Below are 230161 nucleotides of genomic sequence, written 5' to 3'. Positions count from 1 at the left end.
AGATCAGCCGGGTCCGGCGCGCGGGCCCCACCTTGCGGCGCAGCGCCTCCTCCATGGCCGTCTTGTCCCGGTCGGCGAGGACGGCGACCGCGGCCCGGCGCCGGCCGGCGCCGGCGGCGACCAGTTCGCCCACCACCGTGTAACTCTGCTCCGACCACCCGAGCACCACCGCGTGCCCCCGCTCCAGCACCGTGGAACGGCCCCGCCGCAGGTCGGTGAGCCGCTCGGTGAGTCCGGTCGTGATGAGGCCGACCAGGGTGGACACGTAGATCAGCGCGACCAGGGCGAGCAGCACGGACAGCGCCACCCGCAGCGGTGTGCCCGTGACCCCGCCCAGCCGCAGTGTGTCGCCGGTGCGCCGCCAGACCGCCGCCAGCTTCGCGGAGAGCGAGGCGGGCGCGCCGGGGTCCGTCCACACCAGCACCGCGCTGACCGGTACGACGACGGCCAGGCACATGGCGGCCAGCCAGCCGACGAGAGCGGCGGTGCCCCGGGCCAGCGTGCTGTCGAACCAGTACCGGAACCTGTCCGCCGACCGAGGACGCCGCTGCGCCAACGCTTCCCCCCTCCCCCCCCCACCATCCGCCCGGCAGCCGGGTGAGCCCGCGGTCGCCGTCGCCCCGCCGCCCGGAACCACCGGGCTACCGGGCTACGGGGCAGTGTGCTGGCCCGCCCCCCCGCGGGCCGCTGACTTCGGGCGCCGATTCATCCCTTCGGGGAATCGGGGGACCGGGGAATCGGAGGACCGGCGGGCGCCGGGGTCCCTGCTGCTCTCACGGTCGGCGGATTGAGGCGCTGTCACCGGGGCACGTGCTCTGCGACACGGCGGACGCCTCGACGGGCCGCCGCGTCGGCAGGCGAGGACGAGGACGAGGGAGGGCCGGACAGGCATGGGCGAGGTACGGACCACGGCGCCGGGGAAGCAGCCGGCGGCCGACGGCGGGGACACGGTGCGGACCCCGCCGCTGCTGCCCGGCGGATACGATCCGGCCGACTACGCGGGGCCGGTCGTGCGCGCCGCCCGGGACGCCGGCGTCTCGCCGGTGCTGCTGATGGCCGTCCTCCACAACGAGGCGTACAAGCCGCACCACCCGATTCTCGAACGGCTGTGGCAGTGGTGGAAGCCCGGCGCGTCGTTCGGCGTCGTCAACATGCACCGGGCGACGTTCGAGCGGGTGCGGCGGGCGCACGGCCTGCCGGGCCGGTGGGAGGACCTGCGCGACCCCGAGTTCGCCGTCCGCGCGGCGGCGCTGCACCTCCAGGACCTCGACCGGAGCCTGCCGCAGCGGTACACGCGCCGCTACCGCCGGGACGAACTGCTCGCCCTGGGCTACAACACCGGTGAGCGCAACATGCGGGCCTTCGCCCGGGGCGTTCCGCCGGGCCCCATGGCGCGCTCCTACCTCCGCCGTCTGCGCGACCACTGGCACCGGGCGGCCAGGGCCGTGGGGGCGGGGGAGGAGGCGGGCGGCCCGGCGCCGGCCGACCGGTCCGTCCGGTCCGGACAGTGAGGCGCGGCAGACGGCGTCCCGCCCGGCGGTGACACCCGCGGACCGCTTCCGGCCACCTTCGATCGTGCGGTGTCGTGCGGTGTCGTGTGGTGTCGTGCGGCGGCGAGTCGCCCGAGCGCCGCGTGCGGGGGAGCGTACGGCGGCCTGACGCGGCCGCTGGTTCGCGGTTGGGAACCCCGGTCGGTCTCGGCCCTCATCGGCCGGTCTCGCCCTTGACCGGTCGGCATCGGTCGGCGTTCCGGCCCGGGCCGCTCGTGGCGTCCTGCGAACGGCCGCACTGGTGCCCGGAGCGGCCGGTGGCCGGTGCGGCCGGCGTCCGAGGCGGGGCGGCAGGTGTGCGCCGTACGCCGTGGAGCGCGACGGCCGGTCCGGAGGGCCGGTGCCCGCGGCGTGGCCGAATAGCGGCGGCGCACCCCGCGGACCCGTTGACGCCCCGGACCCGGCCCATATAGTTGCCTTGAGCACCTAACGCCGTGAGGGGCGTCGGGTGACGTCCTCTGCCGAGGAGGCAGTCATGACCGAGACACTGGCGGACACACAGGCAGAGCTTCCCGAGCACCCGATGCCCCGGGCCGCCGGATGCCCCTTCGACCCGCCGCCCTCCCTACGGGACCTCCAGTCCGGCCGGCCCGTCTCCCGGGTGCGCATCTGGGACGGCAGCAGCCCCTGGCTCGTCACCCGCCACGACGATCTGCGCGCCCTGCTCGGCGACCAGCGCATCAGCGCCGACCCGTCCCTGCCCGGCTATCCGCACCGCACCCCCGGCACGAAGGTCCGCGACCAGGCCCGCCGCACCTTCATCACCATGGACGACCCGGACCACGCCCGGCTGCGCCGGATGGTGACCGCCCCCTTCGCGATCAAGAAGGTCGAGGCACTGCGCCCCTCGATCCAGAAGATCGTCGACGATCTGATCGACACCCTGCTCGCCGGACCGAAACCGGTCGACCTCGTCGAGGCGTTCGCCCTGCCGGTCCCCAGCCTCGTCATCTGCGAGCTGCTCGGCGTGCCCTACGAGAAGCACGACTTCTTCCAGAGCAACACCAAGGTCATCGTCCGCCGCACCTCGACAGCGGACGAACTGCTCGCGGCGTCCGAGGCGCTCACGGACTACCTGGACGACCTGCTGGCCGTCAAGCTCGCCGAACCCGGCGACGACCTCCTCTCCCACCTCGCCACCCAGCGGGTGGCCACCGGCGAGATGACGCGGCGTCAGGCCGCCGAGACGGGCGTCCTGCTGCTCGGGGCGGGCCATGAGACCACCGCCAACATGATCGCCCTGGGCACCCTGGCCCTGCTGCGCCACCCCGACCAGCTCGCCCTGCTCCGGGACGGCGACGACCCCCGCACGGTCGCCGCGGCCGTCGAGGAACTGCTGCGCTACCTGAACATCACCCACTCCGGCCGCCGCCGGGTCGCGCTCGCGGACATCGAGATCGGCGGCCAGGTCATCCGCGCCGGCGACGGCGTCATCCTCGCCAACGAGATCGCCAACCGCGATCCGCTGGCCTTCCCCGACCCCGACCGGCTCGACCTCACCCGCGACGCCCGCCGCCACGTCGCCTTCGGGTACGGCGTGCACCAGTGCCTGGGCCAGCCACTGGCCCGCGTCGAACTCCAGGTCGTCTACAGCACCCTGTACCGCCGCATCCCCACCCTGGCCCTGGCCACCGGCCCCGACCAGCTGGAGTTCAAGCACGACGGCCTCGTCTACGGCGTCTACAGCCTCCCCGTCACCTGGTAGCGGGCAGCGCCCCGCCCCTGCGAACGACCCGGCAGCCCCTCCCGCAGACCCTCCCGAGCGGAAACGAGAACCGACATGCGCGTGGAAGTCGACCAGCCCAAGTGCGTGGCGTCCGGACAGTGCGTCTGGATGGCCCCCGAGGTCTTCGACCAGGACGACGACGGAATCGTCCAGGTGCTCAACGACACCCCCGGCCCCGCCGACGAGGACGGGGTGCGGGAGTCGGCGGCGGTGTGCCCGGCCGCGGCGATCCGGCTGGTGGAGGAGTGACCGACGCTCCGGTGCGGCGCGTCGTCGTCGTGGGAGCCTCGGCGGCCGGGCTGTCGGCCGCCGAGACCCTGCGCCGCGCGGGATTCGACGGCGACCTGACGGTCGTCGGACAGGAACGTCACCTGCCTTATGACCGGCCGCCGCTGTCCAAGCAGATCCTCACCGGCGCCTGGGAACCCGAGCGCGCGATGCTGCGCCGGCCCGCCGACCTGGACGCCCTCCGGCTGGACCTGCGGCTGGGCGTCCGCGCGGCCGCCCTGGCACCGGCCGCCCGCACCGTGACGCTCGACGACGGCGCCGAACTCCCCTACGACGGCCTGGTCGTCGCCACGGGCGTACGGCCGCGCCGGCTGCCCGGCTGCGGCACCCCCGGCGTCCATGTCCTGCGCGACCTGCCGGACGCCCTCGCCCTGCGCGACCGGCTGACCGCCGGTGGCCGGCTGGTCGTGGTGGGCGCCGGGTTCCTCGGCGCCGAGGCCGCCTCTGCCGCCCGTTCGCTGGGCGTGTCCGTCACCCTGGTCGAACCGGCGGCCGTGCCCCTGGCCCACGCGGTGGGGGAGCGGGTCGGCACGTTTCTCGCGCGGGTCCACCGCGACCACGGGGTGGACCTGCGGGTGCGGGCGAAGGTCGTCGAGATCGTCACGGGCGCGGGACGGGCCACCGGGGTGCGGCTGGCCGACGGGACGGTGATCCCGGCCGACGACGTGCTCGTCGCCGTCGGCTCCCGGCCCAACACCGAGTGGCTGCACGGCAGCGGCCTGGACCTGGCCGACGGCGTGGTGTGCGACCGGTACAGCGCCGCGGGCCCCGGCGTCTACGCCGCCGGGGACGTCGCCCGCTGGTACCACCCGCTGTTCGGCACGACCCTGCGCGTCGAGCACCGCACCAACGCCGCCGAGCAGGCCATGACCGCCGCCCGCAACCTCCTCGACCCCGCACACGCCAAGCCCTTCGCGCCCGTCCCGTACTTCTGGTCCGACCAGTACGGCCTGCGGCTCCAGGCCTTCGGCCACCTGCGCGGACACGACGAGGCCCAGGTGGTGGACGGCGACCTCGCGGACGGCCGCTTCCTCGTCGCCTACGGCAGGGCCGGGAAGCTCACCGGCGCGCTGGCCGTGGGCATGCCGCCCAAGGCCCTGCACCAGTGGCGCGCGGCGATCGCCGCCCGCACCGGGTGGCGGGCGCCGAGCACGGACTCCCTGCCCGCCTGACCGGGGCGCCCCGCGGCGGGCGGCGGCTGGTTGGGCTGTCGGTCATGGACCCGGCCATGACCAGCGGCGACACAGACGAGTTCGTGCTCCTCGACGCCACGGACCTGGCGTCCGAACCGGGCCCGCACGCCGGGTTCGGACGGTCGGCCCACCGCGTCCTCGCGGATCTGGTCGAGCAGGGCGCCGCGCTGGGCTGGGTCGCACCACCGTCGCCGGACGAGGTGACGGACCTCCTCGGGGACGTCCTGGCCGCGACACGCTCTGGCTGCCGGAGTCCGGACCCCACCGCCCGGGCGAACTGCGCCGGCGCCTGCCGGGCCTCAGTGAGAAGGTGCCGACTCAGGCCCTGCGGGAGATGGAGGCCGATGGCCTCGTCCACCGCGAGGTGCATGATGTGCTTCCGCTGAAGACGGTGTACTCCCTGACCGAATTCGGCCGGGAACTCTCCGAGATGCTGGCTCCGCTCTCGGAGTGGGGCCACCGCCGCCTGGAGAAGCTCGCCGAGGCCCAGCCGGCCCCCTGAACCCAGCCGGCCCCCTGAACCCTCATCTCGCCCCCCCGCGGTCGTCCCTGGAACCGACGGCCCCCGGCCGCCCGACACAAGATTCGCCGCGCCGCGGACGCCCCGCAAGTACCCACAAAAAGGTGGACACCGAGGCCACCGGGGCCAGGATGCTGTGCTGTCAAGGCGTGTGCTGTCACGGCGCGCCGCAGGGGCATGCATAGCGGGCGGAATGAACGGTTCCGGGCCGAAGTGATCATGGGTGATTGGTTTTCGGTCAGGATCGAAGTGGTCACGCACCGTAGGCGGCCCTCGTCGGCCCCTCCTCGTTCCTCCCGTGGACCCGCGTACGTGCCTGCGCCGCGATGTGTGTCAGGTGGCGGGCATTCATGCGGATGTACCCCAGGTCCGCCGTAAGTTTTCCCGACTTGCTGTCAGTCGGGCGCAAGAAACGACCGAAAGTGGCCGGGCTCTTTTGACTGCTGATCGGTCGTTCAGTGAAGGTCTTCACATGTCCGTCACATCCCGAGCCGCCACCGGTGGCCCGATGCGCTTACGGGACTTCCGGCTGCTGCTCGCGGGAGCTGCCGCCGGGCAGCTCGGCGCCCAGGTCACCCTGGTGGCGCTGCCCCTCGTCGCCGTTCTCGAACTCGACGCCTCCGCCTTCCAGGTGGGCCTGCTCACCGCGGCGGAGACCGCCGCCTTCCTGCTCGTCGGGCTGCCCGCCGGAGCGCTCACCGACCGGATGCGCAAGCGTCCCCTGATGATCCGCGCGGACCTGGTGCGCGCCGCGGCCATGGCGAGCATCCCCGCCGCCGCGCTCGCCCACGCCCTGACCATGACCCAGCTCTACGCCGTCGCGCTCGTCACCGGCGTGGCCACCGTGTTCTTCGACGTCGCCCACCAGAGCTACCTGCCGCAGATCCTGCCCCGCGAGCAGCTCGTGGCGGGCAACGGGGGCCTGGAGACGGTCCGTTCCACCGCCCAGGTGACCGGCCCCGGCCTCGGCGGCGGCCTGGTCCAGCTCGTCGGAGCGCACCTCGCCGTCGTCGCCGACGCCATCGGCTACGTCCTCTCCGCCGTTTTCCTGCTGCGCGTCGAACAGACCGAGGCCGTACCCGAGGCCACCGCCGGCGGTTCCCTGCGCCGGGAGATCGGCGAGGGCGTCCGCTTCGTCCTCGGGCATCCGCTGCTCCGCGTCATCGCCGTCACCACCGGACTCGCCAACCTCTGCACGGCCGTCCTGATGGCGACGCAGACCGTCCACCTGGTCCGTGTCGTCGGCCTGAAGCCGGGCGCGCTCGGGCTGGTGCTGTCCGCCTCGGCCGTCGGCGGGCTGCTGGGCGCGGTGTGCGCCGGGCGGCTCGCGGCCCGGCTGGGGCAGGCCCGGGTCATCCTCCTGTCCGTTCTCGCGACCGGGCCGTTCGCCGTGCTGTGGCCCCTGTCCGGGCGCGGGGCTCCGGGCGCGGCGCTGTTCGCCACCGGCTCGGCGGTCGTCTCCTTCGGCGCCGTCGTCTACAACGTCGCCCAGGTCAGCTTCCGCCAGGGACTGTGCCCGCCGCGGCTGCTCGGCCGGATGAACGCCACCCTGCGCTTCCTCATGTGGGGCACCCTGCCGCTCGGCGCGCTCATCGGCGGCGCCCTCGCCCAGTCCTTCGGGCCGCGCACGGCGCTCGCCTGCTGCGCCGCCGGCTTCCTCGTCGTACCGCTGCCGCTGCTGCTCTCCCCGCTGCGCCGGATGCGCGACCTGCCCGGACCGGACGCCTTCCCCGCGGACGAGGTCCAGGAGGCGCCGGGGAGCGTCCCCGCGGACGACGCCCGGGGGACATCGCGGGCGAGCACCGCGACGGACGGCGACGAGCGACCCGCCCCCACTCCGGCCCGCTGAACCCCGTACGCCTCTGATGAAACGTTTCGTCCTGCCCGTGCGGGCAGGGCCCCGCCCCGCCCCGCGCTCCCGCGGCCACCACCGAGAGGACCACGTGCTCAGCATCACGAGCCAGTACCTGGACCGCTACCGGCGACTGACCGGCGACGACCGGACCGGCGACCTGCTGCCGGTCACCGGGGCGCAGCGCCGCTTCGTCCTGGTGCGCTCGCTGGACCCGTCGGGACGCCCCGATCTGGTGCCGATGTTCTTCGCCTTCCCGCACGGCACCGTCGACCCCGACCGCTTACGGGCAGCCGCCCACCGGCTCGCCGCGCGGCACACCGCCCTGCGCGCACGGCCCGGTGTGGTGCGCGGGACCCCGGTCCTGCGCGAGGGCGCACCGGACGCCCACGTGACCTGCCCGGCCCCCGCCCCCGGTGAGCGGCCCGCCGACACGCTCCGCCGGGCGCTGGCCGCGTGGCAGCCGCAGGGCCCGCCCCTGCGACTCTTCCTCGCCCGCGACGACGAGAACCGCGGGGACGACCTCCTCGCCGTCGTCCTGGACCACGCCGCCTGCGACGGCCGTTCGCTGACCCGGATCGTCGGGGAACTCGGCGCCGCGTACACCACCGACGCGCCCCCCGCGCCCGAGGACACGGAAGCCGAGCGCGCCGCCTACCGGGAGGCCGTCCTCCTCCAACTCGCCGCCGAGGAACGGGCGGAGACCCCCGAGGCCGCCGCGTACTGGGCGGACCGGCTGCACACCGTACGCGCCCGAGCCCCGCAGCCCCGCCCGGCACGCGTGCCCGACGGCACCGAGCCGAGCGGGACGGCGCACGCCCGGCTGCCCGCGCCCGAGGACGGCGTGCCCTTCCCCGGACTGCTCGACGCCTGCCGCTCCGCCGCCCGCGCGCTGTACGGACCGGACCTGGCCGTGCCGCTCGGCTACCCGTGGGGCGGCCGGCCCACCGGTGCCGAGCCGGTCCTCGGCTGCTTCCTCAACACCGTCGTCTTCCCGGCCGGCACCGGCGACGGACCCGGATCGGAGGTGACGGCCGACGCCTGGTGGGACGACCTCGACCGGGCCGACGTGCCCTTCGACGCCGTCGTGGCCGCCGTACGGGCCGCCGGCCCGGGCTGGTCCGGGAAGCTCGACGGACTGCTGACCGTGGACGACGACAGCCGCCGCCCGCCCCTCGTCCTGGGCGGCGTCCAGGGACAGGAGGTCCACATCGACGGCAGGCCGGTCCGCGCCCCCTTCGCCGTCTCCGTCACCCAGGGAGCGGAGATCCGGCTGCGGATGGTGTGGGACCGCGCCGTCCTCGACGACGACACCGCGCACCGGGCGTTCGACGCGCTCACCCACGCACTGCGTACGCCGGTGCGCACCCCGCACTGACCCGGCGCCGTGCGCCCCCCCGCCCTGACCCGGCGCCGGAGCGCACCGCGCACCGACCCCGCGCCGGAGCGTGAAGGCACACGGGGCGCGGGACGAGGGACGAGGGACGCGGAGCGACCGGCGACGCGCCGTCACGCTCCGCCCCCCCCGACCCCGACCTCGCCCCTTTCCTCGCCCCCGAGCCCCTGAACGCCCCGGAACCCCGTGGCGCCGACCACCCCCCGCCCCACCCGAAGGCGGCACCGCGCGACCCGCGGCGCCGCCCATACCACCACCGCCGGACACGACCGTGACCGGCACCGGAGAACCGACCCGACGACCCCAGGGATCGCCCATGCTTCCGCTCTCCTCCTCGCAGGAGATCGTCTGGCTGCACGAGCAGATGCAGCCCGGCAGCCGCGCCTACAACTTCACCGCCGCACTCGACCTGTGGGGCACCCTCGACACCGCCGCACTGCGCCGCGGACTCGACGCCACCCTGGCCCGCCACGCCGGCCTGCGCCTCGAACTCGTCGCCGCCGAGGGGTCCGTACCGGGGCAGCGGGTCGCGCGGGAGTGCCGCCCGAGGCTGCGCACCGTCGACCTCGCCGGGGAGGACGACCCGGAGGCGGCCTTCGCGCGGCTGCTGCGCACCGAGGCCGAGACCCCGCTCGACACCTTCGAGGCACCCCTGATCCGCTGGACGCTGGTACGGCTCGCCGAGCGCCACCACCGGCTGGTCCACGTGGAGCACCACCTGATCCACGACGGGCACTCCTTCGCGATCCTGCTCGACGACGTCTTCCGCGTCTACCGCGCCCATGTCCTCGGCGAATCCCTGGAGCTGCCGCCCGCGTCCTCGTACGCGCACCACGTCCTGACCCGTACGAAGGCCCCCTACGCACCCGAGTCCCTCGACTTCTGGCGGACCGAACTGCGCGACCAGCCCCACGACCTGCCGCTGCCCGGCCTGGCCCGCCCCGGCGCCCGCCGCCGGCACCACGGCGGCCAGCTCCGGCAGACGATCGGCGCCGACCTCGCCGAGCGGCTGCGCGCCCACGCCCGCTCCCGCGGCCTCACCCCGTTCGCCACCCTCCTCGGCCTGTTCGCCGAACTCCTGCGCCGGCACAGCGGACGCTCCCGGATGACCATCGGCACCGCCGTCGGCAACCGCCCCCTCGGCTACGAGGACGCCGTCGGCATGTTCGTCAACACCATCCCGCTGCCGCTCGCCCTGGACGCCGCCGCCCCCGCCCAGGACACCATGGACGAGGTCACCGACACCCTCATCCGCGCCCTGCCGCACCAGGACGTCCCGGTCCAGGAGCTGACCCGGGCCCTGGGCATGCACACCTCCGGCGCCGACAACCCGCTGTTCTCCGTCATGTTCAGCGCCCACGACGCGCCACTGCCCGAGATCGACGTACCCGGCCTCGACATCACGCTCTTCGAGGGCTTCAACACCGGCACCACCCGCTTCGACCTCGACGTGGTGCTGCTGCCCGACGACCGGCGCGGGGTCACCCCCCGCCACGGCGCGCCCGGCATGACCCTGGTCTGGGACTACGACGCCGACCTCTTCGGCGAGGACACCGCCCGGTTGCTCGCCGGCCGCTTCCTGGACCTGCTGCGCGCCTACCTCGACCGTCCCGAGGCCGCGCTGGCCGACCTGGCGCCCGCCGCGGTGCTGCCGCCCGCCGAGGCCGTGCCCGTCCCGGCCGACCGCGACCCGCTGGACCCGGTGGCCGCCCACCACCCCTCCCTGCCCGCCCTGCTGTGCGGCGCCCGCCGCCTCACCTACGGCGAGCTGGACGAGCGTGTCGGCGCGCTCGCCGAGCGCCTCGGCGCCGCGGGAGTGCGGCCCGGGCAGCCGGTGGCCGCCGTCCTGCCCCGGGGCACCGAGTCGGTCGTCGCCCTGCTGGCGTGCCTGCGGACCGGCGCCGTCTACTGCCCGCTGTCCCCGTCCGACCCGCCGTCCCGGCTCGCCCTGCTCCTCGAACGGCTCGCCCCGGCGCTGGTCCTCACCGGCGACGCCACCCCGGCGCTGCCCGGGACACTGCCGGCCGCCCGGATCGACGCCCCGGTACTGCCCCCCGCCCACGAGGCCGCCGTACTGCCCGGCACCACCTACGTCATCCACACCTCCGGCTCCACCGGCACACCGAAGCCGGTCGCCGTCGGCCGCGCGGCCCTCGAACACCATCTGACCGCGGCCGCCGACCGGTTCGGCCTCACCCCCGCCGACCGGGTACTGATGTTCGCCCAGCCGTCCTTCGACGTGGCGCTGGAGGAGGTGCTGCCGACCCTGCACGCCGGCGCCTGCCTGGTGCTGCCCGAGCACGAGGTGCCCACCGGCCCCGAACTCGCCGGCCTGCTCGCCGCCGCCCGCGTCACCGTCGCCAACCTGCCCACCAGCTACTTCCTCGCCACCCGCGAGGACCTGCGCGCCGTGCTGCGCGACGAGACCTGGGCCCCCAGGCTCCTGGTCCTCGGCGGCGAGCGCCTGCCCGCCGAGGCCCTGCGCGGCGTCCTCGCCGACACCGACGCCACCGTCCTCAACGTGTACGGCGTCACGGAGGCGGCCATCAGCTCCACCGTCCACGAGATCTCCCGCGACGCCCTCGCCGAGGGCGCCGAGATCCCGCTCGGCACCGAACTGCCGGGTGAACGCGTCCACGTCCTGGACGACCACCACCGGCCGCTGCCCTCCGGCGCGGTCGGTGAACTCGCCATCGCCGGGCCCGGCCTCGCCGAGGGGTACGCGGGCAACGCGGAGGCGACGGCCGCCCGGTTCGTCACCGTGGACGCGCTCGGCGGCGAGCGCGTCTACCTCACCGGCGACCTCGGCTACCGCGGCCCGGACGGCCTGCTGTACTTCCTGGGGCGGCGCGACAACCAGATCAAGCTGCGCGGCCACCGCATCGAGCTGGAGGAGATCGAGGCGGCCGCGTCCGCGGCGCTCGGCGGCCGCTCCTGCGCCGTGGTGCTGGACCGGGAGAGCCCCGGCGGGCCCCGGCTGGTCGGCTTCCTCGAAGACGGCGCCGACCGCGCCGACCTCGACGAGCGGGTGCTGCACGCCGAGCTGAGCCGCCGGCTGCCCGGCCCGCTCGTGCCCGCCCGCTGGGCACGGCTGGCGGCGATGCCGACCCTCGCCGGCGGCAAGCCCGACCGCACGGCCCTGGCCCGCCGCGCGGCGGCCCTCGACCCGGTGACCGGCATGGAGCCCGGGACCGGCACGAAGGCGGGGACCGGCGCGCGGACCGGAATCGGCACGGCAACCGGTGCCGAGGCCGCTGCCGCCTCCGATGAGGCGCCGGAGGCCGCCGCCGTGCCCGCCGCCGCCGTGCGCGACGACCCGATGACGGCCCTGCTCACCGAGGGCTGGCGCACGGTGCTCGGCCACAGCGGCTTCGACACCCGCTCGCACTTCTTCCGCAGCGGCGGCCATTCCCTGCTGGCCGCCGAACTGGCGGCCTGGCTGGAACCGCGGCTGGGCACGCGCCCGCCGCTGAAGGTGCTCTTCCGCAACCCCGTCCTCGCCGACCAGGCCGAAGCCCTCGCCGCCACCGCCACCCCCGCCACGGAGTCGTGATGACCATGACCCAGCCCCCGGCCGCCGCCACCACGGCCCCCGACCCCGCGACCGACACCGCCACGGCCGCTGCCACCGCGCTGAGCATCGCCCACGGCCCCGCCGCCGAACCGACCTGCGTGCTCGCCCGCTTCGAGGACTGGGCCCGGCGCACCCCGCAGGCCCCCGCCGTCATCGACGGCGCACGCGAGTGGACGTACCAGGAACTCGACACCGCCGCCGCACGGACCGCCGCCGCCCTGCGCGACCGCGTACGCCCCGGCGATCTGGTCGGGGTCTGCCTGGACCGTTCCACCGCCCTCGTGGTGACCGCCGTGGCGCTGGCCCGGATCGGCGCCGTCTACCTGCCGCTCGGCCCCCGCCCCGGCGAGCGCCGCACCCAGGCCGTCACCGAGGACCTCGACGTGGCCTGCCTCATCGGCGAACCCGGCACCCTGCCCGCCGGCCACCGCGGCGGGGAGCACACCCCGCTGCCCCTGCCCACCGACGGGGTGAACGCCCCCGCCACCGCGGTGGCGGCCTTCGCCGCCGACGGCCGCGGCACGCGGCGCGCCCCCGACGGCGCCCTGTACGCCGTCCTCACCTCCGGGTCCACCGGCCGCCCCAAGGCCGTCGCGGTGGCCGAGGACTCGCTGTCCGTCACCCTCGACTGGTACCGCGCCGAGACCGGCCTGGCACCCGGCGACCGGCAGTCCCTGCTCATCGGGGTCGCGTTCGACCCGCACCTGCTGGAGCTGTGGGCCGCGCTGACCTCCGGTGCCGCCCTCGTCCCGGCCCCCGACGACACCCGCTGGGACCCGCAGGTGCTCACCGACTGGTGGCGCGACACGGCCCTCACCGTGGCCGTGACCGCCACGCCCACCGTGGAACCCCTGCTGGACCGGCCGTGGCCGCGGGGCCTGAAGCTGCGGCACCTCGTCGTCGGCGGCGACCGCATGCGCCGCCGCCCGGGGCCCGACGTCACCGCCACCGTCCACAACGCCTACGGCCCCGCCGAAGCCACCGTCGTCACCACCACCTGCGCCCTGCGCGGCGACGACCCGCGGGCGGGCGAGGAGACCCCGCCGCCCATCGGCACCCCGCTGCCGGGCGTCACCGTCGTCGTCACCGACGGCGAGGGCCGGCCCGTCGCCCGCGGGCAGGACGGTGAACTGCGCATCGGCGGCCACGGCCTGGCCCTCGGCTACCTCGACCCGCAGCTCACCGCACAGCGGTTCACGGCCCCGCCGCAGGACCTGGCGCTGCCCGTGGGCGACCGCCTCTACCGCACCGGCGACCGGGTCCGGATGGACGCCGACGGCACCCTGGAGTTCCTCGGCCGCCTCGACGACCAGGTCAAGATCAGCGGGGTGCGGATCGAACCGGCCGAGGTGGAGGCCGCCTTCGAGCAGGACCCCCGGGTGCGCAGCGCCGTCGTCACCGTGCTGCGCGACGACTCCGGTCACGCCCGCCTCGTCGCGCACGTCCGGCCCGCCGACGCCGCCGAACCCGAGGCCGCCGACCTGCTCGCCGGGGTCCGCGCCTGGCTGCCCGAGCAGGCCGTACCCGGCGCCGTGCGGATCGTCGACGGCTACCCCCTCGACGCCAACGGCAAGGTCGACCGGGCCGCTCTCGCCGCCCAGGCCACTGCCGCCGCCGAGCCGGCCGCCACGGACGGCCTCGCCGGGGCCACCGCCACCGAACGGTTCGTCCTGACCACCGTGCGCGACCTGCTCGGCCGGCCCGGCATCACGCTCGGCGACCACTTCACCGACGCCGGCGGCACCTCCGTCGCCGCCGCCCGGCTGCTCGCGGCCGTCGAGCGCGAGACCGGCGTACGCCCGCGCGCCCACGAACTGCTGCGCAGCACCGACCTGCGCGCCTTCGCCGCCCTCCTCGACCAGCGCCGCACCCCGCGACCGGAAGGAGCCTGACATGACCCGCACGACCCCGCAGCCGGACGGCACGGCCGACCACGCCACCCCCACGGCCCCGCCCGCCGCGCCCGCCCCGTCGCCCGCGCGGGCGACGACCCTGCCGGCGCTCGTCGCGCGGCGCGCCGAACGCACCCCGGACGCCCTGGCCGTCGTCGACGGCGACACCGCCCTCACCTACGGCCGGCTCGTCCAGGCGGGCCGCGCCCTCGCCGCACACCTGCGCGAGCACGACGTGACCCCGGGCGACCGGGTCGCGCTGCTCACGGCCCGGTCGGCCCGTACGGTCGTCGCGCAGCTCGCGCTGTGGCTGGCCGGAGCCGTGTGCGTGCCGCTCGACCCCGCCCAGCCCCGGCCCCGCACCGAGGCGATGATCACCGACGCGGAGGTGACGCTCACCGTCGGCGACGCGAAGCTGCTGGACGCGGCCGCACCCGCCGGCCCCGTCCTCGCCCTGCCCGAGGAGCCGCTGACCAGCGGCTCGGCCGAGGACGCGGCCGACCCGGACAGCGCGGCGTTCATCATGTTCACCTCCGGCTCCACCGGCCGCCCCAAGGGCGTCGCCGTGCCGCACGGCGCCATCGCGGAGCTGGTCACCGCACCGGAGTGGGTCACCCTCACGGACCGCGACCGGGTGCTGTTCCACTCGCCCATGACCTTCGACGCCTCGACGTTCGAGGTGTGGGGCGCGCTCGCGGGCGGCGCCGCGGTCGTCGTCTGCACCGAGCAGCGGCCCTCCCTGGAGGACCTGGCCCGGCACGTCGAACGCCACGGTGTGACGGTGGCGTTCTTCACCACGGCCCTCTTCCACCAGCTCGCCGCCCGCCGCTCCCGTGTCTTCGCCCAGCTCCGCTCGGTCGTGGTGGGCGGCGAGGCGCTGGCCGCCGCCCCGGCCTGCGAGGTGCTGACCGCCTTCCCGTGGCTGGAACTGGTCAACGGGTACGGGCCGACCGAGACGACCACCTTCGCCACCGCCCACCGGGTCACGCAGCGCGACTGCGACGCGCCGGTGCCGATCGGCCGGCCCATCGCCGGGGCCACCGCGCACGTCCTGGACGACGAGGGACGCCCGGTTGCGGACGGCGAGCGGGGCGAACTGTGGATCGGCGGCAGCCGGCTCGCCCTCGGCTACACGGGCCTGCCCGGACTCACCGCCGAACGGTTCGTCGACCACCCCGCCGCCGGCCGGCTCTACCGCACCGGCGACATCGTCTCCGTCCGGCCCGACGGCATCCTCGACTACCACGGCCGCAACGACGACCAGGTCAAGGTCCGCGGCTTCCGCATCGAGCCCGGCGAGGTCGAGCACGCGCTGCGCCGGCAGCCGGACGTCGACGACGCCGCCGTGACCGTCGACCGTCCGGGCACCCCCGAGGCGCGGCTGGTCGCGTGCGTCGTGGCCGCGCCCGGACCCGTGCCGCCCGCCGGCGCGCTGCGCGAGCGGCTGGCCGCCGAACTGCCCGCCCATCTGGTGCCCGACGCCGTCACCGTGGTGGAGCACCTGCCCCTCACCCCGTCCGGCAAGGTCGACCGGCGCGCGCTGACCGGACTGGCCCCGGCCGCCGGGGACGGCCCCGCCGACTCGCCCGCGGCGCCGATGACACCGCTGGAACAGGCCGTCGCCGAAGTGTGGAGCCGGGCCCTGGGCAGCGAGGTCACCCGCGCCGACGCCGACTTCCTCGCCCTGGGCGGCCACTCCCTGCTCGCCCTCGCCGTCACCGACGACCTGCGCGAGGAACTCGGCGTCGAACTGGCCCTCGCCGACTTCTTCGGCGCCCCGACCGTCGCCGCACAGGCCACCCTGGTCGAAAGCGCCCTGCTGGCCGCGCACAGCGACCTCCACCCCGAGACCCGGGAGCACAGCGATGCCCACTGACGCCGACCCCTCGGCGCGGACCGAGCAGCAGCGACTCCAGCGGGAACTGCTGCGCCGGGCCCGCGCCGGAGCCGCCCGGCCCACGACGGCCGCCGCCGCTCCCGGCGCATCCCCGGCCGGCCCCGGCACGGACACCGCCCCGGCGGACATGGCCGCGTCGGACACCCTCGCGCCGGGCACCGCCCGGCCGCACGCCCGCTTCCCGCTCTCCCGCGCCCAGCGCCGCATGTGGCTGATGGAACGGCTCGGCGGCGCGGGCGACTCCTACCACGTACCCTTCGCCACCCGGGTGCGCGGCCCCTTCGACCCGGCAGCGTTCGCCACCGCCCTGACCGCGCTGGTGGCCCGGCACGGCATCCTGCGCACCCGCTACGCGGACCAGGACGGCGAGCCCTGCCAGGAAGTGCTTCCGGCACCGGCGTCCGTCCCCGTCCCCGTCGCCGACACCGCCGCGCCGGACCTCGCGGCGGCGCTGCGCCGAGAGGCGGCCCGGACGTTCGACCTCGCGGCGGGCGAGGCCGTACGGGCCCTCGTCCTGCGCCACGGCCCGCAGGACCACACCGTCGTCCTGACGTTCCACCACATCGCCATCGACGGCGGCTCACTGGAGACGGTGGCCGCCGAACTCGCCGCGCTGTACACCGCGGCCACAGGCGGCACCGGCCGCCCGGAACTCGCCGCGCCGCCGCAGTACGCCGACCACGCCTGCCGCGAGCACGACGGCATCGCCGGCCTCGGGGCGGCGCTGGAGCGCTGGAGCGGCCTGCTGGCCGACGCCGCCCCGCCCCGCCTGCCCCACCGCCAGGGGGCACCCGCGCCGCACACCGCCGAGCGGCCGGCGGCCGTGCACACCGTCCCCCTCGCACCCGCCCTGCCCGACGCCCTGCGGGCGCTGGGCGCCGAGCGGCGCGCCACGCTCTTCGCGGTGGCGCTCACCGCCGCCTTCGCCGCACTGCACCGCCTCACCGGCGACGACGACCTCGTCATCGGCGTGGCGGGCACCCACCGCAGCGGGACCGCCATGCGCGGACTGGTCGGCCTGTGCGTCAACACCCTGCCGGTACGGGTCGACGCCTCCGGCGACCCGTCCTTCGCCGAGCTGCTGCGACGGGTGCGTGACGCGCTCCTGGAGGCCCAGTGCCACCGGCACATCCCCTTCGACCTCGTCCTGGAACGGCTCGGTGCCGCGGCGCGCGGCACCGACGGCACCGCACTGGTCCGCGTCACCTGTGACGTCCTCGGCGAGCCCACGGTGCTGCGGCTGCCCGGCACGACGGCCGAGTACGTCGACGTCACCACCGGCGGCGCGAAGTTCACCCTGTCCTACGGCCTCGGACTGGGGGACCCCGCACAGCCCGAGGCGCTGGTCCAGTACGACCGCGGCGCGCTGGACGACGCCGTGGCGGAGGCGACCGCACGGGACTACGCGGCCCTGCTCGCCGCGGCGGCGGCCGACCCGCGGCGCGCGCTGAGCGAGCTGCCCGGGCCCGCGGCCGGTGCCCACGCCGGTCCCGAGGCCGCGCCCGGGACCGACCCGGCTCCCCGCACGCGGCCCGAGAAGGCCACGGACCCCGAGAAGGTCCCGCACCCCGACAAGGCCAAGCAGCCCGCCCCCGCGGCGAAGGAGGCTCCCGGCACCGGCCATCCCGCGGAAGAGGCACTGCGCGCCCATCCGCGGGTCGCCGACGCCACGGTGGTCAGCGCCGCCCAGGGCCCGGCCCTGGCCTACGCCGTCCTGCACGACAGCGTCGGCCCGTCCGGTCAGGAACTGCTGGGGCTGCTGCGCCGGTCACTGCCGCCCGAGACCGTACCCGCCACGGTCACGGTGCTCGACGCGCTGCCGCGCACGGCCGACGGCGCGCTCGACCGCACCCGGCTGCCCGGGGTGCCGCAGCCGCCCGTCCCGGCCGGCCCCCGGGCGGAGGCCGTCACCGAGACCTTCGCCGCGCTCCTGGGCCACCACCCGTCCCCCGACGACGACTTCTTCGCCCTCGGCGGCCACTCCCTGATCGCCGTGCAGCTCGCCGAACGGCTGCGTACGCGGCTCGCGCTGCCGCTCACCGGCCTCGACGTGCTCCAGGCCCGTACGCCCCGGGCGCTCACCGCGCTCCTGGAGGAACGCGCGGCGCGGCAGAGCGCGGCGAAGGCCGTGAGCGGGGCGGCCGGCCGGGCCCGGTCCGGGGCCGTCCGCCCGGGAACGGTGCTGGTCACCGGAGCGACGGGCGGAGTGGGCGCGTTCGTCGTGCGCGAACTGGCCGCCCGGGGCCGCCCCGTGCTGGCCCTGGCCCGGCCCGAGTCCGCCCACCTGATCGCCGCCGAGGGCGTCGACGTGGTCGAGGGCGACCTCACCGACCTGGCCGGTCTGCGCGACGCCGTCGCGAGCGCGGACGCGATCGTCCACGCCGCCTGCACCTTCACCCGGCACGAGATCGACGTGGCGGCCATGGCGACGATGGCCGATGCCTGGCGGCGCGGCCCGTTCGTGTTCGTGAGCAGCGTCGACGCCTACGGGCACCCGCGGGCCGCACAGGTCGCCGAGGAGTCGCCGCCCTGCGAGCCGGTCAGCCCGTACGGGCGGGCCAAACTCGACTGCGAGGCCATGGTGCTGCGCGCCGCCGGGACCGAGGGGCGCGGGGGAGCGAGCGCCGTGCGCTCACCGATCGTCTGGGGCGCGCACGACCGGCTGCGCGAACAGCTGCGCTGGGGCGCCCTCGGCGGGCTCTACCAGGCGGCCCGGCAGGGCGGACCGCTCGCCCTGCCCCGCCCCGGCACCGGCGGGCACCCCTGGTACGGGGTCGCCTGGGTGCACGCGGCCGCCCTGGCCCGCGCGGTGGCCGAGTGCCTGGACCGCCCCGTGCACGGCGTCGCCAACGCCTGCAGCGGCCACGTCTCCTGGCGCGACCTGGCCCACGACCTCACGGAACTGCTCGGCTCCCGCGCCGAGTTCGAGGAGACCGACGAAGTCCCCCAGGACCTCGACCACCGCTGGCACTACGCCGGCGCCCGCCTGGCCCGCCCGCTGCGCGCCCGCCCGGGGGAGGACCGCCGGACCGTGCTGGCCGAGATGCTCGACGGCATGCGGCACGGCGACGGCTGACACACGGACGTACCCCGCACGAGAGACCGGCGTTCTCGTGCGGAGTACGCCTGTTCCGGCGGGGGACATGGCGCCCCCACGGGGGCCCACCCGGTGCTCGCCGCGCCCGAGGGCCCGCCTACGATCGCCCCATGACCACCTGGAGCCGGTGCCTGGACGCGGCGGGGATCGCGGAGCCGGAGCTGCGCGGTGACTACGGCGCCCAGCGGCGGCTGGTGTCGAGCGCCCGCCGTACCTCCTACCTGGCGGCGAGGACGTTGCTGCCCCCGGCGCTGCTGCCGCACGTGGTGGTGGCGACGGCGGTGATGCACCAGGGCGACGACCTGCTGGACACGGGCCCGAAACCGCGGCGGGCCGCGGCCTGGGCGGCCTGGGAGCAGGAGATCCGGGACGGCCTGGACACCGGGCGGAGCACCCTTCCGGCGGTCCGCGCGCTGCTGCGCACGATCACCGCGCACCCCCGGCTGCGCGGCGTGGTCGAGACGTACCTGTCCACCGCCACCGCCGAGTTGGAGTTCAGCGGCTTCGCCGACGAGGCCGGGTTCCAGGCGTACGTGGACGCGTACTCACTGCCCGCCTTCCTGCTGATCGGTGTGCTGCTGGCCCCGCCGGCGGACGACGGAGGCTACCGGGACGCCTGCCGCGCCGTCATCGAGGCGAGCCAGCGGCTCGACTTCGTCAACGACCTGGCCGAGGACGTGCGAGAGGGCCGACTGGGCGTCCCCGCGCGGACGTTGGAGCGCCACGGGGTCACCGCGGCGGACATCGCGGCCGGCCGCACCCCGCCGGGCCTCGCCGCCCTGGTGGAGGAGCAGGTCGGCGCCGCCCGGGCCGCCCTGCTGGCGGCCCGCACGCTCCCCGCCCTGACCACGTCCCCGTACGCCCCGCTGATCGGCGCGATCGTCGAGACCGAACTGCTGACCGCGGACGCCGCGCTCGCCCGCGGCCCCCGACTGGTGCACGGCTCGGCGAGCCCGCCCCTGCCGGGCGCGCTGCGGGTCCTGCTGCGCGCCCGCCGCAAGGCCCGCGGCCACCGCGGGGCCTGAACGGCGGACGGCCGTCCCGGTGGCGGCCGTCGTACCGGCTACGGCGGGCCGGCTACGCCGGGCTGGGCGTCCGCCCGTCCATCTCGGTGGCGGAGGCCGCGGGGGAGTGGCTGGACCGCACCTGGAAGAGGCGGGGCTGGACGTCCGTCGCGATCTTCGCCGCCTGGTCCATGTGGACCCGGGCCTCCGGGTCGGCGAGCATCGCCCGGTAGTGCTCCTCCGTCTCCCACTGCGCGTAGTTGATCACCCGCCGGCCGTCGAGCGAGGCGTGGAAGTTGGCGCAGAGGAAGCCGAGCCGGTGCTTCATCGTCTCCTCGGTGGCCCGGGCGAGCAGCTCGATCAGCTCGTCCTGACGGTCGGGGGAGACCGTGAACACATTGATGAGGGTGGCCACGGGACGGGTCGCGTCGACCCGGACGGTAACGGTCATGGGGTTATTTCTCCCCTTACCTCCGGTGGAGTTGTCGTACGCCGGTGCTCTTTCGCCCGTTCGGAGGTGCCCGCGTGAACGCGGAGGCTGCCCTAGAGCGGCTGGGCGGCCAGGGTCCGGGCGGGGTGGCGGGGGCCGAGGAAGACCGCGCAGCCGTGGCCGTCCGGGGACGGGTGGGTGGCCTGGGTCCAGCCCCGGTGGCGGTAGAAGGCCGTGGCCCGGACCGACCGGAGGGACGTGAGCAGCCAGGCCCGGCCGCCGGGGGCGTCCCCGGTCACCGCCTCCAGGAGGGCCGCGCCGATCCCGTGACCGCGGGCGGCGGTGCGGACGGCGAGTTCGTCGACCTCCCGGGCACCGCACAGCCACTCCTCGGCGCGGTCCCGGCCGAGAGCGGCGGCCGCCTGCGGCCGGCAGCGGTCCGCCGGGAAGGGCCGCGGCGTGGTCCAGGCGGTGGCGAAGCCCATGACGTCCGGCCCCTCCAGAGCGAGCGCGGCGATGAACCCGGGGCGGCCCACGTCCGTCGCGAGCCGCGCGGCGAAGGCGTCCGCCCCGGCCTCGTCCTCGTGCCAGGGCGGTGCGCCGAACGCGTCCGCGTGGACCGAGCGCAGGGCCGCGCGGTGCGGGAGGAGGGCGTCGTACCGGACGATCCGGATGTCCATCAGGCCACCGCGGCCGCCGCCCGGGCCGCCACCGGACGCAGGGCGGCGTACTCCAGGGGCGCCGACGGGTCGACCGACACGTCCAGCGGGGCCGGGTCCGCCCCGGCCCGGACGAGCAGGTCGCCGACGGCGGCGATCATCGCGCCGTTGTCCGTGCACAGCCGCAGCGGCGGTACCCGCAGGGCCACGCCGGCCGCGCGGCAGCGCTCCTCGGCCAGCGACCGCACCCGGGAGTTCGCGGCGACCCCGCCGACCACGACCAGCGTGCCGACCCCGTGCTCGGCGCAGGCGGCGACGGCCTTGCGGGTCAGGACGTCGGCGACCGCCTCCTGGAGCGAGGCGGCCCCGTCGTGCACGGGCAGCTCGCGCCCGGCGTACGACTCGGCCCAGCGGGCGGCCGCCGTCTTCAGCCCGGAGAAGGAGAAGTCGTACGAGCCGGGCAGCGGCCGGGGAAGGGGGACAGCGCGCGGATCCCCCGCGCGCGCTGTCCGGTCGATGGCCGGACCACCGGGATACGGCAGCCCGAAGACCCGCGCGACCTTGTCGAAGCACTCCCCGGCGGCGTCGTCGAGGGTGTCACCGAGATGCATGACCGGGTCGCGGGCCAGATCGCGGACGAGCAGGAGCGAGGTATGGCCGCCGGAGACGATCAGCACCACACAGGGATCGGGGAGCGGGCCGTGCTCCAGCGTGTCGGCGGCCACATGACCGGCCAGGTGGTGGACGCCGTACAGCGGGACACCCAGCGCGTAGGCGATGCCCTTCGCCCCGGCCAGGCCCACCTGGAGCGCGCCGGACAGGCCCGGGCCGGTGGTCACGGCGACGGCCCCGATGTCGGACAGCCGCAGCCCCGCCCCGTCCAGGGCCTGGCGCACCACCGGGCGCAGCGCGTGCAGATGGGCGCGGGAGGCGATCTCCGGGACCACACCGCCGTAGCGGGCGTGCTCGTCCATGCTCGACGCCACGGCGTGCCCGAGCAGCCGCCCGTCCCGGACGAGGCCCGCGCCGGTCTCGTCGCACGACGACTCGATCCCGAGCACGATCGGAGAGCCCATGCGATCCCCGTCCCTTTCTGCACAGCACTGGCTATTGCGCATAGTGTGCAATAAGTGCGCCCCGGATGGGAACCCGGGCTCGGACACGCCGCTGATCGCTTAGTAGAGTGCGCCTCTGTCGCCCCCGCCGAAGACCGAGGTAGCCAGCAGTGACCCCCGCCCGACCAGGCCCGCACCCCGCCGTCACCGTCGTCGGGATCGGAGCCGACGGCTGGCCGGGCCTCACCGACCCCGCCCGCGCCGCACTGGCCGAGGCCGAGATCCTCATCGGCGGCCCGCGCCAGCTGGAGCTGCTGCCGCCCGGATGCGCCGGGGAACGCGTCGCCTGGCCCTCGCCGCTGCGCCCCGCCGTCCCCCGCCTGCTCGCCGCCCACGCCGGCCGCCGCATCGCGGTCCTGGCCAGCGGCGACCCGATGTTCTACGGCATCGGACGCGCGCTCGCCGAGGAGAGGGGCGCCGCCCTGCGCGTCCTTCCGCACCCCTCCTCCGTGTCCTACGCCGCCGGCCGGCTCGGCTGGCCGCTGGAGGACGTCGAGGTCGTCACGCTCGTCGGCCGCCCCGCCGCCCGGCTCGCCGCGGCCCTCCACGAGGGCCGGCGCCTGCTCGTGCTCAGCGCCGACGCCACCACTCCCGCGCAGGTCGCCGCGCTCCTGCGGGACCGCGGCTTCGGACCGAGCCGGCTGCGCGTCCTGGAACAGCTCGGCGGCGACCGGGAACGTACGGCCCCGCCGGTCACCGCCGACGACTGGGCGCCGGACCGGCCGCCCGGCGACCCGCTCAACATCGTGGCCGTCGAATGCCGCCGGGCACCGGACGCGCTGCGGCTCGGGGCCGTGCCGGGACTGCCGGACGCGGCCTACGAGCACGACGGTCAGCTCACCAAGCGGCACATCCGGGCCGCCACGCTCGCCACGCTCGCCCCCGCGCCCGGCGAGCTGCTGTGGGACATCGGCGGCGGATCGGGCTCGATCGCCGTCGAGTGGCTGCGCACCCACCCCTCCTGCCGGGCGGTCACCGTCGAACGCGACCCGGAGCGTGCCGCGCGCATCCTCCGCAACGCCGAACGGCTCGGCGTGCCCGGACTGCGGATCGTCACCGGCGCCGCCCCCGCCGCCCTTGCCGGACTCCCCGCGCCCGACGCCGTGTTCATCGGCGGCGGACTCACCGCGCCCGGCCTCCTCGACGCCTGCTGGGCGGCGCTGCCCCCCGGCGGGCGGCTGGTCGCCAACACCGTCACGCTGGAGTCCGAGGCCCTGCTCGCCGGCGCCCGCCGCCGCCACGGCGGCGAGCTGGTGCGGCTCGCCGTGGCGCACGCCGTCCCCGTGGGCGGCTTCACCGGCTGGCGCCAGGCCATGCCGGTCACCCAGTGGTCCGCACACAAGACCGCCGACACCCTTCCAGGAGCAGACAGATGACCGTGTACTTCATCGGAGCCGGCCCCGGCGCCGCCGACCTGATCACGGTGCGCGGCGCCCGCACGCTCGCCGCCTGCCGGGTCTGCCTGTACGCGGGCAGCCTGGTCCCGCGCGAACTGCTGGCCGAATGCCCGCCGGACGCCCGCCTGGTGGACACCGCGAACCTCGACCTGGACGAGATCACCGCGGAGCTGGTCCGCGCCCACGAGGAGGGCCACGACGTGGCCCGGCTGCACTCCGGCGACCCCTCCGTATTCAGCGCGATCGCCGAGCAGATGCGGCGCCTGGACGCGGCCGGAGTGGACTACGAGGTCGTCCCCGGCGTGCCCGCCTTCGCCGCCGCGGCGGCCGCCCTGAAGCGGGAGCTGACCGTGCCGACGGTCGGCCAGACCGTCATCCTCACCCGGGTCGCCCAGCGCGCCACCGCCATGCCCGAGGGCGAGGACCTGGCCACCCTCGGCCGCAGCGGCGCGCTGATCGTGCTGCACCTGGCCGCCAGGTACGCGGACCGCGTGGTCGAGGAACTCCTCCCGCACTACGGCGCCGACTGCCCCGCCGCGGTCGTCGCCTACGCCTCCCGCCCGGACGAACTGATCATCCGGGGCACCCTGGACGAGATCGCGCGGAAGGTGAAGGACGCGGGCGTGCTGCGCACCGCCGTGATCATGGTGGGGCGGACGCTGGGGGCGGAGCAGTTCGGCGACAGCCACCTGTACTCGCCCGAGCGTGAGCGGCACACCTGCTGACCCACCGCAACACCCGGGGAGCCCGCGTTTGTTAGGCTCCCCTTGCCTCCCGCGGGGGAAGTCCGGTGAGAGTCCGGCGCTGACCCGCAACGGTATGTACGGCGACCCCTGAGGGTCCCGCGCGAGCCCGATCGCCCGCGGAGGCCCGACCCGTTGACTGCTCGCCGTGGACTGCGAGAGGGGGCCGGGCGGCCGGCCGGGCCGCCTGGGCTGTCTCCTGCTCGACGTCCAGCAGGCGGCCCGTGCGAAAGACGGCCCCCTCCGTGCGCCGAAGTACGACCCCCAGCCGGATACCCGTGCTGCCGCTCAGCCTCGCCCTCGGGCTGCTGCTCCTGCTGTCGCTCGTGTGCGGCACCGCGCTCGGCGCCGCCGGGATCGGCTGGGCGCGGGTGCCGGGCTTCCTGTGGGCCGGACTCACCGGCGGGACCGTGCGCGCGCGGGACGCGGCCGCCTACACCATCGTCTGGGAGATCCGGCTGCCCCGGGTCCTGCTCGGCGCCGTGGTCGGGGCCGGGCTCGCGGCCGTCGGCGTGGCCGTGCAGGCCATGGTCCGCAACGCGCTCGCCGACCCGTTCGTCCTGGGCATCTCCTCCGGGGCGGCGGTCGGCGCCAACGCCGTCATCCTCCTCGGCGCGTTCGCCGGACTCGGCGTATGGGCGCTGTCCGCCTCCGCGTTCGCCTCGGCCCTCGCCGCCATGGCCCTCGTCTACGCCGTCGCCCGCTCGCCCCGGGGACTGACCCCGCTGCGGCTCATCCTGACCGGCACGGCACTGGCGTACGGCTTCGAGGCCGTCACCACCGTCATGGTGTTCGGCGCCACCCGCGGCGAGGCCGCACGCTCGGCGATGATGTGGCTGCTGGGCAGCCTGGGCGGCGCGACCTGGACCCAGGTGCCGCTCGCCGCCGGCACCGTGCTGGCCGGCTGGGCCTGGCTGCGCCGGCGGGCCGAGCCCCTCAACGCGCTCGCCATGGGCGACGAGACCGCGGCCGCGCTCGGCGTCCGGCCCGAACGGCTGCGCCGGGAACTGTTCCTGGTCACCGCCGCCGTCACCGGCACCGTCGTCGCCGTCAGCGGGGCCATCGGGTTCGTCGGGCTGATGGTGCCGCACGTGGTGCGCATGCTGGTCGGCGCCGACCACCGCCGGGTCCTCGCCGTCGCCCCGCTCGCCGGAGCGGTACTGCTGGTGTGGGCGGACGTGCTGTCCCGGCTGCTGCTGGCCCCCGCCGAACTGCCGGTCGGCGTCATCACCGCGGTGGTCGGGGTGCCCGCGTTCCTGCTGCTGATGCGGCGCGGCGGCTACGCGTTCGGAGGGCGATGAGCATGCGGCTCGACATCGACGGCGTCACCATCGAGACCGCCGGGGCCCGGCTCGCCGAGGACATCCGGCTCACCGCGGACAGCGGGACCCTGGCCGGACTCGTCGGACCCAACGGCAGCGGCAAGTCCACCCTGTTGCGCAGCGTGTACCGGGCACTGCGGCCCACCCGCGGAACGATCCGGCTGGACGGCGACGACCTGCACGCCATGGACCCGAGGGCCGCCGCCCGCGTACTGGCCGCGCTGCCGCAGGAGTCCTCGGCCGAGTTCGACTTCACCGTGGCCGAGGTGGTCGCCATGGGACGGCTGCCGCACCGGGACCGCACGGCCGCCGCGGACCGGGAGATCTGCGCCGGGGCCATGGCGCGCACGGGCGTCGCCCACCTCGCCGGCCGGGGCTTCCTCGCCCTGTCCGGCGGCGAGAAGCAGCGCGTCCTCATCGCCCGGGCCCTCGCCCAGCAGCCCCGGGTCCTGGTCCTGGACGAACCCACCAACCACCTCGACATCGCCCACCAGCTGGACGTCCTGTCCCTGGTCCGCGACAGCGGCCTGACCACCCTGGCCGCCCTGCACGACCTCAACCTCGCCGCCGCCCACTGCGACGTCCTGTACGTCATCGACGGCGGCCGCATCGTCACCTCCGGACCACCCCGGGACGTGCTGCGCCCGGAGCTGCTGGCCGAGGTGTTCGGCGTCCGGGCCCACCCCGTCCCGCACCCCGTGACCGGCGCCGTCCAGCTCCTGTTCGACCTGCTCCCGACCACCACCTGAAGGACCCCCATGCGCAAGTTCCTCGCCGCGGCCCTCTGCCTCGCCGCGACCGCCACCGCCACCGGGTGCGGCGCCACGGTCGAGTCGTCCCGGGACACCGCGTCCCCGGCGGTCACCCTCACCAACTGCGGCCGTACGGTCACCTACGACAAGGTCCCCGAGCGGGTGGTCACCAACGACGTCGGCATCACGGAGCTGATGTTCGCCCTCGGCCTGGAGGACCGCATGGCCGGCTTCGCCATGCCCGACGACAAGGGCGACCTGGACGGCGTGCCGTGGAAGGACGGCTACGACAAGGTCAAGTGGCTGTCCAAGGACCAGCTCACCAAGGAGAACGTCCTCGACGCCCGCGCCGACCTCGTCTTCGCCGGCTGGAACTACGGCTTCCGCGAGGACGGCGGCCTCACCCCGGACGCCCTGAAGAAGCTCGGCATCCCCTCGTACGTCCTCACCGAGTCCTGCCACAACGGCCGTTCGAAGTCCGCGCGCGGCATCATGCCGCCCCTGGACGCCCTGTACACCGACCTCACCAACCTCGGCGAGCTGTTCGGCGTCCAGCAGCGGGCCGCCGCGCTGATCGCCGGCTTCAAGCAGCAGATCGCCGCCGTGCGGGCCAAGGCCCCGCAGGGCAGCGCCCGCCCGTCGGTCTTCCTCTACGACAGCGGCCAGGACACCCCCTTCACCGCCGGCCGCTACGCCGCCCCGGAGCAGATCATCACCGAGGCCGGCGGCACCAACGTCATGCATGACATGGCGGACTCCTGGACCACGGTCGGCTGGGAGAGCGTCGTCGAGCGCGACCCCGACGTCATCGTCATCTGCGACTACGGGGACGTCAGCGCCGAGCAGAAGAAGAAGTTCCTCCTCTCCTACGCCCCGCTGCGCGGCGTCTCCGCCGTCAAGCACCGGCGGATCGTCTCCCTCGACTACGCCGACCTCGTCGAGAGCCCCCGCAACCCGTCGGCGATCGCCCGGCTCGGCGCCTACCTGCGGACCGTACCGGGCGGTGACAGGGGCTGACGGACCGCGCCGCGCCCCACGACGGCACCGGCCCGGTCGACACAGACGACGTCCACGGCGACCGGCGCCCCGCGCAGCACCGCCAGCGCCTCGTCGCGGGCCGTGCGCGCCACCAGGTCACCGAGCGGCACCCCGGCGGCCCGGCAGAGCTGGAGCGCGGCCAGCCCGGTGTTGGCGGCGGTCACCTCGGCGGCGAGCGCCGCGTCCGCGCCGCCCTGCCGGGCCAGCCCGGCCAGGAAGCCCTTGTCGACCTGGAAACGGCCGGAGTGCAGGTCCAGATGGCCCGCGGCGAGCTTGGAGAGCTTGGCGAAACCACCGCAGATCGTCAGCCGGTCCACCGGGTGCCGGCGCAGGTACTTCAGGACGGCGCCCGCGAAGTCGCCCATGTCGAGCAGCGCGTCCTCGGGCAGCCCGTACTCGGCGACGACCGTCTTCTCGGACGTCGACCCGGTGCACCCGGCGACATGGGTGCGCCCGGCCGCCCGGGCCACGTCGACGCCCCGCCGGATGGAGTCGATCCAGGCCGAGCAGGAGTACGGCACCACGATGCCCGTGGTGCCGAGGATGGAGAGGCCGCCCAGGATGCCCAGGCGCGGGTTCCAGGTGGAGCGGGCGATCTCCTCGCCGTGGTCGACGGAGACGGTGATCTCCACGTCGGCTCCGGCGCCGTACCGCGCGGCGACCTCGGTGACGTGCTCGCGCATCAGCTGCCGGGGCACCGGGTTGACGGCCGCCTCGCCGACGGCCAGCGGGAGGCCGGGCCGGGTGACGGTGCCCACCCCGGGACCCGCCCGGAACACGACGCCGCCGCCCGCCGGGAGCCGCCGGACCGTGGCGCGGACCAGCGCGCCGTGCGTGACGTCCGGATCGTCCCCGGCGTCCTTGACGATCCCCGCCGTCGCGCACCCCGCGGCCAGCTCCTCGGCGGCCAGCGCGAAGGACGGCGTCTGCCCCTTGGGTAGCCTGATCGTCACCGGGTCGGGGAACTCCCCGGTCAGCAGGGCGGTGTACGCGGCCGTGGCGGCCGCCGTCGCGCACGCGCCGGTGGTCCAGCCGGCCCGCAGACCGGTGTGCTCCAGCTGGGCGCCCCGGCCGCCCTTGGCCCGGCCGGACCCCTGGGCACCGCCCGCACCGTCCGACTCACCCACGGCTCGACCCTCGCTGCTCTTCATGAACGGAACCGGACTCCCATGCACGTACTGATCCTCGGCGGTACCACGGAGGCCCGCCGGCTGGCCGAACTGCTCCACGGCACCCCCGGTCTCGAACTGACCAGCTCACTGGCCGGCCGGGTCGCCGGTCCCCGGCTGCCCCCGGGACGGACGCGGGTGGGCGGCTTCGGCGGGACGCCGGGACTGGCGGCGTGGCTGCGCGAGCACCGGGTGGACGCGCTCGTCGACGCCACCCACCCCTTCGCCGGGACGATGAGCTTCCACGCGGTCCGGGCCGCCGCCGACGCCCAGGTCCCCCTGCTCGCCCTGCGCCGGCCCGGCTGGACCCCCGTGGAGGGCGACCGGTGGCATCCGGTGGGGTCGCTGGAGGAGGCGGCCGGGGCGCTGCCCGCGCTCGGCCGCAGGGTCTTTCTCACCACCGGACGCATGGGTCTTGCCGCCTTCGCCGGCCTGGACGACCTGTGGTTCCTGGTCCGGTCCGTGGACGCCCCCGAGCCGCCGTACCCGGCCCGGATGGAGGTGCTGCTCGACCGCGGCCCCTTCACCCTGGACGGGGAGCGCGAGCTGCTGCGGCGCCACCGCGTGGACGTCGTCGTCACCAAGGACAGCGGCGGGGCGGCGACCGCCCCGAAACTGGCCGCCGCCCGCGAGGCCCGGCTCCCCGTCGTCGTGGTCCGCAGGCCCCCGGTGCCCGAGGGCGTCCCCGCGGTGCCCGACGCCGAGAGCGCGGCCCGCTGGGTCACCGGGCGCCGGTAGCCGGGACCCGTGCCACGGCGGCGCGGGTCGCGGTGCCGCCCGTACGCCGGCGCGGCACCGCTCATCCTCACGCCTCCGGGTAGCGGCGCGGGGTCCAGGCGATCTCCTCGCCGTCCCCCCGCCGCACCACCCGGGTCTGCGAGGAACCGACCAGCAGGATCGTCCGCATGTCGACCTCGGCCGGGTCCAGCTCGCCCAGCCGCACGATCCGCACCCGCTCCTGCGGACCGCCCACGTCCCGGGCGACCACCACCGGGGTCTCCGGCGCCCGGTGATCGAGGAGCAACTCCTGCGCCCGGCCCACCTGCCAGGTACGGGAGCGCGAGCCGGGGTTGTACAGGGCCAGCACCAGATCCGCCGAGGCCGCCGCGCGCAGCCGCTCCGCGATGACCTCCCAGGGCTTGAGCCGGTCGGAGAGGGAGAGGACGGCGTAGTCGTGCCCCAGCGGGGCGCCGGCCCGGGCGGCGGCCGCGTTCGCGGCGGTCACCCCGGGCAGCACCCGCACCGGCACGTCGTGGTGCTCCGGCCGGGAGGCCGCCTCCAGGACGGCGGTGGCCATCGCGAAGACGCCCGGGTCACCACCGGAGACCACGGCCACCCGCCGCCCCTCGCGGGCCAGTCGCAGCGCGAACTCGGCGCGCTCGGCCTCCACCCGGTTGTCCGAGCCGTGCCGGACCTGGCCCGGCCGCTCGGGAACCCGGTCCAGGTACGTCGTGTAGCCGACGAGGTCGTCGGCGGCGGCCAGCGCGCCCCGCGTCTCGGGCGTCAGCCACAGCGGCCCGGCGGGACCCGTCCCCACCACGACCACCTCGCCCCGCGCGCGCTCCGGCCGCTCCGCGTCCACCCGGCTGGGCAGCACGGCCACCGAGAAGTACGGCACCGAGGAGGCGTCCACGTCCGCCAGTGCGGCGACGCGCTCCTGGCTCATGGTGGCCCGCTCCACGTACCGGGCCTCCGCCAGCCGCCCCGAACGCTCCAGTGCCCGGCGGACCTTGGGGAAGGTGCGGCCCAGCTTCATCACCACCGCCGAGTCCGTCGCGGCCAGCCGCGCGGTCAGCTCCTCCTCGGGCAGCGTGCCCGGCAGGACGGTCAGCACCTCCTCGCCCTCGGCGAGCGGCGCGCCCAGCCGGGCGGCGGCCGCCGACACCGAGGTGACCCCGGGGACGACCTCGGTGTCGTAGCGGCCGGCGAGCCGCTTGTGCATGTGCATGTACGAGCCGTAGAACAGCGGATCGCCCTCGGCGAGCACGGCCACCGTCCGGCCGGCGTCGAGATGGACCGCCAGCCTGGCGGCCGACTCGGCGTAGAACTCCTCCATCGCGCCCTGGTAGCCGCCCGGATGGTCGGTGGTCTCCGTGGTGAGGGGGTAGACCAGCCGTTCCTCGATGTGGTCGGCGCGCAGGTGCCGGGCCGCGATCGAGCGGGCGATGGACCGGCCGTGCCGGGCGCTGTGGTAGGCGACCACGTCGGCCTCGGTGATGGCCTCGACCGCCCGCAGGGTCATCAGGGAGGGGTCGCCGGGTCCCAGCCCGACGCCGTACAGCTTGCCGCTCACTCTTCCTCGCTCGCGATCGCGTTGAGCGCGGCGGCCGCGAGGGCGCTGCCGCCGCGCCGGCCGCGCACCACCAGGTGCTCCAGGCCGCAGGGGTGCGCGGCCAGCGCGTCCTTGGACTCGGCCGCGCCGATGAAACCGACCGGGACCCCGATGACGGCGGCGGGCCGCGCAGCGCCCTCCTCGATCATCTCCAGGAGGCGGAACAGGGCGGTGGGGGCGTTGCCGACGGCGACCACCGCGCCCTCCAGACGGTCGCGCCACAGTTCGAGGGCCGCCGCGCTGCGCGTGGTGCCCAGCTTCGCGGCCAGCTCAGGGACGGCCGGGTCGGACAGCGTGCACAGCACGTCGTTGCCAGCCGGCAGCCGCTTGCGTGTCACACCACTGGCCACCATCTGCACATCGCACAGGATCGGAGCCCCCGAGCGCAGGGCCTCGCGGGCCCGGGCCACCACCGCGGGCGTGTAGGACAGGTCCTGGACGAGGTCGACCATCCCGCAGGCGTGGATCATGCGCACCGCGACCTGGCTGACATCGGCGGGCAGCCCCGCGAGGTCCGCTTCGGCGCGGATGGTGGCGAAGGACTGGCGGTAGATCGCCGCTCCGTCCTTCTCGTAGACGTGGCTGGTCACGGTGGTCTTCTCGCTGCTTTCGGTCGGTATGCGGCTCATGAGGTGATCGCCGCCAGGGCGGCGGGTATCCGGGAGGGGTCCGGCGCGCGGACGGCACGCGCACGGCCACCGGCCGCGGTGACCGACAGGCGGTAACCGCCGTCCGCGCCGGCCACCACGTCGACATGGTCGCCGCCGGGGTGCCCGCAGCGCCGTTCGCACCCGGACCAGTACAGAGGGAGGCCGGGGCGCCCGGCCGCGTCGAGGGACCGGGCCGCGTCCGCCCGTACGTCGGCGTGGGCCTTGGCACACCCGGGCCGGCCGATGCAGGCGCCCACGCGCAGCCACGGGGACGCGGGGTCGGTGACCAGGCCGGCCTCCGCCAGCCGTGCCAGTGCCCCGGCGGTCCGGGCCGCGGTCATGGCCCCGGTGGGGACGACGACCCCTCGCCAGGGGGTCAGCCGCAGCTCGGTCGCGCCGAGCAGGGTCAGCTCCTCCCACTGACGGGCCGAGAACCGGCCCAGCGGGACGTGCACGGACAGGGCACCGCCGACGATCCCCGGGGGCGGGCCGCCGCCGTGCGTGCCGCCGGCCGGGCCGGGACCGTCCTCGTACGTGATGCCCTCGGCCGTCAGCCGGTCACGGACCAGACGGTCCAGTTCCCCTGCGGGCAGCGGGAGTTCGGACACCCGCCAGGCCCGGGTGCCGTGCGAGCGCGCGGCGTCCAGGAAGGCGATGGCGGTCAGCAAGGCCGTGCGGGGCGCGTCGGCGGCGGGCACCCGGACCGACCCGGGGACGAGCCACGCGCCGCCGTCCGGGTCCGCGCGCACGGTCACGTCCGCGCCGAGACCGGCCACGTCCCCGCGCCCGTCGTCCAGGGCGAACAGGAACCGTCCCGACAGCTCCCGGGCGGGCCCGCTCGCGCACAGGGCTTCGTCCAGGGCCGTCAGCCACGGCCGTACGTCCCGCGCGCCGGCGCCGTCGAGCCCGGACAGCGGCGAGGCGACGATGTTGCGCACCCGCTCGTGCTCCCGGGAGGGCAGCAGCCCGGCCGCGTCCAGCGCCCGCGCCAGCTCCGCTCCGCAGCCGTCGCCCAGCCCGCGCAGCTGCACGTTGCCGCGCGAGGTCAGATGCAGATCGCCGTCGCCGAGCCGCCGGGCCGCACGCCCCAGTGCCCGCGCCCGGTCCGCGCTCAGGACGCCGCCGGGCAGCCGGACGCGGGCCAGCGCCCCGTCGTCCGCCGCGTGCAGGCGCAGCGTTCCGGGGCAGGCGTCACCGCGCTCCCGTGCGGCCGGTGCGGCCTGGGGCGATGGAGGTAGGTCTGCCGTGGGCATGGCGGTGAGCATACCTACGACCAGGACCGGTGCACGCGGCGCGTTCCTCCCCCCGGCCTTTACTATGCTCGGCAGTGGATCACCCGGTCCACGAACCGCCACCACGGCGACAGGGGGAGGAAGCCGGTGCGAATCCGGCGCGGTCCCGCCACTGTGTGCCCGGCCCCGGGGGCTGGGCGAGTCAGGAACTCCCTTTCTCCCGCGTTCGGCTCCGGCCGAGGGGGAGACACATCCCACACCGCCCGGGGCGCGGACCCCGAGGAAGGCCAGGCGCCGCATGCCCACTCCGTCCGGGGAACGAGCCCCGCACGCCCGCGAGATCCTGCTCCTGTCGACCTCCGACACCGACCTGCTCAGCGCTCGCGCGGCCGGCGGACCGGTCACCTACCGCTTCGCCAACCCCTCCCGTCTCGCCCTGGACGACCTGCCCGCCCTCCTCGACGGCGTCGGCCTGGTGGTCGTACGCCTCCTCGGCGGCATCCGCGCCTGGCAGGACGGCATCGACCTGCTGCTCGCGGACGGCCGCCCGGTGGTCGTCCTCACCGGCGAACAGGCCCCCGACGCCCAGCTGATGGCGGCCTCCACCGTCCCCGTCGGCATCGCCGCCGAGGCACACGCCTACCTCGCCCACGGCGGCCCCGGCAACCTCGAACAGCTCGCCCGGTTCCTCTCGGACACCGTCCTGCTCACCGGCCACGGCTTCGACGCCCCCGCGCCCGCCCCCACCTGGGGCCCGCTGGCACGCCCGGACTCCCCGGCGGCTCCGGCCGGCGGCCCGGTCATCGCCGTGCTCTACTACCGCGCCCACCACATGAGCGGCAACACGGCCTTCGTGCACGCCCTGTGCGACGCCGTCGAGGCGGCGGGCGGCCGGCCGCTGCCCCGCTATGTCGCCTCGCTGCGCGCCCCCGAGCCCGAGCTGATCGACGAACTGCGCGCCGCCGACGCCATCGTCACCACCGTCCTGGCGGCCGGCGGCACCCGGCCCGCCGAGGCGTCGGCCGGCGGCGACGACGAGTCCTGGGACGCGGGCGCGCTCACCGGCCTGGACGTGCCGATCCTCCAGGCGCTGTGCCTGACCGGCTCCCGCGCCGACTGGGAGGACAACGACGAGGGCGTCTCCCCGCTGGACGCGGCCAGCCAGATCGCGGTCCCCGAGTTCGACGGCCGCCTGATCACCGTGCCGTTCTCCTTCAAGGAGATCGACGCCGACGGCCTGCCCGCCTACGTGGCCGACGCCGAGCGCGCGGCCCGCGTCGCCGGCATCGCCGTACGCCACGCGAAGCTGCGCCATGTCGCGCCCGCCGACAAGCGCGTCGCCCTCGTCCTGTCCGCCTACCCGACCAAGCACTCCCGCATCGGCAACGCGGTCGGCCTCGACACCCCCGCCAGCGCCGTCGCCCTGCTGCGGCGGCTGCGCGCGGAGGGCTACGACTTCGGCGGCCAGGACGTGCCCGGCCTGGCCTCCGGCGACGGCGACGAACTGATCCGCGCGCTCATCGAGGCCGGCGGCCACGACCAGGACTGGCTGACCGAGGAACAGCTCGCCCGCAACCCGGTGCGCATCCCGGCGGCCCACTACCGCCGCTGGTTCGCGACCCTGCCCGAGTCGCTGCGCACGGCGGTGGAGCGGCACTGGGGCCCGGCGCCGGGCGAGATGTTCGTGGACCGCAGCCGCGACGAGGACGGCGACATCGTCCTGGCGGCCCTGCGCTTCGGCAACCTGCTCGTCCTCATCCAGCCGCCGCGCGGCTTCGGCGAGAACCCCATCGCCATCTACCACGACCCGGACCTGCCGCCCTCCCACCACTACCTGGCCGCCTACCGCTGGATCGCCGCGGCCCGGGACGAGGGCGGCTTCGGGGCGGACGCCGTGATCCACCTCGGCAAGCACGGCAACCTGGAATGGCTGCCCGGCAAGAACGCCGGACTGTCCGCCGCCTGCGGCCCCGACGCCGCCCTCGGTGACCTCCCGCTGATCTACCCCTTCCTGGTCAACGACCCCGGCGAGGGCACCCAGGCCAAGCGCCGCGTGCACGCCACCCTGGTCGACCACCTCGTCCCGCCCATGGCGCGCGCCGACTCCTACGGGGACATCGCGCGCCTGGAGCAGCTCCTCGACGAGTACGCGCAGATCTCCGCCATGGACCCGGCCAAGCTGCCCGCCATCCGCGCCCAGATCTGGACCCTCATCCAGGCCGCCCGCCTCGACCACGACCTCGGACTTGACGACCGCCCCGACGACGACGGCTTCGACGACTTCCTGCTGCACGTCGACGGCTGGCTGTGCGAGGTCAAGGACGCCCAGATCCGGGACGGCCTGCACGTCCTGGGCGCGCCGCCGGCCGGCGCGGACCGCGTCAACCTCGTCCTCGCCATCCTGCGCGCCCGGCAGATCTGGGGCGGCGCCCAGGCCCTGCCCGGGCTGCGCGAGGCGCTCGGCCTCGACGAGTCCGCCGCCACCCGCACGAGCGCCGACGCCGCCGAGGAACAGGCCCGCGCCCTGGTGCAGGCGATGGAGGACGCGGACTGGGACCCGGCCGCCGTCCCCGCCGGGCACGGCGAACAGGTCCGCGCCATCCTGGAGTTCGCCGCCCGCGAGGTGGTCCCGCGCCTCGCCGCCACCACCGACGAACTCGACCACACCGTCCACGCGCTGGCCGGCGGGTTCGTCCCCGCGGGTCCCTCGGGCTCGCCACTGCGCGGCCTGGTCAACGTGCTGCCGACGGGACGCAACTTCTACTCCGTCGACCCCAAGGCCGTCCCCTCCCGCCTCGCCTGGGAGACCGGCCAGGCCCTCGCCGACTCCCTGCTGGAGCGCTACCGCACGGACAACGGCGACTGGCCCACCTCCGTGGGGCTGTCGCTGTGGGGGACGAGCGCCATGCGCACCGCGGGCGACGACGTGGCCGAGGCCCTCGCCCTGCTCGGCGTCCGCCCGGTCTGGGACGACGCCTCCCGCCGCGTGACCGGCCTGGAGCCCATCCCGCCGCAGGAGCTGGGCCGCCCGCGCATCGACGTCACCCTGCGCATCTCCGGCTTCTTCCGCGACGCCTTCCCGCACACCATCGGCCTGCTCGACGACGCGGTGCGCCTGGCCGCCTCGCTGGACGAGCCGGCCGAGACCAACCACGTCCGCGCCCACGTCCAGGCTGACCTGGCCGCCCACGGTGACGAACGCCGCGCCACCACCCGTATCTTCGGCTCCCGCCCCGGCACCTACGGCGCCGGCCTGCTCCAGCTCATCGACTCCCGCGACTGGCGCACCGACGCCGACCTCGCGGAGGTCTACACGGTGTGGGGCGGCTACGCCTACGGCCGGGAACTCGACGGCCGCCCGGCCCGCGAGGAGATGGAGACGGCCTACCGGCGGATCGCGGTCGCGGCGAAGAACACCGACACCCGCGAGCACGACATCGCCGACTCCGACGACTACTTCCAGTACCACGGCGGCATGGTGGCCACCGTCCGCGCCCTGCGCGGCACCGCCCCCGAGGCGTACATCGGGGACTCCACCCGCCCGGAGACGGTCCGCACCCGCACGCTCGTCGAGGAGACCTCGCGCGTCTTCCGCGCCCGCGTCGTCAACCCCAAGTGGATCGAGGCGATGCGCCGCCACGGCTACAAGGGCGCCTTCGAACTCGCCGCCACGGTGGACTACCTGTTCGGCTACGACGCCACGACCGGCGTGGTCGCCGACTGGATGTACGACAAGCTCACCGAGACATACGTCCTCGACCCGGCGAACCGGGAGTTCCTCCAGCAGGCCAACCCCTGGGCCCTGCACGGCATCGCGGAACGGCTGCTGGAGGCCGAGTCGCGGGGCATGTGGGCGAAGCCGGACCCGGCGGTCCTGGAACAGCTGCGCCAGGTGTACCTGGAGACCGAGGGCGACCTGGAGGGCGGCGACGACAGCGGTTCCTGACCGGTAAGCCCGCACCACCACACACTCGCGAAGGGCTCCCCGGGGGCGAACCACCCGGGGAGCCCTTCCGCGCGCCCGCTCCCGCCGCCCCGCCCCCCTCGGACACGTGTCAGACCGCCAGGACCTCCACCCCGGCCTCCCGGAACCGTGCGGCCGTCGCCGACGGGACCGCTGTGTCGGTGACCAGGGTGTTCACCTGGGCCGTCGGGCAGATGCGGGCGAAGGCGCGGGTGCCCAGCTTGGTGGAGTCGGCGGCCACCACGACCCGGTCGGCGCGTTCGCACAGCAGACGGTTGATGCCGGCCTCCTCCTCGTCGTGGGTGGTGGCGCCGTGCTCGGTGTCGAAGGCGCCGACGCCGAGGACCGCCACGTCCAGGGCGATCTGGCCCAGCACGCTGCCGGCCAGCGGTCCCGTCAGCTCGTACGAGCGGGGGCGGGCGACCCCTCCCGCCAGCACGATCTTGAACTGGGGGCGTACGGCGAGTTCGGTGGCGATGTTGAGGGCGTTGGTGACGAGGGTCGTCACCGGTGTGCCGCCGGCCAGTGCGGGGGAGAGGACGAGCGCGCGGGCCACCTCGGTGGTCGTGGTGCCGCCGGTCAGGCCCACCACCTCGCCGGGTGCGACCAGAGCGGCCACCGCCCGCGCGATGCGCCGCTTGTGCGGCGTCCGCCCCGCGGTGGCCGGCGAGCGCAGCGGCAGTTCGTGGGAGACCCCGCTGGCCAACGCGCCGCCCCGGGTGCGGACCAGCAGCTGCTGGGCGGCGAGCCGGTCGAAGTCGCGGCGGATGGTCGCGGCCGAGACCCCCATGACCGCGGCCGCCTCCTCGACGTCCAGGCGCCCTTCCCGGGCGAGCAGTTCGAGCAGCGCCCGCCGGCGGGCGTCATGTGCCATCCGTTCCGCCCCCCCCGGGTCCTGACGGCCGCCGGGCACCGCCGCCGGGGCCGACCCTAGCCCACCAGCCCGCGTACGAGCCCGCTCGGCAGCCAATTCGCTGCTCGATTCTGCTTGTTTACCGGGTTTCGTGCGCAGAATCGAGCACCTGTGGTGCTCGAACCCTTGACATGGCTGGTTGTGGCCGATTGACTCCGGTCAACGCCGAAGCCACGTATTCGGCGGAAGAGGTACGCCCAGCCGGTAGCTGGCCGCTGCGCCAGAAGCCCGGACTGAGTCGCCAGGATCGCCGGAGGCGTCCGAGGCGGGGACGTGCCCACCACCGTCTGGACCCGTCATGAGTCACCTGCGTGCGCCCGCCCGGAGACACCTGGGCGCGGCCGTTCTGTGCACCGCCGCCCTGGCCCTCACCCTGTCGGCTCCCGCCACCGCGTCCGCGGCGGCGAAACCGGTCTCGCCGCCCCCCGCCCACGCCGGCTTCGACTACCAGATCGGCGGCGCCTACACGCCGCCGGCCGGCGTGAAGGTCGTCAGCCGCGACCACGAGGCGTCTCCCGCGCCCGGCCTGTACAACATCTGCTACATCAACGCCTTCCAGGCGCAGCCCTCCGCCACCGGCGAGTGGGACGCCGACCTCCTGCTGCGGGACTCGGCCGGCAAGGTCGTCTACGACAAGCAGTGGGGCGAGGCGATGCTCGACGTCCGCACCGACGCCAAGCGCCGCCGTATCGCCGACAAGGTGGGCGGCTGGATCGACCAGTGCGCGACCAAGGGCTTCCAGGCCGTCGAACCGGACAACTACGACAGCTACACCCGGTCCGGCAAGCTCATCAACGCCACCCAGGCGCAGGAGTTCATCAAGCTGCTGTCCGCGCGGGCGCACAACGACGGCCTGGCGATCGCCCAGAAGAACACCGTCGACCTGGCCCCCGCCCGCCGCGCCAACGGCCTCGACTTCGCCATCACCGAGGAGTGCGGGCGCTACGACGAGTGCGACCAGTACACCGCCGCCTTCGGCGACGCGGTCATCGTCATCGAGTACTCCGCCGAAGGCATGAAGAAGGCCTGCTCCGCCTTCGGCGACGAACTCAGCATCGTCCGGCGTGACGTCGACGTCGCCCCGGCCGGCAGCAGCGGATACGTCCGCAAGACCTGCTGAGACCGGCCCCACCGTGCGGCCGGTGCGCCGCCCCGGCCCGCCGGCCGCACGGCACCACCTCCCCTTCCCCTTGCGCGTTCCCCTCGCCCTTTCGCCCCCCCCTTCCGCTGGAGGTACCCATGGATGCGGTCCCACGCCTCTCACGCCGCGGCCTGCTGCGCCTCGGCGGAGGTCTCGCGACGGTGGCGGCCACCGGGGCGGCCCTGTCCGGCTGCGGCGGCGCCCAGGACGGCGTCGCCGCCGACGGCACGGTCACCATCGAGATCTGGCACGGCCAGACCGACATCGGCAAGAAGGCCCTGACCGACCTCGTGGCCGTCTTCGAACGCGGCCACCCCGGCATCCGGGTCAAGCTCGGCGGCGGAGTGCTGGCCGACGCGATGCTGCAGAAGGTGACCGCCGCGCTGGCCGCCGGCACCTACCCCGACATCGCCTACGTCTTCGGCTCGGACCTGGCGAGCGTCGCCCGCAGCCCCCAGATCGCCGACCTCACCGACCTGGTCCGCTCCGGACCCACCCCGTGGAGCGACTACTGGGCCCCGGCCCGCGCCGCCGTCACCGTCAACGGCAAGGTCCGCGCCGCCCCCGCGCTGCTGGACTCGCTCGCCGTCGTCTGCAACCGGAAACTGTTCCGCGAGGCCGGCCTGCCGCTGCCGAAGGCCGGCTGGAGCTGGGACGACTTCCGCGCCACCGCCCGCGCCCTCACCGACACCCGGCGCGGCCGGTTCGGGACCGGCTGGCCCGGCGTCGGCGACGAGGACACCGTCTGGCGGCTGTGGCCGATGATCTGGGACCTCGGCGGCGACGTCATCGCCGCCGACGGCAAGCGGATTGGCTTCGCCGACAGCGGGGCGCGCGCCCTGGAGGTGGTCGCGGGCCTCGCCCACGACAGAAGCGTCTACGTCGACCCCAAGCCCGGCACCGAGCAGATGTACCAGGTCTTCCTGTCCGGCCGGATGGGCATGACGCTCACCGGACCCTGGCAGCTGCCCGACATCCGGCAGGCGAAGGTCGACTACCACGTCGTCCCGCTGCCCAGCTTCTCCGGACGGCCCGTCTCCGTCTCGGGCCCCGACACCTGGACCGTGTTCGACAACGGCACCGCACGGGTGCGGGCCGCCCGCACCTTCGTCAGCTGGCTGATGCAGCCGCAGCAGGACGTCCGCTGGGACGCGGCGGCCGGCAGCCTCCCGCTCAGCCGCCGCGCCCAGGCGCTGCCCGCCTGGCAGCACCAGAGCAGCGCCACCGAGGGCCTGGCGGTGTTCACCAAGGCCCTGGAGACGGCCCGGGTACGCCCCGTGCACGCCGCCTACCCGCAGGTCTCGCAGGCGCTCGGGCAGGCCGTGGTCGGAGTGCTGCTGGGACGCCGCACCCCGGCGCAGGCACTGCGCGACTGCGCCTCCGACGCCAACGCCGCCCTGCGCATCCCCCGTTGAGGAGCCGCCCGATGTCGCGTCTGCCCACCCCGCTCACCGTCGCGGCCGCGCCCCCGCACCGCCGCGCCCTGCGCCGCAAACAGCGCGGCGAAGCGGCCACCGCCTGGGCGTTCGTCTCGCCCGCCGTGCTGATCATCCTCGGGCTGAGCGTGGTGCCCGTCATCTGGTCGCTGCTGCTGTCCTTCCAGGCCGACGACCTGGTCACCCCCAGCCGCTGGGTGGGCCTGGACAACTACCGCGCTCTCGCCCAGGACCCGCACTTCCGCCAGGCCATCGGCAACACCCTCCTGTTCACCGTGCTGTACGTGCCGCTCAGCCTGGCGGGCGGCCTGCTGCTCGCCATGGCCCTCAACCGCCGCATCCGCTTCGTCGGCCTGTACCGCACCCTGTTCTTCGTGCCGTTCGTGGTCTCCGCGACCGCCCAGGGCGTGCTGTTCTCCTTCATCCTGGACCCCGAGTTCGGCGCCGCCAACGCGGTCCTGCACCACCTCGGCCTGTCCCCGCAGGGCTTCCTGACCGACCCCTCCCAAGCACTGTTCGTCCTGGTCGCCATCACCCTGTGGAGCGGCACGGGCTTCTGCCTGGTGGTCTACCTCGCCGCCCTCCAGGACGTACCGCAGACCCTGGTGGAGGCGGCCCGGCTCGACGGCGCCGGCCGCTGGCACCTGCTGCGCCACGTCACCCTGCCCACCCTCACCCCGGTCACCGTCTTCCTCGTGCTGTGGCAGACCATCAACGCCCTCCAGGTCTTCGACCTCGTCTACGTCACCACCAAGGGCGGCCCGCTCGGCTCCACCAGCGTGATCGTCTACTTCATCTGGGAGCAGGCGTTCAAGAACGCCACCGCCGGATACGGGGCCGCCGCCGCGTACGCCCTGGCCGTGGCCCTCGGCCTGATCGCCGTCGTCCTGCGCGTCGTCCGCCGGCGCGAGCGCCACCGCACCCAAGGAGCCACCGCATGACGGCGACCTCGGCACCACCCGCCACCGCCCACGCCACCACCGCACCCGCCGCGCCCCCGCCCCGGCGCCGCCGGCGGCTGCCGTTCAGCCCCTGGCACCTGCTGCTCGCCCCGCTCGCCCTCGCCTTCGCCGTGCCCCTGATCTGGCTGCTGCTCAGCTCGGTGATGCGCAACGAGGAGATCAACCGGTTCCCGCCGGCGCTGTGGCCCTCCGGCATCCACCTCGGCGGCTACCGCTATGTGCTGGGCAACGCGATGTTCCCGCGCTGGTTCGCCAACTCCCTGATCGTCTCGGCCGTGACCGTCACCGCCAACCTCGTCTTCGGCACCCTGGGCGGCTACGCCTTCGCCCGGATGCGGTTCGCCGGCTCCCGGCTGCTGCTCGCGCTGATGATGGCCACCATGGCGATCCCCTTCCAGCTCACCATGATCCCGACGTTCCTGGTGATGAAGTGGCTCGGCCTCATCGACACGCTCGGCGCGCTGATCGTGCCGTCCCTGGTCACCCCGTTCGCGGTCTTCCTGCTCCGGCAGTTCTTCGTCTCGCTGCCCCGCGAACTGGAGGAGGCCGCCTGGATCGACGGCTGCTCGCGGCTGCGGGTGCTGTGGCAGATCGTGCTGCCGCTGTCCCGGCCCGCGCTGAGCACCGTCGCCGTGCTCACCTTCCTGTCCACGTGGAACGACCTCACCTGGCCGCTGATCGCCATCAACCACGACACCCAGTACACCCTGCAACTGGGCCTGACCACCTTCCAGGGCCAGCACCACACCCAGTGGGCCGCCGTGATGGCCGGGAACGTGATCACCGTCCTGCCCGTGCTGCTCGCCTTCCTCGGCGCCCAGCGGGCCTTCATCCAGTCCATCACGTCGAGCGGCCTCAAGGGCTGACCGCTCCGCTCGCCTCCTCCACCCACGGGAAGACCGTATGCCGCACGCCTTCGACCTGCTCGTCGTCGGGGACGCCAACCCCGATGTCATCGTCGGCCCCCTCGACACCCCGCTCGCCTTCGGCCAGCGCGAACAACTCGTGCCCCACGGCGCGTTCACCATCGGCGGCTCCGCCGCCATCATGGCCTGCGGCGCCGCCCGCCTCGGCCTGCGCGTCGCGTTCGCCGGCCGGGTCGGTGACGACGAGGCCGGCCGCTACCTGCGCGACCGGCTCGCCGCGCACGGCGTCGACACCCGGGCCCTGTGCACGGACCCGCACCTGCCGACCCCGCTCACCGTGGTGCTCACCCAGGGCGAGGACCGCGCCATCGTCACCTCGCCCGGCACCCTGGCCGCCACCACCGCCGCCGACGTACCGCCGAGCCTGCTCGCCGACACCCGCCACCTCCACGCCGCCTCCTACTTCCTGATGCCCGAACTCGCCGCCGGCCTCCCCGACCTGCTGCGCACCGCCCGCGCCCACGGGGCGACCACCTCCCTGGACACCAACGACGACCCCTCCGGCCGCTGGGACCCCGCCGGCCTGGACGCCGTCCTCGCCCACACCGACTACCTGCTGCCCAACGCGCAGGAGGCCCGGCGGCTGGCCGGTCTCGGACCGCGCACCGAGCCCGCCGCGGCGGCCGAGATCCTCGCCGCCCGGGGCCCGGTGACCGTCGTCAAGAACGGCGCCGACGGGGCCCTGTGCCACGACGGCCGCACCCTGGCCAGCACCCGCGGCCCGCGGGTCGTCCCGGTCGACGCGGTGGGCGCCGGCGACAGCTTCGACGCGGGCTTCGTCGCCGGCGTCCTCGCCGGACTGCCCCTGCCGCGGGCCCTCGAACTCGCCGCCGCCTGCGGCGCGCTGTCCACCCGCGCCGCGGGCGGCACCCCCGCCCAGCCCACCTGGGACGAGGCGCTCTCCCATGTCACCCGCGACCATGTCACCCGCGACGGAAAGAACCCCGCATGAGCACCCCGCGCCCCACCAGCCCCAAGGTCGTCTTCGTCGGAGCCGGCAGTGTCGTCTTCACCCAGGGCCTGCTGGCCGACCTCTTCGCCTTCGACGAGCTGAGGTCCGCGCACATCGCGCTGCACGACATCGACCCCGAACGGCTGGCCACCGCCGAGGCCGCCGCCCGCTACATCGCCGACGAGCGCCGCGCCCAGCCCCGTATCACCGCGCACGCGGACCGACGCGAGGCCCTGGCCGGCGCCGACTTCGTCATCAACATCGTGCAGATCGGCATGAACGAGGCCACCCGCACCGACTTCGACGTCCCCGCCCGCCACGGAGTGCGCCAGACCATCGGTGACACCCTCGGCATCGGCGGCGTCTTCCGCGCCCTGCGCACCTTCCCCTTCCTGAAGGAACTCGGCCGGGACATCGCCGAGGTCTGCCCCGACGCCTGGCTGCTCAACTACACCAACCCCATGGCGATGAACGTCCAGTACCTGACCGAGGCCACCGGCCTGACGAAGGTCGTGGGCCTGTGCCACTCGGTGTACTGGACGATGCAGGGCCTGTGCGAACTGGTGGGCGTGCCCTACGAGGAGGTCACCTACCTGTCCGCCGGCGTCAACCACCAGGCATGGGTGCTGCGCTTCGAGCACCGGGGCACCGACCTGTACCGGCGCCTGGACGAACTGATCGCCGGGGACGAGCAGCTGCGCCGCCGCGTCCGGGTCGACATGTACCGGCGCCTGGGCCACTACCCGACCGAGACCAGCGAGCACTCCGCCGAGTACGTGCCCTGGTACCTGCACCACGACAGCGAGATCGACCGGCTGCGCCTGCCGGTGGGCGCCTACCTCGGCATCGTCGAGGAGAACACGGCGGTCTACGAGCGGACCCGCGAGGCCCTGTCCTGCGGGGCGCCCCTCACCGTCGAGGGCACCATGGAGTACGCCCCCCAGATCATCCACAGCCTCGTCACCGGCACCCCGCGCACCGTCTACGGCAACGTCCCCAACCGCGGCCTGATCGACAATCTCCCCGCGCACGGTGTCGTGGAGGTGCCCTGCCTGGTCGACTCCGCCGGCGTCCAGCCGACCCGGATCGGCGCCCTGCCGCCGCAGCTTGCCGCGCTCAACCGCACCTACCTGAGCGCCAACGACCTCGTGGTGCGGGCCGCGATCGAGGACGACCCGCGCAAGATCAGGCAGGCCGCGATGGTCGACCCGGCGACCGCCGCCGCCCTGCCCGTCGAGCGGATCTGGCAGCTGTGCGACGACATGGTCCGCGCCCACGGCGACGCCCTCCAGCCCGGCCTGCGCGCCCTGCTCGGAACCTGACACGGCACCCGGGCCCGGACCAGGGCCGGGCCCGGGCACTCAGGCCGGCGGAGCGTCCGTCGCGGCGCGCCACTCGTTCTCGTACTCCTGGAAGACGGTCCGCAGCTGGTGGCCGATCCTGAGATAGTCGAGGTCGTCGAGATTGGCCAGGGAGACCCGCACCGACCATTCCGGGCCGTCGAAACCGCCGCCGTTCAGCAGCACGACACCGGTCTGCCGGGCGAGGCGGAACAGCGGGTCGATCGGCTCGTAGGTGTCGCGCAGGAACGCGGCGAAGCCGTCCCCGTGCCGGCGGGCGGCCTCGGCGAGCAGGTCGAGTTCGACGTAGTAGGCGGCGCGCCCCGGATCGTGGGCGATCTTCATCCGGGCGCCTTCGAGCAGCAGGGCCAGCCGCCGCCGGACGATCGCGCGGACGCGCCGCTTGTACGCCTGGCCCTCGTCGAGCAGGCCGAAGAGGGAGAGCAGGCTCATCATCACCTGCTGCGGCAGGGACAGACCGGCGGTGTGGTTCAGGGCGACCTGCCGTGAGTCGGCCACCAGGCGGTCGATGAACCGCATCCGGTCGGGCTCCAGGCTGAGCGAGCCGTAGCGCTCGCGCAGCCGCTGCTTCTGCGCCTCGGGCAGCCGCGCCAGCTGGTCGTCGACGACATTGTCGTCGTGCAGGCCGATGACGCCCAGGCGCCAGCCGGTGCAGCCGTAGTGCTTGGAGTACGAGTAGACGAGCAGGGTGTTGCGCGGCAGCTCCGCCGCGAGCGAGCGGAAGTCCTCGACGAAGGTGCCGTACACGTCGTCGGTGACGATCAGCAGCTCCGGGTTGTCCTGCGCGACGATGCCCTTGATCTGCTCGGTGACGTCCGCGCCCAGCGCCAGCGAGGGCGGATTGGACGGGTTGACGAGGCAGACCAGCTTGACGGACGGGTCCGCGAGCTTGGCCATCTCCTCCGGCGGATAGCGCCACTCGCGCACCCCCGTCTCCGCGCACAGGCGCGCCTCGACGGTGACGACGTCGAAGGCGTAGGTGTCGAGGGCGGGGATCTCGATGTACGGGGTGAAGACCGGGACCATCAGGGCGATCCGGTCGCCCTTGTTCAGGATCGCGTTCTTCAGCAGCGAGTCGAAGACGTAGCACATCGCCGCCGTCCCGCCCTCGGTGGCGAACAGGCTCAGCCCGTCCTCGGGCGCCGCGCCGCCGAACAGCTCCTGGCGGAGGTGGTCCCGGACGATGTGCTCGGTGTGCGGGAGGATCCGGTCCGGCACGGGATAGTTGTCGCCCACCGCGCTGTCGGTGAGTTCGTGCACGAAGGCGTCCTTGTCGAAACCGAACCGGTCGACGGCCAGGTCCACGCACCGGGTGAGCAGTTCCACGCCGGGCAGCCCGGGATGGCGGCGCACGAAGGACTCGAAGCGCCCGCCCGCGCCCCGCCGCTCCGGCATGCCGCCGAGGTCGTCGGCGGTCCACACCCGCTTCGACTCCTCCAGCGCGAAGTAACCGAGGGCGTGGAACGCCTCGCGGGGACCGGTGGCGACCCAGTTGGGGTTGCCCCGCCCGGCGTTGAGCAGCTGGACGGACGACTTGTCCTTCTGGCCGGGCCGGTCGGCCTGGGCCTGGCGGGCCAGGTCGATGAAGACGTTCTTCAGCTCGAACGGGGAGAGCCGCGCGTACTCCTCGACCTGCTCGCGGGTGAAGCCGATCTCGGGCATCAGGGGGTCTCCTCGCGGGCGGGGGCGGGGGGCTGCCGGCGCGGGCAGCGCGGTCGCGGGGGCCGGCGTCGGCGGTCCGTCACGGCTCACGCTCCCAGGAGGCCGACGAGGACCGGCCCGGTCAGCGGCAGCAGGAAGTTGGAGAGCGCGTAGGTGATCGTGTAGCCGAGCATCGGCACCGTGCTGCCGGCCGCCTGTGTCACCGAGGTGATCGCCGGTGTGGAGCACTGCTGGCCCGCGATCGCGCCGATCAGCAGGGGCGCGTCGATGCGGAGCAGCCGGCTGCCGACGATCAGGGACACGGTGGCGGGGATCAGCACCATGACGATCCCGGCGACCGGCAGCAGCAGGCCGTACTGCTTGAGCAGCGGCCACGCCTGCGGTCCGGCCTGCAGGCCGGTGCAGGCGATGAACACGGCCAGGCCCATGTCCTTGAGGGTGGTGGCGGCCTGGGGAGGGAAGGCGCCGAAGGTCTGCCGCCGGGAGCGGAACCAGCCGAACAGCAGCCCGGAGACCAGGCAGCCGCCCCCGGTCCCCAGCGACATCGGCACAGCGCCGAAACGGACCACGGCCTGGCCGAGCAGGGAGCCCGCCGCGATACCGAGGCCGAGGTAGACGAAGTCGGTGGCGCTGTTCTTCGCGAGCGTGCCGATCTTGGCGGTGACCTCGGCGATCCCGGACCGGGCGCCGGTCACGGTGAGGACGTCGCCGCGGCGGACCACGGTGTCGGCGGTCGCCGGGAAGTCCTGGTCGCCCCGGACGACGTCGGTGACGTAGACCCCGTTGTCCGTGAACTCCGGGTGCGTCCGGCGCAGCGCGCCCAGGGTGTGCCCGTCGGTCTCCTTGCGGGTGACCACCAACTGCGCGGTCTCCAGCGGGCCGTCCAGCTCGGGGACGCCCGCGGTCTCCGGCCCGATGGAGCGGCCCGCGGTGATGACGTCGGCGCGCCGTCCGACGACCAGGACGATGTCGGAGGAGCCGAGCACCAGGCCGTCCGGCGGCGGGGAGACCACCTTGGTGCCGTGTTTGACGCTCTCCACGGTGGCCAGGGAGCCGATCAGCCGCCGCACCTCGGCGACCGTACGCCCCTTGCTGCCGTCCACCAGATACGTCCGCCCCACCAGCCCGGGCAGCGCCTCGCGCTCCCCTTCCTCCAGGCCCCCGCCGTCGCCGCGCATCCGCTGCCACAACTCCCGCGACGCGTCCCGCAGGTCGATGCGCAGCAGCATCGGCATGATCTGGCTGGTGTAGATCACCACGGTGATCAGGCCGAAGAGGTAGCAGACCGTGTACGCGGTGGCCACATGACCCTGGTACTGGGAGATCTGCGCGGGGCTCAGGCCGCCCAGCTCGGCGATGGACTCGCCGGCGGTGCCCACCACGGCCGACTCGGTGGCCGCGCCGGCCAGGATGCCCGAGGCGGTGCCCACGTCCAGGCCGAACAGGCGGGCCGCCGCGAACGCGATCCCCAGGGCGCAGACCAGCTCGATCCCGCACAGCACGAAGAAGCGCAGACTCCCGCGGTTGAGGTTGTTGAAGAACTGCGGTCCGGCCAGGTACCCGAGGGCGAAGATGAAGACCGCGAAGAACACGGTCTTCACGTCGTCCGCCACCTCGACCCCGGTCCAGGCCCCGATCAGCAGCGACACGATCAGCGTGCCGCAGATCCCGCCCAGCGTGAGGGGCCCCGCACGCAGCTTCCCGAGCAGGTGGCCGAGCGCCAGGCACAGGAACAGCACCAGCTCCGGATGGTCTCGCAGCACACCCATCGACGGCTCACCGACGGGCACGGCAGATAGGCGACATACAGGCGAAGCTAACGGCGGCACGGGCCGGCGGCCCGCCCAGGCAGCCGTCCGGGGGACCCTCGAAAGGGGCCGATCGGCCCTGGCCCGCAGGCCCCGGCCCGCGCCACGCCCACGCCGGGCACACCGGGATCGTGCTGGAGACCGACGGCGGGACCGTACGCCTCACGGTCACCGACGACGGCGTGGGCATCCCGGCCGACGGCCGCCGCAGCGGCCTGGCCAACCTGGCCGAGCGGGCCCGGAAGCTGGGCGGCGGCCTCGACCTGTCCGCCCCGGAGGGCGGGGGCACCACGCTGGTGTGGCACGCGCCGGTGGGGCACGCCCCGGTGGGCGGCGTGCGGGGACCGTCCGGGGACGACTGACCGGAACCTCTGGATGAGAAGGGCCGGACGGGTCAGGACCAGGGTCAGGCCATGTCAGGCCGGTGTGCCCGGTGGTCGTAATCCTGCCGGACCACGACCACCGGGCAGGCCGCGTGCTGCGCGCAGCGCCGGCTGACCGAGCCCAGCATCGCCCGGGCGAAGCCGCCACGCCCACGACTGCCGACGCCGAGGATCTCCGCCCCCCTGCGAGGCACGGATCAGGATCAGCACCTCGGACGGGTCGCCCTCCACGAGATGCTCGCGCAGGCCCGCCGGACGCCCGTCCGCGAAGACGGCGCGCAGTTCGCCCGCGAACCGTTCCCGGGCCTGCTCCAGACAGATCGCACTCGGGGTCGATCGCCGGTCCCGTCCAGCCGATGTCCGACGGCGTGTCCCAGGCGTGGATCGTCTCCACGACCCCGCCGGCCATCCCCGCGTACCGGACCGCCCGGCGCAGCGCGGCGTACGACGACGGCGAACCGTCCACACCCACGACCACCCGCGGCCGCGGTTCCAAGGGCTGCATGGCCACCTCACTCGCTCGTCCTCGTCCCTCTCTCTACGCTGCCGGGCCGGACGCGACCCTGCCGACCGGGCGCTCACGCTCCGACGCGGGGAGCGCACGGCACCGACGCGTTCTGGGCCGGCGGCGCGGGCGGTGGGGCGGGCAGCGGCCGGGCCGCCGGGGCCTCGGGCGGCGCGGGCAGCAGGTGGAAGACGCCGGTCAGGCCGGTGCAGCCGAGGATCCGCCGGAACCACGCGCTGTCCGTGATCAGTCGCAGCCGGCCGTCCCGGGCCGCCACTCGGTTGCGCACCCGGCACAGCAGGCCCAGCCCCGCGCAGTCGATGAAGGACACGGACCGCAGATCGAGCGTGAGGTCGGGGCGGGGTCCCGCGGTGAGCCGGTCGAGGTGCGCGGTGAGGGAGAGCCGCGCCTCCATGTCGATCGCGCCGGTCGGCGTCACCACCGTCGTCCCGCCGACCGTGCGAGTGGTGTGACGCGCCATCGGCCTGCTCCCGTTCTCGGACATGGCACGAGCAAAGCCTTCCCGCGCGGCCCGCGGGAAGGGCCGTTCGGTCCCGTCCGCGCGGGCCCGGAGAACGCACCGGCCGGCGCACCCGAGAGGGCCGACCGGCCCAAGCGCCGCCCGGGCCCACCCGGCACCCTGGACGTGCCGGACGTCTCCGACCCGGGGACGCGACCCCAAGACGCGTCCACGGGACAGGACCCCGGGACGGGACCCCGGGACCCGGCGACGGGACCTGACGTAGAGACCCGACAACGAAACCCGATGACGAAACCCGACAACGAAACCCGATGGCGAGACCCGGTGACGAGGAGAAAGACGGACTGGCTGATGGATCGCAACGACGGCTTCCGTGAGCTGGGACGGCAGGAATGCCTGCGCCTGCTGGCCACGGCCCCCGTGGGCCGGGTCGTCTACACGCGCCAGGCACTGCCCGCGGTGCTCCCGGTGAACTTCGGCCTGGACGACGAGGGCGCGGTGCTGCTGCGTACCTCGGCCGCCTCCGAGCTGGCCCGCGCGATCGACGGCGCGGTCGTCGCCTTCGAGGCCGACGCGGTCGACGCGGCCGCCCGTTCCGGCTGGAGCGTCGTCGTCACGGGGGCCGCCGCCGTGGTGGCCGACCCGGCCCAGCACCGGCGGCTGGTCCAGGACGGGCCGCGGTCCTGGGTCTCCTCGCCCGCGGAGGTCTTCCTCCGCATCGAACCGGCCCTGGTCACCGGCCGCGAACTCGTCGGCGGGCGCAGCCTGTACGGCCTCGGTTCGTTCCCGGTTCGTTCTTCTGACGATTCCGCCTGTCCGACGACGGCGACGGGCAGGCCGGTGCTCAGTAGCCGCCCAGAAGAGCCCGCACCTTGAGCAGGGCCTCCGGTCCGGCAGAGCTGTGCCAGCGCGAGGGGTCGGCGGGGCGTCGGCCCCACAGCAGCAGGAGGCGTACGGCCGCGTCGCTCTCGATCGTGGCGGGGCCCTCGGGCGCGGCGAGGCGGATGCTGGTGCCGTCGGCGTCGGCGGTCACCACGACGTCGTCCGTGCCCGGGGTGCGCAGCCGGCCCTCGACCCGCTCCCCGGCCCCCAGGTCCAGGCCGGCGCTGCCCTTCGCCAGCAGTGGCCGGCCGACCGAGACCACGCTGTGCTCGGTCATCCACGGTTCGTTGAGTGAGCGGAGCGCCGTCCGGTCGTCACCGGTGAGGTCCCAGCGGTGCAGGATGAGTTCCTCGCGCATGTGTTCGATAAAGAAGGGGACGGTGACGGTCCGGCCGGTCCACCGCACCTCCGTGTCCGGCGACAGGTCCCCGGCGGCGGCCGCGGCCACCTCGGTGAGGTGTTCGCAGCGGCTGAGGAACGCCGCCCACAGCTCCGCGTCGGACATCCGCCGGTAGGGAGCCTCGCGCTCGAAGCTCCGGGTCTCCACCGGCGACCCCGCGAGGAACGCCTGCAGGACCCGGGCCATCTCCTCGGCGTTGCCCGTCTGGTGGACCAGCACGTCGCGCACCGACCACGCCTCGCACCACGTCCCGTCATCGGGCCGCCGCGCCTGGACGGCACGCACGAAGGGGACCAGTTCGGGCAAGGCGTCTTCGACCTGAGAGGGGATCATGCGCCATGAGTAGCCGCGAAGGGGTGCCCCCCAAACCGGCGGATCGCGGGGAAGCCCCGGAGCTGCGGCGCGGGCCCGGCACCCGCACGCTGGAAGAGCACAGTCCCGTAGGCCGCGAGAAGGAGTGCCGGTATGGCGAAGAGCCGTGGTGGGGGCAAGAAGCTGGGCAAGGGCGACAAGGTGGCCTGGAAGAGCCACGGCGGCCAGGCCGAGGGCGAGGTGGAGAAGAAGATCACCGAACGCACCGAGGCCGCGGGCCGCACGGTGGACGCCTCACTGGACGAGCCGCAGTATCAGGTCCGCAGCGAGAAGTCCGGCAGGTCGGCGGTGCACAAGCCGTCCGCGCTGAAGAAGAAGTGAGGGAGGGCGTGCCTCCGTCAGCCGCCGGGGCACGCCCGCGTCAGTCGCCGGGCCACGCCCGCGTCAGCCGCCGCCTCCGCCGCCCATGCCGCCCTGGGCGGCGATCATGGTCATCGGCAGGGTGCGTACGGCCGGCTCCAGGCCGGGTGTGACGGCCGCGCGCCGACCGGTGCAGGCATCGACACGGTCCCGGAAGGCCCGCTGGTCCCCTCGTGACACGACCGAGCGGATGCCGCCCGCCGCGGCCGGCGCGAGCAGCGCGGCGCCGGCGACCGGGACCTCGTGCGCGGGACCGCCGCCGCGCAGGGCCGCGGACACGCGGCCGCGGAGCGCGTCGAGCACGACGGGCGCCGCCACCCGCACCCGGCGGCTGCCCAGAGGGGCGCGGGACCCCTCGACGGTGAGCACACCCGCCGCCACGAGCCGGCGCTCCACCTCCGCCAGGGTGCGCTTGCGGTGGTGCCCACGCGTTCGCGCCCAGCACGGCGACCGGGCCGCGCAGCACCCACCGCAGCGCGCAGACCTGCGGCACGATCAGGACCAGCGCCACAGGCAGCCGCGGTCCCGCCCCCGCACCGGCGGCGACCACCGACGTCCCGACGACCGCGAGCACCAGCCCGGCCGACCCCCACCGCAGCCCCCGCGCCGCCCGGGGCGACAGGTCATCGCGCACCGCCTTCGCGGACGCGTCCTCCGGCCATCCCGTGCTCCGGTTCACGCTCCGACCATAGGGCGCCGTGTGCACAAGGGGCGGCGTGGGGAGGAGTGGTCGGCGCCGAGGGCGGGAGCGGTGGCCGACCGGTTCCTGACGCGGACCGGCAGGATCGTCGGCTACCTCACCACCCGGCCGGTCGGCACCTGGCTGATCCGCTCCGGTGCCGAAGAAGCCATAGGGCGTCGGCCGCGCGGGGGCGCCCGCCGCCCGCGATTCGGCACCGGGCTCCGGGGTAGTCAGCAGGCATGAGGCTTACCTGCGGAAAGTCACCTGTGCGCGGCTCCGTCCGGGAATCGGCCACGACGATCGGTCTCAGTGTCGCCGCCGGTGCCGCGGCCGTCGCCGGGCTGATGTTCGGCCGCAAGGCGGCGACCGTCGCCAAGGTCGGCAAGGGGCATCCCCTCAAGCACCGCGCGCTCGATCTGGCGGCCGGTGCCATGCAGCCGAAGTACCCGCTGGCCGCCATGACCACCTACCTCAACGGCTTCCACATGTACGCCGACGAGATGGGACGACAGGTCGAGGCGTCGCACTTCTGCATCCACCTGCGGCACGACCTGCACCAGTGCGTGATCTTCGACCGCAACGCGCCCGACGCCCGGCTGATCGGGATCGAGTACATCATCAGCGAGGAGCGCTTCCGCGGCCTGCCGGAGGACGAGAAGCGGCTGTGGCACAGCCACCACTACGAGGTGAAGTCCGGCATCCTGACCGCCCCGGGCATCCCCGACATGGCCGAGCACGCCTACTTCGAAGACCTCGTGACGACCTACGGCAAGACCTTCCACACCTGGCAGTACGACCGCGACGACTTCCCCTACGGCATCCCGCAGTTGATGATGGGCCTGACCGAGGACGGCCAGGCCGACGAAGCGCTGCTCCACTCCCGGGACCACCGGCTCGGTGTCTCGACCCCGCACAAGCGGCAGAACCGCGCGGACATCCCGATGCCGGACGTGGCTCCCGGTGCCAACTCGTGGGAGAGCGGCCGGACCGTGCGGACCCGCCTGGAGGAGACGGACTTCAAGCGGTAGAAGCACCGCGACCGCTGACCGAGCCCTCCTCGGCGTACGGTTCCGGCACGATTCAATTCGGCCAGGATATGGCCGCCGTTCATTCAAGTACGTACAACTACACGGCAAAAACGCCCGGATAGCGGGCACCTGTGACCGGAAAACGCTCTTGACCGCGGTGTCGGCACGCCAGGACCATCGGGCCGCCCGGTCCCCACCCGGGAACCGGGACCCACCGGACCCTGGAGCCCCCCACATGACTCCGCACAGGCCCCTGCCCCCCGCCCGGCGGCGCAGAACCGCCGGTACCGCAGCCCTGCTCACCGCCGCGGTGCTCGCGCTCACCGGCGCCACCACCGCGTCCGGCGCCCCCACTGCCTCCGGCGCGGCCCCCGTCTCCGCCGCGCCGGACATCTCGGTGGCCAACGTCAAGGCGCACCTCGCGCAGTTCCAGTCCATAGCCAACGCCAACGGCGGCAACCGCGCGCACGGCCGCGCCGGTTACCAGGCGTCCCTCAGCTACGTGAAGGGCAAGCTGGACGCGGCCGGATTCACCACCACCGTCCAGCAGTTCACCGCCTCCGGCCGTACCGGATACAACCTGATCGCCGACTGGCCCGGCGGCGACACCGGCAAGGTCGTCATGGCGGGCGCCCACCTGGACAGCGTCACCGCGGGACCCGGCATCAACGACGACGGCTCCGGCTCCGCCGCCCTCCTGGAGAACGCGCTCGCCGTCTCCCGGGCACCGGCCAAGCCCGCCAAGCACCTGCGCTTCGCCTGGTGGGGCGCCGAGGAACTGGGCATGGTCGGCTCGCGGAACTACATCAGCAAGCTCGCGTCCGCCGACCGCGCCAGGATCACCGGGTACCTCAACTTCGACATGGTCGGCTCGCCCAACCCCGGCTACTTCGTGTACGACGACGACGCGGCCCTGGAGCAGGTGTTCAAGGACTACTTCGCCACCCTGAACATCCCCACCGAGAGAGAGACCGAGGGCGACGGCCGCTCCGACCACGCCCCGTTCAAGAACGCGGGCATCCCGGTCGGCGGCCTCTTCAGCGGCGCCGACTACACCAAGACCAGCGCACAGGCCCGCAAGTGGGGCGGCACCGCGGGCAAGGCGTTCGACGCCTGCTACCACGCGTCGTGCGACACCTCGTCGAACATCGACACCACCGCCCTCGACCACAACAGCGACGCCATTGCCTACGCGCTCTGGCAGCTGTCGGGCGCGTAGCACGACGGACAGCGGGGAGGCGGTGGCCGCCGTACGAGCCGTACGAGAGGAATGGCCGGCGACCACCGCCGTGGCGCGTCGGGGGAACCCTCGGGGAGAATGGACGGATGCCCCTTGCAGCACACCCTGTCGACGACGACCTCGTACAGCGTCTGATCGCCCGTCAGTTCCCTCAGTGGGCGGCCCTGCCGCTGCGGCGGTTCCCGTCCGGCGGCACGGTCAACGCCGTGTACCGCCTGGGCGACGACATGGCCGTACGGCTGCCGCTGGGGCGGAGCGGGGCCGACGACGTGGCCAAGGAGCGGACGTGGCTGCCCCGGCTGGCGCCCCACCTCCCCACGCCCGTCCCCGAGGTGCTCGGGGACGGGGAGCCCGCCGAGGGATATCCGTGGCCGTGGTCGGTGAACCGGTGGCTGGCGGGGGAGAACCCCCGGGAGGGGGCCCTGAGCGATCCGGTGCCGCTGGCCCGGGAACTGGCCGCGTTCGTGGCGGCGATGGGGAGCGTCGACCTGCCGGGCGCCCCGCGGGCCCACGCCCCGCAGGCCCACCGCGGCGGACCGCTCACCGTACTCGACGCGGAGACCCGGGCGGCGATCGGGGAACTGCGCCGGATTCCGGACGAGGCCGTCGACTGCGATGCCGCCGAGGCCGTATGGGAGGAGGCACTGCGGGCCCCGGAGTGGGCCGGGCCGCCGGTGTGGCTGCACGCGGATCTCATGCCGGGCAATCTCCTGGTGGACGCCGACGGCAGACTGGCGGCGGTCATCGACTTCGGGTGCCTGGGAGTGGGCGATCCGGCCTGCGACCTGTTCCCCGCGTGGAATCTGCTGCCGTCCGGTGCGAGAGAGGTGTTCGGCGAGGCACTGGGCGTGGACGACGCGACCTGGACCCGGGGCCGGGGACGAACACTCTCCCAGGCGCTGATCGCCCTGCCGTACTACCGCCGGACCAGCCCCGCCATGGCGCGCAACGCCCGCCATGTCATCCGTACGGTGCTGGGGCAGAGCTGAGAGCACCGTGGCAGCGCCCCTCTATGGCCCCACGCCCCCAGCACTTTTCCACTGATCATGGTTGATAGCCTCGTGAAATGACTGCGACGTTCGACGAAGCCGTCCGCGCTCGGCTCCAAGCCCCCCACATCTGGTACGTCGGCACCGTGTTCGCCGACGGAGCACCACAGGTCAGCCCGATGTGGGTGGACCTGGAGGGGGAGGGGGAGCTGACGTTCAACACCTCCGTGGGGCGGGTGAAGGAGGAGAACCTGCGCCGGGACCCCCGCGTCTATCTCTCGCACGCGGACGCCGCCGACCCCTTCGACCGCGTGCAGATCAGCGGCGAGGTGGCCCGGTTCATCGAGGGCCAGGAAGCACACGAGCGGATGGACCGGCTGGCCCGCAAGTACCTGGGCAGCGAGCGCTTCGAGTGGATCATGCCGGGAGAGCGGCGGGTCGCGGTGGTCGTGCGCCCGCTCAAGGTGCGGCACATCGTCGGAGTGGAGCGTTTCCGCCCCGGCGGACCCCTCCCCGCTGCCTGACCTCCATAGGGGAGACAGGTAAGCTCGCCCCGCCTCCGCCCGCTGGAGGGCTTTTGACGGGGTATCCGCAGCAGGCACACGTCCGTTCAGCGGGCCCCGACGCGGATCGCGAGGAGGCAAGCGCCATGCACGCTCTGAAGCGTCTGCTCGACCGGAGTCTGGTCGCGCAGGCGGTCCTGCTCTTCGTGCTGGGAGTGGGCATCGCTGCCGTGTTCCGCAGGGACGGGTCCCCGCTGCGGTGGGTGGTCCAAGGCGCGCTCTACGCGGCTGTCGCGGTCGTCATCGGGATCGTGCAGCACCGCAGGGCGGGCCGCGCGGAGGGCACCGATCCGCGGCGGCTCACCGAGCTGAACCGCAGGGTCCGGCACCGCGACGTACCCCAGGACCCGGAGGAACGGGCGGTCATGCGACGGCTGGTCGCCGCGAACCTGCGGCAGACGGAACGCGCGGCCCGCTGGCTGCCGTACTGGCTCGGCGCCATGGGACTGCTCACGGCCGCTTTGCTCGTCCTGGGGGTGGTCACCGGCTCCTACACGTTCCCGGTGGTCTTCACGGTCGCCGTGATCGGGTTGTGCTTCGCGGCCCTCCGGGCTCGTCGCCGCTCGCTGGACGACTGCCACTACATGCGGGCGGCCCTGGACGACCCGAATCCGGGGGAGCGGGCACCGGTGTCCTGACCAGGACCGGCGCCTTCCTCGCTCCTCCCCCCTCCCTCCCCCCCTCCACACCCTCCCCCGCGTCCAAGTCGCCGCCGTGCACGCACCGTTGTGTTCGGCGGGGCAGCTGTATAGCCTGCCCGATGGCATGTGACATTGCACAGAGGAGGGGTCGATGACCCTGAAGGTCGTCGTCGTGGGCGCGGGGATCATCGGTGCCGCCTGTGCCTTCCACACCGCCTCGGCGGGCATGGACGTCACGGTCGTCGACCGCGGCCCCGTCGGCGGCGGCACGACGAGCCGCGGAGAGGGCAACGTCCTGCTGTCCGACAAGGAACCGGGCCCCGAACTCGACCTGGCCCGCCTGAGCCGCGAGCTGTGGGACCAGGCCGGCGAGGAACTCGGGCGGGACTCCTTCGAGTGGGAGGCCAAGGGCGGCCTGGTCGTCGCGAGTACCGCCGAAGGACTCACGGCGCTCGGTGAGTTCGCCGCGCGGCAGGCGGCGGCCGGTGTCGACAGCGAGCCGGTCGACCGCGTCCAGGAACTGGAACCCCATATCGCCCCCGGCCTCCCCGGCGGCGTCCACTACCCGCAGGACGCCCAGGTGCAGCCCGTCCTCGCGGCGGCGGCACTGCTGCGCGCGGCCGAGCGGCGCGGCGCGCGGCCGCACCCGGGCGAGGTGGCCGCCGCGGTGACCGGCCGGGGCGGCAGGGTCACCGGCGTCCGGACGGCGGCCGGGGACGTGCTGCCCGCCGACGCCGTCGTCAACGCCGCCGGTACCTGGGGCGCCGAGGTCGGCCGCCGGCTCGGCGCCCCCGTCGAGGTGCTGCCGCGGCGGGGTTTCGTGCTCGTCACCGAACCGCTGCCGCCGATGGTCCGGCACAAGGTCTACTCGGCGGACTACGTCGCCAACGTCGCGTCCTCCGGGGCGGCCCTGGAGACCTCGTGCGTCGTCGAGGGCACCCGCGGCGGCACGATCCTCGTCGGAGCCAGCCGGGAACGCGTCGGCTTCGACCCCACGACGAACCCGGCCCTGATCGCCCGCCTCGCCGCACAGGCCTGCCGGCTCTTCCCCTTCCTGCGCGCCGCCCACCTGATCCGGGCCTACCGCGGGTTCCGCCCGTACTGCCCCGATCACCTCCCGGTCGTCGGACCGGACCCGCGGGCTCCCGGGATCGTCCACGCCTGCGGTCACGAGGGCGCGGGCATCGGACTCGCCCCCGCCACCGGCGCCCTCGTGACGGCCCACCTGCTCGGCCGGCCCTGGCGGGGAGCCGATCCGGCGGCGCACACCGCACTCCTGCCCGACCGCCTCCTCGCCCCGGAAGGCGCGTCCCGGTGAGCCGGATCGTCGTCGACGGTGAGCCGGTGGAGTTCGTCGAGGGGCAGACCGTCGCGGCGGCCCTGGTGGCGGCCGGCCGGGTCGCCTGGCGCACCACCCGCGTCGGGCACCGTCCACGAGGCGTCTTCTGCGGCATCGGCGTCTGCTTCGACTGCCTGGTGACGATCGACGCGACCGCGGGCCGGCGCGCCTGCCTGATCCTGGCCCGGACCGGCATGACCGTCCTGACACGGGAGGACGACGACGATGACTGAACCCGCGGACCTCCTCGTGGTGGGAGCCGGCCCGGCCGGTCTGGCCGCGGCGGCCACGGCCCTGGCCGGCGGGCTGCGCGTCGCGCTCGTCGACTCGGGCGCCGCCGTCGGCGGCCAGTACTGGCGGCACCCGCCGGAGCACGCCCGGTCCGCGATCCCGACCGGGGACCTCCACCACGGACTGCGCGCGTACCGCTCCCTCCGGGCGGCCTTGTCGGCGGGCCGGGCCCGGGGCCGGCTTGACCTGCGGCTGACGCATCACGTGTGGTCCGTGACCCGGGACGACGACGGCTTCACCGTGCACGCCGCCGACCGTCGCGAGGCGCCCGCGGAGACCGCGGTGCCCCTGGGCGAGGCGCGCGCGGAGACCGCGGTGACCCTGCGCGCGGCACGGCTCCTCGTGGCGACCGGGGCGTACGACCGCCCCCTGCCCTTCCCCGGCTGGGACCTGCCCGGCGTCCTCACCGTCGGAGGTCTGCAGGCGCTCCTCAAGGGCGGGGGAGTGGTGGCGGGCAGCCGGGTCGCGCTGGGCGGGACCGGCCCCTTCCTGCTGCCGGTCGCCGCCGCTCTGGCGCGCCGCAGGGCCGAGGTCGTCGCGGTGTGCGAGGCCGCCCACCCGCTGGCCTGGCTGCGGCATCCCGGCGCGCTGCTGCGCAACCCCGCCAAGTGGGCCGAGGGGGCACGGTACGGCTTCGCGCTCGCCCGCCACGGCGTACGGGTCCGCCCGCGCACGGCGATCGTCGGCGCCGAAGGAGGCGAGCGGGTGACGTCCGTCCGGATCGCCTCGCTGGCGCCCGACGGCAGCCCCCGCCCGGGCGGGGAACGACGGCTGGAGGTGGACGCGGTGGGGATCGGCTGGGGCTTCGCACCCCAGCTCGACCTGCTGATCCCGCTCGGCTGCCGGCTCACCACCGCCGAGGACGGCAACGCGGTCGTCGCCGTCGACGCCGGACAGCGCACCACCGTACCCGGGCTCTACGCGGCCGGTGAGGTGTGTGGCGTGGGCGGAGCCCGACTCGCCCTCGCCGAAGGGGTGTTGGCCGCCGAAGCGGTCCTCGCCGACGGCCAGGCGCCTCCCGCGCGGGCGGGACAGCACCTGGCCGCGGTACGGGCCACGGTCGCCCGGCAGCGCGCCTTCGCGCGGGCCATGCACCTCGCCCATCCCCTCCCGCCCGCGTGGGCCTCCTGGCTGACCGACGACACCGTGCTGTGCCGGTGCGAGGAGGTCACCGCCGGTACGGTCCTGGCCGCCCGTACCGAAGGCGGGGCCCGCGACCACCGGCAGGTCAAGCAGCTGACCCGGGCCGGTATGGGCTGGTGCCAGGGCCGGATCTGCGGCCCCGCCGTCCACGCCCTCACCGCGCCCCACCGGGCCTACACACCCGCGGAGCGGCTCATCGCGACGCCCGTCACCCTCGGCGCGCTCGCCGACCTCGACGCACAACAGCCGCCCCACAAGGACGAACAGCGGCTGCCGCCCCACAAGGACGCACAGCGGCCGACGACCCACAAGGAGGAAGCGTGAGCGAGCACCGCACACCCTGGCACGGTGTCATCGTCGCCACGACCCTGCCCTTCAACGCCGATCTCACGGTCGACTTCGCGGCCTACGGGCACCACGTCGCCTGGCTCGCCGCCCAGGGGATGCACGGCGTCGCCCCGAACGGATCGCTGGGCGAGTACCAGACGCTGACGTACGAGGAGCGTGACCGGGTCGTCGAGACGGCCGTCGCCCACGCCCCGGACGGCTTCACCGTCATGCCGGGCGTGGGCGCCTACGGCGGCCTGGAGGCCAAGCGGCACGCCGAGTCCGCCCGGGACGCCGGCTGCCACGCCGTCATGTGCCTGCCGCCCAACACCTACCGCGCCGACGACCGCGCGGTCCTCGCCCACTTCGAACTGGTCGCCTCGGCCGGCCTTCCCGTCACCGCGTACAACAACCCCGTCGACACCAAGGTCGACCTGCGCCCGGATCTGCTCGCCAAGCTGCACGCCGAAGGGTTCATCGTCGGCGTCAAGGAGTTCTCCGGTGACGTCAGGCGCTGCTACGAGATCTCCGAGCTGGCCCCCGGCCTCGACCTGATGGTGGGCACCGACGACACCGTGCTGGAGGTCGGCGTCGCCGGCGCCAAGGGCTGGGTCGCCGGCTATCCGCAGGTCTTCCCCCGCGCCTGCCTCGCGCTGTACCGGGCCGCGGTCGCCGGAGACCTGGAGACGGCCCTGCCGCTGTACCGCCGGCTGCATCCCGTCCTGCGCTGGGACAGCAGGACGGAGTTCGTCCAGGCCATCAAGCTCGGCCAGGACCTGACCGGCCGGCGCGGCGGCCCCTGCCGCCCGCCCCGGCAGCCGCTCGGCCCGGAGACGGAGGCCGCCGTGCGCGCCGCCACCCGGTCCCTCATCGACGCCGGAATCGACTGACGATGCGTTCGACCGTCTGCTACCACGCCGTCGACTCGCACACCGAGGGCATGCCGACCCGCGTGATCACGGGCGGCGTCGGCGTCCTGCCCGGCGCGACCATGTTCGAACGACGGCAGCGCTTCGTCGCGGAACGCGACCACCTGCGCACCCTGCTCATATGCGAACCGCGCGGCCACGCCGCCATGTCCGGCGCGATCCTCCAGCCCCCGACCCGGCCGGACGCCGACTACGGGGTGCTCTACATCGAGGTCTCGGGCTGCCTGCCGATGTGCGGGCACGGGACGATCGGCGTCGCCACCGTCCTCGTCGAGACCGGGATGGTCGAGGCCGTCGAACCGGAGACCGTGATACGCCTGGACACTCCGGCGGGCCTCGTCACGGCCCGGGTGCGGGTGCGTGACGGCCGCGCCGAGGCGGTGACCCTGGAGAACGTCCCCTCGTACTGCCACGCGCTCGACCAGATCGTGGACGTCGAGGGGTACGGGCCGGTGCGGTACGACCTCGCCTACGGCGGCAACTTCTACGCCTTCGTCCGGCTGGACGACCTCAAGATCCCCTTCGAACGGGCACACAAGCAGCGGATGCTCGACGCCGGACTGGCCGTCATGGACGCGATCAACACCCAGCGGCCGGCGGCCCACCCGGAGAACCCCGCGATCGACGTGTGCCACCACGTCTACCTGGAGGCGCCCGGCTCCACCGCCGGACACTCCCGGCACGCGATGGCGATCCATCCCGGCTGGTTCGACCGCTCGCCCTGCGGCACCGGCACCAGCGCCCGGATGGCGCAGCTGCACGCCCGCGGGCTGCTGCCGGTCGGCCGGGACTTCCTCAACGAGTCGTTCATCGGCTCCCGGTTCACCGGACGCCTCCTCGGCGAGACCATGGTCGGCGACCGCCCCGCCGTTCTGCCGTCCGTCACCGGGCGGGCCTGGATCACCGGGACCGCGCAGTACCTGCTGGACCCCTCGGACCCGTACCCGGCGGGCTTCACCCTCTGAGCACCGCGGTGCCGCAGACCCGGCCCGGGTGTGCGGCACCGCGCCCGCGCGCGGCCCGTCAGTAGTGGGCGGTGACGGACACTCCGGAGAAGCTGCCCGCCCCGTGCAGGGTGACGTAGTTGTACCCGGCCGGGGGCCGGACGACGGTCAGGGTGTGGTCGTTGCCCGCGCCGGTCGAGCGGCTGGTGTAGCTGGTGGCGGTGGCCCAGCCGCTGCCGCTGTAGTACAGGTCGGCGTCACCGGTACCGCCCGATGTGGTGAGGGTCAACCGGTCCACGCCGGAAGGCAGATCGAGGTAGAGGTAGTCGTCGTCGCCGGCAGCCGCGGACCGGCCGCCGCGCAGGCAGTCGCGGCCCAGCGCCCGGACGTCCGGGTCGGCGCACTCGGGGACGGTGCCGCCGGGCGGTTCGGTGCCCCCGGTTCCGCAGTCCCCGGCCGCGCACGCGGCCAGCCAGATGCGCCAGTCGCTGTCGTAGCGGGTGCCGATGGTGCCGGTCAGATAGGCGCGGGCCGCGTTCCAGTCGCCGGTACGGTAGAAGCCGAGCACCGTGTCCATGTCGGCGGGGTGCTTCTCCAGCATGTACCGGACGGCGAGGTAGCCCCAACGGTACACGCGGGTCGTGTCGTTGGCGTAGGTCGTGTCGAAGAGCGCGCTCAGCGCGTACGTCCCGCGGCCCGCCTCGGCCATCGCCTCCGGGTAGGCGACACCGCGGTAGGAGTACGACACGTACTCGGCGAATCCCTCGATCCACCAGACGGTGGGCGTGGCGACACCGGCGTCGAAGTCGCCGTACAGGTCGAAGCGGCCGTCGAGGTAGTGGGTGTACTCGTGGTTGAGGTTCCAGATCTGGAAGTCCGGGCGCAGCCATTCGGCCTCGTAGGCGATGAAGCGGGGCTGGTTGCCGGCGGCCGCCGGGTCGCCCTCCAGGTACATGCCGCCGTTGTCGGTGTCGATGCCGTACAGGGCGCCCGCGTACGTCTGGTAGTCGGTGCTGGAGTCGAAGACCACGACCTCGATCGTGCTGTTGCCGTCGTTCGCGACGGGGCCCTTGTCCCGGACGAGGCGGTGGAAGTAGGCGTCCTGGTCACGCAGACCGGTGCAGGTGGACGCCAGCTCGGCGGAGGTCATCTGCTGGGCCTTGATGGTGATGCTCGCGCTGCACGGGTAGTCGGCCGTCAGCACCGCGCGGGCCAACTGGCCCTGGAGATCGCAGGTTCCGTAGAACGAGCAGTCGTCCTTGTCGTAGGAGTCGGCCATCGCGGCCACCCCCACCCACAGCGGAGCGGTGGCCCCCGTGATCGCGCTCGACTTCAGCAGGGCGGCGGCGAGCGGGCGTACCTTGTCCCGCAGCGCCGGGTGCTGGAGGAACCTGCCGAGTTCACGGCCCGCGTTGGACGTGAGGTAGGACTGCTCGGTCCCCAGGAGCGCGAGATGACCGGAGGCGAAGGCGTACAGCGCGTCGATCAGGGAGGGGTCCGCCTGGACGGCCGTCACGAACTCGGGCACCTGATGGCCGCGGAACGTCACGGTGTAGACGTTGTTGACCGCGTTGAGCATCCACCACGAGCTGTTCCACGACGTGTCGTAGGCCGCGAGCAGCCGCTTGAGGACGTAGAGGTAGCGGGCGTTCTCCCCGGCGCTGTCGATGAGGGTGACCGCCTCGGAGAGCGTCTCGCCGTTGGCGTCGCTGACGTCCCCCGCGTGGGCACTGGCGAAGAAGGCGTCCAGGCCGGAGCGGATCGCGGTCCGCAGGGCGCTGCCGTAGGGGCCCACGGTGCCCGGGGCGTAGTACTGGACGTAGTAACCGGCCCGCAGGTAGAGCACGAGCTGCGGCATGCCGGTGCTGGAGTCACCGGGGTAGGCCGCCGAACCGTCGCGCAGCGCGTACGCGACGGAGACCATCTGGGATTCCCGGAAGGCGCCGGACGCGTCGCTCCCGGTAAGGTTGAACAGCGTGTTGACGCAGTCGGTGGTGGACGCCTCGATCTGCCGCACCAGCGCGCTGCCGGTCCGGCCGGTGAAATCGGAGGCGGCGCAGTCCATGGTGGCGGACCGCTTCCCCTTCCCCGTCCGGTACGACGCGGAGGGCCGGGGCGGTGGTGACGCGGTGTGGCCGTAGGGCTGCTTGAGCGGGGCGGTGCTCGCCGCCGTCGGGGGTATGCGGGAGGCGGTCGGACGTCCTGTCGCCACGTGCGCGGTGTCGGTGGCGGCGGTCTGTGCTGTGGGCGGCGGGGCCGGGTCGGCGGCCGTTCCGCTCCGGGCTGTGGTGTGCGCGGTGGTCGCCGTGGACCGGGGCAGGGCTCCGGCCGGTCGCGCGAGCATGCCCGCGCCTAACGTCCATGCCAGGGCCAGCGGCAGCACCGCGCCCAGACTTCGCCGGACGAGTGGGGTTCTCACTACGCCTCCCATGGGGGATCGGGCCACGCGGCGGAGCGTGGAGCGACGGGACGGGCAGGTCGAAGCCGGGGGAGGATGAGGCCGCGCCGCCGACGTGGCGATGGTTTGGCCTGGTTTGGCATGCTTTGAAATGGCCTGCTTGATTTGACATGACCACGAGCTACCCTGTGACATGTACCATTGCACAGGTGACATGACTCAGGGAAGGCATGCGGTGCAACGGAAGGTTTCCGTCGGCTGCCGGAGGCTCCAGTCGGCTCTGGTCGGCTGATCGGGTCTACCGTTCGCCGATCCGAAGCGCCCTGTCCCCGCCGTCCCTGGCGACCGCCGAACCGTCCGCCCACAGCGTGCGGATATGGGCGAGGTGGCGGCGCATGCACTCCTCCGCCTCCCGCGCCCGGCCCGCCACGATCAGTTCCAGGAGTTCGATGTGCTCCTGCGCGGAGGCCACCAGGCGCCCGGACTCGTTCAGATGGCCCAGCCCGTACAGCCGCGACCGCTTGCGCAGGTCGGCCACCACCTCGACGAGGTGCCGGTTCCCGGCCAGCGACAGCAGTTCGAGGTGGAAACGGTGATCGGCTTCCAGGTACTTGAGCACATCGTGCTCCTGAGCCGCCGTCACGATCTGCCGCGCCAGCGGACGCAGGGCCGCCAACTGCTCGGCGGACGCCGTCCTGGCGACCCGTCCCACGGTGGGCACCTCGATGAGGGTACGGATCTCGGTGAACTCGTCGAGGTCCCCGTCGGTCATCTCGGTGATGCGGAACCCCTTGTTGCGGACGGCTTCGACCAGGCCCTCCCGGGCCAGATCGAGCATCGCCTCCCGCACCGGGGTCGCGGAGACGCCCAACTCCGACGCCAGGGCGGGGGCCGAGTAGACGACACCGGGGCGGAGTTCGCCGGCGATGAGCGCGGCCCGCAGCGCGTCGGCCACCTGATCGCGCAGATGTGTCTGGACCGAGATCACCTGCGACGTGAGATGAGGCATCCCCGCTCCTTCGAGCCCTCGGTCCGATCAACCGCCACTATACAATGTCACGTTGCCGCACCCGGGGCCGCTGCACCGCCCCGGGAAGCCGGACCCGGCGCTCGCGCGACCGGCCGACACGATGCTGAGAGCGCCGCTCGACGATCCGGGACGAGCCGCTGGCGCTCCCGAGCGCTCCCGCGCCCACGGCCGCAGCTTCTCCGGATTGCGCACCGCCCAGATCCGGGTGACACGCCCCTCGGAGAGGTCGAACGCGGCCACGGTCACGACGACACCGTCCCGCTGGGCCACCAGCCCCGGTACACCGTTGACCGAGCACTCCACGAGTGCGAGCCCCGGAGCCTTGTCGGCGATGGCGACCATGTGCTGGGCGATGCGCGCGCCGCCCTCCACCGGACGCAGGACGGCGCCGGCCATGCTGCCGCCGTCGGCGGTCATCACGGCGGCCGGGTCGAGGAGCCCGACGAGGGCCGCGATGTTCTTCGTCTCCCACGCTGTCGTCTGACAGCCGGATTTCCCGCCCCGCGAACGACGCGGCACGGGCTCCCGTTCACGCACCCGCGCGAACGGATCTCCCACCCGTACGCGGCCGGCGGCACACCCGCGTCCCCGCGTGTCGGCGGTACGCCCACGCCATGCCCTCGCGCGTCGGCGGCAGACCCGGACACCCCCGCCCCGGCGGCACACCTGTGCCCGACCCGCTGACCGAGCGCGTCCACGCGTCCACGCGTCCGCCACCGACGCCGCCGTACGGGTCCAGTGTGCGTGTGAACCGGGCACCGACCTCGCATCAGGTGCGCGAAGCCGGCAGCCGCAGCTCCTCTCCCCGCCGCACCGGCACCGGATGCCGCGCCCGCCCACCGCGTCGGCGCACGGCCGGGAACTCGACGCGGTCCCGCTGCGACTACCTGCTGAATGGGGGTGCGCCCGAGGGACGATCGGGCCGCAGCACGAGCGTGACGCGTCCCCCGGCTCCTCCGACCAAAGGCAGAGCCGAGGATCGGTCCTGGGGTCCACGTCCGCCCGCCCCCGGCGATCAATACTGGTCGACGTGCCCCTCCTCAGCCGTTTCCGTCATCGTGTCCGCCCCGCGGCGGACGGTCCGGCGCGTCCGGGAGGAGGTGGCCGGGCCGTCGCGGAGACGGCCGGTGCGGCGGTCGCCGCGCTGGCGCTGTGCGCGGTCGCCGTGCGGCTGTGGGACCTGCCGCACGCCGGGTTCCAATGGTGCGCGGTCCCGGTCGCCGTCGCGCTCTTCCCGCTGCGCCGCCGCACGCCCGGCGCCGTGCTGCTGGTCCTCGCCGTCCTCGCCGGGGCGGCGCCCGTCGTCGGCCCGGTGACGGCGGCCGCCGCGTACACGACAGCGCTCGGCACGGTCCGCCCGCGCCGGCGCACCCGGCTGCTCGCCGCGGCGAGCCTGCTGATCACGGCGTCCGCGACCGCGGCCGGCCCCTGGCTCGGGCCCGGCCCGGCCGCGTACGGGCTGGAACTGGGGCTGGCCCTGGCGGTGACCGCGGTGGTCGTGCCCGGCCTGGTCGGGACCGTGTACGGGCAGCAGGCCCGGTTGCTGCGGGCCCTGCGCGAACGCGGTGACGCGGCCGAGCGGGCCCGCCGGTCCGCGGACAGCGAGGCCCGCACCCATGAGCGCTCCCGGATCGCCGCCGAGATGCACGACCTGCTCGGCCACCGGCTCAGCCTCATCTCCCTGCACGCAGGCGGCCTGGAACTCGCCCTCGGCCGGGCCGACCCCGAACTGGCCGGCCCCGAACTGCGGGAGGAAGCCGTCCTGGTCCGGCGCACCACCCGGGACGCGATGCGGGAACTGCGCCAGACACTCGGGGTGCTCGGCCCGCTCGGCCGGGACACCGGGCCCGACGCGTTCACCGACGCCACCGGCACCCGGGCCGACATCGAGGCGCTGGCCGCCCGGTCCCGCGACGGCGGGATCGACGTACGGCTGGAATGGGACGGCCCCGACCTCGACGTGCGCCCGGCGCAGGTGCGGCGCGCGGTGCACCGGGTGGTGCGGGAGGCCCTGACCAACGCGCACCGGTACGCGGCGGCCGCCCCGGTCACCGTACGGGTCGAGCACGACGACCTGACGGTGCGCGTCACCGTCCGCAACGGCGCGCCGGCCGCCCCGGGCGGCACGCCGGACGCAGCGCACGCCGGTACCGGACGCGGCCTGCCCGGCCTGCGCGAACGGGTCGAACTGCTCGGCGGCGCCTTCGCGGCCGGTCCGCTGCCCTCCGGCGGATTCCAGGTGGCCGCGACGGTCCCGGCGGAACCGGACGACACCGTGACGAGGACACCGTCCGCGGGCGGCGCGACGCCCTCCCCACCGGGCGGGTCCGGCGAAGACCCCGGACCGCTGTCGGATGCCCCGCTGTCGGATGCTCCGCGCACCGCCCGCGCCTGGACGTTCGCCCTCGGCGCGGTCGCCCTGTGGGTCCTGATGACCCTCGCGATCAGCCTGGTCTACGGCCGGCCGAGAGGAACGGTCCAGCCGCCGCGGCCGCGCCTCGGCATGACGTACGAGGAACTGAAGGGGGTCTACGACAGCCCGGCCGTACGCGCCGCCGCCACCGGACACGAACCGCCGCGCCCCGCCCGGACAGCGGGCTGCGTCTACCCGCCCGCGGGCCCCGGCCCCCGGCCCGGCGCCTTCACCGTCACCCGCTACTGCTTCGACGCCGCACAACGCCTCATCGCCATCGACCGCTTCACCGTCCCCTCCGTACGGGACGCCCCCACCTGGGAGACCCCATGACCCGGCCCACCGAACCGATCCGTGTCCTGCTCGCCGACGACGAGGCGATGATCCGGCACGGCGTCCGCCTGATCCTGCGGCACGCCGAGGGCATCGACGTGGTCGCCGAGGCCGCCGACGGGCACGCGGCGGTCGCGGAGGCCGCCGCGCACCACCCGGACGTGGCCCTGGTGGACATCCGGATGCCGGTCTGCGACGGCCTGGCCGCGATCGCGCCGCTGCTCGCCCTCGACCCCGCGCCGCGCGTGGTGATGCTGACGACCTTCGGCGACGACGACAACGTGGTACGGGCCCTGCGCGCGGGAGCCGCCGGGTTCCTGCTCAAGGACGAGGGGCCGCAGGAGCTGATCAGCGCGGTACGGGCGGCCGCCGCCGGGGACGCGGTGCTCTCGCCGGGCGTGACCGGGACGGTGATCTCCCGGATGCTGCGCTCCGGCACCGAGCAGGACAGCCGCGGCGCTCTCGCGGACGAGCGGATCGCCCGGCTCACCGGCCGGGAGAGGGAGGTCCTGGTGATGCTCGGCCGAGGGCTGTCGAACCAGGACATCGCGGGGCGGCTCGGTATCGGGATCGGCACGGTGAAGACCCACGTGGGCGCGATCCTGGACAAGACGGGCTCGGCGAGCCGGGTGCAGGCCGCGCTGCTGGCCCACCGCACCGGCCTGGCCACCTGACACGACCGCCGCCGGGTCCCTGACCTTCGGCAGAGAGCAGGCCGGGCGAGCAGGTCCTTCGACAGAGAGCGGCCCGAGCGGGCAGGCCCTTCGGCAGAGGCCAACTCCCGCCTCCAGCATGACGTTTCCGCAGGTCAGAGTGGTGAGGATGGATGCGTTCCCCCGGCCTGCGGCACTTCTCGCGGGCCGTCGCACCCCTTCGGCGGAGTCTGCATGCCCCACACGTTCCCTTCCTCCGGCGCGCCGCGCACCGAACCGGCCGCCCGCGCCCTCGCCCTGACCAAGACATACGGGACGGGACAGGCCCGGGTCACCGCGCTGGACGCCGTGTCCGTGGAGTTCGCGCGCGGCCGGTTCACCGCCGTCATGGGCCCCTCCGGCTCCGGCAAGTCCACGCTGATGCACTGCATGGCCGGCCTGGACCCGGTCACCTCGGGCTCGGCCCGGATCGGCGGTGTCGAACTGTCCGCCCTGACCGACCGGCAGCTCACCGAGCTGCGCCGGGAGAAGGTCGGCTTCGTCTTCCAGGGCTTCAACCTGCTGCCCACCGCGACCGCGCTGGAGAACATCCTCCTGCCACTGCGCCTGGCCGGACGCCGGCCCGAGCCGGGCCGGCTGGACACCGTCGTCGCCACCGTCGGCCTCGCGGATCGGCTCGCGCACCGCCCGGCCCAGCTCTCCGGCGGCCAGCAGCAGCGCGTCGCCGTGGCCCGCGCCCTGGTCTCCCGCCCGGAGATCGTCTTCGCCGACGAGCCGACCGGCAACCTCGACTCCCGTTCCGGCGCCGAGGTACTGGGCTTCCTGCGCGACTCGGTGCGCGAACTGGGCCAGACCGTGGTGATGGTCACCCATGACCCCGTGGCCGCCGCGTACGCGGACCGCGTGGTGTTCCTCGCCGACGGCCGCCTCGTGGACGAACTGCGCGCCCCGACCGCCGACGCCGTGCTCGCCCGCATGCTCGCGTTCGAGGCGTGACCGGCCCCGGCCGCACCCGCCACCACTCTCCCTCATCCATCCGCCTGCCCGCCCGTCGAAAGCCCACCATGCTGCGAACAGCCCTGCGCAACGTCCTCGCGCACAAGGCCCGCCTGGCCATGACCGTGCTCGCCGTCTGCCTCGGCGTCGCGTTCGTCACCGGCTCCCTGGTCTTCGCCGACTCCACCACCGCCGCCTACCGCGCCGCCATGTCCCGGAACTACGCGGACATCGCCGTGAGCGTGACACCGCTCTCCCCGCCCGGCACCCCCGCCGCGCGGCAGTACGGCGCCCTGGACGACGCCCTGGTCCACGAACTGTCCGCCGTCCCCGGTGTCGCCTCGGTCCGCCCGGTGGCCGACGGCTCGGTCACCCTGGCCGCCAAGGACGGCACACCGATGCGGGCCGGCGGCATGACGGGCAGGTTCGGTGCCGCGTACGTGCCGGGCCCGGACGGCAGGGACAGCCGCTACCCGCTGACGGCGGGCCGGGCGCCCCGCGACAGCGGCGAGGTAGCCCTCGACCGCTCGACCGCGGCCACCGCCGGCTACTCCCTGGGCGACACCGTCGTCCTCGCCCAGGACGGGCCCGTCCTCACGCCGCGCCTGGTGGGCCTGGTGTCCACCGGGGACAGCCGGGTGAACGCCGGCGGCACCCTGGCGGTGTTCGACAAGGCCACCGCCCAGAAGCTGTTCGCCGCCCCCGGGCACTACAACGGGATCGACCTCGCCGCCGCGCCGGGCACCAGCCAGTCCCGTCTCGCCGACCGGGTCACCGCCGTGCTCCCGGCCGGCCGCGCCGAGGCCACCACCGGCGCCGCCCAGGCCGCCCAGCAGTCCGTCCTCGTCGACACCAAGACCCACGCCTACCAGCGGCTGCCGCTGCTCTTCGCCGCGGTCTCGCTGTTCATCGGCACGTTCCTCGTCGCCAACACCTTCACCATGCTCGTGGCCCGCCGCAGCCGCGAGATCGCGCTGCTGCGGGCGATCGGCGCCACCCGCCGCCAAGTGGTCCGCTCGGTTCTCACCGAGGCGGCCCTGACCGGGTGCGCCGCGTCCGTTCTCGGCTTCCCGCTGGGGCTCGGCGTCGCCACGGCGCTGCCGGGCGTGCTCGACACCTCCGACGACCTGCTGCCCGGCGGGCCGCTGGTGGTCGGCCCGGCCACGGTCCTGGCCGCACTCGCCGTGGGCGTCGGCGTCACCGTGCTCGCCGCCTGGCTGCCGGCGCGCCGCGCGGCCCGCATCGCCCCGGTCGAGGCGATGCGCACGGCCGGGCAGCCACCGTCCGCCACCGCCTCACGTATCCGCGGCATCGCCGGCCTGGCTCTGACCGCCCTCGGCGCGGGCCTGCTGTTCTCGCTGAGCGGCGCGGCCGGCGCGACCGACGGCAGCCTGCGGACCGCGCTGCTCGGCGCCGGCGTCCTCATGGCCGGCCTGATCGTGTCGGCCCCGCTGCTCGCCGGCCCGGTGATCCGCCTCCTCGGCCGGCTCACCGCCCGTTTCGGCGTCGAGGGCGGCCTCGCCCGCGACAACGCCCTGCGCGACCCGCGCCGTACCGCGGCCACCGCCACCGCGCTGATGATCAGCACCGCGCTGGTCTGCGCTCTCGCCGTCGTCGACGAGTCCACCGGCCGGGCCCTGGACGCCCAGGCCGCCGCCGGACTGAGCGCCGACTACGTCATCGGCGCCCGCGACACCACCACCGCCGTCGATGCCGCCGCCGTACGACGGCTCGCCCACGTGCCCGGGGTGCGCACCGCCTCCGCCGTGGCCGACTCCACCATCACCGCCGGGTCCCACGTCAAGACGGTCTCCGGAGTCGACCCGGGGACCGTCGGCGACGTGATGAAGCTGCGCTTCCTCAGCGGCTCCGCCCGCACCCTCGGCCCCGGCCGGATCGCCGTCTCCCGCGGCTTCGCCCGCGACCACCACGTCACCACCGGCGACCGGATCGAGGCGAGCATCGGCCCCGGAGGCGGCGACCGCGACCGGCCCTACACCGTCGTCGGCGTCTACCAGGACAACCCCACCGCACAGGACGTCCTCGGCTACCGCGCCGAAGTCCAGGCACACGGCTACCTGCGTGACTCCGTGCAGCGCGTCCTGGTCCGCACCACCGACGGCACGGTCTCCGCACGCCTGGAGCAGCGCCTGCGCGCCGCCGTGAGCGACAGCCCGCTGCTTGAGGTCCAGGACCGCGCCCAACTCGTCCGGGAACAGGCCGGTGTCGCCGGCGACTTCATGACCATGGTGTTCGGGCTGCTCGCCGTCGGCGTACTGATCTCCGCGCTCGGCATGGTCAACACCCTCGCCCTGTCGGTCGCCGAACGCACCCGGGAGATCGGCGTCCTGCGCGCCCTCGGCATGCACCGCTCCGGAGTCCGCCGCATGATCCTCCTGGAGGCCGTCTGCGTCGCCGCCTTCGGCACCCTGCTCGGACTGGCCTGCGGCCTGTGCGGGGCGTGGAAGGTCGGCGGACTGGCCGGCGGAGCGATCCCGCAGTACTCCTTCTCCCCGCCCTGGCCCACCCTCGCCCTCGTGGTCCTGCTCTCCCTCGCCGTCGGCGCGGCCGCGGCCACCCTGCCCGCCCGCCGGGCCGCCGCCCTCAGCCCCCTGCGCGCCGTCGCCGCCGCCCAGGGACCGCGATGACCTCCCCAGTGCCGCACGCGGGCGACCGCCCCCGCCGCAGCGCGCTCGGGCCGTCACCCGATCCCCGCCAACTCGGCCATCGTCGCGCCGGGCACCCGCTGGCGCACCTCGCCCGGCCGCCGCCCGGAGCACCGGCTCGATCGTGCCCGGCCGCCCCGGCGGCGGCGTCAGCCCGCCGATCCCGCGCAACCCGCGCCCGACGACCCCGCGTTCCACGGTCGCGGCGATCCGCTCCGGGGCCAGGTCCAGCGGCACGGAGAGGAAGCCGATGAACCGCTGCGGGTACGCGGCCGGCGCGGCGTCCAGCTCCCGCCACGCGCCGCGGTGCGCCTGCGCCGTACCGGCCCGGCCCGGCCCTCGACGGCCTCGCCCGGCACCGCCCTCTCCCGGCGCGGCGAGGCGAGATCACCGGCCCGCTCCGGGTGAGCACGGGTGGCGAACAGCACCGCGCGGTCCACCACCCGGCTGGACGTCCTCGACCGGCGCGCCGCCGGACTGGACACCGCGCGCCGCCTCCTGCGCCGGACGACCGCCGCCATCCAGAGCGCGGCGGACGAAGGAGCGGAGCGGTGAGGAGAGCGGCGGCGCGATGGCGCGGGGCGCGGCGGTGTGCCGGGGGCGGTCAGTGGGTGAAGGTGAACCAGTTGACGTTGACGAACTCGGTGGTGCTCTCCGCGAAGGTCAGATAGACGTCGTGCACGCCGGTGACCGACCGGGTCACGTTGGCCGGCACGGTGCGCCAGGTCTGCCAGCCGCCCGTGGAGCCGAGGTCGATCTCGGCGATCTGCGGCCCGGTCGCGCTGTCCACCCGGACCCGGATCGCACCGCTGACCCCGGCGCCCACCCCGGAGGCGACCCGGGCCACGAACTGCGCCGGTGAGGTACTGCCGAAGTCCACCGAGGCGTACTTCAGCCAGTCCCCGGCGGCGATGTAGCCCACGTCCCGGCCGCCGCCCGAGTCGGTGCAGGACTCGGTCTGCGTGCCGCTCTGCGCGGTGTAGTTCTCCGCCTGGACGGTGGAGTAGGCGCTCGTGCCGCCGCCGGGCGGCGGGGTCGTCCCTCCGCCGCCGCCCGGGCCCAGCGTGATCGTCCAGGACGTGGGAGCCGGGTCCTGGAGGTGACCGTCGACCGGGGCGGCACCGGTGGGCCCGACGTCGTCGTACGGGAAGGCGTAGCCGATGCTCGCGTACTGGTGGACCAGGCGGGCGTAGTGGTTGGTGACGGACTCCGTGTAGTACTGGGCGGGAGTGACCCCGTTCGGCTGGGAGGCGCCGCCGGCCACCAGCAGGCTGGAGCGGTTGAGCGCGGCGGCGAGCCGGGCTGCGACCGCGGAGCGGGCGTCGGCACCGGAGTTGTACAGGGGCCCGCTCGCGCAGCCGAAGATGTCGGTGGCGGAGGGCTTGGTGAACGGCACCCCGTTGGTGTTGAGCCCGGCGAAGGTGAGCACATCGCCGCTGACGGTCCCCGCGTACGCGCCGATCGAGCCCTGGCCGTCCACGGTGAGGGTGTGGGTGCGGTAGTAGTCCCACACCCGGTCCAGGTACGGGTTCCAGTACGCGCCGAAGCCCGTCGGCGCGTGCGAGGGCGCCAGTACGCGCAGCACCGTCCCCGAGGAGTCGGCCGCAACGAGCTGGTCCCAGGGTGCCCCGTCCGCCGCGTGCTGGGCCCGCAGCCCGGAGGCGATGGAGGCCAGCGCGCCCGAGGGCGGCGCCGGCACCGACTGGTTGCCGGCGGCGCCGGTGGTGGCCATCGAGACCGGCAGCGCGACCATGTCGACGTAGCTGATGTTGGCGTACAGGTTCGCCGGGTTGTAGGTGAACTCGCAGAACGTCCAACTGGTGTTCCAGTTGGGGTCGGTGCTGGTGAAGCCGGGCTGCACCAGGCCGGGTACGCCGCCGTTGCCGCCCGGCGGGTTGACGAAGAACTGGATCTTCCGCCCGGTGGAGAACCAGACGCGGCCGCCGATGACGTAGTCGCCGAGCGTCACACGGGTGGGCGCGGAACCCGAACCGCCCAGCGCGATGGCGTAGTCGGGGGCCGGGGTGAGCACCGAGGACGGGCTCGGCAGCCGGTGGAAAGCGCCGTCCGCGGTGACGAAGCCGGGCCGGCCGGAGGTGTCGGCACCGGAGATGTAGGCGTAGACCGGCGCGGAGCCGCCGGAGTTGTTGGCGAGCGCGATCGGGAGCGCGGCGGCGAGGGCACGCGGCCCCGTGCGGGCGGCGGCGGTGCCGGCGGCGGTCAGGGGGAGCGCGGCCGCGGCGGCCGCCGCGGTGGTGAGAAGGGTACGACGGGAGAGCACAGCGGCCTCCTGGGGGTGGGGTGGAGTGGGGAGTGTCGCGAGGGGGAGAGGGGAGGGGTGCTGCTGTCGGGGGCCGGGCCGGCCACCGTCCGGGGGCGGGGGAGGCCGACGCGGCCGGGCGTAAGCTCACGCGGTGTGGAGGGTGAGCCCGTAGCGGTTCAGGATCTCGTTGACCGGCTGGTACCAGGTCTCGCCTCCGCTGCCGCGGTCGCCCCAGCCGCCGGAGGTGACGCCCTGCGCCTGGTCGCCGCTGATGAACGAGCCGCCGGAGTCGCCGGGTTCGGCGCAGACGTTCGTCTTCGTCATCTCGTGCACGGCGCCCTGGCTGTAGTTGACCGTCTCGTTCTTGGCCAGGACGGTGCCGCAGTGCCAGTGCGAGGTCGAGCCCGAGCGGCAGACGGAGGCGCCGATCGGGGCCTCGGCCGAACCGCGCACCAGCTGGTCGGAGACGGTGCCCCAGCCGAGCACGACCGGCACGGTCCGCCAGCCGCTGCCGACATTGACCCACGCGTAGTCGTTGTCCGGGAAGGACGATCCCTGGAAGGTGCCGATGTACGTGTGGTCCCAGCCGTTGACGGCGCCGCCGGGCTGGGCGCGGTGCCCGGCCGTCACGAAGCCGCCGTACACGGAGAAGCCCATGGAGCAGCGCACGTTGCCGGTGTAGTAGGGGTCGCCGCCCACGGTGCCCGCGGCCGGCGTGCGGGGCGCCTGGTCCGTTTGGTGCACGGAGACCGGGCCCGCCGCGCGGGCGCGGGCGACGAAGGACCGGACATCGTTGTCGTCCCGGTGGGAGGAGACCACGTCGACGACGACGGAGCCGGCCCGGGGGTCGACGTGCCGGCCGGCCACCCCGGCGGGAGCGCGCAGCGCGTCGACGCGCTGCATCGTCGCGGTCAGTTCCCGCTCGCCGTGCCGGACGAACGTCACCCGGGCGCCGGTCGCCTCGACTGCTTTCCGGGCGTCGGGGCGGGTGAGGGCCACGACGGGTCTCCCGCTCGCCGCGTCGAACCATGAGCCCCCGTACGCGTCGCCCGCAACCCGTTCGGCGCCGCGTTCGGTCCGGCGGGCCGTCGTCTCGGCGGTGAGCCGGCCGACCGCCTCGCTCCGGGTGAGCCCGAGGTCGCGCCGCAGGGCGTCGGAGGCGGGGGCCGCCCGGCGGGCGGCGGCAGCGGCAGGCGTGGCGGCGCCGTCCGCCGCGGCTTCGGTGCGCCCGGCGGACGTGGCGGTCAGGAGGAGCCCGGCGGCCGGCACCGCGCGGAGAACTGCGGCTTGTCTCATGGGCGTTGCCTCTCGTCGATCCGAAGGCCGGTGGGGGCGCGAAGGGCAGAGCCGGCCTGAGAGCGCTCTCAGGAGGTGGCCGTTTCACAGTAGCGCCGCCGGTTTGGCAGGTCCATACCAAAATCAACGGCGATCGGGGCGGACGGCCGTACGAGTTTTTGAGACATGCTTTACGCGATGTCAGGAACTCGGCCGCATGTGTTCACCGTCTGACAGAGGTGTGGGCCCGTCAGGGCCGGATGAGTTGAGAGAGTGGGGCAGGTCATGGGACGGCGCAGGAGCGGCATAGGCATCGCACTCGTCACGTGCGCGGTGCTGGTGGGCGCGAGTGCCTGTGGCAAGGGTGGCGACGACAAGGCGAGCGGGGGCGACGCGAAGGCACCGGGCAAGCCGAGTGCGAGCGCCTCTCCGTCGCCGACGAAGCCCGCGGGGCCGCCGATGCTGCTGGACACGATCACCCCGCAGCCGAACGCCACCGTCGGCGTGGCCATGCCGATCTCGGTGGTGTTCTCGAACCCGGTGGCGTCGAAGGCCCGGGCCGCGGTCGAGAAGCACATGAAGGTGAGCGCCTCCCAGCCGGTGGCCGGCGCCTGGCACTGGTTCGGCGACAAGCGCGCCGACTGGCGGCCGAAGACGTACTGGCCCTCCGGCACCCAGGTGAAGGTCGACGTCGACATGAAGGACGTCACCGACGGCAACGGGCGTTACGGCGTCCGCGACTACACGCACGCCTTCAAGATCGGTGACGATGTGCGCGCGGACGTCTCGGTGACCGGCCACACCATGAAGGTGACCCGGAACGGCAGCGCGGTGCGCACCCTGTCGATCAACGCGGGCAGCGCCCAGTACCCGACCTGGAACGGCACGATGGCCGTCATCGACAAGGAGGAGAAGGTGCACATGACCTCCTGCAGTGTCGGCATCAGCTGTGACAAGGGCAGCCCCAACTACTACGACCTGACGCTGCCCTGGGACGTCCACCTCACCCAGTCCGGTACGTACGTCCACTACTCGACCGGCGACCCCGACCCGGGCAGCGGCAGCGCCCGCGGCTCGCACGGCTGCGTCCACCTCTCCCTGTCGGACGCCAAGTGGTTCTACGGCCAGGTCAAGCAGGGCGACCCCATCACCATCACCGGCTCGCCCCGCGCCAAGGCCTCGGCCGACAACGGCTACGCCGACTTCAACCTGGACTGGGGCCAGTGGCTCGCGGGCAGCGCCTCGGGGGAGGGGACGACCGCCGCTCTCTGAGCGATGACCTGGCCCGCGCGGCACCCCGGCGGTACTGGCCGGGGTGCCGCGCGGCCGATCACCGCCGTGTGCGCGTGGGCGGCGATTGTCACCGTCCCGTCACAGCCGGCGATCGGTGAAACCCGCGCCCGCGGTCCGGTATCTCCCTGGGTGTCAGCAGTTGTTCATAGCAGAGGATGCCCATGAACCACCGTTTCGTCTCCGCCGGCGTGGTCCTCGCCTCCGCCGCCGCGCTCTTCGCCACCACGTGCGGAACGGCCGGCGCCGCGCCGAACGCGAAGCCCGGCACCGCAGCCGTGTCCGCGGGTGCCACAGGTGCCACGGGGGCCACGGCCTGGAAGCCGTGCCACCTGCCCGCCGGGTACCAGCACATCTTCGAGCTGCACTCCGCCAAGGCGGCCAAGGGCGGCACCGTCGTGCGCGTCACCCCGCAGACCTGCAAGGTGAACACGCACAACGACGAGGACGTGGCCTACACCCCGAGCGGAGCGGCCAGGTCGCTCGGCTTCGCGTCAGGCGCCTCCGTCAAGGTCCTCCACGACACCACCACCGTGAAGGTCACCCCGAAGTGGCTGGCGACCCACAAGCTCGCCAACAGCCCGTACTTCTACTACCGCGTCAACAGCCACCACCAGATCACCGCCCTGGAGGAGATCTACCACCCGTAGAGCGGTGAGCCGCCATGCGGCCGTCTCCGGCCCGCCTTTCGGCACGGGGGGCCGGAGACGGCCGCACGGCGCGTGCCGGCCCAGCGGCAGCTCTCCCGGTTCCTGGTTCCGGCGCCCGCTCAGTGCATGCAGAGGCAGAACGGATGGCCGGCCGGATCGGCGTACACCCGCCAGTTGGCCCCCGGCTGGACCTGGTCCGTCCGCTCCAGCACGGTCGCGCCGAGAGCGAGCGCCCGCTTCTCCTCCTCGTCGAGGTCGTCCACGTCGAAGTCCAGGTGGAGTTGCTGCGGGCGATCCTGCCCGGGCCACTCGGGCGGCCGGTAGCCGTCCACCCGCTGGCAGGCCAGCGTCGTCCCCTCGAAGCCGTGCACCTCGACCCAGTTGCTGTCCACCGGGTCCGCGACCACCCGGCCGCCGAGCAGTTCCGCGTAGAACTCCGCGAGGCGTACCGGGTCCGCGCAGTCCAGCGCGACCGCCTGAAGCTTCCGAATCACTTCCGCACCTCTCGTCCTTCGGCCGCTCCCGCGACCCCGTCGTACGGGAGGGGCCGTACCCACCGCCGCGGACGATCACACGCGGCCGCTCGCTTCCCTCCCCGGCGGCATGCCCGTTGCCGGCCGGGGCAGGCGCAAGGGCCGATGCCGTGCCGTCGTCGCCGGGTGGTTGCGCGCCGGGCCTGAAGGAGGCCGGGGTGTTCGAAGGGTTCCAGGAGGCGCGGGTCGACGTCGGTGAGGCGTCCGTCTTCGTCCGTCACGGCGGTCAGGGCCCGCCGGTGGTCCTGCTGCACGGCCATCCCCGCACGTCGGCCACGTGGCACCGGGTCGCGCCACGGCTCGTCGCGGCCGGGCACACCGTGGTCTGCCCGGATCTGCGCGGCTACGGACCTTCCCGGGGACGCGGTTCACGGCGGATCACGCGGGCTACTCCAAGCGCGCCGTCGCCGGTGACGTGGTGACCGTCATGCGGCGTCCGGGGCACCGCCGGTTCGCGCTCGCCGGGCACGACCGCGGCGGCAGCGTGGCCCTGCGCCTGACACTCGATCACCCCGAGGCCGTCTCCCGCGTGGCGTTCCTGGGCTGTCTGCCGCTGACGGAACATCTGTCGCGGATCACCGCCGAGTTCGCCACCCGGTGGTGGCACTGGTTCTTCTTCGCGCAGCCGGACATCCCCGAGCGCGTCATCACCGCCGACCCCGACGGCTGGTACCGGGGCGACCCCGATGTCATGGGAGCGGAGAACCATGCGGAGTGGCGCCGGGCCACCCGCGATCCCGACGTGGTGCGGGCGATGCTGGAGGACTACCGCGCCGGACTCACCGTCGACCGGCGGCACGAGGAGGCCGACCGGAACGCCGGCAGGCGCGTCACCTGCCCGACGCTGGTCCTCCGGTCACTCCGGGACGACCTGGAGGATCTCTACGGCGACCCCCTAGCGGTCCGGCGCCGCTGGTGCGCCGACGTCCGCGGGCACGGCGTCGACTCCGGACACCATGTCGCCGAACAGGCGCCCGAGGCCCTGGCCTCCGTCCTGGCCGGCTTCCTCCGCTCGGACCCGGCGGGCGGCTGCGGCGACGACAAGTGACCGGACGTGCGCAGGAGGGTCAGCGGACGGCCACCGGGCTGACCGGTGAGCCGGCTCCGCCGCTGATGCGCAGCGCCGTGGCGGTGAGGAAGAAGTCCCAGTGGCCGTCGGCGCGGCAGGCGTCGGCGAGATCGTCGAGCTGCCACATCTCCCCGAGCATCATGCCCATGTCCCGGATGAGCACGGCGTGCAGCGGGATGAGCCCGTCGTCGGCCGGCTGCACCTCCACGCCCCAGTTGTCGCAGGCCACCATCGCCAGTTCCCGCTCGTGGAACCACCGGGCGCACGCCGGGTCGAGCCCGGGTTCCTCGTCCAGCCAGCCGTGCCAGCCCTCGGTGAGGCCCTTGCGCAGCCAGCCGGTGCGCACCAGGAGGGCGTCCCCGGTCCTGAGCCGGACGCCCGCGCGCTCCTCGGCGCGTTCCAGGTCGGCCACGGTCACCGGGCGGCCCGCCGCCAGCCATTCCCCGCCGTCCAGCGCGGCCACGTCCAGGAGGACGCCCCGGCCGGTGAAGCCCGGCAGGGTCGCGTCGATCGCGTTGCGGGTGGCCCCGAGCCCCGGGGTGACGGCGTCGGTCGGCACCCCGTTGTAGAAGGCCCCGTCGTAGCCGACGTGGGTGAGGCCGTCGAGCTGGGTGCCGGACTGCAACGGCATGGTGATGAAGTCGTCGCTGATGACCAGCCCTTCGGGGGCGGTGAAGTCGTACGGCGTCATGGTCATGGTGTGGACCGGGTTGATCCGCCGCAGCCAGCCGGTCTGCGGCCCCTCGGCGCCCACCGGAATGCTCAGCTCGTACCGCAGCCCCGTGCGCACGGAGGCGAGCGCCTCCTTCACCGTCTCCGGGGTGACGAAGTTCAGCGTGCCCCTCTCGTCGTCGTCGCCCCAGCGGCCCCAGTTCGACAGTTCCCGCCCGGTCTTCTTGAACGCGTACTCGGCCATGGAAAGCCCCGCCCTCCTCTTCGCCCTCTTCGTCGGACTCATTGCACTCATTGCACTCCTTGTGACGATAACCTGGGAGTGCAGTCAGTGCAATGAAATGGCGGACGATGTGAACGCGACGGGCGGACCAGTGAGCGGCGGACCAGCCGGTGAACGGCAGCAGCGGGAACCGGGCCGGCGAGAGCACCGCAAGCGCGCCACCACGGCCCGCCTGCGCGACTCGGCGACCAGGCTCGCCGCACTGCACGGCGCGGACCGCGTCACCATCGACGACATCTGCGCCGACGCGGGCGTGTCCCGGCGCACGTTCTTCAACCATTTCGCCACCAAGGACGAGGTCTTCCTCGCCTGGGAGGCGGCCGACGACGCCCACCTCGCCGGCCTCATCGCGGCCAGGCCCCGCGCCGAGAGCCCGGTCAGAGCGGCCCTGTGGGCCATGACCACGACCGCCTTCGCCTCCGAGCCCGGCAGCCGCGCCACCGTCGTCCGCGAGGTGATGGCCCGCAACCCCGCCGTGGCCGCCCAGGCCACCCAGCTCACCCGCAAGGTCATCCACGCCGTCGAACTGGGCATCGCCGAACGACTCGGCCTGGCCCCCGACTCCCACCCCGTACGGCTCGGCGCCGTCACCGCCGTCGCCGCCCTCACCATCACCATGCGCGACGCCCCCGCCGACGAACCCGGCCGGGAACGGCTCCTGGAGGAGACCTGCCGCGTACTGGACCACGGCTTCCTGAGCCTGCGGCCCGACGACACCGCTGCCGGCGGCCGGGACGGCGGATGAGGCGAGGGCGCGCGACCCGCTCACCCCCATTCAGCGCGCCGCCTCACCCGCCGCCGCATCGCTCGCGGACACGGGCGTCACATACGCGTCCACGATCCCCGGCCGGGCGTCCAGCATCCGCTCCACCCGCCGGATCGCGGCGGCGACGCCCGCCCGGTCGAGTCCGGGATCGAACACCGCGCGCACCGCGACCACGGCCTGTTCGGGCCCGGTGATCAGTGCCGTCACCCGCGCCACCCCGGCCACGCCCTCCACCGCCGCGACCAGCTTCCCGATCCGTTCCCGCGCCTCGTCCCCGGCGCTCGGCGCGCTCATCAGGTACCGGTCCGTCCGCATCAGGACGAGCGCCAGGGCGATCAGCATCAGCCCGATCAGGATGCTCGCCACCGAATCGAAGACACCGTTCCCGGTGGCCTGGTGCAGGGCCAGCCCCGCGACGGCCACCGGCGCCGTGGCCACGGCGGCGGCATTGGCCGCGAAGACCGTCTGAGCGGCCGGGTCCGTGGTCTCGGAGAACTCGGCGGCCAGGCCGCGTCCGGCCGAGCGGGCCCGCCCGCGCAGCATCCGCACGGCCCCCACCAGGGCCACGCCGTCGGTCAGCAGCAGGGCGAACAGCAGCAGATAGGCGAACAGATACCCCTGCCCCGGCTCCGGGTGCCCCAACGACGCCAATCCCTGGAGCAGGCCGGCCACACCGCCGCCCACGAAGAGCCCGACCGCCGCGAGCAGCGACCAGTAGAACGCCTCGCCGCCGTAACCGAGCGGATGCTCCTCGTCCGCCGGACGCCTGCTGCGGTACAGCCCGACGAGCAGCAGGACCTCCACGCCGACGTCCGACACACTGAACATGGTCTCGGCGAACAGCGTCGACGACCCGGAGACCGCCGTCAGGATTCCCAGCAGCACCGCCTGCGTGGCCACGATCGCGAGCGTGAGCACGATGCTTGCACGGCTGCTGCCATGGCTCCCGGCCTCGCCTGTCACGGCGCCACGATCCCATGGGGCCCACCCACCACGGCGGACCAGGGCGCTCCCGTACGGCACCGGGACCGGCACGTTCACTCCGCGGGCCGAACGCCACGGGAAACGGAAGATGCGGGCGGCGCGTCCTCCCGCGAGAGTGGAAGGACCGTATACCCACCCCAGCCCCACCCCCATTCCAGCCGCCGCGACCCGACGGGCGGACCCACGTGGCCCACGAGCACAAGCCGCGGCCCGGCGAGACGACCGCCCACCCCGCCACGGACGTGCCATGGCCGGCCTGACCCTGCACGCCGTGGGCCCGGCCCGCCCCGAGGCCGTCTGGGAACGGTATGCGTGCCTCGACCAGTGGGCGTCCTGGTCGCCGCAGATCAGGGCCGTGCACGCCGACCTCCGCCACCTGGCCCCCGGACTGGGCGGCGCGGTCGAATCGGTCGCCGGTCTCCGTGCCGCCTTCCGGGTCGGGGCCGTCGACCAGGACCGGCGCTACTGGACCTGGCGCGTCCGGCTCGGGCCGCTCCGGGTGACGCTGCGCCACGACGTGCGCGCGCATCCGCGAGGCAGCAGGGCCGGCCTCACCCTGCGGGGGCCGCTGCCCGTCCTGGTCGCCTACGCCCCCCTCGCGCGACTCGCCCTCCGCCGCCTGGTGCGCCCCTGACCGGACCTCTCGCGGCGCACTCCCGTCAGCGGGGGACGGCCCGGCCGCTGTCCTCGGTGAGCCGGCGGGAGAGCGCCCGGGCCGTCGCCCGTACGGCCGGCCCGTAGCCCGGAGAGCCAGGACCGGTGTCCGGCCCGACGACCGACAGGGCCGCCACCACCTCGTCGCCGTCCCGTACCGGAGCGGCCACCGTGGTGACCCGGAAGGGACGGTCCTGCCGCCCCACGGCGTGCTCGCCGCGCCGCACCTGCGCGAGCACCCGGCGCAGGTCCTCCAGGCCGTGGATGTCGTCGTCGCCACGCCCGGGCTCGTACGCGGCGACGGCCTCGTCCTGGACGTGGCGCGGCGCGAAGGCGAGCAGCACCAGGCCCACGCCGGTCGAGGTCAGCGGCAGGCGGCCGCCCACGCGGTAGCGCACCGGACTCGCGTCGCGCGCCGACAGCCGCTCCACGAGCAGCGCCTCACCCTGGTCCCGCACGGCGAGCAGCACATGCTGGCGGGTGACGTGGAAGAGATCCTCCATGTACGGCATCGCCACCGCCCGCAGCCCGTGACCGCGCGGGGCCAGCGAAGCGGTCTCCAGCAGCCGCAGCCCGACGACGTAACGGCCGTCGTCGAGACGTTCCAGCGCGCCCACCCGCACCAGCGACCGGGCCAGGCGCAGCGCGCTGCTGCGCGGGGTGCCGCTGCGCTGGGCGAGTTCGGCGAGAGTCTGCGCACGATGGTCACCGTCGAAGGCGCCCAGCAGGGCGAACGCCCGGTCGATCACCGGCTGCCCCTCACGCGGCCGGCCCCCGCCCCTTCGCCGCGCCCCGCCCGACCCGCTCGGCCCGCCCGGATTGTCTTCGGGTATCGCTGTTCCATTCATCGGAATCACCCAGGCCAATGTACGGCTCCGCTCCCTACGGTGGCAGCCACGACCGGCCGCGACCCCGACCTCGGTCCCGACCCCGCAAGCGCCCCGGACCAGCTCAACACCCAAGACCACCGTCCAGATCAACGGAGGCTCTCCCATGACCCCGACCGGATTCGTCGACGTCCACGCCCACTACGTCACCGACGGCTATGTGGGCGCGGCCCGGGCCGCCGGTATCGAACATCCCGACGGCATGCCCGGCTGGCCGGCCTGGAGCGTCGAGCAGCACCTCGGCCTGATGGACCGAAGCGGGATCGAGAAGGTGTACCTGTCGGTCTCGTCGCCGGGTGTGCACTTCGGGGACGACGGCGCGGCCCGGGCGCTGGCCCGCGAGGTCAACGAGTTCGGCGCCCACGTCCGCGACGGGCACCCGCGCCGGTTCGGTCTCTTCGCCTCGCTGCCCCTGCCCGACGTCACGGGCGCGCTCGCCGAGGCCGCCCACGCGCTGGACGTCCTGGGCGCCGACGGAGTGACCGTGGAGAGCAACCACCGCGGCGTCTACCTCGGCGACCCGCGCCTGGAACCGCTCTGGGAGGATCTCGACCGGCGCGGCACCGTCGTCTTCGTCCACCCCACCTCGCCGCCGCACGCCGACGACCTCGCCCTGGGCCGCCCCCGGCCGATGCTGGAGTTCCTCTTCGAGACCGCCCGCACCGCGAGCGACCTGCTCTTCCGCGGCGTCCTCGCCCGCCGGCCGCGCATCCGGTGGATCCTGACCCACGGCGGGGGCGCGCTGCCGCTGCTCGCCGACCGGATGGAACTGTTCCGCACCCACTTCGGTGAGGGCCCCGTCGACGCGCCGAGCGCCGTGGAACAGCTCGGCCGACTCTGGTACGACATGGCCGGGACGCCCTTCCCGCGCCAGATCCCCGCCCTCGACGCGGCCTTCGGCACCGAGCGCCTCCTCTACGGCAGCGACTACTGCTGGACGCCCCTGGACGCGGCCCTCGCCCAGGTCGCCTCCGTCGACTCCGCGGCCGGACCCAGCGCCGGCGACACCTGGCGCGACCTCACCACGCGCAACGCACGCCGCCTGTTCGCCGCGGACGCGCGGTGACCGCGTGAGCGGCACGAAGGAACCGAGGACCGTGCCCGGCCGTCCCCCCGCCCTCCTGCTGAGCGGCGCGACCGTCGTCGACACCCGCGACGGCTCGCACCGCCCCGGGACCGATGTGCTGATCCAGGACGGCGTCATCACCGCCGTCGCCCGCGGACTCACCCCGCCCGGCGGCGCCGAGACCGTCGACGCCCGCGGACACTACGTGGTCCCCGGCTACAACGACATGCACGCCCATCCGCTGGGCCGCGGCGGCGACGTGGCGGCCACCCTCGCACTCATGCTCGCCCACGGCATCACCGGCTACCGCCAGATGTCCGGAGACCTCGGCCTGCTGCACGCCCGCGCCTCGGGACGGCTGACCTTCCCCGAGGCATCACCGGCGCTGCTCGCCCTGCCGGGACCGCTCCTGACGACGCTGAACACCGCCACGCCCGAACAGGCCGCCGCGACCGTACGCGAACAGGTCGAGGCGGGCGCCGACTTCGTCAAGTCGGTCGCGATGACCAAGGAGCGGTTCTTCGACGCCCAGGCCGAGGCACTGCGTCTCGGTGTGCCGATCGTCGGCCACCTGCCCGGTGGCCTCGACGTCCTCAAGGCGTCCCGGCTGGGCATGAAGTCGATCGAGCACTTCGGTTCCGGCCTCGGCGTCCTGGCCTGCTGCTCCACCGACGAGCACGCCCTCCGGCAGGCCGCGGGGGAGCGCCGGCGCCTCTCCCTGCCGAAGATCAGGCTGCCGTTCATGGACAAGGCCGTGGCCGCGCTCATGCGGAGGGTGGTGCTCAACCCGGTCAACCTCAACGCGCCCGAGGACATCGCGCTCGTGGAGCACGCCGTACGGACGTACGACGAAGACCGCACCCGCGCACTCGCCGGGCACTTCGCGGCGGACGGCACCTGGCACGTGCCGACCCTCATCCGGCAGAAGACCAGCAAACTCTGCGACGACCCCGCCTTCGCCGCCGACCCCGACCTGCGCTACATGGCCCCCGCCACGCTGAAGACGTGGAACGGCGCGGTGGCCAGGTTCCGCAAGCGGTTCACGGCCGGGCAACGGGCCGTCCTCGCCGCCTCCCACCGCCGCGAGTACGACATGGCGCGGATCTTCGACGAGGCGGGCGTCCGGATGCTCGTCGGCACCGACTCCTCCGGGGCCGTCTGGGTGGTGCCCGGCGCTGCGCTGCACGACGAGATCGACCTGCTCGCCGAGGCCGGGATCGCACCGCTCACCCTGCTGCGGATGCTGACGCTGCACGCCGCGCGGTTCCTCGGCACCACCGACTCGATGGGCACCGTCGAGGAGGGCAGGAACGCCGACCTCGTCCTCCTCGACGCCGACCCCGTCACGGACGCCGCCCATCTGCACCGCGTCGTCGGTGTGGTCCGCGCCGGCCGCCATCACCCCGAGGCAGCCCTCACGGCGATGAAGGACCGCCTCGCGACGACCCGCCGCGTCGACTGATCCGGTCCGCCCGTTCCCTGCCGGCCACGGTCCCATCCGGTGAACACCACGCACGACAGCTACCGGGCGCGGGCCCTGGCCCTCCAGGCGGACGACGACGTCGGCTTCGACCCCTTCGCCCAGGACCCGGAGACCCGGGACTGGCTCTTCGCCGTCTTCTGCGACAACGGCGCGCTGACACCCGCTTACCTCGCCCCGCTGGTCCTGGCCCGCAGGCAACGCCTGACGCGGTCCGCCCTGGCCGAGACCGCGTAGCCGTTCCAGTCGTTCCTGGCCGACCTGCCCCGCGCACCGGCTGGGAACGCGCCCGGCCCTGCGCTCCGGACAGGCCGTCCGGGCCTGTCCGGAAGGGCACACCCCGCGCCCGATCGCGCCGCCGCGCGGCCGTGACCCGGCCGGGACGGGGGAGACTGCCGGTGTCGAGGGCGAGTCGAGGGGCGGCCCTGCGGGCGGACCTGTGACCCGTGGGCGGGCCCCGGACAGGAGGCACCGTCATGCGCATCCCCGGACCTGGGCACCAGGAGGACGGCGGACTGGGCGCCGTCGCGGCCGCGGGCGGCCTGCACCGCTACCAGTTGCACCTGCACGACACGTACGGGCCCGTCGTGCGCTTCCAATTGCCGGGCGCCGAAGCGGCCGTGTCGGTCTGCGACCCCGTACTCCTGGAGGCCACGGCGCACCTCGACAAGCGGCCCGAGGGACTGTTCTCGTTCCTGGACCCGCTGTGCGAGGCGGGCAACCTGCAAGTGCTCCCCGCCGACGAGCACACGCCCTGGCGCCGGCTGCTGCTCTCGGTGCTCGCCGGACGCCCCACCCACGAGCGGCACTTCGCGCGCTTCACCGAGCAGGCGCGGCACCTCGCGGACCGCTGGACCCGGCAGGCCGACGCCGACGGCGAACCCGTCGAGCTGCAACAGGAATTGACCGCGCTGTCCCTCCGCATGATCTGCGGGTTCGCGCTCGGCGGCGCGGACACGGAGGCCGGCACGGACGTGGACCGGGTCGTCACGGCGTTCGAGGACGTCCTCACCGAATACTTGGGGCGGCTCTACCAAGTGCCCCGGGCCGACCCGCACTCGGCGGAACGGGCCGAGGCGGCCCTCGCGTACCTGCGCGCGACGGTCGACCGCGTGGTGGCCGCCCACCGCTCAAGCGGCCGCACCGACCGCGGCGACCTGATCGGGGCGCTCGTCGAGGCCGGGGAGAGCCCGGCGCGGACCCGGGACACCGTGATGATGACGCTGCTCGCCGCCCACCACACCACCGGCGTCGCCGTCTCCTGGACGCTGCACCTGCTGGGCCGCCACCCCGCCGTGGCCGACCGCGTCGCCGCCGAACTGGACCGGGTGCTCGGCGAGCGCGCCGCGCCCGCCTACGGCGACCTGCGGCGGCTCACGTACCTCGACAAGGTGCTCAAGGAGTCGATGCGCCTGTTCCCGCCCGGCCCGTACGGCGCCCGCGAGACGACCGAGGACCTGGCCCTCGGCCCGTACGAGATCCCCGCCGGGACGACGGTGTTCTACCCGTTCTGGGCGGTGCACCTGAACCCCGACCACTGGCCCGAGCCCGAACGGTTCGACCCCGAACGGTTCACCCCGCAGCAGACCGCCGGGCGGCCACGGCTCGCGTACGTCCCCTTCGGCATCGGGCCCCGCAGCTGCGAGGGCGCCGCCCTGGCCACCGTCGAGGCCCAGCTCGTCCTGGCCGTCCTCCTCAAGCGCCTGCGCTTCTCGCCCGCGCCGGGGCACGAGGTGACGCCGGTGGAACGGTTCGTGCTGTGGGCGCGGGACGGGATCCGGATGCGGGTGCGGCCGCGGGACGCCGCCGGCCCCACAACCATGACAAATCGGTCTCCGTGAAGTGATGTCGTGCGGGCGTGCAACCCGCCGCGGGGGTCCGGGAGTACCTACGAGCGGATGTCCGAGCCGCGCCGCCGTTCCCGGTGGTCGCGGCAGGCCGGCGCGCGGGCCCAGCGCGCGGGCCGTCGAGGACCGCCCGGCGCGGTGCCGGGCGGCAGCTCTGAAGGGGAAACGCTCCATGACTCTCAGTCCTGGCAGGAAGGCGGCCAGAGCGGCCGTCGCCGTCGCCGCCCTCGGCGGGATGTCGTTCGGCGCCTCCGCGATCGCGGCGACGCCGGGCCCGGCCACCCGCCCGGCGTCGGCGCCGGCACTCGTCCCCGCCGTCGCCGTACGATCCGTGTCCGCTCACCAGCAGGTACCGCAGGCGCCGCGACTGCCGCCCGTCGTCACGCAGATGATCGGCGGCGGCACGGTGGACGGGCACCGCTGGTCGGTGGCGCTGGAGTTCCACCGGACGCTGCCCAAGGGCTACACCCTGCCCGCCCGCCCGGACGGGACGACGGCGCCGGGCACCTCGTCGCTGCTGTGCCAGCGCATGTACATCGGCGGTGTCCGCATCGACCACCAAGGCGGCCCGTGGGCCGACTGCCGGCCGGTCGACGGCACCCGGGACCCCCGCGTCGCGGGCGGCCTGGGCCTGTGGGGCCTGCACGACAAGGGCCTCAGCGGCAGCCGGCTCATGGTGTCCACCCCCGAAGCCGCCGTCGCCCACGGTGTGGTGTCCCTGTCGGACGGTACGCGGGTGAAGGCGGCCACGGTCGCCGTGCCCGGCACCGTCTACCGCGCCTGGGCCGCGCCCGTCCCGGACGGACGGACCATCACCGCGGTCGACCAGTACGACGCCCGGCACCGCCTGCTCAGCCACGACACCGACTGGCACTGACCACTCGGACGACTCGGACGACTCAGACGAAGGACAGGCACATCCTGCCGTGCAGCCAAGTGACCGCAGGGCCGCGGACAGCGGACCGGACTCGGACTTCACCCGGTTCGTCACCGCCCGCTGGCGAGCCCTGACCCACACCGCGTACCTCCTCACCGGCGACTTCCACGAGGCGGAAGACCTGGTGCAGACGACGCTGGCGAAGGTCTACCCGCACTGGCGGCGACTGGAGCCGGAACGCGCCGAACACTACGTGCGGCGCGCCCTGGTCAACACCAACCGCAGCCGGTACCGCCGCCGCAGGATCACCCACCTCCTTCTGCCGTCGCTGCCCGACACCGGCCCCGTCCACGACGACGGGGCCGGTGCCGGGGGCTCGGACGTGCACGACGACCTGGCCCGCGGGCTCGCCGAACTGCCCGAGCGGCAGCGGGCGGTCGTGGTGCTGCGCTACTGCGAGGACCTGTCCGTCGAGGAAGTGGCGGACATCCTCGGCTGCTCGACCGGCACCGTGAAGAGCCAGGCGTCCCGGGCCCTGGCCAAACTGCGCAGCCGCTCGACCCTCGCCCGCACCTGCCTGCCCGGCCGTCCCGCAGAGGCACGATGACTCCTGACCACGAGCAAGAGGACTGGCTGCGCGTCGCCGTCGCCCGGTCCCGCGACGCCCACCCTTCGTCCCAGGCTCCCGTCGACCGGATCCTGACCGTGGCGCGCGCCCGCAGGAAACGGCGCCGTGCCGCGGCCGTGGTGGCGAGCGCCGCCTGCGTCCTCGGCCTCGGTCTGGCGGTCCCGTTCCTGAAGCCACCGCCCGACGCCGTCGGCACCGCGGGCCGGCCCTCGCCCTTCCCGACCCACCGCGCCGCCCCCACATCCGCTCCCGCCCCCAGCACGGTCAGTGCCCGGGTGGCCGAGGGGACGACGGACGGGCACCGCTGGTCGGTGACGCTGGAGTTCCACCGGACGCTGCCCAAGGACTACACCCCGCCCAGGTCGCCCGGCGGAACCACGGCGCCGGAGGGGTCGCTGCTGTGCCGGCGCATGGTCATCGGCGGTGTCCGCATCGACCACCAGGGCGGCCCCTGGTCCGACTGCCAGTCGGTCACCGGCACCCAGGACCCCCAGGCATCGGGGGAGACGGGGCTGTGGGGCCTGCACGACAGGGGTCTCAGCGGCACCCGCCTGATGGTGTCCAACCCCGAAGCCGCCGTCGCCTACGGTGTCGTGTCCTTGTCCGACGGTACGCGGGTGAAGGCGACCACGGTCGCCGTCCCCGGCACCGACTACCGCGCCTGGGCCGCGCCCGTCCCGGACGGACGGACCATCACCGCGGTCGACCAGTACGACGCCCGGCACCGCCTGCTCAGCCACGAAACCGACTGGCGCTGACCCCTCCTGACCCTCCCGACCCTCTCGACCGGCCCGACCGGCCTTCCGGTCCCACCAGGCTTCCGGTCCCACCGGCCTTCCGGCCCTGCGGGGCCCGGTGGCCCCAGGGGCGTGGCCGGTTCACCACCGGTGTGCACGGCGCACCGGGAGCGGCAACCGGCGCCCCGTGATGACTCCGCACGCCCTACCGGTGCCCACTGGGCCGCGGGAATGATGAGCACACCGCGACGGAGCCAGACGGACCCGCACCCTCCTGTCCTCGGCCGGGCGGGCCCTGCGACGGAAGGAGTCCACGTTGTTGCTTCTCATCTCCCCGGACAGCGTCGAGGAGGCCCTCGACTGCGTGAAGGCAGCGGCTCACCTGGACATCGTCGATGTCAAGAAGCCCGACGAGGGCTCGCTCGGCGCCAACTTCCCCTGGGTCATCAGAGAGATCCGCGACGCCGTCCCGGCGGACACACCGGTCTCCGCCACCGTGGGAGACGTGCCGTACAAGCCCGGCACGGTGGCCCAGGCGGCGCTCGGCGCGGTCGTCTCCGGAGCCACGTACATCAAGGTCGGCCTCTACGGATGCACCACACCCGAACAAGCCATCGAGGTCATGCGCGGAGTCGTCCGGGCGGTGAAGGACCACCGGCCGGAGGCGCTCGTGGTCGCCTCGGGCTACGCGGACGCGCACCGGATCGGCTGCGTCAACCCGCTCGCCGTGCCCGACATCGCCGCCCGCTCCGGCGCCGACGCGGCCATGCTCGACACCGCCGTCAAGGACGGCACACGGCTGTTCGACCACGTTCCGCCGGACAGCTGCGCGGAGTTCGTCCGGCTGGCGCACGACGCCGGTCTGCTCGCCGCCCTCGCGGGCAGCGTCAAGGGCGCGGACCTCGGCCTGCTGACCCGTATCGGCACCGACATCGTGGGGGTGCGCGGAGCGGTCTGCGAGGGCGGCGACCGCACCGCCGGACGGATCCAGCCGCATTTGGTGGCCGCCTTCCGGGCGGAGATGGACCGGCACGCCCGGGAACACGCGGCCGCCGTCACCGCCGCGGGCTGACCCCCGGCATGCCGACACCCCAGCCGCGCCCCGTGCCCGAGTCCCGGGGCGCGCGTTTCGCCGTCCTCGACCCGGCCACCGGCGAGGCGTTCGACGAGGCCCCCGACCAGCAGCCGGACGAGTTGGACAGCGTGGTCGAGCGGGCCCGCCGGGCCTGGCACGGCTGGCGGGCCGACCCCGCCGCCCGCGCTACGGCGCTGCGCGCGGCAGCCGACGCCGTGGAAGCGGCCGCAACCGACCTCGCCCCCCTGCTCACCCGGGAGCAGGGCAAGCCGCTGACGGAGTCGTACGCGGAGGTGGCTCGCACGGCCGCCCGGCTGCGCTACTTCGCCGAACTGGTCGCGCAGCCCCAGCCCATCAGCGACGGTCGGCCGGTACGCAGCGAGGTCCGCTGGAGACCCCTCGGCCCCGTCGCCGCGATCGTCCCGTGGAACTTCCCGCTCCAGCTCGCGTCGGCGAAATTCGCCCCCGCGCTCGCCGCGGGCAACACCATGGTGCTCAAACCGTCCCCGTTCACACCCCTCGCCACCCGGCTGCTGGCCTCCGCCCTGGCCACCGCCCTCCCCGAGGACGTCCTGACCGTCGTCACCGGCCGCGAACCCCTGGGCGCCCGCCTCGCCTCCCATCCGGGAATCCGGCACGTCACCTTCACCGGCTCGATCGCCACCGGACGGGCCGTCGCCGAGGGCGCGGCGGCCTCGCTGGCCCGGGTCACCCTGGAGCTGGGCGGCAACGACGCGGCCGTCCTGCTGGAGGACGTGGACGTGGAACAGATCGCGGACCGCCTGTTCTGGGCGGCCTTCCGCAACTGCGGTCAGGTCTGCATGGCCGTCAAGCGCGTCTACGCCCCGGACCGCCTCTGCGCCGAGGTGGTCGAAGCGCTCGCACACCGCGCGAAGAGCGTCGTCGTCGGAGCCGGACTCGATCCGGCCTCCCAGCTCGGCCCCGTCAACAACGCCCACCAGCTGGCCCGCATCGAGCGTTGCGCCGATCAGGCCCTGGCGGACGGCGCCCGGGCGGCGGCCGGCGGCCACCGGCTGGACCGGCCGGGCTACTTCTTCGCCCCGACCGTCCTGGCCGACACCCCGCCCGACAGCCCGGTGGTGACGGAGGAGCAGTTCGGCCCGGTCCTGCCCGTGCTGCCGTACCGGACCCTCGACGACGCCGTCGAGGCCGCCAACGGCACCGGCTTCGGGCTGGGCGGCTCGGTCTGGGGGACCGACCTCGACCGGGCCGAGGCGGTGGCCGGCCGGCTGGAGTGCGGAACGGCCTGGATCAACCACCACGCGGAACTGTCCCTCGCCCAGCCCTTCGCGGGCACGAAGGACAGCGGCGTCGGCGTGGCGGGCGGCCCCTGGGGCTTCTACGGAAACCTTCAGCCCTTCGTCGTGCACCGCCCCCAGGAGGCATGACGATGAGGTTCGACGCGGCCGTACTGCGCTCGTACGAGGACCCGTTCGCGATCGAGGAGGTGACCCTGCGCGCGGGACCCGCCGACGGCGAGGTCCTGGTCGAGATCGCCGGCTGCGGGATGTGCCGGACCGATCTCGCGGTGCGGCGCTCGGCCGGCCGCAGCCCGCTGCCCGCGGTGCTCGGCCACGAGGGAGCCGGGGTCGTGGTGCGGACGGGCGGCCCGGACACCGGCCTGGACGTCGGTGACCATGTCGTCCTGAGCTTCGACTCCTGCGGACACTGCCGTAACTGCGCGGGCGCCGCCCCCGCCTACTGCGACTCCTTCGCCCGGCTCAACCTCTTCGGCGGGCGCGCGGAGAGCCCGCCGCCCCTCACCGACACGGCCGGGGAAGCGCTGGCCCCCCGGTGGTTCGGACAGTCGTCGTTCGCCGAGTACGCGCTGGTCCCGGCCCGCAACGCCGTCCGGGTCGATCCCGCGCTGCCCGTCGCACTGCTCGGCCCGCTCGGCTGCGGCTTCCTCACCGGCGCCGGCGCGGTCCTGAACGACTTCGGCATCCGCCCCGGTGACACCCTCGTGGTCATCGGCGCGGGAGCGGTGGGCCTGGCCTCGGTGATGGCGGCGGCCGCCGCCGGAGCGGTGACCGTGGCCGTCGACCGGCACCCCGCAAGACTGGCCCTCGCCGAGCGGTTCGGCGCGGTCCCGCTGGACGCCGCGCAGGCCGGCCTGCCCGACCGTGTCCACCGGCTGACCGACGGCGGCGCACAGTACGCGCTGGACACCACGGGCTCCCCCCAGCTCATCAACGACGCGCTGCGTGCGCTGCGCCCGACCGGCAGGCTCGGCCTGGTGGCACGGCTGCACACCGCTCTGCCGCTCGAACCGGGGACGCTGGACCGGGGCCGCGGCCTCTCCCACATCTGCGAGGGCTCCTCGGTGCCGGGGCTGCTGATTCCCCGGCTGACCGGACTGTGGCAGGCCGGGCTGTTCCCCTTCGACGAGCTGATCCGCACCTACGCGCTGGCCGACATCAACGAGGCCGAACGCGACTGCGACGAAGGCCGCGTGGTCAAACCGGTCCTGATCCCGGAGGCAAGAAACCGGTGAGCGCGGCCCGGCCGACCGCCCCTCTCGTCGGTGCCCCACCGCCCGCCCCCTCTCGCCAACGGAGGAAACATGGTCAGCACGGCCCCGCCAAGCACACCGGTGGACGGCGTGGACGGGGGAGTCGGCGTCACCGCCCTCCTGGTCGCCGCGGCACGGGCGATCGAGACCCACCGCGACGACAGCCTGGCACAGGACGTCTACGCGGAACACTTCGTACGCGCGGCACCGGCGTCCGCGGGCTGGCCGCTCCGGGTGGAGGACGCACCGGACGAGGACCGCAATCCGCTCTGGGGCCGGTTCGCGCGGTACTTCGGACTGCGGACGAGGGTCCTGGACGACTTCCTTCTACGAGCGGCACACACCGGTGTCCGCCAAGTGGTCCTGCTCGGAGCGGGGTTGGACGCGCGGGCGTTCCGGCTGCACTGGCCGGCCGGATGCGTGATCTTCGAGGTCGATAGGGCGGAGGTGCTGGCGTTCAAGCACCGGGTGCTCACCGGCCTGTCGGTCACCGCGAAGGCCGCGCGCGTACCCCTGTCCATCGACCTGCGCGCCGACTGGGGCCCCTCGCTGGCCGACGCCGGCTTCGATCCGGCCGTGCCGAGCGTCTGGCTGGCCGAGGGACTGCTGTTCTACCTGCCGAGCGCCGTCGAGACGCACCTCATCGACACGGTGGACCGGCTGAGCTGCGCGGGCAGCGCCCTGGCCTTCGAGGCCAAACTGGAGAAGGACCTGCTGGAGTACCGCGACAGCCCGCTCTACCTCTCGACGAAGCACCAGATCGGCATCGACCTGCTCCACCTGTTCAGCAAGGAACCACGGCCCGACTCCGCGGGCGACCTGGCCGGCAAGGGCTGGTCCACCTCGGTGCACACCCCCTTCGAATTCACCCGCCGGCACGGCCGCGGCCCACTGCCGGAGCCGAACGACGCACTGGAGGGCAACCGCTGGGTGTTCGCGAACAAGCCCTGACCCTGCGCACCCGGCGGGGCCGAAGCGGCCGGGAAACCCGCGCCGGAGCCCGGACGCGCCGCACTCCCTCCCTCACCGCATCCAGTGCCCGCCGATGCTCCACCCCAGGAAGCGCCGGGCCCGCCCGTCCTCCGCCGTTCCGTCGCCGCGGAAGGACCCGCCCTCGGCGACCAGGGCCAGGCCCGCCAGGGCGGGGGCCACCCGGTTCGCCGCACGAGCGGGGTGGCGGGCCGCCTCCTCGCCCAGGCCCGCGATGACCCGCCGCTGCTCCTGCGGCGGGCACAGGGACAGGTAGAACACCGACTGGCGCCACGCGTGCGCGGCGCCCAGGAGGGTGTGCAACGGCCGCGGGCTGCGCTGCATCCGGGCGGCCCGCCGGCACACCGTCACGAAACAGCGCCGCGCCAGGTCGGCCCAGCCGGGCCGCGGAGCGATACCCACCCGGTGGACCAGCGTGGCCAGGTTGTGCGTGGTGAGGATCTGCGCCTGTTCGATCACCATGCCGTTCGCCGCGACCGACCGGTTCCGCGACTCCGCCCCCGCCCGCTCGGCGCACAGCCGCGCGAAACCCGGAGAGGTACGGGCCCGGTGCGCACGGTTCAGGGACGCGCCGGTCTCGGAGACGGCCAGATCACGGACCGCCGCGTAGTCGATGCCGTAGTAACGCTCGTACAGCGAGCCGCCGAGCAGATCGCCCGCGATCCGCGCCGCCGTCAGGAACTCCGGGCTGAACGTGCCCGTGAAGATGCCCAGGGCCGGCTCCTCCACGAACGGGGCACCCAGGTCGCACTGGCGCTCCAGAACACCGAACTCGCGGACCAGCGTGTCGGGCAGGACCGTACCCGGGAAAGCCCGCACGGACAGCTCGCCCAGCTCCCGCAGCACGGCCAGGGCGTCGTCGTCGTCCGTCCGGCCCGGCACCGCGGACCGCTGCGCCGACACCGCGCGTACCCAGGGCAGTTCCTCGACGCGGACCTGCCCTTCCAGGTTGAGCAGAAGCAGCGAGCGGCGATGGCGGAACGCCCGGTAGTGCGCGGCCATCAGGGCGCGCAGCGCCTCGTCGCCGTACGCCCGCGCGGTGGCGGTGGCCACCGACGGCGGCACCAGCGCGGCCAGCGCCTCGGCGGACGGGAGGACGCCCCGCTCCACGAGGGTGGCGAGCGGCGCGCTCAGCGCGGACCCGACCACCTGGCGGATCACGGGCGGTACGGCGGTTCCGGCGCTCAGGCCGGTCTCCCGGCTCTCTTCCCCGGTCACCGCGCCCAGCAGCGGGGCGACGTCGGTGACGCCCGTGTCCTGCGGGAGCACGGCGAGCCGGCGCAGCATCAGCTGGGCCAGGGCGTGGTAGGAGGGGAGCGCCGCCTGCCCGGCCTGGTGCCGGCGCACCGCCGTGTGCGCGGCCGAGCCGGGCAGGCCGCGCCGGCGCACCATGGACCGCACCGCGTGCCGCAGCAGGCCGAGCCGGCGCGCGTCCAGCGGGCGTCCGGCGACGGTCTCCTCCAGCGCGCCGCGCAGAATTCCCAGGTTCTCCTTGGGGTTGCGGTGCTTGGCGCAGCGGGTGTGTTCCGCGGCGAGCAGCCGGTAGCGGCCGAGCAGGGCCTCGCCGTGCGCCGGCCAGTCGGCGTCCGGGGCGAGTTCGAGGACCTGTCCGTCCCGTGCCGTCCGCAGCCAGTGGACGAGCAGCTCGTCGCCGAACGGCAGCCACACGGCGTGCGCCTCGCGCTGGGCCTCGACGGCGGGGTCGGGCCGCCGCCGGGCCAGGGCGGCGGCGGCCTCGGAGACGGTGCGCCAGTGCACGGCCGCGGTCGCGTCCGGAGCCGGTCCGGCCGCCGGGCGGGGCAGGAACCGCAGCCGGTCCGCGAACGGTCCCAGTTCCGCCGCGAGGTCGAGCGCCGCGTCCGTCTCGCCGTGCCGGACCAGCCACGCCACGGTGAGCAGCGCGGCCTCCTCGGGCACGCGGATCTCGTAACGGCCGCTGTCCAACAGGGCCCACAGCCAGGCGAGTCCGGGCTCGGTGAGGCAGTGGGCGAAGAGCGCGCGCCGCTCGGCGGGCACCCCGAGACTGACCGCGGCCTCGGTCTCGTACGCCTGGAGCGGGCCGGCCGCGGTCGCGCCCCCGATGGCGAAGCCGCCCCGCACCACCTCGGGGGTCACCCAGGACGGAAGCCCGTCCACGGGCGTGCGCGAACCGATCGACAGCCGGCCCGAGGCCATTCCCGCGAGGACCGCCCGCCAGCGCTTCCCGCGCGCCTCGGCGCGGTGCCGGGAATCGGCGCCCTCACGGGCCGGCGCGGTGGCGAAGGCCTTGGTCGGACGGTACTCCGGGAAGGAGGGGGCCACGGTGAGGGGCTGCTGCTCAGCGTTGTCGTCCATAAGCCGGCATGGCAGGTTCCGCCCCTGCGCCCTCCGGGCCCCGAGAGCCCGGTGCTCTGCTGTCTGAGCTACATGCCGATGCCGCCGACGGTAGCCGTCACCAGGAGCGCCCTGCAATCGGATTTTTCTCGGGTGTGCGAGTCACAGCTGCGGGTGCGCGATTCACAGCAGGACCGGGTCCGCAGCCGCGCAGCTCGCGGCAGCCAGGCCGGACGGCCGTGCCGTCAGGAGGCCGCGGACCAGCCGGGGCACGACACGGTGCCAGAGGGCGCCGCGGCGCAGCATGGCGTGATCGCCGCCGCGGATCAGGAGCAGGCCGGCCCGGGCTTGCTCGGCGCGGGCCTTGAGAACGTAGTCCGCGGAGGCCCGGGGGCTGGTGACGGTGTCGCGATCGCCGTGCACCACGACGAACTGCTTGCCGCGCAGGTGACCGGTCGGTTCGCCCTCGGGCAGCCAGGGCGCGAGGGCGACGACACCGCGTACCAGTGGATCGCCCGCCGCGCGCAGGGCCGCCCTGCCTCCCATGGAGTGGCCGATGAGGAGGACGGGCACCGGACCGGCCAGCCGCTCCAGTTCACGGAGAGCGCGGCAGGTGTCGTGCAGGGGGTCACCCTCGTTCCAGCCCCGGTGGCGGTAGCGGACCACTCCCAGAAGGGTCTCGTCGAGGCAGATTCCGGAGGCCGCCGCGCGGAGCACGGGACGCATGCGCAGCGCCGCCGGGTGCCAGGACCGCGCGGCCCGGTAGCTGTCCGGCTGCCCTCCGTGCAGGGTGAGCAGCGCTGCTCTCGGCCGCGGCGGGTGACGCAGTACCCGCAGCGCGGGCGTAGCGGACCCTCCGCAAGAAGCTTCCCCCATCGGGACGACGCCCTTCCTTCCCCTGCCTGACGCTGCGGTGACTTCCACGCGGGGAATCCGTGGCCACCGGCCGTGCGGCTTGGTCTCCTTGGTCCCCCCCGGCCCGCCCGAGCCGCCGCGGGCGGGGTCCGGGAGTCAACGTAACCCACTGGTCTCACGCTATCGGGTGTTCTCGGCCGTCCTCGGCAGTCCGCGGACAGAGCCGCCTCGGATCACCCGTACCCACGCGGCACCGCGCGGACCGGCGGCCTCCGCCGCCACGGCAGCGAAGGAAAGGACACGAACATGACGCACGTGAGGACCCGGAGGGCCAGGGCAGCGGGTCTGGTGGCGGTCGCCGGAGCGGTGATCCGTAGCGGAGAGGGCGCCGGATTGGTGCGGCGCCCTTCTTTCACCTGATCGTGTGGGCCACCAATCCGGCACAGCGGCGGCACCGGATTCCCCCCGACCGCCCAAAGACCGCCCACCGACCGTCCGATGACTTCCCCGTACTCCCCCCGATCGCAGCGCCCCGCTGCTCAGTTACCACAGGAGAATGTGATGAACACCCGTATCCGTCGTAGCGCCGGTCTCGTCCTCGCCGCCGTCGTCCTGCCGCTGGCGCTGACCGCCTGCTCCAGCGACAGCGACTCGGGCAAGTCCGACTCGTCCGGCAGGGCCACGACGTCGCCCACGGCGAGCAGCGATGACATGGGCGGCTCCAGCGCCTCGTCGAACAGCATGAACCAGCCGTTCGGCACGGCCTGTTCGTCGGTGCCGAAGAACGGCGCCGGCTCCTTCGACGGCATGGCCAAGGACCCGGTGGCCACCGCCGCGTCCCACAACCCGGCGCTGTCCACGCTCGTCAGCGCGGTGCAGAAGGCCGGCCTGGTCGACACGCTGAACAACGCGCAGAACATCACCGTGTTCGCGCCGACCAACGACGCCTTCCAGAAGATCCCCAAGGCGACCCTGGACAAGGTCCTCAACGACAAGGCGATGCTGACGAAGGTCCTCACCTACCACGTCGTCGGCAAGCCGCTCACGCCGAAGGACCTCCAGCACGGCTCCTTCGAGACGCTGGAGAAGTCCCAGGTCACCACCTCGGGCATGGGCGAGTCCTACACGGTCGGCGGCACCGCGAAGGTGGTCTGCGGCAACGTCAGGACGTCCAACGCCACCGTCTACATCATCGACTCCGTCCTGATGCCCAAGATGTAGCCGCCCCACAGGGCCCGCCGGTCCGCACAGGCGGACCGGCGGGCGCTCGTCCACGCGTCCGGACCCGATCGGCGGGCCGGACAGGTCGTGAACGGCGACCACCGCACGCCGGGAGGGGAAAGCAGCCATGCCATCAGGACGACAGGCGATACGCCGCACCGCCGTCATCGGCAGCGGCGTCGCGGGACTCACCGCCGCCCACATCCTGAGCAGGACCCACCACATCACGCTGTACGAGGCCGACGACCGGCTCGGCGGCCACGCCCACACCCATGACCTGACGGGCGCGGACGGCCGGACCCACCGGGTCGACTCCGGTTTCATCGTCCACAACCGCCGCACCTACCCGCACCTGCTGCGCCTCTTCGGTGAACTCGGTGTCACCACCCAGGAGTCGGAGATGAGCATGTCGGTACGGTGCGAGGGCTGCGGCCTGGAATACGCCGGCGCCCGCGGCCCGCGCGGACTGCTGGCCCGGCCACGCAACGCGCTGCGCGGATCCTACCTGCGCATGCTGGCGGAGGTACCGCGGTTCCACCGCGCGGCCCACCGGCTCCTCGCACGCGGCGCCGACGACACACTGACCCTCGGCGCGTTCCTGGACCGCGGCGGCTTCTCGCCGTACTTCCGCGCGCACTTCATGACACCGGTGGTGTCCGCCGTGTGGTCCTGCGACGCGGCGACCGCCCAACGCTACCCGGCCGCCTACCTGTTCCGGTTCCTCGCCCACCACGGCATGCTCTCGGTGACCGGCTCCCCGGTGTGGCGCACCGTCACGGGCGGCTCCCGCAGCTACGTCGACAAGATCGCGCGGGGCCTGCCCGAGGTGCGCCTGTCCACACCGGTCAGGTCCGTGCTGCGGCACACCGACGGCGTCGAGATCACCGCCCACGACGGCAGCACCGCCGACTACGACCACCTCGTCGTCGCCGTCCACCCCGACCAGGCGCTGCGGCTGCTCGCCGACGCCACCCCCGAGGAGAAGGAGATCCTCGGCGCCTTCCGCTACTCCCGCAACACCACGCTGCTGCACACCGACACCACCCTCCTGCCGGCCGCGCCCGGCGCCCGGTCCTCCTGGAACTACCTGATGCCGTCCTGCCGGGCCGGCGCGGACCGGGTCCGTGTCAGCTACGACATGAGCCGGCTGCAACGCCTGGACGCGGCGGACACGTACGTCGTCACCCTCGGCGGCGAGGACCGCGTCGACCCCGGCCGGGTCCTGGCCCGCATGACCTACGAACACCCCGTCTACACACCGCGCTCGGTCGCCGCCCAGAAACGCCTGCCCGAACTCGGCACCCCCGTCACCGCCTTCGCCGGCGCCTACCACGGCTGGGGCTTCCACGAGGACGGCTGCCGCAGCGGAGTCGCGGCGGCGGCCCGGCTGGGAGGGGCCTGGTGAGCGCCCCGGCCGACGGCGCGCGACCTCGGACACCCGCGCTCTACTCGTGCGCCGTCCACCACGTCCGCCGCACCCCCACCCGGTACGCCCTGCGGCACCGCACCTACCTGTGGCTGGTGGACCTCGACCACCTGCCCGTACTGCCCCACGCCCTGCGACCCCTCGGCCGGTTCCGCGCCCGCGACCACTTCACCGGCCGGGCCCCCGACCTGCGGGCCGCGCTCGACGACTTCCTCGCCGAACACGGCATCGACCTCGACGGCGGCCAGGTCGTCATGCTCGCCCACGCACGAAGCCTGGGACACGTCTTCAACCCGCTCACGCTGTACTGGTGCCACGACCGGGACGGCAGACCGCGCTGCGTGGTCGCCGAGGTCCACAACACCTACGGCGGCCGGCACGCCTACCTGCTGCACGCCGACGCGAACGGCACCGCCACGGCCGACAAGGCCTTCTACGTCTCGCCGTTCAACCCGGTCGACGGCCGCTACCACATGCGCCTGCCCCTGCCGGGCGAGCGACTGCGCCTGAGCGTACGGCTGGACCGGCCCGGCAGCGCGCCGTTCACGGCCACCGTCCACGGCCGCCGCCGCGAGGCGAGCGTCCCCGCCCTGCTGCGTCTCGCGCTGCGCCACCCCTGGTCGACGCTCGCGGTGTCGGCCGCCATCCGCTTCCACGGCATACGTCTTTATCTGCGGGGCCTGCCGGTACAGCCGCGCCCGGGCCACCGCTCCTCGGAGAGTACGACATGACCACAGCCCAACCGCATCCCCTCTGCCACCCCACCACCGGCCGGCCCCGCACCGCCGCCCCGGCCGCCCCGGCCGATGCAGCCCGCCGGCCGGACGTGACGGCCGTCCCGAAGGCCCTCTGGCCGGTACGGGCCGTCACCGCCGCCCTCCTGCGGCACGCACTGCACCGACTGCCCCTGCGCGTCCGCCTCGACGGCGAGACCACCTTCGGCCTCGGCGGCCCGCTGCTGGACGTGCACGACGCCCGGGCCTTCCACGCCCGCCTGGGCACCCGCGGACTGATCGGCTTCGGCGAGTCGTACATGGCCGGCGAATGGGACGCCCCGGACCTGGTCGGCGCGCTGACCGTGCTGGCCGCCCACGCGGCGGAGCTGATCCCGGCCCCCCTGCAGCGGCTGCGGGGCCTGTGGGCCGTGCGGCAGCCGGCCGCGCAGCGCAACACGCCCGACGGCGCCCGCGACAACATCGGCCGCCACTACGACCTGTCCAACGACCTCTTCGCCCTCTTCCTCGACGACACCCTCACCTACTCCTCCGCCCTCTTCCGGACCTTCCCCGCGCGGTGGCCGCTGCTCGCCGCCGCCCAGCAGCGCAAGATCGACCGGCTGCTCGACCTGGCCGGCGTCCAGCCGGGCACCCGGCTGCTGGAGATCGGCACCGGCTGGGGCGAACTCGCCCTGCGGGCAGCCGCCCGCGGCGCCCACGTCACCTCCCTCACCCTCTCCCAGGAGCAGCGCGAACTCGCCCTGGACCGCGTGGCCAAGGCCGGACTCGCCGACCGGGTCCGTGTCGAACTGTGTGACTACCGGGAGGCCCGGGGCACCTACGACGCGGTGGTCAGCGTGGAGATGATCGAAGCCGTCGGCGCCGAGTTCTGGCCCGTGTACTTCCGCACCCTCGACGAACGGCTGGCCCCCGGCGGACGGGCCGCCCTACAGGCCATCACCATGCCCCACGAACGGATGCTGGCCGCCCGCGCCACCCACACCTGGATCCAGAAGTACGTCTTCCCCGGCGGCCTCATCCCCTCCACCGAGGCCGTCGAGCAGACGGTCCGCGACCACACCGGGCTCACCGTCACCGCCCGGGACGGCTTCGGCGCGCACTACGCCGAGACGCTGCGCCTGTGGCGCGAACGGTTCACCGAACGCGCCGGCGACGTCGGCGCCCTCGGCTTCGACGAGACGTTCCGCCGCCTGTGGACCTTCTACCTGGCTTACTCCGAGGCCGGATTCCGCTCCGGCTACCTCGACGTCCAGCAGTACCTGCTCACCAAGGAGGACCCCGCCCGATGACCACCGTCCGCACCCCCACCGCGGCCCGGCCCGGCGCCGCGCACCGGCTCGCCGCGCTCGCCGCCGACGCCCTCGGCGGGCCGCTGCCGGTGCGGCTGCGCGCCTGGGACGGCAGCGAGACCGGCCCGGCCGGCACCCCCGTGGTCGTCGTCCGGTCCCGGCGCGCCCTGCGCCGGCTGCTGTGGCGGCCCGGCGAACTCGGTCTCGCCCAGGCGTACGTCACCGGCGAGATCGACATCGAGGGCGACCTCGGCGAGGGCCTGCGCATCCTGTGGGCCGCCGTACGGGAACGCGGTCCGCACGCGCCCCGGCCGACGCCCGCCGACCGGGCCCGCGCCGTCGCCGAGGCGGTCCGGCTCGGCGCCGTCGGCCCCCGCCCGGCCGCGCCCGCCTCCCAGGCGCGGCTGCGCGGCGGCCTGCACAGCAAGGCCCGCGACCGCGCCGCGATCAGCCACCACTACGACCTGTCCAACGACTTCTACCGCCTCCTCCTCGACGACACCATGGCCTACTCCTGCGGCTACTGGACCGCGGGCGACCCCGAGCCCGGTCCGGTGGACGCCCAGCGCGCCAAACTGGAACTGATCTGCCGCAAACTCGGCCTCACCGGCGGCGGCCGGCTCCTCGACATCGGCTGCGGCTGGGGCTCGCTCACCCTGCACGCCGCCGAACGGCACAAGGCGCACGTCACCGCCGTCACCCTCGCCGCCGAACAGGCCGCCCACGTACGGCAGCAGGTGCGCGAACGAGGGCTGGAGGACAGGGTCGAGGTGCGGTGCCAGGACTACCGCGACATCACCGGCGGCGGCTACGACGCCGTCTCCACCGTCGAGATGGGCGAGCACGTCGGAGACGCCGGGTACCCGGCCTTCGCCGCGTCGCTGCACCGCATGGTCCGCCCCGAGGGACGCGTGCTGGTGCAGCAGATGTCCCGGGGTGCGAACGCCCCGGGCGGCGGCGCGTTCATCGAGGCGTACATCGCGCCCGACATGCACATGCGGCCCCTGGGCGACACCGTCGGCCTGCTGGAGGCAGCCGGGCTGGAGGTGCGGTCGGTGGAGTCGATGCGCGAGGACTACGTGCGTACCGTCGGCGCCTGGCACCGCACCCTGGAGGAGCGCTGGGACGACTTCGTCCGGCTGGTCGGCCGGGAGACGGCCCGGGTGTGGCGGCTGTACCTGGTGGGCGGAGCGCTCGCCTTCGAGGAGCGGCGCATGGGCGTCGACCAGATCCTGTGCGTCCGGCCGGCCGCTGACGGCACCAGCGGCCTGACGGCGGCCGAGACGGCCGGCTGGTACCGCGATCTGGTGGCCGGGTGAGCGCGTACGCCTGGAGTGCCTTCGCCGTCGGCCTCGGCTGGGCCGCGGCGACCGCGCTGGCCACCATGCTCGTCACCTTCGCGATCGCCGTGCGCCGGGGCGTGCACCGGGTGGTGGACGTCGCCTGGGGAGCCGCGTTCGCCGCGGTCGCCCTGGTCACGTTCGCCCACGCGTACGGCGCGGGCGATCCGTGGCGCCGGACCCTGGTCACCGTGCTCACCGTCGTGTGGGGGCTGCGGCTCGCCGCGCACATCGCCCGCCGGGGCCGCGGCCACGGGGAGGACCCGCGGTACGCGGCGATGCTGGACCGCGCCCGCGGGAGCCGGAACGCGTACGCGCTGCGGAAGATCTACCTGCTCCAGGGCGCCCTGGTCTGGCTGGTCTCCCTGCCGGTGCAGGCCGCCCAGTACGCTCCCGCCCCCTTGTCCGCCCTCGCCGTGGCCGGAGCCGTGCTCTGGGCGGTCGGGCTGTTCTTCGAAGCCGTCGGGGACGTCCAGCTCGCCCGGTTCAAAGCGGTGTCCGCGAACCGCGGCCGGATCATGGACCAGGGCCTGTGGCGGTGGACGCGGCACCCCAACTACTTCGGTGACTTCTGCGTGTGGTGGGGCCTGTTCCTGATCGCCTGCGACGCGGGCCTCGGCCCCGCCGCGGTGTCCGTCGTCTCCCCGCTGGTGATGAGCGTGCTGCTGATCAAGGGCAGCGGGAAGCGGCTGCTGGAGCGGCACATGGCCCAGCGACCGGGCTGGGCCGCCTACGCGGCACGTACCAGCGGATTCTTCCCCCGGCCGCCACGCGAACGGCCATGAGCGAGTGGGGGAGTCCGCCGTCCGGGAGGCCCCGGTGGCGGACTCGCACGGGTGGCGGACTCGCACGTCTCGCTACGGCGTCGTGCTCCACTCGCCCGTCGTGTGCGCGGCCGCGCCGATGTTCCAGTCCAGGCGCAGCACGGCGAGATCGTCGGTGTGCCGGTCCGCGTTGAGGGTGCGGGTGCGGGCGATGAGCTGGTCGAGGTGGCTGCTGGGAGGGGAGGCGGGCAGCGAGTCGATGATGTGCAGCAGGCCGTCGACCCCGAGCCGGGCCCCGGAGCTGTCGGCGAACCCCTCGGTGAGGCCGTCGGTGTAGGCGATGAGAGCGCCCCGGGTGGGCAGGGCGACGGTGGTGGCCGGCCACTTGCCCAGTCCGGGGGCGATACCGAGGGCCATCCCGTGGGTCGCGGTGATCTCCGTGGTGCCGTCCGGGGTGACCAGCAGGGGTTCGTGGTGGCCGGCCAGGTGCACGGTGGCGGTGGCCGCCTTCGGGTCCAGGGTGATCAGGGTGCAGGTGGTGAACAGGTCGCTGTTGGTGCGTTCGGCGATGTGGATCTGCTCCAGCAGATGCAGCAACTGCTGGTCGCGGTGGCCGCCCAGAGTGAGCGCGCGCCAGGCGATGCGCAGGCACACACCGAGGGCCGCGGCATCGGGGCCGTGGCCGCTGACGTCCCCGATGACGGCGTGGACCTGGCCGTCGTCGGTCTGGACGACGTCGAGGAAGTCACCGCCCAGCAGCGCCTGCGCCCGACCGGGGTAGTAGCGGCTCGCGGCCGCGACGACCGTGGAGGACAGCAGTGGTTCGGGGAGCAGCCCGCGCTCCAGGCGCGCGTTCTCCTCGGCGCGCAGGCGGCCCATCTGGAGGGCGGCGTTGGCGCGCTCGGCCTGCTTGCGCTCGACGGCGTAGCGGACGGCACGCTGGATCAGGTCGGGCTCGACCTTGCCCTTGATCAGGTAGTCCTGCGCGCCGGCGGCGAGGGCGTCGACTCCCGCGCGCGGCTCGTCCAGTCCGGTCAGGACGATGACGGCGGCCTGGTCGTCCGCCTCGATCGCCTGGACGGTCTCCACGCCGGAGGCATCGGGCAGGTGCAGATCGAGCAGCACGCAGTCCGCGGGTGCCGCAGCGAGTGCCGCACGCGCCTCGGCGGCGGTGCGGCACCGTGCCAGGGTGTACGGCAGGTCGGTGTCGTAGAGGAGTTCCTCCACCAGGAGGGCGTCCCCGTCGTCGTCCTCGACGAGGAGGATACGGAACCGCTCCGCGCGGCCCGCCGTCTGTTCGGTCACGGCTGTGTCTCCCCCTCCGCGACCTCGGTCCCGGCGGTGGCGACGGGCAGGGTGAACATGACGCGGGTGCCCCTCGCGTAGTCGGGATCGATGCTGATCCTGCCGCCGTGGAACTCCACGACCTTCTTGCACATCGCCAACCCGATGCCGGTGCCCGGGTAGGCGTCCTTGGTGTGCAGGCGCTGGAAGAGGACGAACACCTTCTCCTGGAACTCGGGGGCGATCCCGATACCGTTGTCGCTGACCGCGAACTCCCACATGCCGTCCTCCCGCGCGGCGCTGATGTGGATGTGCGGCGGCCGGTCGGGGCTGCGGAACTTGATCGCGTTCGACAGCAGGTTCTGCCAGAGCATGCCGAGCTGGGTGGCGTCACCGACGACCGTGGGCAGGGCGTCATGGGTGATCGCGGCGCCGGTCTCCTCGACGGCCACGCTCAGATTGTCCAGGGACCGGCTCATCACGCCTTCCAGATCGACGGTCTGGTGGTCGTTGAGGACCCGGCCCACCCGGGAGAACGCCAGGAGGTCGTTGATGAGGCTCTGCATCCGGTTGGCGCCGTCGACGGCGAAGGCGATGTACTGATCGGCCTTCGCGTCGAGCTGGCCGCCGTAGCGGCGCTGCAGGAGCTGGGTGAAGCTGGACACCTTGCGCAGCGGTTCCTGCAGGTCGTGCGAGGCGACGTAGGCGAACTGCTCCAGTTCCGTGTTGGACCGCTTGAGGTCCTCCGCCTGCTCGTCCAGCATGCGCCGGGACGCCTCGCTGAACTGCAGTTCCTCCACCAGGCGCCGGCGCATCGACTCCACATCGGAGGCCAGCATGCGCAGGTCGGCGGGACCGGAGACGGTGATGGAGCGGTCGAAGCGGCCCTGGGCCACGTCCCGGGCGGAGGAGCTGAGCCGGCTGAGCGGACCGGTGACGCCGCGGCGCAGCCCCTCGAAGATGACCGCCGCCACCAGGACGATCACGAGCGCGATGACGGCGAACATCCAGTTCCGCAGCGTCTCCGACTGCCGCAGCCGGTGGGTCGTCGCCGCCCGCTCGCTCTGCAGGTGGTCCTGCTGTCGGGACATCGCGCGGCGCAGCGCGTCGAACGTCGTCTTGCCCTCCGTCACCCGCGCCGTGGCGATCTTCACGGCGTCACCGGCGGGGGCCTGCGCGATGGGGCGGGCTATGCGCTCCTGCCAGTGGCCGGCCAGCTTCTCGACCTCGGCCAGGTCCGCGCGGGCCGGGGCGTCGTCCTTGACCAGCGGCCGCAGCCGGCCGAGGGCCGCCTTCTCCTCGGCCACCCCCTGCTGGTACGGCTGGAGGAAGTCCGTGCGGCCGGACAGGCCGTACCCGCGGATCCCGGTCTCCTGGTTGACCAGCGCCTCCTCGACCCGGATCGCCTCGATCAGGGTGGGGGAGCGCCGGTCCACCAGCTCGGCGGTGAGCTGCGTGTTGCGCCACATCGCCCAGCCGCCCAGCGATCCCAGCACCGCCAGGACGACCAGGGTGGTGGCGACCCCCACCCGCAGCCAGCGCCGGGTGGACCAGTCGGAGAACACACCCTCGGTGACGGACGGCTCGCTGTTCATCGCGGTTCTGAACTCTCCCTCGGTGATCGGGGCCACGACTCGGTTCGCGGCACGCCCACTGTACTGGCCCGACAACGCGTGTTGTCGCCGCGGAGATCAAAGCCTTAAAGTGATGCCATGGCTGCTCCACCCCTTCCTGCTCGTCCGCCCGGCGGGGAGACGGCCGCGCTGGTGGCCGAGGTGGTGGACGAACTCACCCGGCGCCTCGCCCAGCCCACCGTCCACTCGCCGGTCGACTCCCACGACACGGCCGGTGATCTCCGCCGGCACGCGCTCGTGCGCCTGAGCGTTCTCGCCCGGGTCAAGGAGACCGTCCGGTACCTGGAGGACCAGGCGGCCCACGCCGCCGCGGCGAGCGGGGCCGGCTACCCCGAGATCGGCCAGGCCATGAGCATGAGCCGCCAGGGAGCCCGGCGCCGCTGGCCCGGGCTGATCACCAACAGCACCCATCACCCCGCATCCCCTACCGACACCCGGAGTTTGTGACACATGGCTGCCGCCGCGACCCGCCCCTATGACGTGCTGCTGGTCGAAGACGATCTCGCTGACGCGATGCTCATCCAGGACGCCCTCGCCGAACGGGGCACCCGTCACCTCACCCAGGTCCCCGACGGCATCGCCGCCCTGGACTACCTGCGCAACCCCGACAACGCGCGCCCCGACCTCATCGTGCTCGACCTCAACATGCCGCGCATGAACGGGCGCGAGTTCCTCGCCGTGGTGAAGGAGGACGCCGACCTGCGCACCATTCCGGTCGTCGTCCTCACCACCTCCGCCGCGCCCGACGACGTCACCGGCGCCTACCACCAGCACGCCAACGCCTACGTGACCAAGCCGGTGAACCTGGAGGAGTTCGAGGCGGCGGTGCGCAGCATCGACTCGTTCTACCTGGACATCGCGGTCAAGCCGCCCAAGGCGTAGCCGGGGCACCCGGCCGGCCGCACGCCGGCGCACTCCTCTTCCCGTGTTCTTCGAGAGCACGCGAGAAGTCACGTGGGAAGGCCACGCGGGAGGGGAGGAGGCGCGGACGGCGGCGTGGCCGGGGAAGGGCGCGGTCGGCAGAGGGAGGGTCGCCGGAGCGGTCCGCCGGACCAGGCCGTAATCTGCGGCCATGATCGACGCGCCCCCTCTCACGCCTCAGCACGCCTTCGAGACCCTGCTGGCCGGCAACCAGCGGTTCGTGGCGGGCTCGCCCGAGCACCCGAACCAGGACGCCGCCCGCCGCGCCGAGGTCGCGCCCGTCCAGAAGCCGTTCGCGGTGCTGGTCGGGTGCTCCGACTCCCGGCTGGCCGCCGAGATCATTTTCGACCGGGGGCTGGGCGACCTGTTCGTGGTCCGCACCGCCGGTCACGTCATGGGCCCGGAGGTGCTCGGCAGCATCGAGTACGGGGTGAGCGTGCTGGACTGCCCGCTGGTCGTGGTGCTCGGCCACGACGCGTGCGGTGCCGTCGCGGCAGCGCGCGCCGCCGTCCAGGACGGCGCTCCCGCGGGCGGCTACGTACGGGACGTGGTCGAGAAGGTCACGCCGAGCGTGCTGGCCGCCCGCGCGGCCGGGCACACCGAGGACGCGGACTTCATCGCCGAGCACGTGCGGCACACCGTCGATCTCCTGCTGGACCGCTCCCGCACGCTCGCCGAAGCGGTCGAAGGCGGCCAGGTCGCCGTCGCCGGACTCTCCTACCGCCTCGCCGACGGCACCGCACGCCTGGTCACCGCCCGCGGCGTCGGCCTGCCCGCCGACACGGCCTCCTGAGCCCGGCGCTCGACGTTCCCCCTCGGACGCATCCCGGACGCGCGGCCTCACCCGGTGCCACCGCGTGGAGCCGACGAGGGGGTGACAGGCGTCCCCCCTTGTGGCGCGGTACGCGCGCGGGGGCGTGAACGGGGTGGTGAAGGTGGCTGTGAGGAAAACGGGGGCCATGGGCGAGTACGGCACCGGGCCGGGTGAGCAGGCGATACGGACCACGGTGGCGCTGGACGGCGACGGCACGGACATCGCCCGGGCCCGTCACCTGGCGGCCGAGTTCCTGATCGGCGCCCGGGACGAGCACGGTCTGCGGGTCTCCCGGCGAGGCGTGGACCTCACGCAGCTGGTGGTGAGCGAGCTGGTGACCAACGCCCGCAAGCACGCGCCGGGCCCGGTGCTGATGGCTCTGCGCATCGACGGCGACACGGTCGAGGTCACGGTCTGGGACTCCGACCCGGTGCTGCCGGAGGCCAGGGCCGCCGACCCCGGCCGAGTGGGCCGGCACGGCCTGGAGATCGTGAGGGCCGTCGCCCAGCACTTCGAGGCACGGGCGGAGCCGGTGGGCAAACGCGTCACCGCCCGCATCGCCCTCACCGAGGACCCCAGCAGCGGTGCCGTCCCCCGCGGCCGGACCCGGTGACAGGACCGGTGCACGGTGCCGCGGGAAGCCAAGAGCGTCAGCCTTCGCGGCCGGGGAGCATGGCCAGCGCCTTGGCGCGCTGCGCGACGAGGTCGGCGTAGGTGCCGTCGCGCTCGGCCCAGCGGTGCATGAGGACGCCCCGCACGAGGATCTCGTGCGGGGTGGGCTCCGCCGAGAGCAGGTGCATGACCTCGGTGGCGAAGTCGTCCAGCGGCAGCGCGTGCGGGTTGACCTTCTCCTGGCCCGCCGTGGCGACGGCCGGGGGGACGAGTTCGACGACGCCCACCCCGGTGCCGTCGAGCTGCGCGCGCAGCGCCTCGGAGTAGGCGTGCACCGCGGCCTTCGAGGCGGCGTAACTGGGCATGGGCGGGAACGGCAGGAAGGCGATGCCGGAGGTGACGGTGATGAAGGTGCCGGAGCCCCGCCGGACCAGATGAGGGGTGAAGGCGTCGATGACCCGGATGGTGCCGACCAGATTGGTGTCGATCGTCGTCTGCGCCGCCTCGAAGTGCGCGGGATCGCGCAGGTCCTCCAGGAGCATCACGCCCGACATCGTCACCACCGTGTCCAGCTTCGGACAGCGGGCGAGCACGGCGTCACGGGCGGCCGCGACCGACGAACTGTCCGTGACGTCGACGGCGAACGTGCCGAAACCCTCCCCGGCCAGTTCCGAGAGGGCTTGCGGACTGCGGCCGCCCACGGCCACGGTGCTGCCCGCCGCGGCGAACCGCCGGGCCAGTTCCCGCCCGATACCCGAGGTGCCGCCGACGACGAGAACGGTGCGGTTGGAGAGATCCACGAGATCTTCCCTTCAGTGCGGGGCGCCGCCGGGGTGCGTACCCGGGGCGCGGCGAGTGCGGTCCTCTGTCCTTCCTTCTCGGACAGCGCCACCCCAGTCTTGACACCCTCCACCGAATGCGGCAGGGCCCCCGCCCTCCCTGGTCCTGCCAGGACCCCCTAAGAGTTCCGCGCGCCGCATTACGGTGTCGGTATGAAGGACGAGCAATCCGGCAACCGGCTCGGCAGCTACCTCCGTGCCCGGCGCGAGCTGGTCTCACCGGCCCAGGTGGGGCTCGCGCCCGGCGGCAACCGCCGCGTGCCCGGCCTGCGGCGTGAGGAAGTCGCCCTGCTCGCCGGAATCAGCCCCGACTACTACCTGCGCCTGGAACGGGGCCGGGACAAGAACCCCTCACCCCAGGTCCTCGCCTCGCTCGCGCGCGTCCTCCAGCTCGACGACATCGAGCGGACGTACCTGCTCGGCCTCACGGCCGCACGCCCCAGGGCGCCACGCCGCAAGCGGCCCGAGCACGTACCGGCCCGGGTGCGCGAACTGCTCGCCCACCTGCAGATCCCCGCGTTCGTCGAAGGCCGCGCGTTCGACGTACTGGCCTCCAACCCCATGGCCCTCGCGCTCTCCCCCCGCCTGCGGCCCGGCGAGAACCGGCTTCGCTCCCTCCTCCTCGACCCCGAGGAACAAGCCTTCCACCAGGACTGGCCGCGAGCCACCGCCGATTTCGTCGCCGCCCTCCGGACCACCATCGGGGACGACACCGACAACCCCCGGTTCGTCGAACTCGTCGGCGAACTCGCCCTGTCCAGCCAGCGATTCCGTACCCTGTGGGCCCGCCACGACGTGCGCACCCTCGACGGAGGCACCACCACCGTCCACCACCCCGTCGTCGGCGAACTCCGCCTCCACCGGGACAAACTCCCCATCGACGATGTCATCCTCGTCGTCTACTACCCCGACAAGGACAGCGACAGCGACGAGAAGCTGAGGCTCCTCGCCTCACTCACACCCACCGAACCCACCGGCACGGCACACTCACCGCACCCCGGAGCAGCCTGAACAGGGCCGACGTGAGCAGGGGCCGCGTGCCCAAGGACGAACCGGGCCCCGCTTTCCTCCCCCCGCCCCCGTTCTATATCCAACCCGCGTTGTTCCTAGAATGGCCGGGTGGAGGACATCGACGCGATCGCGGTGCTGCAGGATCCGGTACGGCGCCGCCTGTACGAGTACGTAGTGGCGCAGGGCCGGGAAGTCGGCCGTAACGAGGCCGCCGAGGCGACAGGGGTGGCGCGCACGCTCGCCGCGCACCATCTCGACAAGCTGGCGGACGCCGGACTGCTGGAGAGCGGAAGCCGCCGCCTGTCGGGCCGTACGGGACCGGGGGCGGGCCGTCCCGCCAAGGTGTACACGAGGGCACGGGCCGAGCGGTCGGTGTCGCTGCCCGCCCGCGACTACCGCACCGCCGCGGAACTGCTGGCCGAGGCCGCCGAACAGGCCGGACTCGACGCCGGGCTCTGCGCGGCCGCCCGCCGCCGGGGCGAGGCCCTGCGGGGCTCGGCAGCGCCCTGCGGCGACCTCGAAGAGGCCATGGAGATGCTGGCCGCCCGCGGCTACGAACCGCACCTGGAGAGCGACGAAGTCCCCCCGGGCGGCGAGGGGGCACCTGGGACGGCGGCGCCCGTCGTACGTATGCGCAACTGCCCCTTCCACGCCGTCTCCGAGCGCTTCCCGCCGCTCGTCTGCGGCATGAACCTCGCACTGCTGGAGGGGTTGTTGGGTACGGACGGTTCCGTCCGGGCGCGCATGGACGCCCGGCCGGGGGAGTGCTGTGTGGTGGTCGAGTCTTCTAAAAACAATGGCCGTTGACATAGAAATGACGGCCGTGCTGAGATGAGGTCATGACCGCATCTGAGCCTGCCGCCCACCTCGCCCAGCTCAACGTCGCCACACTCCGCCACCCCCTCGACGACCCGCGCACAGCGCCCTTCGTCGAGCTGCTCGACCCGGTCAACGCCGCCGCCGACGCCGCGCCCGGCTTCGTGTGGCGGCTCGTGGAGGAAGGGTCGGCCGACGCCACCGGCCTGCGTCCGGCGGGCGAGCACGTCATCGTCAACCTGACGGTGTGGCAGTCCCCAAAGGCCCTGTGGGACTTCACCTACCGCAGCGGCCATCTGGAGGTGATGCGACGGCGCCGCGAATGGTTCGAACGGCACGTCGAGGCGCACCTGGTGCTCTGGTGGATTCCGGCCGGTCACCTGCCGACCGTCGGAGAGGCCCTGGAGCGCCTGGCGGACCTGCGGGCGCACGGACCGTCCCCGCGCGCGTTCACCTTCGCCTCCTCCTATACCGCGGCCGAGGCCGCCCAGCACGTCCGGTCCGCGCCATCGGCACTGGCACGGTAGTCGCCGGCCGGGCGTCCCGCAGAATGACCGTATGGCCTCTCCCCACGAAACCGGCGCGGGCGTTGACGCGGAAGCGCGCCGAATGCGCCTGTCGGCGGTCGCGGCCGCGCCGGTGATCGTCGGTGCGGGGCTGGGACTCCGAGCCGTGGCCGCGGGAGACGCGGCCAAGTACGGCGGGGACGCCCTGTACACCCTGCTGATCGCCGCCCTCGTCGTCCTGGCGGCGCCACGGATGACGGCGTGGAAAGCCGGCGCGCTCGCACTGACGATCAGTTGGGTGATCGAGTTCCTGCAGCTCAGCGAGTTGCCGGCCCGGCTCGCCCGGCACAGCACCGCTGCCCGGCTGATCCTCGGTTCCACCTTCAACGCGCCGGACCTGTTCTGGTACGGGGTCGGCGCGTCGGCCGGATGGCTGCTCGTGGCCCTCCAGAGGGCGGGTTCGCGACGGCCGTCTGCCGTCACCGCGAGGGATCGTTCGTGGTGATCGCGGGGGAGCCGGGGGGCTCCGGCCCGTGTTACTCACCGTCCGCGCCGGGGAGCGGGCCGCACACCAGGTTGCCTGGTTCCCGTGGATCGTCACTGGTCCAGAACTGGGTCCACAGCGCTGCGAATTGCGGACGGCTCAGATATCCGTCGCCGTCCTGGTCGAGACGGTCGAAGACGTCGCCGGTACGCACGCTCCGCCCGTGCCAGGTGTCGATGAGCCGCTGGTGCTCGGTGCGGGATATCCGGCCGTCACCGTTCTCGTCGATGGCGTCGAAGATGGTGTCGGCGGTGGCGGTGACCTGCTCGGTCATGGACGGCAGCAGGTCCACCACGGAGAGGATCCCGTCCATGTCGATCCGGCCGTCCTTGTCGGTCCCCGTCGCCGCTGTCAGCTGCTGCCACCACCCCAGCGTCACGTCCTCCACCCGCGCGGCCAGCTCCGACCCGGGCTCGACCCGGGGCAACCGCGCCCAGCGGTCGGCCAACGCCACGAAGTCGCCCTCCTCCAGACAGCCGTTGCCGTCCACGTCGAACGCGTCGAACATTCCTTGCAGCTTGTCCCGCTGGAACTCACTGGCCATGACCGGCCTCCTCACTCACCGTGCCGAGAGAAGGCTGCCCGCGCCGGCCGACCACCCAACGGCGCGCGGGAGCGCGGGAGGCGAGACCCGCGCCTCCGAGGGCCGTCGGCACGCCTCACGCGCCGGTTCGGTGGCTGGGAGACGACCTTCGCGGCACCGGCATCATCCGGCCCATCCCACGAAGAGTCTGTTGCCCGTCCGGCTCTCGATGGCCCAGGCTGTGGGACCCCGGTCCACGAGGAGGATGCGTGAGGCAGCACACCCACCCGTTCGTCCCCTACCGGCCCGACCGTTACGACGAGACCGAGATGATCCGGCGCGGGACGGAGTTCGTGTCGTTCCTCGACCGCCGGCGCAGCGTGCGGTTCTTCACCGACGAGCCGGTCCCGCGCAGGTGCGTCGACCTGGCCATCGCCGCGGCGAACACCGCCCCCTCCGGAGCCCACTTCCAGCCATGGAAGTTCGCCGTGATCGGCGACGCCGAGACCAAGCACCGTATCCGGGTCGCCGCCGAGGAGGAGGAACAGGTCAATTACGACGGCGGGCGCATCCCGCCCGAGTGGCGCGCCGCCCTCGCACGCCTCGAAACGGACGCGGACAAAAGCTTCCTCGACGTGGTGCCGTGGATCGTCGTCTGCTTCGCCGAGAAGAGCACCGCACTGCCGGACGGTTCACTGCGCAAGAACTACTACGTCAACGAGAGCGTCGGCATCGCCTGCGGCTTCTTCATCGCCGCCCTGCACGCGATGGGACTGAGCACCCTGACGCACACGCCCAACCCGATGCGCTTCCTCACCGACATCTGCGGACGACCCGGCAACGAGCGGCCCTACATCCTCTTCCCCGTCGGCTACGCCGCACCCGACTGCGAGGTCCCCGACCTGACCCGCAAGTCGCTGTCGGAGGCGACCGCCGAGAGCCCCGGCCGCAGGTGACCCCGCCGGACCGCCCGGCTGATCCCCGCACACCGCGAGAGCACCCACGCGACTCACCCCGCCAGGCTAGGTCAGGCACTCTGACCTAGCCTGGTCGGGGGACGGCCGGGGGAGAAGGGCATGGGCGACCGGCGAATGGCACACCGGAAGCTGACCGCAGTGCCCGCCCCGCCGCCTGGGCGTCACCCGGCAGACGGCCCACCAGGCGGTCCCCGGGGCTCATCGGCATGGGACTGCTCGAACAGGCACCGGACCCGGCCTCCGCGCGCCCGCACGTCCGGTGATGACGCACAAGGCGGCCGAGGCGTGCCCCGCCCGCAGGTGACCAAGGGTGGAGGACTGCCCGCGGGAGTCCACCCTCACCGCCGAGGGCACCTCGCTCCGTCCCTGTCGGCGGGAGTGGAGTTGATCTTCGGTACGATGCCCCTGGTCAGGCCGTGCGATCCCGGCCCCTTCACCTGGCGCCCCGTACGGCAGGCGGCTGCTCCTCCTCGCAGGAGCCACCTGCGCCGCCGTGGGTCTGACCACCGGGTGGACGGGCCTTCCGTGGTTGCTGCTGGTGTCCGCGATCTGCATCGCCCGGCAGATGACCGACCACTCAGATGAACAGTCGCAGATGAACAGGGGGATGAGAGTGTCCAACGCCTATCCGAAGGACGCCCCAGAGCTGGTCCGACAGCAGTCGGCCGACCAGAAGAACAGCCGTTTCAAGTGGGGGCTCGGCAGCGTATTCACGGTCATGGTGATCGCCGCCGCTGTCTCCGGCTGCGGGAGCGGTGGCAAGAGCGACAAGGCCGATTCGGCGGCGAACGCACCCGCTTCGGCGGGGGCGGGAGCATCTCGGGGCGCGGCGCCCACCGGCAAGGGCACGGCGGACGCCGCTCCCACGCCGAAGGCCAAGTCGACGGTGCTCACGCTCACGGGCTCGGGCACCAAGAACACGAGCGCGTTCAAGGGCGGCGACGATTGGACGCTGTCCTACACGTTCGACTGCACCAAGGCCATGGCTGCCGTCGACGGCAAGGGCAACTTCATGGTGTTCGACAAGAACGACAAGCTCGTCAACGAGATGGACAAGACCGGCAAGGGCACCACGTCACAGCACACGGCGGGCAGCCACCAGCTGCAGATCGTCAGTGAGTGCGCCTGGACCGTGCAGGTCACTGGCTGACACTCCAGCAGCTGATCACGATCTGCCGGTGGCAACGCAACCGGGCCCGGTGACGAGCCCGTACCACGACCACCCGGTGCGACGGTCGGGCTCTCGTCCTCACTTGGTGAGGACGAGCTGACATTGTGTCCGCCGAACCCGAACGAGTTGGCCAGCGCGGCGGACCACTGACCGGTGCGCCGCTCGCCGCGCACCACGTCCAGTTCCACGCGCGGGTCGAGTTCGTCGAGCATGCCTCCACCTCACCCGCGACGACCACCACCGCCCGTCCGCTGCGGATCAGATCCTGTCCCGGGGCAAGGACCTCCGCCCCCGACGCACAGGCACTCACCGGTGTCCTGGCGCCTGCCTTCGCGCCCAGGTCCATGCTCACCCGGGCAGCGGGCCCGTTCGGCATCAGCATGGGGACCGCGAACGGCGACAGCCGGCGGATCCCGGCCCGCTCGAAGACGTCGTCCTGCCCCAGCGTGGTGAGGACTTCTCCGCCAGGAGACGCACCCCCGACGTGCCGTCCAGCAGCGCCGCCCGCGACGACGGCGCATCGGGCCCCAACGCTGACCCGCGCCAGGAACGCGCCACATGAGCAGGCGCGGGGAGGCGGCTGGCTGAAGCGGCTAGTTCAGGCCGGTGAGGAACTCGCTGAACAGGCGGCTCGCCGTGGTCGACGCATACAGGCGCTCGAACTCCGCGCGAGCGATCCGCTGCTGGAACTCGCCTCGGTTGGAGGTGTCACCGCTGTCGTGTATCAGGTCGGTGAACCACGCCGCGAATGCCTGGTAGTTCCACACGTGCCGCAGGCAGGTCGCGGAGTACTCCCTGAGCAGGGTCGGATCGTCGTCCTTGACCTGGCGGAGCACGGCCTTGGCCAGAACGTCGGCGTCGTGCAGAGCGAGATTCATGCCCTTGGCGCTCATCGGCGGCACGATGTGGGCGGCATCGCCCAGCAGATAGAGGTGTCCGTAGCTCATCGGGTCGTAGACCACGCTGCGCAGCGGAACCAGTTGCTTGCTGGAGATCGGCCCCCGGGCCGTCACCGGTTCACCGAAGCGGGTCTCGACCTCGTCCCAGATCCGCTCGTCGGACCACTGCTGTGTGGTGTCGTCGAGCGGGCACTGCAGGTAGAAACGGCTGGCCCGCGGGCCGCGCGCGAACTGGCCGGCGAAGCCGCGGGAATGGATCGCCATCATCGACTGGTGACTGGCCGGGACCTCCGCCAGCACGGTCAGCCACGCGTAGCCGTACTCATGGCTGTAGCGCGTGAGGTGACCCTCGGGAATGGCCGCCCGGCTCACCCCGCGGTCCCCGTCACAACCGGCGACCACGTCGCAGGCGATCGTCCGGGTGGTGCCAGTGGTGCCAGTGGTGCCAGTGGTGCCGGTGGCGTCCTGGTAGCGCACGAGGGGCCGCGGGCCGCGCAGGTTCTCCAGCGAGACGTCCTCGGCCTCGAAGCGCAGGTCTCCGCCGTCGCTCACGAAGGTGTCGATGAGGTTGCGCACCAGGACCTGCTGCGGGCAGAAGCGTCCGTCCCCGTTGTCGTCGGCCAGGAACCGGTAGGGGCGCGTCCGGCCGTCGATCCGGAAGTTCATGGTGGGTTCGAAGGGCATGCCGCCCAGGATCCGCTCCTCCAAACCCCACTCACGGAACATACGGGCCGCGCGGGTGTCGATGACTCCCGCTCGCTGCCGCTGTTCCACATACTCGCGGCTGCGGCGCTCCAGGATGACGCAGCCGACCCCGCTGCGCAGCAGAAAGTTGCCCAGCGCGAGACCGGCGACGCCTGATCCCACGATCACGACCGTTGTGTTCTCGTTCCGTACGGACATTACTGAGACTCCTTGACTGTCCGGGCGCCGGAATAGGGCACTGCTGGTGGCGTGCGGCACACGCGCCGGCGTGCGACGGCAGGCAGGCGCCTGCCGGGGAAGTGGCGTCCGAGAGGGCATTCCCATACGCTTAACCGAAGTCACCACTACGGATCAGCAGCATACGTAGTCATCACTACGGATAGCAAGGGGAGAGTCATCATGCGCCGAGACGGTGCCGCCAACCGGGAGAGCGTGCTGCTCGCGGCCGAGCAGGTCTTCGGCGAGAAGGGGGCGGCGGCCTCCACGGAGGAAATCGCCCGCCGGGCGCAGGTCAGCATCGCCACCGTCTTCCGCAACTTCCCCACCAAGCAGGACCTGATCGAGGCCACGGCCGCCCGCTATCTCGACGGCCTCACCGGCCAGGCGCGTGAACTGGCCGACAGCATCAGTGACCCGGCGGAGGCGTTCACGACACTGCTGCGCACGTTGGCGTCCGTCGGCGCCGCGAAGATGGCGCTCATGGACCTGCTGCCGCCCCACGGCGACGACTGGCAGGGCCTGTCCCCGCAGGTCGTGTCCGCGGCGGGCACCTTCCTGAGCGAGATCGGCCACGCCCTGGAACGCGCCCAGGCGGCCGGAGCGGCCCGAACGGACGTCACCGTGGACGACGTGTCCCTGCTCCTGCGGGCCCTGGCCCACGTGACAACGCCCGGCGCGGACGAGGCCGTCGAACGCGCCCTGCGCATCGTCCTGGACGGGCTCGGAGTCCCGCGTTAGTCCGGCGCCTGGTTGCTCTACGGGGAGGCGCGCATCGACGAGGTTTCCGCGGTGGCCGACAGGAGGCAGTGCGCCCTACTTGATGCCGCTCGACTCCTTGTCGGCGGAGTGGGAGCGGCGATGTGCTGCCACTCGTTCGCGGGTGTGGTCGGCGCCCGCGCGATGAGGAACTCGTCCGCCGCCAGGCCACAGGTGCAAGTCAGCGATACACCGGCGAGCATGCCGGGCCGGGCTGCGGGCCTGTCCGCGGAGCTGTGCGCGCCCATCCAGGCGATCCCGTGAGACGTGCCCCTCATACTGATGGGATGCGCCCCGCGCTTGATCTCGGATTGGCCGACCTGGGAGTTCGGTGGGTGCTGGTTCTCCGATCGCCGGTCGGCGGCCGTCACTCGTACCGGTACTTCAGCGAATCCGCCTCCGCCCGCTCGATGTCGGCGATCGTCAACTCCGGCATGCGCAGCTGGGCCAGCGTCACCTCGGCCGAGGTCGGCTGGGCGTCCGTCGGCAGCCACTGCTCCGGCTTCCAGGCCCCGCTGCGCAGGAGCGACTTCGGGCAGTGTGGGTAGACCTCCTCGACGCCGACGACCAACGCACTGGCAGGCGGCTTGCCCACAGCGGTCAGCTGTGACAGCAGCTCCGGGCGAGTGGAGACGCAGGCCCGGCCGTTCACCCTGAGAGTCGTGGTGCGCCCCGGAATGACGAACAGCAGCCCGGCCCGTCCGGTGGCGATGACGTTCTGCAGCGTGTCCAGGCGCTTGTTGCCGGTCGCGTCCGGTATCACCACCGTCCGTTCGTCCAGAACGGCGACGAACCCGGCGGGGCCACCGCGCGGCGAGACGTCGCAGTTGCCCTCGGCGTCCGCACTGGCGACCAGGACCAGCGATGAGCATCCGATCAACCGCCGCGTCTGAGCGGTGAGTTCGGTCATCTGCTTGCGTACGGACGCGTCGCTGGGGAGTGCGTAGGCCCGGCGCAGCGCCTCCTGGTCGGACACGGCGTCGAGGCACAGCGAGTCGAAGGCACTGGCGGTGAGGGGTGGTGGCGTCATGTATCCGACCTTAACGGGCTGACCTGCGCGCGCTTTTGGTCGGTGAGCGCGGGGAGACGGGGACACCCGTCCGAGTTGTCTGGTGCGTGAAGAACGAACGGGTTTGCGTGCGGCGGTGTCCCCTTCTGCCGGAGCCCGGGTGCCTTGAGCGACCCGGCGGTGGGACACAGTGAACTGGTGCCGTGTCAGACACGGTTCGCTCGCTCCTCGTCATCTGACTCTGCCGGGCCGGCCGCGGCCAGTCTGTCGCTGATCTCCTCGGCGGTCAGTACGAGTGCGAAACCTTTGCGGAGCACTGCGAGTTCGGGCTCCTGGCGGGACTCGTCGTCGGTGGCCGTGACGTCGGACCCGAAGACGACCTTGTAGCCGCGTTCGTACCCCTGCCGGGCCGTGGTGCCGCAGCAGTAGTTCGTGAGCGTTCCCGTGACGATGACCGTGTCGCGGCCGAGGTTGCGCAGCATCGTGTCGAGAGGGGTGTCGTAGAACGCCCCGTAGGAGGGTTTGCGGATCACGGCCTCGTCGGGGTGGCGGCCCATGGGGGCCCACACCTCGGCGGGGCCCGGCCGGCGCCAGTCGGTGTCTTCGTGCGGGAGGAACCGCAGGGCGTGCGGCCGATCCAGTCCGAGATGGGTGTCGTCGAAGATGGTCCAGATCACCGGCACGGACGCGGCCCGGCAGCCTTCGACCAGTTGGCGGAGCCGGGGTGCCATCCGGGTGGCGGCGGGTACCCAGTAGGGGCTCCAGCCGGGCCGGACGAATTCGTCCTGCATGTCGATGACCAGCAGCGCCGCCCGTTCGGGTCGTACGTCGAACGACGCCCGGCCGTGCTCGTAGGCATTCCGCGCCCGCGTGGTCACCCATTCCTCGGTGTATGCCATCCCTGCCTCCTGCATCGATTCGAGGTACCTCGCTTCGATGTGCGAGAGTAGCAGCATGCTCGAACTCGCGATCCTGGGATTCCTCGCCGAGGAGCCACTGCACGGCTATCAACTACGCAACCGGCTGGCGCACTTGTCCGGCCACACCCGGCCGGTCAGCGACGGCAGCCTCTACCCGGCGATCAACCGGTTGGTCGGCGCGGGCTTGCTCGACCGGCGGACCGAACGGGGTGCCTCGGCCGCTCAGCGGCACACCCTGAGCCTGACCGACGCCGGCCGCCGCGAGCTGCTCCGCCGGCTGCGCGACGCCAACGGCCTGGACATCAGCGACAGCACCCGGTACTTCACGGTCCTGGCTTTCCTCTCCCACCTGCCTGATACCGCCGACCAGCACGCGGTGCTGCGTCGCCGGCTGGAATTCCTGGAACAGCCCGCGAGCTTCTTCTACGACGGTGACCGCCCGCTGGGTGCCGACGACACCGACGATCCCTACCGGCGCGGCATGCTCACCGTCGCCCGTGCGACCAGCCGCGCGGAAAAGTCCTGGCTTCGGGAGGAGTTGGCCTGACATCGCACCGGCGATAGCGCCTCTTGCCGGTGATCTTCTGTCGTTTCTGTGCGCGGGGCGGCGCCCGGCCTCTAACGTCGACTCGCCGGTGTCGGAGAAGCAGGATGAGGTGGGCTGTGGGGGAGCGGAAGGCCTGGGTCGAGGTGCTGCGGAAGCTGTGGGACCTGGAAGCTGAGGCCCGGTCGGGGTGGGTGGTTTTGGATGACTTGCTGCCGCAGTTCCAGCAGGCGGTGGACGCCGCCGTAGGGCAGGGACTGGTGGAATCGGCCGACCGGGAGACGCTCGCGGAGCTGTCCGCCCCGGAGGACCGGCCCGTCTCTCGGGCGGTGCGGCTGTCCGCTGCCGGGTTTGACGCGCTCATCTACGCGGACGCCGAACCGGCTCCCGCGCCGCGCCGCGACGGTCCCGCAGACGACGAGAAGCTGGTCGAGCTGCGTCCCGCCGAGATGGACGCGGTGCGCCGGTATGTGCGGCTCAGCGCGCGGCTGCGTGTTCCGCCGGCTGATGGTCTGGCGGAACGGGTGCGTACCTCGTCGTTCGACCGGGCCGGCAACCGCTGGTCGCTGTTCCTGAACGCGGAGCAGATCGAGTCGGTGGCCTACGCCTTCTACCTGCGCTCGGTGGGAGGCCCGGTGACGGAGGCCAACCGCTTCGCCCGGCTGTACGGCGTCATATTCCGCGCCAACCGGGAAACGGGCGCCCTTCGCTCGAAGCGTCTGCCCCGATCGGCAGCCCAGCACCCTCCTACTGGTAACGCGGCTGATGTGGGCGGTTGATCGATCGAGTACTGGCTGACGGTGCTGGTGAGCAGCGACAGTCGGGAGGGAGTGGAGGTGCCGCCCCGGTTGTGGTGCGGCCGGCCTCCGGCCACGCTCCCGCCTCGGCACCGTCGCCGTGCAGCCGCCCCGCAGCGGCGTCCGTCTCCGCGTCGCGGTCGACGGCGTCCACGTCGAGGCCGCGCTCGGACAAGGCCGGACGCGGCCGCTCTGATCGTGTTCGACGCTCGGGGCCGCCGTCTCTGACCTGTGGTGGGACACTCATGGCGCAGCGACAGGAGGCTCCGCATGATGTCACTCGATCTCCACCCGATCTTCCGCAACAACCGCGATATCGAACTGGCACTACGCCAGTTCCTCTTCCGGGCGGTCCAGTCCGGCGAGGCGGTCGTCGAGATCATTCCCGGCAAGGGATCGGGACGGCTCAGCGGCCGGGTGCTCGCGTTCCTGGACCAGAAGCACATCAGGAAGCTGTACGTCCGCCGCGAGGTCGACTCGCGGAACACCGGACGGATCCTGGTCCACTTCCGCTGACTCCGTGGGCCGCCGGAAGGGAGATGAAACGGACAACGCGCGGCAGCTCCCGCACTCGTCCACGTCTTGAGTCAGTGCAAACAGGGGGCGCCACCGAGAGCGTTGCCGCACACGCACACCAGGCTTCTCCCGACACTCGACAGCCCACCAGCACCTGACAATTGTCATCTGAAGCTACGGACGATCGTTTCTGTTCCCCGCTCCTGCCCGCAGGCGAAGCTGGTGCCCCTGACGACCGGCGCCTCCTGGCGCCGCGGGGTCGTCGGCACACGCCGTCGACACACGTCGTCGACATACGACCGGGGGTTACCGACCATGAACAGAGTGACGAAAGGCGCGGCACTCCTCGCCGCGACCATGACTGCCGTGGGCGTGGCATGGAGTACGGCGCCGATGGCGGGCGCGACCGCTGCCGGCACGCCACCGACCACCACCACCATCACTGTGCAGACCGACCACACGTTGGCGACCGTCCGGCCCGACGCGCTCGGTGCCGACGACTGGCAGACCGACCGCGAATCGAGCACCCCGGCGACCGCCCGTCTGCTGCGCGCGGACGGAATCCGGTTGCGGGAACTGAACACCGGACCGTGGGACGACACCTACCGGTGGCGGACCAACACCTTCGACCATGATCCGATCACCGACACGATGGACCCCTCACCGAAGGCGGTGCCGTGGCAGTCATGGGCGTCCGGCGCGAAGAAGGCCGGTGCTCAGATGATGGTGCACGTCAATTACGGCAGCACCGCCGACGACGGGCCCGGCGGCACGGACATCGGCCCGCAGGAGGCCGCGGCCTGGGTGCGGCAGGCCAACATCGTCGACCACGACCACATCACCTACTGGGCCATCGGTGAGGAGGTCTGGGGCAACGGCTTCATGCTCCCGACCGCGAACGAACCGGACCATCACGCGCTGAAGACGCCGGCCGAGTACGGCCGCAACGTGGTGCGGTTCGCCAAGGCCATGAAAGCGGTCGACCCGACCATCAAGATCGGAGTCGAGCTCGCCCCGTTCTCGTCCGTGAACGGCAAGGACTGGAACGACCCGGTGCTCGCCGCCGCGGGCGACGCCGTCGATTTCGCCGACATCCACTGGTACAACTACGGCCAGGGCGCCGCCGCGAACACCGACGCCGCCCTGTTCGCCTCGACCGGCCGGATCGCCCCGACCATGGCCGCGATCCGCGGCCAGCTCACCGCGAACCTCGGTGCCCACGCCCGTCAGGTCCGCACGGTCATCGGCGAGACCAACACCAACGCGCAGGACCCCGGCGTGCAGAGCACCACCCTCCCGTCCGCTCTGTACGCCGCGGACGACATCAGCACCTGGCTGGAGCAGGGAGCGTCCAACGTGGCGTGGTTCGACTCCCATCACGGGGCCTACCCGGACAAGGCGGGCTCGCCGGACGATCCCGACGGACTCGGCTACGGCACCTGGGGAATGCTCTCGGACGGTCCGCAGGCATGTGAGAAGAACACCCAGGGTCAGGAAGTCTGCGAGCCGCCGCTGAACACGCCGTATCCCAGCTACTACGGCGTCGGCATGGCGGGCCGTCTCGCTGCTCCGGGCGCCCGGCTCGTGGCGACCGCCGGGGGTGGTTCGCCGATCGTGTCGCACGCCGCCGTGCAGCGCGACGGCAAGCTCGTGGTGCTCGTGGAGAACCAGGACCCGAATGCGAGCCACGACGTCCGGCTCGACTACCCGGGCTACCACGCCGGACCGGTCGCCGTCGCCTACTCCTACGGCGCCGGCAGCACATCACCGGCCAGGTCGCTCGTCCCGGCGCACTCCGTACAGCTCCCTCCCTACAGCATGACCGAGCTGGTGCTTTCCCGGTCCTGAAGTACGAAGTACGAAGTACGGGACTGGAATAGAGCAGGAACGGAAGTGGGCACGAAGGCCCGGCACGAGCCATGTGCCGGGCCCTCGGAGGGCTCAGCCTGATGGGGGAGACAGCCCCACTGAAAACTCTTTGGCGGACCACAGCACCCCCTGCTACGTTTCCGGTGGCCGTGCGAGAGAACGAGGAGGTGGTACCCGTGAACGCAGTATCGACATGGGTGCTCCCCTCCGGGGTCACGGTCGGGCGATAGGTCGTCCGGGAGCGCCGTTCAAGAGCACTCCCGAAAGGCACGACTGTGCGATTCACTTCCGAACTGCGCCTCGACGACGGCGTCCTCGCGCGCGAATTCACCCTCGGTGAGATTCCCGGCACCTTGTGGACGCCTGAATCCGCCGCACCGGCCCCGCTGATCCTGATGGCCCACAACAACGGCCTGCCCAAGAGCGAACCCCGGCTGGTGGCCCGGGCCCGGCACTCCGCGGCGTACGGCTATGCGGTGGCCTCCATCGACGCCGCCGGGTGCGGTGACCGTCCCCGTTCCGCCGCCGAGGAGCAGGCCCGCGCCGACCTCCGCCGGGCGATGCAGGCAGGCGAGCCGGTCGACGAGATCTTCGAGTCCTTCATCGGCCCGCTGGTCGAAAAGGCGGTCCCGGAATGGCGGACCACCCTGGACGCCCTCCTCGCGCTGCCCGAGATCGGCGGCCCGGTCGGCTACTCGGGATGGACCGCCCTCGGCATCCGGCTGGCGGTGACCGAGCCACGCATCACGGCCGCCGGCTTCTTCGCCGGAGGTTACGTGCCCCGCGCGCAGCGCGAGGAGGCCCGGCAGGTCACCATTCCGCTGCTGTTCCTGCTGCAGTGGGACGACGAGGGGAACCCCCGGCAGCGGGCCTTGGACCTGTTCGACACCTTCGGCACCAAGGAGAAGACGCTGCACGCCAATCTGGGCGGACACGTCGGTACCCCGTGGTTCGAGGTGGAGGACGGGAACCGGTTCTTCGGCCGGCATCTGAAGTGAGGTGGGCCGTCTGGGCGGCGGCAGGCAGTAGGCGGTAGAGGACGTCGGCGCCAGAAGCACAACCGCAAACGCCACGAACGGGCGGTATCAGTACCGGTATCGATGGTACCGCCCGGTCGGACTTGCCGAGATCCTCATGAGCATACCGGCGATCGGACTCCTTCTCGATGGAGATCAACGAGCGTGGGATAATGAACAAATGGATTGCATAGACATGAGCGAGCGCGAGTACTGGTCGAACGTGGCGAAGCGGCCCGGAATGTACATCGGTCGGACGACGCTCACCGGTCTGGAGGCGTACTTGGACGGTTACCACCATCATTCCGTGCGTCATGGTGGCCCCGGTCTGGACGGTTGGCGCGAGTGGTTGGTGGCCAGGCGAGGCCGCGACTGCAATCACACATGGCAGGGCCAGGTCCGCCATCTCGCCCTCCCTGAGGGATGGGAGTCCTGGGACCTTCCCGCGGACCAGGAGCAGCATGTCATCAAGGTGCTCTTCGCACTGCTTGACGAGTTCCTTTCGGAACGAGAAGCGGACACCCGACTCCACGCACCTCAACCCATGAACGACCAGTGAGCGACGACCACATGGGACTCGATGCCGAAGGTCGTTGAGGACGGCGGGATGCTGCAGCGGCCAGGCGCTGCGATCGGTTCGCCGTACGCGGTTGCTTCGATCAGCGGGGCATGAGCCGTCCCAGCTCCCGTGCCTTCTCGCGCAGGCCCGCGGACCAGACCCTGCCTTCCCCCACCGATGTGGACACTCCTGTGTCGGTGGAGATCTGCAGGTCGTCGAACGGGGCTTGCGGGGCGGCTCCGCGCTGAGCCCAGTCCACTTCGATCCCGGCGCGCTCGGCAAGAACCAGCACTGTGGCAATGAAGCCTTCGGAGAGCGCGAGCCAGATGGCGTGGCTCGTTCTTCGGTGCTTCGCCAGGAGGGCGTCGACAAATGTTTTGAGGGTGTTGGGGCTGATTTGGCATTCGTCATTCTCCATCGGCCCGATGCCCGATGGAAGTTCAAGCTCCGCCTCGAAGACCGCTACCTGGCGCTGGAACATGAGAGAAGCACCATTGGATGGGTTCCACAGCGTCTCGTCGCCTACGTCGAAGTACTGGCTCATCGCGGCGCCTTTCAGCCGGTCGTGACCAGCCAGCGTATCCAGCCGGACAGAGTCGATACCGCATGTACGCAGACATCCGTGCACAGTTCCTGACGTCGGCGCCCGGGAGGGTCGGCCTGTGTCAGAGACCGCGGTGTGCTCAGGGAGTGCCCACTCTCTCTGCGTCGCCCATGACCCCGTCGAGCCACGCGCAGTGCGGCTGCCGCCCAACGCCGGCGGGCGTAACCCTGATCAGCCGCCACCAGTACGTGCGGCACGGGCACAGCGGGCGGCGAGGTCTGTGAATGCTTCGGTCAGTTGAGGTGGGCCGAGGACCTCGATGTCGGTGTCTAAGCGGCTGATGGCGAAGGCGGAGAGATCGCCGCCGGGGATGTCGCGCGGGACGAAGCCAGGTGATGAGGCTCTACGCGGCGGACGTCTTCGGCGAGGGTGCTGCCGGTGGTCGCGGTCTGCAGCGCGACGGCCAGGGCGACGGCTTGGCCGTCGTCGAACAGCATGGGTGGCAGGTGCGTGCCGGCCTCCAGTCGGTAGCCGCCGGCCGGTCCCTTGACGGTCGTGATGCGGTAGCCGAGTACGCGCAGGCGGTCGATGTCCCGGCGCACGGTGCGCGAGGTGATGCCGAGACGCTCGGCGAGGTCCGCACCGGACCAGTCTCGGCGGGTCTGGAGCAGCGAGAGCAGCGAGAGCAGCGAGAGCAGCGAGAGCAGCGTGAGCAGCGTGAGCAACCGGGAGGATGTTTTCTGCACGAGATCCATCAAGTCCTGCGAGATCGCCGGCCTGGTCCGCCACGCCGGGTGCTGGGCGAGTTGCTCGTCGAGAAGGGCTCCAAATGGGTCTCGGCGTGCCAGACGCCCACCGCGACGGACTGTGCGTCTGCGGGGAAGCGGGGCTGGCCCGTACGCCGGGGCTGCTGGCATGATGACGCTCATGACCGCATACCGAAAGGCCGATGCCGCGTAGACGGCCTGGCCGGCTCCGTGCCGACCGACGACATGACCCACGCGCCTGCGGAGTTCCGCCACCGGACCGGATCCACTGGCTCTCGACTCGCACCAGTCTGGCGATACATCGAGTCGAGAGGCTCTCGACCGACTACTACGTGTATCCCGGCGCCACGGAGTGGGCATTGAGACGGTACCGGGCCTTCTCCCTCTCCCCAGGCCGCCGTCATCTGTATCCGCAGGATGCGGAGTGCTCATGCCGGGGTTGTTCCTTCGACGACGTGCGGCACGCGCGGGACGTCCTGGATGAGGTTCTGCGGCAGCTGCCCACCCGTGCTCGCGAAGAGCTGAGGCGTCGAGTGGCTTCTCTGGACGTGGCGTACCTCCAGCGCACTCTGCCAGATCCATTCGCTGATCAACGGCAATGGGGTTCCGACCTCTGGTGGCGTCGTCGTCTGTCCGGTGGCAGAGAGGGCGGGTGAGCCTGGGCAACCTCCGTGGACCGGTGCCGCGTGGTCGCCTCGTACCGGTGAACCGATCTCACCCTGTGCCCCGGCCCGCTCCTCCCTTCCACCGCGGAGCGCGCCGCTACGTCCGATCGACCGTCGCCCAAGGACCAAGAGTCAACCCCCCACTTGTCCGCCGGACTTCCACCGCTCCCGCACCGGCGAAGTGCGCAGGGACGAGCAGTTCCCGTTCCTCGGCCGCCCGGTGGAGGATGCGGTGGCGGGTGGCGGCGGCCTGCCGGGGAGCCAGGCAGAAGTCGCTGTTGCAGGAGGGGGCGAGGATCTGCACCGGAGTGTGCACCAGGTCCCCGACGAAGACCGCCCGGTCGTTCCCGGACGCCAGTCGCAGTACGGACGAGCCGGGAGTGTGACCGGGCGCGGACTCCAGGGTGAGGTGTTCGTCGATGCGGTGGTGGCCGTCCCACAGTACGGTTCGGCCGGCCCGGTGGACGGGCGCGACGCTGTCTTCGTAGACCAGGCGGTCGTTCTCGAACAGCCCGTCGCCGTAGCCGTTGTCCGGGCCGAAGTGGAAGTCGTCGGCGGCCGGGACGAGGTACTGGGCGTTGGGGAACGCGGGCACCCACTCGCCGTCCACTCCGCGGGTGTTCCCGCCGACGTGATCGGCGTGGAGGTGGGTGTTGACGACCACATCGACATCCTGGGGGCGGACCCCGGCCCTCGTCAGAAGGCCGAGGAGATCGCCCCGCCAGTGGTGGAACAGCGGCGCGTCCGGCCGCTCGCGTCCGTCGCCCACACCTGTGTCGACCAGCACGGTCCGCCCGCCGCTGCGCAGCACCCAAGTCTGGATCGCGATCACCACCCGGCCGCTGCCCGGCTCCCAGTGGTCCGGTGCCAGCCAGTCCTCGTTGTCGTTCCACAACTCGACGGCCGCATCCGGAACCACGGCGGAGGCGGGCGCGAAGGGGCCCCGCCACTCGACGACCCGGATGACCTCGACATCCCCCAGCACGATGGTCTGCGCGCTCGCCCGCACGCCTTTCCCTCCGGTCCTGTCCACTCCCTCGTCCGCGCCTTCGTTCACGCTCTCGGTCACCTTCTCATTCACGCCTTTGTCCCTCATGGCTTGGAGCCTAGAAACGCACCGTGAGCCGTTCAATGCGCTGTCGGCTCAGGAAAATACGCGTCCGTCTCAGGTGTCGGACGAGCGATACGCTGCATGGATGGACGTGGTGAGCGACGCGATCTCCGCCGTGCGTCTCGGGCAGCCCTCCTCCAACAGAATTCGGGTGAGCGGGGCATGGTGCGTGCGGCTGGACCCGTATGCCGGTGCGGGTTTCCTTGTCGTCATGCGAGGCGGCTGCTGGCTGCTGCCCGACGGGGGCGCCCCGGTGTCTCTCGCCGTGGGCGACGCGGTGCTGCTGCCCCATGGCACAGGCCATGTGATCGCGGACTCCCCGGTTGACGCGGAGGCGGTGCGCAACGCGGTGCCGTTCGCGCGGTGGCCGGGCGGGAACGGAGAGCGAGCCCGGCCCGATCGCGGCGGGACGGAGATACTCTGCGGCAAGTACCGGCTCGACTGCAGCCGCCTGCATCCGCTGATGGCGGAACTGCCCGAGGTCGTCCACCTGCCCAGCCGGATAGGCAGCCGTGTCGAACTCCGCGCCGCGATCGACCTGCTCGCCGGTGAGCTGGACGAGCGGCGGCCCGGCGCCTGCACCGCGCTGCTGAGCCTGCTCGACCTTCTCCTCGTCTACATGATCCGCTCCTGGATGAGCGAGGCGACCAGTGGGGTCTGGCCCGGCGTCCTGGGCGACCCGGTCACGTCCGCCGCCCTGCGCGCGCTGCACTCGGACCCCGCCGCCCCGTGGACCAACGACCGCTTGGCCGCGGAGGCCGGCGTCTCCCGTCCCACCCTGGCTCGCCGCTTCGCCACCCTGGTCGGCCGCCCTCCGATGGCGTACCTGACCTGGTGGCGCATGGTCCTAGCCGCCACCCTGCTCCGAGACACCCCGGACACCCTCGCGGCCATCGCCGACCGCGTCGGCTACGGCAGCCCGTACGCGCTCTCGCACGCCTTCGAGAGGGAGTTCGGGACCACACCAGGACGGTACCGGGCGAAGGTCGCGGATCGAGCGCCGTCCGCCGGATGACTCCGGCACCCTCAAGCATTCGGCCAGCCCGTCGTGGGAGGGTGCGGCGACAGCCGCGGCGCGTTCGACGCGTGCCGGCGTTCCACCGTCGGCCCGCACCGCGACCCGGCCGACGCCGATCCCGATGTGCTGTGCCGCGTACGGGAGATGGCGCTCGGTACGCTCGGCAAGCATGCGGGCCGTGAGCCGGACCATCGGGTGCCACGCACTACCGGAACGTGGAGAACCCGGCCCTGGCCCGCTACGACACCGAACTCACCTCGTTCCTGGAGACGCTATGACCAACGCCCTGCTCGTGATGGACGTACAACAGGCCGTCGTGGACATCGTCGACGACGGCTCCGGATATGTGCCCCGCGTGCGCAGGGCCATCGACGGTGCCCGCGCCGCGGGCATCCCCGTGATCTACGTGGTCATAGCCCTGCGTCCGGGCTATCCGGAGGTCGGCGCGCGCAACAGGCCGCTCAGCGGCATCGCGCGCGCCGGGCTCTTCGTGGAAGGCGCCGCCGGTACCGAGATCCATCCCGGTGTCGCGCCCCGGCCGGGCGAAGTGGTGGTCACCAAGAGGCGGGCGAGTGCCTTCGCGGGCAGCGACCTCGACATGGTGCTCAGGTCACGCGGCATCGACAGCCTGGTGCTCACCGGCATCGCCACCAGCGCCGTGGTGCTGTCCACCCTGTGCCAGGCCAACGACCTGGACTTCGGTCTCACCGTCCTCGCCGACGCCTGCCTGGACACCGATCCCGAGCTGCACCGAGTCCTGACCGAACGACTGTTCCCGCAGTGGGCGGACGTCGTCACCGTCGACGACTGGCTCGACGGCCTCGCTCCCCGATAGCCGCGGCCAGCCGGACGGCAGCCGCGCGGGCAGCAGCCTTCGCCAGGCACGGCGAGACCGCGGAGCCAAACAGCGCACATGCCCTTCATTCTTTGGAAGTAACCCGTGTTTTGTGTGCTTGTACGGACGAGGTGAGGGCATTCGGTGGCCAGGAGGTTGATGACAATGGTTCCCCTGCTTCTGGTTCTTCTGCTGGCTCTGATCCTCTTCGGTGCGGGCTTCGCACTGAAGGCACTGTGGTGGATCGCGGTGATCGTACTCATCGTGTGGGTGCTGGGCTTCGTCGTCCGTTCCGCGGACGCCGGCGGCCGCAAGGGCCGCTGGTACCGCTGGTAGACGCAGACAGACAGACAACAGACAGACACACGGGTGTGGGGCCCGGCCGGACAGCGGCCGGGCCCCACACCCGTGTGTCGACGTCTTTCACGGAATTGGCTGGAACAGACCCGGCGTATCGGACGCATCACCGGGTAGGTGAATGATGCACCGGCCCCGCGGAAAACAGCAGTGGAACCCTGCTCCTCCTATTTCCGCGGGGCCGCTGCGCGTACGCTCCCGGCGCACCGGCCCTTCCAACGGGTCGTCGGCCCCTTCAGCGGGTCGTTACGCGGGAATGTTCCACTTCTGGGTGCCGAGGCCGTTGCAGTCGTATATCTGGAGGTGGGTGCCGTTGGCGGTGCCGCCCGAGGAGATGTCGAGGCAGCGGCCGGACTGCGGGTTGAACAGGGAGCCGTCGGCCCGGTGGCGCCACTGCTGGCCGCCGACGCCGGGGGCGCAGTCCCACAGCTGCACCTTGGTGAAGGCGGCCGTGCCGTTGCCGTCGATGTCCAGGCACCTGCCGAAGGCGCGAAGGGTGCCGTCAGGCGCGACGGACCAGCGCTGACCGGTGGCGGTGCCGCAGTCCCACAGCTGTACGGCCTTGCCGTTGCCGCTGATGTTCGTGTCGACGTCCAGGCACTTGCCCGCCACCCACGGGGTGGTGACCTGGCCCACCGGACCGCCGAGCGTACCGGTGTTGAAGCGGACCTGGCACTGGTTGCCGGTGCCGAGCCAGGTGGCGCTCAGGTACAGGAACGAGGTGCCGTCCGCCCGCGGGGCGATCGGCGAGCTGTAGCCCGGGCAGGACGGCTCACCCGACTTGTAGCCGCCGGTCGGGTCCGTCTTGACCGGCGCCTCGATCTCGGTCCAGTCGCCGGAGCCGAGGTTGGTGTTGGCCAGGATCACGGTGCCGGACTCGGCCATGACGGCCTTGTTGCCGGTCGGGCCGGTGACCACACGCTGCCCGGACATGAGCAGCGTGCCGTTCGGGCCGCCGCCCGGCAGCCAGGCCAGGTAGGGGGTGTGCAGCAGGTGCCGGCCGTCGCTGGTCTGCACCAGGGTGCCCGGGGAGTCGGTGGGCGCCCAGTTCAGGCCGTTCGCGCTGGTCTTGGTGTACACCGCGCAGGCGTGGTCGGCGTTGGTGGCGTCCCGGCACAGCTCGTAGGCCATCATGAACGTGCCGTTGGGCAGCGGGACGACGATCGACATGCCGGGGCGGGCCAGGTTGTCGGCCGGGAAGGCGACGTCCTTGGTGAGGGCGGAGCTCCAGGTGCGGCCGCCGTCGGTCGAGGTGTAGTGCCCGATGATCTGGTTGTTGGTCGGGGAGCCGGCGGGCCGCTCGTCGGAGATGAAGCAGGCGAGCGTGTTGTCGGGCGCGAGCAGGAACCACGGCTCCCAGATGCCCTGCCCGATGGTGTTGGGCATGCCGCTGGTCTGGGTGCAGTTGGACAGGTACTGCCAGCTCTGGCCGTGGTCGGTGCTCTTGAACACCTCGATCTTCTGCGCGGTGAAGTCACCCGCCTTCCAGGCGGTGCCGGCCGCGAGCAGGTCACCGGCGTTCAGCCCGTTCGCGGTGCGCGGCACCTCGTACAGGACGGGGGCCTCCAGGTCCCAGCCGGCGGTGTGCGAAGTGATCGTGGACAGGGGCGAGTTGCCCCAGGTGCGGCCGCCGTCGGTGCTGCGGTAGACCGGCAGCGCGTTGGTGCCGCCCTGGTTGCGCCGGGCGAACGTGGCCAGCATGGTCTGCCCCGACGAACCGTCGTGGTCCAGGCGGACGGCGCGGGGATAGCTGTCGTCGCCCTGCGGATGGGCCGCGAGGTCGGGCGAGGCGAGGACCTGTCCGGCGGGGGCGGCGGAGGCAGGGAAGGACCATAGAGACAGCAGGGCGGTCAGCAGCGTGAGAATGCCGAGCAGGGCCGGGGCTCTGCGTCCGGGTGAGTGCGTGCGCACGGGTCGACTCCTTGTCGGATGGGTGTCGGATGGTGCACGGGCGGTGCGTGCCCTGGGCACGCGGGTCCGGCCGGGCCGCGGCGCCGCTCCGCACGGACGGCGGAGGTGCTCGGCGCCGGGGCTCCGCGGCCGGCGCGGGGTCCGGTCAGCCGGCCTGGCGGGCCAGCGGGTCGTCCCCGACGTGCGGTTCGGTACGGCTGTCCACGTCGAGCGCGGTGCGGGCCACGATCTCGCCCTCCACCACCAGCGCCAGGTGCAGCCGCCCGCTGGTCCAGCCCTCGGGGAGCGCGGCGGGCACGGCGACGGGGGCGCCCAGCGCGTACGGCTTGGCGCCTGCCCGGCACTCGGGCACGGCGCTGCCGGGCTGCTCGGGCGCGGCGGCGTACACCGGGCTCCACATGGTGTGCAGCGCGCCGTCCACCGGGTCGGTGCCGTGGTGGGAGACGCGCACGTCGACGGTGAAATCCCGGCCGGCGGTGAGCAGGTCGCGGCCCGGGGCGACCGGGATGACGTCCAGGACGAGCGTGGTGGTCGCGTTCACGTGCGCCGGGTCGACGCCCGCGAGGTCCTTGGCACCGCGATGGAAGTCGAGCAGTCCGGCGCTCTCGTGCTCGATGTCGTACAGCTCGGTGTAGACGTAGCCGGCGAGCCGGTCGTGGCGGCGCAGTTCCTGGGTCTGCCAGCGCAGGTGCCAGGCGCGTTCCAGGCCGGTGAAGCCGCCGCCGTACTCACTGTTGAGGTTGGGCAGGCCGCGCAGCGGCTGGCCGGGTACGGCGAGCTTCTTGTGGACGACGTAGTCCGGGCCGAGTTTGACGGGGAAGTCGTCGCGCGCCCCGGAGAGCAGGTCGGCGACGGTGGTGGCCCAGGAGGCGGCGCTCTCGTCGTAGTAGTGCCAGTCGAGCAGATCCGTCTTGACGTGCGTCCAGCCGGAATTGTCGACCACGGGCCGGGTGGGGTCGAGGGCCTTGAGCCGGTCGTACGCGTCGGCGGTCGCCCGCTGCTTGGCCGGGTCGCCCGGGATGTCCCAGTCCAGGCCCCATTCCTCGTTGTACAGGCCCCAGATGACGATGGCCGGGGAGTTCCCGTCGCGCTCGACCATCGGCTCGATCTGCTCGGCGAACCGGGCGGCGGACTCGGCGGAGAAACGTCCGGGGGAGGCGGGTTCGGCCCACAGCAGCATGCCGAGGGTGTCGGCGTGGTGGACGAAGCGGGGGTCCTCCAGCTTCAGGTGCTTGCGTACGAGGTTGTAGCCGGCCTCGGCGGCCAGCTCCAGGTCGCGGCGCAGGGCGGCGTCGTCGGGGGCGGTGATCCCGCTGTCCGGCCAGTAACCCTGGTCCAGCACGCCGCGCACGAACAGGCGCCGGCCGTTGAGGTACAGCGCCTCGCCGTCGACGGTGATACTGCGCAGCCCGGTGTACGAGGTGACGCGGTCGCTGCCGTCGTCGCTGGTCAGCTCGGCGTCGACGAAGTAGAGGTGCGGGTCCTCGGGCGACCACGGGCGCGGCGCCGGGACGGGCAGTTCGGTGACGGCTCGGCCGTCCGGGCCGATCTCCAGGGTGACGGCGGTGTCCTCGCCGCGCACCCGCAGCTCCAGCCGCGCCGATCCCGCGTGCGGGCCCCGCACGGTGGCGTCGACGGCGATGCCCGCCAGATCGGCGGTGGGGCGCAGCCGCAGGCCGGCCAGGCGGGTGGCGGGATGCGCCTCCAGCCACACGCTCTGCCAGATCCCGGAGGACGGGGTGAAACAGACACCGTCGTAGTCGTCGCGGGGCATGCTGCGCTGCTTGCCGTGGACGATGTGCTGCTTGTCCGCGGGGGAGTGCACGCGCACGGTGAGCAGCTGCTCACCGTCGCCGAGCGCGTCGGTCACATCGGCGGAGAACGGGGTGTAGCCGCCCTCGTGGCGGGCCACCTCGGTGCCGTTGACCCAGACGACGGCCTCGTGGTGGACGGCGCCGAAGTGCAGGCGGACACGCTGCCCGGCCCACTCGGCGGGCACCGTGAAGGTGCGCCGGTACCAGGCCGTCTGCAGCCAGTGCGCGGCGATGCCGGAAGCGGGTGTCTCCCAGGCGAAGGGCACCGTGATCCGCTGGTCGTAGCCGTCGGCGGCGTCCTCGGTGTGCCGCCCGGCGGGGTCGGCACGGAAGTCCCAGTCGCCGTTCAGGCTCGTCCACGCGTGCGAACGGTCGAAGTGCGGGCGCGGGTACTCGGGGCGGGGAGGCAGGTGAGGCATGGGTGTGCGTGCTCCGATCGGAGTGAGGGGCGGTACGGGGAACGGGACGGCCGGCGGTGCGCGCGGGCCTGGCGGCCGGCGGTCCGGGCGGTCAGCCCTTGACGCTGCCGGCGAGGATCCCGTTGATGAAGTGGCGTTGCAGCAGGATGAACAGCAGCAGGACGGGCAGCATGGCGATGCTGCCGGCGGCGAGCAGTTCACCCCAGACGGTCCCGAAGTCGGCGCCGATGCGGTTGCCGGTGACGTTCTGCGCCAGCGTGGACAGGACCACCTGGAGCGTCTGGTGGCCTTCGTCGTTGACGGCGACGACCGGCCAGACGAAGTCGTTGTAGATGTTCATCGTGGTCAGGACGCCGAGCGCGGCGATACCCGGGCGGACGACGGGGACCACGATCCGGGCGAAGATCTTGAACTCGCTCGCCCCGTCCACGCGTCCGGCGTCCAGCAGCTCGTCGGGGACCGCGCTGATGGTCTGCCGCATCCAGAAGATGCTGAAGGCGTCGATGCTGCCGGGCAGGATCAGCGCCTGGTAGGTGTTGACCCAGCCCAGCTGGCTCATTTCGAGCAGCAACGGAATGATCAGCACCAGGGTCGGCAGCATCAGGGTGAGCATCAGCACGCCGAAGAGCAGGTTCTGGCCGCGGAAACGGTACTTGGCGAAGGCGTACCCGGCCAGGGGACAGAAGAACATGGTCATCGCGCCCTTGACCGCGACGACCAGCAGGGTGTTGAGGAACCCGGTGCCGATCGGCACGTCGTGGAACATCGACCGGTAGTTGTCGAACGTCGCGGAGCCGGGCGAGAACGTCAGCGGCGCGCGCACGATCTCGTTCGCCGGTTTCAGCGACGAACTGATCGCCCACCAGATCGGATAGACGAACAGCACGGCCAGGCCGGCGAGCACGACGTACTGGAAGGGCCCCGGCTTGGGCTGGGAGAGGCTCTTGCGCTTCATGTTCACTCGTCTCGGGAGCGCAGCAGGCGTACGGACACCAGGGACAGGGCGAACACCAGCAGGACGAGCAGGAAGGAGTTGGCCGCGCCGGTCCCCAGGTCGGATGAGGTGATGTGGTTGTAGAGGTAGAGGCCGCCGGTGGTGGTCGAGCCGTACGGTCCGCCCTTGGTGACCACGAACGGCTCGGCGAACATCTGGAACACCGCGAGGGTCTGCACCACGACCAGGAACGCGATGCTGCGGCGTACCAGCGGCAGCGTCAGCGACCAGAACTGCCGCCGGCGCGAGGCCCCGTCGAGCGAGGCCGCCTCGTACACGTCGGACGGTACGGCCTGCAGGCCCGCGAGCAGGATGATGATGGCGAACCCGGTGGTCTTCCACAGGAACAGCAGCGCGAGTGTCGGCTTGGCCCACACGGTCGAGGTCAGCCAGTCGATCTGGGGCAGGCCCACCAGCTGGAACAGGTGGTTGACCAGGCCGTAGTCGCTGTCGAAGACCACGATCCACACCTGGGCCATGGCCACCAGCGGGGTGACGAAGGGCGCGATGAAGGCCACCCGGAACGCACCGCGCAGCCGCAGCCGCGCGTTGGCGAGCAGCACCGCGGCGGCGAGCCCGCCGACGATCTGCACGGGCACGACCAGCAGCCACATCACCGCGCTGTTGCCCAGCGAGGACCAGAACTCGGGGCTGGTGAGCAGGTAGGTGTAGTTGCCCAGCCCGATGAACCGGGCCTCTCCCGCGCCCTTCCAGTTGGTGAAGCTCAACTGGAGCGCGAAGACCAGCGGGTAGAGGCCGAACGCGGCGAAGACGACGTAGAAGGGGGCGACGAACAGGTAGGGCGTGAGGAAGAGCCGGCGGCGGGTGCGCGGCGGCGCCGGGTCGGTGCGCTCCGCGCGGCGCGCGGGAGCGAGGGTCGTCGGTGTCATGCGCGGTCCACGAGATTGCGCTGGATCTTGCGGGTGGAGTCGTCGATGACGTCGTCGGGCGACATCGAGCCCGACAGCAGCCGCTGGAGGTTGTTGCCGAGGTAGTCCACCGACTTGCTCCACCAGGCCGGGATCGGCGCGGCGGCCGGGATGGTGGCCGCCGCGTCCACGGTGACCTTCCACAGGTCCTGGCCGCCGAAGGCCGCCTGCGGCTTGAAGAGCGGCCTGTCGGCCCGGCGGGCCGGGGTGTAGCTGGGCACGGAGGTGTTCAGGCCGTCCGGGTAGACGCTGCTCGGGCCGTAGACCGTGCTGTAGCCGGGCTGTTTGAAGCACAGGAACTCATAGAGCAGCCAGGCCAGTTCGGGGTTCTTCGCCTTCGCCGGGATGATGAAGCTGCTGCCGCCCATCGCGCCGCTGCGGGCTCCGCCGGGGGTCCAGGCGGGCAGCTGGGTGGCCCGCCACTTCCCCTTGGTCTTCTTCAGCAGTTGCTGGGGCGCGAAGGACCACCACACCGCCCAGGGCACCAGCGCCTGCCGGCCGTCCTCCAGGGCGGCGATGTCGGCCTGCTTGAGGTACTCGGTGTGGGTCACCAGCCCGTCGTGCACCGCCGACCGGATCCAGGAGAGGATCGCACGGTACTCCTTGGAGTCCAGGCGCACCTTGCCGTTCGCGTCCGCGAGGCTGGTGCCCTGCTGGTTGGCGAGCATCTCCAGCCACAGCTGGCCGAGGTAGGGGTCCTTGTCCATGTGGATCGGGGCCGCCTCGGGATTCTTCTCCTTCAGCGCCCGGGCCGCTTCCAGCAGGTTGTCGTACGTCGTCAGCCCCGCCGGGTCGACGCCCGCGTCCTCCAGCAGGTCCTCGCGGTACCAGAGCAGCCCCGGGTCCAGGTCCCACGGCACCCCGTAGATCCGGCCGTCGACGGTGTTGACGGAGAGCTTGTACGGCGAGGTCTGCTTGCGGTACGGGGCGATCAGGTCGGTGAGGTCGTACAGGTGCTCGGCCTGGCTGCCGATCTTGGCGTCGTCCCAGAAGCTGCCGTCGGGCAGGTCGGCGCCGGTGATCAGGGTGTTGGCGAGCTTGGCGTCGATGTCGACCGCCTGGTGGTTCACCTTCACGCCCGGGTACGCCCTGCGGAAGCTGTCGATCGCCGCGTCGAAGACCTTGAACAGGTCGCCCGAGCGGTTCCAGATGGTGATCTCGCCCTTGGCCGACGCGCCGGGCGTCCCGGTGAGCTTCTGCGGCCGGCTCCCCGTGGGGCCGGGGGCGCACGCGGCGAGAGGGCCGGCGGTGGCGGCGAGGGCGCCGGCACCGAGGGCGCCGCGCAGGACACCGCGGCGCGGGACGGATGGTCTGGACATGAACACGGCTCCTCTGAAGCGGTCACCAGGACGTGCGGCAGCCCATGGCTCAGGACGCACGGCGCGCAGGCACGCCGACGTCGCAGCAGCATGGGCGCCACCCCGGATTGCAACGATGCAGAGATGATGCGCCGCCTTTTGCAACGATGCAATACCCGAGTAACATTCGGTGCGTACGCAGCCGAAGGCCTCACCGGCCAGGAAGCGGAGCCGCCACCGGGAGGTCCCGGCGGGCGGACCGACAGCAGAGAGGGGCCCTGGATGGCCGGCGCAACCCTTCGTGACGTCGCCAGACGCGCGGGAGTCTCGATCCGTACGGTCTCCAACGTGGTCAACGGATCGGTCCCCGTCTCCGAGGAACTGCGCACCCGCGTCGAGTCCGCCCTGGAGGAACTCGACTACCGGCCCAACCTCGTCGCCCGCAACCTGCGCCGCGGCCGTACCGGCATGCTCGCCCTCGTCGTACCGGAACTCGACGTCCCCTACTTCGCGGAGCTGGCCCGCGAGGTCATCACCGCGGCCCGGGCGCACGGTTACGTCGTCATGCTCGACCAGACCGACGGCGACGGCGAGCGGGAGCGGGAACTGCTCGGGCGCGAGTCGCGGGCCACCATGTTCGACGGCCTGCTGCTGAGCCCGCTGGCCCTCTCGGTGGACGAACTGCGCGACCGCACCAACCGCGTTCCTGTCGTCCTGCTCGGTGAGCACATCTTCAACGGCAACTTCCACCATGTGGCCATCGACAACATCGCCGCGGCCCGCGAGGCGACCGAACACCTCGTCGCCCTGGGCCGTCGGCGCATCGCCGCCATCGGCGACCAGCCCTACAGCACCGGCGAGACCGCGCAACTGCGCACCATCGGCTACCGCCAGGCCCTGGAGCGGGCCGGACTGGAGGTCGACGCCGACCTCGTCGTCCCCACCCCCCGCTTCCACCGCCGCTTCGGCGCCCAGGCCATGGAACGGCTCCTGTCCCTGCCCGAACCGCCCGACGCGGTCTTCTGCTACAACGACCTCCTCGCCATCGGCGTGATGCACACCCTCACGCTGGCGGGCGTCCGCGTCCCCGAGGACATCGCCGTGATCGGCGTCGACGGCATCCAGGAGGGCGAGTACAGCACGCCCACGCTCACCACCATCGCCCCCGACAAGGCCCAGATCGCCCACCTGGCGGTCAGCACCCTCGTCCGGCTCATCGAGGGCACGGCACCGCCACCGGCCGACTCGAAGGCGCCGTACCGGTTAGTGGTCAGGGACAGCACGGCGAGCGGTGGGCGGACGGGCTGACACACCTCGCGTGACACGAGCAGCCTCGCGCCCGCCGGCCCGGCGGCTTCCCGCGGGCCCTCAGCCGAAGAGCCGTCGCGCGAGCGGGTCGGCACCGAGGAAGCGGGCCAGTTCCCGGCGGTCCGGCGCGGTGGCCGGGCCGGACCGGGTCACCGCGAAGGCGGCGGCGGCATTGGCCCCCCTGGCCGCGGTCAGCGGGTCGTGCCCCTGCCCGAGCAGGGCGAGGAACGAGCCGACGTGCGCGTCCCCGGCGCCGTTGCTGTCCACCGCTGCGACCGGGAACCCCGGCACCCGCACCGGTGCCTCGCCGGGGGCCGCCAGCCAGCAGCCGTCCTTGTCGGCCCGCACGAGCACCCCCGCGCCCGGCGCCAGCCGCTCCCGCAGCGCCAGGGCGGCGGCCCGCGGGTCCTCGTGGCCGGACAGCAGCCGGGCCTCGCGGGCGTTGGCGCTGAGCCAGTCGGCGCGGGCCAGTACCGGGGACAGGACCGCCTCGGGGATGTCGGCCACCAGCGGCGCCGGGTCAAGGCAGACGGTGACGTCCGCCGGCAGCGCGGCCGTGAACGCGGACAGCAGCGGGCCGTTGCCCGGCAGGACCAGCCCGTAGCCGGAGAGCTGGAGCAGGTCGCCGGGGCGCAGCCGGGCGGCGACGGCGTCGACGTCCGACCGGGTCAGGGTGGCCTCGACGCCGAAGCTGGTGACGAAGGTACGCTCGCCGCCGCCGTCGATCAGGGCCACCGTGAAGCCGGTGTCGCCCTCCGTACGGGCGGGCAGCAGCGGCTCGATGTGCTCGGTCGCGAGTGCCTCCCGGACCAGGTCGCCGTGCGGGCCGGTGCCGTGCAGCCCCGCGAAGACGGCCTCCGTGCCGAGGCGCCGGGCGGCGACCAGGGTGTTGAAGCCGCCGCCGGCGGTCGTCCTGGCGCGGGTGCCGATGACGTCGCCGCCGCGCTCGGGCAGCGCGGGCACCTCGATGACCAGATCGGCGATGACATTGCCGGCGAGAACGAGTCGGCGTGTCATCGCCGGACCTCCTGGAGAGCGGGGGAGAGGGCCGCGTCGTCGCCGCCCGAGCCGCCGGGACGGCGGCCGAGCAGCGCGTACACCGCGGCGCCGACGGCCATCGACACGGCCCAGCCGAGGCCGTTCACCCCGGGCCAGGTGCCCGAGAGCGGGCCCGCGAACCACACGTCGGTGTCGCTCGTCGATGCCTTGGTGAAGAGCAGTCCGGCGACGATGGCGGCGGCCCAGCCGGCGACGGCGGGCAGCCGGAAACCGCCCGAGTACCAGTACCGGCTGGTGCGGTTGGTGTCCATCAGCGCCTCGGGGTCGTAGGCGCGGCCCCGCAGCGAGTCCACCGCGATGACGCCGATCCAGGCCGAGACGGGCACGGCCAGCAGGGTCAGGAAGGTGGAGAACGGCCCGTAGAAATCGTCGGCGATCAGCATGAAGTAGATGCCGCCGGCGAACATCAGCACCACGTCGAGGGTGACGGCGGCGGCCCGTGGCACCCGCAGCCCGAGGGTGATCATCGTGAGGCCGGCCGAGTAGGTGGAGAGGTGGTTCGACATCAGCAGCCCGCCGAAGGCCGCGACGAGGTAGGGGATCGCCATCCAGGAGGGCAGCATCGCGTTGATCGCCGCGACCGGGTCGGAGGCGGTGGCCAGGGACGTGTCGCCCGCCGAGAGCAGCGAACCGAGCGAGATCAGCAGGACCAGCGGGATGCCCGCGCCGAACGCCGAGGCGGTGATCAGCCGGCGGCCCGGGACCGTACGGGGCAGATAGCGGGCGTAGTCCGCACCGGCGTTGGCCCAGCCGATGCCGGTGCCCGAGGCGATGAACCCGATGCCCGCGATCACCGCGCTGACCGGTCCGGCCGGGGTGTCGAGGACCTTGGCCCAGTCGACGGTGGCGACCAGGAAGCCCATCACGACCAGATTCAGCAGGCCGAAGACGACCGTGGCCCACTTGTTGATCCACATGATGGTGGCGTGGCCGAGGCCGCTGATCAGCAGCGTGCAGCCGATGAAGACCAGCAGGCAGACGATGGTGAGCACGGTGTTGCGGCCGACACCGAACGCGGTGTCCAGCAGCGCCAGCAGCGCGTACGCCGCCGTGGTCGTGGAGATCGTCTCCCAGCCGACCCGGCTCAGCCAGCTGATCAGGGTCGGCCCCGCGTTGCCGCGCTGCCCGAAGACCGAGCGGGAGAGGGTCAGGGCGGGCGCGCCGCCCTTCTTGCCCGCCAGGCTGAGCGCGCCCACCAGCGCGAAGGAACCGAAGGCCCCGACGACGGCGACGAGCACCGACTGCCAGACGTTCAGCCCGCGGAAGGCGACGAGCGTGGCACCGAGAGGCAGCCCCAGGATGCTGATGTTGGCGGCGAACCAGGTCCAGAACATCTGGCCGGCCCTGCCGTGCCGTTCGCTTTCGGGAACCGGTTCGATTCCTCGGGTCTCGACGGCGCCGACGCGATCGTTCGCCTTCGAACCGGTCATGACGGAACCTCCTTGCGCTGTGCGGGGGAATGGACGGGGGAAGAGGGACGGGCGGATCGGACGGGGCGGTGCGGCCCGGTCAGCGCAGGGCGAGCAGCTCGGCCGTCAGGGCTTCCAGGTCGAGGGAGTTGACCGTGCGCAGGGTCCGAACTGCCTTTGCGGGCAGCGCCGCCAGGCCGGTGACCGAACCGGCGACGGCACCGGCGATCGCGCCGATGGTGTCGCTGTCGCCGCCGAGGTTGGCGGCGAGCAGTGCGGCCCGCCAAGGGTCGCCGTCGGCCACGGAGAGGACCGCGAACGCGGCGGGCACGGACTCCTGGCTGGCGACACTGGTGCCGACCAGCGCGACGATCCGGTCGAGTGCCTCGTCCTGCGGGAGGTCCCGGACCAGGTCCCAGGCCCACGCGACGCGGGTGGCGATGTCGGCCCCCGCGACCCAGTGGCCGCGCCGGGCACCGGCTCGCGCCGCGCGTACCGCGGCGGCCACGGCCTCGTCCAGTGTGCCACCGGCGACGCCCGTGCTGACGGCGGCGGCGACCGCGGCGGCACCCGCGATCCCGATGTCCGTGTCGTGCGTGACCTGGCAGGACCGCTCGACATGGTCGAGGAAGGCGTCCAGCGGCTCGGTGGCGTGGGCGATGCCGACCGGGGTGACGCGCATGGCGGCGCCGTTCGTGGTGCCGGTACGCCCCGTCTCGTACGTCGGGACACCGCGGGCCACCGCGTCCAGGGCGGCCTTGGTGGACGGGCCGAGCAGGTCGAAGGAGCCCTTGGCCTTCATCTCCTTCTCCCAGTCGAGCAGTTCGTGGGCGAGCCGCAGCGGGTCGATCCGGCCCCGGCCCTCAGCGATCAGCCGGCCCACGATCACGGCCTGGTCGGTGTCGTCGGTGACGGTTGCGGCCGGCATGCCCCCGCTGATGGGGTTGTCGGGGTGGGCGGCGACGAAACCGGTGAGGGTGCCGTAGCAGCGGACGACATCCTGCCGGGACATTGACTGGGTGGGCATGCCGAGGGCGTCGCCGAGAGCGAGTCCGTAGTAGGCGCCGAGGGCGCGGTCGAGCAGGTTGGTCACAGTCGGCCTCCTCGGCCCGAGCGGATGTGCAGTTCGAACCTGGCCGGGTCCAGCAGGCTGGTGACGTGCTCGACCACCGAGCCGTCGGCGGCCCGGTAGACCTGGCTCAGGCGCAGGAAGGACTCACCGTGCGCGCGGTGCAGCAGGGCGGCCTCGGCCGGGCCCAGGCCGCACACGCCGACCCGGCCCTCGCCGGAGTCGGTCACCCGGCCCGCGGCCACCAGGGTCCGGCTGAGCGAGCCCCCGTCGAGGCCGCGCTCGGGCAGTCCGGCCAGTTCCCCGGTGGCCGGCACCCTGCTGCGCTCCAGGGAGACGCCCTGCCCGTCGGGCAGCCGCCTGACCCGGTCCAGGGCGACGAACGCGCCCGACGCCAGCCCCAGTTCGGCGGCGAGCGCGTCGTCCGTCATCTGCTCGAACCGCAGGGTCTCGGTGGTCAGCTCGGTGCCCTGCTCCGCGAGCGCCCGGGTCCAGCCGAGGCGGTGGTCCAGCGGCGCCCCGCCGTCGAAGGTGACGAACGAGCCGATCCCCGCGTGGGTGGCGATGAGCCCCTCCTCGCCGAGCACCTGGAGCGCCTGCCGCAAGGTGGTGCGGCTGACGCCGAAGCGCTGGGTGAGGGCGTGCTCGCCCGGGAGTCTGCTGCCGTCGGTATGTATCCCGGCGCGGATCTCGTCGGCGAGGACGCGGGCGATGCGACGATGCTTGTGTACCTGTCCAGGCATGTCTAGACAGTAGATGGACAGGTGCCGCGCGGTCCATACCCCCCGGGCTCTTTTTCGGTCCGGCTTCCGGCCTCGCTGAACACTTCGCGCACAGGCCGGATCGGGCCGGAGTCGTGGCGCCCGGGCCCGCTCGGTCAGTCGTCGAGGGCGGCGGCCATGGTGTCGAGGTCGGCGAGCAGTGCCGCCAGGCGGTCTCCGGGGACAGCCTTGATCATGCGTTTCTCGACGGCGTAGACGGCACCGCGGGCGGCGTCCAGGCGCTGCTGTCCGGCCGCGGTGAGGTGGACGGGCAGGGCGCGGCCGTGGTCGGTGGTGCTCGCCCGGGTGATGAGACCGGCCTCTTTCAGGCCGCGCAGGACGACGTTGGCCGACTGCCGTGTGACGAAGGTGCCGCGGGCCAGGTCGGCGTTGGACAGGCCGGGCTGCCGGTCGAGGAGTTCGAGGCAGGAGTACTGCGGGACGGTGAGGTCGTGCTCACGCAGGGCCTTGTCCATGGCGCCGCGCAGGGCGGCGGCTGCGCGTTTGAGGCGATATCCCACGTGCTCTGTCACGTCCTGGGCCGGGTGGGGCGGGGACACGGGCGAACGGTTCTCCATGTCAGCATTTTGACATGCCGGGAAGTCGGCGCCTACAGTTTCTTATGTCAAAGTTCTGACATGCGAGTTCTGGAGGAACCATGCCCGCCACCGTCGAAGGCCCCGACTTCATCGCCCTGCAGGTGAAGGACGTGCCCGCCGCAGCCGCCTTCTTCGAGGAGCGTCTCGGACTGCGCCGGGCGCCCGCCTCACCGCCCGGCGCCGTGGTGTTCACCACCAGCCCGATCGCGTTCGCCGTACGCGAGCCGCTGCCGGGCGTAGACCTGGACGGCGCCGAGCGCCCCGGCCTGGGCGTGGCACTGTGGCTGCGCACCTCGGACGCGACCGCCCTGCGCGAGCAACTGGTACAGGCGGGCACGCAGGACGTCAGCCCGGTGCAGGCGAGCCCGTTCGGCCCGACGTTCTCCTTCACCGGCCCCGAGGGGTACCGGCTCACTGTGCACGGGGAGTGACTCTGGGCGTGGGGGAGCGCTAGCTCCCCCGGGTGCCTGGACGAGAAGCGCCGGATCCCCCAAGGGGTCCGGCGCCAGAGGATACGGAAATGCCGCCACGGGCATGCGCACGTCCAGGCACCCTCCTCCGACATGCGACATGCGACATGCGCGTACCGCGGCTTCTTGTGGCCGCTGGGCGAGTCGGTCGGCTGAGGGGTGCCCCGGGAGGCATAGCCGTCCGCTGTAGAGTCGCCGTCCGTGACCGACACCATCGTCCCGGACCATGCCGACAGCGCCGAACTCCTGGACCACGTACGGGTATCGGCCACTCGCCTCACCGCCACTCTCAAGACGCTGACCGACGCGCAGGCCCGCCAGCCCTCCGTGCTCCCCGGCTGGAGCCGGGCCCACGTCCTGACCCATCTCGCCCGCAGCGCGGACGCCTACGTATGGCTGCTGACCCTGGCCCGCACGGGCAGGGAACCCGGCCCCCGGGCCGACGCCGCCGCCCTGGACCGGGCCCTGCGCGAGGGCGCCGAGCGGGACGCGGTCGCACTGGTGGCCGATCTGCGCGGCAGTCTGGACCGGCTGCTCGACGAGGCGGCGGCCATGCCCGCGGACCGTTGGCCTACGCTGGTCTCCGCGCCGGCGGGGTGGCGGCATCCCGCCTGGTTCACGCTGCACCGCGCCCGGCGCGAACTGGAGACCCACCACGCCGACCTGGACCTGGGGTATTCCTCCGCCGACTGGCCCGCCGACTATGTCACCTGGGCCCTGGAGGAGACCGCCGCGACCCTGGCCGCCCGCGACTTCCCCCTCGCCCGCCTCGAAGCCACCGACCTCGGCCGCGCCTGGCTCCTCGGTCCGACCGGCCCCACCGCTACCGGCCCCGGCCACGCGCTCCTGGCCTGGCTGTCCGGCCGCGCGTGCGGCACACGCCTGGAGCCGGACGGCAGCCTGCCGAGCCCACCGCCCTGGCCGCTGCCGCCGGCCCCCGGCTGGAACTGAGGCTGCCTGCCGGGGGCGGCACCTTCGGGCCGCCACCCGGCCCGAGCGCGTGAGGCAGCCGGTCGCCCCGGCCTGACCGACAACACCATGGCGTACGCCACGTCCCTCACGCGATACTGCGCTCGTCCCGCAAGCACGCGCCCCACAGCGACAAAAGGACCCCCACCCCTTGCTCTCCATACGTGTTCCCGCGGCCGCCCTCGGACTTGCCCTGATGACCGCCGCCCTGGCCGCCCCCACCACCGCGTCGGCCGTTCCGGCTGCCCCGGCCCTCGCCCCGACCGTCGAGGAGCAGCGCCTCGACCAGGAGGCACCGCAGGAGATCCTGCGCCGCTCCGGATTCGACACCGTGGCACCGCGGTTCAGCAGGACGCTGAACCACACGCACTCCTACGCGCAGGCACGCCGCATCGTCGTACGGGAAGGCACCGCGCTCTGGCGGCGGGCCGTGGACCGGGCACAGGGCCGGGGGCCGGCGGGCGGCGACCTCAGCCGGGACGACGACCGGCCGCTGTACTGGGCACGACTGGCGATGACCCGGGAAGTGCGCGGCTGGGAACCGGACTTCACACTCGGCGCGCGGCAGCGGAACCTCCTGCTCGACGCTCTGGAGCGCACCTCCCGCGGGCAGACCGATGTCCGGTATCCGCAGGCCGCCAAGGGGCTCAAGCGGGTCCTCGTCACCGGGTTCGACCCGTTCACGCTCGACCGGGACATCCGTATCTCCAACCCGTCCGGCGCCTCCGCGCTGGCCCTGGACGGCACGGTGATCGAGACGGCCGCTGGTCCGGCGCGGGTGGAGACACTGGTGTTCCCGGTGCGCTGGCGTGACTTCACGCAGGGGACGGTGGAGCGGGCGCTGCGGCCGTATCTGCCCCGCGTGGACATGTTCACGACGGTGAGCCAGGGTCGTGTCGGGCGCTTCGACGTCGAGCGCACCAACGGCGCCTGGCGGGGCGGCTCCCCGGACAACGACAACACCGGTACGGCCGGCCCGGTCCCGGTGACCGATCCGGCGACGCGGCCGCAGTGGACGACGACGACCCTGCCGTACGCCAGGATCACGGCGGCGGACACGGGCCGGTTCCCGGTGTACGACAACACGTCCGTGACCGAGATCCCGGCGGGCGGCAGCGAGCCGGTGGTACGGCCGGAGGGGCCGACGCCCGGGTCGACGGCGCGGGCCGGGGGCGGCGGGGACTACCTGTCCAACGAGATCGGCTACCGGGCCACGCTGCTGCGCGACCGGCTCGGCCTGCACGGCACGCTGCCCGGCGGACACCTGCACACCCCGGTGCTGCAGTTCGGCGCGGGCAACACCGACCCGGCGACGGGCACTGTCACGGACCCGGAGTTCGTCCGCAACCGGCTGGACATCATCGCCCAGGTGCGAGCGATCCTGTCGGTGGCCGCGGGAACGCTGTAGCGGCCTGCTCATCGTCCCCGTCGTACTCGCCCTCGCCCTCGGCGACGACTCCAGGTCGTCGATCCGCGGGCAGGGCGGGAGACGCTGCCGAGGGGCAGGCAGGGCGGGCGGCCCGTCGGGTCGCCCGCCATGAGGTGCGAGTGCGCCTACCAGTAGTGGCGTCGGCCACCGACGGCGTGGCCGACGGAGCCGAGGAGGAACAGGATGAGTCCGATGGCGAGCAGGATGATCCCGATCGTCCACAGGATGCCGATGTGCAGGATGAACCCGACGATGAGCAGGATGACGCCAAGGGCTATCACGGTGGCTTCCTCTCGTCACGGCCGCACGTGTCGGCCGCCGATGGCGACGCCTGGAGCGGCGGCGCCGAGTGCCTCCCCACTTAAAAAATTACCCGGAAAGGCCCGATTCACACTCGGGTCGGGGGAGTGGCTGCGTATCTGTTCGGCGTCGTATCCGCTCGGCTCCGGGCAGTGCCCACAGCCTGCCGTTCGGCGTTCCGCCCACCGTTCTCGGGGTATGCGCGAACCCGTACCGTTGTAGCCGAGCACCAGGGAGTCACCGTGCCGTCCACGGACGTCGTCGAGCTCATCCTCCAGGACCACCGCCGGATGGAGGATCTCTTCCGGACCATGCGCAACGTGGAGGCCGACCGGGCCTCCGCTCTCCAGGAATTCGCGCATCTGCTCATCGCCCACGCCCAGGCCGAGGAAGACGAGGTCTATCCGGCCCTGCGGCGCTACAAGAAGGTGGACGACGACGACGTCGATCACGGTGTGCACGAGCACCACGAGGGCAACGAGGCCCTGCTCGCCCTGCTGGAGGTCGGCGGCACCGGCTCCGAGGAGTGGGACGAGAAGCTGGAGGATCTCGTCGCCGCCATCAACCACCACACGGACGAGGAGGAGCGGACCCTGCTGAACGACGCGCGGGAGAACGTCGCGGCCGACCGCCGCTCCCAGCTCGGCGAGGCGTTCCGCGCGGCCCGCGCGAAGTACCTGGCCGACGACTGCGGCGACGTCGACAAGGTACGCGAGCTGGTCGCCGCCGCCGGCGAGTGATCCGGCCGCCGCGGTACGAGCCGCCGCCCCGCTCCGTCCCTGCCTCCGCGGTGACGGAGGCGGCTGCCGTCCGCGGTGGTGGCGGTCTCCGGCGGCCCGCCCGGTGGCGGCGTCTGATCGCCGGGTTGCTTCCTATACCGTATGTGCTTCAACCATGTGGGTGATACTGACCCCGCAGGACTCTGCCCGCGGTGCTGCCCTGCACGACGTGGGCGGTGCCTCTCGTGCTGCGGGCAGCCATCGGAGGGGCGCCGAGGGTGTACCGCGCAAGGACGGGTACGCGCGAGGAGTGGTGAACGGGGTAGTGAAGGCGGCGGTGATGGAACACGTTCCCGTGGACGAGGACGGCGCCACGCCGGGAGTACACGTCATACAGACCTCGGTCGCCCTGGACGGGGACGGCGCCGACATCGCCGGAGCCCGTCACCTGGCCGCCGATTTCCTCGTCCGGGCGCAGGCCGAGCACGGCCTGCCCGTCTCCCGGCGCGCCATGGACCTGACCCAGCTGGTGGTCAGCGAGCTGGTCACCAATGTCCGCAAGTACGCCCCCGGCCCGGCGCTGATGGACCTGCGCGTCACCGGCGACACCGTGGAGATCTCGGTGTGGGACTCGGACCCGGTGCTGCCGGTCGCCCGGGCCGCGGACGCCGGCCGCGTCGGACAGCACGGCCTGGAGATCGTCATGGCCGTCGCCCAGGGCTTCGAGGTCCGGCGGGAGCAGGCCGGCAAGCGCGTCACCGCCCGCCTCGCCCTGACCGACGACCCAGGCGACACCCTCACCGGACACCCACCCCGATAGCGCACGCCTGGCCACGCCCGGCCCCCGGAGAGCACCTCGCGGGCGTGGTGCGGTCCTCAGCCTTGGGCACGCTACGTGTCGCCGGTGCCGCCCTTGCTTGCCGCAGTTGGCGCCTACGCCGCCGTCTCCGTGACCGCGGAGCCCCCGCCCGGAGGACGTGTACCGGTGCTGCCGAACCGGATGCCCTTCGCCTCCTTGCCGACCGCGCTCAGCAGGATCACCAGGACCAAGGCGGGCGCCACGGTCCAGGCCAGCGCCGCCGGATAGCCGTGATGCTTGGCGATGGCCTCCTGGAGCGGCAGATTCAGGGCGGCGATCAAGTTCCCGAGCTGGTAGGTCACGCCCGGGTAGAAGCCCCGGATGGCGTCCGGGCTCATCTCGGTCAGATGCGCGGGGATGACACCCCAGGCGCCCTGGACGCATACCTGCATCAGGAAGGAGGAGAGCATCAGCCAGCCCACGGTGGTGGACAGCACGAAGAAGGGCACGATCACCAGGCCACCGGCCGACGCGAGCATGATCGTACGACGGCGTCCCAGCCGCTCGGAGGCGGCGCCGAGCAGCGCGCCTCCGATCATGGCGCCGATGTTGTAGACCACCGCGATGGCGATGGACGTGTCGGCCGACAGTCCGAGGCCCTTCTTGACGAAGGTCGGGTAGACGTCCTGGGTGCCGTGCGACATCCAGTTGAAGGCCGTCATCAGCGCTACGAGGTAGACGAAGCGCTTGAGCACCGCAGGGTTCCTGAAGATCTGATACGCGGGCGTGCGGTTGACCGCGACGCTCTGCTCCCACACCTCGCTCTCCTCCACCCGGCTCCGCACCCACAGCGAGACCAGGGCGGGCACCAGGCTGAAACCGAACAGGCCGCGCCAGCCGAGGACCGGCTCGATGACGAAGAACGCCACGGCGGCGAGCAGGTAGCCCAGCGAGTAGCCGCTCTGCAGCAGGCCCGACCAGAAGCCGCGCCGTTCGGCGGGAATCTTCTCCATGGCGAGCGCGGCGCCGAGGCCCCACTCGCCGCCCATGCCGATGCCGTACAGCAGGCGCAGCACCAGCAGCACGGTGTAGTTCGGCGCGAAGGCGCAGGCGAATCCGACGACCGAGTAGAAGGCGACGTCGACCATGAGCGGGACACGGCGGCCCCGCCGGTCGGCCCACATGCCGAAGAGGAACGCACCGACCGGTCTCATCACCAGCGTGGCGGTGGTGAGGAAAGCCATGTCAGTGAGGGAGACGCCGAAGTCGTCGGCGATCTCGCTGTAGACGAGGACCACCAGGAAGTAGTCGAAAGCGTCCATCGCCCAGCCCAAGTAGGCGGCGACGAAAACGTTTCGCTGATCCTTGGTGAGCCCCGTCGCCTGCTCCCGGACGGTCTTCAGCATGTCAGCCTTTCCACGGTCCCGCGGATGAGGCTAGGTTCACCCGGCCCCACGGGCAACCATGTCGAACAGCTGGTCCTGCCCAGGCCGGTGCCGGCTGGGCGCCGCGCCGGTGCGGCGGTCTCACCAGGAAGGGGTGCGGCTGCGGGGCACGTACGACAGCCGGGGCGGCGTGGCGGCGGAGCGCTGCCCGGGCAGGGCGTGGGGGAGGCGCGCCAGCGGGTGCTGCTCCCGTCCCTCGTCCGTGGCGCGCGGGACGGGAGCCCGGTGGTCGCGGGCAGCGGGCGTGGCAGTGCGGCGGGCGCGTCGCCACCAGCTGACCGCTGCTTCGGTGACCCGTTGGGCGGCGGCGAACGGATTACGGTCGAGGCGATTCATATCATTCGGTCCCTTCTGTGGGTCTAGGAGCTTTTACCCCCATTCCTCCTGTCTCATCCCACGCTGAGAGACATCGCTATGACTGTGCGTCACCCGAGGCGTGCCGCCGCCTCCTGTCCGGGGGCGGTGCGGGGAGTTCAGGCGTCCTGTGCGCCGCGGAGGACGACGAGCGCCCGCGCCTCGATGTCCATCTCGGTGCCCGCCTTGGTCAGGGGCCGGTACTCGGTGTAAGGGATGGCGGTGTCCACCTCCACGGCCCACCACTGGTCGAACTCCTCGGGGATGGTGAACGTGACGCTCTCCGAGTGCGCGTTGAACAGCAGCAGGAACGAGTCGTCCGTCACCGGCAGGCCGCGCAGGTCCGGTTCGGTGATGGCCTTGCCGTTGAGATGGACCATCAGCGACTTGGCGAACCCGGTCTCCCAGTCGGTGTCGGTCATCTCGCGCCCGGCGGGAGTGAGCCAGACGATGTCCTTCGTGCCGCTGCGACTGTCCCGCGGCGCGCGCCCGCTGAAGAACCGCCGCCGGCGGAACACCGGATGGTCGCGGCGCAGCGCGATCAGCTTGCCGGTGAACTCCAGCAGCTCGCTGCCCTCGGCGGCGTTCGGCCAGTCGAGCCACGTCAGTTCGCTGTCCTGGCAGTAGGCGTTGTTGTTGCCGTGCTGGGTGCGGCCGAGTTCGTCGCCGTGCGACAGCATGGGCACGCCCTGGGAGAGCAGCAGGGTGGCGATGAGGTTGCGCTGCTGGCGGGCGCGCAGGGCGAGGACGTCCCGGTCGCGGGTGGGACCCTCGGCGCCGCAGTTCCAGGAGCGGTTGTGGCTTTCACCGTCGCGGTTGCCCTCGCCGTTGGCCTCGTTGTGCTTGTCGTTGTAGGAGACCAGATCCCGCAGGGTGAAGCCGTCGTGGGCCGTGACGAAGTTGACGGAGGCGTAGGGGCGGCGTCCGTCGCTCTGGTACAGGTCCGAGGAGCCGGTCAGCCGGGAGGCGAACTCGCCCAGGGTGCCGCCCTCACCGCGCCAGAAGTCACGTACCGTGTCCCGGTACTTGCCGTTCCACTCCGTCCACAGCGGCGGGAAGTTGCCGACCTGATAGCCGCCGTCGCCGACGTCCCAGGGCTCCGCGATGAGCTTCACCTGGGAGATGACCGGGTCCTGCTGCACCAGGTCGAAGAAGGAGGACAGGCGGTCGACCTCGTGGAACTGGCGGGCGAGGGTGGCCGCCAGGTCGAAGCGGAAGCCGTCGACATGCATCTCGGTCACCCAGTACCGCAGTGAATCCATGATCAGCTGCAGGGTGTGCGGGTGGTTCATCCGCAGGCTGTTGCCCGTCCCGGTGGTGTCCCAGTAGAAGCGGGGGTCCTCTTCGGACAGGCGGTAGTAGGCCGCGTTGTCCAGGCCGCGGAAGGACAGCACCGGACCGAGGTGGTTGCCCTCGGCCGTGTGGTTGTAGACGACGTCGAGGATGACCTCGATGCCCGCTTCGTGCAGCGTCTTCACCATCGACCGGAACTCCTGCACCTGCTCGCCCCGCCGGCCCGACGAGGAGTAGGCGTGGTGCGGGGCGAAGAAGCCGATGGTGTTGTACCCCCAGTAGTTCGACAGCCCCCGCTGCACCAGCGCGTGGTCCTGGACGAACTGGTGCACCGGCATCAGCTCCACCGCCGTGACGCCCAGCTTGACGAAGTAGTCGACCATGGCCGGGTGCGCCATCGCCGCATACGTGCCGCGTATGGCCTCCGGGATGGCGGGATGGGTCTGGGTCATCCCCTTGACATGGGCCTCGTAGACGACCGTCTCGTGGTACGGCGTCTGCAGAGGGTGGTCATTGCCCCAGTCGAAGTACGGATTGATCACCACCGACTTCGGTACGTACGGCGCCGAGTCCAGGTCGTTGCGCTGGTCCGGCGCGCCGAAATGGTACGGGAAGAGCGCCTCGTCCCACACGATGTCGCCCTCGATGGCCTTGGCGTAGGGGTCGAGCAGCAGGTTGCTCGGATTGCAGCGTTCACCGCGGCCGGGCCGGTAGGGGCCGTGCACCCGGAATCCGTACCGCCGTCCCGGCCCGACGTCCGGCAGATAGATGTGATGGACGAAGCCGTCCGCCTCCCGCAGTTCGATACGCTCCTCGGTGCCCTCGTCGTCGAACAGGCACAACTCCACCCGCTCCGCCACCTCGGAGAACACGGCGAAATTCGTCCCCGCGCCGTCGAAGGTGGCACCCAGCGGCGAGATCCGTCCCGGGCGCGGTCCGATGTCCATGCTCTCCTGCCACAGCCGCATCACCAAGGACCTCCCCAGTACGGACAGCGGGGAACGGACTCCACCCGCCTGCTCAGCCCTGTGCCCGCGCCGGGGCCGAGCATGCCTGTATCCCTGCAACGGACCCCATGAGGAAGACACCGGATGGCCGCCGTCCCACATCGGCCCCCTCACCGGTCACGAGGGGACCGCCGTCGTCAGCCGTGCGTGACGCGACCTGTAAAAGGCCACCTGCTCGGCACTCATCGACGAGGCGACGGAGTGCACGTCACCGACCCGTGTACGGCCACGCCGGTGTGCCCCCCTCTCGGGGGAGCGGCGCACCATGACGGACACCTGCGAGGCAGGGTGCCAGTGCAGGCTGTAGTCCGGTGCGTTGGGATTCGGGACCTCCTCCATGAGCACTCCGCGCCTGGCCGGCAGCCGTTCGACTGCGTCGAAGCGGAGATGACGGCCGAAACGGCCGTACCGCTCACGGAGCACTCGGTTGACCGCGCTGCCGCCCCTGGAGAGCCGACGCACCTGCACGGTGAAGTGGTGGCCGGTCCAGGCATGGCCACGTGATTCCCGGCCCCAGAAGAACTCGACCGTCCCGTAATCACGCCACATGCTCCGGTTGCCTTGGGAGTTCTCGGCGAACTCCGAGCCCAGGATCGCGGTGACCTGGTCGGGAGTGTCCGTCGGGCGGGCACCGAGGATCGTTCCGGTGGTGATCACGTCCATGTAGAACGCGGGGGAACGCGGGGTCAAAAGGTCTTGCCCTGGATTGAGTGGCCGACAGTGGCCGCCTCAGCATAGGTGATCGGTGCCTGCTCACCGTCGGCCTCGTGGTCCCTTTCCCGGAGCCTGCTCAGAACAAAAGAGGCGTGAGTGGACGTAAAGGGTGTGCTGGATGAGGACGGACGATCGCGGGAAGAAGGAGCGGCAACGCACGGGAGGCTGTCATGGGTGGCGAGGATCTGGAACTGGGGCGGCTGCTGGCCGCTGCCGAGGCGGCACCCCCTGGTGAATCCGTGGAGGTGCTCGCCGACGACCTGCGCAAACGCTTCGGGGCTGAGCGAGTGTCGTTCCTGTTCGCCGACCTCGTGGGCCAGCGACTGCTGCGCCTGACCACGCGGGACGCGGACGACAGGGAGGGCGCCGCCGAGCGGATCGACCTGAGGGGCAGCGTCTACGACGCGGTCCTGCGCAGCCAGCGCCAGCACGTGGAGCCGGACGGCCAGGGTGGCCGGCGCGTGATCTCGCCGGTGACCAACCGCGGCGACTGCATCGGTGTGCTGGAGGCGACGCTGCAGAACGCCGACGACACCGTGCTCGCCCAGATCGAGGACGCGGCCCACGCCCTGGCCTACATCATCGTGACCGACCGCCGTTTCACCGACCTCTACCACGCGGGCAGGCGCACCACCCGGACCAGTCTGGCCGCCGAGATCCAGCACCAGTTGCTTCCGTCGTCGTCCTGCTGCGAGGCACCGCAGTTCACCCTCGCCGCAGGGCTGGTACCGGCCGACGACATCGGGGGCGACACCTACGACTACACCCTCGATCGCGAGACACTGCACGTGTCCATCACCGACGCCATGGGCCACGACACCAACTCCGCCCTGCTGGCCACGCTCCTGGTCGGTGCGCTGCGGGGCGCCCGGCGCAGCGGCTGTGACGCGCTCCTTCAGGCCCGCCACGCCCATGAGGCCCTGCTGACCCACAGCCGTGGCCTGGCCACCGGACAACTGCTGTGCATCAGCCTCGCGACGGGCACCTGCGAACTGGTCAACGCGGGCCACCCGAGACCCCTGCGCCTGCGCCGGGGTGCCACCGGCGTCGAAGAGGTCCAGCTCGACGTCAACCTGCCGTTCGGTGTGGCGGCCCCCACTCCCTACCGTCTTCAGGAACTCCAGCTCCGTCCCGGCGACCGCCTGATCCTGCTCACCGACGGCATGCAGGAACGCGGCGCGGCAGCCGTCGACCTGGCCGCCCTCGCGTGGGACACCCGCGCCTCGCACCCGAGGGAGGCCGTGCGCAGCCTGACCAGCGCGGTGCTGGACGCCTGCCGGGGGAACCTCAAGGACGACGCCACCGTCCTCATACTCGACTGGCACGGTCCCCGACGCGATGACCTGAGCGACGTTCGCGAGTGGTGAGCCCGCAGGCTCCCACGACCGGTTTGGGCGGTTCGGTTTCACACTGTCACCGGCAGTGTCCCGGCCGGGCAACGCCGACACCTTCCTCGACGCCAGCGGCGAGGCCCTCGGATGGTCCCCGGATTGGGGCACCGCCTCCGGGCCAGCGATGAGTTCCGGGGCCCGGTCCGGTCTACCCCTGTGCCAGTGACAGCCGCGCCCGGACTCTGTGAGGGAATCATGACCACCCAGCCACTGCCGCCCGTCGTCGACGCCGCCACCTGGGAGGATCGGCTCCAGACGCTGCGGGCCAGGGAGAAAGCCGCGACACGGGAGCTGGACGCCATCGCCGCCGAGCGCCGCCGCCTGCCGATGGTGGAGATGCCCGACTACACCCTCGAAGGCGAGGACGGGCCGGTCCGGCTGGTGGACGCCTTCGACGGCAAACGTCAGCTGATCGTCTACCACCACATGTGGTTCCCCGGCGAGGAGTGGCAGTGCCCGGGCTGCACGGGCCTCACCGCGCAGTTCACCCGCCTGGAGTTCCTGGACAGCTATGACGCGCGTTTCGTCATCGTCACCCAGGGACCGATCGACGAGGCGCTCGCCTACAAGCGGCGGGTCGGCAACCGGATGACCTGGTACTCGACCGCCCACAGCCCCTTCGGGGCCGATGTCGGCGCACCGCCCGGGGGAGCGTTCGCGGTGAACGTCTTCCTGCGCGACGGCGACACGGTGTACCGCACCTGGCACACCACCGGTCGGGGCACCGAGCAGCTCACGCACACCTTCGCGCTCGTCGACCTCCTGCCGTACGGGCGGCAGGAGGACTGGCAGGACTCGCCCGAGGGGTGGCCGCAGTCCCCCACGTACAGCCGGTGGCCCAGTTCCGAGGACATCGCCGCGCTCTACGGTGCGAGCGCCGACGGAGTGGAACGGCCACGTCAGGGCCGGTGACCGGGGCGGGTCCGTCGTCGCGAGCCGCAGTCGGCCAGTCGGACGGACGGGGTCAGTCGGCCAGGGCCTGTTCGACGGTGGGATGGCAGGGGATGACGGCATCCACACCGACCAGTTGCAGGACGCGCAGGACGGACTCCTGAGCACAGGCGATGCGCACCCATCCGCCGGTGCTGCTCACCTGCTGGTGGGCGGAGACGAAGACGCTGATGCCGCTGGAGTCCATGAACGTGACCTCACCGAGGTCCGCGACGATCCGCGGCGGGCGGGCGTCGTCCCCTGCTCGCAGGGCCTGGACGAGGACGGCTCTGACGTCGTGGTCGATCTCGCCCCGCAGGGCCACGACATGGACGCCGTCGACGATGCGGTGCTCGGCACGCAGGCGGTCCGGCCGGTCCGCGTTCTCGATGTGGGTCACCGTCTCCTCGATCGCGTTCAAGTGTGCCCCGGGGAGGGGGTACGGGAAGATTCTGCCCCATCGGCCCGGCCTGGCATACCCGGTCTGCTGTGCTGAACCACACTCTTCGGGGCGTGCGTGGAGAGCAAGCGGTTACCGGCACGGCGGGCGGGCGCCCCGGCCTTCGAGCCGGCCGATGTGGAGTCGGCGACGCGCGTGAGTGAGACGCACATGAGCGAGCCGCCGGATTCATGTCCGCGACCGGTAGGCATGTGCCCCGAGGTCCAGGGCAGTTGGGACGGTGGCCGACGGCAATCTCACGGACGGTCGGCCACTGGTAAGGGGAAAGGGGAAGTTCATGCGGGCCAGGGGGACGAAAGCGGTGGTCGTCGGGACGGCCGTGGTCATGGGTTGCGTGGCCTTGGCGGGTTGTGGCGGCGACGACGGGACCGGCACCACAAAGCCCACTGCCGCCGCCTCGTCGAGCACGAGCGACGGCAAGGGCGCCCAGGACCGGGGCACCGTGGCCGTGCGCAGCGCCTACGCCAGGACGGCCGAGGCCAAGACGGCGAAAATGACGATCGCGGTGAAGGCCGACGCCGACGGCAAGACGGTCACCACCGACGGCAAGGGAGCGATCGATCTGGCTCGGGGCAACAGCACGACGACCCTCGCCGTCGCGGGCAAGACGATCGAACAGCGGGTGGTCGACCAGGTGCTCTACGAGAAGCTGCCCGGCCAGAAGACACCCGGCGGCAAGCCCTGGATCAAGATCGACCTGAAGCAGACGGCCCAGCAGCAGGGCGTGGACCTCCAGCAGATCGGCGACCCGGCCCAGTCCGCCGCCTACGCCAAGGCGGTCACCGACAAGGACGTCACCAAAGCCGGCACCGAGAAGATCGACGGCGTGGACACCACGCGGTACAACGTCTCGATCGACGTCTCGAAGCTTCCCGGCGGTGCCCAGCTGCGCGAGCAACTCGGCCCCACGCTGCCCATGCGGATGTGGCTCGACGATCAGGGCCGTATCCGCCGTCAGGAGTTCACCATGGCGGTCAAGGCCCCGGCCACCGCCACACCCGGCAGCACCGCGTCGCCCCAGCAGGTCAGGGTCAGCACCGTGATGGGATTCTCCGACTTCGGGACGCCGGTGGATGTCAAGGCCCCGCCGTCCACGCAGGTCTCCGACCTGACGGGCCAGGTTCCGCAGGGCACCCGGACGCAGTGACGCGCCGGCCCGGTCCTCCGAGAGCCGGCCGTGGAGCCTGCTGCCGGAGGACCGGGCCCTGCTCGTCGCCGTTCAGCGGCGGCGGTGGGCCGCCAGGGGACACGACGCCGGAGGGCGCCATCGGAAAGGAACTCCGATGGCGCCCTCCGCCGTACGCTCAGGCGGTGCCGTCGTCCCCGTGGCTGCGGACGATCTCCTTGACCTTGGCCACCGCGAAACCCCAGCCCTGGTCCACGGTCGGCTTGGCCGGTACCGCGATCTCGTCCGGGTTGGTGAGCACGTCGAGCAGTACCGGGCCCGGGGTGTCGAAGGCACGGCGTACGGCCTTCTCCAGCTCGGCCGGTTCGGTGACGCGGATGCCGGGGATGCCCATGGCCTCCGCGACGGCGGCGAAGTCCGGGTTGTCCAGGACGGTGCCGAACTCCGGGAGCCCGGCCTGCTCCTGCTCCAGTTTGACCATGCCCAGGCGCCGGTTGTCGAAGACGACGAGCTTGACGGGGAGCTTGTGCGTCTTCAGCGTCATGAGGTCACCGAGCAGCATGCTCAGTCCGCCGTCCCCGCAGAAGGCCACGACCTGCCGCGCCCGGTCCAGGCACTGGGCGCCCAGCGCCTGCGGCATCGCGTTGGCCATGGAACCCAGGTTGTAGGAGCCGATCAGCCGCCGCTCACCGCGCATCTCGACGAACCGCGACAGCCACACCGTCGCCATGCCCGTGTCGGAGGTGAAGACGGCGTCGTCGGCGGCGATCCGGTCCACCAGGGCCGCCAGCGCCTCCGGGCGGATGTCGTGGGAGCGGTTGTCGAACGAGGAGCGGAGGCGGCCGATCAGGCCCTTGTCGTGGGTCGGGTCCGCGAGCCGGGCCTGGCCCTGGCGCCACTGCTCGAACCGCGTACGCGCCTTGTCCAGGTGCGAGCGGTCCCGCGCGCCCTCCGCCCCCGGCTCGGGGGCGGCGAGGTGGGTGAGGAGATCGCGGACGGTCGCTCCCGTGTCACCGACGAGACCGGCCTCGACCGGGACGCGCCGTCCGATATGGGCCGCCTCCGTGTCGACCTGCACGACGGTCTTCCCCTCCGGATACCAGTCCCGGTAGGGGAAGTCGGTCCCCAGGAGCAGCAAGGTGTCCGCGTCGTGCAGAGCCTGCGCGGCGGCGGGATTGCCGATCAGGCCGGTCTGACCGACCTGGAACGGATTGGTGCCGTCCTCGAAGCCCTCCTTGGCCTTCAGCGTGAGCACCATCGGCGCGGCCAGCCGGTCGGCCAGGGCGAGGACGTCCTTACGGGCCTCGCGGGCGCCCCGACCGACGAGCAGCGTGACCCGCTCGGCGCGGTCGAGGAGTTCGGCCGCCTGCCGCACCGCGGACTCCTCCGGCCGGCTCACCGGGGGATTCACCGCGAAACGGGCCGGGCGGTCCGTGGTCAGCTCGCGTTCACCGAGGTCGCCCGGGACCGTCAGGACGGCCACGCCCTTGCGGCCGATCGCGTTGCGCACCGCCATCTCCAGCAGCTGCGGCAGCTGGTCGGGGGAGGTGAGGGTCGCGCGGAAGACGGCCACGTCGCTGAAGAGCGCGTCGTTGTCCACTTCCTGGAAGTAGTCGCTGCCGAGTTCGCTGAGCGGCACCTGACCGGCGATGGCCAGGACCGGCGCGTGGCTCTTGGCCGCGTCGTACAGCCCGTTGAGGAGGTGGACGGAGCCCGGTCCCACCGTGCCCATGCAGACGCCGAGGACGCCGCTGAGCTGCGACTGGGCGCTGGCGGCGAAGGCCGCCGCCTCCTCGTGCCGGCATCCCACCCATTCCAGTCCTTCAGTGGTGCGAAGGGCGTCGGTCAGCGGATTGAGGGCGTCTCCCACGACGCCGAACACCTGGCGCACGCCGAGTTCGCTCAGTGCGTCCACGATGACGCGGGCGACGGTACGGCTCACTTGTTCCTCCAGTTCGGACGGTGAGAATTCAGGCGGTGGCTTGTGCGGGCGGCGACGGTTCAGACGGTGAATCGACCGGCATCGGCGGCCTTCCAGTCGGCCGCCCAGGAAGCGGGCGGCCCGGCGAGCAACTGTCCCGGCTCCAGCCACTCGTACAACTCCTCGTAGGAGCGTTCCGTGAGGGCGTCGACACGGCGGTGGAGCATGTGGGGGCGGAGCTCGGCGGGGTCGGTGACCCCCATGGACGCCATGATCTCCAGGGCGCTGGACACGGTCGCCTCCTGGAAGCGCCGGACGCGCGGCGTCTTGTCCGCGACGTCGAGGGCGCGGGCGCGCCGGGGGTCCTGGGTCGCCACACCGCTGGGGCAGGTGTTGGTGTGGCACCGCTGGGCCTGGATGCAGCCCGCGGCGAACATCATGGCCCGCGCGGCGTTGCCGTAGTCGGCGCCCTGCACCAGGCGCTTGACCAGATCGCTGCCGGTGGCGATCTTGCCGCTGGCGCCGATCCGGACCCGGTCGCGCAGCCCCACGCCGACCAGGGCGTTGTGCACGGTGAGCAGTCCCTCGGTCAGCGGGGCTCCGACATGGTCGGCGAACTCCATCGGCGCGGCCCCGGTGCCGCCCTCGCCGCCGTCCACGATGATGAAGTCGGGGGCCGTGCCTTCCTCCAGCATGGCCTTGCACACGGCGAGGAACTGGCGGCGCGAGCCCACGCACAGCTTGAACCCGGTCGGCTTCCCACCGGACAGTTCCCGCATCCGGGCGACGAAGCGGACCAGTTCGCGCGGCGTGGAGAACATCCTGTGGTACGGCGGTGAGATCACCGTCCGCCCTTGCGGCACGTCACGCACCTTCGCGATCTCCGCGTTGACCTTGGCTCCCGGCAGGACTCCGCCGATGCCCGGCTTGGCGCCCTGGGAGAGCTTGAGGGAGACGCACTTGACGTGCTCGTGCGCGGCCTTGTCGGCGAACTCGGCGGGGTCGAAGTCCCCGTCCCGGGTGCGGCAGCCGAAGTAGCCGGTGCCGATCTCCCAGACCAGGTCGCCGCCCGGCCGCAGATGGTACTCCGACAGGCCGCCCTCGCCGGTGTCGTGGGCGAAGCCCCCGGCCGCGGCGCCGCCGTTGAGGGCGAGGATCGCGTTGGCGGACAGCGAGCCGAAGCTCATGGCCGACACGTTCAGCAGCGCCATGTCGTAGGGACGGCTGCAGTCGGGGCCGCCGATCCGCACCCGGGGCGGCGTCTTCGGCACCTCACGCGGGGCCATCGACGGCACCAGGAACTCGTACCCGGGCAGGTAGACGTCGCGTTCGGTGCCGTACGGCTGCTCGGCGTCCGTGCCCTTGGCCCGCTCGTAGACGATGGTGCGGACGTCCCGGTCGAAGGGGCGGCCGTCGAAGTTCCGCTCGATGAAGTACTGCTGCAACTCGGGGCGGATCCGCTCCAGCAGGAAGCGGGCGTGGCCCAGCACGGGATAGTTGCGCAGCACCGAGTGCCGGCGTTGCAGCAGGTCCCAGGTGCCCAGCAGGCCCAGGGCGACGAGCGGTACGGCGCCGAAGCACCACCACGGCGATGCCACGGCGGCGGCGACGGCCGCGAGCAGGCCGAGTGTCAGGGTCAGGGCGACGATTGCGATGCGTGTCACCCCTCGCGTCTTGCCTGGGGACGGCCTTCCAGTCCTGCGGTCGTGTCAAGATCCGGCAACGTGCGGCGGACCGTGAGCCGTACCTCGCGGGGACCGAGGCGTACGTGAGTGGCCCGGCCCCCGCGAGGCGCGTTCACACGCGGTCGGCCGCGATCAGCACGTACTGGAAGGAGCCGTCCCGGTAGGACTCGATGAACGCCTCCTCGATCCCGGTGACCAGCGAGGACGTGGCCCGCAGCTCCCAGTAGGGCAGCGTGTCCGGGGTGAGGTCGACGATGGTCTGCGGCACGAGCCGGTTGTCGGCCATGGCGCGCAGGTACTCGCGGCGGGAGTGGATGTTGCACTCGAAGTGGGCGTTGATCTGGGAGACCCACTTCGAGGGCTGGCCGTAGCGGGGGTTCCAGCAGCCGGTGATCGTCACATACCGGCCGCCCACCTTCAGGAAGCGCGAGTGCTCGGCGAACAGGTCGTGCAGGTCGACGTACATGGTCGACTCGTTGTTCCAGGAGGCCGTGACGCTGCCCTTGTCGAAGGGCGTGTCGAGCATGTTGCACACGCGGGAGCGGACGTGGTCCTCGATGCCCAGTTCCCGTGCGCGCCGGTTGCCGAAGTCCGCCTGGGTCGCGGACAGCGTGACGCCCTCGACCTTGCAGCCGAAGCGGTGGTGGGCCATGACCATGGACCCGCCGCGCCCGCAGCCGGCGTCGACGAGGAGGTCGTCGGGGCCGACAGCGCCGAGGTGGTCCATGAGGAACTCCGCCTGTGCCGACTCCAGCCGGTGCAGCTCCGCGACGAGCTTCTTCTCGTACTGGCTGTGCGCCGGCTCGCCGAGCGCCGCGTCGTCCACGGCGCCGATGCCGTAGTGGTGGTGGTAGAGCCCGTCCACATCACCGAGGCGGAGATTGACCGGCCGGGCCTCGTTGTTCCAGTAGCGGGCGATGTCCCCCTGGTACGGCGTCGCCGGGGCCGGGATCTTCGCGGTGGCGGTGGGGGTCGTTTCAGTGGTCACAGAAAATATCCGTTTCTTACCAGAAGTCGGGCAGGCGGTAGCGGTAGGTGTTGGTGCGGTGCCAGTCGTGGTTGCCGTCGACCCAGGCGGCCACGCCCTTGAGGAAGCGCAGCACGGCCGGCAGCGGGCAGGCCTCTGCGAGGTCGGCCGCGGCGGCCTCGAAGGCGTGCTGGAGTTCGTTGTGGATCTCGACGGCCTTCAGATAGGCGTCGCGCTCGGAGAGCCGCTCGCGGTCCGCGATCACCACCGGCAGGTTCAGGTGGAGACCCGGACTGTCGAGTTCCTTGGTGTACGAGTAGAGGTCGTTGACGATGGTCGTCGCGTTGCCGGCGAGGGCGATGACCCGTTGCATCTCCGGCCGGGCGTGCAGATCGGCGGGCAGTTCGTAGCCGCCCACGGTGTCGGTGATCGTGGGGCAGGGACGGAAGTTGTTGAACTGGCGCATCGCCAGGTACTCCCACACCTGCGGGACGTGACCGGTCTGCGCCCAGGCGGCCTCGGCGAGATAGCCCATGTGCAGCCGGGCCATGTCGTGCCGGTAGCGATCGGCCTGGGACGGCGTGGCCGCGCGGACGAAGTAGTCCATCGCGCTGCGGTACGCCCGGCGCGGGGCGTCCGAGCCGAGGGACTCCTGCCACGCGGGTGTGTACTCCGCGGTGGTGTGGAAGTGGTCGAGCGCGGTGTGCGCGAGCAGGAGGCGCCCGCCGAGACCGACGGGTGAGCCGCCGTGGTCCTCGCAGTAGCAGTCGTCCACCGCGTTCTCCGCGACCATCAGCCGGGTGGCGAGCATCAGGTGGTCGACGGTCGGGGCGTCGGGGTGGCAGGCGACCATGTAACGGCCCACCGAGAAGCCGTCGAACTGCCCCTCCCACTCCTCGGGATAGAGCTGGACCTCGTCCTCGGCCCAGCGCTTGATCCGGCGGCTCACCTCCGCGACGCGCACGGGGTCGGGCTCCGGCACGGGGTGGTGGTAGAGACCGGGGACGGCACGCCCCTCGGCCGGCGGAGCGGGCGCGGGGGACACCGGGTCCGGGAGCGGGGACCGGCACCGGTCGGCCAGGGCGAGCGAGGTCGTGCCCAGTCCGGTCGGTCCGCGCAGGACAGCCTGGAGGACGGCGGAGCCGGCCGGGGCCGGCTCCGGCGTGCCCGGTACGGCGCAGGCGGGCGCCGAGGGCGGTGGGGGCGGCGGTGGCAGGCCGGGCATCGTGACCGGCGGATGCAGTGCCGCCAGAAAGGCAGAGGCGCTCGGTACGGCCGGAAGGCCCGGGAGCACCGGAGCCGGGGCGTCCGGAACGGGGGCGGGCGGCGTCGGGGCGCCCGGCGCGGCTGCGGGCGGCGTCGGCGGCTGCTCAAGGGGGGATGATCCGAGGGGCCCGGACTCGGGCATCGGCGGCTCCTTGCTGCGGTGGATGGGCGCTGCGTCGTTGCGTGGACCGGGTCAGGTGTGGACGGACCTGGCAGCGGATCGGGATGTCAGCGCGGTCCGGGGGCGATCCGCACGTTCTCCAGTACGCCGAGGGCGTCGGGCAGGAGCACCGCGGCGGAGTAGTAGGCGCTCACGAGGTAGGAGGTCGTCGCCTGCTCGTTGATGCCCATGAACCGCACGGAGAGCCCCGGTTCGTACTCGTCCGCCAGGCCGGTCTGGCGCAGGCCGATGACGCCCTGGTTCTCCTCCCCGGTGCGCATCGCGATGATGGAGCTGGTCTGCTCCTTGCTGACCGGGATCTTGTCGCAGGGCAGGATGGGCACCCCGCGCCAGGCGGGGACGGACTGCCCGCCGAGGTCGACGTGGTCGGGGTACACACCGCAGGCGTTGAAGCCACGCCCGATGGCGGCGATGGTCCTGGGGTGGGCGAGGAAGAGTTTGGTGCCGCGCCGGCGGCAGAGCAGCTCGTCCATGTCGTCCGGGGTCGGCGGGCCGGAGCGGGGCTGGATGCGCTGCTTGTAGTCGGCGTTGTGCAGCAGCCCGAACTCCCGGTTGTTGATCAGCTCGTGCTCCTGGCGCTCGCGCAAGGCCTCGACGACGAGCCTGAGTTGCTCCTCGGTCTGGTCCATCGGGCCGTTGTAGAGATCGGAGACCCGGGTGTGGACCCGCAGAACGGTCTGCGCGACGGACAGCTCGTACTCGCGTGGCTTCAGTTCGTAGTCCACGAAGGTGCCCGGCAGCCCGGCCTCGCCGACATGACCGGCCGACAGGGCGATCTCGGCCTCCCCGTGCTTGTTCTGCCGCTGCCGGGCGCGGGAGCCGAACTCGTCGACGTGCGCCTGGAGGTGGGGTGCGGAGGCCCGGACGGCGGCGAAGTCGGCACGGGAGAGGGTGAGGAGGGTGCCGGGGGTCACGGCGGTGACCGTGCAGTCGTGGCGGGCGTCGGAGTCCGCCAACGCGCTTTCACCGAAGTGGTCGCCGTCCGCGAGGACCGCGAGGGCGACCTCGTCGCCGTACGGGCCCTCGGAGGTCTGGCTGACCCGGCCGTGCGCGATCAGGTGGACCCGGTCGGCGGGGCTGCCGCGCTCGACGAGCACCTCGCCCGCCTCGAAGTCGCGCCGGGTGCACCGGTCCGCGAGCGCGGTGAGGACCTCCGTGTCCTCGAACCCGCGCAGCAGGGCCAGTTCACCCAGTTCCCGGGGGATCACCCGGACCGTGGCGCCCTCTTGGACGAACTCGATACGCCCGTCGCCGACGGTGTGACGCAACCGCCGGTTGACCCGGTAGGCGCCACCCTTCGCCTCGATCCAGGGCAGCGTCCGCAGCAACCAGCGGGAGGTGATCTCCTGCATCTGCGGGGCGGACTTGGTGGTGGTGGCGAGATTGCGGGCGGCGGCAGTACTCAGGGACTGCTGGGGCGCGTCGGGCGTGGTCCGGGCTTCCGGAGTGCTGTCGACGGACATCGGGGGCTTTCTCCTTGGACGACGGGGCGTCCGGCACACACGGGTGCGCCGACCGGGAGACAGGAAGGGGCGGGCAACGAGCGGGAGGGACCACGGAAATCCCTCCACCAGCGGAAAGTTAGCCGCTGAAGTCGCCGTATCCACCAGTGAGACCGATGCTTACCTCGAAGCAGTGATAATCGGTTGTATGCGGTTTATCGCCCCGTGGTGCGTCGTCGTCCCGTACTCGCGGTGGGCGCCGGGTCCAGAGGTGACGCCGGTCAGTTCCCAGAGGACGTGTGCGACACCGCCGGCAGCGGTCAGGCGACGAGGCCGAGCCGCGGGCCGCCCCGGTCGTGCAGTCGCCTGAAGAAGGCCAGCACGCCCGCTGAGCCGCCGGCCCAGGTGGCACTCGACCCGGCGAGGCCGGTGTCCGGGAACACGGGCCGGGACCAAGTACCGCCACTGCGGCTCAGAATGAGCAGGGCCACGGTCTCGGCGGCGTCCAGGAACTCCTCGGACCCGGACGCCGCCGCGACGTCCACCATCAGGTCGCCCACTCCGGCCAGCCCGCAGCACTGTGTGACCAGCGGCATCCGCGGTGCCAGGGCGGCGCAGGCGCGCGCGGTCCGCTGGGCGAGGCCGAGGTACCCGGGCTCGTCGAGGAGTCCGGCGGCCCGGACGAGTACGGTCCCGATGCCGGCCAGACCTCGGCACCACGAACCGTAGCGGCGGGTCGCCCCGGGCAGGGCGGCCGCGGCGACGATGTCCGGCGTCACGGCGGCCAGGCGCGCGGCGGCCTTCTCGGAGCGGCTGATCGCGTCCCGGTCACCGGTCGCGGCGCCGTATTCGAGCTGGAAGCAGACGAGACCCGCCTCGCCGTGCGCGAGTCCCTCGCGGAGCGCGGCGCTGCCGGTCGTGTCCGTACCCGTCGGGGTCAGCCGGGCGGAGCCGGACGTCAGCATCCGGTCGCAGCCGGCGGCGACGGCGAGGTGCCGGTCGGCGGCGTGCCGGTCACCGGACCGGAGGGCGTGCCGGGACAGCAGCAGCCGGCCGAGGCCGATCCCGGCGGCGCCCGCGATCAGGTCCGCCTCCGGCGGCCCGCCGTCCGGTGCGCGGTCCGGCAGGGCGGGGTCATCGCACCGCACGTCCGCGCCCGCCCCGGACCCCGCCTCCGACTCCGCCTGCTTCAGGAAGAGTTCGACACCGGTGCGTCCCGTGTACAGGCCGGGCGAGAGGTTCCTGGACTGGTCCGCCGTCCACCGCGCCAACGCGGTGACGGCCGAACGAACCTGGGGCCGGTGCACATGATGGAGGAGTTCCAGCCCGAGCCCCGAGCTGCCGCCGTACACGTCGATCGAGGTGGGGACGTTCAGCCGCGCGGCCCGCTCCGGGTCCACGATCGCCTGCGCCTGCCCGACGCAGAACGCGGTCGTGTGCTCGACGATCTCCTCCAGCAGGTCGCTGTCGATGCGTGGGCGCGCGGACCGGCGTACGCTCCCGGCCGTGCCGCTGCGCAGGCGGTCGGCGGCGGCGGTCCGTACGGCCGGGTCGAAACTCAGCAGTCCGGTGACCGACGACCGGATCTCCCGGTGGGCACGCCCGGGCAGCGCCCACCCCAGGCAGGCCAGGGTGCGGTCCCGGTTCACCACGCGGTCGGCGTCGACGATCACCGGGTCCAGGCCGGTGGCGGCGAAGAAGAGGGTCGCCCCGAGGGCGTAGAGGTCGTCGGCGGGGACGGCCGGTCCGGTCGCGCGCAGAACCGGCTCGCTGTATCCGGGAGTCGCCCCTCCGGGGCCGGTGCCGTCCCACTCGCTGATCCCGAAGTCGATCACATGGCAGTGGCCGGGGCCCGAGGCGTCGAGCACGACGTTGTCGGGCTTGAGGTCGCGGACGACCACGTTCCGGGCGTGGATCGCGTCCAGGACGCGCAGGAGCCGGGAGGCGAGGACGGACAGGGCGCGCGCCGGCCGGCTGTCGTCGTCCCGGTAGGGGCCGTCGCGCAAGACCTCCCGGCGCAGGTCCCGGTCGCCGCAACTGCTCATCACCAGATACTCGTCCGACCGGTGAGCGAAGTAGTCCAGTACGCGGGGCACACCTGTGACGCCGTCGAGCGCGGTGAGGACCGTGCGTTCGTTGCGCAGCCGGTGGCGGGCGTCCGTACCTGATGCGTCCTCGCCCACGAAGGCCCGCGCCTGTTTGACCACCACCGGCCGCCCGAGAGTGCGGTCGACCGCGCGGTAGACGTTGCCTCGGGGCGTACGCGCGATGCCGGCGGTGACCGCGTAACGGCCGCCGTCGAAGCCGGGTGCGGACGGCTCGCCGCGGTGGGCGGAGGTGGTCGTGAAGGGGTCCTCGGCCCAGGGCGGACACCGGTAGCGGCCGACGGCCAGGCCGTCGAAGATCCGGCCGTCCGGCCCGGTCATGACGGATTCGAGCCGCCCGCTCCGGCCGGTCCGGTAGTCACCCGTGAAGGGGCCGTAGCGGTAGTAGACCGGGGCCCGCGGGTCGACCCGCCGGTCGCTGACGATCCGCGGGCCCTCGCGGTCACGCAGCGCGGCGGCCAGTCCCCGGGCGACCTCGACGACGGTGCCGGCCACGGGATAGACGGTGATCGCCTTGCCGACGGCCCCGGCGCTCACCGTCCCGGAGTTGAGGCGGCGCAGCGTCTCCGCGTCACGGGCGAACTTCGCGTGGCACACGTGCCGGGACAGCACCGGCAGGACGAGCCGGATCACGGCGTCGAGGTCGCCGGGACGCGCCGAGACATGCAGTTTCCAGCCGTGTTCCATCGCCGGCATCCGCGGATCGTTCAGGTACGACCACGTGTCGTCGGCCCAACCGCTGCGGCCGGCGATGGAAACGGCCACCACTACGAGTTCAGGTCACAGGCGAAACGGGTCGTGGCGGTCACCCAGGGGTCGGCGAGACACGCCGTGGGCTCCCGGTCGCCGCGGTCGTCGTCCTCGAACACGATCGCCTCGTCGTCGATCTCCAGCGGACCCGCGTCGCGGAATCCGTCGGCTTCCAGAAGTTCCGGCACGGCTACGGGCATGTGACGCCTCCAGGGTTTGTCGTGCGCTGAGGAGCAGGTGATTGCCGACGCGGGCCGGTGGGGCCGCCGCCGGGCCAGGGACTCGCTGCACAAAGGTAAAGAGGGGCTGCGCTTGCTGACAAGGGGTCAGGTGACACCGCGGTGCCGGACGGCCTGCCGCCGTCATGACGGGCCGTTGCCTGCGGACAGGGACAAGGGGCGAACCCGCCCCGGAGGAGCGCGCGCATCCGGGCCGGCTTGCCCTCAGCTGCGGGGAATCGCGGAGCGCCCACCGGCGCCCGATCGATGACGCCGCCGACCGCTGGGTCTCCCGCCCCTCCATGGAACTCTGGCGCGGCGCGCGCGGGGATCTCGCGGACTTCGGCCGAGGGGTGGCGGACGAACGACGGTATGAGCGGCCGCCGGAACCTGACGACCGACTGGGCGATATCGTCGCCAACGCGCCCTTTATGAGGGCTACTTGGCCGGACCTTTGCTGTGAAAACCCGGGGGTCGGGTGGCAACGAGGCATGTTGTCTGCACACTGACAACCACGGACGCACGTCCCCCCCCCACTGGTGGCCGCCAGTTACGTCTGCACCGCGAGTCCCGCGAGAAGGAGCAGCATGTCTGCCACGATCCGGCTCACCGCAGCCACAGCAGTAGCCGCCGCCGTCTTGTCCGCGCTGGCGACCTCCCCCGCGGCCACCGCCGCCGCGCCGGCGCTGCGTATGACCCCGGTCAGCGGTCACATCAGCAGCCACCATCTGGTCGGTGGCATCAGGAACAGCACCAGCTCCAACTGGGCCGGCTACGCCGCGACCGGTACGACGTTCACCAGTGTCTCCGCGAGCTGGGTGCAGCCGGCGGTCAGCTGCACCAGAACGACCACGTACTCGTCGTTCTGGATCGGCATCGACGGCGACGGCAGCAACTCCGTGGAGCAGACGGGCACCGAGGCGGACTGCTCCAGCGGCCGGGCCGTCTACTCGTCCTGGTACGAGATGTACCCGGCGTACCCCGTCAACTACAGCAACCCGGTCAGCGCAGGCGACCACTTCACCTCCACGATCAGCCGCAGCGGCACCAAGTACACGCTCACCCTCACGGACACCACCAAGGGGTGGACCAAGACCACGACCAAGTCGCAGAGCGGCCTGTCCAACGCGTCCGCCGAGGTCATAGCCGAGGCGCCGTCCAGCTCTTCCGGCGTGCTCCCGCTGTCGAACTTCGGCACCGCGAGCTTCACCAACGCCACCGCCAACGGCCAGCCGATCGGCAACTACTCGCCCGACCAGATCACCATGGCGTCGGGCAGCACCACCAAGGCCACCACCTCCTCGCTGAGCGGCGGGGAGAACTTCTCGGTGACCTACAACCACAGCTGAGCGGCGACTCGCTGCGGCGGGGCGGTCCAGGGCGCTACGGCGTCCCGGGACCGCCCCGTTCCCGATCACGGACCCGACCCCGGGCCGCCCGATCCCGGCCCACACCGGTCTTGCCCGCGAGTCGCTCCGGTGATCGCTCCGGTGAGCCGCCGGTGGTCTACGACGCGGTGTGCCCGCCCTTTTGTACGACCGTTCCCCGATGACCCGGTGGAGGTGACTGTGCACGACTCGCCATCGACGCGGATCGCGGTGCGTGTACCGATCGACGTCCCTTCGGAGCGGCTGGAGTGATCACGGCGTCTGAGCTGTCTCGGACAGCACAGCACATCGACGTGTCGCCCCCGCCGGACAGCTGATCCCTTGCCCCGTCACGGAGGCAGAGCTGTGCACGGACGGGCCGGTGCGGACGGGAGCCCGGCTGCGATGTCCTTCCTCGTTCGAGCAGGAACTCGCGAGCCAGACCCCGGCCTGCTGGACCTCAGATGCAGCCAGGGGCCGGTGCGGTGGCAGATCGCCGGGGTGCGATGATGAACCGCTCCGATCGGGTGCCACCCCTCGAAGCCTTGGCCGCGGATGTGCATTCGCGGCGAACGGGCGCCCCGGTCCGGGCACTCTTTGTGGAACGTTCCCTGGGGAGGGACCCGTGTCTTTCAAACGTGCCGCCACCGCTGCTGCCGTCGCGTCCGCTGCCGCCACCGTGCTGCTGGCCTCGGGCAGTGCCCACGCGGGCAGCATCAGCGACTTCACCGCTAAGGCGACATGCGACACCAGCACGGGTGAGGCCCGCGCCGCCATCACCGTCACGGACAAGGATCCCTCCGGCACGCCCGCGGACATCATCGTGCGCAGGCGGATGGCGGTCGGCAGCGACGGCGAGACCCTCGGCACCGGGCGCATCGAGCACCCCACCGCGGCGGGTGGGAGCACGACGGTCCTGGTGCCGTGGGTGCAGGGCTACCAGTGGAACATCTACGTGACGGCGGGCGACCTCCACGAAGAGCTGCTGACGAACCTGCCGATCTCCCCGGACACCCCCTGCGTGGTCACCTCCACCCACCCCTCCAGCGCCCCGAGCGGCCCGGCCTCCTCGACTCCGCCGACCACCACCGCGCCGACCGCCACGGCTACGCCCACTTCCTCGGCCGCCGCGCCCGTGACCTCGGCCTCGTCGGTCCCTTCGGCATCCCCGTCCTCGTCATCCGCGAGTGGCGGACTCGCTGAAACCGGCGGTGGCAGCAACAGCGCTCTCATCGGCGGGGCGGCTGTAGTCGTGATCGCGGTCGGCGCGGGTGTGCTGGTCGCCGCGCGACGCCGTACCGCGGTCGGACGGCACTGACCTCGCCCTTGTCAGCATCCCAGGTGAGACCCGCGAGGGTTCGGGCCCGGACCGGTGTTCCTAGGCGGGAAGTACCGGTCGGGCACGGGCCGAGGGAGCGACGGCGGTGACGATGCCGAGGCCGCCGGCCTCCGAGGCTGCGGGCGGCGCGGCGGGCCTCACTCGTAGATCTCACCGCGTTCGGCACGTTCGACCAGGGAGGCGGGCGGCAGGAACCGTTCGCCGTAAGCCCCGGCCGACTCCCAGATCCGGTCCGGGGCGAGGGGGGTGGGGTTGCCTTCCTGGACCGCGTGGATCAGGCCCACGACCAGATCGACCGGCTTGGTGCCGTGCAGGGCGGCGCCGCGGTACTTGCCGCGTGGCGTCCGTACGGCGTCGCAGACGAGGCGTCGGACATGACGCTTCCTTTCCCGGGACGGGTCGCTGCCCGCGAGGAGTCGGGTACGCGGGGCAGCGGGAAGCGCGTCGGGGACGGGAACACCGCCCCGGACCACCCGACCGGAGAACCGCGGAGAACCGTGGAAAGCCGCGGAGACCTACAGGCCCAGATCGCGGCCGACGATCTCCTTCATGATCTCGGTGGTGCCGCCGTAGATGGTGGTGATCTTCGAGTCGAGGTAGTCATGGGCGATGCGGTAGTCGAGCATGTAGCCGTAGGCGCCGTGGAGTTGCAGGCAGCGCCCGACGATGTCGACGTAGTGCTCGGTGGCCCAGAACTTCGCGGACGCCGCCTCTACCGCGGTGAGTTCGCCGCGCGTGTGCCGGGCGAGCAGGTCGTCCAGGTACGCGCGGCCGACCCGCGCCGTGGTGACCATCTCGGCCAGCTCGAAGCGGGTGTTCTGGAAGGAGCCGATCGGCCGGCCGAACGCCTTGCGTTCCCTGACGTAGTCCAGGGTCCGCTCCAGCACCCCTTCGATGGAGGCCACCGCGTTGGCGGCGATCGAGATCCGCTCCTGTGGGAGATTGCGCACCAGGGACGTGAAGCCGGTGCCCTCCGCACCCAGAAGGTGGGCGGCGGGTACGCGCACGTCCTGGAAGTACAGCTCGCTGGTGTCCTGCGCGTGCAGCCCGATCTTCTCCAGGTTGCGGCCGCGGGAGAATCCGGGCCGGTCGGCCTCGATCACCAGCAGGCTGATGCCGCCGTGGCGGTCCGGGCCGGTCCTCACCGCGGTGACGACGAGGTCGGCGTTCTGCCCGTTGGAGATGAAGACCTTGCTGCCGTTGACCACGTAGTCGTCGCCGTCCCGGACGGCGGTGGTGGCGATCCCCGCCAGGTCGCTGCCGGCCCCGGGCTCGGTCATCGCCACCGCGACGACGAGTTCCCCCGCGGCGATACCCGGAAGCCAGCGAGCCTTCTGCCGCTCGTCGGTCAGGCCGGTGAAGTAGGGCACCACGATGTCGTTGGACAGCGTCACCGCCGCGAGGCCGTCCGCCGCGGGGTGGCGGGAGAACTCCTCACCGATCACCGCGTTGAAGCGGTAGTCGGTGACTCCGGCGCCGCCGTACTCCTCGGGGATGTTGAAGCCGAGGATGCCGGCCCGGGCGGCCTCCTCGAAGAGTGCGCGGTCGACCTTGCCCTGGCTCCGCCAGCGCTCGGCGTGCGGGGCGGCGTGCTTGTCGGCGAAGGCGCGGGCCGTCTGCCGGAGCAGTTCGTGCTCCTCCTCGTAGAGCGACCGCTCGGCGGAGATCACGTTGGTCATCAGGACTCCTGTTCCAGGTCTGGGTGAAGAAGGGGGGGATGAGCAGCAGATCAGGAGCGCACGTCGGTCGGGGGAGACCACGGCTCGGCTCCCGACCACGACCCGGTCAACCCGCCGCTCATCGCACACGCAGCCGGCGCAGCAGGGCCAACTGGCCGTTGGTGCGGCGGACGAAGCCCTCCGCCGACTGCCCGGGCGGAGGCCCGAGCGGTACGAGGCGCTGCACGGCGACCGTCTGGGGCTCGGTGTACTTGCGGATGCCGTCCGCTCCGTGCCGGCGGCCGAGTCCGCTGTCTCCCATACCGCCCATCTCGGCCTCGATACTTCCCGCCGCGGCGGCCGCACCGTCGTTGATGTTGACCGATCCGGAGCGGATCAGACCGGCCATCCGGACGGCTTCGCGGGTGTTCCTGGACCAGATCGACGCCGACAGGCCGTAGGTCCCCTGGTTGGCCAGGCTCAGTGCCTCGTCGTCCGTGGCGTACCGGTACAGCGAGACCACCGGCCCGAAGGTCTCCTGGGCGTAGACGTCCATCTCCGGGGTGACGCCATCGAGGACCGTCGGCTCGTAGAACAGCGGCCCGATGTCGGGGCGCGCCCGGCCGCCCGTGAGCACCTCGGCCCCCTTGGCGACGGCGTCGCCGACATGGGCCTCGACCGCCGTGAGCCGAGCCGGCGAGACCAGCGACCCGAGGTCGCAGGTGTAGTCGTACGACCTGCTCAGCCGCAGCGACTCGGTCACCCGGACCAGTTCGTCGCGGAAGGCGTCGTACACCTTCTCGTGCGCGTAGACGCGTTCGATGTGGATGCACATCTGCCCGGTGTTCGCGAACGTGGCCACGGCCGTGCCGACCGCCGCCGCGGCCACGTCGGCGTCCTCGCGCACGATGAGCGGGTTCTTCCCGCCGAGTTCGAGGGAGACCCCGATCAGCCGCCGGGCGGCGCGTTCGGCGACGGTCCTGCCGGTGGCGGTCGATCCGGTGAAGCAGGCGAAGTCGACCGCGTCGACCAGGGCGGCACCCACCACGGCTGCGTCACCGGCGACGATCCGCCACAGGCCGGCCGGCAGGCCCGCCTCGTGCAGCAGGGCCCGCGTCCAGAGCAGGGTCAGCGCGGCCTGGGGGTCGGCCTTGGACACCACGCCGTTGCCGGCCAGCAGCGCCGGGAGTACGTCACCCACCCCGAGGTAGAGGGGGTAGTTCCACGGAGAGACGACCCCGACCACGCCCCTCGGGACCCGCCGCTGTACGACCTTGGTCAGCCCGGGGACCATGCCCCGCACCCGGCGGGCGGCCAGGTACCGGCCGGCGCGGCGCGCGTAGTGCCGGGCGATGGCCGCGACCTGTGCCACTTCCTGCCAGGCGTGGTACCGGGCCTTTCCGGTCTCCCACTGGATCAGATCGAGCACCTGGTGCTGCCGGTCGAGAAGCAGGTCGTGGAAGGCGAGCACGATCTCACCGCGCCGCGCGACCGGCGTCCGCGCCCATTGCCGCTGGGCGGCGGCGGCCATGGCGGCCGCGGACTCGACGTCCTCCGGACCACAGGAGGGGACGGGCGCGACCGGCGACAGGTCGAACGGCGCGAGCGCGGCGATGGGCTCTGCCGTACGCGGCTCCCGGCGGGTCGTGTCCCGGTGCACCCAGGCACACCACTGGCTGATCAGCTCGTCGGTCACCCAGGGAGGGCGCGAGCCGGTGGCCGTCCCGGAGGGAGGCGCTTCCGCCGGGTCCTGGTCCGTGTCCATGGGGGCTCCTAGGGGGAGTGCCTGGTGGGTGCGTGGGTCGGGTCCGTGCGGTGTCCTCGTGGTCTGCGGTCTGCGGTCTGCGGTCTGCGGTCTGCGGTTCGCGGTCGGTGGTTCGCGGTCGGTGGTCGGTGGTCTGCGCCCTGCCGAGCCGGTGATGCCGGGGCGGCGGAGGCGGTGTTTTGGCGCGTGCACAGGTATTGCCGCCCACCGAACGCCTCGTTATGTTAATCAGAAATCACATCGCAGGACAACCGCGTGACCAGCTCAGAGTCGGCGCCTCGTGCGCCCCTTGAAGGAGCAGTCCGTTCGCGTGGAAGGCAGGCAAGTAAATGGAAGATCTCACCAGAAGGCGTGCCTTGTCGATCGGCGCCCTACTCGGTCTCGCGAGTGTGGCGAGCGCCCCGAGCGCCTGGTCGTGGTCCTCCGCGGGCTCGATCGCCGGAACCGACACGGTCACCGATCCGTTCCAGGTCTGGGACCCGGACGCGGACGACGTCGCGGCACGGCTGCTCGCCGACGGCTCGATCCCCGCGGTCAACAGGGCCTGGGACTCGTGGGTCCGCAACCAGGACGCCCTGCCGTCCGGCATGCCCGGCTACCTGACCGACTACCTGACGGAGGCCAACCAGCTCCCCTCCTGGGCCGACCCCGAGCTGCTCGCCGCGTCCGAGAAGCTCTACAAGCGCCTGAACAGCTACCTGTTCGTGTCGGAGAGTCTCGGCAGCGGCATTCTCAGCACCGTGATCCCGCGGGAGTCCAGGGCGGTCTACTGGTCGGCCGGCGGTGCCGACATGAAGGACCGCGCGGCCAAGACCTTCACCTTCGGGTACGACTTGCACAGCCCGACGGCCTGGCACCCCTCGGGATACTTCGTCGTGAGCGCCAACAAGACGCGCCTGGTGCACTCGGTGGTCCGCAACCTGCTGGTGACCTCGAAGCACTTCATGGAGACCGCGGACCAGCCGAAGCCGATCAGCAACGGCGACATCCTGATCACCTTCCACTCCGTGGCCACCGTCGCGTACAACAACATGAACAAATGGGGCATCAAGCGCTCGGCCAAGGAAGAGGCCGCCAACCTGCACGCCTGGCAGGTCGCTCTCCATCTGCTCGGTGTGCAGCGCCAGTTCATCCCCGTGAGCTGGGCCGAGGCGCAGAAGCAGGCCGACCGGATGCTGTGGCCGGTCGTCTCGCCGACGGCCGAGGGCATCAGCCTGGCCAAGACGCTGCTCGGGTACATCGAGGACGCGACGCTGGGGCTGACCACCGGTTTCGTCAACGAGATGGTCCGCTACCTGATCGGTGACACGTACGCCGACTGGCTGGGGCTGTCGCACGACTGGGTGTCGCGGGCTCTGATCAAGGTCGCCTGGCCGACCTACGTCGCCTTCCGTGAGGGCCTTTCGCCCATCGTCCCGGACGGCATCTACCTGTTCGACCAGTTCGTACGCGGCGTCGCGATGCTGTTCCTGAACAACGGGACCTCCCCGACGCAGACCCCGATCGTCCTTCCCGCCGCCAACCGGCCCGGGGCCTGAGCCGACGACGACTCCGCTCCGGTGGTCCTCGTGGCTGGCCGTCTGACGGAGAGCGGGGCACGGGGCACCGCCTGACCGGGGCCCGGGCGCTTTCGATGCCGTACGCCCCGTGGCGGTGGGGTGACTTCGACGCGGCTGCCCGGCTGCCCGGCCGCACCGGTAGCCGCCGCCACTGCCCCGCCGCCACTGCCGCGATCACCCCAGGCCGAGGGCGCCGATGATCAGGGCGGTGACGGAGCTGCGATGCTCAGGAGTGTCCAGCCAGTGCAGCCTGCGGCCGGCCTCCACCACGACACCGAACCCCGCGTGCACCAGGACGCGCGCCTGTCGCGGGTCCAACTCCGGTCGCACCGAGATAAGTTGCTGTTCCCACATCGCGATGTGGTCGCGCTGCGCGAGGATCAGGGGCTGCCGCAGACCGTCCGGCAGACCGATGACCTCGGCCTCGGCGACGCTGGTGAGCGCGGTGTGCTCGAAGCTGTAGGCCACGTAGGTGGACGCCAGCGCCACCAGGGCATCGCGCGGGTCGGCGGCACTGTCGACACTCCGGCCGACCGCCTGGGTGAGCAGTTCGGCGGCCTGCAGGCAGGCTGCCACCAGGATGTCCGTCTTGGCGGGGTAGTGCCGGTAGATCGCGGAAGGGACCAGCCCGACCGCCTCCGCGATCTGTCCGTTCGTGACCTTGGCGAACCCGTCCCGGGCGAACAACGGGACGGCGGCGGCAAGGATCTCCGCGCGCCGCGTCCGCGGCACCGGGCGGGCGGGAAGTTCCACGGAACGCGCTGCCCCCGGCGCCGTCACGGGGTCGGTCGCGGCCACGCCCAGGGCGGCGGTCAGGAGAACGCCCTCGGCGCGGCGCTGGGCGATCGAGACGTGATGCATGGCGATGGAGCCGATCGCTCCGAGCGCCGACACGGCACACAGCTCCGCCGACGGTGTCGCGTGCTCGCGGCGCACCGCCTCGGTCACCCTTCCCACCACACGGGCGAACTTCGCCCGCAGGAGCCGGCGGTCCCCGCGGTCCAGGTAGCGGGCCTCCCACCGGTACAGTCCGCCCGCGGCGCGATGGGCCACGGCGACGCGGGCGGCGGAGCGCAGCACTTCCGCCAGGCCCGCCTCGGCGGGCACCTCCTCCAGGGCCGCGACCAACCGGTCCACCATGGTGTTCGCGCAGTCCGCGAACAGCGCGTACTTGTTGGGGAAATGCCGGTACAGGGCCGCCGCGCTGATGCCTACCCCGGCGGCGATCTCCTCCATGGACGCCGCGTGGTACCCGCGCTCGCTGAACACGCGGCAGGCCGCCTCGGAGATGAGCTGTCTGCGATTGCGTGGCCGCGTCGCCGCGAGCGGATCGGCGCTCACCGAGGGGTGGAGGCGTACGGGGACAGGACCATGCGCGCAAGTCAATCACAGCACGCCCGGGGGCCATAGCAGCCGGGACAGCCGACCGGCCGGCGCACGATCACCGCTTTGCACCCGCGTGATTTTTGATTAACAAAACCCTTCTTGGGCGGCTGCCGCGCAGGCATAATGTCGCCCACCTTCCAGCCTCCTTCCCCTCCGAGTGCAAGGAGTGGCATGGCCACGGACACTGCTCCCGCCTGGTCCTTCCGTCACCACTGGATGGCGCACGCGGCCACCCACGCGATGATGCGGCCCGACAGGCCCGCCTTGCGGTACCTCGGGTCCACCACGACCTGGGCCCAGCTCTCCGGACGTTCGCTGCGACTGGCCGCCGCGCTCGCCGGCCGCGGTGTGCGGGAGGGGGACAGGGTGGCCCTGCTCACCCTGAACCACCCGTGGTTCGTGGAGAGCGTCTTCGCCGCGAACAGCCTGGGCGCCATGGCCGTCCCGCTCAACTTCCGGCTCGCGCCCCCGGAACTCGGCCACATCCTGTCCGACTGCACCCCGTCCGCGATCGTGGTCGACGCGCAACTGCTGCCCCGGCTCCGCGACGTCCCGGCGGTCGACTCCATCGGCACGGTGATCGTCATCGGTGAGCCGGGCGACACGACCGGGAGGTACGTCGCCTACGAGGACTTCCTGGCCGGGCACCAGCCGATGGAACTGCCGGACATCAGCGAGGAGTCCACCGCCCTGATCATGTACACGTCGGGAACCACCGGGCAGTCGAAGGGAGTGCTGCTCTCCCACCGCAACATGCAGGTACAGGCGCTCACCTGTATCCAGGCGATGGACATCTTCGACGACTCCGACGTCGGCTTCCTCACCGCGCCGTTCTTCCACATCGCGGGGCTGGGGTCGATCGTCGCGAACATCCTGGTCGGCAGCACAGTGGTGATCCACCCGCTCGGGGCCTTCGATCCCAGGACGGTCCTCGACGCCTATGAACGCGAAGGCGCCACCATCGCCTTCAATGTGCCGCAGCAGTGGGACATGATCTGCGCCCAGCCCGACATCGGCGAACGCGACCTGAGACTGCGTGTCATCAGCTGGGGGGCCGCGCCCGCGAGCGACGCGACCCTCCGCGCCATGAGGAAGAGCTTCCCGGAGGCGTTGAACGTCGCCGTCTTCGGCCAGACCGAGACGTCGCCCATCACCTGTGTCCTGCGCGGCGAGGACTCGCTGCGCAAGCTGGGATCGGTGGGCCGCCCGATCCCGACCATCCAGTACCGCGTCGTCGACACGGCCATGAACGACGTGCCGGCCGGTGAGGTCGGCGAGATCGTCTACCGCGGCCCCACGGTGACCAGGGGCTACTGGAACAAGCCCCGGGAGACCGCGGAAGCCTTCCACGGAGGGTGGTTCCACTCCGGCGACCTGGTGAAGCAGGACGAGGACGGCTTCGTCTGGGTCGTCGACCGCAAGAAGGACATGATCATCAGCGGGGGCGAGAACATCTACTGCGCCGAGTTGGAGAACGCCATCGCCGAGCACCCCTCGGTGCTGGAGATCGCGGTGGTCGGCCGCTCCGACGAGCGCTGGGGGCAGGTGCCGGTCGCGTTCGCCACGGTGGCGCCCGGGTCCACCCTGTCGCTGGCCCAGCTCACCGACTTCCTCGACGGACGGCTGGCCTCCTACAAGATGCCCAAGGATCTGGTGCTGGTCTCCGGACTCCCACGCAACGCCGGGGGAAAGGTCGTCAAGGGAAAGCTGCGCCGGGGGGAGGTGTAGGCGTAAGGGGCCGGCGAGCGGTTACCGAGGGGCGGCAGCGCGGTCAGGACGTCCACGGCGTAGCTCCCTCCGCCGGTAGGCGGCCGGGCGCGGCGAGACCCGCCATGATGAGCGCAAGCCCTGGAAGGAGTACGGCACGGGGGCCGAAGCGCGCGATCAGCCTGGGCGAGAGGCCGAGGGAGCGCGCGCCGGTCGCGACCGGGAAGACAGGGCTTGGATGCCCATCGCTCCTGAGGCGTTGCGCGAACGGAACACACGCAGCGCCAGGAGCGGCCGGGCCGCCCTCGCCTGGCGGGCGACGAACGCGATGAGTAGGGCGCAGGCCGGTGATGAAGACGCGCTTGCGCCCGACGAGATCGCCGAGCCGTCCGGGGAGCAGCAGCAGGCCGCCGAAGGGGACGGGATAGGGGGCTTCGGCTGTACCTACTGGTATGTACAGTAGGTGGCTGGGCAGCATCACAGACCGACAGACCGACCTTGGAGGCACGCGCCATGCCACTCGTCCGCATCGACGCCATGCACTGCGACACCGAGCGGCTGAGGGCCCTCGGACGGGCCGTCCACGAAGCACTCGGTGAGGCGATGGGTTTCCCTGACGAGGACCGCTTCCAGATCCTGACCAGCCATGACGGGCGGCAGGGCCTACTGCGCCACGGCACCTATCTCGGCGTACCCCGCGATGACGGCATCGTGTACGTGGCCATCACTTTGCGGGCCGGCCGTCCAGCTGACCAGAAGCAGGCGTTGTATCGGCGTATTTCCGAACTCGCCGAGGCATACGCGAACGTCGAACCACGCAACATGTTCGTCGTCCTGACGGAGAACTCGCATGCGGACTGGTCGCTGGGCCATGGTGATGCCCAGTACCTGGAGCGAAGCCAATGAGGCTTCCCACCTCACTCTGAGCAGGCCGGCCGCAGTGTGAGAACGGCCTGGACGAGACCCGCGACGCGGCTGGTCGAGCCCCGAAACTCGTCATCCCGCCCCTCCTGGTGATCGTCCTCCGGGACGGGGCGGCGCAGAAGCGGACGATAGCTGCCCATCCCGCACACCGGTGGCGACGATCTCACCGCTCCCCGGGCTCGACCGGCTCAGCTCGCGCGTAGGTGCGACGACACCGTTCCGCCTGCCTCATCGTGCTACTGAGCTTGTAGGTGTGGGTGTGACGAGGAAGTCGCGCCAAGCGGGGGAGGAGAGGGCGAGCGGTCGGCGGCTGCGGTCCTCGCTGCCCCGGACGAGTACGCCGTACCCGGGCACCAGGGCGGCTTCCACGCACGCATCCTCGAAGTCGTTGCTGTACGTGCTCTTGTGCCAGCCTTGGGGCGGGAGCGCCATGACTACCCTCCTGGGGAGTGCGGTGGATGCGAGAGCCAGAGGCACCCGGTCCGGCACCGCGAACACATCCGCGAGGCTCGCGCCGTTCGGCTGGGGCGGCCGGCCGCTGTAGGCGGCACGGGATGTCGGCAGTCTGTCGGTGTGATGTCGGTGGACCAGTACAAGGTTGTGAGCATGACTGAGCTTCTTGCATCATCTGACGACGGCCGCCCCATCACCGCTCTCGACGACGGCTCCGGAACGAACCTGCTGGTGGTCCACCCGGGCGGCGGAGATGCGACGGCCTGGGACGGCGTCACCCGCCACCTCACCGACGACTTCCGCGTCGTCAGGATCCGACGACGGATCTACGTTCCCGAAGCAGACATCGCCCTACCTCACTCGATGACCATCGAGGCAGCCGACATTGTCGCCGTCGCGGATCTCCTGGAGCCCCCTGTGCTTCTTGTGGGGCATTCCTCGGGCGCCGTCGCCGCGCTGGAAGCCGCATTGCTGTCCCCCTCGACATTCGCCGGACTGTTCCTCTACGAACCGCCGATGCCCACCAAGGAGTTGATCGCCGGAACAGCGGGAGCACGTGCCCGTGCCGCGTTCGACGGGGGCGACCCGGTCGAGGCGATGCGGATCCATATGCGGGACATCGTCCGGATGCCTGCGACCGTGGTCGATGCCATGTTCGTCGACCAGCACATGCGAGCAGCGTTGTCCGCGTACGCGGCGGCACAGATCGCAGACAACGAAGCGATCGACGCGCTCGGCGTCGGTATTGATCGCTTCGCGACGCTCGAAACACCGACGACCTTGATCGAGGGCGATCTCAGCCCCTCTCACCTGCGCGAACGTGTGGCCGACTTGGCGGCAGTCCTGCCGAATGCGCGCATCGTCACGCTCACCGGTCAGGGACACATCGCCCATCTCGCCGCTCCTGACATCCTGGCCGACACCATTCGGGACATGGCGGGACGGGTTCTCGATCTATGACTGGTTCCGTGACCGCACAGGTTCGCCGGGCTGGTCAGGCTGCGGGTGCCAGAGGGCGTCCTCCTCGGCGGATGCCCTCCGCGCCACGGATGCGGGCGCGTTCCTTTGAAGGGCTGACCGAGTGAAGGGCTGACCGAGTGCCCTCGTAGGCCTACGACAGCTGGGCAATCACCGGGACGCGGCGGCCTGTCCCGCCGTACTCGATTGGTGGTTCGAGAGGTCTTCTGGTGGTTCGAGAGGTCTGCGCGGGCGGGCAGTCAGTTGTCCGTGCCGGTGTCCGCTCCACGGCCCCCGGTGTGGGGGCCGTGCCAGTCCAGGCACATCACGGTGGCATCGTCCTGGAGGTGGCCGCCGCAAACATCGGTGACTGCGGCGGTCAGAGCGCGTACGACCTCGCGGGGGTGCTCCCCGGCGGTGTCACGCATCACGCCGGGCAGGTCGACGGTTTCCGCCTGGTGTTCCTGTATCCCGTCGGTGTAGAGGACAAGGCGGTCACCGAGGCGCAGATCGAGGTCCTGCACCCGGTAGGGGCCCTGCATGGGGATGCCGAACGGCAGATTGACGGTCAGGGGGACTTCCTCCACCTGGCCGTCGCGCAGCCGCAGCGGCCAGGGGTGGCCGGCGTTGACGAGCTGGGCGCCGCTGCCGTTCAGCGCGATGCGCAGCAGCTGGCCGGTGACGAAGGTGTGGCGGCCGTGGTCGAGCATGGCCTGGTGGGTCTGGCGGGCCTGTTCTGCGAGGTCGGCTACGGCGCGGCGGGCGCCGCGGGAGGCGTTGACGGCGAGGGTGGCCATCAGGGCGGCGTCGACGTCGTGGCCCATGGCGTCGGTGATGGACAGGTGCAGGGTGTCGTGGTCGAGGGTGTAGTCGTAGCTGTCACCGGCGATGTTTTCGGCGGGGACGAGAGCGCAGGCGAGGGCGAACTCGGGCGCCTCGCAGGAGGGGGCGGAGGGCAGGAGCTGACGCTGGATCTCGGCGGCCAGGCTCACCGGAGCGGTGCGCTGGCCCCACTGGTAGAGGTCAGTGAAGCGACGGTCGGTGACCAGGAGGTACGCCAGAGCGTGCGCGGCCTCCTCCACCTGCTCCAGCACCTCCTGGCCGGCGTCGGAGAGGAACAGCTCCAGGACGCCGATGGTGTCACCGCGGTTGGTGACCGGAGCGATCACCCGCTGTTCCTGCCCGCCGCCCGCCGCGCACACCAGCTTCTGCGAGCCCAAAACCTGCTCGTATACGCTGCCGGCCAGGTCGACCTGATCGGCCTGGCGCCCCTGCTGCGTGACCGTTTCTTCGGTGACCCGCACCATCTTCCGGCCGGCGATGTCGACGAACAGGAACGACACGTACCGCGCCGCGAACCGGTCGCGCAGATTACGCGCCACCACATCCAGCGACGCGACCGGCGAGGCAACCTCCGCCGCGGCCAGCACCTCCGCCAGCCTGATCCGCTCACGTCCCACCATGTCCTCCCTGGGTTCCACTCGCTCCTTCTCAAGGGTCCGCCTGTGTCACGGACGGAGCCAGTCAAACGGCGATGGCGTGCGCTCAAGGTCCGATGACACAGGACGCACGGCTCCGGGCAGGGACGTGTCCGAAGTGCCACGAAATTCGAACAGGAGATCGGATCTAGTGCCGGTGTGGACGCGATCGGCTTCCCCGATGGCCTGATACAGACGCAAGCCACCTGGAGCACGCCCGGCCCTGACCGTGCTGTCCCGTGCGCGGCGGGCGGGCAATCGCGTCGGGGGGGAGCCCACGGCGTCCTCCGGCGGTCGAGCCGCTTGGTCCGTAAGGGCCCGTCCGGTCCCGGAGCCGATGGTGCTCTTGCGGGCCTCCACGGGCGCCGACGATCCCATGTAGATGACACGAGGGGCGCCCGGACGAAGGCCCCGGCAGGACTTTCGGCGTGCCCGGGTCACCGAGGACGCGTTCGACGACCGAGCTGCACGTGGGCATGAGGATCACGACGTCGCTCTTCGCCGCCCCGGCACCGCGGTCCGGTCTCAGGACTGCGGTCACGCCCGCTCCTCAGCACAGGAACGTACCGCTCCACGCGCGGCTGTATCACACGGCGGCACGGAAGCTTTTGAGCCGGCGACCTGACGATCGGCAACCTGGAAGTGCCGCTCACGGCATCCGGTGAACGCACCGAAAAGCTGGTCGCCGCGTACGGATACTGGCCGGCCTCGGGCGGCTGAGGCCCGGGTCGTCGCCGAGTACGACATGCGTCGCGAGGCAGACCGGGTGTGTGCGTCGATCGGAGTGACCGGACGGTAGTTCAGTGGGCTGTCCATCCCTCAAGGCCCGTGCCGTCGCCGTCGCATACGACAGGGGCCTGGAGTATCGGTGAACAGGCACGGCCCGCCCGGCCTCGCCCAGCGCGTGCGGTTACCGCGGGGCACGCGCGAGTCGGCTCGCCTCACCAAGTGGACGGCGAGCAAGTGGACGGCGAGACGGGGCCGGTACTTGCCCTGTTCCCTGCGTGAGGGGGAGGAGCCGGCGCTTGTGGCGCCGCAGGGCAGCGGTGAGCCCGAGTGAAACCAGCTACCGGACAGCCACGGCCGGTCCGTGAGCTTCTCCAAGTGCCGGGCGGTGACTTGGTGGTTTCTCCCAATGGGGGCGATCGCTCGAAGCTGGCTAGCGTCGGGCCCGGGAATCGCCGGATGTGCCGCCGAGGTGCGCCCCGTGCCACGGGATCCCGTCCGGCTCTGCGGAATGAGAATGAGAGTGAGCGTGACAAGCACAGTAGGCAAGCCCCAGAACGCCTTACGCGGGGGCGGAGTTGCCCCGGTCCTGACCGCTGCCTTCCTCTGGGGCACGGTCGGACCCGCGCAGATCCTGGCCGAGAGCAGCGCGTCACCCGTGGCGATCGGCGGATGCCGGATGCTGCTCGGCGGTCTCGTCCTGGGGCTGTTCACCGCGCGGCGGGCCGGGATGCTCTCCCTGTGGCAGCGGCCCGCCCGGTGGTGGACGCTGGTGAGCATCCTGGTCACCGCGGCCTTCCAGGCGTGCTTCCTGGAGGCGGTGGACCGCAATGGCGCTGCCCTGGCGACCGCGGTCACCTTCGGTACCGTCCCGGTCGTGTCGGGGGTGTGCGGACGCGTCCTGGGCGGTGAGCGGCTCAGCGGGGTGTGGGCCTGCGGGACCGTGTGCGCGGTCGGTGGCATCGCTCTCCTCCTCGTCCCGGCCGACGGCCGGCCGATCGACAGCGCGGGCGTGCTGCTCGGGATGGTGGCCGGAGCCAGTTTCGGCGTGTACATAGCGGCGACCGGGCAACTGGCACAGCGTGGCGCGGACACCACCGCCGCGGCCCCGACGAGTGTGTTCGGCGCGGGACTCCTCGTACTGCCATGGGTCCTCGGCCATCCCGGCGGGCTCGCCGAACCGCGGACGCTGGTCCTGGTCGGCTGGCTGGCCCTGGGCACGACGGCCCTGGGATATCTCCTGTTTACCTGGGGGGTGACACGGATCAGCGGGGCGACGGTCGGCACGCTCAGCCTGGCGGAACCCCTGGTCGCCACCGTGCTCGGAGTCCTGCTGCTGGGGGAGCGGCTGGGCGCACCGGCCGTGTCCGGGGCGGTGCTCCTCCTCGGCGGGCTCGTCCTGGTCTCCGTGCCGGCCCGGCGCGCCGGGCGCCCGATGGAGTCCTCCTCACCGTGACCGCCGAACCGTCAGACCGCCGGGGCGACCCAAGGGGGAGGAGGAGGGCCGTGCGCCGCGTACGCCCGGACAGGGGCGTACGCGGCTGCCGGGCGGCGTCGCTCAGCGTTCCTGATAGGACGTCATGGCCTGGTTCACCCGGGCGGAGAAGAACAGCGGGCCGATGGCATCGGCCCAGGCCATCCCTTCCGGGGTCAGTCGCAGCAGCCCGCCGTCCTGTTCCAGCCAGCCGCGCTCGACCACCAGGGCGAACTGGGCGGGGAAGTCGTCCTGCGGAAGGCTGCCGAAGAGATTCCGGTAGCGGTCCACGCGCAGGCCGTCCGCCTCAAGGAGCATGCTCAGCACGAACATGCGACGCCGCTCGTCGTCGTCCATCCGGAAGGACCACTGCGCGCGCCGGAATTCCTCGGTCGGCGTGGCGATGTAGTCGTCGATGATGCGCCTGACCTCCGGCACGGCGACGGCGTAGTCGGTCGTGTAGTGGAGATCCGTCGTGAACGACCGGGCGCCGACGCCCAGGCCGACCATCCCGGCCTGCTGGTTGTACTCGCTGATGTTGCTGTCGTCCGCGCTGTCGACCGCGGCGCTGCCGACGCGGCTGAAGACCCGCATGGACGTCTGCCGGTAGCCGGCGGCGAGCAGATGGTCCCGCCCGAAGCGGTACAGCCGCAGCCGCTGCTCGTCCCAGCTCTCGTCGGCCGTGTCGTGCCGGGCCATGAGCCCGGTCAGCGGCCGCACGTACAGCGGGTAGAGGTAGATCTCCTCGGGCTCCCAGCTCAGTGCCGCGTCCAGCGACACCTGGAAGGACTGCTCCGTCTGGCCGTCGATGCCGTAGATCAGGTCGATGTTGAGGATCGGGAAGGCCGCCTCCTTCAGCCGGGAGAGCGCGGCGTCCACCTCCGAGCGCTTCTGCGGCCGGATGGCGGCCCGCGCCTCCTCGTCGACGAAGCTCTGCACACCGATGCTGAGCCGGGTGGCGCCGCGTTCCGCGAGGACCGCGATGCGGTCGGCGGTCGCGGTGGCGGGCGAGGTCTCGACCGACCACGGAACGCCCTTGAGGTCCGCGCCCATCACGTTCTCGCAGATGTCGCAGAGCCGGACCAGTTCGTCGGCCGTGAGATAGGTCGGGGTGCCGCCGCCGAACGCCGCGAGGGTGAAGCGCGGCGTGCCGTTGGCCTCCAGCGCCTCCCGTGTCACGGCCGCCTGCCGCTCCAGCGTGCTCAGGAAGTCACGGGTGACCTCCTCCGGCGCCCCCGTGCGGGTGAAGAGGTTGCAGAAGCCGCAGCGCATCTCGCAGAACGGGACGTGCACGTAGAGGGAGAGCGAGTCGAGCCTCTCACCGGCCCACACGTCGGTGAGGAGCGGCCGGTCCGCACCCAGCCGGTACGCCTTCTGGTGCGGGTAGGCGTACACGTACTGCTTGTACGGCGTTGTCGGCTCGTCGGGGACGGTGCGGGATATGTGAAGCGGTAACGAGGTTCCCACTGCAGTGATGCTTCCTTCCGGGGTCGATCACATCAGTTGGTCGCGCCACGTGACAGCTTCTTCGACGGAGGGTTACCGGCGACATGAGCCGAACCACCAAAGTAATTGGCTTTCTCTTTACCCAAGTTGGCATCTTCCGTGGCTTGTCCGCACGCCCGCGCGCATGACATGGGCCGGGCCCCGGGGGACGGAAGGACACCCGGAACACCTGGATTCGGCGCGCCCCATGCGATACCCATGTCGTCCATGAAGCGACTTCTCATAGCTGCCGGCGGCGGCGGTGACGCCATCACGACGGCCATGGTGCACGCCGCTCTCCACGGCGCCGACGAGCCCGCGCTCATCCTGACCTACGCCTGGGAACGGCTGGTCGTCGATCCGGTACCGGGCCCGCGGCGACCGTCCGACTTCACGGGCACCGTCCCGGCGGGCCCCACGCTGCGGCTGGTGACACCGGACTCCGCCGCCAGGCCGCCGGCCGGCTCACTGCTGCCTCGACTCGCAGCCGATCTGCGACCGGAACTGGGGATACTCGACCCGTACGAAGGGGCGTTGGGACTCGCACGGCAGATCACCGAGGCCGCCGCGTACTGCGGCGCGGATCACGTCGATGTCGTCGACGTCGGGGGCGACGTCCTGGCAGACGGCACCGAACCCACCCTGCGCAGTCCACTCGGGGACGCCCTCGTACTCGCCGCCTGCGCCCACACCGCGATCCCCACCTCGGTGCACGTCGCCGGCCCGGGCCTCGACTCGGAGGTGCCCGAGGCCGCCCTGCTGCCCGAACTCGGCGCCCCGCTCCGTACCCTGACCGCCGACGACACCCTGGCCGTACAGCACGTCTTCGACTGGCACCCGTCGGAGGCGAGCGCCCTGCTGGTCGCCGCGGCCCGGGGCATACGCGGCGTCTGCGGGACACGGGACGCCCCCCAGCCCGTCACGCTCACCGCGGCCAGCCCCAACGTCTACCGGCTCACCCTGGAACGAGCCCTCGCCGTCAATCCCTTGGCGCGGGCCCTGGCCGACAGCACCGACCTCGCCGAGGCGGAGCGGGCGAGCCGGCAGGTGTGCGGCTTCTCCGAGATCGCCCGGGAACGCACCCGCGCGGCCGGCCTGGCCCAGAACGCCGCCCCACCGGCCGCTCCCCGGACCTCTCCCGCCGAACTCCCGCCCCTCCCCGAGCGATTCGCACACTGGGAGCACCGGACCGCGCGCAGCGGAATCGCCTACGTCACCACGCGCCGCATCAACGAGGAGCTGAACCTCGATCAGGCAGAACTGATGGAACTCCGTCAGCACCTCCTCACGGCGTCCCCGACCCGCCACACCCCACCACTCTGGCGACTGGCCACGGCCTGACCGGTGACCCCATCCCACGGGGCGCTGGAGGCGACGGCTCGTACGGCGGACCGCACACGTCTCACAGCCGCTCCGAGGCGGTCAGCCGGGGTTCACGGCCGCCGACCGCGCCGACACCGCGGTGGAGATCGCCCCCGCGGACCCCACCGAGAACCGTGACGTCAAGACGGCGGACCTCGGCGAGGCCGCGAGCGTCCGCCTGACCACGGTCGCCGGTGACGTCACGGTCGGCCGTGTCACCGGTCCCGCCGAGATCCGCACCGGCAAGGGCGACATCAGCATCACCGCCCGCAGCCTCTGACCACCACCACCATCAGCGGCCGACCGGCTCGGCTGTCGGCCATCCGCCTTCTCGCCTTCCCGCAGCAAGACCGCCAGGCCCGGAAGCGAGCCCCTCGGCCTGGGCGACCTGCATCCATACGTACCAGCGAAGGAGCACCAACATGTCCACTGGCGTACGCGCCTACCGCAGCGACTACGCGCCCGTCGGCCAGTTCGGCCAGTTCGGCTGGGGCGGCGGAACCGGCACCACGGCCTGCGCCGGCCCGCGCAACCAGCTCACAGGAATCCTGCTCACTCAGGTGGGAATGTCGATCCCGGACCCGGCACGGCTCATCCACGACTTCTGGACCACCGTCCACCAGGCGATCGACGACTGATACCGGGCCTTTTCTCTTTTCGATGGTGTGGTGTCCGTCACCCGGGTGACTTGCTGGGGGCGGGGTTCGGAAGGCAGCCCTGCGGGCCCTTCGCCGCTCTCGCGGCGAAGGGCCTTGTGCTGGACTGCCACCGCATGGCGGGTGCCATCGAGGGTGACGGCGGCTACGGTTGGCGGGGTGCCGGAGTGTCGGAGCCAACCGTTTCGAGGCCAACTGTGAGGAGTTCGTGGGTTCCGGTGAGCCGGAGCAGGTGAGCGGGCTGGGTCTGCAACCCGGTCACGGCGAGACGGCCGCCTTCGGCCTGCAGACGGTGGTGGAGCAGGATCAGCAGGTTCAGTCCACTGGAGTCCATGAAGGGCACTCCGGACAGGTCCAGGTGGAGCGCTGTGCCGCACGTGATGCCGAGGGACGCGGCCCGGGCCAGTTCGGGACAGGTCTGCAGGTCCACCTCTCCGTATACCGAGATCGTGGTGCGGTCGGTGTGCTGCTCCGTGACGACAGTCAGGTTCTGCATGGTTCGCCCCTCGATTTCCGGGGGTCGAGCCCATCATGCCCCCGGCGTAACGAAGGGGGCATCAAGCACACGGCATGGGGCCGCGTACAGCCGAGCGAGACAACCCGTACCGCGTCCCGGTCACCCGGGGTGACCTGCGGGGGCGGCGCGGGGCCTCTCACCAGACCAGGCTGGTTGTACCTGGAGCGTGGCACAGACGACGCGCCGTCCGCCAGTCCCGCCCCGGGCGGCCGGGACGAGTGGGGGGCATGTGTCGCTGGTGTGGATACGCACCGCCTGGACGCCGGACGCCGTAGAACATCGTCGTCATCGCGATCTTCGTCGGGTCGCCGGGTCCGTCGCCTCGGTCGCCGGTCTCACCGCGCGGGACGGGCAGCCGGACCTGCCGGTGTCACGACTTCCTGAGCCCGTCAGGCGTCAGGCGGCGTCAGGCGGCGTCAGGCGGCACGGTCGCGGACTCCCGTTCCAGCTGGCCGGTGTCCAGGCGCAACCGCAGGGCGTTGCGGCGGTGCACCGTCGCCAGCGTCGCCTGCAGCGGGGAGGGCGGCACCGCGAGGACGGGGCAGCCGGCGTGTGCGAGGCAGTAGCGGCTGACCGACGGCCACAGGGCCCGGTGCAGCCGGCCCCGGGCACCGGCGCCGACGAGGAGGATGTCGTCGTCCCGGTCAGCGATCCGCACGAGGGCAGGCCCGGGGGTGCCCCGGACGACGAGCGCGTGACCGGCCGGTCCGGTGTCGGTACCGCCGAACACGTCACGCAGCGCTTGTGCCAGCCGTTCCCGCGCCAGCCGCTCCCATTCGGGCACCATGGAGGCCGAGGCCGGGAACCTGCGGGCGGCGAGATCCCCCTCCGGCGCCTGCCACGTGAGCACCGGCCAGAGCGCGGCTCCCCGCTGCCGCGCCTCGTCGGCGGCCCGGCCCAGGGCGGTGAGACTCCCCGGCGAGCCGCTCACCCCGACCACGACACGAGCGGTTGAGGACGTGCGGGACACGGACATCGCTTCCACCTTCTGCGTACGCCGGCCGAAGTGCCCCGGCCGACGACCCTTCTCGGAACCCGCTCCCATCTCACCTCCGCTCCGAGGCTTCGAACAGCCCGCACGGCAGTTCTTGGCGCCCTCCTGACGCCCTGTTCCCACCCTCCGACCAGAGCCGTCAGCATCCCGTCAAGGACGCCCGGGTCCTCGTCAACGTCCCGTCAGGACCGGTCCGGCCGGCCCCCACCACCGAGCTGTGAGTCAGCCGAGGCCGGCGATCCAGGCGTCGACCGTGGTGACCTCGCCCTGGTGCGGGAAGACCTTCTCGGTCAGCACCCGGTGCACCTCGGCGTCGCGGTCGGCGCAGCCGTCGGCCAGGACCGTGAGGCGGTAGTCGAGGTCGGCGGCCTGGCGGAGCGTGGACAGCACGACGCCGCTGGTGGCGAGCCCGGTCAGGACCAGATGGTCGACGCCCGTGCCGCGCAGGACGAGATCGAGGTCGCTGCCGGTGAAGGCGCTGACCCGCTTCTTGGTGACGACGGCCTCGCCGGGACGGGCCGCGAGGTCGGGGTGGATCTCCGCCCCGGGATCGGCGTCGGTGAAGGCCCCCTCGGGCAGGGCGCCGAACAGCGGGCTGGACTGGGCCTCGGGGCGGCCCGGCCGGAAGCCGACGACGACGTACACCACCGGCACGCCCGCGCTCCGGGCCGAAGCGACGGCACGGGCGAGGCGGGGGACGAAGTCGGCGCCGAGGCCGGGGACGCGGTCGACGATGGCCTTCTGGAGATCCATCACGAGCAGGGCGGAGCGAGTCATGGGCGTTCCTTGTCGGTTTCGGAGTTTTCGCTGATGCGTCGCAGCGAGCGGTCGGTGACGGTCACCGCCAGGAACAGGACGCTGGCGGCGAGCATGAACCAGGCCAGGTGGTGCAGGCCGCCCGTGTCGGCGCGCTGTCCGAAGAAGGCGCCGTCGGCGGCCGAGGCGGTGATGGCACCGAGGTAGCCGAAGGTCCGCAGCAGTCCGGCGGAGGAGCCGATGCGGTCGGCGTCGGCCTGGTGGTAGACGGCGTTCTGGAGCGCAAGGCCGTTCAGGCCCTGCGGGACACCGAGGACGATCACGACGGCCAGCAGCATCCACACCGGGCTGTCGGCGTGCAGGAGGAGCAGCAGGGCGCACGCTGCGATCTGGCCGACCGCGCCCACCAGGAGCTTGCCGCGCACGGCCTGGCGCCGTCCGGTGAGGGTGGAGACGACGATCCCCACGGCGAACAGAGGCAGTTGGACCAGTCCGGCTTGCGAGGCGGACAGTCCACGGCCCTGCTCGGTCCACTGGGTGTAGCCGTAGAGGAAGGCGTAGGTGACGACGTAGCAGAGCAGGGCCCGGCCGTAGGTGGCGAGGAGCGGCAGGTTCCCGCCGAGCACGCGTACGTCGATGAAGGGCTGTTCGGCGCGCAGTTCGCGCCAGGTGAAGCCGGCGCCCGCCGCGAGGGTGAGCACCGGCAGGTACCAGGCGCCGCTGCCGATGTCCATCAGGAACAGCAGCAGGCACACCAGCGCCACCGCGAACAGGCCCATCCCCGGCAGGTCCAGGTCCCGTACCGGATGGCGGCCGTCCGCGCGGCCCGGCCCGGGGGTCGCGGGGATGCGGCGCGCCCCGAGGTACAGGCCGACGAGCGCCAGGGGGATGTTGACGGCGAGGGTGGCGCGCCAGCCGCCGACGCCGACCAGCAGGCCACCGAGGCTCGGGCCGACGACGGCGATGGTCTGGGTGGTGACGGCGAGCGCGGTCAGCACGCCGGCCGGGCTCTCCTGCCCGGTGCGCCGGGCCTCGCTGCGGATGAGGTACATGGCGGCCGGATAACCGGAGCAGGTCCCGAAGCCGAGCAGCACCCGCGCCGCGATGAGCACACCGAGGCTGGGGGCGAGCATGCCGACGACTCCGGCGATGCCGGTCAGCGCCGTCCCGGTCAGGAACAGGCGCCGGGGCCCGAACAGGTCGATCAGCCGGCCCATGACCGGCTGGCCTATCGCGGTGGCCAGGTACAGGGCGGAGATGAGCCACGCCGTCTGGGCCGGCGGGGCGCCGAAGGCGGCGCCGATCGGGACCAGGGAGACGGAGATGATCGAGGAGTTGACCGGGTTGAGAGCCGCTCCCGTCATCATCGGGGCCAGCAGTCGCCGGTCGAAGCTGTCCGCGGAGTCCTTGCCCCGCTCGGGTCGCCACCGTCGCAGGACGCGCGCCAGGCTCGTACTCACGACCGGACGATCCGGTCCAGCACGGCCGCCGCCGCCAGCAGGGTACGGCGCTCCTCCTCCGTGCACTGGTCCTCCACGGCGCGGGCGAGCCAGCCCTCGCCGGCACGCCGGCGGTCCTCCAGGAAGGTGTGTCCGCCGTCGGTGACGTACACCAGCTGGCGGCGGCCGTCGTCGGGGTCCGGACGGCGGGCGACCAGACCGCGCTCGACGAGGACACCGACGATGCTGGCCACCGACTGGTGGCGGACGCCCTCGGCGACGGCCAGGTCGCCGACGGACGCCTCGCCGTCCTTGTCGAGCCGGCTGAGGACGGACGTCTGGGAGGGGGTGAGGTCGCCGCGGTCGTACGTCTCCCGCAGGCGCCGCCGCAGCCGGCTGTACACCACGCGCACCTCATGGGCCGCGCGCGCGGCCGTCTCGGACACGCCCTCTGTAGCCTGCTCGATCTCATGCATATAGGCAGACTAATCTGCGCAGCCTGGACTGCGCAATGTGCCCTGCTGATGTCGAGCGGGCGGCGCCCATAGGGTTGAAGGGTCCGAGCCGGTCCGGGCAGCGGCGTCAGACCTGTCATTCCGCGCTTGGAGGTCCATATGCGCATGCAGCCGCGGTCGATGCTCGTCGTCGTGACATCGCCCAGGTGCCAGCGCTGTTTCTCATACGTCTCACCTACCAGCGGCAGCCCGGCGACCTCGCGCATTCCGCTCTTGCCGCCGTCCGCGGCGACGACGACGTAGCGAGCGCGCAGGTACCGTTCGCCGCCCGGTGTCGCGACCGTGACGGTCACCCCGTCCGGGCCCTGTTCCGCGTCGAGGGCGCGGAGCCGTACTCCACCGCGCCGCCGAGCACCTCCAGCCGGTGGCGCAGCGCTGCTTCGACATCGAACCGGCCGATCCAGGTCGGGTCCGGGTAGGGCGTGGCGAAGTTCTCGCCGGCCCGGACGGGCGGGATGGGCATGTCGACGACGGCACCGGACGGCTCGTGGAACCGTGTCGGCAGGTCGATCACCCCGCCCGCCGTGATCAACGGCGCCGCCCCCAGGTCGTCGAGCACCTCCAGGCGCGCGGCTGGATCGTCTTGGCCTTCGACGCGCGGTTCGCCTCGTGCGCCTGCTCGATGATCCGGCAGGTGGCACCGCTCCGGGCGAGATCGACCGCCAGGGTGAGGCCCGTGGGTCCTGCGCCGATGATGAGGGTGCGATGACAGACGGCGATCAGCAGCAGCCGGCCCGCCGCGGGCGTTCGCCGGGGAAGCGGGCGGCGATCCTGGAAGGCGCCGGGGCCCTGTTCCTCGCGACCCCGGCCCGTCTCTGCCGGCCTTCGCACGGCATATCGCGACCGTGGGATTCGGCTCGTCCGCGTACGTCCTGTTCCGCAAGCTCCTCACGGCGGCGGGACCGCTCCGGGGGCGTGTGTGGCAGGAGCTGGACGACCCTGACGAGCTGCTCGCGGAGCGCATCACCGCCTTCGGGGACACCGGGGCCCTGCACGTGCCGAATCCGCACCGCGCGACCGAACACTTCGTCGCGCTCACGTTCCTCGTCGCTCTCGAAGCACTCGACCGGCAGGAGGGCCCCGCGGCCATCGACGAGGTCCTCGTCGATGGCGTGGACGCGTTTCTGCGTGCGTACGCCCCGAGGGGATCTCTTACGACATCGCCCACTGCCCGGCCGGCACCACTTGAAACGACCGCGGGGGAGCCGGCAACGGCTCGATCACCGCCCGCGATGACCGCCGCGTCGGAGCCCCCGCGCACGCCGCCCTGTGTCCGACAGACAGACACCTACTGCGCCCTGATGGCACTGAGCAGGTTGAGGTGCGCGGCGCGGCGGGCGGGCCAGAGGGCGGCGAGCACCCCCACCAGACCGGCCAGCGCCAGGAAGAGGAACAAGTGCCTCCAGGGCACGACCAGTGCGAAACCGGGCAGGTCGGAGGCGAGCAGTCGACTTCCGGCCCACCCGAAGAAGGTGCCGAGCACGACACCGAGCAGACCGCCGAAGAGGGAGATGGCCAGGGACTCCATGCGCACCATGCGCTTGGCCTGCCGCGTGCTCAGCCCGATGGCGCGCAGCATGCCGATCTCCGACGCCCGTTCGGCCACCGACATGGCCAGGGTGTTGACGACGCCGAGGACAGCCACGATCACGGCCATCGCGAGCAGCCCGTAGAGAAGGTTGAGCATCATGGTGGTGCCGCGGGCGATGGAGTCGGAGACGTCCTGCTTGCTCTGGACGAGCACGGCCGGGTTGTCGCCGAGCGCCTTGGCGATGCGCCGCTTGACGGTGTCGCCGGGGCCGCTTTCGGTCTTCACCAGAATCTGCCGGGCAGTCTTCGTTCCCAGGTGCGCATCGAGGGTGCGGGTGTCGGTGATGATGCCGCTCAGCAGGTCATCGGCCTGATAGAGGCCGGCGACGGTCCACTGACCCCGTTCACCGTCCGGGTAGGTGACGGGCACCGTGGTGCCCGTGTGCCATCCACGCTGCTGTGCGGTGTCCGTGGAGACGATGATGCCGCGACCGCCGAACCCGGCGAGCGAGCCGTCGCTGAAGTCGGGCCGGAGCAGGCGGCGGACGGTGGCCGCGTCGACGCCGGTCACGAAGGTTTCCCGGCCGGTGACGCGGACCGGGACCTCGCGCAGGGGACTGACGGCGCTGACCCCGTCGGACTCCGCGAGGCGCTTCTCCACCGCCCCGGAGAGCGGCTCGTAGGTGGCCATCCGCACGACGTAGTCGGCCGAGAGAGCGGCGGTGGCCCGCTCGTCGATGCTTCGCCGGCTGCTGACCGCGAGCACCGTCAGCGCGGTGACGAGGGTGAGACCGATGGCGAGGGCCGACGCCGTGGCCGCGGTGCGGCGCGGATTGCGCAGCACGTTCTCCCGGGCGAGCTTGCCGCAGACACCGAAGGCGCGCAGCACCGGTGCGACGGCGGCGAGGAACGGGCGGGACAACAGGGGAGTGAGGACGATGACGCCGGTCATCAGGACCGCACCGCCCAGCACCATGACGAACTGGCCCTCGTCCATCGTCATCCCCGTCGCGCCCAGCACGGTGGCGGCGCCGGCCACGGTGATCAGGACGCCGAGGACGTTGCGCAGGAGAAGGGAGCGAGGGGTGGCTGCCGCGTGCACGCTGCCCATCGCCGCCACCGGCGCGGTTTTCGCGGCGCGGCGGCCCGGGAGCCAGGCCGCCAGCATCGTGATGCCGGTCCCGAGGGCAAACGAGGTGATGACCGTGGCCGGGGTGACGGCCACAGGGCCTTCGGGCAGGGTGTGTCCCCCCTTGCCCAAGGAGGAGGTCAGCGGGCCCATCGCCGCCCCGATGCCGATGCCGGCGGCGAGTCCCACGACCGAGGCCACCAGACCGACGACGAACGCCTCGACGAGGACCGAGCGGCTCACCTGGCGGCGGGTGGCGCCCACCGCGCGCAGCAGGGCCAGTTCCCTGGTGCGCTGGGTGACGAGCATGGTGAACGTGTTGGCGATGAGGAAGATCCCGACGAACAGCGCGACACCGGCGAAGGCCAGCAGGGTGGTGCGCAGGCTGGTCAGGCTGCTCTCGACGCGCAGAGCCTGTTCCTCGGCGAGTTCTTGTCCGGTGGTCGAGCGGAGATTCCCGGGGAGCACCTTGTCGACGGCTGCCGCCAGCTCGGTCTGGGAGGTGCCCGGTGCGGCCTTGACATCGACCTCGGTGAACGTCCCCGGCCGGGCGAACAGGTGCTGCGCGGTGGGCGTGTCGAACAGGGCGAGCGTGCCGCCCGCGGCGACCTCACTGGCGTCCGTGGTGAAGATGCCGACCAGTCGCGGTGTGCGGACCGGCCCGTCGACCGACAGGCGGACGGTGTCACCGACGCGGTACCCCGCCCGCTCGGCCGTCCTGGCGTCGAGCGCCACCTCGCCCGGCCCGTGCGGGGGGCGGCCGTCCTTGAGCGGATAGCGGACATCCGGCCCACCGCCGGCACTACTGGCACCGCCGGCACTACTGGCACCACCGACACCGCTGGCCACGGCGTAGTTGGCGCCCTGGGTGGACCATCCCGCACCCACCAGCTCGCCGTCCTTGCCGGCCACGGCGGTGAACCCGGAGACCACCGCGGTCACCGACCGCACGCCGGGCGCCTGCGCCATCCGGTGAACGAGTTCTGACGTCAGCTCAGGGGCCGTACCCGGCACAGCGCGGGCGCCGTCCGACCGGACGGCGACGTCCACGCGGTCGGACGCCTTGCCCGAGCTGTTCCGGTACGCGGCGGAGACGGTCGAGGTGAAGACCAGGGTGCCGGCGGCGAAGGCCACGCCGAGTGCCACGGCGAGGACGGTCATCAGCAGCCTGGCCTTGTGGGCGAGCACATTACGCAAGGCGGTACGGAACATGGGCGATCGGTCCTGGAGGAGAGGAGACGGCTACCGGGCGCGGAGAGTCCGCAGGCGAGCGAGGGCCCCTGCGGGTGCGTGTGGGATGGGATGGGACGGTGGGCTCGGCCCTCGTTCCCCGCCCTTCGATCATCCGCCAGGACAGGGCCGCCGCGGATCAACCGGAATACCGAACGGCCCGCACCCCGCGCATCGGCCGAAAAGCCGAGGTGGCCCACCCGGCACCGTCGTAACGTGGGGTGGCATGATCCATGCCTTCCGCGGCCGCTCCGGCACACATCAGGTCCTGTTCGTGCTGGCAGGTGCCGTCGTCCTCACCCTGCTGGTCGCCGAAGGGCTCAACACCGGCTTCGCCCCCACCGCGGCGGCCACCACCGTCACCGGTGGCCTGTGCGTAGCAGCTCTCTTCGTTCCGGCCGCGCGCTTCCTCCCGGTCGCCGGCTGCGCCGTGGCCGCCTCCCTCGCCCTGTCGGTGGCCGAACTGCAACTCGCCCAGCGGCCCGAGAACTCCCCGGGACTGACGGAACTGTGCGCACTCCTGCTGGTGATCGCCCGCACCGTGCGCCTTCACTCCCTGCTGCGGATCACCGCTCTGGCGCCCCCGGCGGGCGTGGCTTCCCTGCTGCTGCTCTTCCGGGTCCCGGGAACCGAGTACGAGCCGGTGAAGACCATCGGAGTGCCGGCGGTCCTCTTCGGTATCGTGATGATGATCGGGCTGGGCCTGTATCTGCGGCTCGCGGACACACTGCGCGACCGCGACCGGAGGGCCGCGGAGCAGGCCGCCCGCCAGACCGAGCGCCTGGAACACGCCCGGGAGCTGCACGACTTCGTGGCCCATCACGTCACCGCGATCGTCGCGCAGGCCAAAGCCGCCCGCTACGTCACCTCGGCCGGTGAGGCACTGGCCCCCGCGGACCTGGACCGGGTGTTCGCCGGGATCGAGGAAGCCGGTTCGCAGGCGATGGAGTCCATGCGCGGCATGGTCTCCGTGCTGCGCGCTCCCAAGGAGCCGGCCACCACCCGCCCCGGCGGTGATCTCACGCGCGTGCGCGGCCTCGTCGAGAGCTTCTCGGCCGCGGGCCGGCCGGCCCGGCTCACCCTCGACCCCCGGCTCGCGGAACGCTCCCTGCCACCGGAGATCGGTACCACCGTGCACCGCCTGGTGCAGGAATCGCTCACCAACGTCCGCAAGTACACGGACCCCACCGCACAGGTCACCGTGGACATCCGGCTCCGGGCCGACGACCCCGGCCGGCTGGACGTCTTGGTGACGGACGACGGCCGGGTCGCGGGCGGCACGGTGTTCCGCCCCCGGGGCGGCACGCCCGGCCGTCCACCGGCCGGCCGCCGCGACGCCGACTCCGGCCGACAGCCCACTTCCGGCCGACAGCGCGGTGGCAGCGGTGGCAGCGGTGGCTATGGTCTCATCGGACTGGCCGAACGGATCGAGGCCATCGGCGGACACTTCACCGCGGGCCCCCGGCACGGTCAGCCCGGTTGGGAGGTCAGCGCCGAGATCCCCCTCCCGCCGTCACCGCAAGGGAATTGCCCATGAGCACACGGCCGGGAATCCCCACCACCTCTGCGATCATGGGCACATGAAGATCCGGGTTCTGATCGCCGACGACCAGGACATGATCCGGTCGGCCTTCCGCATGATCCTCAGCGCCCAGCCGGACATGGACGTCGTCGCCGAGGCCGCCGACGGGGCCGACGCCGTGGAAACGGCCCGCCGGCTCCGCCCGGACGTCTGCCTGCTCGACATCCGTATGCCCGGAATCGACGGTCTGGCGGTCACCCGCCTGCTGGCCGGGCCCGAAGTACCCGACCCGCTCAACGTACTGATCGCCACCACCTTCGACCTGGACGAATACGTCTACCAGGCCTTGCGCAACGGCGCCTGCGGCTTCCTCCTCAAAGACGGCGCCCCCGCACTCCTCGCCGAGGCCGTGCGCGCGGCGGCGGCCGGCAACTCGCTCATCTCTCCCTCCATCACCGTCCGCCTCCTGCAGCACATGGCACCGCCCCCGCAGGAGCAGTCCGGCGCCCGCCCCGCTCCCTGCGCCACCCGTGCGAGCGGCCGGCTCGCCGAACCCCTCACCCAGCGCGAACTCGACGTCGTCCGCCTGGTCGCCCGGGGATACACCAACGAAGAGGTCGCGGCCGAGCTCTACGTCACCCACTCCACGGTCAAGACCCACCTGGGCAACATCCAGCGCAAGCTCGCCGCCCGCAACCGCGTCGAGATCGCGGCCTGGGCCTGGGAATCGGGAGTCTGCACCGGCCGGGGCTGAACTCCGCTGAGCCGGCCGGAGCAGCGTTCGGTCATCCGGCCGGGCACCGGGTCCGCCCGGAGCGGGGCGGATGGGCAGAGGTCCCGCGCGGGCGCTACCGGCCGACCCGCGCCTGTACGTCCACTTCCGTGATGCGGGACAGGGGATGCTCCCGGCCTTCCAGCACCGCGTCGGACCGGTGGTCGCCCATCAGGTACCTGCGGAAGTAGGCGCCGGCGTAGGTGCTCAGGACCTTCCGCTCCTGCGGCTCGGTCAGCTGTATGTCGGGCGTGGCGGTGCTGTCGTCGCCGCAGCGGCCCGGCCGGTCCGGGGAATGGCTCGCGTCGTCCTTCGCGGCCACTTCGCCGCTGTCCGGTGACCACCGGGTGTTGAAGAAGTTGTGATTGGCGCCGCGTACGGCGAAACGGTAGGTGGCGCCGGTGCCTTGAGCGGTCGCGTCACCGGCGAAGGAGAACGCTTCTGTGCCGACCTGCCCGTCGCAGGAGCCCCGCATCACGGCCAGTGGTGTGCTGTCGATGCGGTAGGCGGACATGTCCTCGGTCATGACGTTGTAGGCGGGAGCCAGCCCCAGCACCGCCTTCACCTTCACCCCGGCGGGCCATTGGCCGCGGTGGGCGTCCGCGGCCTGCCAGGTCACCCCGGCGCCTCCCCGTGAGTGGCCCAGGGTGCCGACCCGTTGCAGGTCGACGCGGTGACGGAAGTCGACGTTCGCCCGTTTCCCGGTGGCCGGGTCGATGAAGTGGCCGCTCAGCTGGCCCGTGCCGGTCGCGTCGAGCCGCTGCCACAGGGCCAGATGGCGGTTGAGGAGATCGGCGCGGGCGGAGGCGTTCTCGTCGCCGGTGACGGACGAGGCGTTGATGCCGTTGGCGCTCACCGACACCACGACGAAGCCCTGCGCCGCCAGGTCCTGGGCCAGGTAGTCGTACCCGTGGTCGCTGGCGATCGGCCGCACGCCGGGCGGGCACGGCCAGCTGAACAGCTTCTGACTGGCCGCGGCGAAAGCGTCCCAGTCGCCGGCCTTCTCGGCCGCGTCCCGCTCCGCCGCCGCGGTCCGGTCGGCGCACGTCTCGTGCAAGCCGTGCAGCATGACGACCAGCGGATGGCGCACCGCGCCATGAGGATCCTTCGGGTAGTGGACGGTCGCGGCCAGCTCCACGGGCTCGCCGGTCTCCGCGAGGGTGTAGGCCGCGGAGCCGAGGTCGTAGTCGACGACCCCCACGGCATACCGGCCGGCGGCTGCCACGCCGTGGGGGAGGGCGCCGGCCTGGGCGGTGCCTCCGGCTGACACCGCCAACACGGTGGCGGCGGCCACGAGTCCCCGGCGCGTACGGCGCCGGAGGCGGGCGGAATTCTCTGTCCAGTGCTTCACGGAATGCTCCAAGGGAGGTGAGGGAGAGGGAGGAGGGGGACGGGCTCAGTGCTCGCGCCACCAGCGCGCCTCGGGTCCGAGGACGTCCCGGAATGTGTTGGTGGCGCAGTGGATCTCGCCCTCGCTGACGTGCGGGCTGATGAGGTCGTCCACGTAGCTCACCTGATACCCGATGGCGCGGAAAGCCGCCGTGATGGCCTCGGCGAAGACGTCCTTGCCGTCCACGACCGGGCCGTAGGGCTTGGGGGCGACGTAGTGACCGCTGTTCAGCACGAGCCCGTTGACGGTGCCGGGGATCTCGGCGACGGCGTCCCGCATCGCCTCCAGCTGCTTCTGCTTGGCGTCCTTGTCCGGACCGTCCTTCATGGACCGGATCTCGGTCTCCAGCACGGCGTAGTCCAGGGACCGGGCGGTGAACAGGGCGGGAACCCGGACCATCTCCGCGTCCGTCAGACCGGTCTTCGCCTTGAGTACGGCCATGTCGGCGTCGATCCGTTCGGCGGCTCGCTCGTTGGTGCCGGTGAACTGGGCGTCGGCGAGGAAGGCGTTGACGGTGCGCTGATCGATCCGCCCGTCGTACGGCCACTCCAGCGCGGGCAGCCCGCCGTGCAGGAGGTCTGCGCCGTGGCCCTTCTTCCGCACCTCGCGCAGGAGAGCGAGGCCGGCCCGCGGATCGGCGACCACGGCCCGCCAACCCAGCCGGCTGCCGGGGGCCGGGACGAACTGCACGAACTCGTCGACGTGGCCGATGGTCAGCCACGAGGTGTCCAGGGAGACCGGGTCCTGCATGCCCTGGGCCCGCAGGAAGGCGAGCATCTCGGGAGCGGGACCGGTCTTGCCGGCGGCGAGGCCGTCACCGCCGATGATGACACGGCCGTGCGGGTTGCCGGGGCTCGGCGGAACCGTCTCCAGATTGCCCATCGAGTCGTAGCTGCTGTTCTCGTCGACGTCGGGCACATGGCTGATGTGGACGGCGGCCACATCATGTCCGGCGAGTTCGGTGAAGGCGGTCCGCGTGGCGATGCGCCGGTCGTCGTTGACCGAGGTGACCAGCACGCGCATGCCGTGCGGGCGGCCGTCCGGGCCGGGGACGGAGACGTAACCGGGTTCGAAGATGTCCTGTGCCCAGGTGTCTCCCTTGGTGTCGAGAGCACGGGAGGGGCGGCGCACTCCTCCGGCAGGCAGTGTGGCGTCCAGTTCCTTCACGAACGCTTCCGTGTAGGAGTCGCCTTCGTCGGTCCTGGCCCGCAGCACCTCCTGGACGGGTGCGGTGTTCAGCTGGGTGAGCACGGGGGCCTGCCGCAGATTCAGGGCGGCCGAGGAACTGACGCCGTCCGCGGTCACGGTGAGGGTGACGCGCGTACGGCCGTCCCACTTCGCGGCGTCCCTGACCACGTCCCGGCCCTCCACCCCGAGTTCCACGCCGCGGCGCAGCTCCTGAGCGGTGAACCGGGTCTCCGGACCGACCACCTCCCAGCCGAGCGGGGCGGAGCCGCCGGGCCGGTGGACGAACAGCCGGATCCGGCCGGCGTCCCGGGCGGGAACGGTGAGGCGCCCGCTCGCGGAGGCGGGGGCGTCGGCCCACGCCCGTGTGCGGAACCGGCCGAGGTCGGCCTCGTCGTCGCGGCCGTCGACTACATCGTCGGCGCCGTCATTGCACGCCGCCAGCTCGCGGTCGGTCCTGTTCTGCTCCCAGCGGTGGGTGCGGACCAGCTCGGCCCATTCCGCCTCGGCCTTCTCGCGGTCGGGTTCCTTCTCCAACTCCGCCTGCCGACGGTAGAACGCCTCGTCATTGGCGTTCTCGCGGTCCACGGCCCCGTCGACCAGCGTGCGGGCGCGCTTGCGGCAGACGCCCGCGTCGTCGTCGATGTTCGGCAGGAAGAGCAGGTCGGGCCCGGCCGTCCTCGGCTGGTCCGCGACGAGTGCGGCGACGGGTGCGCCGGCGGCGCTGGCGGGGAGGGCCGGTCCCAGGGCCCCGGCGGCCACGGCACCGGTCAGCAGGATGCCGCGAGTGTGCAGTCTCATGGCGCGCATGCTGGCAGAACAATATGCGCGTCCTGTCAGGAACTCATGGGCGCAAGCGCCCAGTTCGCCGGGACGCCTGCCCCGCGCCACCGAGGGGGCCCCACAGGGCACGCGGTACGTCAGCCCGGCCAGGTCACGCGGCAGGCCAGTCCGGTCAGGTGGTACGTCAGCCCGGCCAGGTCACGCGGTACGTCAGCCCGGCAGTCCCAGGGTGAACACCGTCCCCACCCCGACGGTGCTGTCCACCGAGACAGTGCCGCCATGTGCTTCCACCAGCTTGCGGACGATCGCCAGCCCCAGTCCGCTGCCGCCGGTGTCGCGGCTACGGGATTTCTCCCCACGCCAGAACCTGTCGAACACGCGGTGCAGATCCTCTGCCGCGATGCCCGCCCCGGTGTCCGCCACCTCGATCGTCGTCAGACCACCGGCCGCTGTGACCCGTACGGTCACCGAACCGCCGGAGGGAGTGTGCCGGATCGCGTTGGAGAGGAGATTGCCCACGACCTGCCGCAAACGCACCGGATCGCCCTCGATCCAGTGCTCCTGCGGTGCTTCGACGATGACCCGCACACCCGCCGACTCGGCGCGGGCCCGGTAGGCGGAGCCGGCCTGGTCCACCAGCTCGCCCACCTCGACCTGCTCGGGATACACGCGCAGCTCACCCGCGTCGGCCGCGGCCAGGTCCTGGAGGTCGTCGATGACGTGCTGGAGCAGGACGGCCTCCTCGTGCAACGAGGCGAGGAAGTCCTCGTCGGCCGGTACGTGGCCGTCCTGAGCCGCTTCCAGCCAGCCGCGGATGTTGCTCAACGGAGTCCGCAGTTCGTGCGCCACGTCGCTCACCATGACGCGGCGCTGCTCCTCCAGACGGTCGCGGTGGACGGCCATGTCGTTGAACGTCCTCGTCAGCTGCCCGATCTCGTCACCGGTGGTCACCGGGACCAGCGCACTGCCGCCGTCCCGCATGAGCCGGGCCGCGTCCGTCAGCGCCCGCAGCGGCCGGGCCAGCCTGGTGGCAGCGAGCACACTGACCCCCACGGCCAGGGCGAGGACCAGGGCCGCCGCGCCCACCACCTGCGCGATGCCGCTGCCGGAGAGGCGGAACCCCTGGACGGCTGTCTCCCCGGAGCCGACGAACAGCCGCGCCGGTGGCGCCACCGCGGACTTCAGCAGCGCTTTGCGGCCTTCGGTGACGCAGGCCGGGATCTGCCGCTCCGCGCCCTTCCGGAGGGGAGAAGCCTCCTGCGCCGCGGCCAGGCGCCAGGAGAAATCCGGTGACACCTTCACGCCGTCAAGGCCGGTGCCCTTGAGGCACTCGGCGACCAGGGCGTCGAGTTCGTGCAGCGCGGCGCGCTCGGTCGGCGTGGGCTCTTCCAGCGACGTGCTGTCGCAGGCCGCGGCCCGTCGGTCGTCCGAGCCGGTGAACGTGCGGATCCTGGGGCGTCCGCTCGGCGTGGTGACGACAGCGGCCTCCACTCCCTGCTGACGCAAGCACTCGACCTGCCGGAGCGCGAAGGCGTTCAGGGTCCGTTCCTCGGGGGCGGTGAGCTGGAACGGGCCGGTGGCGCGCGGGTCGATGGGGTCGGCGCGGTTGACGGACAGGGGGTCGATGACGGCCCACGCCCGGTCGGGCAGCCCGCCGGGCCGCGGCGCGCTGTCGGAGACCAGGGCGCCGGCCTGGGTGGTGAGCGCGATCCGGCGGCCGGTTCTCCGTGCCAGGTCACGGACTACAGGCCGTACGCCGTCCCAGTTCTTGTGCGTGGCCGCGTACCCGGTGAGGGTGTCCAGCAGCAGCGTGTCGTCGGCGAGGAGCCGGTCCTGCTGCTTCTCGACGGCGCCGGAGGTCGTCCGGACCGCGATCCAGGCGGTGGCGGCGACCGAACAGGTGGCGACCAGCACGGAGACGGCCAGCATCCGCACGAGGAGACCGCGGCGCCGCAGCAGACCGACGGCTCCCCGCTCTTCGACGTGCCTGCTCCCGCCCCTAGCCACGGTCAGGCCCCGCGGTGAGCTTGTAGCCGACGCCGTACACCGTGACCAGACGGGACGGCCGGCCAGCGGACGTCTCGATCTTCCTGCGCAGGTTCATGACGTGCGCGTCCACGGTCCGGGAGGAGACGAATCGGTCGACGCCGTGCAACTCCTGCAGCAACTGCCCGCGACTGAACACCCTCTCCGGCTGTTCCGCCAGCATGGCCAGCAGACGGAACTCTCCCGGCGTGCACTCGACCGGCCGCCCTTCCACGGTCACCAGATGGCGGACCGGGTCGACGGTGACCGCGCCGACCGACAGGACGGGGGAGGAGCCGGGGGCGTGCCGCGGTGCCGTCCGCCGCAGCAGGGTACGTACGCGTGCCACCAGTTCGCGCGGGCTGTAGGGCTTGGTGAGGTAGTCGTCGGCGCCGAGGTCCAGACCGAGGAGCAGGTCGTCCTCGGTCGCTCGCGCGGTGAGCATGAGGACGGGCAGTCCGGCCAGCTCCCCGTCCGAGGAACGGAGGATACGGACCACGTCCAAGCCGTCCACGCGAGGCATCATCACGTCGAGGACCACCAGATCCGGCGTGGAGCGCCGGATGTACTCCAGCGCGTCACGGCCGTCCCGGACGACCACGACGTCATGCCCCTCGCTCTCCAGGTAGACCCGGGCCAGCCGCGCCTGCTTCTCATCGTCCTCAGCAACCATCACATGTGCGCACACGCCGACGAGGATAGGCAGGTGACCGGGAATGAAGGGAGAAGAAGGGGCCACGCTGACGGGTCGCTGATCCCAGCATGACAACTTCCCCACATTTCGCGACGCGCTCGCCGCCTGACGGGCCGCGCGTCACGGTCCCGACCGGGCACGATCCTGACTGGGCGAACAGACCTTGTTTGTTGCCGGCAAGACTCCAGCACGCGCCCGCCCCGTCCGACAGCCCGACGACGGGCCGGACGCCGCCGTCCGGCTCGCCCACTGGCTCGGCATTCGCCTGAAGGCCCCGCCCGTCGCATCACCGGTGCGGCTGACGCAGCGCTTCGAGACCTGCCACGAGCAGGGCGAGGCCGAATGCGAAGTGGGGCGCGTAGTCCGGTTCGGTCAGGGTGGGGCAGGGCGGCCGTGAGGTGGGGGTACCCGCCGGAGGAGACCGCCTCGCGCCGGACCTCCGGGTCGGCCGGGGGACCACCCTGCGCCCGTAGTGCGGCCTGCTCCTCCAGGATGTGCCCGACGGCGAAATGGATCAGCGCCGTCAGGACCCGGGCCGAGCCCGCGTCGCTGAATCCGACGTCGCGCAGGACGCCTGTGCAGGCGCCTCCGCGAAGTCCAGGGTGCCCGGGCCGGTGGAGTGCGTCGCGGCGAACACACGGGCACCGTCGCGGTGGGTCGGCAGGGCCGCCTGCCGCAACGCCCTGGCCAGGCCGCGCAGACGTTGCTGGCGCTGTCCCAGACGCAGGCGCACGCCACGGCGACGGAGTTCCGCAAGGCGGCCGCGCTGGAGACGAATGCAGCCGCCGACGCTGCTGCCAAGCAGGCGCAGGAGGCAGCTGCCACCGCTGCCACCGCCAAGCAGGCGCGTACGACCGCGGAAAAGACGGAACAGGACGCCCAGGCGGGCGCCGCCGAGGCGAAGCGGCAGCGAGGGATAGCCGAAGCCGAAAAGGCCAACGCTGAGCGGGAACGCGACACTGCGGCGAGCGAGCGCCAGAGGGCCCAGGCCGCCGAGTCCCGGGCACAAGAGGAACAGACCAACGCTGCACAGGCCCGCACCGCCGCGGAATCCGCACAGATCGTGGTACCCCTGGCCGCGTCGCTGGCGCCGGGCCACCAGCGCGGGTCGGTGGTGGACACGGTGATGAGCGGTCTGCTCATCGGGATCATGATCGCGCGTACCGTCGCCGGGCTGCTTGCCCAAAGAGGCGACTGGCACCTGGTGTTCGTCTTCGCCGCGGCCTTGATGGCGGTCCTGGCAGTCGTCCTGCGGCTGGTCCTGGCCCCCGTCCCGCCGTCGGAGCACACCACCTGTCCCCGACTGCTCCGCTCGGTGGCGACCCTGGTGCGCACCGAATCGCTGCTGCGCAGGCGCATGGTCCTGGCCGCGGCCGGCATGGGCTGCTCCACCGTCCTGTGGACCGCGTCGTCGTTCCTGCTGGCCGACCCGCCGTACGCGTACGGACCCGCCGTCATCGGCCTGTTCGGCCTGGCCGGCGTCGCCGGGGCTGCCGCCGCGATGAGGACCGGCCGGCTCACCGACCGCGGCCACGGCCGTCCGGTGACCTCGGGCGGACGGATCCTGCTGACGGTCAGTTGGCCCGTGCTCGCCGTCGCCGCGGAGGGCGGACCGGGCGGCCTGATCGCGCTGGTGATCGGCATCGTGGCGCTCAACCTCGCCCAGCAGTCCCTGCTGATCAGCCACCAGAGCGCGATCTACCGCCGGGCCCCGCACGCGCGCAGCCGGGTGACGACGGCCCTCATGGTGTCCGCGTTCGCCGGCAGCACGCTCGCCTCGGCGTTGACCGCGGCGCTCTACCCGCTCCTGGGGTGGCCGGGGGTGTGCGGGCTCGGCCTTGTCATCGCGCTGGCGGGCGTCGCGACCTGGGTGCTGGAGCTGGCCCACCCCAGCCCCGCCGAACCGCTCGCCGCGCCGCCGGTGGCCACGGACACCGGCGCGGGCGCGGGCGACGGGCGCCCGACAGGCAGGCTCCCGACAGACGGGCGCCCAGCAGCACCCTGCGCGGCTTCACGCCGTACGAAGCGTTCACGCCGTCAGGAGGTCGGCCGGCCGTGCCTGAGATCCGCCGAGTGGCGAACCTCGACGACTACCAGCAAGTCGCGCACCGGTACGCCGACTGGAGCGCCCTGCCGGACAGCGGGCACCTCACGGTGTTCACCGAGCCCTTGGGCGGTACGGAGGACGTGGTCGCCGCGCTGGAGCCGTACGACGTGGTCGTGGCCATGCGCGAGCGCGCCGCGTTCCCCGCCGCGGTCACCAGCAGGTTGCCGAACCTGCGTCTCCTGGTGACGACGGGCCCGCAACGCCGCCATCGACGTGGCCGCGGCCCGCCGCCACGGAATCGTGGTGTCGGGCACGCGCGGAGCAGGGCCGGCCTCGACGGCCGAGCTGACGTGGGGCCTGATCCACGTCAAGCCACCGGACTGTCCTCGGCGAGCCTGTACGGCGCCTTCGGCTCCAAGCAGGGCCTGTTCGAACGCGCGGCAGAGCACTACATCGCCGGGCCGGGCAGCGTCACCGACGTCATCGCCGACGAGACCCTGAGCCCACGCGAGGCTGTCGCCCGGCTGCTGCACGCATCGATCGACATGCAGACCGACACTTCCCACCCCCGCGGCTGCCTCGTCGCCCTGTCCGGCACCGTCCGGGCACCCGGGGACGGCGAAGCCGCGGTACGCCGGATGATGGCGGCACGCCGTGCGGCCGACCGGGCCCGCGTCAGGCGGTGCGTCGTCCGTGGCATCGCAGCCGGAGAGCTGGCGGAGGACACCCATGTGGACGGCTTGACGTCCATGATCCACAGCTTCCTGCTCGGCGTCTCCACCCAGGTCTGCGACGAGGTGCCCGCCCGTGACCTGCACGCCGCGGCGGACGCCGTGCTCGCCGCCTGGCACCCACCGGACCGGCCGGCCTGACCGGCACACCAACGGCCCCGATGCGGAGGATGCGGAGGATGCGAAGAGCGGGGGCGGACCTGCCGGCTGATCCACGTCGCCGGGACCCGCCGGGCGGTCGCCGAGTGCTTCCAGGCCAGGCCTGCGAGGCGCTGAGGCACTTCAGCCCCGCTTCAGTCCCGCCAATGATGTTCCATCACCTCAAGCATCACCGTCGGCTTCTGCCACACGTCCCGCTCCTTGTGGACCCAGGCGGAAGCCGCCCGGCCCAGCGCGCGCGCCTCGTCGCGGTGGGAGGCGACCCATCGGAGGTGCTGCGCCACCTTCGCCACGTCGGGGACGCCGCGGACACCGCAATGCCCCAGATGAGGCTCGTACACGTCCTCCCAGTGGGACGGGGCCACAGGCAGCACGAGATCACCCGCGTCCGCGCAGACGTCGCCCTGGCCTTCGGAGGACAGGGCGATGACGGGCAGGCCGGTGGCCATGCCCTCGACGAGGGGCAGGCCGAACCCCTCGCTGCCCAGGGCGAGGAGTACGTCGGCCTGTTCGTACCAGTGCAGGATGCCGCGGGTCGGTTCGTTCTCGTCGACGATCGTGATGCGCGGATCGCGTACGGCCAGCCCGCCGCGGCCCTCCACGCCGAACCGTGCCTTGACCACCAGACGTGCCGCGGGGTCGTCGGCGAAGGCCAGCCGCCACGCCTGGATCGCCTGGGCGACGTGCTTGCGGGGCACCACCGTGCCCACCACCAACGTGGTGACACCCTCGCGCTCCGGGCGTGCGACCCAGGGGTACACCTCGGGGTCGACACCGTCGGGAGTGACCTCGACGGGGACGGTGATCCCGCTGTCGCGGAACATGCGGGCGACGAAGCGGGTCGGCACCATCAGCACGCGCGCCCGGTTGAGCGGCCCCACCCAGCTCGCCGGAAGCCGGCTGGACTCCCACATGGTGTGCATCATGAGGGGGCGGCCCGCGTACCGGTCGAGTTCCGGACGGACCCACGAGTTGAACAGCAGCGGACCTGTCCCGACGGGGCCGGCCGCCTCCACGATGTCGAGCATCTCGGCCGAAAGGCCGTCCGTCTCCAGTTTGAAGGGGAGCAGGTTCACCCGGACCCCCAGCCTGCTGAGACCCAGGACGATGTACTCGGACATACCGGCGTAGCCGTCGTAGACGTAGAACTCACCGGCCAGGTCCAGCGTCCTGATCATCGCCGGTCCGTCACGGGCTCGGTTTCGCGCACCCAGGCGATGACTTCGTCCAGCATGGCCTCCAGCGGTGTGTCGGCGACGAAGCCCAGTACCTCCTCGGCCTTGCCGGTGTCGGGCCTGCGCACGCGGACATCGTGGGGAAAGGGCTCCTCGCAGCGGAGCGTGAACGGCTCTCCGGGGTTGATCCGGTCCCAGACGAATCGAGCCAGTTCGGCGATCGTGCAGCCGTGCCGGCCGGACAGGTTGAAGTCCTCGTTGTACGCCGCGTCCGACTCCATGGCGAGGACGACGCCGCGGGCCATGTCGCGGGCGTAGGTGAAGGTGCGGAACTGGTTTCCGTCACCCAGGACGCGGAACGGGTTCTCACGGCGCAGCGCCCGCTCGACGAAGTCGGGGATCACATGGCCGCGCACCATGCGCTGCTGGTCACCGGAGGACGTGCTGGTGTGCGGTGCGTGCCGCTCGCCCGCGCCCACGCAGTTGAACGGGCGCACGATGGTGTACGGCAGGCCGTACTGCGACCAGGCCGCCCGCGCGTAGTACTCGACGGCCAGCTTCTGGAAGCCGTAGGCGGTGGAGGGCGGGGCGATCTCGCGTTCGTCGCCCTCGCGGAAGCCGATGCCCGCGTGGTGTTCGTACACCATGGAGGAGCTGAGGTAGGTCACCTTGCGCAGTCCTTCGCCCTGCCGCCGGATGCCGACCTCGGCCGCCGCGCCGGTCAACTGGTTGTTGGTGGCCAGGATGTCGTACGCGAGATCCTTCATGTATCGCACGCCGCCGATGAGGGCGGCGTTGGCGATGAAGTGGTCGCAGCCCGCCGACAGCTCGTACAGGAGATCTCTGTCCGCGGCGTCGCCGACCACGTGCGTGTAGCGCTCGTGGTCGGGCAGCGTACGTGCCGGCCGTCCGTACTTGGCGAGATTGTCCAGGCCGACGACCGTGTACCCGCGTTCCAGCAGTTCTTCGACGACATACCCGCCCAGGAAGCCGGCCGCCCCCGTCACCAGCACCTTCACGTCGTTCCCACCCTTCTCTTGTTCTCTTGAACCGAAATGTGTGACCCCATGACCCCTGCACCTGCCCCCTGCACCTGCCCCATCCCCCTGCCCCTGCCCCTGCCCCTGCGGAGCCGATCCGCCTACGCCCGGCGGGCCAACTGGCCCTCTCCGAAGGCCAGATACCGCACGGCTCCCTTCAGCTCCGCTCCCGCCCTGGCGTGCAGGGCCCACGCGTCGTAGACGAGCCCGGGGCCCGCCATCCGCTCGGTGATCCACTGGAGGGACAGCTGGCTGTACGTGGTGTGGTTGGTGCCGATGATGACCAGATTGGCGCCCTCGACGGCCTCTTTGGCCTCCGCGCACGGCTGGTAGCCGAGGGCTCGCTGCCTGTGCTCCGGCACCGCCGGGTCGTGCGAGCGGACCGCCAGGTCGCCGTGGCGGGCGCGCAGGTGCGCCACGATCTCGACCGCCGGTGAGGACCGCTCGTCATCGGTCTCGGGGTGCCCCTTGAACGCGACACCGAGGAGTGCGACGGTCAGCGGACCGAAGCCGGCCGTGCGCGAGATGTGCTCCGTCAGCTCATGGGCGACCTGCGCCGGAGTGCGGCGATGGACCGTACGGACACCGCTCAGCAGCTCGGAGACCGGTGCCCCGTGATCCTGGAAGGCCCGGGAGAGGATGGCCGTGTCCTTGGGGAGGCAGGACCCGCCGACCGGCCCGGCGAAGGGCATCGCCGCGCGGTCGTACCCTGCCGCCGCGGCGTCGCGCACCTCCCGGGCGCTGACCCCCACGCTCCGGCAGAGCCGGGCGAGTTCGTTGGCGAAGGCGAAAACGGAGTAACGGTAGGCGTTGCAGGCCAGCTTGGCGAGTTCCGCCGTCTCCAGGTCGGACACCTCGACTATGCCGGGTGTCAGGACACGGAACAGGTCCGCGGCCCGCTCGGCCGCGCGGGAGGAGCCGGCGGAGACGATCTGGGGAAGGCTGCGCAGTTCCTGCACGGCTATGCCCTGAACGGTCCGCTCCGGGCAGAAGGCCAGTTCGATGTCCGCGTGTGTGCGCAGTTCGGCCAGGAGGCGCCGGGACGTGCCCACCGGCACGGTGGAGCGGAGGATCACCAGATTGCCGTCGACCGCCACCTCGGCCACCGACCGTGTCGCGTCCTCCACCTGGCGCAGGTCGGGCGTGCCGTCGTCGTCCACGGGGGTGCCCACGCACACGATGTACGTCTCCACGTCCCGGCCCGGCGGGACGGAGTCCGTCACCGTGAACAGGCCGCGGTCGATCACCCCGGCCAGATCCAGGCCCTCCTCCCGTACATGGGGCTCCTTGCGCGCCAACTGCTCGCGCACCGCGCGGTTCCGCTCGACACCGACGACCCGGCACCCCTGCGCCGCGAGTGTGACAGCGAGAGTGAGCCCCACGTAGCCGAGACCGACGACGCAGACCGCGCCGGTCCCTTCCTGCCCCGTCACCTCGGCACGCTCCCCTCGGAACGGCGACGCGCCGGTGACCGCAGCGGCTGTCGCGGATGCAGGTAAGTCTCCATGGTGTCGAGCAACGAGGGCCCCTTGTTCCACAGGTTGCGGTGTGCGTGCACCCACTCCGACGCGGCCGCGCCCATGGCCGTCGCCTCCTGCCGGTGCTGGGCCACCCAGCGCAGTCGCCGCGCGACCTCCTGGACGTCAGGGACACCGCGCACCCCGCACCGCCCGTATCCCGGTTCGTCCGCCACTTCCCACGTTGCGGGGCGCACGGGCAGCAGAAGGCCGTCGGCGTCCGCGCAGATGTCACCTTGTCCCTCGGAGGACAGGGCGATGACGGGCAGGCCCGTGGCCATGCCCTCGACGAGGGGGAGCCCGAACCCTTCGCTGCCCAGGGCGAGGAGCACATCGGCCTGTTCGTACCAGTGCAGGATGCCGCGGGCCATCTCCTGATCGTCGACCAGGGTGATCCGCGGATCGCTGACCGACAGGCCGTACGCCTGGGCCGTCTGGAAACGGGACTTGATGATCAGGCGCGCGTCCGGGTCGTCCGCGAAGGCCAGTTGCCAGGCCGCGATGCCCTCGGAGACGTGCTTGCGCGGCAGTACCGTGCCCACGATCAACGTGGTCACGCCCTCGCGGACCGGGCGCTCGACCCACGGATACAGCCCGGGATCGACGCCCTCGGGGATCACTTCGACGGGGACGGTCACGCCGCTGGAGCGGCAGACGCCGGCGACGAAGCGGGTCGGCACGATCACGGCGCGGGCGCGGTTCAGCTTGCGGGGCCAGTCGGCGGGCAGCTCGCTCGACTCCCACATGGTGTGCACGAAGTGCTCGGTGCCGGCGTAGAGCTCGAGCTCCGGTTCCAGGGCGGCGGAGAAGAGAACGGGCCCTTCCTCGTACGGTGTGGAGTTCACGAGCAGGTCGTGCATCCGTGGGGATAACCCCTCGGGGAATACCTTGATGGGGATGATGTTGACCCGAGCGCCTTCTCGGTCCATTCCCAGGGCGGCGTACTCTGCCAGACTTCCGTAGCCGTCCGCTACGAGAAAATGCGCCACCAGATTGACGGGCGCAGGGGCGTTCTCATTCACGATGCGACGGGCCTGCTTTCCACTTGTGACTGTCGGACGCATTACCGCGACCGCCCCATGGATGCGGGGTAAAGGCAGGCCCGGGGGAGTGCATCGGACCCGCGCTCGGGCCAGCATCACGGCTCTGATCAGCGACTTCTTGACGAAGGTGCGAGATCGATCGAGGTGGTCCTTCGGGACGCTAAACAACTAATGCGATTTAGTCAACAGCCCGGCAAGCGCTGCCCGTTGGGGTGCTGCGACCGTTGATTTCCCGCCAAGTCCGGCGGCGCTTGACCATGCGTCGAAAGGTGTTCTAGCGTGACGGACGTTTCATGCGGAACACGGTACGACTTCGCAAGAAGTCCCTTGTTTATTCGGCGCCGGCGGTGGGCAGAGGGCCGCTGCTCGCAGCTGAATGGCACCCCGAATCCAGGCTGCCTCGGGGGGAACGGTGGAGCATTTGTGAACGAACGCATAGCCGTGGTGACGGGAGCCGCCGGCGGAATCGGGTCGGCCACGGCCCGCTGCCTGGCGCGTGCGGGGACCGCGGTCGCCCTCGTCGACATCGAGGCCGAGAGCGTCACCGGCCTCGCCGCGGAGATCACCGCCGCGGGAGGCCGCGCGCTGCCCGTGCGGTGCGACGTCACCGACCCCGTACAGGTCAAGGCGATGGTGCGCACCGTCGCCCGGGAGTTCGGCGGCCCGCACATCCTGGTCAACAACGCGGGCATCCTCAGCGACAGCGAACTGCACCTCATGTCCCGGGCCGACTGGGACGCGGTCCACGCCGTGCACCTGCGCGGCGCCTTCCTGTGCGCCCGTGCCGTGTACCGGCACATGGCCAGAGGCCGCTGGGGCCGCATCCTCAACCTGTCGAGCGTCTCCTCGCTCGGCGCCGCGGGCCAGGCCAACTACGCGGCGGCGAAGGCCGGGGTGGAGGGGATGACCCGTGCGCTGGCCGTGGAACTCGGTCCGCTCGGTATCACGGTCAACGCCGTGGCCCCGGGTTTCATCGAGACTCCGCTGCCCCAGGGCGCCGGCGGCTCGGAGGGAGCAGGCGGTGCCTGGTCGGCGGCAGCGGCCGAGACGGCACCCGTGCGCCGGGCCGGACGCCCGGAGGACGTGGCGGCGACGCTCGCCTTCCTCGCGGGGGACGAGGCTTCGTACATCACCGGTCAGACGATCCACGTCGACGGTGGGCTGCCCCTGGGGCGACTGTCCCTCGACGGGTGTGGGGTGGAGAACTGATGCACCAGCAAGTGGAACGACACGCGGCCGGCCGCCCCGAAGCCTCCGCCGTGCGCGTCTTCAGCGCGGGCCGATGGACCGACACCGACTGGCTGCGGCTGCGCGACCTGGCGGCGGGGGTGAGCGGACACGCCCGCCGCGCGTACCGTACCGGTGGGCCCGTGGTCCTGGCGCTCGACAACTCCGCCGAGAGCATCGCGGTGTTCCTCGGCCTCACCTCGGCCTCGGTCGATGTCCTGTGCCTGGAGGCGGACCCCTCGCGGGGCGAGACGCAGCGGGCGCTGGCGCGGCGCATCGGCGCCCGGGACTCCATCGGCCCGGCAGGCGGCGACGGTGTCCTGTCGTACCCGGAGGTGCTGGACACGGCCAAGGGCCCGCTGCCGGCGCCGGACCGCAACCCCGAGATCCTCGGGATGACCTCCGGGTCCACCGGCGAGCCCCGGATCGTGCGCCAGAACCTCGCCAACATCGAGCGCGGCGGACGCATCTACCGCGACACGTACGGCTACACGGAGCACGACAGCCTGCTCGGTCCGATCCCGATGGCTCATTCCTTCGCCATGATGGGGCTGCTCGCCGGGGCCCTGGTGTCGGGCGCCCGCACAGTGACCATGCCTCGCTTCAGCGTCAGCGCGGTGCACACAGCCCTCGACGAAGGTGCCACCGTGCTGCTGGGCACCCCCATGATCTACCGCATTCTCGGCATGGCGGCACGGCCGGCCGGCCCCACGTCCTGCCTGCGCGCCCTGCTGTCGTCGGGCGGACCGCTCCCGGGGGACACCCGGGCACAGGCGGAGCGCGTGTTCGGTCTGCCCGTGCGCCAGATCTACGGCAGCACGGAGGCCGGCGTGATCGCGTGCCAGTACGACGGCGAAGAACAGCGGCGGGCCGGGAGCACGGGCCGGATCCACCCCTCGGCGACATGGAAGCTGCGGCCCGCCGGTGACGCCGATGCGCCGGTGGGGTCCGGGTGGCTGCACGTGCGCACCACCACCCTGTTCGCCGGCTACCTCGGCGGCGACGACGCGCTGGACGAGGACGGCCTCTACGACACCGGGGACCTGGTCAGCGTCGACTCCCGGGGCGAGCTGACGGTACTGGCACGCAAGACCAGCTTCATCAATGTCGGCGGGCGCAAGGTCGAGCCCGGCCGGGTGAGCGGCGCCTTGGACGCGTGCGCGGCCGTGGCCGAAGCACATGTCTTCGGCCACGAGGAGGACGGAGAGGAGTCGGTGCACGCGGCGGTCGTGCTGCGCGACCCGAGCGATTCCGTCGCCGACGTACTGGCGTTCTGCCGCGAGCGGCTGGCCGCCTATGAAGTGCCGCACCATGTCCACGTCCTGCCGGCCATACCGCGGACCACGTTGGGGAAGGCTGATCTCAGCGCGATCAAGCAGGCGTGTGCCCTGCCCGCAGCGGCCGCCCCGGGCGACGGGAGCGGGCGGTGATCCCTCGGCCCTGCCGCGATCAGGCCACCGGGGGCCGGGACTCGGCAGCCACCACCGCCGCGAGATGCCCCGGAGTCGCCCGGTCGAAGACGGCCGTCACCAGGGCGGCGCGCAGCCGCTCGGCGGCATCTCCTTCGACCGGCTGCCAGAGATCGACGAGCCGGGTGATCAGATCGACCGCGCGCAGGGAGTCGCCCCCGCTCGCCACGAAATCCTCGTCGCGCGCCAGCGGCACACGGCTGAGAAGGGCGCCCATCTCCGCACCGATCACCCTGGATATGCGGACGACATCACTGAACGCCTCGTCGGCTGCTCCGTTGACCATGGCCGCAATAGTAGAGGGAATTCCGGGGGACGAACACCCCGTCCGTTTCCCTGAGTGGGCGAGGAGATCGCGTTGACCGTGCTCCGAGAAGTTTCTGGACACTGGCCCGAGAAGTCCGTCGCGGCCCGGGAGTTCCTACAGCGGAGCGGGGTCCCTGAAGCACGTGTCAAGCTTTATGAACGGTACTTCGGATTCTTACGCGTCCGAGTGTCCGAGGAAGAGGACACCGCGCGACTGCTCCTGGCCGCGGCGCACGGCCTGACAGGACTGCGAGGCAACGAGCGACGCGTGCGCTACGTCCTCCAGGGCCGCACGATGCCGGTGGGCGCCCCGTATCCGCGCAGCACCGTGCACGAGGTGCGCGATGCCCTCGGGCTGCACGGCGCACACGCCTTCTGCGTGACCCAGCACGCCTGCGCGTCGGGCCTGCTGGCCGTCGAACTCGCCGGGCGGCTGCTGGCGGCCGACGGCGACCCGCAGGCGCTCGCCCTGGTCCTGACCGGGGAAAAGGTGTTCACGGAAGGCGCCCGCGTGATTCCCGACACCGGGGTGATGGGGGAGTCCGCGGCCGCCGTTCTGGTGAGTCCGGGCGGTCCGGGCGATCGCCTGCTGGGCTATGCGACGCAGACCTGCGGCGCCTTCGAGGACGGCATGGGCATGACGCCGGAAGCGGCCGAAGCGTTCCAGGAGGCCTATCCGCAGGTGCTGGCGCAGGTCATCAGGTCCGCCCTGGCACGCGCCGGCCTCGGCTTCGGGGACATCGACCTCATTCTGCCGCACAACGTCAATCGGCTGTCCTGGATCCCGGTTCTCAAGGAGCTGGGAGTGCACGGCGCAGGACGGGTCTTCACCGAGAACATCGCGAAAATCGGCCACTGCTTCGGCGCGGACCCCTTCCTCAACCATGTGTCCGCCCGTGAAACAGGGCGACTTCTTCCGGGGAGCCGGTATGTGATGACCGCTGTCGGGCTCGGTGCGACGTTTTCCGCCATGGCATTCGAACACGGAAAGTGAGTAAGGAAAGTGAGTCCTGAGAAAGGTGCCGCGAACACGAATGCCGCAGAATGCTGGACCACCCGGATAAGAGGTGTGCTGGCCGGAACCGCCACCACGCCCATGGTGCTCATCGGCAACTTCGAGGTCGAGAACCAATGGGCCGCGGGCGAACCGGGGTTACCGCGGATCGCGGTGAGCGCGACCCGCGAGATCGCTCACCGCATGGACGAGTTCTGTCTGCTGTTGGCCGGACCGGACGACCATGTGCTCCTCAAGTCGGCGCCCGACGAAGGCCACTTGGCGCACCTCGCCGCCCTGGGGCTGGAGCTGCCGCGCGTACTGACCCCCACCGTCCAGGACCCGGGCCGGACGGTCACGGAGGACGTGCTCGCCGACCCTGCTCTCCTCAAGGAGATCCGGGCGCTCCCCGGCAGCCCTGTGCTGTGGCCCCACGGAGTGTCCGAGCGGGAGGAGCTTCTCGCCGAGAGCACCGGCGTGCGACTCGCCGGCCCGTCCGCACGGATCTGCAAAGCGGTCAACGGCAAGACCTACAGCAGAGAGATCGCCGACGAGCTGGGGCTGCGTCAGCCGCGGGGCTGGGTCTGCCGCAATGTGAGCGAACTGCGCAGCGCCACCGCCGGGGCCGGGAGCCTCCTGGACCTGGGAGGCACGGTCGTGCTGAAGGACTCCTACGGAGTGTCGGGCAAGGGACTGCTCGTCGTCTCCGACCGGTCGGCTCTGGAACGAGTCGTACGGAAGATCGTGCGACGCGCGGAGCGGACGGGCGACGACCGCGTGAACCTGATCGTCGAGACGTGGGTGGCCAAGAAGACCGATCTCAACTACCAGTTCACCATCGACAGAGCCGGCCACTGCACGTTCGACTTCGTGCGGGAGGCCGTCACGGAGGGCGGCGTCCACAAGGGCCACCGCATTCCGGCCCGCATCGGCGGCGACCAGCGTGCGGAACTCGCGGAGGCATCGCTCAGGATCGGCGCCCGGCTCCACGCCGACGGCTATGTGGGCACGGTCGGGGTCGATGCCATGGTCGACCCGGACGACGGACTGTATCCCCTCGTGGAGATCAACGCCCGCAACAACATGTCGACGTACCAAGAACGCGTCCGCGAACGGCTCATCCCCGACGACCGGGTCGCACTCGCCACCCAGTACCCCCTCACGCTCCGCGGCCGACTGCCGTTCGACCGCCTGGCCGACCGGCTCCGGGACACGCTGCTGACGCCCGAGTCACCCGAGGGACTCCTCGTCAACAACTACGCCACCGTCAACGCGGCCGAGCACCGGCTCGCAGCCGACGGCCGGGAGACCTTCGACGGCCGCCTGTACGGAATCGTCGTGGCAGAAACCGACGCGCGTCTGGCCGCTCTCGACCAGCAGATCGCCGCACACATCACGGCCCTCACGGAGGAGAACCGGCATGGCCCCCGACACCCCGCACGTCACTGAGGCCCGCATCCAGGGCCTCTCCGTGACAGACCTGGCAGCCGAGTTCGGCACTCCGCTGTACGTCTACGACGCGGAGGCGATAACCCGTCAGTACCAGGACCTGAGAGACCTGCTCCACGCACGCCTGGAGATCTTCTACTCGTTGAAGGCCAACCCCAACGCCGCGATCTGCGCCCTGCTGGGGTCCCTGGGGGCACGCGCGGAGGTCTCCTCGCTGGCCGAACTGACCACGGCACTACGGGCCGGATTCCCTCCGGACGACATCGTCTTCCCCGGCCCCGGCAAGAGCACCGACGAGCTCATCGCCTGCCTGGACGCGGGGATCGCGGCGCTCGTGTGCGAGTCCCTGGACGAACTGGAACTCATCGACCGACTCGCCTCCGAGCGAGGTGTCACCGCGCGGGTGGCGCTCCGCGTCAACCCGAGCTTCTCCGTCAAGGGTGCCAAGCTCGTGATGAGCGGCACCAGCAGGCAGTTCGGCATCGACCAGGAAACGCTGCTCGCCCAGCGGGACCTGGCGCGGCGCTTTCCCTCGGTGCGCCTGATCGGTGTCCACATCTACATGGGGACGCGCGTGCTGGACGAGCGCGTGGTGGCCGAGCACACCGAGCGGATCCTCGAAGCGGCCGGGCAACTCGCCGCGGTGCTCGACTTCCCTCTCGAACTCGTCGACATCGGGGGCGGCCTGGGCGTGCCGTACTTCGACGGCGAACGGGCCCTGGACCCCGCGGCGCTCGCGGCACTGCTCAATCCGCTCGTCGAGAAGTTCACCGCCGACCACCCCGGGACCCGGCTCGTCATGGAACTGGGGCGCTACCTCACGGCGCCCGCGGGCATCTACCTCACCCAGGTGCGCTATCTCAAGGAATCGCGGGGAGAGCGGTTCGCCATCGTCGACGGCGGCACGCACCACCACATGGCGGCGGTCGGCATCGGCTCCTTCGTCAAGCGCAACTTCCCCGTACGGCTGCTGAGCCGCACGGCCACCGAGGAGGAGCAGGCGTGGAACATCGCCGGCCCCCTGTGCACCCCCAACGACACCCTGGGCAAGAAGGTGGCCCTGCCACCCCTGCGGGTCGGGGACCTCATCGGCGTACTCCAGTCCGGCGCCTACGGGCCCAGCGCGTCGCCCGTCCTCTTTCTCAGCCACGGCCACCCCGCCGAGGTCCTTGTCCATGAAGGCCGGGCCCTGCTGGTGCGGGCCCGAGACGGACTCGACGACCTGCTCGGCAAGCAGTACAGCTACGACTTCACCAGCGCCGGCGGCCGGCCAAGCACGCGCTGACGGCACCGACGAGCCCGACCACCTGGACGAAGAAGGAGAGAGAAGACCACCCATGTACGCGTCTGCCGAGTCCTCCGCCGGACTGCCCCACATCACCGAGACCACGATCGCCGCGCTCGCCGCGATGCGCGACTGCGAGCGGGACGCGATCACCGAGAGGACCCGGCTCTTCGACGACCTCGGGTTCGACTCGACGAGCATCCTCGAACTGCTCATGACCCTGGAGGACGAGCTGGACTTCGAGTTCGACCCCGAGACCCTGGAGCCGGACGACTTCGAGACGGTCGGGTCGCTCGCGGCGTACGCGGCGCGGCAGCTCGACGAGACCGAGCAGTGATGCACACGGCCGCGCCCCCGCCGGCGGCCGGCCCGCCGGCGCCGCTCCGCCTCGCGCACATGCACCGGCGGGAGTTTCCCTCTGGAGACGCCGCCCGCGGGCCCCTGGCGGAGGGAGACCGGGAGTTCTTCACGGACCTGGCGTCCACCGCCGGCCTCCCGGTGGACGACGACGCCTTCACCCGGGGGCGTACGGCATACGCGGCGATGGTCTCGGCGATGCTGCCCGAACTCACACCTCCCGACGACTTCGACCTGGCGCTGCTCGCCCACGCCACGCCGGACGCGACACCGGGCTGGCCGCTCAGCCGCCTGGAGCGGTCCACCACCCGGACCGGGCTGGCCTTCGCGATCAGCGACCAGGGGACCACGTCCCCCTTCGCCGCACTGCGCATGGCGGTCCGCGGCATCGCTGTCCAGGACGCCCGCCGCGCTCTGGTCCTGATCACGGAACAGAGCGCCGTCTACCACAGGGGACCGATACCGGAGGAGTCACGTGCCCGGTACGACACGGGTGTCGCCCTGGTCCTGGACGCCTCGGGCGGACTCGGCGCGCTGGACTGCGACCAGCACGCGGGGGTCGCGCCCGGCGACGTCCCCGCCCGGCTCGCCGCACTGGCGCCACCGGCCGCGGCCGGACCCGCACGGCCCGTGCTGATCGCCGGAGCGGGACTGACCCGCCACTGGGCCGGGGCCCCCGAGGGATACACGGTCCGCACCGCCCCCGAGGGCATGCCGGCGGCCGGGATCTGGTCGGTGCTCGCGGAACAACTGCCTGACCTCCGCCGGACCGGCCGCCGCGTCGTCCTCGCCGACTACGACGCGCGCTTCGGATACCTGGGGTGGTGCCGACTGGACGTCACGGCGGACAGCGGCACGGACCGCAGCGGGCCGGGCGGGAAGGAGAGCACATGACGAGCGAGAGCGAACAACAGCACACCGGCCCCGGCCGCCTCGCGTTCCACCGGAGGATCGACGAGGTGGCACGGACATCCGGAGCGAAACGGGCCTTCGAGGAGTTGTACCGGGCCCGTCCCGAGGGCACCTTGCTGCGCGGCCCCGCGGGCCACGCCGTGGTGCCGTCGCAGCGGCTGCCCGGCGCCGACGACGCGCTTCCGGAGCCGCTGCGCGGCTGCGGCCTGGCCATCGTCCGCGACCCGGCCGCCCCGGACCCGGCGGAGCCGGCCGACGCGCTCGTATGGCTGCGCCTCGGACTGTCCCGTGCCCTGCTGGACGCCTGCCTCACCTACCTGGAGCAGCGCACCGTCCACGACGCGCCCCTGCTCCACCAGCAACTGGTCCGCGGAGCGCTGGCCGACGCGGTCATCGAACAGACCGAGGTCGAGAGCGTCCTGATGGCCCCCGTGCACGGACCCGCCGCCCTCGGCGACCTCCACCGTCAGATCACCGCCGTCGACCGCGGGCTGCTGCGCCTCCTCGGCGCTTTCGGCTTCACCGCCGAGGGCCCCGGTCGCACAGCCCTGCTCTCCGAACTGATCGCCGACGTGTACAGCTGCCACCAGCACACGCAACCAGAGGCCGTCCAGTGACCGAACTCGACCGGCACCACAGCCTGCTCCAGGGGCAGGCCCGCGAATGGTGGGCCCAGCTGCGCCCCCACGCACTCGACGTGGACCGCGACCCGACACTCCCCACCCGGCTGCTGCACCTCACGGGGCTCGGACGGCTCGCCACCCTGCAGATACCACCCGCCTACAATCCGGACCCGCTCGTCATCGCCGGCCGGCGCTTCCACCTGATGACCGCCGCGGAACGTGTCGTGTACTACGAGGAGGCCGCGTGGGGCGATCTCGCCACGGCCCTCGCCGCACCGGGCGCGCCCATGTCCGGGGTCCTGGTGGACGCCCTCGGGGACCGGGAGCAGAAGGACTGGTTCTACGGACGGCTCCTCGCCGAGCCCACATGGACCTTCTTCGCGCTGACCGAGCCGGAGCACGGTTCCGACGCCGCCGCCATGACCACCTCACTCACCCGCGCCGACCAGGACGGGCCCTGGCACCTCAACGGGACGAAGAAGTACGTGGGGAACGCGGTACGCGGCCGGATCGGTGTGGTGTTCGCCCGGACGGGAAAGGGGCCGCTCGGCGTCAACGCGGCCCTCGTCGAGGCCGGCCGACCCGGCTTCGACGCACGCCCCGTACCCACACTCGGCCTGCGAGGCGCCCAACTCGGCGCCCTCACCATGGAGTCGGTGGAGATCGCCCCCGAGCGCGTTCTCGGCCGGCACCTGTCGCCCACCCGGCGCGGCATGGCCGGCTGGCTGCGCACCTTCAACCTGCTGCGGCCCGTCGTGGCGAGCATGGGCGTCGGTCTGGCCCGCGCGGCACAGGAGTACGTACAGAACGAACGAGGCAGCCTGACACACGGCGAACAGCACCGCCTTGACGCCCTGGCGCGCCGCATCGAGGGGGTGCGCCGCCTGACCAGGCGCGCCGCAGCCACCGTCGACGCGGACATCACCGCCGGTGAACTGGGGTGCATGGCCAAGCTCCGTGCGGCCCGGCTCGCCGAGGAGGCGACCATGGCGGCCCTCGCGTTCTTCGGCCCCGGTGCCCGGCTGGACCACCCGTTCCTGGAGAAGCTGGCGCGCGACGCACGCGGCATCGAATACATGGAGGGCACCGAGAACATCCAGCGCATGAGCGTGTTCAAGGGACTCTCCCGAGGCGGCCGCCATGGCTGACGACCCCACCCGCCCACCCACGAAGCACACCGAAAGCACCTCCATGGACTCGCCCGTGAACACCTCCGTCCCCCCGCCCGCCGCGGCGGCCCCGGAGCCGGCCCGGCACGCGCTGCGGATCGGCCGCCTCGCCGTCCCCATGGTCATGGGGGAGATCGTCGGCTACCTGACCATGCTGGTCCTGGTGGCGATGGTCGGGCACATGGGCAGCGACGCCCTGTACGTGCGCTCGCTCTTCCTGCCCCTCGGCATGGTGTTCAGCGCCATCAACGCGGCCCTCGCCGTCAGCACCCAAGTCGCCTGCGCGATGAGCAAGGGCAAGGACTCCCCCGAGGACGCCTTCCCGCTCACCGTGAGCATGATGAAGGTGTGGGTGGTGGTCGGCACCTCACTGACACTGCTGCTCTCGCTCGGTGCACCCGCGTTCGCCTCCCTCTTCCACGTGTCCGACTCCGCACACCACGAGTTCATCTGGTTCCTGAGGTGGATGTCCGTGGTCAGCCTGCTGGGCTTCGGACCCGCCCTGTGCGCGTCCGCCCTGCGCGGCTTCGGATTCGCCCGGCAGGGCCTCGTACTCACCCTGGTCAGCTCTGTCGTCGAGATAGCGATCGTGGCCTGGCTCGGCTTCGGCACCGGACTCGGCATGAACAGCCTGCCGATCGCCGCCGCCGTCTGCGCCGCCGCCGGCACGGCCGCGGGCCTGTGGCTGCTGCGCCGTGCGGGACTGTGGCGGAGCGGACAGCGAGCCCCCTGGCAGCCCGCGACGCTCGGCCACATCAGGTCCGTCGGCCTGCCCGTGGGCGCCACCCTCGGCATCATCTCCCTCTACAGCCTGGCCCTGGTCTGGGTGCTCGGCCCCTTCGGCGAGGCGACGGTGGCAGGCTTCTCCACCGCCTCGTCGGTGCAGAGCCTGATCATCATGCCCGCGCTCGTGCTGGGGTCCGCCACGGCGATCGTCATCAACCAGCAGCGGGGCGCCGGTGCGTACGGGAGCGTGGCGCCGACCTACCGCAGCGGCATCCTGCTGGCCTTCGCCGTCTTCGCCGTCATCGCCCTCGTGACCTTCCTCGGCCGGGACCCGATCGCCCGGATGATGACCGGCGACGACGACGCGGCCGCGGCGGCCGCCCGCTACCTGGGCATCGTCAGCCTCACCTATGTGGTCGAGGGGCCCGTCCTGGTGGCCCTGACCCTGCTCGAACACGTCGGAGGCGGTGGCCGCGCCGTGGTCCTGAACATCGTCTACTTCGGCGGGAACGTCGTGGCCGGCCGCTGGGCGGTCGCCGCGGCCGACAGTCCCGACGGCCTCTACTGGACCGTGGCCGTCTCCAACCTGGTCAGTGCCGTGGCCCTCGTCGCGGGGGCCACCTATGTACGCAAGCTCGTCGCCGAGGCCCGGAGAACCGAGGCGGGAGCGTGCTAGAGACCCAGGACGAGCGCACGCCGAGGGCGGATAAGGTCCGTGTCTGGCAGATCGACCTCGATGACGCCATGCGGAGATCCGCCGCCCCGCTCCGCGCGGCCCTCAGCCCCGAGGAGCGGCTCCGCGCCGCCCGCATGCCGGACCCCGTGCTGCGCAGCCGGTTCGAGGCCGCGCGCGGGGCGGCCCGCCACATACTCGGCCGGTGCCTGGGCCGGCCGCCCGCACGGCTCACCTGGCACACCGGACGCTGGGGCAAACCGCGGATCGCGGGTAGCGAGGGCATCGTGCGTTTCAACCTGTCCCACTCCGGCGGGCACGCCCTGCTGGCCGTGACCGGCCCGCGGGACATCGGGGTGGACCTGGAACGCGCACAGCCCGGTCGGGACATCGTCGCCCTGAGCCACCGCTACTTCCCGGCAGAGGAGAGCGCCCTGGTGGCCGAGGCCGCCGGGGACCGCCGGCACCTCGTGTTCCTGACCCTGTGGGCGCGGAAGGAAGCGTGCACCAAAGCGGCGGGGACAAGCCTGCTCGGACACGGCCTGCGCCTGGCCGTCACCACGGCACCCGCCGCCGGAGGCACCGTCCTCGCCCACGATCCGACGCGGCGGCTGCCCGGCAGGTGGCTGGTCCACGACGTCCCGGCACCGTCCGGTCACGTCGCGGCGGTCGCCCTCGACGGTGACGCGCCCGCGCACCTCACGATCCGACAGTGGGAGCCGCAGTGAACGACACCCGTTGGGCCCCCATGCTCTGGGGCCAGGAGCACTACTGGTTCCTGTATTTCGACGTGCCGGCCTACGGAGCCGACCGGGACTGTGTGAAGATCACCCGCGTCTGGCGCCTCGACAAGGACGTCCCCGACGACACCGTCCTCGCGGCGCTCACTGCGCTGGTGCGCCAGTACGAGTCGCTGCGGACCAACTTCCTCCAGGACGACAGGGGCAGGCCCGTCCAGGCGGTGCGCCCGCCGTGGGAGGTCGCCTTCGAGGAGCGCACCGAGGGCGACGCGTCGGACCTTCCCGCGGTCACCGAGCGTCTCGCCGCCCGTGCCATCGACCCGGCGCGAGACAGACCTGTCCGGTTCGCCCTGATCAACGAACCGGGCAAGGGCGCCTGGGTGGTGGCGATGGCCATGCACAGCGCTATCGACGGGCAGAGCTGGGCGGTCCTGGAACGCGCCTTCCTCGCGCTGATGGACACGGAGGGCGGCGCCCCGCCGTTCCCGCCCGCACGACAGCCGCGGGAACAGGCCGAACTGGACCACTCCGCCGACAAGGCCCGCTACCGGGAGCGGGTGCGCGCCTACTGGCGCGACCGCTACCGGACGATCCCGCAGGGCATGTTCCCCGACTACCGCCCGGCGCCGGTGGGGCACTTCGACGGTCACACCCCGCCCAGTCCCTACGAGCGGGTGACCCTGAAGTCCCGCGCGCTGTCGTTCGCCGCCGAACGGGTCGCCGCCCGACGCAAGATGTCTCCCGGAGTCGTCTACCTCGCGGCCTTCGGCGCCGCCCTGTCGTCCCTGTCCGGAAGCAAGCGCTGCGTCGTGTCCATGGACACCGCCAACAGGGCCGATCCCCTCCTGTCCGCCGCGGTCGGCTGCTTCTTCCAACCCGCTCTCGTCGTCTTCGACGTCATGGCGCAGGACACGTCCGAGGCGCTGCTGACCAAGGTGTTCCGCGCTGTCGTGGCGGCTCAGCGCCATGCCCGCTACTCCACTTTGGAGATGACGGAGGAACGCGCCCGCGTCGGGCACGAGCGCGGGATGCACCTGCGGATCGGCGTCACGTACAACTACTTCGCCCAGGCGCGCCCGGAGCACCGAGCCGCGCCGCCCGGCCGGCTCGACGGCGCCGGAACCACCGACGATTTCACCATCGAGAAGGCGCCCATCGACTGGCAGGACAACAGCGCCGACCTGTACCTCGCGGTGGAGACCGGCGAGGACGGCGTGGTCCTGTCGATGCACGGCCACACCTCCGTCACCGACGGAGACCGCATCGCCCGCGCCCTGCGCGCCATGGGCGCGCTGATCGCCGGCTGGGCCGACGGCACGCTGCCGCTGGACACGGCGATCGGCCCGGTGCGGGAACAACTCGGCTTTCCCCGCCGTGCATTCGGCCCGGACTGGGTCCTGGTGGACCACGCCTGGGTGAACACCAGGGAGTGCGCCGCACGCCTCGCCGAACTCGGTGCGGTGACGGTGGCCGGGGTCTTCCCCGAAGAGACCCCGGACGGCGGCACCCGGCTCGTGGCGTACGCGGTGGGACCGACCACACCTGACGAGCTGCGCGGGCACCTGTCAGCCGCGCAGGCCGGCCGGCCCTCCCTGGTCCTGCCCCATCGGTACGTGGTGTGTGCGCAGGCACCGCGGACACTGAGCGCGGAGAGCTGGGCCGAAGCGGAGGTGGTGGCCGAGGGCGACGGATTCCCGTCCCGTCCGGTGCCGCCCCGCACTCCGCGGGAGAGGGCCCTGGCCGCCGCCGTCCGTACCCACTGCCCCGGCCACCCTGCCGACATGGCCACTCCCTACCTGCCCGCGGGCGGCAGGACGGCGCTCGCGCCCCGGGTGACCGACCACCTCCACGCGGCCGGCTTCACCGGGATCGTCCCGGCCGACCTGCTGGGCCCCCTGCCTCTCGGGGCGGTGGCCGCGAAGCTCATCCCGACCGGAACTGCCAGGAAGCGATGATGGACAGCACCGACATGAACACCGTCCAGGACGCGCCGGCCGGCCCCGGCGCCGCACTCCCCGGCCTCCCCCTGACCCGGACCTGCCCCTACCACCCTCCGCGGGAGTACGAGGACCTGCGTGCGAGCGGCCCGGTGACGAAGATCCGACTCTACGACGGGCGTGAGATCTGGGCCGTGACCGGCCACGCCGCGATCCGCTCCCTGCTGGCGGACGAACGCCTCACGGTGGACCGGGACAAGGCCCGATTCCCCCGACTCGCCCGGCTCCTGGTCCTGGGACGCCCGGAGCGCCACCCCGCGATGCGGGCCCTCCTGCGTACCGACCCGCCACTGCACACCGAGCAGCGCCGTGACCTCCAACCGGGCCTCGCCCTCAAACGGATACAGAAGTGGCGGCCCGCGATCGAGGCGGACGCCGAGACACGGCTGGACGCACTGGCCGGCGCGGCGCGGGGTGAGCCCGCCGAGCTGATGAGCACCTACATCCGCCCCCTGGTCGCGATGAGCACGCACGAGATGCTCGGCATCCCGGACGAGGACCGCGCGCACTTCCACGAACTGCTCCATCACCGCTTCGACCCGGTGCCCGGCCTCGTGGACTACCTGACGTCCCTGTGCGCGGCCAAGCAGCGCCGCCTCGCCGACGGTGAACAGGGCAGCGGACTCCTCGACGACCTGGCCCGCCAGGTAACGTCAGGAAAGCTGACGGCCGAGCAGTTCGCGCACTACGGCACCGTACTCGTCGTCGCCGGTCAGGATGTCACCGTCGCCACCATCGGCCTCGCCGTCCTGACCCTGCTCGAACACCCGGACGAACTCGCCTGCCTGCGCCGCGACGCAGCCCTGTGGCCGAAGGCGGTCGAGGAACTGCTGAGATTCCTGTCCCTCACCGGGGGACTCGTCCGCGTCGCCACCGCGGACATCGAGACCTGCGGCGTGGTCATCCGCGCCGGAGACGGCGTGGTGCTCCTCAACCCGGCAGCCAACCGCGATCCAGCCGTCTTCACCCGGCCCCACGAACTCCGCCTGCGGCGCAGTCCGCGCAACCATCTCTCCTTCGGCTTCGGCGCCCACCAGTGCATCGGCCAGAACCTCGCGCGCCTCGACATCGAGATCGCGCTGCGCAAGCTGTTCGCCCGTTTTCCGGCGCTCCGGCTCGCCGTTCCGCTGGACGACGTACCTGTGCGCCAGGGCCTGGTCTTCAGCATCAACGCGTTGCCCGTCCAGTGGTGAACGCAACGGGACCGGCCCAGGCCGACCGGGAACACCGCGCCGGCGCGGGAATCCGCGCGCGCGTCACGCCGCAGCCCTTCGAGCAGGACGACGCCGCCCGCTGTCCCGCGCGAGCCATCACAGATCCGGGGGAGTGACCGAGTGACAGCAGTGACCACGGCCGCGGCGGCCCGGACGGTCCGGTTGGGGACCGGGCCGTTGGACGCCGCCGATGTCGTCTCCGTCGCCCGCGATGGCGCCCTCGTCGCCCTCGCACCCGAAACCGCCGAGGAGATGAGGCGCGGCCGCGAAGTGGTCGAACGCCTCGTCGACGACTCCGCGGCCCACTACGGGATCTCGACCGGATTCGGGGCCCTGGCCGGCCGGCGCATCCCGCCCGACGCCCGCGCACGCCTACAGCGCGGCCTGGTCCGCTCGCACGCCGCGGGCTCCGGTCCCGAGGTGGAACGCGAAGTGATCCGCGCCCTGATGCTGCTACGCCTCTCCACCCTGGTCACCGGGCGCACGGGAGTGCGCCCGCGGACCGCCCGCGTCTACGCCGACATGCTCAACGCGGGTATCACCCCCCTCGTCCACGAATACGGGTCCCTGGGCTGCTCCGGAGACCTCGCCCCGCTCGCACACTGCGCCCTCGCCGCGATGGGCGAAGGCACGGTCCGCGACACGGACGGCGACCTGATGCCCGCGGCACAGGCACTGGACGCGGCCGGAATCGCCCCGGTCGACCTGGCGGAGAAGGAGGGCCTCAGCCTGATCAACGGCACCGACGGCATGCTCGGCATGCTGGTGCTCGCCCTGGACGACCTCCGTCTGCTGCTGCGCACCGCCGACATCGCGGCCGCGATGAGCGTCGAGGCCCAGCTCGGCACGGACGCCGCCTTCGCCGACGACCTGCAGGCGCTGCGTCCCCACCCGGGGCAGTCCAGCAGCGCGGGCAACCTGCGTGCCCTGCTCGCCGGTTCACCGATGCTCGAACGGCACCGGCGCGCCGACTGCGGCTGCGTGCAGGACGCCTACTCGCTGCGCTGCACCCCGCAGGTGCACGGCGCGGCACGCGACACGCTGGACCACGCCGAACGTGTCGCCTCCAGGGAACTGGCGAGCGTCATCGACAACCCGGTGGTGACCCTCGACGGGCGCTTGGCGAGCAACGGCAATTTCCACGGCGCGCCCCTCTCCTGCGTCCTGGACTTCCTGGCCATCTCCGTCGCCGATGTCGCCTCGATCGCCGAACGCCGCACCGACCGCGCCCTCGACCCGACCCGCAACCACGGCCTGCCGGCCTTCCTGGCGGCCGACCCCGGTGTCGACTCCGGGCACATGATCGCCCAATACACCCAGGCGGCCATCGTCTCCGAACTGAAGCGCCTCGCCGCCCCGGCGTCGGTCGACTCCATCCCGTCCAGTGCGATGCAGGAGGACCACGTCTCCATGGGCTGGTCAGCGGCCCGCAAACTCCGGCGCGCCCTCGACGGCCTCGCCCGGGTGCTGGCCGTGGAGCTGTACACGTCCGCGCGCGCCCTGGACCTGCGCGCTCCCCTCGACCCCGCGCCCGTCACGGGGGCGGTGCGTGACGGCCTGCGCAAGACGGTGCCCGGCCCGGGCCCGGACAGGTTCCTCGCTCCGGAGATCGAGGCGACCTTGCAGTACGTCGTTTCCGGCCGGGCGATAGCGGACGCGGAGGCTGAGGCGAGACGTCCGCTGGCCTGACGAGCGGGCGCCGCATAGCTGAGGTGAGTTCTAACGAGTTGGTGCGTGATAGCGGGTGAGGCGTGTTCGGCCTTGCCGTGGCCGGTTTTCAGACGTTGACAGTGCGGTCGGAGACGAGGCCGGCGATG

At 72.5% G+C, this 230161-nt stretch carries 201 protein-coding genes, 1 tRNA gene, 12 pseudogenes and 2 riboswitches (1 of these 216 cut by a window edge); of the genes and pseudogenes, 125 read left to right on the top strand and 89 right to left on the bottom strand.

All coding sequences use genetic code 11. The features are described 5' to 3' along the window. Positions 1-556 (bottom strand): annotated as a pseudogene (locus tag ABZ858_RS14605) (NAD-binding lipoprotein); its annotated part reaches 17 nt to the left of the window's first position; the annotation flags it as partial. A gap of 334 nt (positions 557-890) precedes the next feature. On the opposite strand from ABZ858_RS14605, the gene ABZ858_RS14600 reads away from it, so the two are divergent. The 12 genes from ABZ858_RS14600 (at position 891) to ABZ858_RS14545 (ending at position 20010) form a co-directional block, all read left to right on the top strand. Continuing rightward, complete coding sequence (locus tag ABZ858_RS14600; RefSeq protein ID WP_361376765.1) at positions 891-1511, top strand: lytic transglycosylase domain-containing protein; 621 nt, start codon at positions 891-893, stop codon at positions 1509-1511. A gap of 514 nt (positions 1512-2025) precedes the next feature. After that, positions 2026-3255, top strand: coding sequence for a cytochrome P450 (locus ABZ858_RS14595; RefSeq protein ID WP_361376762.1), 1230 nt, complete (start codon positions 2026-2028; stop codon positions 3253-3255). 75 nt (positions 3256-3330) lie between these two features. After that, positions 3331-3525 (top strand): ferredoxin, encoded by a 195-nt coding sequence (locus ABZ858_RS14590; protein ID WP_361376759.1) that lies wholly within the window; start codon positions 3331-3333, stop codon positions 3523-3525. An 11-nt stretch (positions 3526-3536) separates the two neighbouring features. After that, complete coding sequence (locus tag ABZ858_RS14585) at positions 3537-4736, top strand: FAD-dependent oxidoreductase (protein WP_361377186.1); 1200 nt, start codon at positions 3537-3539, stop codon at positions 4734-4736. A 265-nt stretch (positions 4737-5001) separates the two neighbouring features. Further along, positions 5002-5259, top strand: a complete 258-nt coding sequence (locus ABZ858_RS14580; protein ID WP_361377183.1) for a winged helix-turn-helix transcriptional regulator — start codon at positions 5002-5004, stop codon at positions 5257-5259. 490 nt (positions 5260-5749) lie between these two features. Then, entirely contained in the window at positions 5750-7126 is a 1377-nt protein-coding gene (locus ABZ858_RS14575; protein ID WP_361376756.1) for an MFS transporter, read from the top strand. Between the two features lie 94 nt (positions 7127-7220). Then, positions 7221-8507, top strand: a complete 1287-nt coding sequence (locus ABZ858_RS14570) for a non-ribosomal peptide synthetase (protein WP_361376753.1) — start codon at positions 7221-7223, stop codon at positions 8505-8507. A gap of 334 nt (positions 8508-8841) precedes the next feature. Further along, entirely contained in the window at positions 8842-12078 is a 3237-nt protein-coding gene (locus ABZ858_RS14565) for an amino acid adenylation domain-containing protein (RefSeq protein WP_361376750.1), read from the top strand. After that, entirely contained in the window at positions 12078-13991 is a 1914-nt protein-coding gene (locus tag ABZ858_RS14560; protein ID WP_361376747.1) for an amino acid adenylation domain-containing protein, read from the top strand. The genes ABZ858_RS14565 and ABZ858_RS14560 overlap by 1 nt, the downstream gene beginning before the upstream one ends. Before the next feature lies 1 nt (position 13992). Continuing rightward, positions 13993-15867, top strand: coding sequence for a non-ribosomal peptide synthetase (locus ABZ858_RS14555; protein ID WP_361376744.1), 1875 nt, complete (start codon positions 13993-13995; stop codon positions 15865-15867). Next, on the top strand, positions 15857-18964 hold the full coding sequence (locus ABZ858_RS14550) for a condensation domain-containing protein (RefSeq protein WP_361376741.1): 3108 nt from the start codon (positions 15857-15859) through the stop codon (positions 18962-18964). Before ABZ858_RS14555 ends, ABZ858_RS14550 begins: the two co-directional genes overlap by 11 nt. A gap of 131 nt (positions 18965-19095) precedes the next feature. After that, the gene (locus ABZ858_RS14545; RefSeq protein ID WP_361376738.1) at positions 19096-20010 is read left to right on the top strand and encodes a squalene/phytoene synthase family protein; all 915 of its coding nucleotides are present in this window, start codon (positions 19096-19098) and stop codon (positions 20008-20010) included. Positions 20011-20062: 52 nt separating this feature from the next. On the opposite strand, the gene ABZ858_RS14540 is transcribed toward ABZ858_RS14545, so the two are convergent. The 3 genes from ABZ858_RS14540 to tsaD form a co-directional block, all read right to left on the bottom strand. Next, on the bottom strand, positions 20063-20440 hold the full coding sequence (locus tag ABZ858_RS14540; protein WP_361376735.1) for an antibiotic biosynthesis monooxygenase: 378 nt from the start codon (positions 20438-20440) through the stop codon (positions 20063-20065). A gap of 92 nt (positions 20441-20532) precedes the next feature. Beyond that, a complete protein-coding gene (locus ABZ858_RS14535) occupies positions 20533-21099 on the bottom strand; it encodes a GNAT family N-acetyltransferase (RefSeq protein WP_361376732.1) in 567 nt (188 codons plus the stop codon). Further along, complete coding sequence (tsaD, locus tag ABZ858_RS14530) at positions 21099-22154, bottom strand: tRNA (adenosine(37)-N6)-threonylcarbamoyltransferase complex transferase subunit TsaD (protein WP_361376729.1); 1056 nt, start codon at positions 22152-22154, stop codon at positions 21099-21101. The genes ABZ858_RS14535 and tsaD overlap by 1 nt, the downstream gene beginning before the upstream one ends. A 149-nt stretch (positions 22155-22303) precedes the next feature. Here tsaD and cbiE point away from each other — a divergent pair, with 149 nt between their 5' ends. From cbiE to ABZ858_RS14505, 5 genes are all read left to right on the top strand, one after another. Further along, a complete protein-coding gene (gene cbiE, locus ABZ858_RS14525) occupies positions 22304-23569 on the top strand; it encodes a precorrin-6y C5,15-methyltransferase (decarboxylating) subunit CbiE (RefSeq protein WP_361376726.1) in 1266 nt (421 codons plus the stop codon). Then, positions 23566-24315 carry a precorrin-4 C(11)-methyltransferase gene (gene cobM, locus ABZ858_RS14520; protein WP_361376722.1) on the top strand — a complete coding sequence of 250 codons (750 nt, stop codon included), beginning with the start codon at positions 23566-23568 and terminating at the stop codon, positions 24313-24315. Before cbiE ends, cobM begins: the two co-directional genes overlap by 4 nt. 54 nt (positions 24316-24369) lie before the next feature. Next, positions 24370-24452, top strand: a riboswitch (cobalamin riboswitch). A 126-nt stretch (positions 24453-24578) separates the two neighbouring features. After that, on the top strand, positions 24579-25634 hold the full coding sequence (locus ABZ858_RS14515; protein WP_361376719.1) for an iron ABC transporter permease: 1056 nt from the start codon (positions 24579-24581) through the stop codon (positions 25632-25634). A 2-nt stretch (positions 25635-25636) separates the two neighbouring features. Continuing rightward, positions 25637-26404 (top strand): ABC transporter ATP-binding protein, encoded by a 768-nt coding sequence (locus ABZ858_RS14510; RefSeq protein WP_361377180.1) that lies wholly within the window; start codon positions 25637-25639, stop codon positions 26402-26404. Positions 26405-26413: 9 nt separating this feature from the next. Beyond that, positions 26414-27424, top strand: a complete 1011-nt coding sequence (locus ABZ858_RS14505) for an ABC transporter substrate-binding protein (RefSeq protein WP_361376716.1) — start codon at positions 26414-26416, stop codon at positions 27422-27424. Here ABZ858_RS14505 and ABZ858_RS14500 read toward each other — a convergent pair. Continuing rightward, positions 27388-28596, bottom strand: coding sequence for a cobalt-precorrin-5B (C(1))-methyltransferase (locus ABZ858_RS14500; protein ID WP_361376713.1), 1209 nt, complete (start codon positions 28594-28596; stop codon positions 27388-27390). The two genes, ABZ858_RS14505 and ABZ858_RS14500, sit on opposite strands and share 37 nt — an antisense overlap. Before the next feature lie 18 nt (positions 28597-28614). Between ABZ858_RS14500 and ABZ858_RS14495 the strand changes: the two genes are divergently transcribed. Continuing rightward, positions 28615-29352, top strand: a complete 738-nt coding sequence (locus ABZ858_RS14495) for a cobalt-precorrin-6A reductase (RefSeq protein ID WP_361376710.1) — start codon at positions 28615-28617, stop codon at positions 29350-29352. A gap of 67 nt (positions 29353-29419) precedes the next feature. Here ABZ858_RS14495 and ABZ858_RS14490 read toward each other — a convergent pair whose 3' ends face one another. Genes ABZ858_RS14490 through ABZ858_RS14480 form a run of 3 tightly spaced genes read right to left on the bottom strand, consistent with a single transcriptional unit; the run spans position 29420 to position 32849 of the window. Further along, complete coding sequence (locus ABZ858_RS14490; protein ID WP_361376707.1) at positions 29420-30907, bottom strand: precorrin-2 C(20)-methyltransferase; 1488 nt, start codon at positions 30905-30907, stop codon at positions 29420-29422. Beyond that, entirely contained in the window at positions 30904-31575 is a 672-nt protein-coding gene (locus tag ABZ858_RS14485) for a precorrin-8X methylmutase (protein WP_361376704.1), read from the bottom strand. Before ABZ858_RS14485 ends, ABZ858_RS14490 begins: the two co-directional genes overlap by 4 nt. Next, the gene (locus ABZ858_RS14480; protein ID WP_361376701.1) at positions 31572-32849 is read right to left on the bottom strand and encodes a cobalamin biosynthesis protein CobG; all 1278 of its coding nucleotides are present in this window, start codon (positions 32847-32849) and stop codon (positions 31572-31574) included. Before ABZ858_RS14480 ends, ABZ858_RS14485 begins: the two co-directional genes overlap by 4 nt. Positions 32850-32965: 116 nt before the next feature. After that, a riboswitch (cobalamin riboswitch) is annotated at positions 32966-33040 on the top strand. Positions 33041-33126: 86 nt separating this feature from the next. Here ABZ858_RS14480 and cobN point away from each other — a divergent pair. Next, on the top strand, positions 33127-36774 hold the full coding sequence (gene cobN, locus ABZ858_RS14475; protein ID WP_361376698.1) for a cobaltochelatase subunit CobN: 3648 nt from the start codon (positions 33127-33129) through the stop codon (positions 36772-36774). A 109-nt stretch (positions 36775-36883) separates the two neighbouring features. On the opposite strand, the gene ABZ858_RS14470 is transcribed toward cobN, so the two are convergent. Next, positions 36884-37666, bottom strand: a complete 783-nt coding sequence (locus ABZ858_RS14470) for a DeoR/GlpR family DNA-binding transcription regulator (RefSeq protein WP_361376695.1) — start codon at positions 37664-37666, stop codon at positions 36884-36886. Positions 37667-38003: 337 nt separating this feature from the next. Here ABZ858_RS14470 and ABZ858_RS14465 point away from each other — a divergent pair, with 337 nt between their 5' ends. From ABZ858_RS14465 to ABZ858_RS14440, 6 genes are all read left to right on the top strand, one after another. Then, positions 38004-38825: an endo alpha-1,4 polygalactosaminidase gene (locus tag ABZ858_RS14465; RefSeq protein WP_361376692.1), complete on the top strand. Its 822-nt coding sequence runs from the start codon at positions 38004-38006 to the stop codon at positions 38823-38825. Between the two features lie 119 nt (positions 38826-38944). Further along, the gene (locus ABZ858_RS14460; RefSeq protein ID WP_361376689.1) at positions 38945-40261 is read left to right on the top strand and encodes an ABC transporter substrate-binding protein; all 1317 of its coding nucleotides are present in this window, start codon (positions 38945-38947) and stop codon (positions 40259-40261) included. Between the two features lie 11 nt (positions 40262-40272). Next, positions 40273-41223 carry a sugar ABC transporter permease gene (locus ABZ858_RS14455; protein WP_361376686.1) on the top strand — a complete coding sequence of 317 codons (951 nt, stop codon included), beginning with the start codon at positions 40273-40275 and terminating at the stop codon, positions 41221-41223. Beyond that, positions 41220-42110: a carbohydrate ABC transporter permease gene (locus ABZ858_RS14450; RefSeq protein ID WP_361376683.1), complete on the top strand. Its 891-nt coding sequence runs from the start codon at positions 41220-41222 to the stop codon at positions 42108-42110. The genes ABZ858_RS14455 and ABZ858_RS14450 overlap by 4 nt, the downstream gene beginning before the upstream one ends. 37 nt (positions 42111-42147) lie before the next feature. Beyond that, positions 42148-43122 (top strand): carbohydrate kinase family protein, encoded by a 975-nt coding sequence (locus ABZ858_RS14445; RefSeq protein ID WP_361376680.1) that lies wholly within the window; start codon positions 42148-42150, stop codon positions 43120-43122. Continuing rightward, positions 43119-44444: an alpha-glucosidase/alpha-galactosidase gene (locus tag ABZ858_RS14440; protein ID WP_361376677.1), complete on the top strand. Its 1326-nt coding sequence runs from the start codon at positions 43119-43121 to the stop codon at positions 44442-44444. The genes ABZ858_RS14445 and ABZ858_RS14440 overlap by 4 nt, the downstream gene beginning before the upstream one ends. 39 nt (positions 44445-44483) lie before the next feature. Here the strand turns inward: ABZ858_RS14440 and ABZ858_RS14435 are convergent, their stop codons facing one another. After that, positions 44484-46145 carry a bifunctional aspartate transaminase/aspartate 4-decarboxylase gene (locus tag ABZ858_RS14435; RefSeq protein ID WP_361376674.1) on the bottom strand — a complete coding sequence of 554 codons (1662 nt, stop codon included), beginning with the start codon at positions 46143-46145 and terminating at the stop codon, positions 44484-44486. Positions 46146-46231: 86 nt separating this feature from the next. After that, positions 46232-47914 carry an aspartate-alanine antiporter gene (gene aspT / locus ABZ858_RS14430; RefSeq protein WP_361376671.1) on the bottom strand — a complete coding sequence of 561 codons (1683 nt, stop codon included), beginning with the start codon at positions 47912-47914 and terminating at the stop codon, positions 46232-46234. Positions 47915-48054: 140 nt separating this feature from the next. Between aspT and ABZ858_RS14425 the strand changes: the two are divergent. Continuing rightward, positions 48055-48315, top strand: a pseudogene (locus ABZ858_RS14425) (ATP-binding protein); the annotation flags it as partial. 44 nt (positions 48316-48359) lie between these two features. On the opposite strand, the pseudogene ABZ858_RS14420 reads toward ABZ858_RS14425, so the two are convergent. Together ABZ858_RS14420 and ABZ858_RS14415 are read right to left on the bottom strand one after the other, a co-directional pair. Then, positions 48360-48841 (bottom strand): annotated as a pseudogene (locus ABZ858_RS14420) (universal stress protein). A gap of 73 nt (positions 48842-48914) precedes the next feature. Next, on the bottom strand, positions 48915-49346 hold the full coding sequence (locus ABZ858_RS14415; protein ID WP_361376668.1) for an STAS domain-containing protein: 432 nt from the start codon (positions 49344-49346) through the stop codon (positions 48915-48917). A 327-nt stretch (positions 49347-49673) separates the two neighbouring features. Here ABZ858_RS14415 and ABZ858_RS14410 point away from each other — a divergent pair, with 327 nt between their 5' ends. Next, a complete protein-coding gene (locus ABZ858_RS14410) occupies positions 49674-50198 on the top strand; it encodes a pyridoxamine 5'-phosphate oxidase family protein (protein WP_361376665.1) in 525 nt (174 codons plus the stop codon). On the opposite strand, the gene ABZ858_RS14405 is transcribed toward ABZ858_RS14410, so the two are convergent. Next, on the bottom strand, positions 50167-50937 hold the full coding sequence (locus tag ABZ858_RS14405; protein ID WP_361376662.1) for a maleylpyruvate isomerase N-terminal domain-containing protein: 771 nt from the start codon (positions 50935-50937) through the stop codon (positions 50167-50169). The two genes, ABZ858_RS14410 and ABZ858_RS14405, sit on opposite strands and share 32 nt — an antisense overlap. A gap of 132 nt (positions 50938-51069) precedes the next feature. Here ABZ858_RS14405 and ABZ858_RS14400 point away from each other — a divergent pair, with 132 nt between their 5' ends. After that, positions 51070-51297, top strand: a complete 228-nt coding sequence (locus tag ABZ858_RS14400; protein WP_361376659.1) for a DUF2945 domain-containing protein — start codon at positions 51070-51072, stop codon at positions 51295-51297. Between the two features lie 63 nt (positions 51298-51360). Here the strand turns inward: ABZ858_RS14400 and ABZ858_RS14395 are convergent. After that, positions 51361-51744: pseudogene (locus tag ABZ858_RS14395) on the bottom strand (GPP34 family phosphoprotein); the annotation flags it as partial. Between the two features lie 540 nt (positions 51745-52284). On the opposite strand from ABZ858_RS14395, the gene ABZ858_RS14390 reads away from it, so the two are divergent. The 10 genes from ABZ858_RS14390 to ABZ858_RS14345 all read left to right on the top strand — a co-directional run bounded on the left by ABZ858_RS14390 (position 52285) and on the right by ABZ858_RS14345 (position 61473). Continuing rightward, positions 52285-53046, top strand: a complete 762-nt coding sequence (locus ABZ858_RS14390) for an OBAP family protein (protein ID WP_361376656.1) — start codon at positions 52285-52287, stop codon at positions 53044-53046. Between the two features lie 235 nt (positions 53047-53281). Next, positions 53282-54265 carry a M28 family metallopeptidase gene (locus ABZ858_RS14385; RefSeq protein WP_361376653.1) on the top strand — a complete coding sequence of 328 codons (984 nt, stop codon included), beginning with the start codon at positions 53282-53284 and terminating at the stop codon, positions 54263-54265. A 107-nt stretch (positions 54266-54372) separates the two neighbouring features. After that, a complete protein-coding gene (locus ABZ858_RS14380; RefSeq protein ID WP_361376650.1) occupies positions 54373-55275 on the top strand; it encodes an aminoglycoside phosphotransferase family protein in 903 nt (300 codons plus the stop codon). Between the two features lie 77 nt (positions 55276-55352). Continuing rightward, complete coding sequence (locus tag ABZ858_RS14375) at positions 55353-55799, top strand: TIGR03618 family F420-dependent PPOX class oxidoreductase (protein ID WP_361376647.1); 447 nt, start codon at positions 55353-55355, stop codon at positions 55797-55799. Positions 55800-55924: 125 nt separating this feature from the next. Beyond that, on the top strand, positions 55925-56476 hold the full coding sequence (locus tag ABZ858_RS14370) for a hypothetical protein (protein ID WP_361376644.1): 552 nt from the start codon (positions 55925-55927) through the stop codon (positions 56474-56476). A gap of 154 nt (positions 56477-56630) precedes the next feature. Next, entirely contained in the window at positions 56631-57797 is a 1167-nt protein-coding gene (locus ABZ858_RS14365) for an FAD-binding oxidoreductase (RefSeq protein WP_361376641.1), read from the top strand. After that, positions 57794-58051, top strand: a complete 258-nt coding sequence (locus tag ABZ858_RS14360) for a (2Fe-2S)-binding protein (protein WP_361376638.1) — start codon at positions 57794-57796, stop codon at positions 58049-58051. The genes ABZ858_RS14365 and ABZ858_RS14360 overlap by 4 nt, the downstream gene beginning before the upstream one ends. After that, entirely contained in the window at positions 58044-59576 is a 1533-nt protein-coding gene (locus ABZ858_RS14355) for an FAD-dependent oxidoreductase (RefSeq protein WP_361376635.1), read from the top strand. The genes ABZ858_RS14360 and ABZ858_RS14355 overlap by 8 nt, the downstream gene beginning before the upstream one ends. After that, entirely contained in the window at positions 59573-60469 is an 897-nt protein-coding gene (locus tag ABZ858_RS14350) for a dihydrodipicolinate synthase family protein (protein ID WP_361376632.1), read from the top strand. The genes ABZ858_RS14355 and ABZ858_RS14350 overlap by 4 nt, the downstream gene beginning before the upstream one ends. Positions 60470-60471: 2 nt before the next feature. Then, positions 60472-61473 (top strand): proline racemase family protein, encoded by a 1002-nt coding sequence (locus tag ABZ858_RS14345; RefSeq protein WP_361376629.1) that lies wholly within the window; start codon positions 60472-60474, stop codon positions 61471-61473. 58 nt (positions 61474-61531) lie between these two features. Here the strand turns inward: ABZ858_RS14345 and ABZ858_RS14340 are convergent, their stop codons facing one another. The 3 genes and pseudogenes from ABZ858_RS14340 to ABZ858_RS14330 form a co-directional block, all read right to left on the bottom strand. After that, positions 61532-63883, bottom strand: coding sequence for a M9 family metallopeptidase (locus ABZ858_RS14340; protein ID WP_361377177.1), 2352 nt, complete (start codon positions 63881-63883; stop codon positions 61532-61534). A gap of 265 nt (positions 63884-64148) precedes the next feature. Beyond that, on the bottom strand, positions 64149-64859 hold the full coding sequence (locus ABZ858_RS14335; protein WP_361376626.1) for a GntR family transcriptional regulator: 711 nt from the start codon (positions 64857-64859) through the stop codon (positions 64149-64151). A 177-nt stretch (positions 64860-65036) separates the two neighbouring features. Further along, positions 65037-65354: pseudogene (locus ABZ858_RS14330) on the bottom strand (RNA polymerase subunit sigma-24); the annotation flags it as partial. Between the two features lie 556 nt (positions 65355-65910). Between ABZ858_RS14330 and ABZ858_RS14325 the strand changes: the two are divergent. The 5 genes from ABZ858_RS14325 (at position 65911) to ABZ858_RS14305 (ending at position 72496) form a co-directional block, all read left to right on the top strand. Continuing rightward, a complete protein-coding gene (locus tag ABZ858_RS14325) occupies positions 65911-67626 on the top strand; it encodes a histidine kinase (protein ID WP_361376623.1) in 1716 nt (571 codons plus the stop codon). Beyond that, a complete protein-coding gene (locus tag ABZ858_RS14320) occupies positions 67623-68300 on the top strand; it encodes a response regulator transcription factor (RefSeq protein ID WP_361376620.1) in 678 nt (225 codons plus the stop codon). Before ABZ858_RS14325 ends, ABZ858_RS14320 begins: the two co-directional genes overlap by 4 nt. Before the next feature lie 213 nt (positions 68301-68513). Beyond that, complete coding sequence (locus ABZ858_RS14315; RefSeq protein ID WP_361376617.1) at positions 68514-69275, top strand: ABC transporter ATP-binding protein; 762 nt, start codon at positions 68514-68516, stop codon at positions 69273-69275. A 68-nt stretch (positions 69276-69343) separates the two neighbouring features. Beyond that, positions 69344-71923 (top strand): FtsX-like permease family protein, encoded by a 2580-nt coding sequence (locus ABZ858_RS14310; RefSeq protein WP_361376614.1) that lies wholly within the window; start codon positions 69344-69346, stop codon positions 71921-71923. A gap of 432 nt (positions 71924-72355) precedes the next feature. Next, positions 72356-72496, top strand: a complete 141-nt coding sequence (locus ABZ858_RS14305; RefSeq protein ID WP_361376611.1) for a hypothetical protein — start codon at positions 72356-72358, stop codon at positions 72494-72496. Between the two features lie 49 nt (positions 72497-72545). Here the strand turns inward: ABZ858_RS14305 and ABZ858_RS14300 are convergent, their stop codons facing one another. Both ABZ858_RS14300 and ABZ858_RS14295 read right to left on the bottom strand, forming a co-directional pair. Continuing rightward, positions 72546-74222 (bottom strand): beta-1,3-glucanase family protein, encoded by a 1677-nt coding sequence (locus ABZ858_RS14300; protein WP_361376608.1) that lies wholly within the window; start codon positions 74220-74222, stop codon positions 72546-72548. Positions 74223-74348: 126 nt separating this feature from the next. Then, the gene (locus ABZ858_RS14295) at positions 74349-75500 is read right to left on the bottom strand and encodes a S1 family peptidase (protein WP_361376605.1); all 1152 of its coding nucleotides are present in this window, start codon (positions 75498-75500) and stop codon (positions 74349-74351) included. A 264-nt stretch (positions 75501-75764) separates the two neighbouring features. Between ABZ858_RS14295 and ABZ858_RS14290 the strand changes: the two genes are divergently transcribed. Together ABZ858_RS14290 and ABZ858_RS14285 are read left to right on the top strand one after the other, a co-directional pair. Further along, entirely contained in the window at positions 75765-76751 is a 987-nt protein-coding gene (locus tag ABZ858_RS14290) for a L,D-transpeptidase (protein ID WP_361376602.1), read from the top strand. A gap of 182 nt (positions 76752-76933) precedes the next feature. Then, positions 76934-77419: a hypothetical protein gene (locus ABZ858_RS14285; RefSeq protein WP_361376599.1), complete on the top strand. Its 486-nt coding sequence runs from the start codon at positions 76934-76936 to the stop codon at positions 77417-77419. A gap of 119 nt (positions 77420-77538) precedes the next feature. Here ABZ858_RS14285 and ABZ858_RS14280 read toward each other — a convergent pair whose 3' ends face one another. Further along, positions 77539-77913 (bottom strand): VOC family protein, encoded by a 375-nt coding sequence (locus ABZ858_RS14280; protein ID WP_361376596.1) that lies wholly within the window; start codon positions 77911-77913, stop codon positions 77539-77541. 197 nt (positions 77914-78110) lie between these two features. Here ABZ858_RS14280 and ABZ858_RS14275 point away from each other — a divergent pair. After that, positions 78111-79000, top strand: a pseudogene (locus ABZ858_RS14275) (alpha/beta hydrolase). A gap of 19 nt (positions 79001-79019) precedes the next feature. On the opposite strand, the gene ABZ858_RS14270 reads toward ABZ858_RS14275, so the two are convergent. Beyond that, the gene (locus ABZ858_RS14270) at positions 79020-79937 is read right to left on the bottom strand and encodes a cyclase family protein (protein WP_361376593.1); all 918 of its coding nucleotides are present in this window, start codon (positions 79935-79937) and stop codon (positions 79020-79022) included. Positions 79938-80067: 130 nt separating this feature from the next. Here ABZ858_RS14270 and ABZ858_RS14265 point away from each other — a divergent pair, with 130 nt between their 5' ends. After that, on the top strand, positions 80068-80721 hold the full coding sequence (locus ABZ858_RS14265) for a helix-turn-helix domain-containing protein (RefSeq protein WP_361376590.1): 654 nt from the start codon (positions 80068-80070) through the stop codon (positions 80719-80721). Positions 80722-80751: 30 nt separating this feature from the next. On the opposite strand, the gene ABZ858_RS14260 is transcribed toward ABZ858_RS14265, so the two are convergent. After that, entirely contained in the window at positions 80752-81705 is a 954-nt protein-coding gene (locus tag ABZ858_RS14260; protein ID WP_361376587.1) for a cation diffusion facilitator family transporter, read from the bottom strand. A gap of 268 nt (positions 81706-81973) precedes the next feature. On the opposite strand from ABZ858_RS14260, the gene ABZ858_RS14255 reads away from it, so the two are divergent. Further along, positions 81974-82360, top strand: a complete 387-nt coding sequence (locus tag ABZ858_RS14255) for an SRPBCC family protein (protein WP_361376584.1) — start codon at positions 81974-81976, stop codon at positions 82358-82360. Positions 82361-82385: 25 nt separating this feature from the next. Here the strand turns inward: ABZ858_RS14255 and ABZ858_RS14250 are convergent, their stop codons facing one another. Next, positions 82386-83129 (bottom strand): IclR family transcriptional regulator, encoded by a 744-nt coding sequence (locus ABZ858_RS14250; protein WP_361376581.1) that lies wholly within the window; start codon positions 83127-83129, stop codon positions 82386-82388. Between the two features lie 244 nt (positions 83130-83373). Here ABZ858_RS14250 and ABZ858_RS14245 point away from each other — a divergent pair, with 244 nt between their 5' ends. From ABZ858_RS14245 to ABZ858_RS14195, 11 genes are all read left to right on the top strand, one after another. After that, entirely contained in the window at positions 83374-84333 is a 960-nt protein-coding gene (locus tag ABZ858_RS14245) for an amidohydrolase family protein (protein WP_361376578.1), read from the top strand. Positions 84334-84364: 31 nt separating this feature from the next. Next, positions 84365-85795 (top strand): amidohydrolase family protein, encoded by a 1431-nt coding sequence (locus ABZ858_RS14240; protein WP_361376575.1) that lies wholly within the window; start codon positions 84365-84367, stop codon positions 85793-85795. A 39-nt stretch (positions 85796-85834) separates the two neighbouring features. Then, positions 85835-86050, top strand: coding sequence for a hypothetical protein (locus ABZ858_RS14235; protein ID WP_361376572.1), 216 nt, complete (start codon positions 85835-85837; stop codon positions 86048-86050). A gap of 239 nt (positions 86051-86289) precedes the next feature. After that, positions 86290-87654 carry a cytochrome P450 gene (locus tag ABZ858_RS14230; protein ID WP_361376569.1) on the top strand — a complete coding sequence of 455 codons (1365 nt, stop codon included), beginning with the start codon at positions 86290-86292 and terminating at the stop codon, positions 87652-87654. A gap of 178 nt (positions 87655-87832) precedes the next feature. After that, positions 87833-88537: a hypothetical protein gene (locus ABZ858_RS14225; RefSeq protein WP_361376566.1), complete on the top strand. Its 705-nt coding sequence runs from the start codon at positions 87833-87835 to the stop codon at positions 88535-88537. A 49-nt stretch (positions 88538-88586) separates the two neighbouring features. Then, positions 88587-89144: a SigE family RNA polymerase sigma factor gene (locus ABZ858_RS14220; protein WP_361376563.1), complete on the top strand. Its 558-nt coding sequence runs from the start codon at positions 88587-88589 to the stop codon at positions 89142-89144. Beyond that, the gene (locus ABZ858_RS14215; protein WP_361376560.1) at positions 89141-89923 is read left to right on the top strand and encodes a hypothetical protein; all 783 of its coding nucleotides are present in this window, start codon (positions 89141-89143) and stop codon (positions 89921-89923) included. Before ABZ858_RS14220 ends, ABZ858_RS14215 begins: the two co-directional genes overlap by 4 nt. Positions 89924-90218: 295 nt before the next feature. Continuing rightward, complete coding sequence (locus tag ABZ858_RS14210) at positions 90219-90974, top strand: (5-formylfuran-3-yl)methyl phosphate synthase (RefSeq protein WP_361376557.1); 756 nt, start codon at positions 90219-90221, stop codon at positions 90972-90974. Between the two features lie 8 nt (positions 90975-90982). After that, a complete protein-coding gene (locus ABZ858_RS14205) occupies positions 90983-92386 on the top strand; it encodes an aldehyde dehydrogenase family protein (protein WP_361376554.1) in 1404 nt (467 codons plus the stop codon). 2 nt (positions 92387-92388) lie between these two features. Continuing rightward, positions 92389-93492 carry an NAD(P)-dependent alcohol dehydrogenase gene (locus ABZ858_RS14200; protein WP_361376551.1) on the top strand — a complete coding sequence of 368 codons (1104 nt, stop codon included), beginning with the start codon at positions 92389-92391 and terminating at the stop codon, positions 93490-93492. Positions 93493-93561: 69 nt separating this feature from the next. Beyond that, complete coding sequence (locus tag ABZ858_RS14195; RefSeq protein WP_361376548.1) at positions 93562-94461, top strand: class I SAM-dependent methyltransferase; 900 nt, start codon at positions 93562-93564, stop codon at positions 94459-94461. A gap of 72 nt (positions 94462-94533) precedes the next feature. Here ABZ858_RS14195 and ABZ858_RS14190 read toward each other — a convergent pair whose 3' ends face one another. From ABZ858_RS14190 to ABZ858_RS14180, 3 genes are all read right to left on the bottom strand, one after another. Further along, a complete protein-coding gene (locus ABZ858_RS14190; RefSeq protein WP_361376545.1) occupies positions 94534-96834 on the bottom strand; it encodes a hypothetical protein in 2301 nt (766 codons plus the stop codon). A 3-nt stretch (positions 96835-96837) separates the two neighbouring features. Beyond that, positions 96838-96912 (bottom strand) — tRNA-Glu (locus ABZ858_RS14185). A gap of 84 nt (positions 96913-96996) precedes the next feature. Then, positions 96997-97689, bottom strand: coding sequence for an alpha/beta hydrolase (locus tag ABZ858_RS14180; RefSeq protein ID WP_361376542.1), 693 nt, complete (start codon positions 97687-97689; stop codon positions 96997-96999). 540 nt (positions 97690-98229) lie between these two features. Between ABZ858_RS14180 and ABZ858_RS14175 the strand changes: the two genes are divergently transcribed. The 6 genes from ABZ858_RS14175 (at position 98230) to ABZ858_RS14150 (ending at position 104466) form a co-directional block, all read left to right on the top strand. Continuing rightward, positions 98230-98889, top strand: coding sequence for a fasciclin domain-containing protein (locus ABZ858_RS14175; RefSeq protein ID WP_361376539.1), 660 nt, complete (start codon positions 98230-98232; stop codon positions 98887-98889). A 127-nt stretch (positions 98890-99016) separates the two neighbouring features. Further along, positions 99017-100294: an FAD-dependent oxidoreductase gene (locus ABZ858_RS14170; protein ID WP_361376536.1), complete on the top strand. Its 1278-nt coding sequence runs from the start codon at positions 99017-99019 to the stop codon at positions 100292-100294. Further along, a complete protein-coding gene (locus tag ABZ858_RS14165; protein WP_361376533.1) occupies positions 100291-101046 on the top strand; it encodes a DUF1365 domain-containing protein in 756 nt (251 codons plus the stop codon). The genes ABZ858_RS14170 and ABZ858_RS14165 overlap by 4 nt, the downstream gene beginning before the upstream one ends. Next, positions 101043-102341 carry a cyclopropane-fatty-acyl-phospholipid synthase family protein gene (locus ABZ858_RS14160; protein WP_361376530.1) on the top strand — a complete coding sequence of 433 codons (1299 nt, stop codon included), beginning with the start codon at positions 101043-101045 and terminating at the stop codon, positions 102339-102341. The genes ABZ858_RS14165 and ABZ858_RS14160 overlap by 4 nt, the downstream gene beginning before the upstream one ends. Next, positions 102338-103660, top strand: a complete 1323-nt coding sequence (locus tag ABZ858_RS14155; protein WP_361376527.1) for a cyclopropane-fatty-acyl-phospholipid synthase family protein — start codon at positions 102338-102340, stop codon at positions 103658-103660. Before ABZ858_RS14160 ends, ABZ858_RS14155 begins: the two co-directional genes overlap by 4 nt. Next, complete coding sequence (locus ABZ858_RS14150) at positions 103657-104466, top strand: DUF1295 domain-containing protein (protein WP_361376524.1); 810 nt, start codon at positions 103657-103659, stop codon at positions 104464-104466. Before ABZ858_RS14155 ends, ABZ858_RS14150 begins: the two co-directional genes overlap by 4 nt. A 72-nt stretch (positions 104467-104538) precedes the next feature. On the opposite strand, the gene ABZ858_RS14145 is transcribed toward ABZ858_RS14150, so the two are convergent. Together ABZ858_RS14145 and ABZ858_RS14140 are read right to left on the bottom strand one after the other, a co-directional pair. Then, complete coding sequence (locus tag ABZ858_RS14145; RefSeq protein ID WP_361376521.1) at positions 104539-105750, bottom strand: SpoIIE family protein phosphatase; 1212 nt, start codon at positions 105748-105750, stop codon at positions 104539-104541. Further along, the gene (locus ABZ858_RS14140; RefSeq protein ID WP_361376518.1) at positions 105747-107324 is read right to left on the bottom strand and encodes an ATP-binding protein; all 1578 of its coding nucleotides are present in this window, start codon (positions 107322-107324) and stop codon (positions 105747-105749) included. Before ABZ858_RS14140 ends, ABZ858_RS14145 begins: the two co-directional genes overlap by 4 nt. 117 nt (positions 107325-107441) lie before the next feature. Here ABZ858_RS14140 and ABZ858_RS14135 point away from each other — a divergent pair, with 117 nt between their 5' ends. The 4 genes from ABZ858_RS14135 (at position 107442) to ABZ858_RS14120 (ending at position 109711) form a co-directional block, all read left to right on the top strand. Further along, entirely contained in the window at positions 107442-107810 is a 369-nt protein-coding gene (locus ABZ858_RS14135; protein ID WP_361376515.1) for a hypothetical protein, read from the top strand. Positions 107811-107813: 3 nt separating this feature from the next. Then, a complete protein-coding gene (locus ABZ858_RS14130; RefSeq protein ID WP_361376512.1) occupies positions 107814-108245 on the top strand; it encodes a response regulator in 432 nt (143 codons plus the stop codon). Positions 108246-108435: 190 nt separating this feature from the next. Further along, on the top strand, positions 108436-109077 hold the full coding sequence (locus ABZ858_RS14125; protein WP_361376509.1) for a carbonic anhydrase: 642 nt from the start codon (positions 108436-108438) through the stop codon (positions 109075-109077). Between the two features lie 166 nt (positions 109078-109243). Then, a complete protein-coding gene (locus ABZ858_RS14120) occupies positions 109244-109711 on the top strand; it encodes an ATP-binding protein (protein ID WP_361376506.1) in 468 nt (155 codons plus the stop codon). A gap of 37 nt (positions 109712-109748) precedes the next feature. On the opposite strand, the gene ABZ858_RS14115 is transcribed toward ABZ858_RS14120, so the two are convergent. After that, on the bottom strand, positions 109749-110510 hold the full coding sequence (locus tag ABZ858_RS14115) for an SDR family NAD(P)-dependent oxidoreductase (protein ID WP_361376503.1): 762 nt from the start codon (positions 110508-110510) through the stop codon (positions 109749-109751). 192 nt (positions 110511-110702) lie between these two features. On the opposite strand from ABZ858_RS14115, the gene ABZ858_RS14110 reads away from it, so the two are divergent. From ABZ858_RS14110 to ABZ858_RS14095, 4 genes are all read left to right on the top strand, one after another. Beyond that, entirely contained in the window at positions 110703-111560 is an 858-nt protein-coding gene (locus ABZ858_RS14110) for a helix-turn-helix transcriptional regulator (RefSeq protein ID WP_361376500.1), read from the top strand. A 108-nt stretch (positions 111561-111668) separates the two neighbouring features. Further along, positions 111669-112367 (top strand): helix-turn-helix domain-containing protein, encoded by a 699-nt coding sequence (locus ABZ858_RS14105; protein ID WP_361376497.1) that lies wholly within the window; start codon positions 111669-111671, stop codon positions 112365-112367. Between the two features lie 32 nt (positions 112368-112399). Next, complete coding sequence (locus ABZ858_RS14100; protein ID WP_361376494.1) at positions 112400-112903, top strand: DUF3291 domain-containing protein; 504 nt, start codon at positions 112400-112402, stop codon at positions 112901-112903. A gap of 82 nt (positions 112904-112985) precedes the next feature. Continuing rightward, positions 112986-113387, top strand: coding sequence for a DUF2809 domain-containing protein (locus ABZ858_RS14095; protein ID WP_361376491.1), 402 nt, complete (start codon positions 112986-112988; stop codon positions 113385-113387). 31 nt (positions 113388-113418) lie between these two features. Here the strand turns inward: ABZ858_RS14095 and ABZ858_RS14090 are convergent, their stop codons facing one another. Next, the gene (locus ABZ858_RS14090) at positions 113419-113970 is read right to left on the bottom strand and encodes an EF-hand domain-containing protein (RefSeq protein ID WP_361376488.1); all 552 of its coding nucleotides are present in this window, start codon (positions 113968-113970) and stop codon (positions 113419-113421) included. A gap of 248 nt (positions 113971-114218) precedes the next feature. On the opposite strand from ABZ858_RS14090, the gene ABZ858_RS14085 reads away from it, so the two are divergent. Both ABZ858_RS14085 and ABZ858_RS14080 read left to right on the top strand, forming a co-directional pair. Further along, the gene (locus ABZ858_RS14085; RefSeq protein ID WP_361376485.1) at positions 114219-114905 is read left to right on the top strand and encodes a nitroreductase family protein; all 687 of its coding nucleotides are present in this window, start codon (positions 114219-114221) and stop codon (positions 114903-114905) included. A 514-nt stretch (positions 114906-115419) separates the two neighbouring features. Beyond that, positions 115420-116076 (top strand): hypothetical protein, encoded by a 657-nt coding sequence (locus tag ABZ858_RS14080; protein WP_361376482.1) that lies wholly within the window; start codon positions 115420-115422, stop codon positions 116074-116076. Between the two features lie 229 nt (positions 116077-116305). Here the strand turns inward: ABZ858_RS14080 and ABZ858_RS14075 are convergent. Beyond that, positions 116306-116560, bottom strand: a pseudogene (locus ABZ858_RS14075) (beta-ketoacyl synthase N-terminal-like domain-containing protein); the annotation flags it as partial. Positions 116561-116690: 130 nt separating this feature from the next. Then, positions 116691-117899: a 4-hydroxybenzoate 3-monooxygenase gene (locus ABZ858_RS14070; RefSeq protein WP_361376479.1), complete on the bottom strand. Its 1209-nt coding sequence runs from the start codon at positions 117897-117899 to the stop codon at positions 116691-116693. Positions 117900-118100: 201 nt separating this feature from the next. Between ABZ858_RS14070 and ABZ858_RS14065 the strand changes: the two genes are divergently transcribed. Continuing rightward, positions 118101-118658 carry a helix-turn-helix domain-containing protein gene (locus tag ABZ858_RS14065; protein ID WP_361376476.1) on the top strand — a complete coding sequence of 186 codons (558 nt, stop codon included), beginning with the start codon at positions 118101-118103 and terminating at the stop codon, positions 118656-118658. Between the two features lie 385 nt (positions 118659-119043). Here the strand turns inward: ABZ858_RS14065 and ABZ858_RS14060 are convergent, their stop codons facing one another. Together ABZ858_RS14060 and ABZ858_RS14055 are read right to left on the bottom strand one after the other, a co-directional pair. Then, entirely contained in the window at positions 119044-119706 is a 663-nt protein-coding gene (locus tag ABZ858_RS14060; protein WP_361376473.1) for an MSMEG_1061 family FMN-dependent PPOX-type flavoprotein, read from the bottom strand. 185 nt (positions 119707-119891) lie between these two features. Further along, positions 119892-120584 carry an isochorismatase family cysteine hydrolase gene (locus ABZ858_RS14055; protein ID WP_361376470.1) on the bottom strand — a complete coding sequence of 231 codons (693 nt, stop codon included), beginning with the start codon at positions 120582-120584 and terminating at the stop codon, positions 119892-119894. 55 nt (positions 120585-120639) lie between these two features. On the opposite strand from ABZ858_RS14055, the gene ABZ858_RS14050 reads away from it, so the two are divergent. The 6 genes from ABZ858_RS14050 to ABZ858_RS14025 all read left to right on the top strand — a co-directional run bounded on the left by ABZ858_RS14050 (position 120640) and on the right by ABZ858_RS14025 (position 125906). After that, positions 120640-121152 carry a PadR family transcriptional regulator gene (locus tag ABZ858_RS14050; protein ID WP_361376467.1) on the top strand — a complete coding sequence of 171 codons (513 nt, stop codon included), beginning with the start codon at positions 120640-120642 and terminating at the stop codon, positions 121150-121152. Positions 121153-121268: 116 nt separating this feature from the next. Continuing rightward, positions 121269-121928 carry a DUF6417 family protein gene (locus tag ABZ858_RS14045; RefSeq protein ID WP_361376464.1) on the top strand — a complete coding sequence of 220 codons (660 nt, stop codon included), beginning with the start codon at positions 121269-121271 and terminating at the stop codon, positions 121926-121928. Positions 121929-122216: 288 nt separating this feature from the next. Beyond that, positions 122217-122462, top strand: a complete 246-nt coding sequence (locus ABZ858_RS14040; RefSeq protein ID WP_361376461.1) for a Smr/MutS family protein — start codon at positions 122217-122219, stop codon at positions 122460-122462. Positions 122463-122786: 324 nt separating this feature from the next. Further along, positions 122787-124310 carry a hypothetical protein gene (locus ABZ858_RS14035; protein ID WP_361376458.1) on the top strand — a complete coding sequence of 508 codons (1524 nt, stop codon included), beginning with the start codon at positions 122787-122789 and terminating at the stop codon, positions 124308-124310. A gap of 296 nt (positions 124311-124606) precedes the next feature. Continuing rightward, entirely contained in the window at positions 124607-125329 is a 723-nt protein-coding gene (locus tag ABZ858_RS14030; RefSeq protein ID WP_361376455.1) for an alpha/beta hydrolase, read from the top strand. A gap of 214 nt (positions 125330-125543) precedes the next feature. Continuing rightward, entirely contained in the window at positions 125544-125906 is a 363-nt protein-coding gene (locus ABZ858_RS14025; RefSeq protein WP_361376452.1) for a hypothetical protein, read from the top strand. A gap of 100 nt (positions 125907-126006) precedes the next feature. Here the strand turns inward: ABZ858_RS14025 and ABZ858_RS14020 are convergent, their stop codons facing one another. The 3 genes and pseudogenes from ABZ858_RS14020 to ABZ858_RS14010 form a co-directional block, all read right to left on the bottom strand. After that, positions 126007-126450, bottom strand: coding sequence for a DUF6086 family protein (locus ABZ858_RS14020; protein WP_361376449.1), 444 nt, complete (start codon positions 126448-126450; stop codon positions 126007-126009). 419 nt (positions 126451-126869) lie between these two features. After that, positions 126870-127205, bottom strand: a pseudogene (locus ABZ858_RS14015) (HTH domain-containing protein); the annotation flags it as partial. 774 nt (positions 127206-127979) lie between these two features. After that, the gene (locus ABZ858_RS14010) at positions 127980-128891 is read right to left on the bottom strand and encodes an MBL fold metallo-hydrolase (protein WP_361377174.1); all 912 of its coding nucleotides are present in this window, start codon (positions 128889-128891) and stop codon (positions 127980-127982) included. 187 nt (positions 128892-129078) lie between these two features. Here ABZ858_RS14010 and ABZ858_RS14005 point away from each other — a divergent pair, with 187 nt between their 5' ends. From ABZ858_RS14005 to ABZ858_RS13995, 3 genes are all read left to right on the top strand, one after another. After that, positions 129079-130008 (top strand): AraC family transcriptional regulator, encoded by a 930-nt coding sequence (locus ABZ858_RS14005; RefSeq protein WP_361376446.1) that lies wholly within the window; start codon positions 129079-129081, stop codon positions 130006-130008. Positions 130009-130285: 277 nt separating this feature from the next. Then, positions 130286-130846 (top strand): isochorismatase family cysteine hydrolase, encoded by a 561-nt coding sequence (locus ABZ858_RS14000; RefSeq protein ID WP_361376443.1) that lies wholly within the window; start codon positions 130286-130288, stop codon positions 130844-130846. 165 nt (positions 130847-131011) lie between these two features. Next, positions 131012-131182, top strand: a complete 171-nt coding sequence (locus ABZ858_RS13995) for a hydrophobic protein (protein WP_361376440.1) — start codon at positions 131012-131014, stop codon at positions 131180-131182. Positions 131183-131449: 267 nt separating this feature from the next. Here ABZ858_RS13995 and ABZ858_RS13990 read toward each other — a convergent pair whose 3' ends face one another. From ABZ858_RS13990 to ABZ858_RS13970, 5 genes are all read right to left on the bottom strand, one after another. Then, positions 131450-133114, bottom strand: a complete 1665-nt coding sequence (locus ABZ858_RS13990) for a ricin-type beta-trefoil lectin domain protein (RefSeq protein WP_361376437.1) — start codon at positions 133112-133114, stop codon at positions 131450-131452. 145 nt (positions 133115-133259) lie between these two features. Further along, a complete protein-coding gene (locus ABZ858_RS13985; protein WP_361376434.1) occupies positions 133260-135347 on the bottom strand; it encodes a sugar-binding domain-containing protein in 2088 nt (695 codons plus the stop codon). Between the two features lie 91 nt (positions 135348-135438). Further along, positions 135439-136302: a carbohydrate ABC transporter permease gene (locus ABZ858_RS13980; protein ID WP_361376431.1), complete on the bottom strand. Its 864-nt coding sequence runs from the start codon at positions 136300-136302 to the stop codon at positions 135439-135441. Between the two features lie 2 nt (positions 136303-136304). Beyond that, positions 136305-137231 (bottom strand): sugar ABC transporter permease, encoded by a 927-nt coding sequence (locus tag ABZ858_RS13975; protein ID WP_361376428.1) that lies wholly within the window; start codon positions 137229-137231, stop codon positions 136305-136307. Next, the gene (locus ABZ858_RS13970) at positions 137228-138589 is read right to left on the bottom strand and encodes an extracellular solute-binding protein (protein WP_361376425.1); all 1362 of its coding nucleotides are present in this window, start codon (positions 138587-138589) and stop codon (positions 137228-137230) included. Before ABZ858_RS13970 ends, ABZ858_RS13975 begins: the two co-directional genes overlap by 4 nt. 261 nt (positions 138590-138850) lie before the next feature. Between ABZ858_RS13970 and ABZ858_RS13965 the strand changes: the two genes are divergently transcribed. Continuing rightward, complete coding sequence (locus ABZ858_RS13965; RefSeq protein ID WP_361376422.1) at positions 138851-139876, top strand: LacI family DNA-binding transcriptional regulator; 1026 nt, start codon at positions 138851-138853, stop codon at positions 139874-139876. A 60-nt stretch (positions 139877-139936) separates the two neighbouring features. Here ABZ858_RS13965 and ABZ858_RS13960 read toward each other — a convergent pair whose 3' ends face one another. The 5 genes from ABZ858_RS13960 to ABZ858_RS13940 all read right to left on the bottom strand — a co-directional run bounded on the left by ABZ858_RS13960 (position 139937) and on the right by ABZ858_RS13940 (position 144752). Next, positions 139937-140893, bottom strand: coding sequence for a PfkB family carbohydrate kinase (locus ABZ858_RS13960; protein WP_361376419.1), 957 nt, complete (start codon positions 140891-140893; stop codon positions 139937-139939). After that, positions 140890-142365 carry a cytosine permease gene (locus tag ABZ858_RS13955; protein WP_361376411.1) on the bottom strand — a complete coding sequence of 492 codons (1476 nt, stop codon included), beginning with the start codon at positions 142363-142365 and terminating at the stop codon, positions 140890-140892. Before ABZ858_RS13955 ends, ABZ858_RS13960 begins: the two co-directional genes overlap by 4 nt. Before the next feature lie 79 nt (positions 142366-142444). Next, entirely contained in the window at positions 142445-143437 is a 993-nt protein-coding gene (locus ABZ858_RS13950) for an ADP-ribosylglycohydrolase family protein (RefSeq protein ID WP_361376408.1), read from the bottom strand. Further along, positions 143434-144156: a GntR family transcriptional regulator gene (locus ABZ858_RS13945; protein WP_361376405.1), complete on the bottom strand. Its 723-nt coding sequence runs from the start codon at positions 144154-144156 to the stop codon at positions 143434-143436. Before ABZ858_RS13945 ends, ABZ858_RS13950 begins: the two co-directional genes overlap by 4 nt. A gap of 134 nt (positions 144157-144290) precedes the next feature. Then, positions 144291-144752 (bottom strand): MarR family transcriptional regulator, encoded by a 462-nt coding sequence (locus ABZ858_RS13940; protein ID WP_361376402.1) that lies wholly within the window; start codon positions 144750-144752, stop codon positions 144291-144293. A gap of 80 nt (positions 144753-144832) precedes the next feature. Between ABZ858_RS13940 and ABZ858_RS13935 the strand changes: the two genes are divergently transcribed. The 3 genes from ABZ858_RS13935 to ABZ858_RS13925 all read left to right on the top strand — a co-directional run bounded on the left by ABZ858_RS13935 (position 144833) and on the right by ABZ858_RS13925 (position 147620). Then, a complete protein-coding gene (locus ABZ858_RS13935; protein WP_361376399.1) occupies positions 144833-145204 on the top strand; it encodes a VOC family protein in 372 nt (123 codons plus the stop codon). A 240-nt stretch (positions 145205-145444) separates the two neighbouring features. After that, the gene (locus tag ABZ858_RS13930; RefSeq protein WP_361376396.1) at positions 145445-146194 is read left to right on the top strand and encodes a maleylpyruvate isomerase family mycothiol-dependent enzyme; all 750 of its coding nucleotides are present in this window, start codon (positions 145445-145447) and stop codon (positions 146192-146194) included. Positions 146195-146408: 214 nt separating this feature from the next. After that, positions 146409-147620: a pyroglutamyl peptidase gene (locus tag ABZ858_RS13925; protein WP_361377171.1), complete on the top strand. Its 1212-nt coding sequence runs from the start codon at positions 146409-146411 to the stop codon at positions 147618-147620. Positions 147621-147766: 146 nt separating this feature from the next. Here ABZ858_RS13925 and ABZ858_RS13920 read toward each other — a convergent pair whose 3' ends face one another. Beyond that, positions 147767-147922, bottom strand: a complete 156-nt coding sequence (locus tag ABZ858_RS13920; RefSeq protein ID WP_361376393.1) for a DUF6131 family protein — start codon at positions 147920-147922, stop codon at positions 147767-147769. Positions 147923-148183: 261 nt separating this feature from the next. On the opposite strand from ABZ858_RS13920, the gene ABZ858_RS13915 reads away from it, so the two are divergent. After that, positions 148184-148681, top strand: coding sequence for a hemerythrin domain-containing protein (locus ABZ858_RS13915; protein ID WP_361376390.1), 498 nt, complete (start codon positions 148184-148186; stop codon positions 148679-148681). A gap of 319 nt (positions 148682-149000) precedes the next feature. Further along, the gene (locus ABZ858_RS13910; RefSeq protein WP_361376387.1) at positions 149001-149480 is read left to right on the top strand and encodes an ATP-binding protein; all 480 of its coding nucleotides are present in this window, start codon (positions 149001-149003) and stop codon (positions 149478-149480) included. A gap of 113 nt (positions 149481-149593) precedes the next feature. On the opposite strand, the gene ABZ858_RS13905 is transcribed toward ABZ858_RS13910, so the two are convergent. From ABZ858_RS13905 to ABZ858_RS13890, 4 genes are all read right to left on the bottom strand, one after another. Then, positions 149594-150865 (bottom strand): MFS transporter, encoded by a 1272-nt coding sequence (locus tag ABZ858_RS13905; protein WP_361376384.1) that lies wholly within the window; start codon positions 150863-150865, stop codon positions 149594-149596. 120 nt (positions 150866-150985) lie between these two features. Beyond that, positions 150986-151240 carry a hypothetical protein gene (locus ABZ858_RS13900; protein ID WP_361376381.1) on the bottom strand — a complete coding sequence of 85 codons (255 nt, stop codon included), beginning with the start codon at positions 151238-151240 and terminating at the stop codon, positions 150986-150988. A gap of 137 nt (positions 151241-151377) precedes the next feature. Next, a complete protein-coding gene (gene glgX, locus ABZ858_RS13895) occupies positions 151378-153498 on the bottom strand; it encodes a glycogen debranching protein GlgX (protein WP_361376378.1) in 2121 nt (706 codons plus the stop codon). A 177-nt stretch (positions 153499-153675) separates the two neighbouring features. Then, positions 153676-154248, bottom strand: a complete 573-nt coding sequence (locus tag ABZ858_RS13890) for a hypothetical protein (protein WP_361376375.1) — start codon at positions 154246-154248, stop codon at positions 153676-153678. A gap of 194 nt (positions 154249-154442) precedes the next feature. Here ABZ858_RS13890 and ABZ858_RS13885 point away from each other — a divergent pair, with 194 nt between their 5' ends. Continuing rightward, positions 154443-155639, top strand: coding sequence for a PP2C family protein-serine/threonine phosphatase (locus ABZ858_RS13885; RefSeq protein ID WP_361376372.1), 1197 nt, complete (start codon positions 154443-154445; stop codon positions 155637-155639). 219 nt (positions 155640-155858) lie between these two features. Beyond that, a complete protein-coding gene (locus tag ABZ858_RS13880; protein WP_361376369.1) occupies positions 155859-156575 on the top strand; it encodes a DUF899 family protein in 717 nt (238 codons plus the stop codon). Positions 156576-156627: 52 nt separating this feature from the next. Here the strand turns inward: ABZ858_RS13880 and ABZ858_RS13875 are convergent, their stop codons facing one another. Beyond that, complete coding sequence (locus tag ABZ858_RS13875) at positions 156628-156993, bottom strand: STAS domain-containing protein (RefSeq protein WP_361376366.1); 366 nt, start codon at positions 156991-156993, stop codon at positions 156628-156630. Between the two features lie 337 nt (positions 156994-157330). Between ABZ858_RS13875 and ABZ858_RS13870 the strand changes: the two genes are divergently transcribed. Continuing rightward, positions 157331-158200: a hypothetical protein gene (locus ABZ858_RS13870; protein WP_361376363.1), complete on the top strand. Its 870-nt coding sequence runs from the start codon at positions 157331-157333 to the stop codon at positions 158198-158200. Positions 158201-158357: 157 nt separating this feature from the next. On the opposite strand, the gene ABZ858_RS13865 is transcribed toward ABZ858_RS13870, so the two are convergent. From ABZ858_RS13865 to ABZ858_RS13835, 7 genes are all read right to left on the bottom strand, one after another. Next, positions 158358-160121, bottom strand: a complete 1764-nt coding sequence (locus ABZ858_RS13865) for a thiamine pyrophosphate-dependent enzyme (protein WP_361376360.1) — start codon at positions 160119-160121, stop codon at positions 158358-158360. Positions 160122-160180: 59 nt separating this feature from the next. Continuing rightward, positions 160181-161764 (bottom strand): FMN-binding glutamate synthase family protein, encoded by a 1584-nt coding sequence (locus ABZ858_RS13860; RefSeq protein WP_361376357.1) that lies wholly within the window; start codon positions 161762-161764, stop codon positions 160181-160183. 133 nt (positions 161765-161897) lie between these two features. After that, entirely contained in the window at positions 161898-162773 is an 876-nt protein-coding gene (locus tag ABZ858_RS13855) for a geranyl diphosphate 2-C-methyltransferase (protein WP_361376354.1), read from the bottom strand. Between the two features lie 16 nt (positions 162774-162789). Beyond that, positions 162790-164160, bottom strand: coding sequence for a family 2 encapsulin nanocompartment cargo protein terpene cyclase (locus tag ABZ858_RS13850; RefSeq protein ID WP_361376351.1), 1371 nt, complete (start codon positions 164158-164160; stop codon positions 162790-162792). Positions 164161-164246: 86 nt separating this feature from the next. Continuing rightward, on the bottom strand, positions 164247-165662 hold the full coding sequence (locus ABZ858_RS13845) for a family 2B encapsulin nanocompartment shell protein (RefSeq protein WP_361376348.1): 1416 nt from the start codon (positions 165660-165662) through the stop codon (positions 164247-164249). Positions 165663-165961: 299 nt separating this feature from the next. Continuing rightward, entirely contained in the window at positions 165962-168511 is a 2550-nt protein-coding gene (gene lanL, locus ABZ858_RS13840) for a class IV lanthionine synthetase LanL (RefSeq protein ID WP_361376345.1), read from the bottom strand. A 2-nt stretch (positions 168512-168513) separates the two neighbouring features. Continuing rightward, a complete protein-coding gene (locus ABZ858_RS13835) occupies positions 168514-168696 on the bottom strand; it encodes an SflA family class IV lanthipeptide (RefSeq protein ID WP_361376342.1) in 183 nt (60 codons plus the stop codon). 605 nt (positions 168697-169301) lie between these two features. On the opposite strand from ABZ858_RS13835, the gene ABZ858_RS13830 reads away from it, so the two are divergent. Beyond that, entirely contained in the window at positions 169302-170063 is a 762-nt protein-coding gene (locus ABZ858_RS13830) for a G1 family glutamic endopeptidase (RefSeq protein WP_361376339.1), read from the top strand. Between the two features lie 643 nt (positions 170064-170706). Beyond that, complete coding sequence (locus ABZ858_RS13825; protein WP_361376336.1) at positions 170707-171399, top strand: LAETG motif-containing sortase-dependent surface protein; 693 nt, start codon at positions 170707-170709, stop codon at positions 171397-171399. Positions 171400-171557: 158 nt separating this feature from the next. Here ABZ858_RS13825 and ABZ858_RS13820 read toward each other — a convergent pair whose 3' ends face one another. The 3 genes from ABZ858_RS13820 to ABZ858_RS13810 form a co-directional block, all read right to left on the bottom strand. After that, positions 171558-171893 (bottom strand): hypothetical protein, encoded by a 336-nt coding sequence (locus ABZ858_RS13820; RefSeq protein ID WP_361377219.1) that lies wholly within the window; start codon positions 171891-171893, stop codon positions 171558-171560. Between the two features lie 42 nt (positions 171894-171935). Further along, positions 171936-173099 (bottom strand): acyl-CoA dehydrogenase family protein, encoded by a 1164-nt coding sequence (locus tag ABZ858_RS13815; protein ID WP_361376333.1) that lies wholly within the window; start codon positions 173097-173099, stop codon positions 171936-171938. Positions 173100-173217: 118 nt separating this feature from the next. Next, positions 173218-174843 carry a succinic semialdehyde dehydrogenase gene (locus tag ABZ858_RS13810; RefSeq protein WP_361376330.1) on the bottom strand — a complete coding sequence of 542 codons (1626 nt, stop codon included), beginning with the start codon at positions 174841-174843 and terminating at the stop codon, positions 173218-173220. Between the two features lie 329 nt (positions 174844-175172). Between ABZ858_RS13810 and ABZ858_RS13805 the strand changes: the two genes are divergently transcribed. Beyond that, positions 175173-176381, top strand: coding sequence for an oxygenase MpaB family protein (locus ABZ858_RS13805; RefSeq protein ID WP_361376327.1), 1209 nt, complete (start codon positions 175173-175175; stop codon positions 176379-176381). A 195-nt stretch (positions 176382-176576) separates the two neighbouring features. Here the strand turns inward: ABZ858_RS13805 and ABZ858_RS13800 are convergent, their stop codons facing one another. Then, the gene (locus tag ABZ858_RS13800; RefSeq protein WP_361376324.1) at positions 176577-177743 is read right to left on the bottom strand and encodes a TetR/AcrR family transcriptional regulator; all 1167 of its coding nucleotides are present in this window, start codon (positions 177741-177743) and stop codon (positions 176577-176579) included. A 216-nt stretch (positions 177744-177959) separates the two neighbouring features. Between ABZ858_RS13800 and ABZ858_RS13795 the strand changes: the two genes are divergently transcribed. Next, positions 177960-179516: an AMP-binding protein gene (locus tag ABZ858_RS13795; RefSeq protein WP_361376321.1), complete on the top strand. Its 1557-nt coding sequence runs from the start codon at positions 177960-177962 to the stop codon at positions 179514-179516. A gap of 23 nt (positions 179517-179539) precedes the next feature. Here ABZ858_RS13795 and ABZ858_RS13790 read toward each other — a convergent pair. After that, positions 179540-179840, bottom strand: a pseudogene (locus tag ABZ858_RS13790) (MFS transporter); the annotation flags it as partial. Between ABZ858_RS13790 and ABZ858_RS13785 the strand changes: the two are divergent. After that, positions 179734-179958 carry a hypothetical protein gene (locus ABZ858_RS13785; RefSeq protein WP_361376319.1) on the top strand — a complete coding sequence of 75 codons (225 nt, stop codon included), beginning with the start codon at positions 179734-179736 and terminating at the stop codon, positions 179956-179958. The pseudogene ABZ858_RS13790 and the gene ABZ858_RS13785 overlap by 107 nt on opposite strands. 50 nt (positions 179959-180008) lie before the next feature. Further along, the gene (locus tag ABZ858_RS13780; RefSeq protein ID WP_361376317.1) at positions 180009-180401 is read left to right on the top strand and encodes a tautomerase family protein; all 393 of its coding nucleotides are present in this window, start codon (positions 180009-180011) and stop codon (positions 180399-180401) included. 246 nt (positions 180402-180647) lie between these two features. Here ABZ858_RS13780 and ABZ858_RS13775 read toward each other — a convergent pair whose 3' ends face one another. Continuing rightward, entirely contained in the window at positions 180648-180851 is a 204-nt protein-coding gene (locus ABZ858_RS13775; protein WP_361376314.1) for a DUF397 domain-containing protein, read from the bottom strand. Between the two features lie 174 nt (positions 180852-181025). Here ABZ858_RS13775 and ABZ858_RS13770 point away from each other — a divergent pair, with 174 nt between their 5' ends. Next, complete coding sequence (locus tag ABZ858_RS13770) at positions 181026-181832, top strand: alpha/beta hydrolase (RefSeq protein ID WP_361376311.1); 807 nt, start codon at positions 181026-181028, stop codon at positions 181830-181832. A gap of 257 nt (positions 181833-182089) precedes the next feature. Here ABZ858_RS13770 and ABZ858_RS13765 read toward each other — a convergent pair whose 3' ends face one another. After that, entirely contained in the window at positions 182090-183292 is a 1203-nt protein-coding gene (locus ABZ858_RS13765; RefSeq protein ID WP_361377168.1) for a PP2C family protein-serine/threonine phosphatase, read from the bottom strand. Positions 183293-184562: 1270 nt separating this feature from the next. Between ABZ858_RS13765 and ABZ858_RS13760 the strand changes: the two genes are divergently transcribed. After that, positions 184563-185489: a DMT family transporter gene (locus tag ABZ858_RS13760; RefSeq protein WP_361376308.1), complete on the top strand. Its 927-nt coding sequence runs from the start codon at positions 184563-184565 to the stop codon at positions 185487-185489. Positions 185490-185591: 102 nt separating this feature from the next. Here ABZ858_RS13760 and ABZ858_RS13755 read toward each other — a convergent pair whose 3' ends face one another. After that, the gene (locus ABZ858_RS13755) at positions 185592-186974 is read right to left on the bottom strand and encodes an STM4012 family radical SAM protein (protein WP_361376305.1); all 1383 of its coding nucleotides are present in this window, start codon (positions 186972-186974) and stop codon (positions 185592-185594) included. 246 nt (positions 186975-187220) lie between these two features. On the opposite strand from ABZ858_RS13755, the gene ABZ858_RS13750 reads away from it, so the two are divergent. The 3 genes and pseudogenes from ABZ858_RS13750 to ABZ858_RS13740 all read left to right on the top strand — a co-directional run bounded on the left by ABZ858_RS13750 (position 187221) and on the right by ABZ858_RS13740 (position 188992). Next, positions 187221-188333, top strand: coding sequence for a DUF1152 domain-containing protein (locus ABZ858_RS13750; RefSeq protein ID WP_361376302.1), 1113 nt, complete (start codon positions 187221-187223; stop codon positions 188331-188333). Between the two features lie 79 nt (positions 188334-188412). Beyond that, positions 188413-188616 (top strand): annotated as a pseudogene (locus tag ABZ858_RS13745) (hypothetical protein); the annotation flags it as partial. Positions 188617-188776: 160 nt separating this feature from the next. After that, positions 188777-188992, top strand: coding sequence for a hypothetical protein (locus tag ABZ858_RS13740; RefSeq protein ID WP_361376299.1), 216 nt, complete (start codon positions 188777-188779; stop codon positions 188990-188992). 163 nt (positions 188993-189155) lie between these two features. On the opposite strand, the gene ABZ858_RS13735 is transcribed toward ABZ858_RS13740, so the two are convergent. The 8 genes and pseudogenes from ABZ858_RS13735 to ABZ858_RS13700 all read right to left on the bottom strand — a co-directional run bounded on the left by ABZ858_RS13735 (position 189156) and on the right by ABZ858_RS13700 (position 194062). After that, positions 189156-189506: an STAS domain-containing protein gene (locus ABZ858_RS13735; RefSeq protein ID WP_361376296.1), complete on the bottom strand. Its 351-nt coding sequence runs from the start codon at positions 189504-189506 to the stop codon at positions 189156-189158. A gap of 427 nt (positions 189507-189933) precedes the next feature. Then, the gene (locus tag ABZ858_RS13730) at positions 189934-190503 is read right to left on the bottom strand and encodes a universal stress protein (protein WP_361376293.1); all 570 of its coding nucleotides are present in this window, start codon (positions 190501-190503) and stop codon (positions 189934-189936) included. 240 nt (positions 190504-190743) lie between these two features. Continuing rightward, positions 190744-191298: an isochorismatase family cysteine hydrolase gene (locus ABZ858_RS13725; RefSeq protein WP_361377165.1), complete on the bottom strand. Its 555-nt coding sequence runs from the start codon at positions 191296-191298 to the stop codon at positions 190744-190746. Further along, positions 191295-192737, bottom strand: a complete 1443-nt coding sequence (locus tag ABZ858_RS13720) for an MFS transporter (protein WP_361376290.1) — start codon at positions 192735-192737, stop codon at positions 191295-191297. The genes ABZ858_RS13725 and ABZ858_RS13720 overlap by 4 nt, the downstream gene beginning before the upstream one ends. After that, positions 192734-193192 (bottom strand): MarR family transcriptional regulator, encoded by a 459-nt coding sequence (locus ABZ858_RS13715; protein ID WP_361376288.1) that lies wholly within the window; start codon positions 193190-193192, stop codon positions 192734-192736. The genes ABZ858_RS13720 and ABZ858_RS13715 overlap by 4 nt, the downstream gene beginning before the upstream one ends. A gap of 215 nt (positions 193193-193407) precedes the next feature. Continuing rightward, positions 193408-193524: pseudogene (locus tag ABZ858_RS13710) on the bottom strand (hypothetical protein); the annotation flags it as partial. After that, positions 193521-193790 (bottom strand): hypothetical protein, encoded by a 270-nt coding sequence (locus tag ABZ858_RS13705; protein WP_361376285.1) that lies wholly within the window; start codon positions 193788-193790, stop codon positions 193521-193523. The pseudogene ABZ858_RS13710 and the gene ABZ858_RS13705, both read right to left, overlap by 4 nt. Beyond that, entirely contained in the window at positions 193760-194062 is a 303-nt protein-coding gene (locus ABZ858_RS13700; RefSeq protein ID WP_361376282.1) for an FAD-dependent monooxygenase, read from the bottom strand. The genes ABZ858_RS13705 and ABZ858_RS13700 overlap by 31 nt, the downstream gene beginning before the upstream one ends. Before the next feature lie 14 nt (positions 194063-194076). On the opposite strand from ABZ858_RS13700, the pseudogene ABZ858_RS13695 reads away from it, so the two are divergent. Then, a pseudogene (locus tag ABZ858_RS13695) lies at positions 194077-194313 on the top strand (hypothetical protein); the annotation flags it as partial. Between the two features lie 206 nt (positions 194314-194519). Here the strand turns inward: ABZ858_RS13695 and ABZ858_RS13690 are convergent. Further along, positions 194520-197102, bottom strand: coding sequence for an FtsX-like permease family protein (locus ABZ858_RS13690; protein WP_361376279.1), 2583 nt, complete (start codon positions 197100-197102; stop codon positions 194520-194522). Between the two features lie 244 nt (positions 197103-197346). Here ABZ858_RS13690 and ABZ858_RS13685 point away from each other — a divergent pair, with 244 nt between their 5' ends. Together ABZ858_RS13685 and ABZ858_RS13680 are read left to right on the top strand one after the other, a co-directional pair. After that, positions 197347-198657, top strand: a complete 1311-nt coding sequence (locus tag ABZ858_RS13685; protein ID WP_361376276.1) for a histidine kinase — start codon at positions 197347-197349, stop codon at positions 198655-198657. A gap of 43 nt (positions 198658-198700) precedes the next feature. Continuing rightward, positions 198701-199396, top strand: a complete 696-nt coding sequence (locus ABZ858_RS13680; RefSeq protein WP_361376273.1) for a response regulator transcription factor — start codon at positions 198701-198703, stop codon at positions 199394-199396. A 94-nt stretch (positions 199397-199490) separates the two neighbouring features. On the opposite strand, the gene ABZ858_RS13675 is transcribed toward ABZ858_RS13680, so the two are convergent. From ABZ858_RS13675 to ABZ858_RS13650, 6 genes are all read right to left on the bottom strand, one after another. Continuing rightward, on the bottom strand, positions 199491-200684 hold the full coding sequence (locus tag ABZ858_RS13675; RefSeq protein WP_361376270.1) for an alpha/beta hydrolase: 1194 nt from the start codon (positions 200682-200684) through the stop codon (positions 199491-199493). A gap of 126 nt (positions 200685-200810) precedes the next feature. Then, positions 200811-202790 (bottom strand): protein-arginine deiminase family protein, encoded by a 1980-nt coding sequence (locus ABZ858_RS13670; RefSeq protein ID WP_361376267.1) that lies wholly within the window; start codon positions 202788-202790, stop codon positions 200811-200813. Positions 202791-202982: 192 nt separating this feature from the next. Then, positions 202983-204701, bottom strand: coding sequence for a HAMP domain-containing sensor histidine kinase (locus ABZ858_RS13665; RefSeq protein ID WP_361376264.1), 1719 nt, complete (start codon positions 204699-204701; stop codon positions 202983-202985). A gap of 70 nt (positions 204702-204771) precedes the next feature. Beyond that, positions 204772-205485 carry a response regulator transcription factor gene (locus tag ABZ858_RS13660; protein WP_361376261.1) on the bottom strand — a complete coding sequence of 238 codons (714 nt, stop codon included), beginning with the start codon at positions 205483-205485 and terminating at the stop codon, positions 204772-204774. Then, a complete protein-coding gene (locus ABZ858_RS13655; protein ID WP_361377162.1) occupies positions 205470-206006 on the bottom strand; it encodes a hypothetical protein in 537 nt (178 codons plus the stop codon). The genes ABZ858_RS13660 and ABZ858_RS13655 overlap by 16 nt, the downstream gene beginning before the upstream one ends. Positions 206007-206014: 8 nt before the next feature. Beyond that, entirely contained in the window at positions 206015-206170 is a 156-nt protein-coding gene (locus tag ABZ858_RS13650) for a TetR/AcrR family transcriptional regulator C-terminal domain-containing protein (RefSeq protein ID WP_361376258.1), read from the bottom strand. Between ABZ858_RS13650 and ABZ858_RS13645 the strand changes: the two genes are divergently transcribed. Genes ABZ858_RS13645 through ABZ858_RS13635 form a run of 3 tightly spaced genes read left to right on the top strand, consistent with a single transcriptional unit; the run spans position 206111 to position 208410 of the window. Further along, positions 206111-207784 carry an MFS transporter gene (locus ABZ858_RS13645; RefSeq protein WP_361376255.1) on the top strand — a complete coding sequence of 558 codons (1674 nt, stop codon included), beginning with the start codon at positions 206111-206113 and terminating at the stop codon, positions 207782-207784. The genes ABZ858_RS13650 and ABZ858_RS13645 overlap by 60 nt on opposite strands. Positions 207785-207811: 27 nt before the next feature. Beyond that, the gene (locus tag ABZ858_RS13640; protein WP_361376252.1) at positions 207812-208039 is read left to right on the top strand and encodes a hypothetical protein; all 228 of its coding nucleotides are present in this window, start codon (positions 207812-207814) and stop codon (positions 208037-208039) included. Further along, positions 207934-208410 carry a TetR/AcrR family transcriptional regulator gene (locus ABZ858_RS13635; protein ID WP_361377159.1) on the top strand — a complete coding sequence of 159 codons (477 nt, stop codon included), beginning with the start codon at positions 207934-207936 and terminating at the stop codon, positions 208408-208410. The genes ABZ858_RS13640 and ABZ858_RS13635 overlap by 106 nt, the downstream gene beginning before the upstream one ends. Positions 208411-208562: 152 nt before the next feature. Here the strand turns inward: ABZ858_RS13635 and ABZ858_RS13630 are convergent, their stop codons facing one another. From ABZ858_RS13630 to ABZ858_RS13615, 4 genes are all read right to left on the bottom strand, one after another. Continuing rightward, complete coding sequence (locus tag ABZ858_RS13630) at positions 208563-209606, bottom strand: glycosyltransferase (protein ID WP_361376249.1); 1044 nt, start codon at positions 209604-209606, stop codon at positions 208563-208565. Continuing rightward, positions 209603-210622 (bottom strand): NAD(P)-dependent oxidoreductase, encoded by a 1020-nt coding sequence (locus ABZ858_RS13625; RefSeq protein WP_361376246.1) that lies wholly within the window; start codon positions 210620-210622, stop codon positions 209603-209605. The genes ABZ858_RS13630 and ABZ858_RS13625 overlap by 4 nt, the downstream gene beginning before the upstream one ends. A 122-nt stretch (positions 210623-210744) precedes the next feature. Further along, on the bottom strand, positions 210745-212076 hold the full coding sequence (locus ABZ858_RS13620; RefSeq protein ID WP_361376243.1) for a nucleotide sugar dehydrogenase: 1332 nt from the start codon (positions 212074-212076) through the stop codon (positions 210745-210747). Next, positions 212073-213020 carry a glycosyltransferase family 4 protein gene (locus ABZ858_RS13615; protein WP_361376240.1) on the bottom strand — a complete coding sequence of 316 codons (948 nt, stop codon included), beginning with the start codon at positions 213018-213020 and terminating at the stop codon, positions 212073-212075. Before ABZ858_RS13615 ends, ABZ858_RS13620 begins: the two co-directional genes overlap by 4 nt. A gap of 606 nt (positions 213021-213626) precedes the next feature. Here ABZ858_RS13615 and fabG point away from each other — a divergent pair. Together fabG and ABZ858_RS13605 are read left to right on the top strand one after the other, a co-directional pair. Beyond that, positions 213627-214412: a 3-oxoacyl-ACP reductase FabG gene (gene fabG / locus ABZ858_RS13610; RefSeq protein ID WP_361376237.1), complete on the top strand. Its 786-nt coding sequence runs from the start codon at positions 213627-213629 to the stop codon at positions 214410-214412. After that, positions 214412-215860 carry a fatty acid--CoA ligase family protein gene (locus ABZ858_RS13605; protein ID WP_361376234.1) on the top strand — a complete coding sequence of 483 codons (1449 nt, stop codon included), beginning with the start codon at positions 214412-214414 and terminating at the stop codon, positions 215858-215860. Before fabG ends, ABZ858_RS13605 begins: the two co-directional genes overlap by 1 nt. 19 nt (positions 215861-215879) lie before the next feature. On the opposite strand, the gene ABZ858_RS13600 is transcribed toward ABZ858_RS13605, so the two are convergent. Then, the gene (locus ABZ858_RS13600) at positions 215880-216185 is read right to left on the bottom strand and encodes a hypothetical protein (protein WP_361376231.1); all 306 of its coding nucleotides are present in this window, start codon (positions 216183-216185) and stop codon (positions 215880-215882) included. A gap of 207 nt (positions 216186-216392) precedes the next feature. Between ABZ858_RS13600 and ABZ858_RS13595 the strand changes: the two genes are divergently transcribed. From ABZ858_RS13595 to hutH, 12 genes are all read left to right on the top strand, one after another. Beyond that, entirely contained in the window at positions 216393-217199 is an 807-nt protein-coding gene (locus ABZ858_RS13595; RefSeq protein ID WP_361376228.1) for a 3-oxoacyl-[acyl-carrier-protein] synthase III C-terminal domain-containing protein, read from the top strand. Positions 217200-217274: 75 nt separating this feature from the next. Continuing rightward, positions 217275-218648 (top strand): hypothetical protein, encoded by a 1374-nt coding sequence (locus ABZ858_RS13590; protein WP_361376225.1) that lies wholly within the window; start codon positions 217275-217277, stop codon positions 218646-218648. Then, on the top strand, positions 218620-219933 hold the full coding sequence (gene lysA / locus ABZ858_RS13585) for a diaminopimelate decarboxylase (RefSeq protein ID WP_361376222.1): 1314 nt from the start codon (positions 218620-218622) through the stop codon (positions 219931-219933). Before ABZ858_RS13590 ends, lysA begins: the two co-directional genes overlap by 29 nt. Before the next feature lie 124 nt (positions 219934-220057). Continuing rightward, positions 220058-220270 (top strand): acyl carrier protein, encoded by a 213-nt coding sequence (locus ABZ858_RS13580; RefSeq protein ID WP_361377156.1) that lies wholly within the window; start codon positions 220058-220060, stop codon positions 220268-220270. Positions 220271-220329: 59 nt separating this feature from the next. Beyond that, complete coding sequence (locus tag ABZ858_RS13575; protein ID WP_361376219.1) at positions 220330-221184, top strand: hypothetical protein; 855 nt, start codon at positions 220330-220332, stop codon at positions 221182-221184. Further along, positions 221181-221819 (top strand): hypothetical protein, encoded by a 639-nt coding sequence (locus tag ABZ858_RS13570; protein ID WP_361376216.1) that lies wholly within the window; start codon positions 221181-221183, stop codon positions 221817-221819. The genes ABZ858_RS13575 and ABZ858_RS13570 overlap by 4 nt, the downstream gene beginning before the upstream one ends. Then, a complete protein-coding gene (locus ABZ858_RS13565; protein ID WP_361376213.1) occupies positions 221816-222973 on the top strand; it encodes an acyl-CoA dehydrogenase family protein in 1158 nt (385 codons plus the stop codon). The genes ABZ858_RS13570 and ABZ858_RS13565 overlap by 4 nt, the downstream gene beginning before the upstream one ends. After that, positions 222966-224396, top strand: coding sequence for an MATE family efflux transporter (locus tag ABZ858_RS13560; RefSeq protein ID WP_361376210.1), 1431 nt, complete (start codon positions 222966-222968; stop codon positions 224394-224396). The genes ABZ858_RS13565 and ABZ858_RS13560 overlap by 8 nt, the downstream gene beginning before the upstream one ends. Further along, positions 224390-225121: a 4'-phosphopantetheinyl transferase superfamily protein gene (locus ABZ858_RS13555; RefSeq protein WP_361376207.1), complete on the top strand. Its 732-nt coding sequence runs from the start codon at positions 224390-224392 to the stop codon at positions 225119-225121. The genes ABZ858_RS13560 and ABZ858_RS13555 overlap by 7 nt, the downstream gene beginning before the upstream one ends. After that, positions 225118-227088: a condensation domain-containing protein gene (locus ABZ858_RS13550; protein ID WP_361376204.1), complete on the top strand. Its 1971-nt coding sequence runs from the start codon at positions 225118-225120 to the stop codon at positions 227086-227088. Before ABZ858_RS13555 ends, ABZ858_RS13550 begins: the two co-directional genes overlap by 4 nt. Next, positions 227088-228323, top strand: coding sequence for a cytochrome P450 (locus tag ABZ858_RS13545; RefSeq protein ID WP_361376201.1), 1236 nt, complete (start codon positions 227088-227090; stop codon positions 228321-228323). The genes ABZ858_RS13550 and ABZ858_RS13545 overlap by 1 nt, the downstream gene beginning before the upstream one ends. Positions 228324-228473: 150 nt before the next feature. Beyond that, positions 228474-230033: a histidine ammonia-lyase gene (gene hutH, locus ABZ858_RS13540; RefSeq protein ID WP_361377153.1), complete on the top strand. Its 1560-nt coding sequence runs from the start codon at positions 228474-228476 to the stop codon at positions 230031-230033. Positions 230034-230161: the final 128 nt, after the last annotated feature.

This window comes from Streptomyces sp. NPDC047017, assembly GCF_040644175.1.
Lineage (GTDB): Bacteria > Actinomycetota > Actinomycetes > Streptomycetales > Streptomycetaceae > Streptomyces.
This window is presented reverse-complemented; position numbering and strand designations above follow the sequence as displayed.

Bases quoted from the DNA above. Each gene is read 5' to 3' on its own strand.
- ABZ858_RS14565 (WP_361376750.1), top strand. From the start codon at position 8,842: ATGCTTCCGCTCTCCTCCTCGCAGGAGATCGTCTGGCTGCACGAGCAG.
- ABZ858_RS14405 (WP_361376662.1), bottom strand. From the start codon at position 50,937: ATGATCCCCTCTCAGGTCGAAGACGCCTTGCCCGAACTGGTCCCCTTC.
- ABZ858_RS14555 (WP_361376744.1), top strand. From the start codon at position 13,993: ATGACCCGCACGACCCCGCAGCCGGACGGCACGGCCGACCACGCCACC.
- ABZ858_RS14140 (WP_361376518.1), bottom strand. From the start codon at position 107,324: ATGAACAGCGAGCCGTCCGTCACCGAGGGTGTGTTCTCCGACTGGTCC.
- ABZ858_RS14060 (WP_361376473.1), bottom strand. From the start codon at position 119,706: ATGACGCCACCACCCCTCACCGCCAGTGCCTTCGACTCGCTGTGCCTC.
- ABZ858_RS14025 (WP_361376452.1), top strand. From the start codon at position 125,544: ATGAGCGAGCGCGAGTACTGGTCGAACGTGGCGAAGCGGCCCGGAATG.
- ABZ858_RS14445 (WP_361376680.1), top strand. From the start codon at position 42,148: ATGCCGCACGCCTTCGACCTGCTCGTCGTCGGGGACGCCAACCCCGAT.
- ABZ858_RS14225 (WP_361376566.1), top strand. From the start codon at position 87,833: ATGACTCTCAGTCCTGGCAGGAAGGCGGCCAGAGCGGCCGTCGCCGTC.
- ABZ858_RS14020 (WP_361376449.1), bottom strand. From the start codon at position 126,450: ATGAGCCAGTACTTCGACGTAGGCGACGAGACGCTGTGGAACCCATCC.
- ABZ858_RS13935 (WP_361376399.1), top strand. From the start codon at position 144,833: ATGCCCGCCACCGTCGAAGGCCCCGACTTCATCGCCCTGCAGGTGAAG.
- ABZ858_RS14465 (WP_361376692.1), top strand. From the start codon at position 38,004: ATGAGTCACCTGCGTGCGCCCGCCCGGAGACACCTGGGCGCGGCCGTT.
- ABZ858_RS14485 (WP_361376704.1), bottom strand. From the start codon at position 31,575: ATGAGCCGCATACCGACCGAAAGCAGCGAGAAGACCACCGTGACCAGC.
- ABZ858_RS14040 (WP_361376461.1), top strand. From the start codon at position 122,217: ATGATGTCACTCGATCTCCACCCGATCTTCCGCAACAACCGCGATATC.
- ABZ858_RS14270 (WP_361376593.1), bottom strand. From the start codon at position 79,937: ATGGCCGAGTACGCGTTCAAGAAGACCGGGCGGGAACTGTCGAACTGG.
- ABZ858_RS14365 (WP_361376641.1), top strand. From the start codon at position 56,631: ATGACCCTGAAGGTCGTCGTCGTGGGCGCGGGGATCATCGGTGCCGCC.
- ABZ858_RS14450 (WP_361376683.1), top strand. From the start codon at position 41,220: ATGACGGCGACCTCGGCACCACCCGCCACCGCCCACGCCACCACCGCA.
- ABZ858_RS14005 (WP_361376446.1), top strand. From the start codon at position 129,079: ATGGACGTGGTGAGCGACGCGATCTCCGCCGTGCGTCTCGGGCAGCCC.
- ABZ858_RS14205 (WP_361376554.1), top strand. From the start codon at position 90,983: ATGCCGACACCCCAGCCGCGCCCCGTGCCCGAGTCCCGGGGCGCGCGT.
- ABZ858_RS14400 (WP_361376659.1), top strand. From the start codon at position 51,070: ATGGCGAAGAGCCGTGGTGGGGGCAAGAAGCTGGGCAAGGGCGACAAG.
- ABZ858_RS13580 (WP_361377156.1), top strand. From the start codon at position 220,058: ATGCGCGACTGCGAGCGGGACGCGATCACCGAGAGGACCCGGCTCTTC.
- ABZ858_RS14310 (WP_361376614.1), top strand. From the start codon at position 69,344: ATGCTGCGAACAGCCCTGCGCAACGTCCTCGCGCACAAGGCCCGCCTG.
- ABZ858_RS13965 (WP_361376422.1), top strand. From the start codon at position 138,851: ATGGCCGGCGCAACCCTTCGTGACGTCGCCAGACGCGCGGGAGTCTCG.
- ABZ858_RS13545 (WP_361376201.1), top strand. From the start codon at position 227,088: ATGGACAGCACCGACATGAACACCGTCCAGGACGCGCCGGCCGGCCCC.
- ABZ858_RS13775 (WP_361376314.1), bottom strand. From the start codon at position 180,851: ATGGCGCTCCCGCCCCAAGGCTGGCACAAGAGCACGTACAGCAACGAC.
- ABZ858_RS13785 (WP_361376319.1), top strand. From the start codon at position 179,734: ATGCCCATCGCTCCTGAGGCGTTGCGCGAACGGAACACACGCAGCGCC.
- ABZ858_RS14455 (WP_361376686.1), top strand. From the start codon at position 40,273: ATGTCGCGTCTGCCCACCCCGCTCACCGTCGCGGCCGCGCCCCCGCAC.
- ABZ858_RS14135 (WP_361376515.1), top strand. From the start codon at position 107,442: ATGGCTGCTCCACCCCTTCCTGCTCGTCCGCCCGGCGGGGAGACGGCC.
- ABZ858_RS14510 (WP_361377180.1), top strand. From the start codon at position 25,637: ATGCGGCTCGACATCGACGGCGTCACCATCGAGACCGCCGGGGCCCGG.
- ABZ858_RS14100 (WP_361376494.1), top strand. From the start codon at position 112,400: ATGACCGCATCTGAGCCTGCCGCCCACCTCGCCCAGCTCAACGTCGCC.
- ABZ858_RS13885 (WP_361376372.1), top strand. From the start codon at position 154,443: ATGGGTGGCGAGGATCTGGAACTGGGGCGGCTGCTGGCCGCTGCCGAG.
- ABZ858_RS14170 (WP_361376536.1), top strand. From the start codon at position 99,017: ATGCCATCAGGACGACAGGCGATACGCCGCACCGCCGTCATCGGCAGC.
- ABZ858_RS13905 (WP_361376384.1), bottom strand. From the start codon at position 150,865: ATGCTGAAGACCGTCCGGGAGCAGGCGACGGGGCTCACCAAGGATCAG.
- ABZ858_RS13750 (WP_361376302.1), top strand. From the start codon at position 187,221: ATGAAGCGACTTCTCATAGCTGCCGGCGGCGGCGGTGACGCCATCACG.
- ABZ858_RS13715 (WP_361376288.1), bottom strand. From the start codon at position 193,192: ATGCATGAGATCGAGCAGGCTACAGAGGGCGTGTCCGAGACGGCCGCG.
- ABZ858_RS14155 (WP_361376527.1), top strand. From the start codon at position 102,338: ATGACCACCGTCCGCACCCCCACCGCGGCCCGGCCCGGCGCCGCGCAC.
- glgX (WP_361376378.1), bottom strand. From the start codon at position 153,498: ATGGACATCGGACCGCGCCCGGGACGGATCTCGCCGCTGGGTGCCACC.
- ABZ858_RS14160 (WP_361376530.1), top strand. From the start codon at position 101,043: ATGACCACAGCCCAACCGCATCCCCTCTGCCACCCCACCACCGGCCGG.
- ABZ858_RS14055 (WP_361376470.1), bottom strand. From the start codon at position 120,584: ATGGCATACACCGAGGAATGGGTGACCACGCGGGCGCGGAATGCCTAC.
- ABZ858_RS14410 (WP_361376665.1), top strand. From the start codon at position 49,674: ATGGATCGCAACGACGGCTTCCGTGAGCTGGGACGGCAGGAATGCCTG.
- ABZ858_RS13670 (WP_361376267.1), bottom strand. From the start codon at position 202,790: ATGAGACTGCACACTCGCGGCATCCTGCTGACCGGTGCCGTGGCCGCC.
- ABZ858_RS14180 (WP_361376542.1), bottom strand. From the start codon at position 97,689: ATGGGGGAAGCTTCTTGCGGAGGGTCCGCTACGCCCGCGCTGCGGGTA.
- ABZ858_RS14090 (WP_361376488.1), bottom strand. From the start codon at position 113,970: ATGGCCAGTGAGTTCCAGCGGGACAAGCTGCAAGGAATGTTCGACGCG.
- ABZ858_RS14095 (WP_361376491.1), top strand. From the start codon at position 112,986: ATGCGCCTGTCGGCGGTCGCGGCCGCGCCGGTGATCGTCGGTGCGGGG.
- ABZ858_RS14050 (WP_361376467.1), top strand. From the start codon at position 120,640: ATGCTCGAACTCGCGATCCTGGGATTCCTCGCCGAGGAGCCACTGCAC.
- ABZ858_RS14195 (WP_361376548.1), top strand. From the start codon at position 93,562: ATGGTCAGCACGGCCCCGCCAAGCACACCGGTGGACGGCGTGGACGGG.
- ABZ858_RS13970 (WP_361376425.1), bottom strand. From the start codon at position 138,589: ATGTCCAGACCATCCGTCCCGCGCCGCGGTGTCCTGCGCGGCGCCCTC.
- ABZ858_RS14130 (WP_361376512.1), top strand. From the start codon at position 107,814: ATGGCTGCCGCCGCGACCCGCCCCTATGACGTGCTGCTGGTCGAAGAC.
- ABZ858_RS13975 (WP_361376428.1), bottom strand. From the start codon at position 137,231: ATGACACCGACGACCCTCGCTCCCGCGCGCCGCGCGGAGCGCACCGAC.
- ABZ858_RS13735 (WP_361376296.1), bottom strand. From the start codon at position 189,506: ATGCAGAACCTGACTGTCGTCACGGAGCAGCACACCGACCGCACCACG.
- ABZ858_RS14550 (WP_361376741.1), top strand. From the start codon at position 15,857: ATGCCCACTGACGCCGACCCCTCGGCGCGGACCGAGCAGCAGCGACTC.
- ABZ858_RS14495 (WP_361376710.1), top strand. From the start codon at position 28,615: ATGCACGTACTGATCCTCGGCGGTACCACGGAGGCCCGCCGGCTGGCC.
- ABZ858_RS13980 (WP_361376431.1), bottom strand. From the start codon at position 136,302: ATGAAGCGCAAGAGCCTCTCCCAGCCCAAGCCGGGGCCCTTCCAGTAC.
- ABZ858_RS14320 (WP_361376620.1), top strand. From the start codon at position 67,623: ATGACCCGGCCCACCGAACCGATCCGTGTCCTGCTCGCCGACGACGAG.
- ABZ858_RS13740 (WP_361376299.1), top strand. From the start codon at position 188,777: ATGTCCACTGGCGTACGCGCCTACCGCAGCGACTACGCGCCCGTCGGC.
- ABZ858_RS13830 (WP_361376339.1), top strand. From the start codon at position 169,302: ATGTCTGCCACGATCCGGCTCACCGCAGCCACAGCAGTAGCCGCCGCC.
- ABZ858_RS14285 (WP_361376599.1), top strand. From the start codon at position 76,934: ATGAACCACCGTTTCGTCTCCGCCGGCGTGGTCCTCGCCTCCGCCGCC.
- ABZ858_RS13805 (WP_361376327.1), top strand. From the start codon at position 175,173: ATGGAAGATCTCACCAGAAGGCGTGCCTTGTCGATCGGCGCCCTACTC.
- ABZ858_RS13910 (WP_361376387.1), top strand. From the start codon at position 149,001: ATGGAACACGTTCCCGTGGACGAGGACGGCGCCACGCCGGGAGTACAC.
- ABZ858_RS14230 (WP_361376569.1), top strand. From the start codon at position 86,290: ATGCGCATCCCCGGACCTGGGCACCAGGAGGACGGCGGACTGGGCGCC.
- ABZ858_RS14600 (WP_361376765.1), top strand. From the start codon at position 891: ATGGGCGAGGTACGGACCACGGCGCCGGGGAAGCAGCCGGCGGCCGAC.
- ABZ858_RS13575 (WP_361376219.1), top strand. From the start codon at position 220,330: ATGCACCGGCGGGAGTTTCCCTCTGGAGACGCCGCCCGCGGGCCCCTG.
- ABZ858_RS13925 (WP_361377171.1), top strand. From the start codon at position 146,409: ATGACCGCCGCCCTGGCCGCCCCCACCACCGCGTCGGCCGTTCCGGCT.
- ABZ858_RS13995 (WP_361376440.1), top strand. From the start codon at position 131,012: ATGGTTCCCCTGCTTCTGGTTCTTCTGCTGGCTCTGATCCTCTTCGGT.
- aspT (WP_361376671.1), bottom strand. From the start codon at position 47,914: ATGGGTGTGCTGCGAGACCATCCGGAGCTGGTGCTGTTCCTGTGCCTG.
- ABZ858_RS13810 (WP_361376330.1), bottom strand. From the start codon at position 174,843: ATGGACACGGACCAGGACCCGGCGGAAGCGCCTCCCTCCGGGACGGCC.
- ABZ858_RS14505 (WP_361376716.1), top strand. From the start codon at position 26,414: ATGCGCAAGTTCCTCGCCGCGGCCCTCTGCCTCGCCGCGACCGCCACC.
- ABZ858_RS14120 (WP_361376506.1), top strand. From the start codon at position 109,244: ATGGGCGAGTACGGCACCGGGCCGGGTGAGCAGGCGATACGGACCACG.
- ABZ858_RS14255 (WP_361376584.1), top strand. From the start codon at position 81,974: ATGGCCGGCCTGACCCTGCACGCCGTGGGCCCGGCCCGCCCCGAGGCC.
- ABZ858_RS13770 (WP_361376311.1), top strand. From the start codon at position 181,026: ATGACTGAGCTTCTTGCATCATCTGACGACGGCCGCCCCATCACCGCT.
- ABZ858_RS14000 (WP_361376443.1), top strand. From the start codon at position 130,286: ATGACCAACGCCCTGCTCGTGATGGACGTACAACAGGCCGTCGTGGAC.
- ABZ858_RS13870 (WP_361376363.1), top strand. From the start codon at position 157,331: ATGCGGGCCAGGGGGACGAAAGCGGTGGTCGTCGGGACGGCCGTGGTC.
- ABZ858_RS13685 (WP_361376276.1), top strand. From the start codon at position 197,347: ATGATCCATGCCTTCCGCGGCCGCTCCGGCACACATCAGGTCCTGTTC.
- ABZ858_RS14500 (WP_361376713.1), bottom strand. From the start codon at position 28,596: ATGAAGAGCAGCGAGGGTCGAGCCGTGGGTGAGTCGGACGGTGCGGGC.
- ABZ858_RS14200 (WP_361376551.1), top strand. From the start codon at position 92,389: ATGAGGTTCGACGCGGCCGTACTGCGCTCGTACGAGGACCCGTTCGCG.
- ABZ858_RS14480 (WP_361376701.1), bottom strand. From the start codon at position 32,849: ATGCCCACGGCAGACCTACCTCCATCGCCCCAGGCCGCACCGGCCGCA.
- ABZ858_RS13900 (WP_361376381.1), bottom strand. From the start codon at position 151,240: ATGAATCGCCTCGACCGTAATCCGTTCGCCGCCGCCCAACGGGTCACC.
- lysA (WP_361376222.1), top strand. From the start codon at position 218,620: ATGGCCCCCGACACCCCGCACGTCACTGAGGCCCGCATCCAGGGCCTC.
- ABZ858_RS14355 (WP_361376635.1), top strand. From the start codon at position 58,044: ATGACTGAACCCGCGGACCTCCTCGTGGTGGGAGCCGGCCCGGCCGGT.
- ABZ858_RS14315 (WP_361376617.1), top strand. From the start codon at position 68,514: ATGCCCCACACGTTCCCTTCCTCCGGCGCGCCGCGCACCGAACCGGCC.
- ABZ858_RS13960 (WP_361376419.1), bottom strand. From the start codon at position 140,893: ATGACACGCCGACTCGTTCTCGCCGGCAATGTCATCGCCGATCTGGTC.
- ABZ858_RS13940 (WP_361376402.1), bottom strand. From the start codon at position 144,752: ATGGAGAACCGTTCGCCCGTGTCCCCGCCCCACCCGGCCCAGGACGTG.
- ABZ858_RS13680 (WP_361376273.1), top strand. From the start codon at position 198,701: ATGAAGATCCGGGTTCTGATCGCCGACGACCAGGACATGATCCGGTCG.
- ABZ858_RS13985 (WP_361376434.1), bottom strand. From the start codon at position 135,347: ATGCCTCACCTGCCTCCCCGCCCCGAGTACCCGCGCCCGCACTTCGAC.
- ABZ858_RS13615 (WP_361376240.1), bottom strand. From the start codon at position 213,020: ATGCACGACCTGCTCGTGAACTCCACACCGTACGAGGAAGGGCCCGTT.
- ABZ858_RS14575 (WP_361376756.1), top strand. From the start codon at position 5,750: ATGTCCGTCACATCCCGAGCCGCCACCGGTGGCCCGATGCGCTTACGG.
- ABZ858_RS13600 (WP_361376231.1), bottom strand. From the start codon at position 216,185: ATGGTCAACGGAGCAGCCGACGAGGCGTTCAGTGATGTCGTCCGCATA.
- ABZ858_RS14535 (WP_361376732.1), bottom strand. From the start codon at position 21,099: ATGGACATCCGGATCGTCCGGTACGACGCCCTCCTCCCGCACCGCGCG.
- ABZ858_RS13815 (WP_361376333.1), bottom strand. From the start codon at position 173,099: ATGACCAACGTGATCTCCGCCGAGCGGTCGCTCTACGAGGAGGAGCAC.
- ABZ858_RS13835 (WP_361376342.1), bottom strand. From the start codon at position 168,696: ATGCCCGTAGCCGTGCCGGAACTTCTGGAAGCCGACGGATTCCGCGAC.
- ABZ858_RS14175 (WP_361376539.1), top strand. From the start codon at position 98,230: ATGAACACCCGTATCCGTCGTAGCGCCGGTCTCGTCCTCGCCGCCGTC.
- ABZ858_RS14245 (WP_361376578.1), top strand. From the start codon at position 83,374: ATGACCCCGACCGGATTCGTCGACGTCCACGCCCACTACGTCACCGAC.
- ABZ858_RS14560 (WP_361376747.1), top strand. From the start codon at position 12,078: ATGACCATGACCCAGCCCCCGGCCGCCGCCACCACGGCCCCCGACCCC.
- ABZ858_RS13560 (WP_361376210.1), top strand. From the start codon at position 222,966: ATGGCTGACGACCCCACCCGCCCACCCACGAAGCACACCGAAAGCACC.
- ABZ858_RS14335 (WP_361376626.1), bottom strand. From the start codon at position 64,859: ATGCCTCATCTCACGTCGCAGGTGATCTCGGTCCAGACACATCTGCGC.
- ABZ858_RS13725 (WP_361377165.1), bottom strand. From the start codon at position 191,298: ATGACTCGCTCCGCCCTGCTCGTGATGGATCTCCAGAAGGCCATCGTC.
- ABZ858_RS13690 (WP_361376279.1), bottom strand. From the start codon at position 197,102: ATGTTCCGTACCGCCTTGCGTAATGTGCTCGCCCACAAGGCCAGGCTG.
- ABZ858_RS14295 (WP_361376605.1), bottom strand. From the start codon at position 75,500: ATGAGACAAGCCGCAGTTCTCCGCGCGGTGCCGGCCGCCGGGCTCCTC.
- ABZ858_RS13605 (WP_361376234.1), top strand. From the start codon at position 214,412: ATGCACCAGCAAGTGGAACGACACGCGGCCGGCCGCCCCGAAGCCTCC.
- ABZ858_RS13845 (WP_361376348.1), bottom strand. From the start codon at position 165,662: ATGTCCGTCGACAGCACTCCGGAAGCCCGGACCACGCCCGACGCGCCC.
- ABZ858_RS14385 (WP_361376653.1), top strand. From the start codon at position 53,282: ATGACTCCGCACAGGCCCCTGCCCCCCGCCCGGCGGCGCAGAACCGCC.
- ABZ858_RS13955 (WP_361376411.1), bottom strand. From the start codon at position 142,365: ATGACCGGTTCGAAGGCGAACGATCGCGTCGGCGCCGTCGAGACCCGA.
- ABZ858_RS14070 (WP_361376479.1), bottom strand. From the start codon at position 117,899: ATGTCCGTACGGAACGAGAACACAACGGTCGTGATCGTGGGATCAGGC.
- ABZ858_RS14290 (WP_361376602.1), top strand. From the start codon at position 75,765: ATGGGACGGCGCAGGAGCGGCATAGGCATCGCACTCGTCACGTGCGCG.
- ABZ858_RS14370 (WP_361376644.1), top strand. From the start codon at position 55,925: ATGCACGCTCTGAAGCGTCTGCTCGACCGGAGTCTGGTCGCGCAGGCG.
- ABZ858_RS14215 (WP_361376560.1), top strand. From the start codon at position 89,141: ATGACTCCTGACCACGAGCAAGAGGACTGGCTGCGCGTCGCCGTCGCC.
- ABZ858_RS14380 (WP_361376650.1), top strand. From the start codon at position 54,373: ATGCCCCTTGCAGCACACCCTGTCGACGACGACCTCGTACAGCGTCTG.
- ABZ858_RS14065 (WP_361376476.1), top strand. From the start codon at position 118,101: ATGCGCCGAGACGGTGCCGCCAACCGGGAGAGCGTGCTGCTCGCGGCC.
- ABZ858_RS13730 (WP_361376293.1), bottom strand. From the start codon at position 190,503: ATGTCCGTGTCCCGCACGTCCTCAACCGCTCGTGTCGTGGTCGGGGTG.
- ABZ858_RS14545 (WP_361376738.1), top strand. From the start codon at position 19,096: ATGACCACCTGGAGCCGGTGCCTGGACGCGGCGGGGATCGCGGAGCCG.
- ABZ858_RS14415 (WP_361376668.1), bottom strand. From the start codon at position 49,346: ATGTCCGAGAACGGGAGCAGGCCGATGGCGCGTCACACCACTCGCACG.
- cobM (WP_361376722.1), top strand. From the start codon at position 23,566: ATGACCGTGTACTTCATCGGAGCCGGCCCCGGCGCCGCCGACCTGATC.
- ABZ858_RS14460 (WP_361376689.1), top strand. From the start codon at position 38,945: ATGGATGCGGTCCCACGCCTCTCACGCCGCGGCCTGCTGCGCCTCGGC.
- cobN (WP_361376698.1), top strand. From the start codon at position 33,127: ATGCCCACTCCGTCCGGGGAACGAGCCCCGCACGCCCGCGAGATCCTG.
- ABZ858_RS14540 (WP_361376735.1), bottom strand. From the start codon at position 20,440: ATGACCGTTACCGTCCGGGTCGACGCGACCCGTCCCGTGGCCACCCTC.
- ABZ858_RS13880 (WP_361376369.1), top strand. From the start codon at position 155,859: ATGACCACCCAGCCACTGCCGCCCGTCGTCGACGCCGCCACCTGGGAG.
- ABZ858_RS14110 (WP_361376500.1), top strand. From the start codon at position 110,703: ATGAAGGACGAGCAATCCGGCAACCGGCTCGGCAGCTACCTCCGTGCC.
- ABZ858_RS14125 (WP_361376509.1), top strand. From the start codon at position 108,436: ATGATCGACGCGCCCCCTCTCACGCCTCAGCACGCCTTCGAGACCCTG.
- ABZ858_RS14190 (WP_361376545.1), bottom strand. From the start codon at position 96,834: ATGGACGACAACGCTGAGCAGCAGCCCCTCACCGTGGCCCCCTCCTTC.
- tsaD (WP_361376729.1), bottom strand. From the start codon at position 22,154: ATGGGCTCTCCGATCGTGCTCGGGATCGAGTCGTCGTGCGACGAGACC.
- ABZ858_RS14375 (WP_361376647.1), top strand. From the start codon at position 55,353: ATGACTGCGACGTTCGACGAAGCCGTCCGCGCTCGGCTCCAAGCCCCC.
- ABZ858_RS13630 (WP_361376249.1), bottom strand. From the start codon at position 209,606: ATGATCAGGACGCTGGACCTGGCCGGTGAGTTCTACGTCTACGACGGC.
- ABZ858_RS13665 (WP_361376264.1), bottom strand. From the start codon at position 204,701: ATGCTGGCCGTCTCCGTGCTGGTCGCCACCTGTTCGGTCGCCGCCACC.
- ABZ858_RS13570 (WP_361376216.1), top strand. From the start codon at position 221,181: ATGACGAGCGAGAGCGAACAACAGCACACCGGCCCCGGCCGCCTCGCG.
- ABZ858_RS14590 (WP_361376759.1), top strand. From the start codon at position 3,331: ATGCGCGTGGAAGTCGACCAGCCCAAGTGCGTGGCGTCCGGACAGTGC.
- ABZ858_RS14340 (WP_361377177.1), bottom strand. From the start codon at position 63,883: ATGGGAGGCGTAGTGAGAACCCCACTCGTCCGGCGAAGTCTGGGCGCG.
- ABZ858_RS13765 (WP_361377168.1), bottom strand. From the start codon at position 183,292: ATGGTGGGACGTGAGCGGATCAGGCTGGCGGAGGTGCTGGCCGCGGCG.
- ABZ858_RS14440 (WP_361376677.1), top strand. From the start codon at position 43,119: ATGAGCACCCCGCGCCCCACCAGCCCCAAGGTCGTCTTCGTCGGAGCC.
- ABZ858_RS13780 (WP_361376317.1), top strand. From the start codon at position 180,009: ATGCCACTCGTCCGCATCGACGCCATGCACTGCGACACCGAGCGGCTG.
- ABZ858_RS14595 (WP_361376762.1), top strand. From the start codon at position 2,026: ATGACCGAGACACTGGCGGACACACAGGCAGAGCTTCCCGAGCACCCG.
- ABZ858_RS14470 (WP_361376695.1), bottom strand. From the start codon at position 37,666: ATGGCACATGACGCCCGCCGGCGGGCGCTGCTCGAACTGCTCGCCCGG.
- ABZ858_RS13850 (WP_361376351.1), bottom strand. From the start codon at position 164,160: ATGCCCGAGTCCGGGCCCCTCGGATCATCCCCCCTTGAGCAGCCGCCG.
- ABZ858_RS14435 (WP_361376674.1), bottom strand. From the start codon at position 46,145: ATGCCCGAGATCGGCTTCACCCGCGAGCAGGTCGAGGAGTACGCGCGG.
- ABZ858_RS13945 (WP_361376405.1), bottom strand. From the start codon at position 144,156: ATGCCTGGACAGGTACACAAGCATCGTCGCATCGCCCGCGTCCTCGCC.
- ABZ858_RS14345 (WP_361376629.1), top strand. From the start codon at position 60,472: ATGCGTTCGACCGTCTGCTACCACGCCGTCGACTCGCACACCGAGGGC.
- ABZ858_RS13795 (WP_361376321.1), top strand. From the start codon at position 177,960: ATGGCCACGGACACTGCTCCCGCCTGGTCCTTCCGTCACCACTGGATG.